Annotated in this window: 206 protein-coding genes, 2 tRNA genes and 4 pseudogenes (2 of these 212 cut by a window edge); 111 read left to right on the top strand and 101 right to left on the bottom strand. The window is 60.7% G+C overall.

The features are described from left to right. Together putA and CLM72_RS02310 are read left to right on the top strand one after the other, a co-directional pair. A protein-coding gene (gene putA, locus CLM72_RS02315; protein WP_105225517.1) for a trifunctional transcriptional regulator/proline dehydrogenase/L-glutamate gamma-semialdehyde dehydrogenase crosses the window boundary here: on the top strand, positions 1–733 show its final stretch. 3,221 nt of this gene lie to the left of the window's left edge; only the last 733 of its 3,954 coding nucleotides appear in the window; the start codon falls outside the window, past its left edge; its stop codon occupies positions 731–733. 226 nt (positions 734–959) lie between these two features. Next, a complete protein-coding gene (locus CLM72_RS02310) occupies positions 960–2,762 on the top strand; it encodes an acyl-CoA dehydrogenase (RefSeq protein WP_105225516.1) in 1,803 nt (600 codons plus the stop codon). Here the strand turns inward: CLM72_RS02310 and CLM72_RS02305 are convergent. Together CLM72_RS02305 and CLM72_RS02300 are read right to left on the bottom strand one after the other, a co-directional pair. Next, a complete protein-coding gene (locus tag CLM72_RS02305) occupies positions 2,759–3,052 on the bottom strand; it encodes a cell division protein ZapA (RefSeq protein WP_003187971.1) in 294 nt (97 codons plus the stop codon). The genes CLM72_RS02310 and CLM72_RS02305 overlap by 4 nt on opposite strands. Next, complete coding sequence (locus tag CLM72_RS02300) at positions 3,049–3,279, bottom strand: hypothetical protein (RefSeq protein ID WP_003187970.1); 231 nt, start codon at positions 3,277–3,279, stop codon at positions 3,049–3,051. The genes CLM72_RS02305 and CLM72_RS02300 overlap by 4 nt, the downstream gene beginning before the upstream one ends. A gap of 277 nt (positions 3,280–3,556) precedes the next feature. On the opposite strand from CLM72_RS02300, the pseudogene CLM72_RS29490 reads away from it, so the two are divergent. The 5 genes and pseudogenes from CLM72_RS29490 to selO all read left to right on the top strand — a co-directional run. Beyond that, positions 3,557–4,279, top strand: a pseudogene (locus CLM72_RS29490) (MCP four helix bundle domain-containing protein); the annotation flags it as partial. A gap of 30 nt (positions 4,280–4,309) precedes the next feature. Continuing rightward, positions 4,310–5,182: a methyl-accepting chemotaxis protein gene (locus CLM72_RS29485; RefSeq protein ID WP_371920465.1), complete on the top strand. Its 873-nt coding sequence runs from the start codon at positions 4,310–4,312 to the stop codon at positions 5,180–5,182. A gap of 242 nt (positions 5,183–5,424) precedes the next feature. Beyond that, positions 5,425–7,167 (top strand): potassium/proton antiporter, encoded by a 1,743-nt coding sequence (locus CLM72_RS02290; RefSeq protein WP_044270843.1) that lies wholly within the window; start codon positions 5,425–5,427, stop codon positions 7,165–7,167. A 50-nt stretch (positions 7,168–7,217) separates the two neighbouring features. Next, a complete protein-coding gene (mscK, locus tag CLM72_RS02285; protein ID WP_105225514.1) occupies positions 7,218–10,601 on the top strand; it encodes a mechanosensitive channel MscK in 3,384 nt (1,127 codons plus the stop codon). A 48-nt stretch (positions 10,602–10,649) separates the two neighbouring features. Beyond that, positions 10,650–12,113 (top strand): protein adenylyltransferase SelO, encoded by a 1,464-nt coding sequence (gene selO, locus CLM72_RS02280; protein WP_105225513.1) that lies wholly within the window; start codon positions 10,650–10,652, stop codon positions 12,111–12,113. Between the two features lie 4 nt (positions 12,114–12,117). Here selO and CLM72_RS02275 read toward each other — a convergent pair whose 3' ends face one another. Both CLM72_RS02275 and CLM72_RS02270 read right to left on the bottom strand, forming a co-directional pair. After that, complete coding sequence (locus tag CLM72_RS02275; protein ID WP_003187963.1) at positions 12,118–12,519, bottom strand: type II toxin-antitoxin system HigA family antitoxin; 402 nt, start codon at positions 12,517–12,519, stop codon at positions 12,118–12,120. Next, the gene (locus tag CLM72_RS02270; protein ID WP_105225512.1) at positions 12,516–12,812 is read right to left on the bottom strand and encodes a type II toxin-antitoxin system HigB family toxin; all 297 of its coding nucleotides are present in this window, start codon (positions 12,810–12,812) and stop codon (positions 12,516–12,518) included. Before CLM72_RS02270 ends, CLM72_RS02275 begins: the two co-directional genes overlap by 4 nt. Positions 12,813–13,030: 218 nt before the next feature. Between CLM72_RS02270 and trxC the strand changes: the two genes are divergently transcribed. Then, on the top strand, positions 13,031–13,465 hold the full coding sequence (gene trxC, locus CLM72_RS02265) for a thioredoxin TrxC (protein ID WP_105225511.1): 435 nt from the start codon (positions 13,031–13,033) through the stop codon (positions 13,463–13,465). Positions 13,466–13,595: 130 nt separating this feature from the next. Here trxC and CLM72_RS02260 read toward each other — a convergent pair whose 3' ends face one another. After that, positions 13,596–13,814 (bottom strand): DUF6124 family protein, encoded by a 219-nt coding sequence (locus tag CLM72_RS02260; protein WP_105225510.1) that lies wholly within the window; start codon positions 13,812–13,814, stop codon positions 13,596–13,598. A gap of 900 nt (positions 13,815–14,714) precedes the next feature. Further along, entirely contained in the window at positions 14,715–15,485 is a 771-nt protein-coding gene (locus CLM72_RS02255) for a ParA family protein (RefSeq protein ID WP_014716606.1), read from the bottom strand. A 316-nt stretch (positions 15,486–15,801) separates the two neighbouring features. Between CLM72_RS02255 and CLM72_RS02250 the strand changes: the two genes are divergently transcribed. The 20 genes from CLM72_RS02250 to CLM72_RS02155 all read left to right on the top strand — a co-directional run bounded on the left by CLM72_RS02250 (position 15,802) and on the right by CLM72_RS02155 (position 33,306). Further along, positions 15,802–16,521, top strand: a complete 720-nt coding sequence (locus CLM72_RS02250; RefSeq protein WP_054896224.1) for a beta-ketoacyl synthase chain length factor — start codon at positions 15,802–15,804, stop codon at positions 16,519–16,521. After that, positions 16,497–17,309, top strand: a complete 813-nt coding sequence (locus CLM72_RS02245; RefSeq protein ID WP_105225509.1) for a 1-acyl-sn-glycerol-3-phosphate acyltransferase — start codon at positions 16,497–16,499, stop codon at positions 17,307–17,309. Before CLM72_RS02250 ends, CLM72_RS02245 begins: the two co-directional genes overlap by 25 nt. Beyond that, positions 17,287–17,556, top strand: a complete 270-nt coding sequence (locus CLM72_RS02240; protein ID WP_105225508.1) for a phosphopantetheine-binding protein — start codon at positions 17,287–17,289, stop codon at positions 17,554–17,556. The genes CLM72_RS02245 and CLM72_RS02240 overlap by 23 nt, the downstream gene beginning before the upstream one ends. 9 nt (positions 17,557–17,565) lie before the next feature. Continuing rightward, the gene (locus CLM72_RS02235; RefSeq protein ID WP_003187949.1) at positions 17,566–17,820 is read left to right on the top strand and encodes an acyl carrier protein; all 255 of its coding nucleotides are present in this window, start codon (positions 17,566–17,568) and stop codon (positions 17,818–17,820) included. Beyond that, positions 17,817–18,362: a hypothetical protein gene (locus CLM72_RS02230; protein WP_105225507.1), complete on the top strand. Its 546-nt coding sequence runs from the start codon at positions 17,817–17,819 to the stop codon at positions 18,360–18,362. Before CLM72_RS02235 ends, CLM72_RS02230 begins: the two co-directional genes overlap by 4 nt. Further along, complete coding sequence (locus tag CLM72_RS02225) at positions 18,359–20,029, top strand: AMP-binding protein (protein WP_105225506.1); 1,671 nt, start codon at positions 18,359–18,361, stop codon at positions 20,027–20,029. The genes CLM72_RS02230 and CLM72_RS02225 overlap by 4 nt, the downstream gene beginning before the upstream one ends. 161 nt (positions 20,030–20,190) lie before the next feature. After that, the gene (locus CLM72_RS02220; protein ID WP_105225505.1) at positions 20,191–20,925 is read left to right on the top strand and encodes a glycosyltransferase family 2 protein; all 735 of its coding nucleotides are present in this window, start codon (positions 20,191–20,193) and stop codon (positions 20,923–20,925) included. After that, positions 20,922–21,857, top strand: coding sequence for a glycosyl transferase (locus tag CLM72_RS02215; RefSeq protein ID WP_105225504.1), 936 nt, complete (start codon positions 20,922–20,924; stop codon positions 21,855–21,857). Before CLM72_RS02220 ends, CLM72_RS02215 begins: the two co-directional genes overlap by 4 nt. Then, a complete protein-coding gene (gene hutH, locus CLM72_RS02210; protein WP_105225503.1) occupies positions 21,841–23,382 on the top strand; it encodes a histidine ammonia-lyase in 1,542 nt (513 codons plus the stop codon). The genes CLM72_RS02215 and hutH (CLM72_RS02210) overlap by 17 nt, the downstream gene beginning before the upstream one ends. Then, complete coding sequence (locus tag CLM72_RS02205; RefSeq protein WP_003187940.1) at positions 23,375–23,800, top strand: thioesterase family protein; 426 nt, start codon at positions 23,375–23,377, stop codon at positions 23,798–23,800. Before hutH (CLM72_RS02210) ends, CLM72_RS02205 begins: the two co-directional genes overlap by 8 nt. Then, positions 23,797–24,480 carry an outer membrane lipoprotein carrier protein LolA gene (locus tag CLM72_RS02200; protein ID WP_232914379.1) on the top strand — a complete coding sequence of 228 codons (684 nt, stop codon included), beginning with the start codon at positions 23,797–23,799 and terminating at the stop codon, positions 24,478–24,480. Before CLM72_RS02205 ends, CLM72_RS02200 begins: the two co-directional genes overlap by 4 nt. Beyond that, positions 24,452–26,782 carry an MMPL family transporter gene (locus CLM72_RS02195; RefSeq protein WP_105225501.1) on the top strand — a complete coding sequence of 777 codons (2,331 nt, stop codon included), beginning with the start codon at positions 24,452–24,454 and terminating at the stop codon, positions 26,780–26,782. Before CLM72_RS02200 ends, CLM72_RS02195 begins: the two co-directional genes overlap by 29 nt. A gap of 33 nt (positions 26,783–26,815) precedes the next feature. Then, the gene (locus CLM72_RS02190) at positions 26,816–28,063 is read left to right on the top strand and encodes an NAD(P)/FAD-dependent oxidoreductase (protein ID WP_105225500.1); all 1,248 of its coding nucleotides are present in this window, start codon (positions 26,816–26,818) and stop codon (positions 28,061–28,063) included. Next, on the top strand, positions 28,060–28,809 hold the full coding sequence (locus CLM72_RS02185; protein WP_014716593.1) for a class I SAM-dependent methyltransferase: 750 nt from the start codon (positions 28,060–28,062) through the stop codon (positions 28,807–28,809). The genes CLM72_RS02190 and CLM72_RS02185 overlap by 4 nt, the downstream gene beginning before the upstream one ends. Further along, positions 28,806–29,288: a hypothetical protein gene (locus tag CLM72_RS02180; RefSeq protein WP_105225499.1), complete on the top strand. Its 483-nt coding sequence runs from the start codon at positions 28,806–28,808 to the stop codon at positions 29,286–29,288. Before CLM72_RS02185 ends, CLM72_RS02180 begins: the two co-directional genes overlap by 4 nt. Further along, a complete protein-coding gene (locus tag CLM72_RS02175; protein WP_105225498.1) occupies positions 29,285–30,451 on the top strand; it encodes a beta-ketoacyl-[acyl-carrier-protein] synthase family protein in 1,167 nt (388 codons plus the stop codon). Before CLM72_RS02180 ends, CLM72_RS02175 begins: the two co-directional genes overlap by 4 nt. Continuing rightward, on the top strand, positions 30,448–30,909 hold the full coding sequence (locus tag CLM72_RS02170; RefSeq protein ID WP_054919435.1) for a hotdog family protein: 462 nt from the start codon (positions 30,448–30,450) through the stop codon (positions 30,907–30,909). Before CLM72_RS02175 ends, CLM72_RS02170 begins: the two co-directional genes overlap by 4 nt. Continuing rightward, a complete protein-coding gene (gene fabG, locus CLM72_RS02165; protein ID WP_105225497.1) occupies positions 30,906–31,634 on the top strand; it encodes a 3-oxoacyl-ACP reductase FabG in 729 nt (242 codons plus the stop codon). Before CLM72_RS02170 ends, fabG begins: the two co-directional genes overlap by 4 nt. After that, positions 31,634–32,860, top strand: coding sequence for a beta-ketoacyl-ACP synthase (locus CLM72_RS02160; RefSeq protein ID WP_032893933.1), 1,227 nt, complete (start codon positions 31,634–31,636; stop codon positions 32,858–32,860). The genes fabG and CLM72_RS02160 overlap by 1 nt, the downstream gene beginning before the upstream one ends. Before the next feature lie 26 nt (positions 32,861–32,886). Continuing rightward, positions 32,887–33,306, top strand: a complete 420-nt coding sequence (locus CLM72_RS02155) for a hypothetical protein (protein WP_105225496.1) — start codon at positions 32,887–32,889, stop codon at positions 33,304–33,306. Between the two features lie 101 nt (positions 33,307–33,407). Here CLM72_RS02155 and CLM72_RS02145 read toward each other — a convergent pair whose 3' ends face one another. Beyond that, positions 33,408–34,301, bottom strand: a complete 894-nt coding sequence (locus CLM72_RS02145; RefSeq protein WP_034125583.1) for a LysR family transcriptional regulator — start codon at positions 34,299–34,301, stop codon at positions 33,408–33,410. Positions 34,302–34,425: 124 nt separating this feature from the next. On the opposite strand from CLM72_RS02145, the gene CLM72_RS02140 reads away from it, so the two are divergent. Further along, positions 34,426–35,694, top strand: coding sequence for an MFS transporter (locus tag CLM72_RS02140; protein ID WP_105225495.1), 1,269 nt, complete (start codon positions 34,426–34,428; stop codon positions 35,692–35,694). On the opposite strand, the gene CLM72_RS02135 is transcribed toward CLM72_RS02140, so the two are convergent. From CLM72_RS02135 to pilM, 23 genes and pseudogenes are all read right to left on the bottom strand, one after another. Beyond that, a complete protein-coding gene (locus CLM72_RS02135; RefSeq protein ID WP_105229071.1) occupies positions 35,618–36,211 on the bottom strand; it encodes a cytochrome b in 594 nt (197 codons plus the stop codon). The two genes, CLM72_RS02140 and CLM72_RS02135, sit on opposite strands and share 77 nt — an antisense overlap. A 65-nt stretch (positions 36,212–36,276) precedes the next feature. Then, positions 36,277–36,708: a type II secretion system protein GspM gene (gene gspM / locus CLM72_RS02130; protein WP_105225494.1), complete on the bottom strand. Its 432-nt coding sequence runs from the start codon at positions 36,706–36,708 to the stop codon at positions 36,277–36,279. After that, entirely contained in the window at positions 36,705–37,709 is a 1,005-nt protein-coding gene (gene gspL, locus CLM72_RS02125) for a type II secretion system protein GspL (protein ID WP_256595268.1), read from the bottom strand. Before gspL ends, gspM begins: the two co-directional genes overlap by 4 nt. A 95-nt stretch (positions 37,710–37,804) precedes the next feature. Beyond that, positions 37,805–38,662: a type II secretion system protein GspK gene (locus CLM72_RS02120; RefSeq protein ID WP_105225493.1), complete on the bottom strand. Its 858-nt coding sequence runs from the start codon at positions 38,660–38,662 to the stop codon at positions 37,805–37,807. Further along, on the bottom strand, positions 38,659–39,207 hold the full coding sequence (locus CLM72_RS02115) for a type II secretion system protein GspJ (protein ID WP_105225492.1): 549 nt from the start codon (positions 39,205–39,207) through the stop codon (positions 38,659–38,661). Before CLM72_RS02115 ends, CLM72_RS02120 begins: the two co-directional genes overlap by 4 nt. Beyond that, the gene (gspI, locus tag CLM72_RS02110; RefSeq protein WP_256595267.1) at positions 39,200–39,595 is read right to left on the bottom strand and encodes a type II secretion system minor pseudopilin GspI; all 396 of its coding nucleotides are present in this window, start codon (positions 39,593–39,595) and stop codon (positions 39,200–39,202) included. The genes CLM72_RS02115 and gspI overlap by 8 nt, the downstream gene beginning before the upstream one ends. Continuing rightward, positions 39,585–40,046, bottom strand: coding sequence for a type II secretion system minor pseudopilin GspH (gene gspH, locus CLM72_RS02105; protein WP_218275507.1), 462 nt, complete (start codon positions 40,044–40,046; stop codon positions 39,585–39,587). Before gspH ends, gspI begins: the two co-directional genes overlap by 11 nt. Before the next feature lie 4 nt (positions 40,047–40,050). Continuing rightward, positions 40,051–40,485, bottom strand: a complete 435-nt coding sequence (gene gspG, locus CLM72_RS02100) for a type II secretion system major pseudopilin GspG (RefSeq protein ID WP_105225490.1) — start codon at positions 40,483–40,485, stop codon at positions 40,051–40,053. Continuing rightward, a complete protein-coding gene (gspF, locus tag CLM72_RS02095; protein ID WP_105225489.1) occupies positions 40,486–41,691 on the bottom strand; it encodes a type II secretion system inner membrane protein GspF in 1,206 nt (401 codons plus the stop codon). It abuts the gene before it with no gap. A gap of 2 nt (positions 41,692–41,693) precedes the next feature. Continuing rightward, positions 41,694–43,142: a type II secretion system ATPase GspE gene (gspE, locus tag CLM72_RS02090; RefSeq protein ID WP_105225488.1), complete on the bottom strand. Its 1,449-nt coding sequence runs from the start codon at positions 43,140–43,142 to the stop codon at positions 41,694–41,696. Beyond that, a complete protein-coding gene (gspD, locus tag CLM72_RS02085; protein WP_105225487.1) occupies positions 43,139–45,007 on the bottom strand; it encodes a type II secretion system secretin GspD in 1,869 nt (622 codons plus the stop codon). Before gspD ends, gspE begins: the two co-directional genes overlap by 4 nt. A gap of 4 nt (positions 45,008–45,011) precedes the next feature. Further along, positions 45,012–45,509, bottom strand: coding sequence for a type II secretion system protein N (locus CLM72_RS02080; protein WP_105225486.1), 498 nt, complete (start codon positions 45,507–45,509; stop codon positions 45,012–45,014). A 182-nt stretch (positions 45,510–45,691) separates the two neighbouring features. Continuing rightward, positions 45,692–47,152, bottom strand: coding sequence for an N-acetylglucosamine-binding protein GbpA (gene gbpA, locus CLM72_RS02075; protein ID WP_105225485.1), 1,461 nt, complete (start codon positions 47,150–47,152; stop codon positions 45,692–45,694). 325 nt (positions 47,153–47,477) lie between these two features. Further along, complete coding sequence (hemE, locus tag CLM72_RS02070) at positions 47,478–48,545, bottom strand: uroporphyrinogen decarboxylase (protein WP_078731230.1); 1,068 nt, start codon at positions 48,543–48,545, stop codon at positions 47,478–47,480. Positions 48,546–48,771: 226 nt separating this feature from the next. Continuing rightward, positions 48,772–50,190, bottom strand: coding sequence for an FAD-dependent oxidoreductase (locus CLM72_RS02065; protein WP_046070563.1), 1,419 nt, complete (start codon positions 50,188–50,190; stop codon positions 48,772–48,774). A 32-nt stretch (positions 50,191–50,222) separates the two neighbouring features. Then, positions 50,223–54,668 carry a glutamate synthase large subunit gene (gene gltB / locus CLM72_RS02060; RefSeq protein WP_105225484.1) on the bottom strand — a complete coding sequence of 1,482 codons (4,446 nt, stop codon included), beginning with the start codon at positions 54,666–54,668 and terminating at the stop codon, positions 50,223–50,225. A 352-nt stretch (positions 54,669–55,020) separates the two neighbouring features. Then, positions 55,021–56,592, bottom strand: coding sequence for an SPOR domain-containing protein (locus tag CLM72_RS02050; RefSeq protein ID WP_105225483.1), 1,572 nt, complete (start codon positions 56,590–56,592; stop codon positions 55,021–55,023). Between the two features lie 9 nt (positions 56,593–56,601). After that, on the bottom strand, positions 56,602–57,702 hold the full coding sequence (gene aroB, locus CLM72_RS02045) for a 3-dehydroquinate synthase (protein ID WP_105225482.1): 1,101 nt from the start codon (positions 57,700–57,702) through the stop codon (positions 56,602–56,604). 126 nt (positions 57,703–57,828) lie between these two features. Further along, positions 57,829–58,347, bottom strand: a complete 519-nt coding sequence (gene aroK / locus CLM72_RS02040; RefSeq protein ID WP_003187914.1) for a shikimate kinase AroK — start codon at positions 58,345–58,347, stop codon at positions 57,829–57,831. 4 nt (positions 58,348–58,351) lie between these two features. Next, positions 58,352–59,608: pseudogene (locus CLM72_RS02035) on the bottom strand (type IV pilus secretin PilQ); the annotation flags it as partial. Positions 59,609–59,746: 138 nt separating this feature from the next. Beyond that, positions 59,747–60,718, bottom strand: coding sequence for a pilus assembly protein PilP (locus CLM72_RS02030; protein WP_105225480.1), 972 nt, complete (start codon positions 60,716–60,718; stop codon positions 59,747–59,749). After that, entirely contained in the window at positions 60,715–61,266 is a 552-nt protein-coding gene (locus CLM72_RS02025; RefSeq protein WP_105225479.1) for a PilN domain-containing protein, read from the bottom strand. Before CLM72_RS02025 ends, CLM72_RS02030 begins: the two co-directional genes overlap by 4 nt. Next, positions 61,263–61,919, bottom strand: coding sequence for a type IV pilus biogenesis protein PilM (pilM, locus tag CLM72_RS02020; protein WP_105229068.1), 657 nt, complete (start codon positions 61,917–61,919; stop codon positions 61,263–61,265). Before pilM ends, CLM72_RS02025 begins: the two co-directional genes overlap by 4 nt. A 233-nt stretch (positions 61,920–62,152) precedes the next feature. Here pilM and CLM72_RS02015 point away from each other — a divergent pair, with 233 nt between their 5' ends. Beyond that, the gene (locus CLM72_RS02015; protein ID WP_371920464.1) at positions 62,153–64,615 is read left to right on the top strand and encodes a penicillin-binding protein 1A; all 2,463 of its coding nucleotides are present in this window, start codon (positions 62,153–62,155) and stop codon (positions 64,613–64,615) included. Between the two features lie 149 nt (positions 64,616–64,764). Here CLM72_RS02015 and CLM72_RS02010 read toward each other — a convergent pair whose 3' ends face one another. The 3 genes from CLM72_RS02010 to rpmE all read right to left on the bottom strand — a co-directional run bounded on the left by CLM72_RS02010 (position 64,765) and on the right by rpmE (position 67,270). Continuing rightward, positions 64,765–66,033 carry a malic enzyme-like NAD(P)-binding protein gene (locus CLM72_RS02010; RefSeq protein WP_005784034.1) on the bottom strand — a complete coding sequence of 423 codons (1,269 nt, stop codon included), beginning with the start codon at positions 66,031–66,033 and terminating at the stop codon, positions 64,765–64,767. Between the two features lie 182 nt (positions 66,034–66,215). Beyond that, positions 66,216–67,022, bottom strand: a complete 807-nt coding sequence (locus CLM72_RS02005; protein ID WP_105225477.1) for a thermonuclease family protein — start codon at positions 67,020–67,022, stop codon at positions 66,216–66,218. 14 nt (positions 67,023–67,036) lie between these two features. Then, complete coding sequence (rpmE, locus tag CLM72_RS02000) at positions 67,037–67,270, bottom strand: 50S ribosomal protein L31 (RefSeq protein WP_005784030.1); 234 nt, start codon at positions 67,268–67,270, stop codon at positions 67,037–67,039. A gap of 338 nt (positions 67,271–67,608) precedes the next feature. Between rpmE and CLM72_RS01995 the strand changes: the two genes are divergently transcribed. From CLM72_RS01995 to CLM72_RS01950, 10 genes are all read left to right on the top strand, one after another. Beyond that, positions 67,609–69,828 carry a primosomal protein N' gene (locus tag CLM72_RS01995; protein WP_034125571.1) on the top strand — a complete coding sequence of 740 codons (2,220 nt, stop codon included), beginning with the start codon at positions 67,609–67,611 and terminating at the stop codon, positions 69,826–69,828. A gap of 204 nt (positions 69,829–70,032) precedes the next feature. Further along, the gene (gene argS, locus CLM72_RS01990; RefSeq protein ID WP_019817938.1) at positions 70,033–71,769 is read left to right on the top strand and encodes an arginine--tRNA ligase; all 1,737 of its coding nucleotides are present in this window, start codon (positions 70,033–70,035) and stop codon (positions 71,767–71,769) included. Position 71,770: 1 nt separating this feature from the next. After that, the gene (locus CLM72_RS01985) at positions 71,771–72,472 is read left to right on the top strand and encodes an SPOR domain-containing protein (RefSeq protein WP_003187899.1); all 702 of its coding nucleotides are present in this window, start codon (positions 71,771–71,773) and stop codon (positions 72,470–72,472) included. Between the two features lie 255 nt (positions 72,473–72,727). Next, positions 72,728–73,258 (top strand): ATP-dependent protease subunit HslV, encoded by a 531-nt coding sequence (hslV, locus tag CLM72_RS01980; protein ID WP_003171209.1) that lies wholly within the window; start codon positions 72,728–72,730, stop codon positions 73,256–73,258. Between the two features lie 37 nt (positions 73,259–73,295). Further along, positions 73,296–74,633 carry an ATP-dependent protease ATPase subunit HslU gene (gene hslU, locus CLM72_RS01975; RefSeq protein ID WP_044270712.1) on the top strand — a complete coding sequence of 446 codons (1,338 nt, stop codon included), beginning with the start codon at positions 73,296–73,298 and terminating at the stop codon, positions 74,631–74,633. Between the two features lie 160 nt (positions 74,634–74,793). After that, entirely contained in the window at positions 74,794–75,171 is a 378-nt protein-coding gene (locus CLM72_RS01970) for a gamma-butyrobetaine hydroxylase-like domain-containing protein (RefSeq protein WP_034125568.1), read from the top strand. Between the two features lie 249 nt (positions 75,172–75,420). After that, positions 75,421–77,100: a class II poly(R)-hydroxyalkanoic acid synthase gene (gene phaC / locus CLM72_RS01965; RefSeq protein WP_105225476.1), complete on the top strand. Its 1,680-nt coding sequence runs from the start codon at positions 75,421–75,423 to the stop codon at positions 77,098–77,100. Between the two features lie 165 nt (positions 77,101–77,265). Beyond that, a complete protein-coding gene (gene phaZ / locus CLM72_RS01960; protein ID WP_105225475.1) occupies positions 77,266–78,111 on the top strand; it encodes a poly(3-hydroxyalkanoate) depolymerase in 846 nt (281 codons plus the stop codon). A gap of 90 nt (positions 78,112–78,201) precedes the next feature. Next, positions 78,202–79,884 (top strand): class II poly(R)-hydroxyalkanoic acid synthase, encoded by a 1,683-nt coding sequence (gene phaC / locus CLM72_RS01955; protein ID WP_105225474.1) that lies wholly within the window; start codon positions 78,202–78,204, stop codon positions 79,882–79,884. A 28-nt stretch (positions 79,885–79,912) separates the two neighbouring features. Beyond that, positions 79,913–80,533 (top strand): TetR/AcrR family transcriptional regulator, encoded by a 621-nt coding sequence (locus CLM72_RS01950; RefSeq protein WP_105225473.1) that lies wholly within the window; start codon positions 79,913–79,915, stop codon positions 80,531–80,533. A 110-nt stretch (positions 80,534–80,643) separates the two neighbouring features. On the opposite strand, the gene CLM72_RS01945 is transcribed toward CLM72_RS01950, so the two are convergent. The 3 genes from CLM72_RS01945 to CLM72_RS01935 all read right to left on the bottom strand — a co-directional run bounded on the left by CLM72_RS01945 (position 80,644) and on the right by CLM72_RS01935 (position 82,394). Continuing rightward, complete coding sequence (locus CLM72_RS01945; RefSeq protein WP_105225472.1) at positions 80,644–81,579, bottom strand: phasin family protein; 936 nt, start codon at positions 81,577–81,579, stop codon at positions 80,644–80,646. A 12-nt stretch (positions 81,580–81,591) separates the two neighbouring features. Then, the gene (locus CLM72_RS01940; RefSeq protein ID WP_032893974.1) at positions 81,592–82,014 is read right to left on the bottom strand and encodes a phasin family protein; all 423 of its coding nucleotides are present in this window, start codon (positions 82,012–82,014) and stop codon (positions 81,592–81,594) included. Positions 82,015–82,118: 104 nt separating this feature from the next. Further along, positions 82,119–82,394 carry a polyhydroxyalkanoic acid system family protein gene (locus tag CLM72_RS01935; protein WP_105225471.1) on the bottom strand — a complete coding sequence of 92 codons (276 nt, stop codon included), beginning with the start codon at positions 82,392–82,394 and terminating at the stop codon, positions 82,119–82,121. 145 nt (positions 82,395–82,539) lie between these two features. Between CLM72_RS01935 and ubiE the strand changes: the two genes are divergently transcribed. From ubiE to CLM72_RS01880, 12 genes and pseudogenes are all read left to right on the top strand, one after another. Then, entirely contained in the window at positions 82,540–83,310 is a 771-nt protein-coding gene (gene ubiE, locus CLM72_RS01930; protein WP_003171186.1) for a bifunctional demethylmenaquinone methyltransferase/2-methoxy-6-polyprenyl-1,4-benzoquinol methylase UbiE, read from the top strand. Further along, positions 83,310–83,933, top strand: a complete 624-nt coding sequence (locus CLM72_RS01925; protein ID WP_105225470.1) for an SCP2 domain-containing protein — start codon at positions 83,310–83,312, stop codon at positions 83,931–83,933. The genes ubiE and CLM72_RS01925 overlap by 1 nt, the downstream gene beginning before the upstream one ends. After that, on the top strand, positions 83,930–85,534 hold the full coding sequence (gene ubiB, locus CLM72_RS01920) for a ubiquinone biosynthesis regulatory protein kinase UbiB (RefSeq protein ID WP_105225469.1): 1,605 nt from the start codon (positions 83,930–83,932) through the stop codon (positions 85,532–85,534). Before CLM72_RS01925 ends, ubiB begins: the two co-directional genes overlap by 4 nt. A gap of 44 nt (positions 85,535–85,578) precedes the next feature. Then, complete coding sequence (gene hisI, locus CLM72_RS01915) at positions 85,579–85,971, top strand: phosphoribosyl-AMP cyclohydrolase (protein WP_003187884.1); 393 nt, start codon at positions 85,579–85,581, stop codon at positions 85,969–85,971. Positions 85,972–85,973: 2 nt separating this feature from the next. After that, positions 85,974–86,306 carry a phosphoribosyl-ATP diphosphatase gene (locus tag CLM72_RS01910; protein WP_105225468.1) on the top strand — a complete coding sequence of 111 codons (333 nt, stop codon included), beginning with the start codon at positions 85,974–85,976 and terminating at the stop codon, positions 86,304–86,306. A 27-nt stretch (positions 86,307–86,333) separates the two neighbouring features. Beyond that, positions 86,334–86,612 carry a twin-arginine translocase TatA/TatE family subunit gene (locus CLM72_RS01905; protein WP_003187877.1) on the top strand — a complete coding sequence of 93 codons (279 nt, stop codon included), beginning with the start codon at positions 86,334–86,336 and terminating at the stop codon, positions 86,610–86,612. 10 nt (positions 86,613–86,622) lie between these two features. Beyond that, the gene (gene tatB, locus CLM72_RS01900) at positions 86,623–87,030 is read left to right on the top strand and encodes a Sec-independent protein translocase protein TatB (protein ID WP_105225467.1); all 408 of its coding nucleotides are present in this window, start codon (positions 86,623–86,625) and stop codon (positions 87,028–87,030) included. Further along, complete coding sequence (tatC, locus tag CLM72_RS01895; RefSeq protein WP_034125559.1) at positions 87,027–87,818, top strand: twin-arginine translocase subunit TatC; 792 nt, start codon at positions 87,027–87,029, stop codon at positions 87,816–87,818. Before tatB ends, tatC begins: the two co-directional genes overlap by 4 nt. After that, positions 87,815–88,522: a 16S rRNA (uracil(1498)-N(3))-methyltransferase gene (locus CLM72_RS01890; protein WP_105225466.1), complete on the top strand. Its 708-nt coding sequence runs from the start codon at positions 87,815–87,817 to the stop codon at positions 88,520–88,522. The genes tatC and CLM72_RS01890 overlap by 4 nt, the downstream gene beginning before the upstream one ends. A gap of 108 nt (positions 88,523–88,630) precedes the next feature. After that, positions 88,631–89,689, top strand: a pseudogene (locus tag CLM72_RS29480) (methyl-accepting chemotaxis protein); the annotation flags it as partial. Beyond that, complete coding sequence (locus CLM72_RS29475; protein WP_370694792.1) at positions 89,675–90,547, top strand: methyl-accepting chemotaxis protein; 873 nt, start codon at positions 89,675–89,677, stop codon at positions 90,545–90,547. The pseudogene CLM72_RS29480 and the gene CLM72_RS29475, both read left to right, overlap by 15 nt. A gap of 135 nt (positions 90,548–90,682) precedes the next feature. Then, on the top strand, positions 90,683–92,590 hold the full coding sequence (locus tag CLM72_RS01880; protein ID WP_105225464.1) for a methyl-accepting chemotaxis protein: 1,908 nt from the start codon (positions 90,683–90,685) through the stop codon (positions 92,588–92,590). A 109-nt stretch (positions 92,591–92,699) separates the two neighbouring features. On the opposite strand, the gene CLM72_RS01875 is transcribed toward CLM72_RS01880, so the two are convergent. The 22 genes and pseudogenes from CLM72_RS01875 to hutC form a co-directional block, all read right to left on the bottom strand. After that, entirely contained in the window at positions 92,700–93,434 is a 735-nt protein-coding gene (locus CLM72_RS01875; protein WP_105229067.1) for an amino acid ABC transporter ATP-binding protein, read from the bottom strand. Next, positions 93,427–94,386, bottom strand: coding sequence for an amino acid ABC transporter permease (locus tag CLM72_RS01870; RefSeq protein ID WP_032893984.1), 960 nt, complete (start codon positions 94,384–94,386; stop codon positions 93,427–93,429). Before CLM72_RS01870 ends, CLM72_RS01875 begins: the two co-directional genes overlap by 8 nt. Positions 94,387–94,516: 130 nt before the next feature. After that, a complete protein-coding gene (locus tag CLM72_RS01865) occupies positions 94,517–95,314 on the bottom strand; it encodes a transporter substrate-binding domain-containing protein (protein ID WP_032901820.1) in 798 nt (265 codons plus the stop codon). 219 nt (positions 95,315–95,533) lie between these two features. Further along, positions 95,534–96,334, bottom strand: a complete 801-nt coding sequence (locus CLM72_RS01860; RefSeq protein WP_105225463.1) for a transporter substrate-binding domain-containing protein — start codon at positions 96,332–96,334, stop codon at positions 95,534–95,536. A gap of 179 nt (positions 96,335–96,513) precedes the next feature. Continuing rightward, positions 96,514–99,092 (bottom strand): annotated as a pseudogene (mdoH, locus tag CLM72_RS01855) (glucans biosynthesis glucosyltransferase MdoH); the annotation flags it as partial. Continuing rightward, positions 99,085–100,821 (bottom strand): glucan biosynthesis protein G, encoded by a 1,737-nt coding sequence (locus CLM72_RS01850; RefSeq protein ID WP_105229066.1) that lies wholly within the window; start codon positions 100,819–100,821, stop codon positions 99,085–99,087. The pseudogene mdoH and the gene CLM72_RS01850, both read right to left, overlap by 8 nt. 267 nt (positions 100,822–101,088) lie before the next feature. Then, positions 101,089–101,526, bottom strand: a complete 438-nt coding sequence (gene dtd / locus CLM72_RS01845) for a D-aminoacyl-tRNA deacylase (protein ID WP_105225461.1) — start codon at positions 101,524–101,526, stop codon at positions 101,089–101,091. Further along, positions 101,523–102,494 carry a prolyl aminopeptidase gene (gene pip, locus CLM72_RS01840; RefSeq protein ID WP_034125552.1) on the bottom strand — a complete coding sequence of 324 codons (972 nt, stop codon included), beginning with the start codon at positions 102,492–102,494 and terminating at the stop codon, positions 101,523–101,525. Before pip ends, dtd begins: the two co-directional genes overlap by 4 nt. 103 nt (positions 102,495–102,597) lie before the next feature. After that, positions 102,598–103,527 carry an alpha/beta hydrolase gene (locus CLM72_RS01835; protein ID WP_105225460.1) on the bottom strand — a complete coding sequence of 310 codons (930 nt, stop codon included), beginning with the start codon at positions 103,525–103,527 and terminating at the stop codon, positions 102,598–102,600. 135 nt (positions 103,528–103,662) lie between these two features. Beyond that, the gene (locus CLM72_RS01830; protein WP_105225459.1) at positions 103,663–104,598 is read right to left on the bottom strand and encodes a choline ABC transporter substrate-binding protein; all 936 of its coding nucleotides are present in this window, start codon (positions 104,596–104,598) and stop codon (positions 103,663–103,665) included. A 215-nt stretch (positions 104,599–104,813) separates the two neighbouring features. Then, the gene (gene hutG, locus CLM72_RS01825; RefSeq protein ID WP_105225458.1) at positions 104,814–105,614 is read right to left on the bottom strand and encodes an N-formylglutamate deformylase; all 801 of its coding nucleotides are present in this window, start codon (positions 105,612–105,614) and stop codon (positions 104,814–104,816) included. 12 nt (positions 105,615–105,626) lie between these two features. Beyond that, positions 105,627–106,832: an imidazolonepropionase gene (hutI, locus tag CLM72_RS01820; RefSeq protein ID WP_105225457.1), complete on the bottom strand. Its 1,206-nt coding sequence runs from the start codon at positions 106,830–106,832 to the stop codon at positions 105,627–105,629. A gap of 15 nt (positions 106,833–106,847) precedes the next feature. Beyond that, positions 106,848–108,257 (bottom strand): amino acid permease, encoded by a 1,410-nt coding sequence (locus CLM72_RS01815; RefSeq protein ID WP_105225456.1) that lies wholly within the window; start codon positions 108,255–108,257, stop codon positions 106,848–106,850. 100 nt (positions 108,258–108,357) lie between these two features. Next, positions 108,358–109,896: a histidine ammonia-lyase gene (gene hutH / locus CLM72_RS01810; protein WP_105225455.1), complete on the bottom strand. Its 1,539-nt coding sequence runs from the start codon at positions 109,894–109,896 to the stop codon at positions 108,358–108,360. A gap of 26 nt (positions 109,897–109,922) precedes the next feature. Further along, positions 109,923–111,431 (bottom strand): histidine ammonia-lyase, encoded by a 1,509-nt coding sequence (gene hutH, locus CLM72_RS01805; protein ID WP_105225454.1) that lies wholly within the window; start codon positions 111,429–111,431, stop codon positions 109,923–109,925. A 143-nt stretch (positions 111,432–111,574) separates the two neighbouring features. Then, on the bottom strand, positions 111,575–112,399 hold the full coding sequence (locus CLM72_RS01800; protein ID WP_105225453.1) for a glycine betaine/L-proline ABC transporter ATP-binding protein: 825 nt from the start codon (positions 112,397–112,399) through the stop codon (positions 111,575–111,577). Then, a complete protein-coding gene (locus CLM72_RS01795; protein WP_003187838.1) occupies positions 112,396–113,247 on the bottom strand; it encodes a proline/glycine betaine ABC transporter permease in 852 nt (283 codons plus the stop codon). The genes CLM72_RS01800 and CLM72_RS01795 overlap by 4 nt, the downstream gene beginning before the upstream one ends. A gap of 71 nt (positions 113,248–113,318) precedes the next feature. Then, the gene (locus CLM72_RS01790) at positions 113,319–114,284 is read right to left on the bottom strand and encodes an ABC transporter substrate-binding protein (RefSeq protein ID WP_105225452.1); all 966 of its coding nucleotides are present in this window, start codon (positions 114,282–114,284) and stop codon (positions 113,319–113,321) included. Positions 114,285–114,353: 69 nt separating this feature from the next. Then, positions 114,354–115,799 (bottom strand): cytosine permease, encoded by a 1,446-nt coding sequence (locus CLM72_RS01785; protein ID WP_105225451.1) that lies wholly within the window; start codon positions 115,797–115,799, stop codon positions 114,354–114,356. Positions 115,800–115,888: 89 nt separating this feature from the next. Then, positions 115,889–117,559 carry a urocanate hydratase gene (hutU, locus tag CLM72_RS01780; protein ID WP_014716533.1) on the bottom strand — a complete coding sequence of 557 codons (1,671 nt, stop codon included), beginning with the start codon at positions 117,557–117,559 and terminating at the stop codon, positions 115,889–115,891. Between the two features lie 401 nt (positions 117,560–117,960). Continuing rightward, a complete protein-coding gene (locus CLM72_RS01775) occupies positions 117,961–118,521 on the bottom strand; it encodes a HutD family protein (protein ID WP_105225450.1) in 561 nt (186 codons plus the stop codon). Further along, complete coding sequence (hutC, locus tag CLM72_RS01770; protein ID WP_232917554.1) at positions 118,518–119,228, bottom strand: histidine utilization repressor; 711 nt, start codon at positions 119,226–119,228, stop codon at positions 118,518–118,520. The genes CLM72_RS01775 and hutC overlap by 4 nt, the downstream gene beginning before the upstream one ends. A 147-nt stretch (positions 119,229–119,375) precedes the next feature. On the opposite strand from hutC, the gene CLM72_RS01765 reads away from it, so the two are divergent. Further along, positions 119,376–120,740, top strand: coding sequence for a formimidoylglutamate deiminase (locus tag CLM72_RS01765; RefSeq protein ID WP_105225448.1), 1,365 nt, complete (start codon positions 119,376–119,378; stop codon positions 120,738–120,740). A gap of 125 nt (positions 120,741–120,865) precedes the next feature. Here CLM72_RS01765 and CLM72_RS01755 read toward each other — a convergent pair whose 3' ends face one another. The 4 genes from CLM72_RS01755 to CLM72_RS01740 form a co-directional block, all read right to left on the bottom strand. Beyond that, complete coding sequence (locus tag CLM72_RS01755) at positions 120,866–121,435, bottom strand: lipocalin family protein (RefSeq protein ID WP_034117302.1); 570 nt, start codon at positions 121,433–121,435, stop codon at positions 120,866–120,868. Between the two features lie 30 nt (positions 121,436–121,465). Then, positions 121,466–121,720, bottom strand: a complete 255-nt coding sequence (locus CLM72_RS01750) for a hypothetical protein (RefSeq protein WP_003187823.1) — start codon at positions 121,718–121,720, stop codon at positions 121,466–121,468. Between the two features lie 176 nt (positions 121,721–121,896). Next, positions 121,897–122,907 (bottom strand): class 1 fructose-bisphosphatase, encoded by a 1,011-nt coding sequence (locus CLM72_RS01745; protein WP_003187818.1) that lies wholly within the window; start codon positions 122,905–122,907, stop codon positions 121,897–121,899. A gap of 215 nt (positions 122,908–123,122) precedes the next feature. Further along, positions 123,123–125,573 (bottom strand): glycogen/starch/alpha-glucan phosphorylase, encoded by a 2,451-nt coding sequence (locus tag CLM72_RS01740; protein ID WP_105225447.1) that lies wholly within the window; start codon positions 125,571–125,573, stop codon positions 123,123–123,125. A gap of 237 nt (positions 125,574–125,810) precedes the next feature. Here CLM72_RS01740 and CLM72_RS01735 point away from each other — a divergent pair, with 237 nt between their 5' ends. Further along, positions 125,811–126,245, top strand: a complete 435-nt coding sequence (locus CLM72_RS01735; protein ID WP_003187815.1) for a YkgJ family cysteine cluster protein — start codon at positions 125,811–125,813, stop codon at positions 126,243–126,245. Between the two features lie 195 nt (positions 126,246–126,440). Here CLM72_RS01735 and typA read toward each other — a convergent pair whose 3' ends face one another. After that, positions 126,441–128,261 (bottom strand): translational GTPase TypA, encoded by a 1,821-nt coding sequence (gene typA / locus CLM72_RS01730; protein ID WP_014716526.1) that lies wholly within the window; start codon positions 128,259–128,261, stop codon positions 126,441–126,443. 139 nt (positions 128,262–128,400) lie between these two features. After that, on the bottom strand, positions 128,401–129,855 hold the full coding sequence (gene thiI, locus CLM72_RS01725; RefSeq protein WP_034125541.1) for a tRNA uracil 4-sulfurtransferase ThiI: 1,455 nt from the start codon (positions 129,853–129,855) through the stop codon (positions 128,401–128,403). Between the two features lie 334 nt (positions 129,856–130,189). On the opposite strand from thiI, the gene glnA reads away from it, so the two are divergent. The 4 genes from glnA (at position 130,190) to ntrC (ending at position 135,218) form a co-directional block, all read left to right on the top strand. After that, on the top strand, positions 130,190–131,596 hold the full coding sequence (gene glnA, locus CLM72_RS01715; RefSeq protein WP_003187811.1) for a type I glutamate--ammonia ligase: 1,407 nt from the start codon (positions 130,190–130,192) through the stop codon (positions 131,594–131,596). A gap of 204 nt (positions 131,597–131,800) precedes the next feature. Then, complete coding sequence (locus tag CLM72_RS01710) at positions 131,801–132,340, top strand: chorismate mutase (protein WP_105225446.1); 540 nt, start codon at positions 131,801–131,803, stop codon at positions 132,338–132,340. A gap of 359 nt (positions 132,341–132,699) precedes the next feature. Beyond that, positions 132,700–133,785 (top strand): nitrogen regulation protein NR(II), encoded by a 1,086-nt coding sequence (glnL, locus tag CLM72_RS01705; protein ID WP_014716523.1) that lies wholly within the window; start codon positions 132,700–132,702, stop codon positions 133,783–133,785. Next, a complete protein-coding gene (gene ntrC, locus CLM72_RS01700; RefSeq protein WP_003187806.1) occupies positions 133,782–135,218 on the top strand; it encodes a nitrogen regulation protein NR(I) in 1,437 nt (478 codons plus the stop codon). Before glnL ends, ntrC begins: the two co-directional genes overlap by 4 nt. Before the next feature lie 445 nt (positions 135,219–135,663). Here the strand turns inward: ntrC and CLM72_RS01685 are convergent, their stop codons facing one another. Then, on the bottom strand, positions 135,664–136,104 hold the full coding sequence (locus tag CLM72_RS01685; RefSeq protein WP_019819992.1) for a hypothetical protein: 441 nt from the start codon (positions 136,102–136,104) through the stop codon (positions 135,664–135,666). On the opposite strand from CLM72_RS01685, the gene CLM72_RS01680 reads away from it, so the two are divergent. Then, on the top strand, positions 136,103–136,558 hold the full coding sequence (locus tag CLM72_RS01680) for a tRNA (cytidine(34)-2'-O)-methyltransferase (RefSeq protein WP_003171120.1): 456 nt from the start codon (positions 136,103–136,105) through the stop codon (positions 136,556–136,558). The two genes, CLM72_RS01685 and CLM72_RS01680, sit on opposite strands and share 2 nt — an antisense overlap. 159 nt (positions 136,559–136,717) lie before the next feature. Here CLM72_RS01680 and secB read toward each other — a convergent pair whose 3' ends face one another. From secB to CLM72_RS01665, 3 genes are read right to left on the bottom strand one after another with little or no spacing between them, the layout of a single operon-like run. Continuing rightward, positions 136,718–137,197, bottom strand: coding sequence for a protein-export chaperone SecB (secB, locus tag CLM72_RS01675; RefSeq protein ID WP_032894017.1), 480 nt, complete (start codon positions 137,195–137,197; stop codon positions 136,718–136,720). Positions 137,198–137,238: 41 nt separating this feature from the next. Continuing rightward, complete coding sequence (gene grxC / locus CLM72_RS01670) at positions 137,239–137,493, bottom strand: glutaredoxin 3 (RefSeq protein WP_003171118.1); 255 nt, start codon at positions 137,491–137,493, stop codon at positions 137,239–137,241. A gap of 1 nt (position 137,494) precedes the next feature. Next, on the bottom strand, positions 137,495–137,908 hold the full coding sequence (locus CLM72_RS01665; protein WP_032901811.1) for a rhodanese-like domain-containing protein: 414 nt from the start codon (positions 137,906–137,908) through the stop codon (positions 137,495–137,497). A 151-nt stretch (positions 137,909–138,059) separates the two neighbouring features. Between CLM72_RS01665 and gpmI the strand changes: the two genes are divergently transcribed. The 4 genes from gpmI to CLM72_RS01645 all read left to right on the top strand — a co-directional run bounded on the left by gpmI (position 138,060) and on the right by CLM72_RS01645 (position 143,259). Further along, positions 138,060–139,586: a 2,3-bisphosphoglycerate-independent phosphoglycerate mutase gene (gene gpmI / locus CLM72_RS01660; protein ID WP_105225444.1), complete on the top strand. Its 1,527-nt coding sequence runs from the start codon at positions 138,060–138,062 to the stop codon at positions 139,584–139,586. A gap of 257 nt (positions 139,587–139,843) precedes the next feature. Beyond that, the gene (locus tag CLM72_RS01655; RefSeq protein ID WP_003187792.1) at positions 139,844–141,139 is read left to right on the top strand and encodes a murein hydrolase activator EnvC; all 1,296 of its coding nucleotides are present in this window, start codon (positions 139,844–139,846) and stop codon (positions 141,137–141,139) included. A gap of 30 nt (positions 141,140–141,169) precedes the next feature. Continuing rightward, positions 141,170–142,483 (top strand): S41 family peptidase, encoded by a 1,314-nt coding sequence (locus CLM72_RS01650; protein ID WP_034125537.1) that lies wholly within the window; start codon positions 141,170–141,172, stop codon positions 142,481–142,483. Between the two features lie 2 nt (positions 142,484–142,485). Beyond that, a complete protein-coding gene (locus CLM72_RS01645) occupies positions 142,486–143,259 on the top strand; it encodes a divergent polysaccharide deacetylase family protein (protein ID WP_105225443.1) in 774 nt (257 codons plus the stop codon). Between the two features lie 110 nt (positions 143,260–143,369). Here CLM72_RS01645 and CLM72_RS01640 read toward each other — a convergent pair whose 3' ends face one another. From CLM72_RS01640 to CLM72_RS01610, 7 genes are all read right to left on the bottom strand, one after another. Beyond that, the gene (locus CLM72_RS01640; protein ID WP_105225442.1) at positions 143,370–144,125 is read right to left on the bottom strand and encodes an ABC transporter substrate-binding protein; all 756 of its coding nucleotides are present in this window, start codon (positions 144,123–144,125) and stop codon (positions 143,370–143,372) included. A 66-nt stretch (positions 144,126–144,191) separates the two neighbouring features. Further along, positions 144,192–144,962, bottom strand: coding sequence for an imidazole glycerol phosphate synthase subunit HisF (hisF, locus tag CLM72_RS01635; RefSeq protein ID WP_003187786.1), 771 nt, complete (start codon positions 144,960–144,962; stop codon positions 144,192–144,194). A 9-nt stretch (positions 144,963–144,971) separates the two neighbouring features. Beyond that, positions 144,972–145,709, bottom strand: a complete 738-nt coding sequence (gene hisA, locus CLM72_RS01630) for a 1-(5-phosphoribosyl)-5-[(5-phosphoribosylamino)methylideneamino]imidazole-4-carboxamide isomerase (RefSeq protein WP_032894030.1) — start codon at positions 145,707–145,709, stop codon at positions 144,972–144,974. A gap of 39 nt (positions 145,710–145,748) precedes the next feature. Then, positions 145,749–146,006, bottom strand: coding sequence for a DUF2164 domain-containing protein (locus CLM72_RS01625; RefSeq protein WP_024072885.1), 258 nt, complete (start codon positions 146,004–146,006; stop codon positions 145,749–145,751). Continuing rightward, complete coding sequence (gene hisH / locus CLM72_RS01620) at positions 146,007–146,645, bottom strand: imidazole glycerol phosphate synthase subunit HisH (RefSeq protein ID WP_105225441.1); 639 nt, start codon at positions 146,643–146,645, stop codon at positions 146,007–146,009. Continuing rightward, complete coding sequence (gene hisB, locus CLM72_RS01615) at positions 146,645–147,241, bottom strand: imidazoleglycerol-phosphate dehydratase HisB (RefSeq protein ID WP_003187781.1); 597 nt, start codon at positions 147,239–147,241, stop codon at positions 146,645–146,647. Before hisB ends, hisH begins: the two co-directional genes overlap by 1 nt. A gap of 276 nt (positions 147,242–147,517) precedes the next feature. Next, positions 147,518–149,179, bottom strand: coding sequence for an OFA family MFS transporter (locus CLM72_RS01610; RefSeq protein WP_005783912.1), 1,662 nt, complete (start codon positions 149,177–149,179; stop codon positions 147,518–147,520). A 326-nt stretch (positions 149,180–149,505) separates the two neighbouring features. On the opposite strand from CLM72_RS01610, the gene CLM72_RS01605 reads away from it, so the two are divergent. From CLM72_RS01605 to CLM72_RS01585, 5 genes are all read left to right on the top strand, one after another. Beyond that, the gene (locus tag CLM72_RS01605; RefSeq protein WP_105225440.1) at positions 149,506–151,722 is read left to right on the top strand and encodes an AsmA family protein; all 2,217 of its coding nucleotides are present in this window, start codon (positions 149,506–149,508) and stop codon (positions 151,720–151,722) included. Beyond that, the gene (mutY, locus tag CLM72_RS01600; protein ID WP_054897554.1) at positions 151,719–152,786 is read left to right on the top strand and encodes an A/G-specific adenine glycosylase; all 1,068 of its coding nucleotides are present in this window, start codon (positions 151,719–151,721) and stop codon (positions 152,784–152,786) included. The genes CLM72_RS01605 and mutY overlap by 4 nt, the downstream gene beginning before the upstream one ends. Next, a complete protein-coding gene (locus tag CLM72_RS01595) occupies positions 152,783–153,055 on the top strand; it encodes an oxidative damage protection protein (protein ID WP_105225439.1) in 273 nt (90 codons plus the stop codon). Before mutY ends, CLM72_RS01595 begins: the two co-directional genes overlap by 4 nt. Positions 153,056–153,158: 103 nt before the next feature. Then, a tRNA-Phe gene (locus CLM72_RS01590) sits at positions 153,159–153,234 on the top strand. Between the two features lie 172 nt (positions 153,235–153,406). Beyond that, on the top strand, positions 153,407–154,078 hold the full coding sequence (locus tag CLM72_RS01585) for a hypothetical protein (RefSeq protein ID WP_105225438.1): 672 nt from the start codon (positions 153,407–153,409) through the stop codon (positions 154,076–154,078). A 36-nt stretch (positions 154,079–154,114) separates the two neighbouring features. On the opposite strand, the gene CLM72_RS01580 is transcribed toward CLM72_RS01585, so the two are convergent. Continuing rightward, positions 154,115–155,722 carry a glycosyltransferase family 39 protein gene (locus CLM72_RS01580; protein WP_105225437.1) on the bottom strand — a complete coding sequence of 536 codons (1,608 nt, stop codon included), beginning with the start codon at positions 155,720–155,722 and terminating at the stop codon, positions 154,115–154,117. Positions 155,723–155,809: 87 nt separating this feature from the next. Further along, complete coding sequence (locus CLM72_RS01575; RefSeq protein ID WP_105225436.1) at positions 155,810–156,775, bottom strand: arsenic resistance protein; 966 nt, start codon at positions 156,773–156,775, stop codon at positions 155,810–155,812. A 158-nt stretch (positions 156,776–156,933) separates the two neighbouring features. Between CLM72_RS01575 and CLM72_RS01570 the strand changes: the two genes are divergently transcribed. Beyond that, positions 156,934–157,347 carry a hypothetical protein gene (locus CLM72_RS01570; RefSeq protein ID WP_105225435.1) on the top strand — a complete coding sequence of 138 codons (414 nt, stop codon included), beginning with the start codon at positions 156,934–156,936 and terminating at the stop codon, positions 157,345–157,347. A gap of 311 nt (positions 157,348–157,658) precedes the next feature. Here the strand turns inward: CLM72_RS01570 and gabP are convergent, their stop codons facing one another. After that, positions 157,659–159,050 (bottom strand): GABA permease, encoded by a 1,392-nt coding sequence (gabP, locus tag CLM72_RS01565; RefSeq protein WP_034125525.1) that lies wholly within the window; start codon positions 159,048–159,050, stop codon positions 157,659–157,661. Positions 159,051–159,605: 555 nt separating this feature from the next. On the opposite strand from gabP, the gene CLM72_RS01560 reads away from it, so the two are divergent. The 5 genes from CLM72_RS01560 to CLM72_RS01540 all read left to right on the top strand — a co-directional run bounded on the left by CLM72_RS01560 (position 159,606) and on the right by CLM72_RS01540 (position 163,811). Further along, complete coding sequence (locus CLM72_RS01560; RefSeq protein WP_003187760.1) at positions 159,606–160,379, top strand: ABC transporter ATP-binding protein; 774 nt, start codon at positions 159,606–159,608, stop codon at positions 160,377–160,379. Positions 160,380–160,392: 13 nt separating this feature from the next. Continuing rightward, positions 160,393–161,145: an ABC transporter substrate-binding protein gene (locus tag CLM72_RS01555; RefSeq protein ID WP_014716503.1), complete on the top strand. Its 753-nt coding sequence runs from the start codon at positions 160,393–160,395 to the stop codon at positions 161,143–161,145. Positions 161,146–161,219: 74 nt separating this feature from the next. Continuing rightward, positions 161,220–161,915: an ABC transporter permease gene (locus CLM72_RS01550; RefSeq protein WP_005783890.1), complete on the top strand. Its 696-nt coding sequence runs from the start codon at positions 161,220–161,222 to the stop codon at positions 161,913–161,915. A 38-nt stretch (positions 161,916–161,953) separates the two neighbouring features. After that, positions 161,954–162,643 (top strand): ABC transporter permease, encoded by a 690-nt coding sequence (locus tag CLM72_RS01545; protein ID WP_105229065.1) that lies wholly within the window; start codon positions 161,954–161,956, stop codon positions 162,641–162,643. Beyond that, positions 162,624–163,811, top strand: coding sequence for a methyltransferase (locus tag CLM72_RS01540; protein WP_105225434.1), 1,188 nt, complete (start codon positions 162,624–162,626; stop codon positions 163,809–163,811). Before CLM72_RS01545 ends, CLM72_RS01540 begins: the two co-directional genes overlap by 20 nt. A 241-nt stretch (positions 163,812–164,052) precedes the next feature. Here the strand turns inward: CLM72_RS01540 and bcsQ are convergent, their stop codons facing one another. Next, complete coding sequence (bcsQ, locus tag CLM72_RS01535; protein ID WP_105225433.1) at positions 164,053–164,949, bottom strand: cellulose biosynthesis protein BcsQ; 897 nt, start codon at positions 164,947–164,949, stop codon at positions 164,053–164,055. Between the two features lie 328 nt (positions 164,950–165,277). Here bcsQ and CLM72_RS01530 point away from each other — a divergent pair. Continuing rightward, a tRNA-Thr gene (locus CLM72_RS01530) sits at positions 165,278–165,353 on the top strand. A 635-nt stretch (positions 165,354–165,988) separates the two neighbouring features. Here the strand turns inward: CLM72_RS01530 and CLM72_RS29140 are convergent. The 4 genes from CLM72_RS29140 to CLM72_RS01510 form a co-directional block, all read right to left on the bottom strand. Then, positions 165,989–166,441 carry a hypothetical protein gene (locus CLM72_RS29140; RefSeq protein ID WP_256595266.1) on the bottom strand — a complete coding sequence of 151 codons (453 nt, stop codon included), beginning with the start codon at positions 166,439–166,441 and terminating at the stop codon, positions 165,989–165,991. After that, on the bottom strand, positions 166,392–167,612 hold the full coding sequence (locus CLM72_RS01520) for a radical SAM protein (RefSeq protein WP_256595265.1): 1,221 nt from the start codon (positions 167,610–167,612) through the stop codon (positions 166,392–166,394). Before CLM72_RS01520 ends, CLM72_RS29140 begins: the two co-directional genes overlap by 50 nt. Before the next feature lies 1 nt (position 167,613). After that, positions 167,614–168,552 carry a DMT family transporter gene (locus tag CLM72_RS01515; protein ID WP_105225431.1) on the bottom strand — a complete coding sequence of 313 codons (939 nt, stop codon included), beginning with the start codon at positions 168,550–168,552 and terminating at the stop codon, positions 167,614–167,616. A 104-nt stretch (positions 168,553–168,656) separates the two neighbouring features. Next, a complete protein-coding gene (locus CLM72_RS01510; protein ID WP_105225430.1) occupies positions 168,657–169,472 on the bottom strand; it encodes an AraC family transcriptional regulator in 816 nt (271 codons plus the stop codon). A gap of 303 nt (positions 169,473–169,775) precedes the next feature. Here CLM72_RS01510 and CLM72_RS01505 point away from each other — a divergent pair, with 303 nt between their 5' ends. Genes CLM72_RS01505 through CLM72_RS01495 form a run of 3 tightly spaced genes read left to right on the top strand, consistent with a single transcriptional unit; the run spans position 169,776 to position 173,114 of the window. Next, entirely contained in the window at positions 169,776–171,119 is a 1,344-nt protein-coding gene (locus CLM72_RS01505; RefSeq protein ID WP_105225429.1) for a CHASE2 domain-containing protein, read from the top strand. Positions 171,120–171,156: 37 nt separating this feature from the next. Further along, the gene (locus CLM72_RS01500) at positions 171,157–171,522 is read left to right on the top strand and encodes a hypothetical protein (RefSeq protein ID WP_014716500.1); all 366 of its coding nucleotides are present in this window, start codon (positions 171,157–171,159) and stop codon (positions 171,520–171,522) included. Between the two features lie 14 nt (positions 171,523–171,536). Further along, positions 171,537–173,114, top strand: a complete 1,578-nt coding sequence (locus CLM72_RS01495; protein ID WP_105225428.1) for a M48 family metallopeptidase — start codon at positions 171,537–171,539, stop codon at positions 173,112–173,114. A gap of 81 nt (positions 173,115–173,195) precedes the next feature. Here the strand turns inward: CLM72_RS01495 and CLM72_RS01490 are convergent, their stop codons facing one another. Continuing rightward, positions 173,196–174,512: an OprD family porin gene (locus tag CLM72_RS01490; protein WP_105225427.1), complete on the bottom strand. Its 1,317-nt coding sequence runs from the start codon at positions 174,510–174,512 to the stop codon at positions 173,196–173,198. A 408-nt stretch (positions 174,513–174,920) separates the two neighbouring features. Here CLM72_RS01490 and CLM72_RS01485 point away from each other — a divergent pair, with 408 nt between their 5' ends. Both CLM72_RS01485 and CLM72_RS01480 read left to right on the top strand, forming a co-directional pair. Then, the gene (locus CLM72_RS01485; protein WP_105225426.1) at positions 174,921–176,996 is read left to right on the top strand and encodes a TonB-dependent siderophore receptor; all 2,076 of its coding nucleotides are present in this window, start codon (positions 174,921–174,923) and stop codon (positions 176,994–176,996) included. Positions 176,997–177,583: 587 nt separating this feature from the next. Continuing rightward, positions 177,584–178,956, top strand: a protein-coding gene (locus CLM72_RS01480; protein ID WP_233475429.1) for an IS3 family transposase whose coding sequence is annotated in 2 segments (ribosomal slippage) — positions 177,584–178,084 and positions 178,087–178,956 — 1,371 coding nt in all. Because the reading frame shifts where the segments join, the coding sequence is not laid out codon by codon here. A gap of 84 nt (positions 178,957–179,040) precedes the next feature. On the opposite strand, the gene CLM72_RS01475 is transcribed toward CLM72_RS01480, so the two are convergent. The 3 genes from CLM72_RS01475 to CLM72_RS01465 form a co-directional block, all read right to left on the bottom strand. Next, complete coding sequence (locus CLM72_RS01475; RefSeq protein ID WP_054922627.1) at positions 179,041–179,256, bottom strand: hypothetical protein; 216 nt, start codon at positions 179,254–179,256, stop codon at positions 179,041–179,043. A gap of 235 nt (positions 179,257–179,491) precedes the next feature. Continuing rightward, on the bottom strand, positions 179,492–180,598 hold the full coding sequence (aguA, locus tag CLM72_RS01470) for an agmatine deiminase (protein WP_034125515.1): 1,107 nt from the start codon (positions 180,596–180,598) through the stop codon (positions 179,492–179,494). Between the two features lie 121 nt (positions 180,599–180,719). After that, entirely contained in the window at positions 180,720–183,629 is a 2,910-nt protein-coding gene (locus tag CLM72_RS01465; RefSeq protein ID WP_105225425.1) for an aminotransferase, read from the bottom strand. A 151-nt stretch (positions 183,630–183,780) separates the two neighbouring features. On the opposite strand from CLM72_RS01465, the gene rfbB reads away from it, so the two are divergent. From rfbB to CLM72_RS01430, 7 genes are read left to right on the top strand one after another with little or no spacing between them, the layout of a single operon-like run. Next, complete coding sequence (gene rfbB / locus CLM72_RS01460) at positions 183,781–184,863, top strand: dTDP-glucose 4,6-dehydratase (protein ID WP_105225424.1); 1,083 nt, start codon at positions 183,781–183,783, stop codon at positions 184,861–184,863. Then, positions 184,860–185,735, top strand: a complete 876-nt coding sequence (gene rfbA, locus CLM72_RS01455) for a glucose-1-phosphate thymidylyltransferase RfbA (protein ID WP_105225423.1) — start codon at positions 184,860–184,862, stop codon at positions 185,733–185,735. The genes rfbB and rfbA overlap by 4 nt, the downstream gene beginning before the upstream one ends. Then, positions 185,732–186,277 (top strand): dTDP-4-dehydrorhamnose 3,5-epimerase, encoded by a 546-nt coding sequence (rfbC, locus tag CLM72_RS01450; RefSeq protein WP_105225422.1) that lies wholly within the window; start codon positions 185,732–185,734, stop codon positions 186,275–186,277. The genes rfbA and rfbC overlap by 4 nt, the downstream gene beginning before the upstream one ends. After that, a complete protein-coding gene (rfbD, locus tag CLM72_RS01445; RefSeq protein ID WP_105225421.1) occupies positions 186,274–187,155 on the top strand; it encodes a dTDP-4-dehydrorhamnose reductase in 882 nt (293 codons plus the stop codon). Before rfbC ends, rfbD begins: the two co-directional genes overlap by 4 nt. 34 nt (positions 187,156–187,189) lie before the next feature. After that, complete coding sequence (locus CLM72_RS01440) at positions 187,190–188,998, top strand: ATP-binding protein (RefSeq protein ID WP_105225420.1); 1,809 nt, start codon at positions 187,190–187,192, stop codon at positions 188,996–188,998. Beyond that, positions 188,995–190,380 (top strand): sigma-54 dependent transcriptional regulator, encoded by a 1,386-nt coding sequence (locus tag CLM72_RS01435; RefSeq protein ID WP_105225419.1) that lies wholly within the window; start codon positions 188,995–188,997, stop codon positions 190,378–190,380. The genes CLM72_RS01440 and CLM72_RS01435 overlap by 4 nt, the downstream gene beginning before the upstream one ends. Positions 190,381–190,406: 26 nt before the next feature. Next, positions 190,407–190,862, top strand: coding sequence for a thioesterase domain-containing protein (locus CLM72_RS01430; RefSeq protein WP_105225418.1), 456 nt, complete (start codon positions 190,407–190,409; stop codon positions 190,860–190,862). Positions 190,863–190,989: 127 nt separating this feature from the next. On the opposite strand, the gene cysQ is transcribed toward CLM72_RS01430, so the two are convergent. Then, a complete protein-coding gene (gene cysQ, locus CLM72_RS01425) occupies positions 190,990–191,826 on the bottom strand; it encodes a 3'(2'),5'-bisphosphate nucleotidase CysQ (RefSeq protein ID WP_034125507.1) in 837 nt (278 codons plus the stop codon). Continuing rightward, on the bottom strand, positions 191,823–192,389 hold the full coding sequence (gene nudE, locus CLM72_RS01420) for an ADP compounds hydrolase NudE (RefSeq protein ID WP_105225417.1): 567 nt from the start codon (positions 192,387–192,389) through the stop codon (positions 191,823–191,825). Before nudE ends, cysQ begins: the two co-directional genes overlap by 4 nt. Positions 192,390–192,476: 87 nt before the next feature. On the opposite strand from nudE, the gene yrfG reads away from it, so the two are divergent. Then, entirely contained in the window at positions 192,477–193,139 is a 663-nt protein-coding gene (yrfG, locus tag CLM72_RS01415; protein WP_054896644.1) for a GMP/IMP nucleotidase, read from the top strand. Positions 193,140–193,185: 46 nt separating this feature from the next. Here the strand turns inward: yrfG and lysM are convergent, their stop codons facing one another. Beyond that, complete coding sequence (lysM, locus tag CLM72_RS01410) at positions 193,186–193,626, bottom strand: peptidoglycan-binding protein LysM (protein ID WP_032894105.1); 441 nt, start codon at positions 193,624–193,626, stop codon at positions 193,186–193,188. A 242-nt stretch (positions 193,627–193,868) separates the two neighbouring features. Here lysM and fdhD point away from each other — a divergent pair, with 242 nt between their 5' ends. From fdhD to CLM72_RS01395, 3 genes are all read left to right on the top strand, one after another. After that, on the top strand, positions 193,869–194,708 hold the full coding sequence (gene fdhD, locus CLM72_RS01405; protein WP_105225416.1) for a formate dehydrogenase accessory sulfurtransferase FdhD: 840 nt from the start codon (positions 193,869–193,871) through the stop codon (positions 194,706–194,708). Beyond that, entirely contained in the window at positions 194,705–197,053 is a 2,349-nt protein-coding gene (locus tag CLM72_RS01400) for an FdhF/YdeP family oxidoreductase (RefSeq protein WP_034125503.1), read from the top strand. The genes fdhD and CLM72_RS01400 overlap by 4 nt, the downstream gene beginning before the upstream one ends. A 350-nt stretch (positions 197,054–197,403) precedes the next feature. Then, positions 197,404–197,886 (top strand): glycine zipper domain-containing protein, encoded by a 483-nt coding sequence (locus tag CLM72_RS01395; RefSeq protein ID WP_034125502.1) that lies wholly within the window; start codon positions 197,404–197,406, stop codon positions 197,884–197,886. A 146-nt stretch (positions 197,887–198,032) separates the two neighbouring features. On the opposite strand, the gene CLM72_RS01390 is transcribed toward CLM72_RS01395, so the two are convergent. The 3 genes from CLM72_RS01390 to CLM72_RS01380 form a co-directional block, all read right to left on the bottom strand. Then, positions 198,033–198,464, bottom strand: a complete 432-nt coding sequence (locus CLM72_RS01390; protein WP_105225415.1) for a thioesterase family protein — start codon at positions 198,462–198,464, stop codon at positions 198,033–198,035. A gap of 12 nt (positions 198,465–198,476) precedes the next feature. Further along, entirely contained in the window at positions 198,477–200,414 is a 1,938-nt protein-coding gene (locus tag CLM72_RS01385; protein ID WP_105225414.1) for an ATP-dependent DNA helicase RecQ, read from the bottom strand. Between the two features lie 224 nt (positions 200,415–200,638). Further along, the gene (locus CLM72_RS01380) at positions 200,639–201,787 is read right to left on the bottom strand and encodes a tetratricopeptide repeat protein (protein ID WP_105225413.1); all 1,149 of its coding nucleotides are present in this window, start codon (positions 201,785–201,787) and stop codon (positions 200,639–200,641) included. Between the two features lie 202 nt (positions 201,788–201,989). Here CLM72_RS01380 and CLM72_RS01375 point away from each other — a divergent pair, with 202 nt between their 5' ends. The 4 genes from CLM72_RS01375 to CLM72_RS01360 all read left to right on the top strand — a co-directional run bounded on the left by CLM72_RS01375 (position 201,990) and on the right by CLM72_RS01360 (position 204,866). Further along, positions 201,990–202,160, top strand: coding sequence for a YhfG family protein (locus CLM72_RS01375; RefSeq protein WP_105225412.1), 171 nt, complete (start codon positions 201,990–201,992; stop codon positions 202,158–202,160). After that, positions 202,160–202,759: a Fic family protein gene (locus tag CLM72_RS01370; RefSeq protein WP_105225411.1), complete on the top strand. Its 600-nt coding sequence runs from the start codon at positions 202,160–202,162 to the stop codon at positions 202,757–202,759. The genes CLM72_RS01375 and CLM72_RS01370 overlap by 1 nt, the downstream gene beginning before the upstream one ends. 726 nt (positions 202,760–203,485) lie before the next feature. Continuing rightward, complete coding sequence (locus CLM72_RS29470; protein ID WP_105225410.1) at positions 203,486–203,842, top strand: DUF1493 family protein; 357 nt, start codon at positions 203,486–203,488, stop codon at positions 203,840–203,842. Between the two features lie 160 nt (positions 203,843–204,002). Next, a complete protein-coding gene (locus tag CLM72_RS01360) occupies positions 204,003–204,866 on the top strand; it encodes an EamA family transporter (RefSeq protein WP_256595264.1) in 864 nt (287 codons plus the stop codon). 59 nt (positions 204,867–204,925) lie between these two features. Here the strand turns inward: CLM72_RS01360 and CLM72_RS01355 are convergent, their stop codons facing one another. Both CLM72_RS01355 and hslO read right to left on the bottom strand, forming a co-directional pair. Further along, a complete protein-coding gene (locus CLM72_RS01355) occupies positions 204,926–206,467 on the bottom strand; it encodes a phosphoenolpyruvate carboxykinase (RefSeq protein WP_005783824.1) in 1,542 nt (513 codons plus the stop codon). A gap of 179 nt (positions 206,468–206,646) precedes the next feature. Beyond that, a complete protein-coding gene (gene hslO, locus CLM72_RS01350) occupies positions 206,647–207,549 on the bottom strand; it encodes an Hsp33 family molecular chaperone HslO (protein WP_054920269.1) in 903 nt (300 codons plus the stop codon). 124 nt (positions 207,550–207,673) lie between these two features. Here hslO and CLM72_RS01345 point away from each other — a divergent pair, with 124 nt between their 5' ends. Next, the gene (locus CLM72_RS01345; RefSeq protein WP_105225408.1) at positions 207,674–208,477 is read left to right on the top strand and encodes a phosphatase PAP2 family protein; all 804 of its coding nucleotides are present in this window, start codon (positions 207,674–207,676) and stop codon (positions 208,475–208,477) included. Between the two features lie 136 nt (positions 208,478–208,613). On the opposite strand, the gene CLM72_RS01340 is transcribed toward CLM72_RS01345, so the two are convergent. Beyond that, positions 208,614–209,021, bottom strand: a complete 408-nt coding sequence (locus CLM72_RS01340) for an RNA-binding S4 domain-containing protein (RefSeq protein ID WP_003236026.1) — start codon at positions 209,019–209,021, stop codon at positions 208,614–208,616. Positions 209,022–209,137: 116 nt separating this feature from the next. On the opposite strand from CLM72_RS01340, the gene CLM72_RS01335 reads away from it, so the two are divergent. Genes CLM72_RS01335 through rimK form a run of 3 tightly spaced genes read left to right on the top strand, consistent with a single transcriptional unit; the run spans position 209,138 to position 211,315 of the window. Next, complete coding sequence (locus CLM72_RS01335) at positions 209,138–209,917, top strand: EAL domain-containing protein (protein ID WP_054896652.1); 780 nt, start codon at positions 209,138–209,140, stop codon at positions 209,915–209,917. Between the two features lie 46 nt (positions 209,918–209,963). Next, on the top strand, positions 209,964–210,413 hold the full coding sequence (locus CLM72_RS01330; RefSeq protein WP_169856571.1) for an ATP-dependent zinc protease: 450 nt from the start codon (positions 209,964–209,966) through the stop codon (positions 210,411–210,413). Continuing rightward, positions 210,410–211,315, top strand: coding sequence for a 30S ribosomal protein S6--L-glutamate ligase (gene rimK / locus CLM72_RS01325; RefSeq protein ID WP_003187674.1), 906 nt, complete (start codon positions 210,410–210,412; stop codon positions 211,313–211,315). The genes CLM72_RS01330 and rimK overlap by 4 nt, the downstream gene beginning before the upstream one ends. A gap of 140 nt (positions 211,316–211,455) precedes the next feature. On the opposite strand, the gene CLM72_RS01320 is transcribed toward rimK, so the two are convergent. Further along, positions 211,456–212,769, bottom strand: coding sequence for an ATP-binding protein (locus CLM72_RS01320; RefSeq protein ID WP_003187671.1), 1,314 nt, complete (start codon positions 212,767–212,769; stop codon positions 211,456–211,458). Between the two features lie 117 nt (positions 212,770–212,886). After that, positions 212,887–213,627, bottom strand: a complete 741-nt coding sequence (ompR, locus tag CLM72_RS01315) for a two-component system response regulator OmpR (RefSeq protein ID WP_003187669.1) — start codon at positions 213,625–213,627, stop codon at positions 212,887–212,889. A 355-nt stretch (positions 213,628–213,982) separates the two neighbouring features. Here ompR and CLM72_RS01310 point away from each other — a divergent pair, with 355 nt between their 5' ends. From CLM72_RS01310 to tauD, 7 genes are all read left to right on the top strand, one after another. Then, positions 213,983–216,307: a Tex family protein gene (locus tag CLM72_RS01310; RefSeq protein ID WP_105225407.1), complete on the top strand. Its 2,325-nt coding sequence runs from the start codon at positions 213,983–213,985 to the stop codon at positions 216,305–216,307. Beyond that, a complete protein-coding gene (locus CLM72_RS01305) occupies positions 216,307–216,690 on the top strand; it encodes a PaaI family thioesterase (RefSeq protein WP_105225406.1) in 384 nt (127 codons plus the stop codon). The genes CLM72_RS01310 and CLM72_RS01305 overlap by 1 nt, the downstream gene beginning before the upstream one ends. A 214-nt stretch (positions 216,691–216,904) precedes the next feature. Continuing rightward, positions 216,905–218,488 carry a glutamate--cysteine ligase gene (gene gshA / locus CLM72_RS01300; protein ID WP_105225405.1) on the top strand — a complete coding sequence of 528 codons (1,584 nt, stop codon included), beginning with the start codon at positions 216,905–216,907 and terminating at the stop codon, positions 218,486–218,488. Between the two features lie 183 nt (positions 218,489–218,671). Continuing rightward, positions 218,672–219,649 (top strand): taurine ABC transporter substrate-binding protein, encoded by a 978-nt coding sequence (gene tauA / locus CLM72_RS01295; RefSeq protein WP_105225404.1) that lies wholly within the window; start codon positions 218,672–218,674, stop codon positions 219,647–219,649. Between the two features lie 17 nt (positions 219,650–219,666). Beyond that, positions 219,667–220,446 (top strand): taurine ABC transporter ATP-binding subunit, encoded by a 780-nt coding sequence (gene tauB / locus CLM72_RS01290; RefSeq protein WP_105225403.1) that lies wholly within the window; start codon positions 219,667–219,669, stop codon positions 220,444–220,446. Beyond that, positions 220,443–221,279 (top strand): taurine ABC transporter permease TauC, encoded by an 837-nt coding sequence (gene tauC, locus CLM72_RS01285; RefSeq protein WP_105225402.1) that lies wholly within the window; start codon positions 220,443–220,445, stop codon positions 221,277–221,279. The genes tauB and tauC overlap by 4 nt, the downstream gene beginning before the upstream one ends. Before the next feature lie 14 nt (positions 221,280–221,293). Then, positions 221,294–222,130 carry a taurine dioxygenase gene (gene tauD, locus CLM72_RS01280; RefSeq protein WP_105225401.1) on the top strand — a complete coding sequence of 279 codons (837 nt, stop codon included), beginning with the start codon at positions 221,294–221,296 and terminating at the stop codon, positions 222,128–222,130. A 126-nt stretch (positions 222,131–222,256) separates the two neighbouring features. Here tauD and mgrA read toward each other — a convergent pair whose 3' ends face one another. The 3 genes from mgrA to epsC form a co-directional block, all read right to left on the bottom strand. Beyond that, positions 222,257–223,294 carry an L-glyceraldehyde 3-phosphate reductase gene (gene mgrA, locus CLM72_RS01275; protein ID WP_034125489.1) on the bottom strand — a complete coding sequence of 346 codons (1,038 nt, stop codon included), beginning with the start codon at positions 223,292–223,294 and terminating at the stop codon, positions 222,257–222,259. 127 nt (positions 223,295–223,421) lie between these two features. Then, positions 223,422–225,383 (bottom strand): choline transporter BetT, encoded by a 1,962-nt coding sequence (betT, locus tag CLM72_RS01270; protein WP_167514232.1) that lies wholly within the window; start codon positions 225,381–225,383, stop codon positions 223,422–223,424. A gap of 399 nt (positions 225,384–225,782) precedes the next feature. Next, positions 225,783–226,709 carry a serine O-acetyltransferase EpsC gene (gene epsC, locus CLM72_RS01265; RefSeq protein ID WP_105225400.1) on the bottom strand — a complete coding sequence of 309 codons (927 nt, stop codon included), beginning with the start codon at positions 226,707–226,709 and terminating at the stop codon, positions 225,783–225,785. 166 nt (positions 226,710–226,875) lie between these two features. On the opposite strand from epsC, the gene CLM72_RS01260 reads away from it, so the two are divergent. The 5 genes from CLM72_RS01260 to CLM72_RS01240 all read left to right on the top strand — a co-directional run. After that, positions 226,876–227,871 (top strand): D-cysteine desulfhydrase, encoded by a 996-nt coding sequence (locus CLM72_RS01260; RefSeq protein WP_105225399.1) that lies wholly within the window; start codon positions 226,876–226,878, stop codon positions 227,869–227,871. Between the two features lie 173 nt (positions 227,872–228,044). Next, positions 228,045–228,839, top strand: a complete 795-nt coding sequence (gene tcyJ / locus CLM72_RS01255) for a cystine ABC transporter substrate-binding protein (protein ID WP_014716462.1) — start codon at positions 228,045–228,047, stop codon at positions 228,837–228,839. Beyond that, positions 228,839–229,504, top strand: a complete 666-nt coding sequence (tcyL, locus tag CLM72_RS01250; RefSeq protein ID WP_003187646.1) for a cystine ABC transporter permease — start codon at positions 228,839–228,841, stop codon at positions 229,502–229,504. Before tcyJ ends, tcyL begins: the two co-directional genes overlap by 1 nt. Positions 229,505–229,507: 3 nt before the next feature. Next, positions 229,508–230,254, top strand: coding sequence for an L-cystine ABC transporter ATP-binding protein TcyN (tcyN, locus tag CLM72_RS01245; protein WP_014716461.1), 747 nt, complete (start codon positions 229,508–229,510; stop codon positions 230,252–230,254). A gap of 370 nt (positions 230,255–230,624) precedes the next feature. Further along, positions 230,625–230,686 carry the start of a hypothetical protein gene (locus CLM72_RS01240; RefSeq protein WP_105225398.1) on the top strand. Its footprint extends 727 nt past the window's final position, so the window shows 62 of its 789 coding nt (coding positions 1–62); its start codon is at positions 230,625–230,627; the stop codon falls past the right edge of the window.

Here is a 230,686-nt window from a genome sequence, read left to right as displayed (position 1 = left end):
TGGCGCCGTGGTCGGCGTGCAGCCGTTCGGCGGTGAAGGCCTGTCCGGCACTGGCCCCAAAGCCGGTGGCCCGCTGTACCTATATCGCTTGCTGTCGACTCGTCCTACCGATGCTATCGAGCAATCCTTCGTGCGGGGCGACAAGTTGGCGGCGCCGGACGTGCGCCTGCGCGATGCCATGAGCCAATCGCTGACCGCCCTGAAAACCTGGGCCGATGGCAATAAGTTCAGCGAACTGAGTGCCTTGTGCACGCAATTCGCCGCCCAATCGCAAAGCGGTATCACCCGCCAACTGGCCGGCCCGACCGGCGAGCGCAACAGCTACGCCATCCTGCCGCGCGAGCACGTGCTGTGCCTGGCCGAAGTGGAAGGCGACCTGCTGACCCAACTGGCGGCGGTATTGGCCGTCGGCGGTTCGGCGGTATGGCCGGAAACCGAGTTGACCAAGACCTTGTTCCCACGCCTGCCTAAAGAAATTCAGGCGAAGATCAAGCGCGTGGCCGACTGGACCAAGGACGACGTGGTGTTTGACGCCGTGCTGCATCACGGTGATTCCGACCAACTGCGTGCGGTGTGCCAGCAAGTGGCGCAGCGCGGTGGGGCAATTGTCGGGGTGCATGGCATGTCGCAAGGCGAAACGGCGATTGCGCTGGAGCGTCTGGTGATCGAGCGTGCGTTGAGCGTTAACACTGCTGCAGCGGGTGGTAACGCCAGCCTGATGACCATCGGCTAACTGATACAACGCGGCAAAAGTGTGGGAGCTGGCTTGCCTGCGATAGCGGTGAGCCAGTGACATAGATGTCGACTGGCACGGCCTCATCGCAGGCAAGCCAGCTCCCACACTGATCGCGCTCCACCTCGCGCCAGCGTTCTGCCCTTCTATCACTTAAATCAATCTTGCTATCCACTCTCCATTCGCGCACTTAGACTCAGGCCAATTCCTTCAAAGGTACGCCGCCATGTCCGAGACGCTGCTCAGTTCCCGCAATCTGGCTTTCGAGCTGTACGAAGTCCTCGATGCCGAGGGCCTGACCCAGCGCGAGCGGTTTGCCGAACACAACCGCGAAACCTTCGATGCCGCGATCAGCACGGCGCGTAACATCGCAGAAAAGTACTTCGCCCCTCACAACCGCAAGAACGACGAAAACGAACCGCGCTATGAAAACGGCCAGGCGATCCTGATTCCGGAGGTCAAACCCGCCGTGGACGCCTTCCTTGAAGCCGGCTTCCTCAACGCAGCACGCAGCTTTGAAGCAGGCGGCATGCAACTGCCGACCCTGTTGTCCCAAGCTTGTTTCGCGCACTTCCAATCGGCCAACGCCGCCTCGACGTCCTACCCGTTCCTGACCATGGGCGCCGCCAACCTCATTGAGAGCTTCGGCACCGAGGAGCAGAAAAAACGCTTCCTGCAGCCAATGATCGACGGGCGCTTCTTCGGCACCATGGCCCTGACCGAGCCCCATGCCGGTTCCTCCCTGTCGGACATTCGTACCCGCGCAGAACCCGCGGCTGACGGCAGTTATCGGCTCAAGGGCAACAAGATCTTTATCTCCGGTGGCGACCATTCGCTGTCGGAAAACATCGTGCATATGGTGCTGGCAAAATTGCCGGACGCTCCCGCAGGCGTGAAGGGCATTTCGCTGTTTATCGTGCCCAAGTTCCTGGTCAACGATGACGGCAGCCTGGGCGCTCGCAACGATGTGCTGCTGGCGGGGCTGTTCCACAAGATGGGCTGGCGCGGCACCACGTCCACGGCGCTTAACTTCGGCGATAACGGCAACTGTGTCGGCTATCTGGTGGGCAAGCCGCACCAGGGGCTGAGCTGCATGTTCCAGATGATGAACGAGGCACGCATCGGCGTGGGCATGGGCGCGGTGATGCTCGGTTACGCCGGCTACCTTTACTCCCTGGACTACGCCCGCGAACGGCCCCAGGGGCGCCTGCCTGATAGCAAAGACCCGAGCACCGCACCGGTGGCGATCATCCAGCACGCCGACATCAAGCGCATGCTACTGACCCAGAAAGCCTATGTGGAAGGCGCCTTTGACCTCGGCCTGTACGCGGCGCGGCTATTCGACGACACCACCACCCTGGCAACCGACACTGAGCGCAAGCAAGCCCACGAACTGCTGGACCTGCTTACGCCGATCGTCAAATCCTGGCCGTCGGAGTTCTGCCTCAAGGCCAACGAGCTGGCGATCCAGATTCTTGGCGGCCACGGCTACACCCGCGAATACCCGGTGGAGCAGTACTACCGCGACAACCGTCTGAACCCCATCCATGAAGGCACCCACGGCATCCAGTCCCTGGACCTGCTCGGGCGCAAATTGGCGCAGAACGGCGGCGCCGGCTTGAAGCAATTGATCCGCCTGATCGCCGAAACCGGAGCCCGGGCGCAAAAGCACCCTTCACTCACGGCACTGCGAGAGCCTCTGGAGCAACTGGTAAACCGGCTGCAAAGCGTCACGATTGGCCTGCTGACCGATCTCGCCCAAGGCAAGGTCAACAGCAGCCTTGCGAACTCGGCGCTGTACTTGAAAGTGTTCGGGCACACGGTGATTGGCTGGCGCTGGCTGGAACAGGCGATCCGCGCCGAAGAAGGGCTGGCCAAGGGTGACGAGGCTGACGCGGCCTTTTATAAGGGCAAGCTCCAGGCCGCCCGGTACTTCCTGACCTGGGAAGTACCAAGCTGCCATCATGAACTGGCGATTCTGGAGGCACGCGACGATACGTGCCTGGGCATGCAAGACGAGTGGTTCTAAGGCTGACCGATCACCTTGGAAATCACATCGACCGTGGCGCTGACTTGCTCTTGGTAACGGTCGAGTTCCTGCTGGTGAGCCTGTTGCATTTCAATCTGCTCGGCGCACAGGTTCAGCGCGGCCAGTACCAATAGTTTGTCACCGATCAGGGTCGGGTACTTTTTCTTGGTAACCGCCAGTGAGGCCTTGAGCATGGTCACGGCATGCATCAGGGTCTGATCTTCGCCGGCCGGTGCCTTGATCGAGTAATCCTCTCCGAGAATCGAAACGACCTTTATGCCCTCACTCATGCGCTGACGGGCCCTGCACTTACACGCTCAACCAGCGCCTGGATGCGGGCGGCGGTGGCGCCGTGCTTTTCTTCCTGTTCCATCAGGTTCAGTTGCAGGCTGTCGTTTTCGTCCTTGGCGCGGGCCAGCTCGGCCTTGAGGGATTCGTTGCTGCCCAGCAATTCTTGATTCTGCTGTACGAGGTCGCTGACCAGTTGTTCCAATTGGCTGAGGGATGCTTCTAACATTTTGATTTCTCGGGCTTTTAAAAAGGGCGGTGACGATAAAGAAAATTCACCTCGGATGCCAGGGTTATCCCTGGCCGCGCCGCCCGATGATGCAAGGCCGGGCCGCACTTTCGAGCCTTAGTGACTGCATTTACCCGATCTGGTTCCTGAACTCACCCACCCCCTGGTCCGATGCGACAAAAGCGCGCGCCCCTTTAAGACTTTAGTCGCATGGCCGATAAGGCGGGCACACCTCGTCTCATGGCCGCATGGATAGCGCCTCCCCCAGGACTCCAGCATGTCTCTTCGTAATATGAATATCGCCCCGAGGGCCTTCCTCGGCTTCGCATTTATTGGCGCCTTGATGTTGTTGCTCGGTGTGTTCGCCCTGAACCAGATGAGCAAAATTCGTGCAGCCACCGAAGACATTACCTCAGCCAGCGTCCCCAGCATTCGCGCTGTGGATGAACTCACTCAACTGACCCTGCGCCTGCGCGTGCTGTCGTACCGCTTGCTGACCAACCGCGAGCCGGATGTACAGCAAAAGACCCTGGAAGCCTTTGAACTGCGCAATCAGCAGATTCGCACAGCCCAGGACATCTACGAAAAACTGATCACCAGCACCGAAGAGCGCAACGCTTATAACGAGTACGTCCGCTTGCTAGGCCAGTACCGCCAGATTGAAGAGCGCATGAAGAGCCTGTCTCGCGCCAATCAGGTCAACGAGCTGCGCAGCCTGCTCAACACCGAGTTGCTGGACAACTCCGAGCAGGTCAATGCGGTCTTGACCCGCTTGCTGGATATCAATAACGACGACGCCAACGCCACCAACCAGCGCGCCAAAGACCAATACGACATGGCCTTTGACCTGGTGGTAGGCCTGCTGGTGATTGCCACGGCGCTGACCTTGCTGTTTGCCTGGTTGCTGACCCGCAGCATCACCCTGCCCATCGCCCAGGCGCTAGAAGCCGCCGAAGAAGTGGCCGAAGGCAACCTGACGCGCCCGATCACCGTGGACGGCAACGACGAAGCCGGGCGCCTGCTCGCGGCCATGGCCAAGATGCAACACAAACTGCGCGACACACTGCAACGGATCGCCGGTTCCGCTACCCAGCTGGCGTCTGCCGCTGAAGAGCTGAATGCGGTCACCGAGGAAAGCGCCCGTGGCCTGACCCAGCAGAACAACGAAATCGAACAGGCCGCCACTGCCGTCAACGAGATGACCAGTGCGGTGGAAGAAGTCGCACGCAACGCGGTGAGCACCTCCGAAGCCTCGCGCAATGCCACCACCTCTGCCGGTGACGGTCGCGACCTGGTGCAGGAAACCGTTAGCGCTATCGAACGCATGAGTACCGACGTGCAGGCCACCGCTTCCCTGATTGGCGACCTGGCCAATGAATCGAGGGATATCGGCAAAGTACTGGACGTGATCCGTGGCCTGGCTGACCAGACCAACCTGCTGGCCCTGAACGCCGCGATCGAAGCAGCTAGAGCCGGGGAAGCCGGGCGTGGTTTCGCCGTGGTGGCGGATGAAGTGCGGGCGCTGGCCCATCGCACCCAGCAGTCCACCAGCGAAATCGAGCGCATGATCGGCAGCATCCAGACAGGCACTGAACACGCGGTGGACTCGATGCGCAACAGCACCGAGCGCGCCGAATCGACACTCAACATCGCCCGAGGCGCGGGCCTGTCGCTGGACACCATCAACACGGCGATTGTGGAGATCAACGAGCGCAACCTGGTGATCGCCAGCGCGGCGGAAGAACAGGCCCAGGTGGCGCGGGAAGTGGACCGCAACCTGGTGAATATCCGTGACCTGTCGGTGCAATCGGCCACCGGCGCCAGCCAGACCAGTGCGGCGAGCGGTGAGTTGTCGCGCTTGGCGGTGGATCTGAATGGGATGGTCGGAAGGTTCCGCCTCTGAAATAAGCCTTTGCTCACACCGCATACCTTGTGGAAGCTGGCTTGCCTGCGATAGCAATCTGTCAGCTAACGCCCATGGCGCCTGGCACACCGCAATCGCAGGCAAGCCAGCTCCCACATTTGAGCGATGTGCAGCCACAAAAGCTTTTTGACAGCGCAGCAATTCAACAGGTTAGAATCCCTGGCACGCAGACTGCATGGTCAGTTTGCGTCCTGTCTTCCCCCTGCCCTGGAGTACTGCCTTTGAATGCGACGACCATCAACAGCCTGTTCTTGATCGGCGCGTTGCTGGTGACTGCGAGCATTCTGGTGAGTTCGCTTTCGTCACGCCTGGGTATCCCTATCCTGGTGATTATCCTGGCCGTGGGCATGACCGCCGGGGTCGATGGCGGTGGCATCATTTTCGATAACTACCCGACCGCCTATCTGGTGGGCAACCTCGCCCTCGCCGTGATCCTGCTCGACGGCGGTTTGCGTACCCGGGTGGCGAGTTTCCGCGTGGCGCTGTGGCCGGCCTTGTCCCTGGCCACGGTGGGGGTGTTGATTACCACCGGCCTCACGGGCATGGCGGCGGCCTGGCTGTTCGACCTCAACATCATCCAAGGCTTGCTGATCGGCGCCATTGTTGGCTCAACGGATGCCGCAGCGGTGTTCTCGCTGCTGGGTGGCAAGGGCCTCAACGAACGGGTCAGCGCCAGCCTGGAAATCGAATCCGGCAGCAACGACCCGATGGCGGTGTTCCTCACCGTCACCCTGATCGACATGCTCGCCAGCGGCCAGACCGGCCTGCACTGGAGCTTGCTCACGCACCTGATCCGCGAATTCGGCATCGGTGGCCTGGTAGGCCTGGGCGGCGGCTGGCTGATGCTGCAACTGGTCAACCGCATCAACCTGGCCAACGGCCTGTACCCGATCCTGGTGATCGCCGGCGGCCTGTTCGTTTTCGCCCTGACCAACGCCCTGCACGGCAGCGGCTTCCTCGCCGTGTACCTGTGCGGGCTGGTGATCGGCAACCGCCCGGTGCGCAGCCGCCATGGCATTTTGCATATGCTTGACGGCATGGCCTGGCTGGCGCAGATCGGGATGTTTTTGGTGCTGGGCCTGCTGGTCACGCCTCACGATTTGCTGCCCATCGCCGTGCCCGCCCTGGGCCTGGCGCTGTGGATGATCCTGTTTGCCCGGCCGCTGTCGGTGATGGTTGGCCTGCTGCCATTCAAGGCGTTCCACGGGCGCGAAAAGGCCTTTATCGCCTGGGTCGGCCTGCGCGGCGCGGTACCGATCATCCTCGCGGTGTTTCCGCTGATGGCCGGCCTGCCCCATGCGCAGCTGTACTTCAACCTGGCATTCTTTATCGTGCTGGTCTCGCTGTTGGTGCAGGGCACCAGCCTGCCGTGGGTGGCCAAGTTGCTCAAAGTCACCGTACCGCCAGACCCAGCGCCGATCTCCCGCGCGGCCCTGGAAGTGCACGTTACCAGCGAGTGGGAGTTGTTCGTCTACCGCCTCGGCGCCGAAAAATGGTGCATCGGCGCGGCCCTGCGCGAGCTGAAAATGCCCGAAGGCACGCGCATCGCCGCGCTGTTTCGTGGCCAGCAACTGCTCCATCCGTCGGGTAGTACGGTGCTGGAAGTCGGCGATCTGCTCTGTGTGATCGGCCACGAACACAACCTGCCGGCCCTGGGCAAACTGTTCAGCCAGGCACCGCAACGGGGCCTCGATTTGCGCTTCTTCGGTGACTTCGTACTCGAAGGCGACGCCCAGCTGGGCGCGGTTTCCGCCTTGTACGGGCTCAAACTTGAAGGTATCGACCCGGACATGCCATTGAGCCGCTTCATTACCCAGAAGGTTGGCGGTGCACCGGTAGTCGGCGACCAGGTGGAATGGAACAACACCATCTGGACTGTCGCCGTCATGGACGGGAACAAGATTGGCAAAGTTGGCGTCAGATTCCCCGAAGGAAGTCGCCCGGGCCCCGGACTCTTCCTCTAAACTGCGGGACAACGACGCCCCCGATTCTTCACTTTGCAAGACCGGTCTCTATGCCAACCCTGCGTACTTTTCTCGCCACTGCCCTGCTGGGCCTGACCCTTTGTGTTGGCAGCGTATACGCCGCCGACCCGCCCAGCGCCGAAGCCGTCCAGCAAAGCCTGGATAAACTGCCCGACCGCAAGCTGCCTGACGCCGACATGAAGGCACTGCAGGCGACCCTGCAACAGACCCTGACCTACCTGGGCAATCAGCAGGACTACGAGCAGCGCCTGGCCGACCTCAAGCGCCAGCTGGAAGAGGCCCCGCGCCAGACCAATGAGAACCAGCGTGAGCTGGCGCGCCTCAAGGCCACCAAAATCATCCCGGTGGCCCAACGCTACGCCAGCCTGCCGGTGCCGCAGCTTGAGCAGTTATTGGTGCAACGCAGCACCCAGCAAGGCGACCTGCAAAAAGAACTGGCCGACGCCAACAGCCTGACTATCGCCGCCCAGACCCGCCCCGAGCGCGCCCAGACCGAGATCAGCAGCAGCCAGACACGCATCCAGCAAATCAACGCGACGCTCAAGCTCGGCAAAGACAATGGCAAACCCCTCAGCGGCGACCAGCGCAACCAGCTCAACGCCGAACTGGCGGCCCTGAATGCCTTGATTCCCCTGCGCCGCCAGGAATTGGCCGGCAACAGTCAGCTGCAAGACCTGGGCAACAGCCAGCACGACCTGATCCAGGAAAAAACCGCACGCCTGGAGCAAGAAATCCAGGACCTGCAAACCCTGATCAACCAGAAACGCCTGGCCCAGTCCCAGCAGACGGTGACCCAACAGTCCATCGAAGCGCAGAAAGCCGGCGGCAGTAGCATCCTGGCCAAGGAAAGCGCAGACAACCTGAAGCTGTCCGACTACCTGCTCAAGAGCACCGACCGCCTCAACGACCTGACCCAGAAAAACCTGCAGACCAAGCAGCAACTGGACACCGTGACCCAAAGCGATTCGGCCCTGGACGAGCAGATCAACGTGCTCAAGGGCAGCCTGCTGCTGTCCAAGATTCTCTATAAACAAAAGCAGGCCCTGCCGCGTCTCACCGTGGACAAAGACCTGGCCGACGACATCGCCAACATTCGCCTGTACCAGTTCGAGGTCAACCAACAGCGTGAGCTGATCACCTCTCCCAGCGCTTATGTGGACAACCTGCTGGCCAACCAACCGCCGGATGAGGTCACCCCGCAACTGCGCCGCACCTTGCTGGAAGTGGCGCTCACCCGCAGCGACCTGCTGGAACGCCTGAGCCGCGAGCTGAGTGCGCTGCTGAACGAATCCATCACCCTGCAACTGAACCAGAAACAACTGCTCAGCACCGCCAGCACCCTGCGCGCCACGCTCGACGAGCAAATGTTCTGGATCCCCAGCAACAAGCCGCTGGACACCGAATGGCTGGAAACCGTACCGGCGCATCTGAGCAAACAGGTCACCACCCTGCCCTGGGCGTCCAGCGTCAGCGAGCTGTATGACGGCCTGACCCAACGCCCACTGCTGTTCCTGCCGCTGCTGTTGCTGATCGGCGCGCTGTTGTGGCGACGCAATGCGCTGTATGTGCGCCTGAAAAAGGTTCACCAGGACATCGGCCACTTCAAGCGCGACAGCCAGTGGCATACGCCGCAGGCCATCCTGATCAACATTCTGCTGGCGATGCCCGTGGCTCTGGGCCTGGCGCTGTGCGGCTACGCGTTGCAGATCGACGCCCGCGGGCAGAACGCCAACCTGGGCGCGGCCTTGTTGCAGATCGCCCAGGCCTGGCTGGTGTTCTACACCGCCTACCGCATCCTCGCGCCGGGCGGCGTGGCGGAGTTGCACTTTCGCTGGGAAAGGCCCCAGGTCGAATTCCTGCAAGGCTGGATACGCAAGCTCGGGCTGGTGGTACTGGCGTTGGTGGCCGTGGTCGCGATTGCCGAACATCAACCGGCGGCGCTGGCTGACGACGTGTTGGGTATCGCCGTGGTACTGACCTGCTACGGGCTGATGGCCTGGCTGCTGGGCCGTCTGCTGCTGAACAGCCCTACCCACGAAAAGGCCTCGTTGTTTCGCAAAGCTATCGGGGTGGTGTTCACCGCCCTGCCCATCGCACTGTTTATTGCCGTGTGCTTTGGCTATTACTACACCGCGCTGAAACTCAGCGACCGGCTGATCAATACCCTGTACCTGCTGATGTTCTGGCTGGTGATCGAAGCCACCTTCGTGCGCGGCCTGGGTGTTGCCGCAAGGCGCCTGGCCTACGCCCGGGCCCTGGCCAAACGCCAGGCAGCCAAGGAGGCCGGTGACGGCGAAGCGGTGATCGAAGAGCCGACCCTGGACATCGAGCAGGTCAACGAACAGTCCATGCGCCTGATCCGCCTGGCCTTGCTCGGCGGCTTTATCGCGGCGTTGTATTGGGTGTGGTCGGACCTGATCTCGGTATTTTCCTACCTGGACAACGTCACCCTGTACGAATACACCAGCGGCACAGGTACGAATATCAGCATGGTGCCCATCAGCATCGGCGACCTGCTGGGTGCGTCGATCATCATCGGTATCACCTTCGCCCTGGCGCGCAACCTGCCCGGCCTGCTGGAAGTCCTGGTGCTGTCCAAGCTCGACCTCGCCCAAGGCAGCGCCTACGCCACCACCACCTTGCTGTCCTACATCATTGCCGGCGTGGGCTTTGTCACCACCCTTTCCACACTCGGTGTGAGCTGGGACAAACTGCAATGGCTGGTGGCCGCGCTGTCGGTGGGCCTGGGTTTCGGCATGCAGGAGATCTTCGCCAACTTCATCTCCGGCATCATGATTTTGTTCGAACGCCCAGTGCGCATTGGCGACACCATTACCATCGGCAACCTGTCGGGTACGGTAAGCAAGATCCGCATTCGTGCCACCACCATCACCGACTTCGACAACAAGGACATCATCGTCCCCAACAAGACCTTCATCACCGGGCAACTGATCAACTGGTCGCTGACCGACACCATCACCCGTGTCACCCTGAAACTGGGCGTGGACTATGGCTCCGACCTGGATCTGGTGAAGGAATTGCTACTCAAGGCGGCGCGAGAAAACCCACGGGTACTCAAAGAGCCGGAACCTCATGTGTACTTCCTCAACTTCGGCGAAAGCACCCTCGACCACGAACTGCGCATGCATGTTCGCGACCTGGGCGACCGTAACCCGGTGTTGGACGAGGTCAACCGCTACATCAATCGTGAGTTCAAGAAACAGCACATCAACATCTCGTTCCGGCAGATGGAAATCTACCTGAAGAATCTTCACGGCCAGGAATACAAATTGGTGCCGGCCGAAGACGAGCGCAAGACCATCGCCGAGCCCCTCGACAAGCCCGACGCCCCCGAGCCTCCCGCAGGCAAAGTGGCGGATGCGCCGGAGCCGCCACCCAGCAAACTCGACTAAACGCCCTATCCCCAGCAGAATGCTCGGACATTCTGCTGGAGATGGCCGGTGAAAGCCCTCGACGAACTGACCTTCGACAACCGCTTCGCACGCCTGGGCGACGCATTCTCGACCCACGTACTGCCCGAGCCCCTCGACGAGCCGCGCCTGGTGGTCGCGAGCAAGGCCGCCATGGCCCTGCTTGACCTCGACCCGGCCGTGGCCGAAACCCCGGTATTTGCCGAGCTGTTCGGCGGCCACAAGCTGTGGGCCGAGGCAGAACCACGGGCGATGGTGTATTCCGGGCATCAATTCGGCGGCTACACCCCGCAGTTGGGCGATGGCCGCGGGTTATTGCTGGGCGAGGTCTATAACGAGGCCGGCGAGCATTGGGATTTACACCTCAAGGGCGCCGGGATGACGCCTTACTCGCGCATGGGCGACGGGCGTGCCGTGTTGCGCTCTTCGATTCGTGAATTCCTCGCCTCCGAGGCCCTGCATGCGCTAGGCATCCCCACCAGCCGCGCCCTGTGCGTGATCGGCTCCAGCACGCCGGTATGGCGGGAGAAACAGGAACGCGGGGCGATGGTTTTACGCCTGGCCCACAGCCATATTCGCTTCGGGCACTTCGAATATTTCTATTACACCAAGAAGCCTGAGCAACAGGCCGAACTGGCCGAGCACGTGCTGAACCTGCACTACCCCGAGTGCCGCGAGCAACCCGAGCCATACCTGGCGATGTTCCGTGAAATCGTCGAGCGCAACGCCGAAATGATCGCCAAATGGCAGGCTTATGGTTTTTGCCACGGCGTGATGAACACCGACAACATGTCGATCCTGGGCATTACCTTCGACTTCGGGCCCTTCGCGTTTCTCGATGATTTTGACGCGCACTTCATCTGCAACCATTCCGATCATGAGGGGCGTTACTCCTTCAGCAACCAGGTGCCGATCGGGCAGTGGAACCTCAGCGCCTTGGCCCAGGCGCTTACACCGTTCATCAGCGTTGAGGCACTGAAAGAAGCCCTCGGCCTGTACCTGCCGCTGTATCAAGCGCACTACCTGGACCTGATGCGCCGCCGGCTGGGGCTGACCACCGCCGAAGAAGACGACCAGACGCTGGTGGAGGGTTTGCTCAAGCTGATGCAGAACAGCGGTGTGGACTACACGCTGTTCTTGCGCCGCCTGGGCGACGAATCGGCGACGTTAGCCGTGGCGCGGTTGCGTGATGACTTTGTCGACATGGCCGGGTTTGATGCCTGGGCCGAGCGGTACAAGGCCCGTGTTGCACGGGATGGGGATGACACCCAGGAACAGCGCCGTGAGCGCATGCACGCGGTCAACCCGCTGTACATCCTGCGCAACTACCTGGCCCAAAACGCCATCACCGCCGCCGAATCAGGCGACTACAGCGAAGTGCGGCGGCTGCATGACGTGCTGACCAGGCCGTTTGAGGAACAAGCGGGCATGGAGCAGTACGCGCAACGGCCGCCGGATTGGGGTAAGCATTTGGAGATTAGTTGTTCGTCGTGACCCCTTAGATAAAGGTCTCCACCGACACCCCGAAACGCTCGGCCAGCCAACGAATCTGGCGCACGTTGAGCTGGCGCTTTCCGCTCAATATCTCCGAGACAACTGATTGCGCCCCAACGCCAGGAAGGTCACTCTGGGTAAGATTGTGCTCGCGCATCATGTAGCGCAGCACATCGACCCCGCTAGCGACGGGCATTGGGCGATGCTCACGATCATAAGCTTCGATCCAGTCGCTCAGAATGTCGACCAGGCTCATTAGCGGGCTGTCCTCGTCTTCACCCACCAGACTCAATAGTTCATCCAAGCCGCACACCAGTGCGTCGTAGTCTGCGTCGTTTTCCGGCTTGCGCAGCACAGGCGAAACGAACTGCCAGTGCTCTGCCGCCACTCGCATAAGTGCGCTCATCTGCTTTTTTCCTTCCATTTGTTTTTCTCATAATCACGGTGGTCAAGCAGGTGTTTGATGTAAACGCGCTGCATTCGATACTGCACCGACGCAATCAACCTCAGCTTGTTACCGCCAATATCAAATACATGAAATTCACCGACCTTGTCGGTGGCGGGAAACATGGCTTTCATTGCGGCAAAGTCCTTGGGGGCGTTGCGCTTGATCACGCGATACCACTGATCCAGAGCTGTTGCAGAGCGCGGCCATTTTCCTTTTGCTTCCCAGATCCTGCTTTCACTGATGACTCGCATGCAACGTCCTTATCGCATCTTGCTATGAAGGTTAAACCTGAATTCGAACTATCGCAATTTGCTATAGCCGCAAACAGACCGGTGGAGCACAACAAAAAGCCTAGCCACACCGTTCACGCTGGCGAGCGACGAAAATGTGAGCGAATAAGTATCTATATCCTTGATAAACCTCTGTCTCGACACCAAATACCCAACTGGCCAAACCCCAGGAGCCTCCAATGTCCGAACCTCTTGTAATCCCCTGCCCTCATTGCAACGGCCTCAACCGTATCCCCGGCGAACGCCTGGGTGACGCGCCCAAGTGCGGGCGCTGCAAGCAGTCGGTGTTGCTGAACAAACCCTTTGATTTGAAACAGGGCGACTATGCCAGCCAGATCAAGGGCGACCTGCCGCTTTTGGTCGATGTGTGGGCCGACTGGTGTGGGCCGTGCAAGTCGTTTGCGCCGGTATTCGAACAAGCAGCCGGGCAGTTGGAAGGCAAGTGCCGGCTGGCGAAGCTGGACAGCGAGGCTAACCAGCAGCTGTCGGCGCAATTGGGGATTCGCTCGATTCCCAGTTTGATTCTGTTCAAGAACGGCCGCGAAGTAGCGCGCCAGAGCGGGGCGTTTCCGTTGCCGCAGTTGATGAGTTGGTTGAGCAGCCAGGGGGTGTAAACGTCCCCCTCAATCAACTCGGTCAATGTGGGAGCTGGCTTGCCTGCGATGCAGGCGACTCGGTCGGTCTGATACACCGAGGCGATGCCATCGCAGGCAAGCCAGCTCCCACATTGAATGCATTTCAGCTTCAGGACAGCGGGGCTTCGCGGTCCATCATCTGGCTGACCAGCATGACGCCCAGTTCGCTTAGCTGGTGGATGGCCAGCGCTACGTCGCGGTGCTCGCCGGTGAGGTCGTTGGACAGGTTGAGCAGCAAGGTGCGCACCGAGGAGAAGGTTTCGTAGCTGTTGAGCACGAGGGTTTCGGTGGGGAGGTTGGGTGAAACATTGAAAAGACGGATAGACATGCATTTGTTCCCTGATAGGGCCACTACCGTTTCGCTACTAAACGAAGGGTGGCAGCTGTACGCAGGTTAGTAGACCGGGGAACAAAGCAAAGACCGGCGCACCCGAAGGTGCCCTGCGCACAGCCACCATCAGGTAGGCGATAAACGCCATGCTTTTGGAGCAGTTGCACATGCTTTGGTCGGTCGGGCTACTAAACCCGATCACTGAACATTCAGCGACCGGCAAACCTTAGAGACGCCCATCCAGACGCACAAGCCGGCGGATTCTGGCGTAGCTGTAGGCAAGGTTACAAGGCACAAGCCCCATTACCAGAGGAGTCCTACAGACCCTGTGGGACAAATCCAACTCACCTGCCGAAATGCCCCCCCACAATTAACCGCGCCCGACCACCCACTCCACGATGCGAAGCGAGTCGCTCTTGATCTTGCTTTTGATCTTAGGCGCCCCGTTAAACCACGCTGGCCGGAATTCGACAGGGATTTGGGGGGTAAACCGGCAGGGATGCCGGTTTAGCCGCCCCGCGCCATGGATGGCGCGTGGCGGCGGCCCCCCAAATCCCTGGCGGATTACGGGCACACCGAGCCTAAGCGAGGTGCCGAGTGGTGGGGCGAGGACCTTTTGGTTACTTTTGGGTCCTTCCAAAAGTGACCCGCTGTCAGAGCGGAACCCTAGGTGGCCGTTACCGCAGGAATGGATATGTACTCGGTATAACAGTGTCGACTGTGAGGCCGCCTTCGCGAGCAAGCCCGCTCCCACAGTTTGACCGCGGGGTGTCAGGGAGATAGGTGTCGGCTGTCAGGCCGTCTTCGCAGGCAAGCCACACATTTGGATCGCGGTGCCTCAGCTAGATCAGCGTCGGCTGTGAGGCCGTAACGGCCCGGCCCCCACAGTGCTCGAGGTCAGGCGTTTTCCAGCAGGTTATGCAGGTCCACAAACTGCTGCGTCAGCTTATGCCGTGGGTCCAGGTGGATCAGCGGCTTGCTCTCCTGGTGCGACTCGCGCATACGCACGGAGCTGGCCAGGTACACCGGCAGTACCGGCAGCCCTTCGGCAATCAACTCATCGAGAATCTGTTGCGGCAGGCTCGCCCGTGCCTGGAATTGGTTGACCACGATGCCTTCCACTTCCAGGCCTTCGTTATGGTCGTCCTTCAATTCTTCGATCTCAGCCAGCAGGCCATACAGGGCCTGGCGGGAAAAGCTGTCGCAATCGAAGGGGATCAGTACGCGATCGGCGGCAATCAGCGCCGAAACCGCGTAAAAATTCAACGCGGGTGGGGTGTCGAGGTAAATCCGGTCGTAATCCTCGCTCAACTCATCCAGCAGCTTTCGCAGCTTGTTGATCTTGTGCTTGGCTTCAAGCTTGGGCTGCAGGTCTGCCAGCTCGGCGGTGGCGGTGATCACGTGCAGGTTGTCGAACGGCGTTTCGTAGATATCCACCTTGTTCTTCTTCGAAAACGGCCCGGAAGACAACGTTTGCTTGAAAAAATCCGCGATTCCCATGGGGATGTCGTCGCCCGTCAGCCCGGTGAGGTACTGAGTTGAGTTGGCCTGTGCATCGAGGTCCACCAACAGGGTTCGATAACCTTCGCTGGCGCTGACCGCCGCCAGGTTGCAGGCGATGCTGGACTTGCCCACACCGCCTTTTTGATTGAACACCACGCGCCGCATGGAAAAACCTCCGTGTATCAATGAATCCTCCGAGTGTAGAGCGCAAAAGCGCCGGTTAGCTACCTCGTTCATCCTTACGCGCTGCCTGGCTCACAAATGAATGGAAACCGCGCAACGATCGAGTCCGGCCTTCGCTCGCCGATAATCTGTAAATTCTTCCAACTTATTTGTGATCAATAGTGAACAAACTTTCACCACTATTTGCTAGAACCCCACGGCACCGGGATAATGCGCGCCATACGGCCATTGCTCCCTGTCCCGGAATCCGGGGCCATTGGCCGCACATGGAAGCCCGCAGGGGCGGGATAACTTCTCAGTGATCAACTTCAACATCGCCCAATGGCGCGCCTGGGCTCCTGGCCTTGCGAGTGCGGACGACTGGTACGCCTGGTGCCGGGACCCGGTGTTGCCGCCTGTCAGCGAAGCGTCCCCCGATGTGTCATTTTTGCCAGCCATGCAGCGCCGCCGTCTGAGCCGGCTGGCGCGCATGGCGTTCAGCGTCGGCTGGCCGCTGGCCGAGGGCCTTGAAGACCTGCCACTGGTGTTTATTTCCCGCCACGGCGAAACCCCGCGCACCTTGGACATCCTCAGCGACCTGGCCAACGAGCAGCCGCTGTCGCCGACTCAGTTCAGCCTTTCGGTGCATAACGCGGTGATTGGCCTGTGGTCGATCCTGCGCAATGAAACCAGCGAGATGACCGCCCTCGCCGCCGCCGGCGATGGCCTCGAACATGGCCTGCTCGAAGCCGCCGCTCTGCTCAACGAAGGCGCCGCCGCCGTATTGCTGGTGATCACCGAAGAACAACCGCCCCACGCCTACGCCAGCTGGATTACGGATGTGCCGTTCCCCTATGCCCTCGGGCTGTTGCTCACGCCGGGCGACGAGTGGCAACTGGAACTCACCACCGGCACTGTCCAACTCACTCAAACCCAGTGGCCCCACGCCCTGAACCTGCTGCGCACCCTGCTGACCGAACAGGGCGCCTGCCAACATGCCTGGAAGAACCGAGTATGGAACTGGCAACGCAAGCCCTGACCCACAAGCCACGGCAGGCCTACTACTGGCGCCTGTTCGCCACGGCCCTCAGCTTTTGCCTGTTCGGCATCGGCGGGCTGTGCCTGCGTTTGCTGGTGTTTCCGCTGCTCAGTTGCCTGCCGGGCGACGCCAGCCAGCACCAACGGCGCGCACGCCACACCATCAGTTGCCTGTTCTGGTTTTTCATTCGCCTGATGAAGGGCCTGGGCATTCTCACCTACAGCGTCGAGGGTGCCGAAAAGCTTGGCCGCCCTGGCCAGATGATCGTCGCCAACCACCCGTCGCTGATCGACGTGGTGTTCCTGATCGGCCTGATGCGCCAGACCAACTGCGTGGTCAAGCAGAGCCTGTTCCAGAACCCGTTCACCCGCAGCCCGGTGCGCGATGCCGGCTATATCAGCAACGACGGCAGTGCCGACATGCTCGATGCCGCAGCCGACGCCCTGCGCGCCGGCCAGACGCTGATCATCTTTCCCGAAGGCACCCGCACCACGCCGGGCGCGGCGCCGGCCTTTCATCGCGGCGGTGCGGCCATTGCGCTGCGGGGTGCGACAATCGTCACGCCAGTGGTGATCAAGGTCAGCCCCACCACCCTGACCAAGGCCGAACCCTGGTATCGCATCCCCCACCGTCGATTTCACTTCAGTTTGCGCGTGGGCGCCGATATAGAGCCACAAGCGTTTGCCGCAGTCGGGCCCGCGCCCCAGGCTTCACGCAAGCTCAACGATCACCTGCATCACTATTTCATTAAGGAGCTCGCCGAAGATGAGCGACCAACACCGCCTTGAGCACGACATAAAGACGCTGATCATCGAGGCCCTGGGCCTGGAAGACATCAGCCCCGACGACATTGGCAGCGACCAGACCCTGTTTGGCGAAGGCCTGGGCCTGGATTCGGTCGATGCGCTGGAATTGGGCCTGGCGATCCAGAAAACCTACGGCATCAAAATCGATGCCGACGCCAAGGACACCCGCAATCACTTCACCAACGTGGCCAGCCTTGCGGCATTCGTCACGGCCCGACAGGCAGCTTGAGACCGTACCATGCAAACTCGTGACGATATCTTCAACACCCTGCGCGACGCCTTGGTGGAACTGTTTGAACTGCCCCCGGAACGCGTCACCCTCGACGCCAACCTGTACCAGGACCTGGAAATCGACAGCATCGACGCCGTGGACCTGATCGACCACATCAAGCGCCAGACTGGCAAGAAAATTGCCGCCGAAGAGTTCAAGGCGGTACGCACAGTGAACGACGTGGTAGAGGCGGTGTACCGTCTGGTCCAGCCCGCCGCATGAGCCGGCTGATCGGCCTTGGCCTGTTATTGGCGGGGCTGCTGTACCCCTTCGCGGTGTATTACGGCACCGAGCACTTTGCACCTTGGCAGTTCGGCTTGCTGCTGGGCAGCCTGTGGCTGTTGCGCGCGCTCACCGCTGCGCGGCGCCCGGGCAGCCGTTGGATGGCGGTGGTGGTGATCGTGTTTTGCCTGGCACTGGCATGGTTCGATAACCCCCAGTGGCTGCGTTGGTACCCGAGCCTGGTCAGCGGGTTCATGCTGGCGCTGTTCGGCCTGAGCCTGAAGTACGGCCCGCCGATGGTCGAGCGCCTGGCACGCATGACCGACCCGCACCTGCCGCCCCACGCGGTGGTGTATACCCGCCAGGTCACCCTGGTGTGGAGTGTGTTTTTTCTCTGTAATGGCCTGCTCGCCGCCGCGCTCACCCTGTGGGCGCCGCTGAGCTGGTGGACGTTGTACAACGGCCTGATCGCCTACGGGTTGATGGGCCTGTTGTTTGCCGTGGAATGGCTGGTACGACAAAGGGTTCGAGGCCGCGTATGAAAGGGTTGAAACTTGAGCACTTGCTGCTTGAGCCACTGCAAGATCGCGGGGTGACCGCCGAGCCCCTCATGAATCACGCGCAACTGTGCGAGCACTCCCTGAGCCTCGCCGCAGGCCTCAAGGCCCGGGGCATCCGGCGCCTGGCCGTGCACCTGGAAGACGCCGGCCTGCTGGCGATTGCACTGCTGGGCGCCTGGCGCGCCGGTGCGAGCGTGCTGCTGCCCGCCGACCTGCAACCCCAGACGCGCCAACGCTGGGCCACTGCCGTGGATGCCTGGCTGGTCGATGCCAGCGACCTGGACGCGCTGTATCAAGCGCCCTTGAGCGCCGCCCCCCTCGACCTGGACAACTGCCAACTGAGCCTGTGCACCTCCGGCTCCAGCGGCGAGCCCAAGCGCATCGACAAGTCCCTGCGCCAGCTGGCCAATGAAGTAGAGGCGCTGGAAGCCCTATGGGGCGTAGATCTCAAGGACGCCTGCATCATCGGTAGCGTCGCTACCCAGCATATCTACGGCTTGCTGTTTCGCGTGTTGTGGCCGCTGTGTGCCGGCCGCACCTTTGTGCGCAAGCAACTGGCGTTCCCCGAAGACATGCAGCGCGCCAGCCGTGAGCACCCGCAATTCGCCTGGGTGGCCAGCCCGGCGCTGCTCAAACGCATGGGCGACAACCTCGACTGGCCGGCACTGAGCCAGGTTGCACGGGTATTTTCCTCCGGTGGCGCGTTGCCGGTTGATGCGGCCGGCAGCCTCTACGACCGTTTGCAGCAATGGCCGACAGAAATCCTCGGCAGCTCGGAAACCGGTGGCATCGCCTGGCGCCAGGGCGCGCAACCCTGGCAGCCGTTTGCCGATGTGCAACTGAGCCAGGATGCCGACGGCGCTCTGCGTATCGCATCAAAATACCTGCCCGAAGGGCACATCGAACAGACTGCCGACGCTGCACGCATTCATGCCGATGGCCGTTTTGAGTTGCTGGGCCGCCTGGACCGTATCGTCAAGCTGGAAGAAAAACGCATCTCCCTGCCGATGTTGGAACAAGCGCTGATCGCCCATGAATGGGTGGCCGACACCCGCCTGGGCGTGGTGCAGGAAAACCGTGCGTCCCTGGGTGCCGTGGTGGTGCTCACCGACGCGGGGCTGCATGCCCTGCGCAACCAGGGACGCCGCACGCTCACCCAGACGCTGCGCCAGCACCTGAGCCAACATTGCGAAGCCCTGGCCTTGCCGCGCCGCTGGCGTGTGTTGCGCCAATTGCCGCTGAACAGCCAGGGCAAATTGCCCCAGGCCGATATCGAAGCCTTGTTGCTGGCGCCTCGCCCCAAGGGGCCTGAGGTGTTGGCACAAGTCGAAACCGAAGGTGAATGGACCTTGCAACTAAGCATCCCGCCGGACCTGGCCTATTTCAGCGGGCACTTCCCGGTCACCCCGGTATTGCCAGGGGTGGTGCAGGTGGAATGGGCGTTCAACCTGGGCCAACAATTGCTCGACCTGCCAACCCGGTTCGCCGGCATGGAAGTGCTCAAGTTCCAGCAACTGGTGCGCCCGGGCGATCACATCGAATTGCATCTGCGCTTTGATCGGGAGCGTAGCAAACTGTACTTCGCCTATCGCAATGGGGTTGCAGCGTGCTCAAGCGGGCGGATAGTGCTGGAGGCCGCGCATGCATGACCTGTTCTCGTGGCGAGGGAGCTTGCTCCCGCTGGAGTGCGAAGCGCTCCCAACCCAGGCATCACCCACTCCCAGGATGATCTCGGTCGCCTCCATTGGGGCTGCTTCGCAGCCCAGCGGGAGCAAGCTCCCTCGCCACGGGGTTTGCGCAGGCTTTGAATATGCATAACCCCTGCGCGTTGATCCCGGTGTACAACCACGAAGCCGCCGTGCCGGCCGTGGTCCACAGTGTGCTGAAGAGCGGCCTGCCCTGCCTCTTGGTGGACGATGGCAGCAGCGCCGCGTGCGCAGCCGTGCTGGCGCAGTTGGCGACGCTGGACAATGTCACCCTGCTGACCCTGCCCAGCAACCAGGGCAAGGGCGCCGCCGTGATGGCCGGTTTTCGCGAAGCAGCGCGCCTGGGCTATACCCACGCCCTGCAAGTGGACGCCGATGGCCAGCACGACCTGCGCGAAGTCCAGACCTTTATCCACACCTCACGCCAGCACCCCGAGGCCGTCATCTGCGGCTACCCCGAATACGACGACAGCGTGCCCAAGGGTCGCCTGTACGCACGTTACCTGACCCACGTGTGGGTATGGATCAACACCCTGTCGCTTGAGATTCGCGACTCGATGTGCGGCTTTCGCGTGTACCCGCTGGCGCCGACGCTGGCGCTGATGGACTCGGCCTACATCGGCACGCACATGGATTTCGACTCGGACATCCTGGTGCGCCTGGCCTGGCGCAACCAGCCTATGCGCTGGCTGCCCACCCAGGTGCACTACCCCGCCGACGGCCTGTCGCACTTTCGTTTGTTGCGCGACAACCTGCGCATCAGCGCCATGCACACGCGGTTGTTCTTCGGCATGCTCGTGCGTGCGCCGATGATCCTGTGGCGACGGTGGCAAGCATGAACGACAGCACCAAGCACTGGGCCGACCGCGAGGAACGCGGCAGCTTCTGGCTGATGAAATTCACCGCGCTCGCGGTCAAAGTCCTCGGCCGTCGCCTATTGAGCCCGTTGCTCTACAGCATCGTCTTTTACTTCTTCCTGTTCGGCCGCACCGCACGCCACAGCGCCTGGCAATACCAGCAGCGGCTGGCGCAATGGAGCGGGCGCGATGACTTGCTGCCGAGCCACCGCACAGTCTTTGCCCAGTTCATGGCCTTCGCCGATTCGCTGCTGGACAAGCTGGACGTGTGGAACGGCAAGCTGCGCCTGGAGCAAATCGAGATCAACGACCCGGCGCAGTTGCGCAGTCAACTGCGTGGCGAGCGCGGGCAGATGTTGGTGGGTGCGCACCTGGGTAACCTGGAAGTGTGCCGCGCCCTGGCGGAGATTGGTGAGCAGGTCACCATGAATGTGCTGGTGCACACCAAGCACGCCGAGCGTTTCAACCGTCTGCTGGGCGAGGCCGGCGCGACCCATTTGCGCCTGATCCAGGTCAGCGAACTGGACCCGGCCACCATGCTGCTACTCAGCCAGCGCCTGGACGATGGCGAGTGGCTGGCGATTGCCGGCGACCGCATCCCGCTGCACGGCGGGCGCACGGTGCGCGTGGACTTCCTCGGACACACGGCGGCATTTCCCCAAGGCCCATGGCTGCTGGCGGGCTTGCTCAAGTGCCCGGTCAATCTGCTGATGTGTCTCAAGCACCAGGGCCGCTATCGCCTGACTATCGAGCCCTTTGCCGATTTGATCGAATGGAAGCGCAGCACCCGTGAGCAAGTCATTGCCGAATGGACCACCCGCTACGCCGCACGCCTGGGCCAGTTCTGCCTGCAAGCGCCCCAACAATGGTTCAACTTTTACCCTTTCTGGAAGACCGATGACGACGCCTCTTGAGCCCATCACCTTTGGTGAACGCCCCCTGCGCATCGAAGACGTGCTGGCCCTGGCCAACCGCCAGGTGCCCACTCGCCTGCAGGACGATGCCGCGTACCGCCAACGCATCGCCAAGGGCGCGCAGTTCCTCGACTCGCTGCTGGACAAGGAAGGCGTGATCTACGGCGTGACCACCGGCTACGGCGACTCCTGCGTAGTGGCTGTGCCGCTGGAGCACGTCGAAGCCTTGCCGCGTCATCTGTACACCTTTCACGGCTGCGGCCTGGGCAAGTTACTCGACGCCCAGGCCACCCGCGCCGTACTGGCGGCGCGTTTGCAGTCGCTGTGCCATGGCGTGTCCGGGGTGCGTGTGGAACTGCTGGAACGCCTGCATGCCTTCCTCGAACAGGATATGCTGCCGCTGATCCCGGAAGAGGGTTCGGTGGGTGCCAGTGGTGATCTGACGCCGCTGTCCTATGTGGCTGCGACCTTGTCCGGCGAACGTGAAGTGCTGTTCCGTGGCGAACGCCGCCCGGCGGCCGACGTACACCGCGAGCTGGGCTGGGAGCCGCTGGTACTGCGACCCAAGGAAGCCCTGGCACTGATGAACGGCACCGCGGTGATGACTGGCCTGGCCTGCCTGGCCTTTGCCCGCGCCGACTACCTGTTGCAACTGGCCACGCGCATCACCGCGCTCAACGTGGTGGCGCTGCAAGGCAACCCGGAACACTTCGACGAGCGCCTGTTCGCCGCCAAGCCGCACCCTGGGCAGATGCAAGTCGCCGCGTGGCTGCGCAAGGACCTGGCCATCGACGCGCCCACCGCCCCCCTGCATCGCCTGCAAGACCGTTATTCGTTGCGCTGCGCGCCCCACGTGCTCGGCGTATTGGCCGACAGCCTGAACTGGCTGCGCTCGTTCATCGAGATCGAACTGAACAGCGCCAACGACAACCCGATCATCGACGCCGAAGAAGAACGTGTGCTGCATGGCGGGCACTTCTACGGCGGGCATATCGCCTTCGCCATGGACAGCCTCAAAACCCTGGTGGCCAACGTTGCCGACCTGCTCGACCGCCAGCTCGCACTGTTGGTGGACGTGCGTTACAACCATGGCCTGCCGAGCAACCTCTCAGGCGCCCCGGCTGACCGCGCCATGATCAACCACGGCTTCAAGGCCGTGCAGATCGGAACCAGCGCCTGGACCGCCGAAGCGCTGAAAAACACCATGCCGGCCAGCGTGTTCTCGCGCTCCACCGAGTGCCACAACCAGGACAAGGTGAGCATGGGCACCATCGCTGCCCGAGATGCGATCCGCGTGCTGGAGTTGACCGAACAGGTCGCCGCCGCGACCCTGCTCGCCGCCAACCAGGGCGTGTGGCTGCGCGCCCAGGCCGAGGATGCCCGCCCACTGCCACCAGCACTGGCCGCGATGCACGCCGAACTGGCCCAGGACTTTGCGCCGGTCATCGAAGACCGCGCCCTGGAAGGCGAACTGCGCCTGTGCCTGCAACGTATCGCCGCGCAACACTGGAGGCTGCATGCGTAGCCCCGGCGTGTTGCACAGCGACACTGAAATCCTTGTGCCGTTTTTCGACATCGACACCATGAACGTGGTGTGGCACGGGCATTACGTGAAGTACCTGGAAGTGGCGCGCTGTGCGTTGCTGGACAAGATCGGCCATAACTACACGGCGATGCTCGAAGCCGGCTACGCCTGGCCAGTGATCGACATGCAGCTACGCTATGTGCGCGGCGCGACCTTCGGCCAGACCATCAATGTGCGCGCCAGCCTGGTGGAATGGGAGAACCGTTTGAAGGTGAACTACCTGATTACCGACCTGGCCAGCGGCGAGCGCTTGACCCGCGCCAGCACCGTGCAAGTGGCGGTGGAAATCGCCAGCCGCGAGATGCAGCTGGCCTCGCCCAAAGTCTTCACCGACGCCGTAGAGAGAGCCTTGAAATGAGATCCCCTGTGGGAGCGGGCTTGCCCGCGATGGACGTTAACGATAACGCAGGTCGCCTGACGCTGCGCAGCGCCCTCAGGTTCTTCGCGGGCAAGCCCGCTCCCACATTGATCGCGTTGTTGCTGAGCTTCAGCGCCCATGCCTTCGACCTGCAGCAGTTGAGCGATCAGCTTGCCAAACCCTCCGTGATCCACGGCAACTTCACCCAGGAAAAACACCTGCGTGCCCTGCCCCAGCCATTGGTGAGCAAAGGCACCTTCGTGCTCGCCAAGGATCACGGCCTGCTGTGGCTGTTGAAAACCCCTCTGCAACAGGACTACCGCATCACCTCCCAAGGCATTGCCCGCCGCGATGCCAATGGCTGGCAACTATTGCCAAACAAGAGTGCCGGCGCCGAACAGAATCGTTTGTTCCTGGCGGTACTGCAGGGCGACAGCAGTGGCCTGCAGCGCGACTTCGACCTGCAACTGCAAGGCGAGGCCCAACAGTGGAAGCTCACGCTGACCCCGCGTTCGCTGCTGCTCAAGCAAGTGTTCACCCAGATCAATATCGACGGCGGCGCGCTGGTGCACACCATTGAACTGCTGGAAACCCAAGGCGACAGCACGCTGTTGCGCATGCAGGACAGTACCGCCGAGCAGCCGTTGAGCAATGCGGAGCAACACGACTTTGCCCAGTGAGCGCCTGCTGCCGCGCCTGTTCCTGACCTTGCTGGTGGCCGTGCTGGCCCTGGCAGGCTGGCAGTGGCGTAATGGCGCGCCGTTGTCGGCCAACCTGATGGAACTGGTGCCCGGCAGCACGCCGGACGCCTTGGAACTGCAAGCCGAACAGCGCATGCAAGAGCCGCTCAACCGCGAAATGCTGGTACTGGTGGGGCATGTCGACCGCCAGCAAGCGGTGGCCGTGGCGCAGCAACTGGGTGAGCGCTGGCAGGCCAGCGGCCTGTTTGAAAAGGTGCAGTGGAACCTGCAAGCCGACTTGCCAGCATTGCGCGAGCAACTGCTGCGTGGGCGTCTGTCGATGCTGTCGGCCAAGGACCGCGAGCAACTGATCCAACAGCCTGACACGTTCATCCAGCAACGTGTGCAATCGCTGTTCGACCCCTTCACCGGCTTCAGCCTGGTGCCAAGCCAGGACGATTGGCTCGGCCTGACCGGGCGTATCCAGAACAGCCAGCCGCGACAGGGCGCGGTGCAAATGGACATCGGCAGCGGCGCCTTGATCGCCGATGCCGACGGCAAAAGCTGGGTGCTGCTGCGGGCCCGCACTACCGGCAACGCCTTCGACATGAAGTTGCCGCTGCAAGTGGCGGACTTGCTGAAGGCCAGCCGCGAGCAAGCCAGCGCACACGGCGCGCAACTGCTCGCCGCCAGCGGTTTGCTCTATGCGGCCAACGGGCAACAGCAGGCCACTCGGGAAATGACCTGGGTCGGCGGCGGCGCCACCCTGGGCATCCTGTTATTGCTGCTGCTGGCGTTCCGGCGCTGGCGGGTGTTGCTGGCGTTCGTGCCGGTACTGGTGGGCATGCTGTTTGGCGCGGTGGCATGTGTGGCGCTGTTTGGGCATATGCATGTGATGACCCTGGTGCTGGGTTCCAGCCTGATCGGCGTGGCAGTGGATTACCCGCTGCATTACCTGTCCAAAAGCTGGAGCCTGCAGCCGTGGCGCAGTTGGCCGGCGTTGCGCCTGACCCTGCCAGGACTGAGCCTGAGCCTGACCACCAGCGCGATTGGCTACCTGGCGTTGGCCTGGACGCCGTTCCCGGCGCTGACCCAGATTGCGGTGTTCTCGGCTGCCGGTTTGGTCGGTGCCTATTTGTGTGCCGTGTGCCTGTTGCCCGCGCTGCTCAAGGGCGTGGAACTGCGCCCGGCGCAATGGCCGCTGCGTGTCGCCCAAAGCCTATGGCAGCTGCGCACGGCCCTGCTCAAACGCGTACCCAGTTCGGTACTGCTGGTGTGGGTGCTGCTGTTCTGCGCTGCGGGCCTGTGGCAACTGAACACTAAAAATGATATCCGCCAATGGATCGGTGCGCCGCCGCAGTTGCTGCACGAAGCCCAGGCCGTAGCGCGCATCACCGGGTTCCAGCCCACCAGCCAGTTTTTCCTGGTGCGAGCAGACAATCAGCAGCAGTTGCTGGAGCGCCAGGCCGCCCTGGGCAAACGCTTGGAGCAGTTGGTGCAGATGGACAAGCTCCAGGGCTACCTGGCGCTCAATCAACTGGTCAACCTCCCCGGCGAGCAACAACAGCTGCGCGAGGCGCTGAACAACCTGGCGCCACACTGGCAACCACTACTGGACCTCGGCGTGCCCCTCAGCGCCCTGCAAGCCGAAGTGGCGCAGTTGCAGGCCCTGCCTACCGCAGACATCGACGCCGCACTGCAAGGCCCGCTGGCCGAGCCCTGGCGCACGCTGTGGCTGGGCCCGGTGGACGGTGGCGTGGCGGCCATGGTCAGCCTGCAAGGCTTGAACAACCCGGCGCTGCTGCGGGTGCAGGCACTGGACTTGCCCGGCGTGCAGTTGGTGGACCGCTTGGGTGACTTGAACCGGGTGTTTGCCGACACGCAGATCAGCGCTGCCGAATTGAAGTTGCTGTCTTGCGTGCTGATCGTGCTATTGCTGATTGCGCCCTTCGGCTTTGGCGGCGCCTTGCGTATCGTCGCCCTGCCGCTGCTGGCGGCGTTGTGCAGCCTGGCCAGCCTCGGTTGGCTGGGCCAGCCGCTGACTTTGTTCAGCCTGTTTGGCCTGCTGCTGGTCACGGCCATCAGCGTCGACTATGCGATTTTGATGCGCGAGCAGATCGGCGGCCCTGCCGTCAGCCTGTTGGGAACACTGCTGGCGGCGCTGACGACTTGGTTGTCGTTCGGCCTGCTGGCGGTCTCCAGTACACCGGCCGTGAGCAATTTCGGCTTGTCGGTCAGCCTGGGCCTGGCGTTCAGCTTTATGCTGGCGCCCTGGGCCGGCCGGCAGAAACACGCCTTATGAATGTGATTAGCGCCCATGCGGCAAGGAGCCCTCGTGCCCACAGTTGAAATGGAACGTCGCCAGGTGGTGGTGATCGGTGCCGGGCCTTCCGGTGCTATCGCGGCCGCGCTGTTAAAGCGCAAAGGGCATGATGTATTGATCATCGAGCGCGAGCATTTCCCGCGTTTCTCGATTGGCGAAAGCCTGCTGTCGCACTGCATCGACTTTATCGAAGAAGCCGGCATGCTCGACGCTGTGCAAGCTGCAGGCTTCCAGGTAAAAACCGGCGCCGCATTCGCTTGGGGCGAGCGCTACAGTGCCTTTGATTTCAGCGACACCTTCAGCAACGGCAAGCCCACCACCTTCCAGGTGCAGCGCGGCGAGTTCGACAAATTGCTGGCCGACCAGGCGGCGTTGCAAGGCGTGGAAATCCGCTACGGCCAAACCATTGTCGGCGTGGATTTTTCTGCCGAGAGCCGGTATTTGCATGTGCGCCGCCAGAATGGCAGCGAGTACCACCTCAAGGCCAGGTTCGTGCTCGATGCCAGCGGCTATGGCCGTGTGTTGCCACGCCTGCTGGACCTGGAAGCACCGTCGAATTTCCCACTGCGCCAGGCCGTATTCACCCACGTCGAAGACCGTATCGAACACCCAGGCTTTGACCGCAGCAAAATCCTGGTGACCACTCACCTGACCAAGCGTGACATCTGGTTCTGGACCATCCCATTCAGTAACGGCCGTTGCTCGGTGGGCGTGGTCGCAGCCAAAGAGCATTTCGAGGGCGCCGACAGCGACCTCGACGCCTGCCTGCGCGGCTTTATCGAGCAAACCCCAAGCCTGTCCGGCGTGCTGCAAAATGCCGTCTGGGACACCCCGGCGCGCACCATCGGCGGCTACTCGGCCAACGTCAAAACCCTGCACGGCCCAGGCTTTGCGCTACTGGGCAATGCGGCGGAATTCCTCGACCCGGTGTTTTCTTCCGGCGTGACCATCGCCATGCGCTCAGCCAGCATGGCCGCAGGGGTGCTGCACCGCCAATTAAGCGGCGAGACGGTGGACTGGCAAACCGAGTTTGCCGCACCGCTCAAGCGCGGTGTCGATACCTTCCGCTGCTACGTCGAAGGCTGGTATGCCGGCACATTCCAGGATGTGATTTTCCACCACGGCAGTTCACCGGAGATTCGCCGCATGATCAGTTCGATCCTGGCCGGTTACGCCTGGGATGAACGCAACCCGTTTGTCAGCGAGCCGAAACGGCGGTTGCGGATGTTGTCGGATATTTGTGCGAGTGAAGAGGTATGAGCAGCCCTGGCGTTGAAAAAAACTACCTGAGTCAAAACTACGTCGAAGAAACCAAGTTCGGCTTCTGGTTCCTGCGCAGCCATACCTGGCAGCATCACGTATTGCGCGTGGCGATCAATGACCTGCGCAGCCTGTTCAGCGAACCGCTGCCGGTGGCGCCGGTGTTGCTGGATGCCGGTTGCGGCCAGGGCAAATCCTTCCAGTTGCTGCATCAGGTATTCGCGCCTTCGCGCCTGATCGGCCTGGATGCCGACCCTCACAGCCTGGCACTGAGCCGCGAAGAAGCCGCGCGGCTGGGCCTGGACGTCGAGCTGATCGGCAGCGACTGCGCGACCCTCAACCTAGCGGATGCCAGCGTCGATATCCTGTTCTGCCACCAGACCTTCCATCATCTGGTGGAACAACATCGCGCACTCAAGGAGTTCTATCGGGTGCTCAAGCCGGGCGGCTATTTGCTGTTTGCCGAATCCACCGAAGCCTACATCGACACCTGGGTGATTCGCTGGCTGTTCCGCCACCCGATGCATGTGCAAAAGAGCGCCGAAGAGTACCTGGAGATGCTGCGCGAGCAGGGATTTGAGTTCGCTGCACAGAACATTTCGTACCCTTACTTGTGGTGGAGCCGTTCCAGTGACTTCGGCCTGCTGGAACGCTGGGGCCTGCGCAAGGCACCGCCCGTGGGCCAGCGCGAGGAAACCCTGGTCAACTGCGTGGCCCGTAAACCTGTGGAGAATGCGGCCCCATGATGCGCCTGCTGTTGATAAGTTGCCTGTTGCTGCTCGGCGCCTGCGCCAGCCAGGCGCCGCTGCCGGAGAAGATCCCGGCCCTGGCCTTGCCGATGCAATTGCATGTGCAGCGCCTGGCGGACAGCCAGAGCCAGGACTGGCTGCTGGTGATCCAGCGCGAAGGCCGTGCGATTCGCTGGTCGATGATGGACCCGCTGGGCATTCCCCTGGCCCGGCAAAAACTGCTTGATGGGCAGTGGCAGGCAGACGGCTTGCTGCCACCCAACCCCCAGGCGCGTACGCTATTTGCCGCGCTGCTGTTTGCCCTGACCGCGCCCGGTGACGTACCGGCGTTGTATCCCACTGCCCAGGCCATGGACCTGACGCGCACGCTGCCGGGCCACTGGCAGATCGTCTATCAGTCTTCCGAGGTGTTCAGCGTGAACATGGCCGACCCGCCGTTGAGTTATCGCATCACCCCCCTGGGTGTGAGCCGATGACCGCCTACCTGAATGCCCTTGGCGTGATCTGCGCCCTTGGCCGTGGCCAGGCGCAAGTCAGCCGCAACCTGTTTGCCGGCGACTGCTCGGGCATGCGTGCCGAAAGCGGCTGGGTGCCGGAACGCGTAGTGCCGGTGGCCGCCGTACACGGTGAACTGGCGAGCCTGCCCCCGGAACTGGCCCAGCAAAGCAGTCGCAATAACCAGTTGCTGCTGGAAGCGGCGCTGCAGATCGAAGATGAGATTCGTCAGGCCATCCAGACCTACGGCCCTGGCCGGGTCGGGGTTGTGCTGGGCACCAGCACCTCGGGCATTGACGAAGCCAGCCGTGGTATTGCCCAGTACCTGCAGAACACGCAGTTCCCCGCTGACTACGATTACCAGCAACAGGAACTCAGCGCCCCGGCCAACTTCCTCGCCGACTGGTTGAACGTGAGCGGCCCGGCCTATGTGATTTCCACCGCCTGCACCTCCAGCGCCCGTGCATTGATGAGTGCCCAGCGCCTGTTAGACCTGGGGGTGTGCGATGCGGTGATCTGCGGCGGCGTAGACAGCCTGTGCAAGCTGACGCTGAACGGGTTTACCGCGCTGGAAGCAGTGTCTGCCGAGCGCTGTAATCCGTTCTCGGTGAACCGCAACGGCATCAATATTGGTGAAGCGGCGGTGCTGTTCCTGATGAGCCGTGAGCCGGCCCCTATCGCCTTGCTGGGCAGCGGCGCCAGTTGCGACGCGCACCATATCTCCGCGCCCGAGCCCAGCGGCAAGGGCGCGTTGCTGGCCATGCGCAAGGCCTTAGCCTGCGCGAAGCTTTCGCCCGAGCAGATCGGCTACCTGAACCTGCACGGCACCGCGACCCAACACAACGACGCCATGGAAAGCCTGGCGGTCGCCAGCCTGTTTCCCGGCGGCGTCGCCTGCTCATCGACCAAACCCATGACCGGCCACACCCTCGGCGCTGCCGGGGCCCTGGAAGCCGCGTTCTGCTGGCTGAGCCTGACCCATCGCCTGCTGCCACCCCACGTATGGGACGGCCATCCCGACCCGGCGCTGCCCGCGTTGCAGTGGGTGCGCAGCGGCGACAGCTTGAAAAAAACCTGCCTGATGAGCAACTCGTTTGCCTTCGGCGGTAACAATGTCAGCCTGATAATCGCAGAGGCCCCATGATCGATTGGCCACTTGCCGAACTGCTGCCCCATGCGGGCGACATGATCCTGATCGACCAGGTGCTGTCGTTCGATGAAGAGCAGATCCACACCCGCGTCACCGTCAAGCCCGGCGGCCTGTTCAACCGTGCTGACGGTAGCCTGCCCGCCTGGGTCGGTATTGAGCTGATGGCGCAAAGCGTCGCCGCGTATGCCGGTTGCCATGCACGCCAACAAGGCAAGGCCGTGGAACTCGGTTTCCTGTTGGGCACACGTAAGTTCGAGTGCAACGTGGAGCACTTCCCGGCCGGTGCCGAGCTGAATATCCACGGCCTGCGCTCCCTGGAAGACGACAACGGCATGGGTGTGTTCGAATGCCACCTCACCGGCGACGGTATCCAGGCCAGCGCGCGCCTGAACGTATTTCGACCGCCCCAGGCGGCCAACTATTTAGATGAATCGAAGGACGATACGCCATGACTGAATCCGTACTGGTCACCGGCTCCAGCCGTGGCATCGGCCGCGCCATTGCCCTGCGCCTGGCCCAGGCCGGCCATGACATTGTGCTGCATTGCCGCAGCGGTCGTGCCGAAGCCAACGCGGTACAGCTCGAGGTCCAAGCCCTGGGGCGCGAGGCACGTGTGCTGCAGTTCGACGTGGCAGATCGCGCTGCGTGCAAAGAGATCCTTGAGGCCGATGTGGAGCAGCATGGCGCCTACTACGGCGTGGTGCTCAATGCCGGCCTGACCCGCGACGGCGCCTTTCCTGCTCTGTCGGAAGACGATTGGGATGTGGTGATGCGCACCAACCTGGATGGTTTCTACAACGTGCTGCACCCGGTGATGATGCCGATGATTCGGCGCCGCGCCGCCGGGCGTATCGTATGCATCACCTCGGTGTCCGGGCTGATCGGCAACCGCGGCCAGGTCAACTACAGCGCCTCCAAAGCCGGCTTGATCGGCGCGGCCAAGGCGCTGGCCATTGAATTGGGCAAGCGCAAGATTACCGTCAACTGCGTGGCGCCGGGCCTGATCGACACCGCGATGCTGGATGAAAACGTGCCGGTAGAAGAACTGATGAAAATGATCCCGGCCCAACGCATGGGCACGCCGGAAGAAGTCGCCGGCGCAGTGAACTTCCTGATGTCGGCCGAAGCCGGCTATATCACGCGCCAGGTGCTGGCCGTGAACGGAGGCCTGTGCTGATGAAGCGCGTTGTCGTCACCGGCATGGCCGGCGTGACCTCCCTGGGCAGCGACTGGGACACCATCGCCGCCAACTTTCGCGCCAACCGCAGCGGCATCCGGCGCATGGATGAGTGGGACCGTTTCACCGAACTGAACACCCGCTTGGCCGGCCCTATCGATGATTTCGTCGTGCCCGCTCACTGGACCCGCAAGCAACTGCGCAGCATGGGCCGCGTCTCGCGCCTGGCGGTTTGGGCGGCGGAGCAGGCCTTGCAGGACGCCGGCTTGCTCGGTGACGAGTCGATCAAGGACGGACGCATGGGCGTGGCCTGTGGCTCGTCCACCGGCAGTACCGATGAGATCAAGGCGTTCGGCAATATGCTGCTCAATTCGGTGGCCGAGGGGCTCAATGCCAATTCCTATGTGCGCATGATGCCCCACACCACGGCGGCAAATATCAGTATCTTCTTTGGCCTCACGGGCCGGCTGATTCCTACCTCCAGCGCCTGCACCAGCGGCAGCCAGGGCATCGGCTACGCCTATGAGGCCATCAAGTTCGGGCGCCTGCCGTTGATGCTCGCGGGCGGCGCAGAAGAACTGTGCCCCACCGAAGCCATGGTGTTCGATGCGCTCTACGCCACCAGCCTGAAGAACGATGCGCCGCAAACCAGCCCGCGCCCCTATGACAGCGGCCGCGACGGCCTGGTGATCGGTGAAGGTGGCGGCATGCTGGTGCTCGAAGAGTTGGAACACGCACTCGCGCGAGGCGCGCATATTCATGCGGAGCTGGTCGGCTTCGGCAGCAACGCCGACGGCCAGCACACCACCCGCCCGGAACAGAAAACCATGCGCCGCGCCATGGAGCTGGCCCTGGAAGACGCGGGTCTTGAACCGTCCGCCATCGGCTACGTGAACGGCCACGGCACGGCCACCGACCAGGGCGACATCGCCGAAACCCTGGCCACCAGCAGCCTGTTTGGCAGCCGCATGCCGATCAGTTCACAGAAGAGTTTCCTCGGCCACACCCTGGGTGCCTGCGGCGCGCTGGAATCGTGGTTCAGCATCGAGATGATGAACCGCGACCAGTACGTGCACACCTTCAACCTGGACGCGGTCGACCCGCAATGCGGCGAGCTGGACTACCTGCAAGGTGGCTTTCGCCAGATGCACAACGACTACGTGATGAACAACAACTTTGCCTTCGGCGGCGTCAACACCTCGTTGATCTTCCGCCGCTGGAGCTGACTTTTTAATCGACTGGAGAAAACGGAATGTCTTCCCTGCTGCGCGCTACCCTGATCACCCTGGCCCTGCTGACTACTGCCGGATGCACCAGCAAACCGGTGCTCAACACCCAGCACGAGTTGCCGGCCACAAGCCAGGTCAGCGAAGAAAAAATGAAGCAAGTGATCGTCGCCGCTCTGCAAAAACGCGAGTGGACGGTACAACGCCTGAGCCCGCAACTGGTGCAGGCGGAGATCACCGTGCGCGGCCAGTTCTACGCCGCCATCGACATCCGCTACACCCGCAACAGCTACGCCATCACCTACCGCGACAGCCGCGACCTGGGCTACAAGGACGGCAAAATCCATCGCAACTACAACCGTTGGGTGAGCATGCTGGATCGGGATATTCTGGCGGGGTTGCGTACTTACAGCGTGAATGCAGCAAATACTCCGCCCCAAAACTGACCCCCTTGTGGCGAGGGAGCTTGCTCCCGCTGGACTGCGCAGCAGGCCCATTTTTTAGGGCCGCTACGCGACCCAGCGGGAGCAAGCTCCCTCGCCACAGGTTATTGAGCGGCCTTACGCGTCAACAACTCCACAAACCCCTTCGCCATCGGCGTTTGCGCGCCCTTGCGCTGCACCAGCCACACCGCCGTCACTGCCTGTGGGTCGAGCAAGGTGCGATAGACCACGCCATCAATGCGGATGCGCTGGTAAGACGCCGGCAGCACCGACACTCCCAACCCCGCTGCCACCAGGCCGATGATGGTCATCGCCTCTCCTGCTTCCTGGGCAAAGTGCGGGCTGAACCCGGCGTCGCGGGCCAGGTTGAGCAACTGCGCGTACAAGCCGCTGCCGTAACTGCGCGGGAAGAACACGAAAGGCTCCTCGGCCAATTGCTCCAGGTGCAAGCCGCGCTCGCTGCCTTGGGCCAATGGGTGGCCGGCGCTCAGTACCGCGACTAATGGCTCGCGCATCAACTCGATCACGTTCAGTGAGTCGGGCAAGGGCAAAGGCCGCATCAGCCCAACCTGAATCGACTCGTCCACCAGCGACTCGGCTACTTGGGTGCTGCTCATTTCTTGCAGGTTCAGATGCACCGCCGGGAATGCCTGGCGGAAGGCAAAGATCGCCTGGGGAATGCTGGCGTTGAACGGCGCAGACGAGGTGAAACCGATCTTCAATTCACCCAGTTCCCCCAACTGCGCACGCCGCGCCACATCTGCCGCCTTGTCGACCTGGGCCAGCACCAGCCGTGCCTCTTGCAAGAACAAGCGCCCGGCCTCGCTCAGCTCGACCCGACGATTGGTGCGCTCGAACAAGCGTGCGCCCAGCTCGTGTTCCAGCGCCTGGATCTGCTGGCTCAGGGGCGGCTGCGAGATGCCCAGCACCTGCGCGGCGCGGCCGAAGTGCAGCTCTTCGGCAACGGCGATGAAGTAGCGCAAATGGCGGAATTCCATGCAAGCCTCATTAGGTCGTAAAAGCTATCAAACAGGTCGAACAATATATTGAAAAGAATCATTAGCCAGCTATATGCTTTTTCGTATTGTCAGTCCTGGCAGACTTTCCTCCCCGAGGTCCCTCGTGAATCCTGCTGTTGCTCCACTTGCCCAACACATCCCGCCCTCAGCCCTTGATGACGTGGTGGCGCAGCTCAACGACGCGTACATCGAAAAAGGCACGCCGATGTTCATGCGCACCGTGCTGGCGCTGTTCTCCGGCGGGTTCGCCACCTTTGCGCTGTTGTATTGCGTGCAGCCGATGATGCCGGCGCTGTCCCACGAGTTTTCCATCAATGCGGCGCAAAGCAGCCTGATTCTGTCCGTCGCGACCGCGATGCTCGCCTGCGGCCTGCTGATCACCGGGCCGATATCCGACAGGCTGGGGCGCAAGCCGGTGATGGTCGCTGCGCTGTTCTGTGCGGCGCTGGCCACCATCGCCAGCGGCCTGATGCCGAGCTGGGAGGGCATCCTGTTGATGCGCGCACTGGTGGGCTTGTCCTTGAGCGGCCTGGCCGCCGTGGCCATGACCTACCTCAGCGAAGAGATCCACCCGCAGCACATCGGCTTGGCCATGGGCCTGTACATCGGCGGCAACGCGATTGGGGGCATGAGCGGGCGCCTGATCATCGGCGTGTTGATCGACTTCGTCAGCTGGCACACCGCAATGCTGATCATCGGCGCCCTGGCGTTGATCGCTGCCACGGTGTTCTGGAAAATCCTCCCCGAATCGCGCAACTTCCGCGCCAGCAGCCTCAAGCCACGCAGCCTGGTGGACGGCTTTGTCATGCACTTCAAGGACGCCGGCCTGCCGTGGCTGTTTCTCGAAGCCTTCCTGCTGATGGGCGCGTTCGTGACGATGTTCAACTACATCGGCTATCGCCTGCTGGCCTCCCCCTACGATCTGAGCCAGGCGGTGGTCGGTTTGCTGTCAGTGGTGTACCTCTCGGGCATCTACAGCTCGGCCAAGATCGGCTCACTGGCCGACCGCCTCGGCCGCCGCCGCGTGCTATGGGGCACCATCGTGCTGATGCTCGCCGGCATGGCCCTGACGCTGCTCACGCCTTTGTGGCTGGTGGTACCGGGCATGCTGATCTTCACCTTCGGCTTCTTTGGCGCCCACTCCGTGGCCAGCAGCTGGATCGGCCGCCGCGCAGTGAAAGCCAAGGGGCAGGCGTCGTCGCTGTACCTGTTCTGCTATTACGTGGGGTCGAGCATTGCCGGGACGGCGGGAGGCTTTTTCTGGCACTTTGCCGGCTGGAACGGGATTGGCGCGTTCATCGTCGCTCTGTTGGTTGGCGCCTTGCTGGTGGCGTTGAAGCTGGCGAAGTTGCCGCCGCTGGCCTCAGCCTGAGGTCCGTGGCGAACGACATCCTGGCCATCACCCGATTGCCCCGAAGCTCATGCAGAACAACCGCGCCGATATGCGCCATCAGCACCAGCAGCAATACCACGCAGGACACGACATGCACGCGAGTGAACGCGGCAATCTCGGCCGGGTCACTGTCGAACGGCGGAATGAAGACCAGATTAAAGATATTGATCGGACGATCCATCATCAACACGCCAGTCACCAGCACCACACCCAATACCCCATACATAGCCTTATGAACCAAGAGCGCCAGCCACTCCTGCGGCGAACGTTTGACGAATGCATCCAGACCGTGGGTAAAGGAGCAATAAATCCTCAAGACAAATATGGGGATATAGAGGGCGGTCAATGACACATTGAAGAACCCGACCCACGCTTTGACCGACTCAGGAACAGTAAACACAGCGACGTAAAAGCCGGACAGCAATGACCACAGAATGACGATGGCCGAGACCCAATGCAGCCCTTTTTGAGTCGTTGAATAACGGGAAGTTTTCATCGTTTGATCACCTGACACTTTCATCCAAGTACACCTGTAAAAATCCAGCCCATAGTTGCCACGAGCTACAGCTCAATGTGAGCCTCAAGACGGTCTGCGCGCTTCACCAGCGTGAGCACCTCGAAGGTACCCACGTCTCGCTCCAATACTGCCAACCAGTTGAGCAATGCCTCTGCCTCGCCGTTGAGGCTCAAACGCAGGCGCTCGTTTTGTACCTCAATCTGCGTAACATCAAGCCCCGACGCTTCGGCGCTGTCGTTGATGCTCGATGCCGAAGGCTGGACGGCCGCGGGCCCGGTACGCTGCGGCTGGGCGCTTTGTACCTGCTGCGCCAATAGCAGTTGTTGCTGGTGATACCGTTCAGCGGTGGCCAACCGCTCCCGACCAGGTAGCCATAGCGTCTGGAGCAGCAGCACACCGATCAAAAACACTGCCAACCCTTTGAGCAGAAAACGGTCACGCGACGACAATGCATTCCAGGCTTGCAGCCCCCTCATGACGGGTCCTCCAGCATCAGCACGGCTTGAACACGATTACCTTCCTTGCTGGCGCTGCCCATGCGCACCGGCATGCCGCTCTGGCGTCCTTGCTCCTGCAGGCGGGCAAGCGCGCCGAGGTCATGGGCCGTCAACTGGATCTTCCAGCCATCGCCACGTCGAAACTCCATGCGGTGGACATCCACGTCGGCGCCGCCAATAACCTGTTCGGCGAGGCTGGCCAGGCGTACCAGCGGCGTCTTTGCCTCGTGCAGGTTCTGGCCCTGCACGGCCTTGAGTTGCGCGGCGAGATCGACAATACGGACCTGCTGCGGGTACAGCGCCTGGAAGCGCGCCACACTCTGCGCGTAAAGCTGCTGGGCTTGCCCTTCGACGTACTGGATACGCAGCTGCGTGAAGCCCCAATCGAGCACGCACGCCAGGGCTGCCGCCAACACGACGGTTGACCAGGGCCAGGCATAACCAACCCGGCGAAACTCACCTTGCAGCAAATCGATCGCTTGACCCGGGTTGCCCCAAAGCGCGCGTTCGATATGAACCCGGCTCTGCTCTTCGTCAGGCCATTGCAGGGGTGCTTCCAGCAATGGCTCCAGCGCCTTGAGGGCCGGAACGGACATCGCCAGGCGCACGGGGTCGCCCACGACCCGACGGCCATACCACTGCACCGCGACTTGGCCGCCATTGCCAAGAAGGTCGGCGTCGACATGCACACTGCGCACCTTGATGCCCAACGTGGCCAGTTCATCCAACAGCGCCTTGAAACGTGCCTTGTGGGTCACCAGCACGGTGAAGCACCCCATTGCGTCACGCTGAGCGAGCCCGGCATGCACGACCTCCAGTTCTTCGCCCAACTGGTCTTCTATCGCGAAAGCAACAGCCTGGGGGCCGGGCTGGCGCTTGGAAGGCCATGCCTGGCTGCGTAACGCACTGCACATTTCCATGGGCAACAACAAGTGAACAGGCTGCCCTTTCAGGTCGCGAGCCGCGTCAGCCAAATGCATCGGTCGACAGTCATCCGGCGCTCGCCAGACACAGCAAGGCCATTCGCTCAACGGTCCCACACGGCCCTCGGGGCTTAAATGAAGCCAGGTTTTCATCATGAGGTCTCGCTCAGTGACGGCGCAGGAAAGCGACGTTGTACGACGCGCCAGCGCCCGGTTTTAAGCTCGCGCTCCACCTCGCTGGCCAGATGCAAGCGGCCGGTGCCCAGGCGCACGTCCACCTTGATCCGAAACCAACGACTGCTCACGCCCAGCCCATGACCGCTCACGCCTAAACCGGCAATCAGCGGGTCACGGGTGAATGCCTGCACACTCGCGTAGCCAGTAGCCGGGCGTTGGCTGGCCAAGGCGACGGCAGTGGGTGGCGAGACCCCCTCCAGGGTCGCCAGCATCTGCGGCAAGGCGGTATTGATGTTCAAGCTAGCGTCCTTGGGCAGCAGCGCTACCCACGGCTCCAGTCGTCGTAGCGTCTGGCCGTCAATGCCCGGCAGCAGGCGCAACTGGCTCAGTTCACGGTGCTCCGGCACGTCACCTGCGGCCCGCAGGTCCAGCGCTGGTAACCCCAGGGAGGCGAGCAAACGCAACCAGCGCTGCTCGATGACTTGATCCACTTGCCCGGTGCCAAGCAGGGCATTGACGTTCAAGCGTGCAGAAAGGTCTTCGATTTCAAGCGTGACGCGCGCGCCGTGCGCATCAAAGGGCCAGGCCGCCCTTGACCATGCCTGGCCGTGGTGGACCAACGATGATGCGTCATCGTGCGGCGCCGTCAGTGTCACCATGGCCCACGCCTCGGCCGACAACGCCAACTGGCGCAGCTGCAACTGGTGGATCTGGCGGGCACTGCTCTGCACCATCAAATGATGGCTGCGCAGCATGCCCGCAGTGAGCAACAACGCCAGACTCATGACCAGCAACACGCTGAGTAGGGCGACACCCCGCTGCCGCTGTCTCATGGCGGCCCCTGGGGCAGAAGCAACACGCGGCGTACCTGCTCGAAGCGGCCGACCGACAACACCAGCTCGAGTGCTTGAGGAGGCGTCTGGGCAGCGCCCCTGCCCACCGGCCACACATTGCTCCAGCCGGTGTCGGGGTCAAACAGGCGCCAATTCAACAAGCGCACGTCCTCCAACAACTTCTGGCGCTCGACCCTTGACGACTCCAAGCCTCGGCTTTCACGCCACAGCACCTGATTGTCCAGGCGATAGAGCACTTGTTGGCGCTCACTGCGTGGCAAGTCCTGCGGGTTACGCCAGTGAGTGCGCAGTAGTTGCAGGGTGGTGGGGCCAAGGGCAAACACCGAGGAAGCCACTTGCAAGGCATCCCGCTCGATGACCGCAATGGCGCGTTGCAGGCGACGCAGTTCCTGTTCATGACTGGCCGTGCCTTGTTGCGCCCGCACCACGGTGTCGAACAGACGCCCACTGGCCAGTCCAAGCAGGGCGAAAATGGCCAATGCGATCACCAGTTCCAACAGGGTGAAACCCGCCTGCTTATTCATCCTCGGCGCGTATCCAACCCTGGGTGTGATAGACCGGCAAATCACTGCCGACGGGACTTACGCTGATATCGACTTTGAGCAGGCGAGCATCAGTGGTCGGGGTTATCGCCTGGTCGACGAGCCAATCGCGCCCATCGAAGCGCCGCAGCAGTTGCTGATGTCCCGACGCGGCTGGCTGCAAACGCAGTTCAGTCAGTTGGTTGTCCGCCACCCAGGCACACTGTGCCTGCTCTTGCAGTCGTGCATTCTGGCGCAACGAGTAGTGGCTGGCGGTGATCACGGCGCCCGCCAGTGTGGCGAAGATCACCAAGGCGATCATGACTTCCAGCAAGGTGAAACCACGATCGCTCGCGTGGCGATTGCGACGCCGCCGGTGCTTAGCTTTCAATGGACAACGCTCCGATCCCATCACTGATAATGCGCGTCCACACTTGCCCTTCGGATACGAAGGACAAGACAAACGCGCTGACTTCATCGCTGCTGAGCATCAGCACTTGCGGCGCGAAGCTTTCAAGGCTCGAGCGCCGCCCTTCCTGTTCAAGGTGCAACTGCACGCCTTCCACCAGCCGCTGGGCCCCACCCGCAGGGCGCCAACCCTCGGGGTCGAGGCGATAGGCCTGATATTCGTCGCGCTGCACGCGAATGCCGTATTCATGCCCTTCGATCACCGCTTGCTCGCGCAAATGCTCGATCAGTTGCACCAACTGCGAAGCCTCCTGCCGCGCCTGACGGGCGGGGTTATTCCCGGCCACCAGACTTATCGCGCCCAGCACGATGCCGATCAGTGCAATCACCACCATCAGTTCCAGCAAGGTAAAACCACGGCTATACCTGGGCACTGGATCAGTCTCCCCAGTTACCGATATCGGCGGCATGTCCCTCGCCGCCCGGCGCGCCATCGGCGCCGAGGGAATACAGGTCGTAGCCACCATTGACGGTACGCACGCCCGGGTTCAGGTATTGATAGGGCGTACCCCACGGGTCGACCGGCACACTTTTCAGGTAGCCCTGGGGGTTCCAGTGCCTCGGCGATGGGTTGCCCCCGGGCCGTTTGCTCAAGGCCTCGAGGCCTTGCAGGGTCGACGGGTAGTGCCCATTGTCGAGGCGGTACATCTCCAGGCTGGTGGCGACGGCCTGCACATCGGTCCTGGCCGCGGTCACCTTGGCCTGATCAGGCCTCCCCATGAACTGCGGCACCACAATGGCCCCCAGCACTCCGATGATGACCACCACCACCATGATTTCGATCAGGGTAAAACCGCGTTGTCCCTTCGGCATTCAGTTCACCAGTTGGTTAAGGCTGAGGATCGGCAACAGAATGGCCATGACGATCAGCAGCACCACGCCGCCCATCACCACCAGCATTGCCGGTTCGAACAGACTCACCACCAGCGTGATGCGGGCGGCGAGGCTTTTTTCCTGTTGCTCGGCGGCGCGCGCCAGCATCCTGTCGAGCTCACCGGCGCGTTCGCCGCTGGCAATCATGTGCAGCATCAGCGGCGGTATATCTCCACCGGCCTCGAGGCCTCGGGTCAACGTGCCGCCCTCTCGCACCGAGCGCGCGACATCGCACATGCGGCTGCGGATGGTCACGTTACCGATGACCGCCGCGGCAATTTCCAGCGCATCCACCAGAGGCACGGCGCTTTTGCCAAGGATGGCCAAGGTACTGGCGAACCGGGCCGCCTCCATCTCACGAAACACTCCCCCCAACAACGGCAGGCGCAGCATCAGGCGGTGCCACTGCCAGCGCCAGTGCGGCTGACGCAGGCTCCAACGCAGCAGCAGGCCTGCGCCCGCCAGCATCAGCGCAAGTACCCAGGCATAGCCGCGCACACCCTGGCTGAGGGTGATCATCGCGTGGGTCAGCCAGGGCAACGGCTGGCCACTGTCGACGAAGATCTTCACCACATCCGGCACCACATAGCCGAGCAGGAAACCGACGATGGCCACGCAGGCGAACATCAACAGCGCCGGATACACCAGCGCCAACTGGATCTTCTGGCGCGACGCCTGACGGGCTTCGGTATACGCCGCCAACTGGTCAAGGACATGCCCCAAGTACCCAGAGCGCTCACCCGCCGCAATGGTGGCGCGCAACACCTCAGGAAAGGCCCTGGGATAGGCGCCGAGGGCCGACGCCAGCGATTGCCCCTCCATCACCCGGTCGCGTACCTGCGAGAACACCGTGCTGACCCGGCGCTTCTGGCTCTGCTGGGCCACCGCTTGCAGTGCCTGTTCCAGTGGGAGCCCGGCCTGGACCAGGGTCGACAACTGCAAGGTCAGCAACGCCAGGTCCGCAGCGCTCATTCTCGTCGCCCCACCCACTCCAGCCCCCATGCGTTCGCTTGCCAGTCGCATGCGGCTCGGCAGCAGGCCACGCTCACGCAGCAATTGCCGGGCATGGCGCGGGCTGTCGGCCTCTTGGCGCCCCTTGCATGAACGGCCAGATCGGTCATGGGCGCGATAGTCATAGGTGGGCATGGCTAGTCTTCCTGGGTTACCCGCAGCAACTCATCCACGCTGGTCAGCCCTTCAAGCACGCACCGACGACCATCCTCGAACAAGCTGCACGAGTACCGCCGTGCCTCGGCCAGTAGTGCCTGCTCACTGGCCCCCTGATGAATCAATGCGGACAGTGCCGGCGTAACCGTGACCAGTTCGTAGATACCGATACGCCCGCAGTAACCCTGGCGGCAGTTTTCGCAGCCCGCAGCCTTGAACACACGCGGCGCCTGGGCAGGATCGAGCCCCAGCCGACGGCACACCTCGGCATCGGCCAGCACGGCGGTCTTGCAGTCCGGGCACAACGTGCGTAACAAGCGCTGCGCAAGTACACCCACCAGGGAGGAAGCCAGCAGATAAGCGTCTACGCCCATATCCACCAGGCGAGTGACGGCGCCAATCGCGCTGTTGGTGTGCAGCGTCGACAGCACCAGGTGCCCGGTGAGGGAAGCCTGAACGGCAATTTCGGCGGTTTCACTGTCCCTGATCTCGCCCACCATCACCACGTCCGGATCCTGGCGCAGGATCGCTCGCAAGCCACGCGCAAACGTCATGTCGACCTTGGGGTTGACCGGCGTCTGGCCGATGCCCGGCAGGTGATATTCAATCGGGTCTTCCACCGTGAGGATGTTGCGGGTCTGGTCATTGAGATGGGCCAGCGCGGCATACAAGCTGGTGGTCTTGCCCGAACCGGTGGGGCCGGTCACCAGGAAGATCCCGTGAGGTTTGCCAAGCAATTGATGCAACTGACTGAGGGTACTCGGCGACATCCCCAGGCGCGCCAGTTGCAGGCGCCCGGCATGCTTGTCGAGCAGGCGCAGTACCACACGTTCGCCGTGAGCCGAAGGCAAGGTGGATACCCGTACGTCCACCTCATGCCCTGCCAGGCGCAGCGCCATGCGGCCATCCTGCGGCACACGTTTTTCGGCGATATCCAGGCGTGCCATGACTTTGACTCGCGACACCAGCAAGGTCGCCAGCTCACGCCGTGGCCGCAGCATTTCGCGCAGTTGCCCATCAACGCGCATGCGTACTACCAGCGTGTGCTCGAAGGTTTCCAGGTGGACATCCGAGGCCTTTGCCCGCACGGCCTCACTGAGCAATGCGTTGATCAACCGAATGATCGGCGCATCCCCTTGCTGCTCCAGCAGGTCGGCCGTTTGCGGCACCTGGTCCACCAGGCTGAACAAGTCCAGTTCCTCGTCCAAGCCTTGGGCGACCTGCTCGGCTGCCGCCTGCCCCTCGCTATAAATCCTCGCCAACGCCAGGGCAAACGCTTCGTCAGTCACCAGGCGCGGCGGCAGTTCTTGCTCACACAGGCGCAGGGCCTCGGTAATCGCGCTCAATGGCGTAGCGCCACGGACGATTAAATGTCCATCGTCGATCAGTACACCGAAACGCCGGGCAAACCCGAAGGGCAATGGCTTCATTGGCTGCCCCCGGGACGCTGGCGCACGTCGAACAATTGCGCCGCTTCGTCGGGCAATTGCAGGGCGCCAGGTGGACGCTCGCCGCGCAAGTCCTGATAGCGTTCCTGGCTGAGCCTGGACAAGTCCTGGCCACTGCGTACGATCGTCGGGCGCAGGAAGACCATCAGGTTGCTCTTGACCTGGGTATCACGGCTCCAGCGAAACAACGCGCCCAGGTAAGGAATGTCACGCAACAGCGGCACACCGCTGGCCTGCGTTCGTACGCTGTCCTTGATCAGGCCACCGATCACGATGATCTCGCCATCATCCGCCAGAATCGTGCTTTTGAGCGCGCGCTTGTTGGTGATCAGGTCAGAGGAGTCGACGCCGGCGACCGCAGGCGCGATATCGGAGACCTCTTGCGCGACTTCCAGGCGCAGGGTCGAGCCCTCGTTGATATAGGGCTTGATCTTGAGGCTGATCCCGACGTCCTTGCGCTCCACCGTAGTGAAGGGATTATCCGCACCGCTGCTGTTGGTCGCGTAGGAGCCGGTCTTGAACGGCACGTTCTGACCGACGATGATTTCCGCCTCCTGGTTGTCCAGGGTCAGCAGGCTCGGCGTCGATAACAGGTTGCTACGCGTGTTGCTGGCCAGGGCGGATACCAACGCACCGAATCGATCGCCACCCAGCTTGAGCAGGGCCCCCTCCGGCGCTGCGGTTTTATCATCGAACTTGAGCGCGTCAAGGATCGGGATACCAGTACCGGGGAAGTTCACAAGCCCTTGGCTGCTACCGCGATTGAACGACCATTGCACCCCCAGTGCCTCGCTGATATCACCGCTGACTTCAACGATGGCGGCGTGAATCAATACCTGGGCGCGCGGCTGGTCCAGCTCGCGCACGATGCCCTCAAGGGTGGCCAGTTGTACCGCTTCGGCAACGACCACCAGGGCATTCTGGCTTTCATCGGCCCTGACCATGAAAGGCGCGTTGGCCGTCGATTCTTTCAGGGCTGCGCCGGAAGGTTGGGTTTTCATCCCTTGCCCCATGGAGTCCAGCACCTCGGCCAATTGCTTCGCGTCGCTGTAGCGCAGGCGGATGACGCGGGCATTGTCCAGGCGGGCGGGCGTCGCCGTATCCAGGCTACGCACCAGTTGTACCAGGCGCTGGCGCGCAGCCGCCGTGCCCACGATCACCAGCCGGTTGCTACGCGTATCGGCCAGGACCTGGATGGGGCTGTCGGCACTCTGCTTGCCGATGGACGCCTCCATCAGGCGCGCAATATCTGCCGCCACACCATGCTGCAAGACCACCAGTTCGTGCGCATTCTTCGCACCGGAATCCAACTGCCGGACGACATCGCCAATACGACGCACATTGCGAGCGGTATCCGTGATCACCAACGCATTGGCTGATACCGAAGGACCGACGTAACCGTTGGCCGAAATCAATGGCCGCACCAGTCCCGCCAGATCTGCTGCGTTGCTGGCCCCCAAGGCAATGACTTGAGTGACGAACTGCTGTGCAGCCGATACCTGCGCGTCGGCATCACCGGCCTGGCTTTTGGCCTGGGCTGCCGGAATGATGAGCAACTGGTCGCCTTGGTCGATCACCGTAAAATCATGGGCATCGAGCACACTGTAAAACAGTCGTCGCACACCCTCGCGATCCAACGCCTGACGCGACACCACGCTGATGCGCCCCTGGACTTTTGGGTCCAGGATCACCGTGGTGTCGAGGATACTCGACATCTCCTCCACGACATCGCGCAGCTCGGCATCGTTCATCGCCAACTGCCAGCGTTGCTCTGCTGCCAACGACTGCCCGGCATACCACAACATGCCTAGCATCAACGCCCCGACAGCGCCTTTCAGGGTACTCATGGGCCTAGTGACTCCTGGTTTTTTCGACCGTAGGCCGTAAATGAACGGTGGCTGTCGGGCTCTGCGCCTGCGCAAGCTGAAGAAATCGCCCTATGCTTGCCCTGTGCAGGTTCAGCGACTCTTCACGCCCCTGGCGCCACAACACCACCTGCGCCGTCTCGATGCGACGCAGCACGCTGCCTCCCGGCAAGCGCTCGCCGGTGCGATAAAACCGTGCCCCGTCAGGGCCGTCCAACAGCGCGCGTGAATCGCTGTCGTTGGCAACCACAATGGCCCGCAGTGTCAGCGGCTCGGTACTGCTCAAGCGGCTGCCTTGGGTCGCCAGGCCAAACACTGTCGCCACTGCAAGGGTATTGAGCGTGCCAGCTTGCGGTGCCGCGGCCACGGGCACAGGCGCCGTCGGCACAGATGTAATCGACGTTTGGCGCAACTGCCATTCTTGATAGGCAAGCGTGAGCCCATAGCTCAAAGGCAATAGCAGCAACAATACGGTCGGCTTCATAGCGAGAAATCAAAACCTTGAAACAAATAGCATCAAGTAACAGAGGCCCATGAAAGTCCTGACCACGGACCAACCTAGAGGCGCTATCAATCAATGCAGCCTGTTTAAAAAAAAGTATTCATATAAGAAAAAACACCCAGGCAAGTTCGATACGACTTGCCTGGGCTTAGTCGATTAATGAATCAAAGTTGATCCCACGCCGTCTGCCAGTGATGGCCTACCCCCGGTTCGAAGCCGTTGGCAGTGGGCAGGTATTGTTTGCAGTAACCCGACGCAGGGAACGGTTTGCACTCATAAACTTCACCCGTTTTCGAATGCAATACGCGGGTACCCGCTTCGTAGCTTGCCAGCCCTTCAGGGAAGACGAAGTGATAGTCCTTCGCCCCGCCTTCACCCGTCAGGTTCACAGGTTGGGTGTCCTGGCGCGTGGTACGTCCATCGACCGTGGTGCCCAGCAGCGTCATATGATGCGTGCCCGGCTCGCTACGCACGTCCATTTCCAGCCAGTTGCTGTAGCCCTGCGCGAGGGCCTTGAGCGTGCCGACCGACTTGTTGTTGGCATCGAACAGCGTGGCTTCGACGTTCATGTCGCGGTTGGCGATCATGGCAAAGCGTACCTTTGCGCGGCCCTTGTCCAATACGTACTCGCTGGCGATTGCGGACAACGCCATGCGCGCCTGCGTGTCCTCCTTGACGTCCAGGGTCAGTTCATAGCGAATAACGCCGCTGTCCTTTTGAGCGAACAGATTGTTGCTGCCTTTGACAGGGGCAATATTGCCCTGCTCATCGCGAATGCCCGCCTGGATCAGGGTCTGGGACTGATTGACCTTTTCAGCCAGCTTGAACGACCAGTTCTGCGGTTGACCCTCGTCGACGCTATCAATCGTGATTTCAACCGAATAGGCCGCGCTCTCGCCACTAGCGGTGAAAGCCCGGGCCTTGACCTTGTCACCCACCAGCAGCGTAGCGGATGGCGCGATGCTGCCAACGGCGCTCCAACCGCCCGGCAACTCGGGCTCCGCCAGGATGTTTACATCGACCACGTTATAGAAGGCCGCGTCGGTATCACCGACCGTCCAGACGCCGAGGATCACATGTGGCCCACTCTTATCCTGGGGGATCACACAGGCATGCTTGTCGCCACTGACGGGAAGCACATTGCCACCATCCACCGCACAGAATGGCGTACCGTCAAACGATGCACGCTTGAGCGGTTCGTTGGGGTTCCAGCCATTACGGGTAATGAAATACTCATGTTTGGTGGCCGGGTGCGCTGCCGTGTATTTCCAGTCGAAGTTGATGTTTCTGTCTTTGATTTCGGTCTGGTACCAACGATTGGCGGATTGGGCGTCCATGGCCGAGAACAGGCCGATACCACCGCTGGCGATCTTGCCGTCCACAGGGCCCTGCAACGGAGCACCGCCTACACCGGCGGGAAACCCTTTGAAGGTTTCACCCACACTTTGCGGCTCGTATTGCGCGCCGCCGCAATCTTTGTTCAGGCCTTTCTGGCACTGGAAGGCGCGTGAAGGTGGATCATTCAGATAACCATGCGCCTGTGCACTCTGAGCAGGTATCAACAATGCACTTAACAACGCCAGCGAAGAAACACCGCCCCAACGTGACAGGTCTTTTTTAATCATTAAATTCGAGCCCTACTTAACCAGACAATAAAACCCACATCCGAAAATATGGAATACGTTTTTTAGGTTTCTGTACTACGAGCGGGATCGAATTTTACGGATAGAGAAATTAATTAATGTAGGAATAGTTGAATATTACCAATCGAATTCTCTCAAAAAACAAAAAACACCACGTAAGAGCAGGAATAGTCCTACGCACTTAAATAATTTAAACGAACTGTGGCCAGGCGATTAGACATCCGCCCAGCCATAAACAGTTTATTCAAGGTATCAGTGACAACATCACCCTCTTATTGCAAGAGGGTGATGACATAAAGCCTTGGGACTACACGTGATATTGCGCGGACAACTCATGCACCGCCTGCAGGAAAGCCCCGGCATGCTCAGGATTCACTTCAGGCGTAATGCCATGACCCAGGTTAAACACATGACCGGTGCCCTTGCCATAGCTGGCCAGGATGCGTCCAACTTCGGCGCGGATCGCTTCTGGCTTGGCGTAGAGCACGGTCGGGTCCATATTGCCTTGCAGGGCAACCTGGTTGCCGACGCGACGGCGCGCTTCGCCGAGGTCGCAGGTCCAGTCCAGGCCCAATGCATCGGCGCCCGCGTCAGCGATGCTTTCCAGCCACAGGCCGCCGCCTTTGGTGAACATGATCACCGGAACCTTGCGGCCTTCGTGCTCACGGATCAGGCCGCTGACGATCTTGCGCATGTAGGCCAGGGAGAACTCCTGGTACGCCGCCGCCGACAGGTTGCCACCCCAGGTGTCGAAAATCTGTACCGCTTGGGCACCCGCCATGATCTGGCCGTTGAGGTAGGACGTGACCGACTGCGCCAGCTTGTCCAGCAACAGGTGCATGGCTTGCGGGTTGTCGTAGAGCATGGCTTTGGTCTTGCGGAAGTCTTTCGACGAGCCGCCTTCAACCATGTAGGTGGCCAGGGTCCATGGGCTGCCGGAGAACCCGATCAGCGGCACGCGGCCGTTGAGCTCGCGGCGGATGGTGCTCACAGCATCCATCACGTAGCCCAGGTCTTTGTGTGGGTCAGGGATCGGCAGGGCTTCGATATCGGCCAGGGTGCTGACGACTTTCTTGAAGCGCGGGCCTTCGCCGGTTTCGAAGTACAGGCCTTGGCCCATGGCATCCGGGATGGTGAGGATATCGGAGAAGAGGATGGCCGCATCCAGTTGTGGGTAGCGGTCCAGCGGCTGCATCGTGACTTCGCAGGCGAACTCCGGGTTCATGCACAGGCTCATGAAATCACCGGCGTTGGCACGACTGGCGCGGTATTCCGGCAGATAGCGACCGGCTTGACGCATCATCCACACCGGGGTGACGTCTACGGGTTGCTTGAGCAGGGCACGAAGGAAACGGTCGTTCTTGAGGGCAGTCATGTCGGCATCCGCAAAAAAAGTGCGGGCATTTTCTCAGAGCGCGACGCAAAAGGCACGGAATGCACCGTGCCTTTTGTCTATCGGGTCAATTTGTCGCGGCGGCTGGCATTACACATCTCAATGTGAAACGAGGTTTATGTGGGAGCTGGCTTGCCTGCGATGGCGGCGGTGAATTCACTATTGCTATCGCAGGCAAGCCAGCTCCCACAGTTGACCCTGTTTCAAATCAGACTTGCAGGTAGTCCAGGATGCCTTCGGCGGCGTTACGGCCTTCGAAGATCGCGGTGACCACCAGGTCCGACCCGCGCACCATGTCGCCACCGGCGAAGATCTTCGGATTGCTGGTCTGATGCTTGTACTGGCCTTGTTCCGGGGCCACGACACGGCCCTGACTGTCGGTCTGGATTTCGAACTGCTCGAACCACGACGCCGGGCTTGGACGGAAACCGAAGGCGATGACCACGGCGTCGGCCGGGATGATTTCTTCGGAACCCGGGATCGGCTCGGGGCTGCGACGGCCACGGGCGTCCGGTTCGCCGAGACGGGTCTCGACCACCTTCACACCTTCCACACGGTCTTCACCGACGATGGCGATCGGCTGGCGGTTGTAGAGGAATTTCACGCCTTCTTCCTTGGCGTTCTTCACCTCTTTGCGCGAGCCGGGCATGTTGGCTTCGTCACGGCGATAAGCGCAGGTCACCGACTTGGCGCCCTGGCGGATCGAAGTACGGTTGCAGTCCATCGCGGTGTCACCACCGCCCAGCACCACGACCTTCTTGCCCTTCATGTCGACGAAATCTTCCGGCGACTTTTCAAAGCCCAGGTTGCGGTTGACGTTGGCGATCAGGAAGTCGAGCGCGTCATACACGCCCGGCAAGTCCTCACCGGCGAAGCCGCCCTTCATGTAGGTGTAGGTGCCCATGCCCATGAACACCGCATCGTATTCGGCGAGCAGTTGCTCCATGGTGATGTCTTTGCCGATTTCGGTATTGAGGCGGAACTCGATACCCATGCCGGTGAACACTTCACGACGGTGGCTCAGTACGGTTTTTTCCAGCTTGAACTCGGGGATACCGAAGGTCAGCAGGCCACCGATTTCCGGGTTCTTGTCGAACACCACCGGGGTCACGCCGCCGCGCACCAACACGTCGGCACACCCCAGGCCCGCCGGGCCCGCGCCGATGATCGCGACGCGCTTGCCGGTCGGCTTGACCTTGGACATGTCCGGGCGCCAGCCCATGGCGAACGCGGTGTCGGTGATGTACTTCTCCACCGAACCGATGGTTACCGCGCCGAAACCGTCGTTGAGGGTGCAGGCACCTTCACACAAGCGGTCTTGCGGGCACACCCGGCCGCAGACTTCCGGCAGGGTGTTGGTCTGGTGCGACAGCTCGGCGGCGGCGAGGATGTTGCCCTCGGCCACCAGTTTGAGCCAGTTGGGAATGAAGTTGTGCACCGGGCACTTCCATTCGCAATACGGGTTACCGCACCCCAGGCAGCGGTGGGCCTGGTCGGCCGAGTGCTGGGGTTTGAAGGGTTCGTAGATTTCCACGAACTCTTTCTTGCGTTGACGCAACAGTTTCTTCTTCGGATCTTTGCGCCCGACATCGATGAACTGGAAGTCGTTATTCAGACGTTCAGCCATGTTAAAACCTCATCAAACTGTTCAGGCGCATATCACTGCGGGTTGGCACGGATGCTGGAAAGCAACGATTTCAGGTTGGCAGCCTTGGGCTTGACCAGCCAGAAACGACGCAGGTAATCATCGAGGTTTTCGGCGAGGTTACGACCCCATTCGCTGCCGGTTTCCTCGACGTACTCGTCCAGCACGTGCTGCAAGTGGTTCCGGTAGGATTCCATGGCTTCGCCGCTGATCCGCTGGATCTCGACCAACTCGTGGTTGACCTTGTCGACGAAGGTGTTGTCCTGGTCGAGCACGTAGGCGAAACCGCCGGTCATGCCCGAACCGAAGTTGTAACCGGTCTTGCCCAGTACCGCGACAAAGCCTCCGGTCATGTACTCGCAGCAATGATCGCCAGTGCCTTCCACCACGGTGTGAGCACCGGAGTTACGCACGGCGAAACGCTCACCGGCGGTACCTGCGGCAAACAGCTTGCCACCGGTGGCGCCGTACAGGCAGGTGTTGCCGATGATGGCACTGTCCTGGGTCTTGTACACGCTGCCAGCCGGCGGAACGATGACCAGTTTGCCGCCAGTCATGCCCTTGCCCACGTAGTCGTTGGCGTCGCCTTCCAGGTACATGTGCAGGCCGCCGGCGTTCCACACACCGAAGCTCTGGCCCGCAGTGCCCTTGAAGCGGAAGGTGATCGGCGCTTTCGCCATGCCCTGGTTGCCGTGCTTGCGCGCGATTTCGCCGGAGATGCGTGCGCCGATGGAACGGTCGCAGTTGCAGATATCCAAGGCGAATTCGCCACCGCTGGCGTCGTTGATCGAGGAGCCGGCCATTTCGACCATTTTCTCGGCCAACAGGCCTTTGTCGAACGGTGGGTTGCGGTCCACCTGGCAGAACTGTGGCTTGTCTGCCGGGATGTGATCGCTGCCCAACAGAGGGGTGAGGTCCAGATGTTGTTGCTTGGCGGTCTGGCCTTCGAGGATGTCCAACAGGTCGGTGCGACCGATCAGCTCTTCCAGCGAACGCACGCCCAATTTGGCCAGCCACTCACGGGTTTCTTCGGCGACGTAGGTGAAGAAATTCACCACCATGTCGACGGTGCCGATGTAGTGATCCTTGCGCAGTTTCTCGTTCTGAGTCGCCACGCCGGTGGCGCAGTTGTTCAGGTGGCAGATACGCAGGTATTTGCAGCCCAGGGCGATCATGGGCGCAGTGCCGAAGCCGAAGCTTTCGGCGCCGAGGATCGCGGCCTTGATCACGTCGAGGCCGGTTTTCAGGCCGCCGTCGGTCTGTACTCGCACCTTGCCGCGCAGGTCGTTGCCGCGCAGGGTCTGGTGGGTTTCGGCCAGGCCGAGCTCCCACGGCGCACCGGCGTACTTGATCGAGGTCAGCGGCGAAGCGCCGGTGCCGCCGTCGTAGCCGGAGATGGTGATCAGGTCGGCATAGGCCTTGGCCACACCGGCGGCGATGGTGCCGACGCCGGCTTCCGCAACCAGTTTCACCGAGACCAGGGCCTGCGGGTTGACTTGTTTGAGGTCGAAGATCAACTGCGACAAGTCTTCAATCGAGTAGATGTCGTGGTGCGGCGGTGGCGAAATCAAGGTCACGCCCGGTACGGCGTAACGCAGCTTGGCGATCAGACCGTTGACCTTACCGCCTGGCAATTGACCACCCTCACCCGGCTTGGCGCCTTGGGCCACCTTGATCTGCAGCACCTCGGCATTCACCAGGTACTCCGGGGTCACCCCGAAACGGCCGGTGGCCACCTGCTTGATCTTCGAGCTTTTGAGCGTGCCGTAGCGCGCCGGGTCTTCACCGCCTTCGCCGGAGTTGGAACGCGCACCCAGGCGGTTCATGGCTTCGGCCAGGGCTTCGTGAGCCTCGGGCGACAAGGCGCCCAGGGAAATACCGGCGGAGTCGAAGCGCTTGAGGATCGACTCCAGCGGCTCGACTTCGGCGATGTCCATCGGCGTGCCCAGGGTCTTCACCTTGAACAGGTCGCGGATCATCGACACCGGGCGGTTATCCACCAGGCTCGTGTATTCCTTGAACTTGGCGTAGTCGCCCTGCTGCACAGCGGCTTGCAGGGTGTTGACCACGTCCGGGTTGTAGGCATGGTATTCGCCACCGTGCACGAACTTGAGCAGGCCACCTTGCTGGATCGGCTTACGCGCGCTCCAGGCTTCGGCGGCCAGGGCTTTTTGCTCGGCTTCGATGTCGACGAAACGCGCACCCTTGATGCGGCTCGGTACGCCACGGAAGCTCAGCTCGCAGACTTCCTCGGACAGGCCGATGGCTTCGAACAACTGAGCACCACGGTACGAGGTGACGGTGGAGATGCCCATCTTCGACAGGATCTTCAGCAGGCCCTTGGTGATGCCCTTGCGGTAGTTCTTGAACACCTCATAGAGGTCGCCCAGCACTTCACCGGTACGGATCAGGTCACCCAGCACTTCGTACGCGAGGAACGGGTAAACCGCCGAAGCGCCGAAACCGATCAGCACCGCAAAATGATGCGGGTCGCGGGCGGTGGCGGTTTCCACGAGGATGTTGGAGTCGCAGCGCAGGCCTTTTTCGGTGAGGCGGTGGTGCACCGCACCGGTCGCCAGGGACGCGTGGATCGGCAACTTGCCAGGCGCAATGTGGCGGTCGGTCAGTACGATCTGGGTACGACCGGCACGCACGGCTTCTTCAGCCTGGTCAGCAACGTTACGCACTGCGGCTTCAAGGCCCAGGCTCTCGTCGTAGTTCAGGTCGATGATCTGACGATCGAAGCCCGGACGCTCCAGGGTCATCAGCGAGCGCCATTTGGCCGGGGAAATGACCGGCGAGCTGAGGATCACGCGGGAGGCATGCTCAGGCGATTCCTGGAAGATGTTGCGCTCGGCGCCGAGGCACACTTCCAAGGACATCACGATGGCTTCACGCAGCGGGTCGATCGGCGGGTTGGTCACCTGGGCGAACTGCTGGCGGAAGTAGTCGTACGGCGTGCGTACGCGCTGGGACAGCACGGCCATTGGCGTGTCATCGCCCATGGAGCCGACGGCCTCGTAGCCTTGCTCACCGAGCGGGCGCAGCACCTGGTCGCGCTCTTCGAACGTGACCTGGTACATCTTCATGTACTGCTTGAGCTGGTCGACGTCATAGAAAGCCGAACCGTGGTCGTTGTCTTCCATGGTCGCCTGGATGCGCAGGGCGTTCTTGCGCAGCCATTGCTTGTACGGGTGACGGGACTTCAAGCGGTTGTCGATGGCGTCGGTGTCGAGGATCTGCCCGGTCTCGGTGTCCACGGCCAGGATCTGGCCAGGGCCTACACGGCCTTTGGCGATCACGTCTTCAGGCTTGTAGTCCCACACGCCGATTTCCGAGGCGAGGGTGATGAAACCGTTGGTGGTGGTCACCCAACGCGCCGGGCGCAGACCGTTACGGTCGAGCAGGCACACCGCGTAGCGGCCGTCGGTCATGACCACGCCGGCCGGGCCGTCCCACGGTTCCATGTGCATCGAGTTGTACTCGTAGAACGCACGCAGGTCCGGGTCCATCGTCTCGACGTTCTGCCACGCTGGCGGAATGATCATGCGCACGCCACGGAACAGGTCGATGCCGCCGGTGACCATCAGTTCGAGCATGTTGTCCATGCTGGAGGAGTCGGAACCCACGCGATTGACCAGCGGGCCGAGCTCTTCGAGGTCCATCAAATCGTTGGCGAACTTGGTGCGACGGGCCTGGGCCCAGTTGCGGTTGCCGGTGATGGTATTGATTTCGCCGTTGTGGGCGAGAAAGCGGAATGGCTGGGCCAGCGGCCATTTCGGCAGGGTATTGGTGGAGAAGCGCTGGTGGAACACGCAGATTGCGGTTTGCAGGCGCTCATCGCTCAGGTCTGGATAGAAGGCGGTGAGGTCCGCCGGCATCATCAGGCCTTTATAAATGATGGTCTTGTGGGAAAAGCTGCAGATGTAATGGTCGGTGTCGGCGGCGTTGAGCACCGACGAACGACGACGGGACGTGAACAGCTTGATCGCCATGTCCTGGTCGCTCAGGCCATCGCCGGCGATGAACACTTGTTCGATCTGCGGCAGGCGCTCCAGGGCCAGGCGGCCGAGTACGCTGGTGTCGATGGGCACTTTGCGCCATCCGACAATTTGCAGGCCGGCGGCGGCGATCTCGCGGTTCATGTTCTCGCGAGCGGCTTCGGCTTTTACCGGGTCCTGGTTGAAAAACACCATGCCCACGGCGTACTGCTTGGGCAGTTCGACCGCGAATTGCTCTTTGGCGACAGCGCGCAGGAACTGGTCGGGCTTTTGAATCAGCAAGCCACAGCCGTCACCGGTCTTGCCGTCGGCGTTGATCCCACCGCGGTGGGTCATGCAGGTCAGGGCCTCGATGGCCGTTTGCAAAAGGGTATGACTGGGTTCGCCCTGCATGTGGGCTATCAGGCCGAAACCGCAGTTATCCTTGAATTCATCGGGTTGGTACAGACCTGCTTTCATAGACACTTTCTCACCAGGCTGCCTCTTTTACCGAGGCAAATTTCTTTTCAATTCAACCGGTTACCTTCCACGCCGAACGTACGCCGGCTTAGCGGGGGCAAAAGGGAGGTCATTGTACACACCGACACAGACGCTCACAAATTTAGCGACGAAATGTCGCAAATCTATGTCGCATTTATGAAAGGTTTAAAGCGATATGCTGTGCTAGTCAAAACTTTTTTAATTCTGACCGCTACGACTCAAAAGCCACTGTGACGCAGACACCACAAAGCGCGCGGTCTCGGGAGACTGCACGCACTTGCGGATTTTTTTGAGGTGCCGGGAGGGCGGCCTGGGTAAGGCCGCCGGATCTTCAGCGAGTTGCTGCCAGTTCTTGTTGAACGCTGGCAACAGTGCGAGGCCAAGGTTTACCAGCCTGAACCTTCGCTGGCAAGGCCTTGATGGCAGAATCGGCTGCGGCGCGGCTTGGGAAGCTGCCGTAGGTGATCACGTAGAGAGGCTTGCCGTTGAGCACTTTCTTGAAATAACGGTACTGGCCGCCCTGCTCTTTGACGAACGCCTGGGCGTTGGCTTCGGAGCTGGTGCCCAGGATCTGCACCACAAAGTTACCGGTAGGCTGGCTGCTGTACCAGCTGCTGCCAGCAGCGCCGGCCTTGGCAACCGTGGCGGCTGGTTTTTCCGCAGGCTTGGCGGCCGGGGCTGGTTTGGCGGCTGGCGCTGGTGCGACAGGCTTGGTCACCGGAGCAGGCTTGGCGGTAGCAACGGTGGGCGCCGGCGTCGGCTTGGCGACCGGAGCAACCGGCGTCGCTGGCACACCGGCCGGTACGCCTGCAGGTGGCGCGGTGGTGGTCACGGTCGGCGGCGTGGCGCTGGAGCCTTCCACCGGCACACCGTCGTCGCCTTCGGAGATGCCACCGGCTTCTTCAGCCAGAGGGCCGCGCATCACAGGTTGGCCGACCATCGGCAGGTTGGTCGGTTGGCCGGAGTTGGCAAATTCGACGTTTGGCGTGGGCTTGCCCAGTGGCAACTGCGCCTGTTCGGTTGGCGCGCCAGTGGTTGTCGGTGCTTTGTTGCGGCCCGGGATCAACCAGGCGGCGGCAACAGCGACCACGACAACGGCGGAAATAGCCAATACGTGCTTCTTAGGCATAGTGAACCCCATCTTTGGACGCTTGACCGCAGAGCGGCTGGCAATCATGGCTTCGATCATGGCATCGCGGGCAACCTGGTTGATGTTTCCAGGCCAGCCATCGGAGCTTTCGTGAATATCAGAGATCTGCGCAGCGGTGAAAAGTTCGATACCCGCCCCGGCGCCTTCAAGACGTTGTGCCAGGTATTCGCGGGTTTCTTCCTCTTCGTACGGCTGCAACTCGATGACGTGAAACAGCTCCTGCTCACCGCTGATCTGCTCCAGATCGGCGATCAACGACGACTCACCGAACAGGAACACATGCGGGCGACCTTCCGGCGTACCCGCTGCCAGCGCCAGCAAGGCTTCCAGGGCCGATTCGTCGAGCTGCTCGGCGTCGTCTACCAGCAGGTAGACTTCCTGGCCGGTCAGGCCCAATTGCACCACCTGCTTGAGAATCGCGTTCGGCTCGGCGTTGGAGACGTTCAACGCTTGCGCCACCTCGCGCAGTACGCCGGCCGCATCACCGGCACCGCGGGCCGATACCACCACGCTCTGCACCGATTGTTTGTTGGTGCTGGCCACCAGCGCCTGGCGCAGCAAGGTCTTGCCGCTGCCCAGAGGGCCGGTCACCACCAGCAGCAACTGGCTGTAGCGCGCGAGGTGATGCAACTGCCCAAGTACCGGCTTGCGCTGGGCGGGGAAGAACTTGAAACCCGGCACCCGTGGTGCGAAGGGGTCGTGGCTCAAGTGATAATGGCCGAGGAACGCCTCGTCGGCATGCAAACTAGTCATCGGGTCTTATTAACCTTTGAGCTGGGCCAGGGCGCGGTAATCCGCTCCCAGCGTGGCCTGTAGAATCTCTTTTGGATAATCGTCGGTCACCACGGCTTCGCCGATGTGGCGCAGCAGTACCAGTCGAAGTCGACCGTCGATCACTTTCTTGTCTATCGCCATATGTTCAAGGAAATCCGCCTCGGTCATCTCCGTGGGCGGAACGACCGGCAAACCGGCACGCTGGAACAGGCGGATACCGCGATCGCGCTCTCGGGCGCTGATCCAGCCCAGGCGCTGCGACATATCCAATGCCATCACCGTACCAGCCGCCACGGCCTCCCCATGCAACCACACACCATAGCCCATGTGAGTTTCGATCGCATGGCCGAAGGTGTGGCCCAGGTTCAGCGTGGCCCGCACGCCGGACTCGCGCTCGTCGGCATTGACCACCAGCGCCTTGGCCGCGCAAGAGCGGGAGATCGCTTCGGTCAGGGCTACCTGATCGAGGGCGCGCAAGGCGTCCATGTGTTCTTCCAGCCAGGTCAGGAACGGCTCATCGCAAATCAGGCCGTACTTGATGACTTCCGCCAGGCCCGCCGACAGCTCGCGCGGCGGCAAGGTGTTGAGGGTAGCGGTGTCGATCAGCACAGCCTGAGGCTGGTAGAACGCACCGACCATGTTCTTGCCCAACGGGTGGTTGATACCGGTCTTGCCGCCCACCGACGAATCGACCTGGGACAGCAAGGTTGTCGGCACCTGGATGAAATCCACGCCGCGCTGGTAGCAGGCCGCGGCAAACCCGGCCATGTCGCCAATCACACCGCCGCCCAGGGCGACCACAGTGGTTCGACGGTCATGGCGTGCGGTCAGCAGGCCGTCAAAGATCAGTTGCAGGGTTTCCCAGTTCTTGTGGGCTTCGCCGTCAGGCAACACCACGGAGATCACCGAGTACGCCGCCAGGCTGCGGCTCAGACGCTCAAGATACAGCGGCGCGACCGTTTCGTTGGAGATGATCGCCACCTGTCGGCCGGCAATATGCGGCGCAAGCAGTTCGGGCTGGTCCAACAGACCTGCGCCAATGTGGATCGGGTAGCTGCGCTCGCCTAGATCGACCTTAAGTGTCTGCATGTGTCCCCGCGTTGAAGATGTATTAACGACCGGCACTGTCGACCTCTCGACACCGCCTGGTGGCTCTACGCCATACCTTATAAGGTCATGGCGCGCCGCCGAGAATAGCGCATTTCGGGCCAGGCTTTAACGGGGTGGCAACCGTTGCAGGCGCTCAAGGATGTCAAGTACGACCATCCGAGGTGGCCGCTCATCGGTTTCCACCACCAGATCGGCGATTTCCCGATACAGCGGATCGCGCAGCGCCAGCAGGTCCCGCAGGGTTTTCGCCGGGTCGGCGGTGCGCAGCAACGGGCGATTGCGATCACGGGCGGTACGGCCCACCTGCTGTTCGACCGACGCGTGCAAATACACCACCCGACCACCGGCATGCAGCGCCCGACGGTTTTCATCGCGCATGACGGCGCCACCACCGGTCGCCAATACCACGCCATCGCAGCCGCACAGCTCGGCAATCATCGCCTGCTCGCGGTCACGAAAGCCCAGCTCGCCTTCTTTATCGAAGATCCATGGGATATTGGCGCCCGTGCGCAATTCAATTTCCTTGTCGGAATCTTTGAACGGCAGGCGCAGCTCTTTGGCCAGCAAACGGCCGATGGTGCTTTTTCCAGCCCCCATCGGCCCTACAAGAATCAAATTTCGCACAGAATCAACGACTCACAGCAATCGCCTGGTTATTCATGATACGCGGAGTCAGGAATACCAGCAGCTCGGATTTTTTCTCCGCCAGCACATCGCGCCGGAAAAGGCGGCCAAGATACGGCACATCGCCCAAAAATGGCACTTTATCTACCACTTTGCTTTGGGTGTTGGAGAAAACCCCGCCAATGACGATGGTCTCGCCATCCCTGACCAGAACCTTGGCGTTGACCTCGTTTTTCTTGATCGGCGGCACGTCATTGAGTCGGTTCAGGTAGTCGGGCTCATCCTTGGTGACCTTGACCGCCATGATCACATGGTCGTCGGGGGTGATTTGCGGCGTGACTTCAAGCGACAGCGAGGCCTCTTTGAACGACACCGAGGTGGCACCCTGGGAGGTGGATTCCTGATAAGGAATCTCGGTGCCTTTGAGGATGCGTGCAGTCTCTTTGTCGGAGGTGACGACCTTGGGCTGCGAGACGATCTCACCGTTGCCGGTTTTTTCCATGGCGGTCAGCTCAAGGTCCAGCAACAGGTTGTCGGTGATATAGGCGATCCCCAGGCCCGAGGTTCCGGCCAGCGACCCCAAGTCGACAAAGGGTGAACTGGGTGGGTTTTGCGGCAGCTCGGCACCCTCCGCCAGCGGCTTGCCAATACCGCCAACGCCGCTGTTGCCGCGGGTGAGCCGCCCACCCCAGCGCACACCCAGGCTTTTGTCGTAGTCGACATTGGCCTCCACAATCCGTGCCTCGATCATGACCTGGCGTACCGGGATATCCAGCTGCGCCACGATGCGCCGCAGCTCTTCGAGCCGCTCGCCAGTCTGGTAGGCGATGATGTTGTTGGTGCGGTCATCCACTGCCACCGAACCGCGCTCATCGGTGGCGCCCTCAAAGCCGGTCACCGACTGAAACAGCTTGGCCAGGTCGGCGGCCTTGGCGTAATTGACCTGCAGCAGCTCCCGACGCAAGGGCGCCAGCTCGGCCATCTGCTTGCGCGACTCCAGCATCAACAGCTCGCGAGCAGCCAATTCATCGGCGGGCGCCACCAGCAGCACGCCCGCCTTGACTCGCTTGTCCAAGCCCTTGGTTTGCAGTACCAGGTCCAGAGCCTGGTCCCAGGGCACATCCTTGAGCCGCAGGGTGATCGAGCCCTGCACCTCATCGCTGGTCACCAGGTTGAGCCCGGCGACATCGGCAATTTGCTGCAAGACCGCGCGCAGGTCGATGTCCTGGAAATTCAGGGTCAGCTTGGCGCCTGTATAGCTGACCGGCTGGGCACTGTCGGGTGGCGGCAGCTGGATAAGGTCCAGGCGATTGGGCACAGCAGCAGCCATCGGTGCCGTGAACGCTATCCATAGCGCCACACCGAAGGACGAGAAGGTCCTTTTCATTGTTTGATTCCGTTATGAGTTGACGTTCAGCACAAGGGTTCGCGGGCGTTCCAGCCAGGCGCCCTGTCCATCGGGAAACAGCTCCACCAGCTCGACAGCAGCGTCTTGAATGGCCGTGACCTGGCCATGGTCCGGCCCCAGGTAATCACCCACCGCCAGCCGATACACCCTGGCCCCAGCCCGCAACAAGGCAAAGGCCTGCGCACCACGGGACAAGGTGCCGACCATTTCGAACTGATCGAGGCGCATACCCTCCAACAGTCCCCGTGGCCGGGTGAAATCCGGGGCAAGGGCCGGGCGGCCCGGAACGTGCGGTGCCTGCAAGGCGGGCGGCGTGAACGGGTCGCGCAAGGACGAGGGTTCGTAGACAAATTGCGGCCCTGGGTCGAGCACCTGACGGGCCTTGCCGGTGTGCAGGGTGCTGCGATAGGTCTTGGCGAGCATGTTCAGACGTAACAAGGCACCCTGATGCCCGAGCGCAATATCCTGCACGGTAACGACCCGCGGCAACCCACCCAAGGCACTGACAAACGTCGCCAGCTCGTGATAAACCCCGGAGGCGCTTATCTGCATGGGTTGTTCGATATAAAGCTGCCGAGGCGCTTCATCCAGCACGGTGATGCCTTCGACCCACACCCCATGAACAGCCGCCAGCCGGGCGATGTCTGCCAGCACGGCAGGCACCTCGGACTCGCCGGGCAATTGCCCTAGAAGGCTGGCAAGATTGTCTTCCATGCTCCGGACTTGCCGGGTGCGCAGCTCAAGGCTCGCGGCCAGGCCGGTCTTTTCTGTGAATTGCTGCTGCAGCGCCTGCTCCCGCGCCTCAAGCCCGTGCAATCGCTCCCGCTGCGGCCCCCCATGCAAAACCTCGCCTAGCGCCAGCACCAGGCCGGCCAGCGCACAGCCAAGCAGCACCTTGCCCGGCAGGGACCATTTGGCAGCGTTGTAAAAGAGCGTGGAAAAATCGAGCCTGGGCAGGCTCATGGTTGCGCCTCGATGGACTCTCCCTGGCGCACCATCAGCTGGAATTCACTTTCGCCGCGTGCACCTTCGGCTTGCACGCGCTGCAGACGGGTCGAACTGGAGCCGTGGATTGGCTTGAGCTGCTGCATCAAACGGGCGATATCCTGGTTGCTTTCTGCCGTGCCGCGAATGCTGATGGTGTCGCCGTTCGCAACCACCTCATGCAGATGGACACCTTCAGGCACCGAGCGAGCCAATTGCTCGAACAATCGGGCCCCGGAGGAGCGGGCATCGTGCAGGTCCTGAACCACCTTCATGCGTTCGGCCAGTTGCTGGCTTCGCGCCTGCAAGTCGTCGATGGTCCTGATCCGCGAGTCCTGGGTAGCGATGTGCTCTTCCAGGCGGCTGTTGCGGCTTACCTGCCGGTCTATTGCCTGGTCGATCACTTGATCAGCCAACCACAGTGCCGCGAGCGCCACGCAGGCAAACGCCAGCAATAGCACCAACAGGTATTTGCGCCTGCGCTCCGCGAGGGCCTGGCGCCAAGGCAAAAGATTGATTCGTGTCATCCAGCGAAACTCCTAAGGGCCAGCCCGCAAGCCACTCCCATCCCTTGGGCATCCAAGGCCCATTGTGCACCATCGACTCTGTGACCCGGCGTGAAGCTGGCAAAATCCTGAAGGCAAGCGCGCTCCAATGCAAACCCTTCTACATCGACCACCCGCGGCACCAGCCCCGCCAGGGCCAAAACCGCCTCGCGCGCTTCGACCTGCTCACGCAGGCACGCCGCCAGCATCACCTCTACCCACTGCGGGCCTTGAGCCGATGGCCCTTGAACCTGAAAGTCGATGGCCACCTCGTCCAATGGATAGGGGATGAACTGGTCGGCTTCCATCTGGATCTTCCAGGCCATTTCCTCATCACTGAGGCCGGCGTCCATGTCAATCAGCCGGGTAATTACCGACGGGCCCGCAACCGCCACGGCGGCGTACCGGGCCGAGGTACCCAGGCGCGACAGTGCCTGTTGCAGCATACGGCCCACACCCTCAAGGTCCAGCAAGGTGCCGTCCACCACCGCCTGGGGCGGCAGCATTTGCATAACGTAGCCCTGGACGCTGAAACCGCCTGATGAACGGCCCAGTTCGATCAGCTTGATGCAGCTGTCATTGATATCGACCCCCAACACCGTGTCGACTTTTCGCCTGAAAAATCCCTTTCCCATAAAACTCCCCAAAACTTTCCCTGTCATACCGGCTGTCATCTCGCCTGATTGCTGCCAGGCACCTTGCATTCGGTCGGCTTGTTCAAGGCACGCGAATGACGCCCCAAGCCGAAAAATGCTTTAATGCCCAGCGTTTTTTCCCGCTTTTTATCTGCTGCCCGGGTCGATCCATCGTTTGCCATGCATGCCCCGACGCGTAACTCTTTCTTTTCTCTGGAAATCCAAAAGCCTTGATTCGTCTGCTGAAGTTTTTCGGGTACTCCATTGTCGCCATCGTCTGCGGGCTGCTGCTCGTGTTCAGCGGGGCCTACCTCTACCTTAGTCCGGGTTTGCCCTCCGTAGAGGCCCTCAGAAGTATCCAGTTGCAGATTCCTTTGCGGGTCTACAGCAGCGATGACAAGTTGATCGCGGAGTTCGGCGAAATGCGCCGCACACCGATCCGTTTCGCCGATATTCCACCCAATTTCATCAGCGCATTGCTGTCCGCCGAAGACGATAATTTCGCCAACCACTACGGCGTAGACCCCAGCAGCCTGGTGCGTGCAGCCACACAACTGGTAAAAAGCGGACATATTCAATCGGGCGGCAGCACCATCACCATGCAGGTGGCGAAGAACTTCTTCCTCACCAGCGAGCGCAGCTTTTCCCGCAAGGCCACCGAAATCCTGCTGGCGCTGCAGATCGAACGCCAGTTGACCAAGGATGAAATCCTCGAGCTGTACGTCAACAAAATCTACTTGGGCAACCGCGCCTACGGCATCGAGGCCGCGTCCCAGGTCTATTACGGCAAGTCGATTCGTGACGCCAGCCTGGCGCAGATGGCGATGATTGCTGGCCTGCCCAAGGCACCTTCGCGCTTCAACCCGCTGGCCAACCCGGCGCGCAGCAAAGAACGCCGCGACTGGATCCTGGGCCGCATGTACAAACTGGGCAAGATCGACCAGGCCGCTTATGAAAGTGCCGTAGCCGAGCCGCTGAACGCCAGCTATCACGTGCCGACCCCAGAAGTGAATGCACCCTATATCGCCGAAATGGCCCGCGCCGAGATGGTTGGCCGTTATGGCAGCGAGGCCTACACCGAAGGTTTCCGCGTCACCACGACGGTGCCGAGCAATTTGCAGGAAATCGCCAACCATTCGGTACATGAAGGCCTGATCACTTATGACCAGCGTCACGGCTACCGCGGTCCCGAGTCGCGCCTGCCGGGCAAGACCCTGAGTGCCTGGACCACCGAATTGGGCAAACAGCGTTCGATCAGCGGCCTGGACCCGGCTATCGTTACCCAGGTATCCAAGGACGGCATCCAAGTGCTGACCCGCTCTGGCGAAGCCCATGTAGCCTGGGACAGCATGAAGTGGGCACGCCCGTTCCTGAACACCAACAGCATGGGCCCGATGCCCAAGCAGCCATCCGACGTGGCCCAAGTGGGTGATTTGATCCGCGTGCAACGCCAAAAGGATGACAGTCTCAAATTCAGCCAGGTGCCGCTCGCCCAGGGCGCCCTGGTGTCCCTGGACCCGCAGAACGGTGCGATCCGCGCACTGGTCGGCGGCTTTGCCTTCGAGCAGAGCAACTACAACCGCGCCACCCAGGCCAAGCGCCAGCCGGGCTCCAGTTTCAAGCCGTTTGTCTACAGTGCCGCGCTGGACAACGGCTACACCGCCGCCAGCCTGGTCAACGACGCGCCAATCGTGTTTGTCGATGAATATCTGGACAAGGTCTGGCGTCCGAAGAATGACACCAACACGTTCCTCGGCCCGATCCGTATCCGCGAGGCGCTGTACAAGTCACGCAACCTGGTGTCGATCCGCCTGTTGCAGGCGATGGGCGTAGGCAAGACCATCGACTACATGACGCGCTTTGGCTTCGCCAAGTCGGACCTGCCGCCAAACCTGTCCCTGGCCCTGGGTACCGCGACCCTCACGCCGATGGAAATCGCCACCGGCTGGAGCACCTTTGCCAACGGCGGCTACAAGATCGCGCCGTACCTGATCGACAAGATCGAAAGCCGCAATGGCGACACCCTGTTCACCGCCAACCCGCCACGGGTACCCGGCGACGTGGTCAATGGTGTGGCCGCGACCGACGGGCTTGCGGTACCGAGCAACGGCGGTATCACCATCGAGGCGACGCCAGGCACACCGTCGGCCGCAAACGCCGGCGCACCGGCCGAACCGCAAGCGCCAGCGGTTGCCGAGCGCATCGTGGACGGCCGCACTACCTACATCCTCAACAGCATCCTGCAAGACGTGATCAAGAAGGGCACCGGCCGCCGCGCACTGGCCCTGGGCCGTGCGGATATCGCTGGCAAGACCGGTACCACCAACGAGTCCAAGGACGCCTGGTTCTCCGGCTACAACGGCGACTACGTGACCACCGTGTGGACCGGCTATGACCAGCCTGAAAGCCTGGGCCGCCGCGAGTTTGGTGGCACCGTCGCCCTGCCGATCTGGATGAGCTACATGGGCGCAGCGCTCAAGGACAAGCCGCTGCACACCCAGCCAGAGCCAGAAGGCATCCTCAGCCTGCGCATCGACCCGATCAGTGGCCGTGCGGCTTCACCGAGCACGCCGAATGCGTACTTCGAGCTGTTCAAGAGCGAAGATACACCGCCATCGGTCAACGAACTGGGCAACGGCGCAGTGCCGGGCAGCCCGCTGCCGGCGGATGAAGGTGCGCCGATCGACCTGTTCTGACGGGAGCTGCGGCCTGGCACAGACCTAATGTGGGAGCAGGCTTGCTCCCACACTTGGATCCGCACAAGACTCGAGTGAATCGCCAGCCACAAAAAAGCCCCGACTGATCACTCAGTCGGGGCTTTTTTTGCGGGTGTGTCTACAACGGCTTAGCCGTTGAACACATCATCCACGCTTTGCAGCGGGTAGTTCTTTGGATACGGCAGGGTAGCCACACCAGTCTCGATAGCGGCCTTGGCCACGGCATCGGAGATCAGGGTGATCAGGCGCTTATCCATTGGTTTCGGAATGATGTACTCACGACCGAATTCCAGCTTGGCGCCACCGTAGGCGTCACACACATCCTGAGGTACCGGCAGCTTGGCCAGTTCACGCAGGGCGTTGGCAGCGGCCACTTTCATTTCTTCGTTGATGCGCTTGGCGCGAACGTCCAGGGCACCACGGAAGATGAACGGGAAGCCCAATACGTTGTTGACCTGGTTCGGGTAGTCCGAACGGCCGGTGGCCATGATCACGTCGCTGCGAGTGGCGTGGGCCAGTTCAGGAGAGATTTCCGGATCCGGGTTGGAGCAGGCGAACACGATAGGGTTCGGCGCCATGGATTTGAGGCCTTCAGCGCTCAGCAGGTTCGGGCCGGACAGGCCAACGAACACGTCGGCACCGTCGAGGGCGTCAGCCAGGGTGCGCTTGGAGGACGGATGGGCAAACATCGCCTTGTACTGGTTCAGGTCGGTGCGCTCGGACTGAATCACGCCCTTGCTGTCGACCATGTAGATGTTTTCCAGCTTGGCGCCCATGCTGATGATCAGCTTCATGCAGGAAATGGCCGCGGCACCGGCGCCCAGGCAGACGATTTTCGCCTCGCCCAGGGTTTTGCCAGCAATTTCCAGGGCGTTGATCATGCCGGCTGCGGTAACGATCGCGGTGCCGTGTTGGTCATCGTGGAATACCGGAATGTCGCACTGCTCGATCAGGGCCTTTTCGATCTCGAAGCACTCAGGTGCCTTGATGTCTTCCAGGTTGATGCCACCGAACGTGATGGAAATGCGCTTGACGGTGTCGATGAACGCCTGCGGGCTTTCGGAATCGACTTCGATGTCGAAAACGTCGATGCCGGCAAAGCGCTTGAACAGCACGCCCTTGCCTTCCATGACTGGCTTGGAAGCCAATGGGCCGAGGTTACCCAGGCCCAGAATCGCGGTGCCATCGGAAATCACTGCAACCAGGTTGCCTTTGCCGGTGTACTTGTACGCCAGCTCTGGGTCACGGGCGATTTCACGTACGGGTTCGGCAACACCAGGGCTGTAGGCCAGCGACAGGTCGCGGGCAGTGGCAGTGGCTTTGGTGAGCTCTACACTCAGCTTTCCTGGACGAGGATGGGCATGGTATTCGAGAGCGGCAGTTTTCAAATCAGACATATCGGCATTCCGCTTTTACTGTTGGTCGACGGACCGCCGAGGATACGCGTGTCGTAAAGTCCCTACAAGACTGGGCAGTCACAGGTGTCAAGGGCCCTGGGCTACGACTTTTGGCCAAGAGCCACGGGATACAAGGGCTCAACTGTTCACAATCGAAATAAAAAATGTCTACAATTTTTTATTCAAAGCGCCGATTTCAGCATGCCGGGGTCGGTTATTGGCAACAGCCAGCGCGCTTGGCCTTTTTTCAGGCCGCCACGGCGGGCCCGATCCTGCACCCAACCGCGCGCCTCAAGGGTGCGGCCTTGCAGACCATCGAGCATGGCCGTATCGAACTGGCTGATCAGCTCGGGCGCAATACGCAATACCAGTGAACCCTGCAGTTCAATCCAGATTCCACCGCGATTGCGCTCGATCTTGCTGACCCGACCGGCCACCAGGGCAAACCCGGAGCGCTTGAGACTCGCCACGCTTTGCACCGGCGATTGGCGCCACAGGCCAAGCCGTGCCTGGCGGGCGCTGTTTTCGGCCGCCTGCTGGCAGGCAACCAGGTCTATATTCGGCGCCACGCCCACTTGGTACCCCAGGCCCTCGGCCAGCAGTTGCGCCTCCAGATTCTCGCCATTGGCGCCGTAGAGGTGAGCCAGGGTGCGCCCGTAATGGTCTTTGGCTTCGCGCCCCGCCACCAGGCCGACACGCCCATCGCTGGCCTTGACCAACGCCTGCAGGCGCTGGCGGGCGGCGACAGCGAATGGCTCGTCAGGGCGGCCCTTCTTGCCGGTTTCCGGCGCGTTGAGGCCGATCATGCGCACGCTGCGACCGTCCTTGAGGCGCACCGTGTCGCCATCCACCACACGCTGTACCTCGACGCGGACGACGGCTGCCGGCGCGGGGCAGAATGCATCGGCCTGAGCGGTCGCCAGCCAAATCCCAGGCACAAAAAAGGCGCCCACAAGGGACGCCTTTTTCAACAGCAGGTAAAAGCCCATAAGGCTCTTGAACCTTACTCTGCTGGAGTAGCAGCAGGCTTCTTGCCGAAAGCACCAAAGCGATCTGCGAAGCGCTGTACGCGGCCGCCGGTGTCCAGAGTTTTCTGCTTACCGGTGTAGAACGGGTGGCACTCGTTGCATACGTCAGTACCCAGTGGCTTGCACAGGTTCGAACGAGTTTCGAACTTGTTGCCGCAGCTGCAGGTGACTTCGATGGTTTCGTACGCTGGATGGATATCGGCTTTCATGGCACTTCCTCGGGCTAGCGTGCCGCCACTCGACACTATTGTCGAATACCGCACGTAATTAGGCCGCGGATTCTACCAGACCTTTTTAATCACGCAAGCGGCGGGAATGGTCGAAAACTTCCTTTCATCAGATATTCCTCATACACCGCCGTCAATGTGGGAGCCGGGCTTGCCCGCGAAGGCGGTGTGTCAGTCACTGCATCTGTTACTGCACTAGCGCTTTCGCAGGCAAGCCAGCTCCCACAAGATCCGATTCCAGTACTGAAGACGGGACACCCCCGGTCTGCTAGGCTCGCGCCCCTGCGCCACCGCTTGCCTTTATTGATGAGAATCCTCGCGTGCCCGACGCCATTTTGCGCCTAGCCCTGCCCTCACCCCTGCGCCGCCTGTTCGATTACCGGGCCCCGCCCGGCGTGTCGCGTGCGCAGTTGCAACCGGGCATGCGCGTGCGCGTGCCGTTCGGACGCCGGGAAATGATCGGCATTCTGGTGGAAGTCACCGACCACAGCGAAGTGCCTGCGGAAAAGCTCAAGCCGGCAATTGCCCTGCTCGACGCTACACCACCGCTGCCGCCCGCGCTGTTCAAGCTGTGCCTGTGGACCGCGCAGTATTACCAACACAGCCTGGGCGATACCTTGAGCTGGGCGCTGCCTGTGCTGCTGCGCCAGGGCGAACTGGCCGAAGCGCGCCAGGAGCGTTTCTGGTCGATGGTGCCCGGCGCACGCCTCGACGACCCGCGCATCGCCCGCGCCCCGCGCCAGCGTGAGGCCCTGGCCACCTTGGCGCAGCATCCACACGGCGTGGCCCATCAGCTATTAAGCAAGCTGATGCTGAGCAAAGACAGCCTCGACCTGCTGCTGGCCAAGGGCCTGGTGCAGGTGGAAATCCGCAAGCACGCCCCGGACCCGCGCCACGAACACTGGCTGGCCCAGCCGGAGCTGCCGCTGAACCCCGAGCAACGCGCCGCGTATGAGGCGATTCGCGCCGGTTTCGACAGTTTCCACGCGTTCCTGCTGGCCGGCGTCACTGGCAGCGGCAAGACCGAGGTCTATTTGCAGCTGATCCGCGAAACCCTGCAGGCGGGCAAGCAGGCACTGGTGCTCATCCCCGAGATCAACCTGGGCCCGCAGACCGTGGCGCGTTTCGAGCAACGCTTCAATGCCCGGATCGCCTTGGTGCACTCGGCAGTCAATGACCGTGAACGCCTGGAGTCGTGGCTGGCGGCGCGGGATGGCGAGGCCGACATTATTATCGGCACGCGCTCAGCACTGTTCACGCCGATGAAAAACCCCGGGCTGATCATCGTCGACGAGGAGCACGATGGCTCCTATAAACAGCAGGAAGGTTTGCGCTACCACGCCCGCGACCTCGCGCTGGTACGCGCCCGCCAGGAAGACATCCCGATTGTGCTGGGCTCGGCCACGCCATCCCTGGAAAGCCTGCACAACGCCTACACCGGCCGTTACGGGCTGCTGCGCCTGAACGAGCGTGCTGGCGGCGCCAAACAACCGCGCTTCCTGCGCCTGGACGTGAAAAGCCGCCCGCTGGACAGCGGTATTTCCGGCCCGATGCAACAGGCCATTGGCCAGACCCTGGCCGCCGGCCAGCAAGTATTGGTATTTCTCAACCGCCGCGGCTTTGCCCCGACGTTGCTGTGCCATGACTGCGGCTGGATGTCCGGGTGCGAGCGCTGCGATGCGCGCATGACGGTGCATCAGCGCCACGGCGAGTTACGCTGCCATCACTGCGGCCATGTGGAACGGGTACCGCGCCATTGCCCGCAGTGCGGCAAGGTGGACCTGCGGCCCGTGGGCGCCGGCACCGAGCGCGCCGAAGAACGCCTCGGCATTCTGTTCCCGGACTACCCGGTGCTAAGGGTGGACCGCGACAGCACGTCGCGCAAAGACGCCATGAACCAACTGTTCGCCACCATCCACAAAGGCCAACCGTGCATCCTGGTGGGCACGCAGATGCTTGCCAAGGGTCATCACTTCCCACGGGTGACCCTGGTGTCGATCCTGGATGCCGATGGCGGGCTGTTCTCCGGGGATTTTCGCGCCAGCGAACGCATGGCGCAGTTGATCGTGCAGGTGGCAGGACGCGCCGGGCGGGCCGAAGAGCCAGGCAGGGTGATTATCCAGACGCACCTGGCCGACCACCCGCTGCTGATTCAACTGACGGAACAAGGCTACTTTGCCTTCGCCGAACAGGCCTTGAGCGAACGCCGCGCCGCCGGCCTCCCGCCCTTTGCGCACCTGGCGCTGCTGCGTGCCGAAGCCCACAAACCCGGGCAGGCCGAAGGCTTTCTTGATGAGGCCTGCAGCGCCGCTGAGCGTTTATTGGGCGAACTGGCCCTCAGTGGCATCGAACTACTCGGCCCGGTGCCAGCGCCCATGGAGCGGCGCGCCGGACGTTATCGCGCTCAGCTACTCTTGCAGGCAACCTCCCGCGCGCCGCTGCATCGGCTATTAAGTCGCTGGATGCTTGAGCTGGAGCAACTGCCCAGCGGTCGGCAGGTGCGATGGTCGTTGGATGTAGACCCGGTAGATTTGTATTGAGGGTAATTACGTCATCGCAGGCAAGCCAGCTCCCACATTATGAAATGTGAATACCCTTAAATGTGGGAGCGGGCTTGCCCGCGAAGAGGCCCGCAGGTCCGCCATATAGTCTGAACGGTTGGCAAGCCCGCCCTCGCCACGGATAATGCCCAGTTTTTCCACCTGCGCATCGCGCGCCGCCGCTTGCGGTCGAAAGAGAACACCATGAAAGACACCATTCGCCAGCTGATCCAACAAGCCCTCACCCAACTCGTCAACGAAGGTGTGTTGCCTGAAGGCCTGTCGCCGGCGATCCAGGTGGAGAACACCCGCGACAAGACCCATGGCGACTTCGCCAGCAACATCGCGATGATGCTGTCCAAGCCGGCGGGCATGAAACCGCGCGACCTGGCGGAAAAAATCATCGCCGCACTGCCGGCTGACGCCAGTGTCACCAAGGCTGAAATTGCAGGCCCGGGCTTTATCAACTTCTTCCAGAACACCCAGGCCCTGGCGTCGCGCCTGGATGCCGCCCTGGCCGATGCGCGCATCGGTGCACGCAAGGCCGGCGACAGCCAGCGCGTGGTCATCGACCTGTCGGCACCGAACCTGGCCAAGGAAATGCACGTGGGCCATCTGCGTTCCACTATCATTGGCGATGGCGTGGCACGGGTGCTGGAATTCCTCGGCGACACCGTGATCCGCCAGAACCACGTGGGCGACTGGGGCACCCAGTTCGGCATGCTGATGGCCTACCTGCAGGAAAACCCGATCACCAGCAACGAGCTGGCCGACCTGGAAAACTTCTACCGTGCCGCCAAAAAGCGGTTTGACGAGTCTGAAGAGTTCGCCGACCGCGCCCGTGGCCTGGTGGTCAAACTGCAGGCCGGCGACGAAGAGTGCCTGGCGCTGTGGAACCGCTTCCGTGAAATCTCCCTGTCCCATTGCCAGGAAATCTACGAGCTGCTCAACGTGAAACTGACCATGGCCGACGTGATGGGCGAAAGCGCCTATAACGACGACCTGATCAATGTGGTCAACGACCTCAAGGCCAAGGGCCTGTTGGTCGAGAGCAACGGCGCGCAGTGCGTGTTCCTCGAAGAATTCAAGACCGCCGACGGCGAGCCGCTGCCAGTGATCATCGTCAAGGCCGATGGCGGCTACCTCTACGCCACCACCGACCTGGCCGCCGTGCGTTACCGCAGTGGCGTGCTCAAGGCTGACCGTGCGCTGTACTTCGTCGACCAGCGCCAGGCCCTGCACTTCCAGCAGGTGTTCGAAGTGGCGCGTCGCGCCGGTTTCGTCACCCACCCGATGCACATGGAGCACATGGGCTTTGGCACCATGAACGGCGCCGATGGCCGCCCCTTCAAGACCCGCGACGGCGGCACCGTGAAGCTGATCGACCTGCTGACCGAAGCCCAGGAACGTGCCTACAACCTGGTGAAGGAAAAGAACCCGGAGCTGGCCGAGGCCGACCTGCGCAACATCGCCCGCGTGGTGGGCATTGGCGCGGTGAAATACGCCGATCTGTCCAAGCACCGCACCAGCGACTACAGCTTCAACTTCGACCTGATGCTCAACTTCGAAGGCAACACCGCGCCGTACCTGCTGTACGCCTACACTCGCGTGGCCGGGGTGTTCCGCAAGCTGGGCAAGGACTTCAGCGAAGTCGAAGGCCAGATCGCGCTGGACGCCGCCCACGAACAGGAACTGGCGGCCAAGCTCGCGCAATTTGGCGAGGTGCTCAACAGCGTTGGCGAAAAAGGCACGCCGCACATCCTGTGCACCTATTTGTACGAAGTGGCCGGCCTGTTCTCCAGCTTCTACGAGAACTGCCCGATCCTGACCGCCGACGACGAAGCCCAGAAACAAAGTCGCCTGCGCCTTGCCGCCTTGGCTGGACGCACCCTCAAGCAAGGCCTGGAACTCTTGGGCCTGGAAACTCTGGAGCGTATGTAAGTTGGCTGCCAAGAAAAAACCTGCACCCAAGCGCGGCGCCAGCCGCTACCAGGCCCCGGCGAAGCAACCGATTCCGGGTTGGCTGTGGATGGCCATCGGCCTGACGGTCGGCGCGTTTATCGTGTTTCTGATGAAGCTGGAGCCCGGCCAGGGCGATGACGTCAAGCGCGTCAAACAGGAGCAGCAAAAGGCCACGAAAATCGCCGAAGCCAACAAGACCGCGCCGAGCCCGACCGCACCGGTAAAGCCCAAGTACGACTTCTACACGCTGCTGCCGGAATCGGAAGTGATCGTGCCGCCTGACGCCGTGCCGGAAAAAACCCTGCCGACGCCACAAGTGCCGACCACGCCGGTAACCCCAGCGGAAGCGGCGAAAATCGACACGGCGCGCGCTCAGGCCGCGTTGGCCGGTATCACGCCGCCGCCAGCACCGCCAGTGGCTGCAACCAAGGCCGCGCCGGTGACCAAGTTCTTCCTGCAAGCGGGCTCGTTCCCGAAACAGGCGGATGCGGACCGTGTACGCGCACAGATCATTCTGTTGGGCCAATCGGTATCGGTTGAGTCCGGCACGGTGAAGGACGCGACCTGGTATCGCGTATTGGTAGGGCCGTTCAGCAACCGCGAACAGCTGACCGTGGCGCAAAAGCAATTGGCCGGCGCCGGGTTTAGCAACCTGTTGTTACAACAACGCCAGAGCCGCTGATCCAGCAGCCAAACCGGTTTTAATGTGGGAGCTGGCTTGCCTGCGATAGCGGTGTAACAGTCAATGTTTCAGTGACTGTTACACCGCTATCGCAGGCAAGCCAGCTCCCACATTGGTTTGCAGCGTGCTCAAGTAAGTGTTGAACCCATAAACACCACTCGTCCGCCCTGCCTTCCTACGGTTGAAATCCCCCTCGCCACCCCCATATGAGTTTCCATCAGGGCATTTTCGCCCCGCTGCGTGGAGACTCTCCCCTTGACCACCATCGTTTCAGTACGTCGCCACGGCAAAGTTGTCATGGGCGGCGACGGCCAGGTTTCCCTGGGCAACACCGTGATGAAAGGCAACGCCAAGAAAGTGCGCCGCCTGTACCACGGCCAGGTGCTTGCCGGCTTCGCAGGCGCAACCGCCGACGCCTTCACCCTGTTCGAGCGTTTCGAAGGCCAGCTTGAGAAACACCAGGGCCACCTGGTGCGCGCCGCTGTGGAACTTGCCAAAGAATGGCGCACCGATCGCTCCCTCAGCCGCCTGGAGGCCATGCTCGCAGTTGCGAACAAAGACGCTTCCCTGATCATCACCGGCAACGGCGACGTGGTTGAACCCGAGCATGGCCTGATCGCCATGGGTTCAGGTGGCGGCTACGCCCAGGCTGCGGCCAGCGCGTTGCTGAAGAAAACCGACCTGTCAGCCCGTGAAATCGTCGAGACCGCCCTGGGTATCGCTGGCGATATCTGCGTGTTCACCAACCACAATCAGACCATTGAGGAGCAGGACCTCGCCGAATAAGCCCTGGGCTTATTCAGGCTTGAGGCCGCCAAACACTATGTCCATGACTCCCCGCGAAATCGTCCATGAACTCAACCGCCATATCATCGGCCAGGACGATGCCAAGCGCGCCGTTGCCATTGCGCTGCGTAACCGCTGGCGCCGGATGCAACTGCCGGAAGAACTGCGCGTTGAAGTAACGCCCAAGAACATCCTGATGATCGGACCTACCGGCGTCGGCAAAACCGAGATCGCCCGTCGCCTGGCCAAATTGGCCAATGCACCGTTCATCAAGGTCGAAGCGACCAAATTCACCGAAGTCGGTTATGTGGGCCGCGATGTCGAGTCGATCATTCGCGACCTGGCTGACGCCGCCCTGAAGATGCTGCGCGAACAGGAAGTGACCAAGGTCAGCCATCGCGCCGAAGACGCCGCTGAAGAGCGCATCCTCGACGCCCTGCTGCCACCGGCACGCATGGGTTTCAACGAAGACGCCGCACCTTCGTCCGATTCCAACACCCGTCAGTTGTTCCGCAAGCGCCTGCGCGAAGGCCAGCTGGATGACAAGGAAATCGAGATCGAAGTGGCCGAAGTGTCCGGCGTGGATATCTCTGCCCCGCCTGGCATGGAAGAAATGACCAGCCAGTTGCAAAACCTGTTTGCCAACATGGGCAAGGGCAAGAAGAAAAGCCGCAAGCTCAAGGTCAAGGATGCGCTCAAGCTGGTGCGCGACGAAGAAGCCGGGCGCCTGGTCAATGAGGAAGAACTCAAGGCCAAGGCCCTGGAAGCGGTCGAGCAACATGGCATTGTGTTTATCGATGAGATCGACAAGGTGGCCAAGCGTGGCAACTCCGGCGGCGTGGATGTCTCCCGCGAAGGCGTACAGCGCGATTTGCTGCCGCTGATCGAAGGGTGCACGGTCAACACCAAGCTGGGCATGGTCAAGACTGACCACATCCTGTTTATCGCCTCCGGTGCCTTCCACCTGAGCAAGCCCAGCGACCTGGTGCCCGAGCTGCAAGGCCGCCTGCCGATTCGGGTGGAGCTCAAGGCACTGACGCCGGGCGACTTCGAGCGCATCCTCAGCGAACCGCATGCCTCGCTCACCGAGCAGTACCGCGAGCTGCTGAAAACCGAAGGGCTGGGTATCGAATTCCAGGCTGACGGTATCAAGCGCCTGGCGGAGATCGCCTGGCAGGTCAACGAGAAGACCGAGAACATCGGTGCCCGTCGCCTGCATACCTTGCTTGAGCGCCTGCTTGAGGAAGTATCTTTCAGCGCCGGCGACATGGCCGGTGCGCAGAATGGCGAAGCGATCAAGATCGATGCTGACTACGTCAACAGCCACTTGGGCGAATTGGCGCAGAACGAAGACTTGTCTCGTTATATCCTGTAAGCCTCACTCAATGTGGGAGTGGCTTGTGTGGGAGCTGGCTTGCCTGCGATAGCATCACTTCAGTGTTCCTGAAACACCGAGGTGCCTGCATCGCGGGCAAGCCCGGCTCCCACATTGGTCCCTCCCACATTTTGAGCCGGCTCCTACAGGGTTTTCTCCAATGTCGAAATTTCCTACCGCAGTAAACCTGCATAAAACCTCCAATACCCTCGGCCTGACCTACGGGCCAGACGAAACCTACCAGTTGCCCGCCGAATTCCTGCGGGTGCACTCCCCTTCTGCCGAGGTCCAGGGCCACGGCAAACCCATCCTGCAATTCGGCAAGCTCAACGTCCGGTTGATCAAGCTGGAACCCGCCGGCCAGTACGCACTGAAATTGACCTTCGACGACGGTCATGACAGCGGACTGTTCACCTGGGACTATCTCTATCAACTGGCCGTACGTCAGGACGCTTTATGGGCCGACTACCTGGCCGAGCTCAAAGCCGCTGGAAAAACCCGCGATCCGAGTGAGTCGGTCGTGCGGCTGATGCTCTAGCACAGGGGTCTTGCTGTTTAGAGCGCATTTTCTAATTTCATCTGCTTGAATGCCCTGTCGCGTGGCCAACGATTGGCCCGCTTGCGAAAAAAAATAAACTCGGGTAACCAATGGAGCTGGCAAGTTCCCTGCATTTGACGATGCGGTATCAACGGTCACCCGAGTCGCAGTACCAGGCTGGTGTCGTGTATCGAAATTGGGTGCGCAGCAATCGCCGGTACTCGTCTTTCGGACAATGGAGCGTCGTAGATGAGTAACAAGAATAACGATGACTTGAAACGCCAGGCCTCGGAAAACACCCTGGGGTTGAACCCGATCATCGCGTTACGCAAAAAGGATTTATTGGCCTCGGCCAAGATGGTGCTGACCCAAGCCATCAAGCAACCGTTGCACAGCGTCAAGCACGTCGCCCACTTTGGCGTTGAATTGAAGAATGTGATGTTCGGCAAATCCGCGCTGGTGCCCGAGGGCGACGACCGTCGCTTCAACGACCCGGCCTGGAGCCAGAACCCGCTCTACAAACGTTATTTGCAGACTTACCTGGCGTGGCGCAAGGAGCTTCACGACTGGATCGACGACAGCAACCTGTCGGCACAAGACATCAGCCGCGGCCACTTCGTGATCAACCTGATGACCGAAGCCATGGCCCCCACCAACAGCGCGGCCAACCCGGCGGCGGTCAAACGCTTCTTTGAAACCGGCGGCAAAAGCCTGCTCGACGGCCTTTCCCACCTGGCCAAGGACATGGTGCACAACGGCGGTATGCCCAGCCAGGTCAACATGGGCGCCTTTGAAGTCGGCAAGACCCTGGGCACCAGCGAAGGCGCGGTGGTGTTTCGCAACGATGTACTGGAGCTGATCCAGTACAAGCCCATTACCGAGCAGGTGCATGAGCGCCCGCTGCTGGTGGTACCGCCGCAGATCAACAAATTCTATGTCTTCGACCTGTGCCCGGATAAGAGCCTGGCGCGCTTCTGCCTGCGCAATGGCCAGCAGACCTTTATCGTCAGTTGGCGCAACCCCACCAAGGCCCAACGCGAATGGGGCCTGTCGACTTATATCGAGGCGCTCAAGGAAGCAGTGGATGTGGTCACGGCGATTACGGGCAGCAAGGATGTGAATATGCTCGGTGCCTGCTCCGGCGGCATCACCTGCACCGCACTGTTGGGCCACTACGCGGCGCTGGGCGAGAAGAAGGTCAACGCCCTGACGCTGCTAGTGAGCGTGCTGGATACCACCCTGGACACCCAGGTGGCGCTGTTTGTGGATGAGCAGACCCTGGAAGCGGCCAAGCGCCATTCCTACCAGGCCGGCGTGCTGGAAGGCCGCGACATGGCCAAGGTCTTCGCCTGGATGCGCCCCAACGATCTGATCTGGAACTATTGGGTCAACAACTACCTGCTGGGCAACGAGCCGCCGGTGTTCGACATCCTGTTCTGGAACAACGACACCACACGCTTGCCAGCCGCGTTCCATGGCGACCTGATCGAACTGTTCAAGAACAACCCACTGGTACGCGCCAACGCCCTGGAAGTGTGCGGCACGCCCATCGACCTCAAGCAGGTCACCGCCGATATCTACTCCCTGGCCGGCACCAACGACCACATCACGCCGTGGCAGTCTTGCTACAAGTCAGCGCAGTTGTTCGGCGGCAAGGTCGAGTTTGTGCTGTCCAGCAGCGGGCATATCCAGAGCATCCTCAACCCGCCGGGCAACCCCAAGGCACGCTACCAGACCAGTGAGGGCCTGGCCGGCAGTGCGTTGGAGTGGCAGGAGAATGCGACCAAGCACACCGATTCGTGGTGGCTGCATTGGCAGGTGTGGCAGGCGGAGCGGGCGGGAAAACTGAAAAAAGCCCCGACGATATTAGGCAATAAAACCTATACCGCCGCCGAAGCGGCGCCGGGTACCTATGTACATGAGCGCTAGGCATTCTTGTGATTGAAATGAGATCAGATGTGGGAGCTGGCTTGCCTGCGATAGCGATGGGCCTGCTCACTAATCGCGGCCTGAAAGAATGCCATCGCAGGCAAGCCAGCTCCCACACTGACCGAGTTCCTACAGACCAATAGCACCACTTCACAGGGCTTGAGCATGGCGCAACCGTTCATCTTCCGTACCATCGACCTGGATGGCCAGACCATCCGCACGGCGGTACGCCCGGGCAAGCCGCACTTGACCCCGCTGCTGATCTTCAACGGCATCGGCGCCAACCTTGAGCTGGTGTTTCCGTTCGTCCAGGCCCTGGACCCGGACCTGGAAGTGATCGCCTTCGACGTGCCCGGCGTGGGCGGTTCCTCGACGCCGAAGCGACCCTATCGCTTCCCCGGCCTGGCCAAACTCACCGCACGTATGCTCGATTACCTCGACTACGGCCAAGTGAATGCCGTGGGCGTGTCCTGGGGCGGAGCGCTGGCCCAGCAATTTGCGTATGACTACCCCGAGCGCTGCAAGAAATTGATCCTCGCGGCCACCGCGGCCGGGGCCTTCATGGTGCCGGGCAAGCCCAAGGTGTTGTGGCTGATGGCAAGCCCCAGGCGTTATATCCAGCCGTCCCACGTGGTGCGCATTGCACCGATGATTTATGGCGGTTCGTTCCGCCGTGATTCCAAACTGGCCGCCGAGCACGCCAGCAAAGTGCGCTCGGCCGGCAAGCTGGGCTACTACTGGCAACTGTTTGCCGGGCTGGGCTGGACCAGCATTCATTGGCTGCACAAGATCCGCCAGCCCACCCTGGTGCTGGCCGGGGACGATGACCCGCTGATCCCGCTGGTCAACATGCGCATGCTCGCCTGGCGCATCCCCAATGCACAGTTGCACATCATCGATGACGGCCACCTGTTCCTGATCACCCGGGCCGAAGCCGTGGCGCCGATCATCATGAAGTTTCTGGAGGAGGAGCGCCTGCGCGCCGTGATACATCCGCGACCGGCGGTGTGAAGGAACACACCACCGCGCAACTTGCCAGGAACCGACTATGGTTCTGGATTGGCGTGCCTGCTTGATGACTTGACGAAGGAGTGTTGGCTCATGCGAGAAAGACCCGTGACGAATCCGGCGCCCACCCCCGCTGCGTTCATCAACGCGCAAAATGCGATCACCGGCCTGCGCGGCCGGGACTTGCTGTCGACCCTGCGTACCGTCGCCGCGCACGGCCTGCGCAACCCGGTGCACACCGCCCGCCACGCCCTGGCCCTGGGCGGCCAGTTGGGCCGCGTGCTGCTGGGTGAGACCGTGCACGAACCCAACCCCAGGGACCATCGTTTCAGCGACCCCACCTGGAAGCTCAACCCGCTGTACCGGCGCAGCTTGCAAGCCTATCTGAGCTGGCAAAAACAGACACGGCAGTGGATCGAGGACAGTACCCTCAGTGACGATGATCGCGCCCGCGCGCAGTTCGCCTTCGCCCTGCTCAACGATGCTGTCTCCCCTTCCAACACCCTGCTCAACCCGCTGGCGATCAAGGAGCTGCTCAACTCCGGCGGCAACAGCGTGGTGCGCGGCGTGAGCAACTTGTTCGAAGACCTGCTGCACAACAACGGTTTGCCGCGCCAGGTCAGCAAGCACGCCTTTGAAGTGGGCAAGACCGTGGCGACCACCCCCGGTTCGGTGGTGTTTCGCAACGAACTGCTGGAGCTGATCCAGTACAAGCCCATGAGCGAAAAACAATACGCCAAGCCGCTGCTGGTAGTGCCGCCGCAAATCAACAAGTACTACATCTTCGACCTGAGCCCGGCCAATAGCTTTGTGCAATACGCACTGAAAAACGGCCTGCAGACCTTTATGGTCAGCTGGCGCAACCCGGACGTGCGGCATCGCGAATGGGGCCTGTCCACCTACGTCGCGGCGCTGGAAGAAGCGCTCAACGTATGCCGGGCCATCACTGGCGCCCGCGAGGTCAACCTGATGGGCGCCTGCGCCGGCGGCCTGACCATCGCCGCGCTGCAAGGCCACCTGCAAGCCAAGCGCCAGTTGCGGCGCATCTCCAGTGCCAGTTACCTGGTAAGCCTGCTGGACAGCCAGATCGACAGCCCCGCAACATTGTTCGCTGATGAACAAACCCTGGAAGCCGCCAAGCGCCGCTCCTACCAGCAAGGCGTGCTGGATGGCCGCGACATGGCCAAGATATTTGCCTGGATGCGCCCCAACGACCTGATCTGGAATTACTGGATCAACAACTACCTGCTGGGCAAGGAACCGCCGGCATTCGACATCCTGTACTGGAACAACGACAACACGCGCCTGCCCGCCGCCTTGCACGGCGACCTGCTGGATTTCTTCAAGCACAACCCCCTGAGCCATCCCGGTGGGCTGGAGGTATGCGGCACACCCATCGACTTGCGCAAGGTCTCGGTGGACAGCTTCAGCGTGGCCGGCATCAACGATCACATCACGCCGTGGGACGCGGTGTACCGCTCCACGCAACTGCTGGGTGGCGAGCGGCGCTTTGTGCTCTCCAACAGCGGGCATATCCAGAGCATTCTCAACCCACCGGGCAACCCCAAGGCCAACTACGTCGAGAACCTCAAGCTGAGCAGTGACCCGCGCGCCTGGTATTACGACGCCCAGAACGTCGAAGGCAGTTGGTGGCCACAATGGCTGGAGTGGGTACAAAAACGCTCCGGCGTACAACGCGAAACCCTCACCGCCCTGGGCAACCAGAATTACCCACCGATGGAAGCGGCGCCGGGTACTTACGTGCGCGTGCGCTGAGCTCAGCAATCAACTTTAAGAAGACTGGATGAAGACCCGCGACCGTATCCTTGAATGCGCCCTGCAGTTGTTCAACCACAAGGGCGAACCGAACGTATCGACCATGGAGGTGGCCAATGAGATGGGGATCAGCCCCGGCAACCTCTACTATCACTTCCACGGCAAGGAGCCATTGGTGCTCGGGCTGTTCGAGCGCTTTCAGTGTGAGCTGGCGCCACTGCTGGACCCTCCTGCGGATGCGCAACTGGAAGCTGAGGACTACTGGCTGTTTTTGCACCTGATTGTCGAGCGCATGGCCCACTATCGGTTCCTGTTCCAGGACTTGTCGAACCTGGCGGGGCGCTTGCCCAAGCTGGCCAAGGGGATCCGTCACTTGCTCACGGCGCTCAAGCGCACCTTGGCGTCATTGCTTGCGCGGCTGAAGGCGGCAGGGCAACTGGTCAGTGATACCCAGGCGTTGGGGCAACTGGTGGAGCAGATCACCCTGACCTTGCTGTTTTCGTTGGATTACCAACGGATTCTGGACCGTGAAGGTGAGGTACGGGTGGTGGTGTACCAGATCATGATGCTGGTGGCGCCGCATCTGCTGCCAACGGCGCGGCAGGCGACCGAGCGGTTCGCACTCAAATATCTGGATGACCTGGATTGAAGTGTGGGAGCGGGCTTGCTCGCTCCCACATTGGAAATGCGGCGTTTCTTGGATCTTCATAAAAAACGCCCAATCTTCGCAGACCGGGCGTTTTATGTGTCCCGTAAAAATCAGGACTGACTGGATGGCGTCGGGGTAACCGGCGTTGCAGTCGGGGTAGCAGCCGCATGCGTCGGCGCGGACACCGAATTGGCGGTAGAAGCGGCCGGTGCTGGTGCCGTGGCTGGCTTGGCCGCCGCGGCAGGCTTTGCGGCTGCCGGTTTTTTCGCTACCGCAGGCTTTTTGGCCGCTGCAGGCTTGGCAGCTGGTTTCGCAGCGGCGGGCTTGGCAGCAGGTTTAGCGGCAGCGGTTTTAGCCGCAGGTTTGGCAGCCGGTTTAGCCGCAGGTTTCGCGGCGGCTTTAGCGGCCACTGGCTTAGCGGCAGGCTTGCTGGCCGGTTTGGCGGCAGCAGTTTTAGCCGCTGGCTTGGCCGCAGGTTTCGCCGCGGCTTTGGCCGGCGCTTTTGCAGCAGGTTTTGCAGCCGGTTTGGCGGCGGCTTTAACCAGAGGCTTGGCGGCAGTTTTGGCGGCGGGTTTTGCAGCTGCGGTTTTAGCTGCTGGTTTGGCCGCCGGTTTTGCTGCAGGCTTGGCGGCGGCGGTCTTGGCGGGAGCCGCTTTGGCGCCGGTGAGTTTTTCGATTTGCTTGGTCAAGGTATCGACCTTGCTATGCAGCGCCTTCAACTCAGCCTTGCTCGGTACGCCCAGTCGCGAAATAGCACTGTTGAGGCGCTTGTCGAACGTTTCTTCCAACTTGCCCCAGGTATCCGAAATACTCGATTTGGCGGAACCCGCGCTCGCCTTGGCAGCGTCGACTTTTTTACCAACCGTGCTCTTGGTCAACTTCTCGGCTTTCTCGCCGTCTTTAACCAGGGTCTCGAAGAGTTTGCTGCCGTCACTGTCGATCTTCGAGTACACGCCTAAACCAGCGAGCCAGATTTTGCGGGAATATTCTTCAACTTTCCCGACCCACGAGCTGCCTTCTTTCTGAGTAGTCTTTTTAACAGCCATCCCGATGTCTCCTTAGTGTTTACGCGCGACACGTTCGAGCAATGCCGTCAGCTCTTCGAGCTTAGCAGAGAGTGTCTCCACGTCATGTTTAGACGCAATGCCGATCCGATTCAAGGCACTGGCGACACGAGTATCAAAAGCTTTTTCAACTTTATCCAGTTGAACTTCAACCAGGCCTTTGACGCCGGAGACGTTACTCTTTACTTGGTCAATCTGACTGTTGGCGGCATCAAGTTGTTCAACTACAACTTTTTTACCTTTACTTTCAACACGTTGACCGCTTCTAACGAGTTCCTTGAAGTACTCGCCGCCTTCGCTGCCGACCTTGGCATAGGCGCCAAGACCCGCCAGCCAGATCTTGCGGGCGTAGCTTTTAACCTCACTCAGGGGGGTGGTCTGAACGTCGATTTTTTTCTTCAAAATAACTTTGGCCATGGTGCACCTCACACAGAATTGGGTGGCGGACGGCCCGCAAGAGTTGAGGGCTTGGGCACAAAGTAAGGTTTAAAATTAGAATCGGCACCCTAAGCACAGCCCTATCAGGCCAGGGCCTTATCCAGGGCTTTTTCGATTTCGGACTTGATCGTGCCACTCATGGCCGACATCAACAGGCCAAGTTCCACATCAATGCGCAGCGAATCATCGGCCACCAACACTGTGCCTTTAACCCCGGAGCGCTTGAGCTTCAGGGTGTCGCCAGCCCATGAAGACTGCACGCCATATTTATCCTCGAGTTTGCGCGCCAATTGCTCAGCCTTGGCCCGCGCCTGTTCTTTTCCCAGGGTGTGTTCACGCTCAACGGTAATACGGGCCATTGCAATGACTCCTCTTTATAACGACTCAGAACACCCGCCATGCGGCAAAAGGTCTCGATGAGCGCCTATCTTACCTGCAGCCTTGCCAAGACAAAGCAGGCCTTGGGGATTATCATGTCCCGCATTCTCTTTTGGTGACAGCGATATGACTGATCAGCGCAAAGGCAGCGATGCCGAACCCACCACTCACTTCGGCTTCAAGAACGTCCCGGAAAGCCAAAAGGCGGAAAAAGTCGCTGAGGTGTTCCACTCCGTGGCGGCCAAGTACGACCTGATGAACGACGTGCTCTCCGGCGGCATGCACCGCCTGTGGAAGCGCTTCACCATCGAGTTGTCGGGCGTACGCACCGGCAACCGGGTGCTGGACATCGCCGGTGGCACCGGCGACCTGGCGGCCAAGTTCTCCAAGCTGGTTGGCCCCACCGGCCAGGTGGTATTGGCCGATATCAACGGCTCGATGCTCAAGGTTGGCCGCGACCGCCTGCTCGACAAAGGCGTGGCCGGCAATATCGAGTTCGTCCAGGCCGATGCCGAGAAGCTGCCGTTCCCAGACAACCATTTCGACTGCGTGACCATCGCGTTCGGCCTGCGTAACGTGACTCACAAGGAAGACGCGATCCGCTCGATGCTGCGCGTACTCAAGCCGGGTGGCCGCCTGCTGGTGCTGGAATTCTCCAAGCCGACCAACGCGCTGATGTCCAAGGTCTACGACACCTATTCGTTCGCCTTCATGCCACTGATGGGCAAACTGATCACCAACGACGCCGAGAGCTACCGCTACCTGGCCGAGTCGATCCGCATGCACCCGGACCAGGAAACCCTGAAGTCGATGATGGTGGAGGCCGGTTTCGACCGCGTGACCTACCACAACATGACGTCCGGCATCGTCGCCCTGCACCGCGGCATCAAGCCCTGATGCTGCTGCAAGGTCTTCTCGCCAGCGTTGAGCACGGTATCAACCGTGTACTGCGCCTGGACAGCACCGCCCTGGCGCGGCTCGCGCACCTGACCGGCAAAGTCATCGCCGTCGATTGCCGCAGCCCCGCCTTGCAGCTGTTTATCCTGCCCAGCGATGAAGGCCTGCTGCTCGCCACCCAATGGGCCGCTGAAGCCGATTGCACCTTGCGTGCGCCGGCCTCCAGCCTGTTGCACCTGGCGCTGAGCCGCAACAAGACTGCTATCCTCCACAGCCCCGAGGTGGAGCTGGAAGGCGACAGTGCGGTGCTGATGGACTTGGCCGCCGTGCTGCAAGACCTGGAGCTGGACTGGGAATATGAACTGTCGCGCTGGATTGGCCCCGTCGCCACCCAGTTGATCAGCGGGCATCTGCGCAGCCGCTCGCGCTGGTACCAGCAAGGTTTCGCCAGCCTCAGCCAGAACCTCGCCGAATACCTGAGCGAAGAATCGCGCACCCTGGTCGGGCAACGGGAAGCGCAAGCGCGCTTTCGCGAACTCGACAAGGCCAAAATCGACCTGGAACGCCTCGAGGCCCGCTTCGAGCGCTTGAGCCGTTCCCTTGATCCAAGCGATAACGCATGAAGCTGCTCGCCGTCCGCCGTTTGTTTCGTATCCAGCGCGTCGTAATCCGCTACCGTCTTGATGACCTGCTGTTTGCCCTGCCCTTGCCATGGTTCCTGCTGGCGGTGCGTTATGTGCTGCCGTGGCGCTGGTTGCCCCGCAAGCCGTCGCCGTTGAGCCGTGGCGCCAGCCTGCGCCTGGCGTTGCAGGACTTGGGGCCTATCTTCATCAAGTTCGGGCAGATTCTCTCCACCCGCCGCGACCTGTTGCCCGAAGACATCGCCGACGAGCTGATGCTGCTGCAGGACCGCGTGCCGCCGTTCGATTCGCAGCAATCGATGGCGCTGATCGAAGAACAGCTGGGCCAGAAGATCAGCGAGGTGTTCAGCCGCTTCGACGTCGAGCCACTGGCCTCGGCGTCAGTGGCGCAAGTGCACGCCGCGCAGCTCAAGACCGGCGAAGAAGTGGTGGTGAAAGTCATTCGCCCAGGCCTCAAGCCGATCATCGGCCAGGACCTGGCATGGCTGTTTATCCTCGCCCGCGCCGCCGAACGTTTCTCCGCCGATGCGCGCCTGCTGCACCCGGTGGATGTGGTCGCCGACTACGAAAAAACCATCTACGACGAACTCGACCTGCTGCGCGAAGCGGCCAATGCCAGCCAATTGCGACGCAACTTCGAAGGCTCGCAACTGCTGTATGTGCCGCAGGTGTATTGGGACTGGTGCCGGCCAAAAGTGCTGGTTATGGAGCGCATCTACGGCGTGCAGGTCACCGACCTCGCGACCCTGGCCGACCAGCGCACCGACATGAAGATGTTGGCAGAACGCGGTGTGGAGATTTTCTTCACCCAAGTGTTCCGCGACAGTTTCTTCCACGCCGACATGCACCCGGGCAACATCTTCGTCAGCACCGTCAACCCGTGGAGCCCGCAGTACATCGCCATCGACTGCGGTATCGTCGGCAGCCTCACCCCGGAAGACCAGGATTACCTGGCGCGCAACCTGTTTGCCTTCTTCAAGCGCGACTATCGCCGTGTGGCGCAGTTGCACATTGATTCGGGTTGGGTGCCAGCGGAAACCAAACTCAACGAATTCGAAGCGGCGATCCGCACCGTGTGCGAGCCGATCTTCGAAAAACCGTTAAAGGATATTTCGTTCGGCCAAGTGCTGATGCGCCTGTTCCAGACCGCGCGGCGCTTCAATATGGAAGTGCAGCCGCAACTGGTGCTGTTGCAGAAGACCCTGCTAAACATCGAAGGCCTGGGCCGCCAGCTCTACCCGGACCTCGACTTGTGGAACACCGCGCAACCCTTCCTGGAACGCTGGATGCGCGAGCGCATGAGCCCGAAAACCATGCTGGGCAACCTGCACAGCCAGTTCGAGCAACTGCCGCACCTGGCCAGCATGACCCGCGACCTGCTGGAGCGCATGTCCCAGCCCCATGCCAAGGACCCTGAGCCACCGTGGCGCAAGCGCAAGGACGACTGGTTCCTGCGCCTGCTCGGCGCCGCGCACCTGGTGGGCGGCGTGATGCTGGCGATTGGTGGGCCATTGAACCAACTAGGCCACTGGCCAGCGGGCATCATGGTCGCCGTGGGCGTTTATCTGATCGTGCGTCGATAGCCCATCCGGTTATACACTGTCGCAAATTGCCGGAGCCGAAGAACATGAAAGACTGGCTGGATGAGATCAAGTGGGACAGTGACGGCCTGGTGCCGGCCATTGCCCAGGACTACAAGACCGGGCGCGTGCTGATGATGGCCTGGATGAACCGCGAGGCCCTGAGCCTCACCGCCGCCGAGCAGCGCGCCATCTACTGGTCACGTTCGCGTGGCAAACTGTGGCGCAAGGGCGAAGAATCCGGGCACGTGCAGACCCTGCACGAGCTGCGCCTGGACTGCGATGCCGACGTGGTGATCCTCAAGGTCGAGCAGATCGGCGGCATTGCCTGCCACACTGGCCGCCACAGTTGCTTCTATCGCGTGTTCGAGAATGGCGAATGGAAGGTTGTGGAGCCGGTGCTCAAAGACCCGCACGCCATCTACCCAGCAGGACACTGAACATGAGCGATACCCTGAAACGTGTGGCCCAGGTGCTGGAAGACCGCAAAGGCGCGGATGCCGACAGCTCCTACGTCGCCAGCCTGTACCACAAGGGCCTGAACAAGATTCTGGAAAAACTCGGCGAAGAATCCGTCGAGACCATCATTGCGGCCAAGGACGCGCAAATCAGCGGTGATTACAGCGATGTAATCTATGAGACCGCAGACTTGTGGTTCCATAGCCTGGTGATGCTCGCCCAACTGGGGCAGCACCCACAGGCCGTGCTGGATGAACTGGACCGTCGCTTCGGCTTGTCCGGGCACGCCGAGAAGGCCTCGCGCCCGTCCGCCTGAATAACGTAAGACTTGAGGATTTGAAGCATGGGCATTTTTGACTGGAAACACTGGATCGTCATTCTGGTGGTGGTGGTATTGGTGTTCGGCACCAAGAAGCTCAAGAACCTGGGCACCGATGTGGGCGAGTCGATCAAGGGCTTTCGCAAAGCCATGAACGATGATGAAAAGCCGGCCGAGCCAAGCGCCAACCCGGTGCCACCGGCCCAGCCTGTTCACCCGCAGGCCACCCAGCCGATCACCGAGCGCCGTACCTTCGACGTGCAGGCTGAAAAGGTCCAAGAGCCGACCCGCAAAGACTCGTGAGCACTGACTAATGTTTGGTATCAGCTTCTCTGAACTGCTGCTCGTCGGCCTGGTGGCCCTGCTGGTACTGGGGCCAGAACGCCTGCCCGGTGCCGCACGCACCGCCGGCTTGTGGATCGGGCGCCTCAAGCGCAGTTTCAACGCGATCAAACAGGAAGTTGAACGGGAAATCGGTGCCGACGAAATCCGTCGGCAATTGCACAACGAGCACATCCTCTCGTTGGAGCAGGAAGCCCGCAAGATTCTTTCCCCGGTGCAAGAGCCGGCCAAGCCGATAACGCCGGTGGCCGAGCACAGCATCGCGCCAGCCCCTGTGGCCGACGCCGCACCGGCAGCGCCTGCCCCAACGACGCCCGCGCCGACGCCCGTCGCGTCGCCCGCACCCCATGACCCTACATTGCCGCCGCGAGCCCCATGAGCGCTGATAAACCGGAAAACGACCAGCATATGCCGCTGGTCTCGCACCTCACCGAGCTGCGTACCCGCCTGCTGCGTTGCGTGGCGGCGATCTTCATCATCTTTGCCGGGCTGTTCGCCTTTACCCAGCAGATCTACACCTTCGTCTCGACGCCCCTGCGCCAGTACCTGCCGGCCGGCGCGACGATGATCGCCACCGATGTGTCGTCGCCGTTCCTGACCCCCTTGAAGCTGACCATGATGGTCTCGCTGTTCCTGGCGATCCCGGTGATCCTGCATCAGATCTGGGGTTTTATCGCGCCGGGCCTGTACAAGCACGAGAAGCGCATCGCTGTGCCATTGCTGGTGTCGAGCATCCTGCTGTTCTACACCGGCATGGCCTTCGCCTACTTCCTGGTGTTCCCGCTGATCTTCAAGTTCTTCGCCGCCGCCACCCCGGCCGGCGTGGAAATGATGACCGATATCACCAGCTACCTCGATTTCGTGATGACGCTGTTCTTCGCCTTTGGCGTGGCGTTCGAAATTCCGGTAGCGGTAGTGTTGCTGGTGTGGATCGGCGTGGTCGACGTCAAGTACCTGAAGAAGATCCGCCCGTACGTGATCATCGGCTGCTTCGTGGTCGGCATGATCCTCACGCCACCGGACATCTTCTCCCAGACCTTGCTGGCAGTGCCGATGTGGATGCTGTTCGAAGTGGGCATCCTGTTCAGCGGCCTGATCAGCAAGCGTGGCGAACACCCGGATGACGCGCCTGCCGACGACGACCAACCGCCAGCGACCCAGCCGTGAACCTGCTGCTGCTCGAAGAGGCCGACTTTATCGCGGCCGACCGCGTAGTGCTGCGTGATCGTCGCCTGGTGCATATGCAGGAGGTTCACCGCGCCGCCGTCGGTGACACCCTGCGTGTGGGCCGCATTGGCGGGCTGATGGGCAATGCCCAACTGCTGCGCCTGGAAGCCGCTGAAGCCGAACTGCAAGTGAGCTTCGACCAACCGCCACCGAGCAAACTACCCCTGACCTTGCTGCTGGCCCTGCCCCGCCCGAAGATGCTGCGCCGGGTGCTGCAAACCGTGGCGGCCATGGGCGTGCCCAAGGTGATACTGGTCAACAGCTACCGCGTGGAAAAAAGCTTCTGGCAAACCCCGTTCCTGGAGCCGGAAGCGGTGCGCGAGCAACTGATTCTCGGCCTGGAACAAGCGCGGGACACGTTGCTGCCCGAGATCATTATCGAGAAACGCTTCAAGCCGTTTGTGGAAGATCGTCTGCCGGCCATGGCGGCTGGCACCTTGGGCCTGATCGGCCATCCGGGCGATTACCCGTCCTGCCCCCGAGCCCTCGAGGAACCGGTGACCCTCGCGATCGGCCCGGAAGGCGGCTGGATTCCCTATGAAGTGGACCTGCTGACCAAGGCCGGTTTGCAGCCGGTGCAACTGGGTGCACGTATTTTACGCGTCGAAACCGCCGTAACGGCCCTGCTCGCCCGCCTGTTCTAACCCCCCGACTGATCGTTCCCATGCTCTGCGTGGGAACGATCAAGTATCTCCGTGCGTTGCCGATAGCCTTTGAATAAGTCCAAGCCTTGTTCCAGGGGAGTTCGCAGCATGTATCGTTGGTTAGCCGAGAAGTTGGGGAATATAAGCGTGAACCGCAAGCTGAGCGTGGGCTTTGGCCTGGTGTTGCTCCTGACGCTGTTGATCACCTTTACCGGCTGGACCGGCCTGGGGGATGTGATCAGTCGCGGCGACAAGCTGGGCTTTATTTCCAGCCTCAATGGCCTGACCAAAGACCTGCGCCTGGCACGCCTGGACTTCGATATGCGCCGTGGCGAGCAAGGCACCGACGCAGTTACAAGCCTGATCACTCAGCTGGACGACGGCCTTAAAACTGCCGCGCAGTTAATCGAACAACCCAATGACAAAGCTCTCGTCGAACAGCAACAGGAAGCTTTGAGCCAATACAAAAAAGCCTTTGCTGCCATGGTCCAGGCGGGCCTCAAACGTGAGGGTGCTCGCAGCAAGCTCGGAGACACCGCCGACAATGCCGTGGCCAAAACCAACGAGATTGAAAAAAGCCTGCTGCAAGGCGACAGCGTCACCCAGTTCAACAGCGTGGTTGACCTGAGCAAGCTGATCCAACAAGCACGCTTCCAGGTACGCGGTTACACCTACAGCGGCAAGGTCGAAGCCGAGCAACCCGCCCTCGACGCTATCGACAATGGCCTGAAGAAAATCACCGAATTGCAAGGCCAACTGCCGGTTCAATACCAGGCCAACCTGCAAGAGGCCGGTGTTTCACTGCAAGCCTATCGCGCCGCCGTCAGTCAATACCGAGACTCTCAGGTGGCCAGTGCCGCAGCCCTCAAAATCATAAGTGCCCAGGGCGATATCCTGTTGGGCCATAGCGAGAAGCTCACCACCTCGCAAACCGCAGTGCGCGACCATGATGTGGCCCAGGCCAAGTACTTATTGCTACTTGCCACTGTACTGGCGGTGGCGTTCGGCCTGTTCGCGGCCTGGGCCATCACCCGCCAGATCGTCATCCCCCTGAACCAGACCCTCGAAGTCGCCGAGCGTGTGGCCTCCGGCGATCTGAGCCACAACCTGGAATCGGGCCGCCAGGACGAACTGGGTCAATTGCAGCGTGCCATGCAAAGCATGACCGTGGGCCTGCGCGAGTTGATCGGCGGGATCAGCGACGGGGTCACCCAGATCGCCAGCGCCGCTGAGCAGTTGTCGGCCGTGACCGAACAAACCAGCGCCGGGGTCAACAGCCAGAAGGTCGAGACCGACCAGGTGGCCACCGCAATGAACGAAATGGCGGCCACCGTGCAGGAAGTGGCGCGCAATGCCGAAGAGGCCTCGGAAGCCGCCGTGGCTGCCGACCAGCAAGCCCGTGAAGGCGACCAGGTGGTGGGTGAAGCCATCGCCCAGATCGAGCGCCTGGCCACCGAAGTGGGTAATTCCACGGTGGCCATGGGTGAACTCAAGCGCGAAAGTGACAAGATCGGCAGTGTGCTCGACGTGATCAAATCCGTGGCCCAGCAAACCAACCTGCTGGCCCTTAACGCCGCCATTGAAGCGGCGCGTGCCGGTGAGGCCGGGCGCGGCTTTGCCGTGGTGGCCGACGAGGTGCGCAGCCTGGCCCAGCGCACGCAGAAGTCCACTGAAGAGATCGAAGAGCTGATCGTCGGCCTGCAAAGTGGTACCCAGCAGGTGGCAACCATCATGGACAACAGCCGCGGGCTGACCGAGAGCAGTGTTGAGCTGACGCGCCGGGCCGGCCACGCGCTGGGCAATATCACCCGTACCGTCTCGACCATCCAGGCCATGAACTCACAGATCGCCACCGCCGCCGAGCAGCAAAGCGCCGTGGCTGAAGAGATCAACCGCAGCGTGCTGAATGTGCGCGACATCTCCGAGCAAACCTCGTCGGCCAGCGAAGAAACTGCGTCCTCCAGTGCCGAACTGGCGCGCCTGGGGATCTACCTGCAGACCCTCGTCGGGCGCTTCCGAGTCTGAATTACCCTACGCGGCGGCTTACCAAAGCCGCCGCAACTTGTGAAATCTCCTACACAGTTATCAGCCCTCCACGGTCCCGAATCGAATTAGCGTTTCATGTGTCGCGAAACGCTTTCTCTGATTCGGAGGTTCACCATGTTTCTTCGGCTGACCCGCGTGCTGGTCAATGCCAGCGTCCGCCTCAAGCTAGCCCTGGGTTTTGGCCAAGTGCTGATCCTCAGTTTCCTGATCGCAGCCACGGGCTGGCAAGCCTTGAGCGCCGTGCTTTACCGATCCGACAGCCTGACGGTCCTGGGCCATCTGGCTGTCGAAGCCGAGGCCATGCGCGCCGACCGCATCGTGTACCGCACGCTGATGGACAGCAACAGCCTGGACAAGATGAACCAAAGGATTGAACAGATCGACCAGTATCTGACCAGCCTTTCGAGCCGCTTGCGAGCCGCCACCGACCGACAATGGCTGGAAGAAGCGGCTCTGTTGGTGTCGGGCTCGAAAGCCGCGCTCGTACAGTTGCCACCATTGCTGGCCGCGCGCGAGCAGATCCGTCCGGCGCTCAAGAAGTCCGCCCTGCAGGCCAGTGACACCCTCGCTCAACTGGCCAGTGACTTGCCCGATCAAAATGACGAGAAGGCCCTCGACGCCATCGAGAACCTGCGCCAGGCCATGGAGCAAGCCGAAGATCGAGCGCAGAGCCCCGCCTGGGCGGCCGTTACCTTAAAGGCCTACGCCGACGCGTTCGACCAGTCGCTTGATGAACTGCAGGCCGCGCTGGCTTCCGTCACCGCGCTCCCGGTGGACTCGACGCTGCTCAAGACCGATTTGGCCAACTACCGTGAACAACTGCTAAAGCTCAAGCAAGCCCAGCTCGATACCGAAACCGTGCAAAACAGCTTCGAACAGCAACTCAACGAGCTGCGGGACAAGAGCAATCTGCTGAGCCAGAGCCAGAACGCCAGGCGCAACAACGAAGCGGACCAAACCCGTAGGTTGCTGATCAGCGTGACAGTGGCCGCCCTGGCACTGGGCACGCTGGCCGCCTGGTGGATCGCCCGGCAGATTGCGGCGCCACTGCGAGAAATTCTCGGCGCCGCCCACCGTGTTGCCGAGGGCGACCTCAGCCATGACATGGCGGTCGACCGTCGCGACGAACTCGGCCAGTTGCAGCAAAGCATTGGGCAAATGACCCGCAGCCTGCGTAGCCTGATCAGCAGTATCGGTGACAGCGCCCGGCAGATCGCCGGAGCGGCCACGCAGTTATCCACCGTCACCGAGCAGACCCGCAGCGGGCTCAACGAGCAGAAAGATGAAACCGACCAGGTGGCGACGGCAATGAATGAAATGCTCGCCACTGCCCAGGAAGTGGCGCGCCACGCCGAACGCGCCTCGGTGGCGGCCCAAGAAGCCGACCATCAGGCCGGCGCCGGTGAGCAGGTGGTCACCCAGGCCGTGGAGCAGATTGGCAACCTGGCCAGTGAAATGGCGCTGTCAGGCCGTGCGATGCTCGCGCTGCAACAGGAGAGCCAGAAGATCGCCAGTGTGCTGGACGTGATCAAGTCTGTTTCTCAGCAGACCAACCTGCTGGCCCTGAACGCCGCCATTGAAGCGGCACGTGCGGGCACTGCCGGCCAAGGCTTTGCGGTGGTCGCCGACGAAGTGCGCAGCCTGGCCCAACGCACTCAGGAATCGGCCGAGGAGATCGAAGGGCTGATCCTCGGCCTGCACAATGGCACTCAGCAGGTGGCGGACATCATGGACAGCAGCCGCAACCTGACCGACAACAGCGTCGCCCTGACCCGCGACGCCGGCGACGCCCTGAGCGCCATTGCCCGCACGGTGTCGATCATCCAGGAAATGAACCCGCAGATTGCCGCCGCAGCGGAACAGCAGAGCGCTGTGGCCGAGGAGATCAACCGCAGTGTATTGAAGGTGCGGGACGTGTCGGAACAAACCGCCGCCGCCAGCGAGGAAACGGCGGCCGCGAGTGTTCAGTTGACCAGGTTGAGCCTGGACTTGCAGACGCTGGTCGACAAATTCAAGCTTTGACCTGTGGCGAGGGAGCTTGCTCCCGCTGGGCTGCGCAGCGGCCCCAAAATCTTGGGAGCGCTTCGCACTCCAGCGCGAGCAAGCTCGCTCGCCACAGAGGCAAATATTTCTACAGGACTTGGCGCAGGAAGGCCTGGGCACGCGGGTCTTTCGGCGCATTGAAGAACTCGGCCGGGGCGGCGTCTTCCAGCAGTTTGCCGTGATCGAAAAACAACACCCGGTCTGCCACTTCCCGGGCAAAGCCCATCTCGTGGGTGACGCACACCATGGTCATGCCTTCCAGGGCCAGGGTCTTCATCACGTCGAGCACTTCACCGACCATTTCCGGGTCGAGGGCCGAGGTGGGCTCATCAAACAGCATCACCTTGGGCTCCATAGCCAGGGCTCGGGCAATGGCGACTCGCTGCTGCTGGCCGCCAGACAGGCGCGATGGAAACTCGTGGGCCTTCTGCGCAATACCGACCTTTTCCAACAGCGCCAGGGCCTTGGCCTCCCGCTCTTGCTTGCCGCGCTTGCGCACGACCTTTTGCGCCAGGCACAGGTTTTCCAGCACGGTCATGTGGGGGAACAGGTTGAAGTGCTGGAACACCATGCCGACTTCACGGCGGTAGGCATTCACGTCGGTCTTAGGGTCGGCCAGTTGCAGGCCGTCGATGCTCACCGAACCCGAATCGAACGCCTCCAACCCATTCAGGCAACGCAAGAAGGTGGACTTGCCGGAGCCCGAGGGCCCGATCACCACCAGCACCTCGCCCTTGGCCACTTGGGTGGTGACGTGATCCACCGCGCGCACCACCTGCCCACGGGTATCGAAGACTTTTACCAGATCGCGTACTTCAATCACTTTGGGCAAGCCTCCGCTCAAGCCGGCTGGCCATCTTCGACAGCGGCAGGTTGATCAGCAGGTACAAGCCCGCCACACAAAACAGGATTTCAAACGGCGAGAACGAGGTGGTGATCACTTCGCGGCCGCTCTTGAGCAACTCGGTAATCGCGATCACCGACACCAGGGACGTGTCCTTGACCAGGCTGATAAATTGCCCGGCCAGGGGCGGCAGCACACGCTTGAAGGCCTGCGGCAGTACCACGTGGCGCATCGACTGGCTGGCACTCAAGCCCAGTGAGCGCGCCGCTTCGTCCTGGCCACGGGTGATGGACTGCACGCCGGCGCGCACGATTTCTGCCACGTAGGCACCCGTGAACAACGACAGTGCGGCAATCCCGGCAAACTCCCGGGACAGGTTGAGCACCGTGCCGATAAAGAAATAGAAAATGAAGATCTGCACCAGCAGCGGCGTGCCCCGCACCAGCTCGACATAGATTGTCGACAGATCGCGCAAGGTGGGATTTTTCGACAGCCTGCACAGCCCGGTCGCCAAGCCAATCGCCAAACCCAGGATGCCGGACACCACCGACAGCCACAGCGTGGTCCACAAGCCCCACATCAATGGCCCCAGTGCCCATTGCCGGGTCACGCCGACCACATCGCCTTCAGCCACATCGTCGCCGCGCGCCACTTGCAGGCTGTTATCGGCGACTGTGAGCTTTTGCTCGACTCCGGCGTCGTTGCGCAGGGTGACTTCGGCCGTATCGCCTTTGCGCACCAACTCGACCACGGTGGAAATATCCGCGGCGCGCTGGGAGGTCTCGGCTTGATAGGCGAAGTATTGGGGGACGCGGTTCCAGCGCCATTCGTAAGACATCAACGACGTGGCGTAGTACAAGGCACCCGCCAGACCGACCAGCACGACCACCGTCAGCAGGTGCCAGGGCCATTGGGCTTTTTTCTGTTTCATTTCACTTTCCGCATAGGTGTCGCCTGATAGGCCGCCATCGCGGGCAAGCCCGCTCCCACAAGTTGATGTGTGAATACAGTCAAATGTGGGAGCTGGCTTGCCTGCGATACAGGCAACTCGGTGTCAGGCCTTATTCCATGTCCTTGAGCCACTCGGAGCTCTTGAACCACTTGTCATGGATGCGATCGTAGGTGCCGTCGTTACGGATCTGGTGCAGGAAGTTGTTAATGAAGTTGATGCTGTCGTAATCGCCTTTCTTCAAACCGAACGCCAGGGGTTCAAAGGTGAAGGGTTCTTCCAGGAACACCAGCTTGCCGTTACCGACTTTCTTCTCGGCCACCACGTTGTACGGTGCGTCGTAGACGAACGCGTCAGCCTTGCCGTTGACCACGTCGAGCACGCCTTCCTGCTCGTTGTCATAGCCGTGGTACTTGGCTTTGGAGATCAGCTTCTTGGCGACCATCTCACCGGTGGTGCCGAGTTTGGAGGTCAGGCGGTATTTCTCGTCGTTCAGGTCTTTGTAGGACTTGATGGTGCCTTCCAGTTCCTTGCGGATCAGCAACGTCTGGCCGACCACGATGAAGGGTTCGCTGAAATTCAGGCGCAGGTTGCGTTCCTGGGTCAGGGTCATGCCGCTGCCGATCATATCGAACTTGCCGGTCAGGAAGGCCGGGATGATGCCGTCGTAACCGGTGGACACCAGCTCCAGCTTGACGCCCATGGACTTGGCCATAGCCTTGAGGATGTCGACTTCGAAACCGATGATTTCACCGCGCTTGTCGGTCATTTCGAACGGCATGTAGGTGGGGTCCATGCCAACTTTCAACGTGCCGCGCTTGACCGCCTCATCAATGGCGCCGGCCTGGGCCGCAGTGGCAGCGACCAGCGCAGTGACGCCGAGCATCAGCATCGAAAGATACTTTTTCATCATCAAGACCCCTGAACGATTCTTATAAGGTTGGCGCACAAGAGGGCTGCGCCATTTCGGGGTGCGATCCTAACCCACTCGTTGTCCGCCACAAAGGTTTCACCGGTAAATGTTATCGGCGTGTGTCGGAAAACCCTGACAGCGACCCGGCCAAGCACAGGCGCAGACGCTTCAGCGCGGCCTCTCGATCAGGGATTGATGTGTAAGCAGTTATGACGATCAGTCGATCTCGGCTATCCAGGCCGTATCCCTGAACCACTTGTCATGCAGGCGATCGTAGGTGCCGTCCTGGGCGATCTGGTTGAGAAAATGGTTGATCCAATTGAGGCTGTCGTAATCGCCTTTTTTCAGGCCAAACGCCAAGGGCTCAAAGGTGAAGGGTTGCTCCAGTGCCAACAATGCACTGTTCTGTGGCCGACTCATCGCGATCAGGTTGTAGGGCGCATCATGGATAAAAGCATCGGCCTTGCCTTCAACGACCTGCCGCACGCCTTCTTCCGGGTTGGGCACACTGCTGAGCCGCGCAGATACAAGAAAGCGCTGCGCTGCGGCTTCACCGGTGGTGCCTTGGGTGGTAACCACGCGGTAACTGGCGTCGTCCAGCTCTTCAATACTGGAGACCTTCCCGGCCAGCCGTGGATGCAGCAGCACCGTCTGGCCCACCACGACAAATGAATCACTGAAGTTGAGTTTGAGGTTGCGCTCTTGAGTGACCGTCATGCCGCTGCCAATCAGATCAAACTTGTTCGTCATCAGCCCCGGCAACAGATCCGTGTAAGGCACTGCCACCAATTCAAGCTCTACGCCAAGTGCGCGGCTCATGGTATGGAGCAAGTCAATTTCAAAGCCGACGATGCGCCCCTGCTTATCGAGCATTTCGAAAGGGACGTTATTGGGGGTTGTACCGACCTTAAGCACTCCACGGCGCACAGCGTTGTCCAGCGCGCCCGCGTAAAGCAAGCCTGCGTGCCCCCCCAGGAAAAAGCCCATCAGCAATGCCAAACAATACCTTTTGATCATGAATGCCCCCGTGGCGAGTCCAATTTGGGGGGCGATCCTAACCCAGCCGCGGGCACGGCAATACGCCTCGAGCAAAGGTCTTTTGTTTCGAAATAACAAGGAGTTAGCTATAAAAAGGAAGAAGCGAAAAACGCTGTAGGACCAACGTTTGAAACACCCCCGAAGTGAGCCTTCGGGGGTGCCTGAATCAGGCCGGTTGGGCCTGGGACGACTGTGGTTGCAGGGGCAGCAACGGCGCGTGCGGATCGGCCTTGATCGAGGCACGCCAAGCGCCTAGCCACTCGACGTGGCCTTCGCTCCACACCTGCTCATGCAGGCGAGCCAGGGCCACCGGGTCGCTGAGCAAGGCCAGGCGTTCGCTGTTGTTGAGGCCGGCCGGGCCGACTTTCAACGCGTGGCGAACACGCTCCATGCGCAGGTACTCGATGGGCTCGGCCTCACGGTGCCGCGAGGTCGCCAAGGCGCAGGCCAGGGCGTTCTGCTGTGGGTCTACCACCGAACGCACAAAACCGTCGTTGAGGGCGTGCCAACGGTTTTCGTGGGTGTACTTCTCGGTCGAGAGCAGGGCTTGCGGCGGGTTGTATTCCTCAGGGATCAGGAACAGGCTCTCGTCGCGGGACTTGAGGCCCAGCTTGACCCGGCTGGAAATCACCGACACCGGGATCGACAGCATCAGCGAGCCGACAATCGGCACCAGCCACCACAGGAAGCTCGGGTTCAGCCACACCACCAGCAGCGCCCACAGGAAGCCCAGCACGGTTTGCGGACCGTGGCGCTTGACCGCTTCGCTCCATGGCGTGGAGTCGTCGTCACGTTGCGGCGAGTTCCAGGTAGCGGCCCAGCCGAGGAACGCGGCGAGGACGAAACGGGTATGGAAAATCATCCGCACCGGCGCCAGCAGCATGGAGAACAACATCTCCAGCAGCATCGACAGGGTTACCTTGAACTTGCCACCGAACTCTTTGGCGCCCTTGGCCCAGATCAAGATGATGCTGAGCAGTTTAGGCAGGAACAACAGCACGATGGTGGTGGAGAACAGCGCCACCGCCTTGTCCGGGTGCCATTGTGGCCACAGCGGGTACAACTGGCGCGGCGCCATGAAGTATTGCGGTTCCATCAGGGTGTTCACCGCCAGCAAGGCCGTGGACAGCACCAGGAAGAAGAACCACAACGGCGCCGACAGGTAGGACATCACGCCGGTGAGGAACACCGCACGGTGCACCGGGTGCATGCCTTTGACCAGGAACAGGCGGAAGTTCATCAGGTTACCGTGGCACCAGCGACGGTCACGCTTGAGTTCGTCCAGCAGGTTCGGCGGCAGTTCTTCGTAGCTGCCCGGCAGGTCGTAGGCAATCCACACGCCCCAGCCGGCACGGCGCATCAGCGCGGCTTCAACGAAGTCGTGGGAGAGGATCGCACCGGCAAACGCGCCTTTACCGGGCAGCGGCGCCAGGGCGCAGTGCTCGATAAACGGCTTCATACGGATAATGGCGTTGTGGCCCCAGTAGTGGGATTCCCCCAACTGCCAGAAGTGCAGGCCAGCGGTAAACAACGGGCCGTAGACGCGAGTGGCGAACTGCTGCATACGCGCATACAGGGTGTCCATGCCCGACGCACGCGGCGCGGTCTGGATAATCCCGGCATCCGGCGTGGCTTCCATCAGGCGCACCAGGCTGGTCAGGCACTCGCCGCTCATCACAGAGTCAGCGTCAAGAACGACCATGTACTTGTAGTCACCGCCCCAACGACGGCAGAAGTCGTCGAGGTTGCCGCTCTTGCGCTTTACGCGACGGCGACGACGGCGATAGAAGATCTTGCCGAAACCACCCGCTTCGCGGCATACGTCGAGCCAGGCTTGCTGTTCGGCGATGCAGATGTCGGCGTCGTTACTGTCGCTGAGCACGAAGAAATCGAAGCGGTCCAGGTCACCGGTTGCGGCCACCGATTCGAACGTTGCACGCAAGCCGGCGAATACACGCGGCACGTCTTCGTTACAGATCGGCATCACCAGAGCGGTGCGCGCATCCTTGGGAATCGGCTCGTCACCGGCACTTTTACCGGAGATACGGTATTTATCGTGACCGGTCAGCAGCTCCAGGAAGCCCATGAGCGCAGTCCAGAAACCGGCCGACACCCAGCAGAACAGAATCCCGAACATGATCAGGATGCTGGTTTGCAGCGCGTAAGGCAGTACCTGGGTAGCGGTTTGCAGCAGGGTCTGGTTGCGGATCTCGTCGAAGTCGACCAGCGACCAGCCCTGGTAAGGCATGATGCCTTTCATGTACCAGCCGGCCACGATGGTCTGGCCCAGCATCAGCACCAACAGGATGTAACGACGGATCGAGCCCACGGTACGCCAGCGCGCAGCCGGCAGCACCCGCTCGTCTTTCGGTGGCTTGGGCGGGTTGGTGCGCCCGGTCATCCGGCGCCAACCGCGCACCAGGATGTTGGTGCGCCAAGGCTCGGGCACCACTTTGGTCCGACGGATCGGCGGCGTGGCCTTGAGGCACACACGACCGCTGGCATCGAGCGCCAGCATCTCGGCGTCTTGCAGCTCTTCGGCGCTGTTGAGGGTCAAGCGGCGGCCAACCGACGCTTGGGCAGCGTCGGTCGGTGCGTCGAAGGTCTTGGACGACAGACGTTCGTGCAGCTCGCTGAAGGACTTGCAGCCCGCCAGCTCGGCGCGCTGCTCAGCCGTCATGGGTAGATGCGCCAGGTACTCGGACAGAGTCTCTGGCTTGACTTGAGAATTACTCATCGGCAGGCAACTGATAGCTCCAGGTTTCGGTCAGGACTTGCTCGGTCTTGATCGGCTCCGGTGTGGCTGGGGCAGCCTCAGGCTGTTTGGCTTCCTTGTCCTTGGCGTCTTTCTTGGCCTGTTTCTCATGCTGCTTGGCCAAGACTTTATCGGCCTTGAGCACATGGTTGGAAACCGACTCAGGCTCAGGCTGCACGATATCCTGCACCAGTGCCGCGCGCATTTCGGTCGGCTTGCTTGCGTCCTTGATCTTCATACGCAGGGTCAGGCGCCAGCCTTTGGTGTGTTCGTTGTAGCGCACGCTGTTTTCAACCAGTTCAGCGTTATCACCCACGCTTACCTGGCTGCGCACCGGGGCGTCCGGCAGCAGTTTCTTCAGGGACGGGCCCTCGAAGTCGACCAGATAGGCCACGCTGCCGTCCGGCTGACGGATCAGGTTCGATTGCTTCACGTCACCCGTGGAGCGCAGGGTCTGCTTGACCCAGGCACTGTCCGGCGAATGGAAGGCCGCGTCGTCCAGTGTCCAGTGCAGGCGGTAGGCCACGTCCAGCGGCTTGCCGACTTCTGGCAGTTCGGCCGGGCTCCAGAAGGCCACGATGTTGTCGTTGGTTTCATCGGCGGTCGGGATCTCGACCAGGTCGACAGAGCCTTTGCCCCAGTCACCTTCAGGCTCGATCCAGGCGCTTGGGCGCTTGTCGTAGTTGTCGTCCAGGTCTTCGTAGTGGCTGAAGTTGCGGCCACGCTGCAGCAGGCCGAACCCACGCGGGTTCTCGACGTTGAAGTTGCTGACCGACAGGTGTTTAGGGTTGTTCAGCGGACGCCAGATCCACTCGCCATTGCCGGCGTGAATCGACAGGCCGCTGGAATCGTGGAGCTCGCGACGGTAGTTGAGGACCTTGGACGGCTGGTTGGCGCCGAACAGGAACATCGAGGTCAACGGCGCAACGCCCAGCTTGCTGACCTTGTCACGCAGGAACATCTGGGATTTGACGTCCACGACGGTGTCGGTGCCAGGACGCAGGATCAGGCGATAAGCGCCAGTGGCGCGTGGCGAATCCAGCAGCGCGAAAATCACCAGGTGCTTGTCACCCGGCTTTGGTCGCTCGATCCAGAACTCGGTGAAACGCGGGAATTCTTCGCCAGACGGCAACGCGGTGTCGATCGCCATGCCACGGGCAGACAAGCCATACACCTGGTCTTTGCCCACGACGCGGAAATAGCTGGCGCCGAGCATGGTCATGATTTCGTCTTGCTTGTCGGCCTTGTTGATCGGGAAAAGTACACGGAAACCGGCGTAACCCAGCTGTTCGGTGGCTTTAGGATCAAATTTCACGTCGCCGAAATCGAAACGCGTCGGGTCGTACTTGATTTCATGCACGCTGTCGGCGGTGACTTCGTTGATTTTCACCGGGGTGTCGAAATGCATCCCCTGGTGATAGAAGGACAGCTTGAACGGGGTGTTCTGATCGGCCCACTCGGCTTTTTCATTGCGGAAACGAATCTTCTGGTAGTCAGCGAATTTCATTTCGCGGAATTCGTTCGGCAAATTGCTGCGCGGAGCTTCGTATTTCTGCCCAGCCAGCTCTTTTGCCTTGGCCGACACATCATCCAGACTGAACGCCCACAGTTGACCCGCGCCGAACAGGCAAAACAGGGCAGAGCCCGTCACCAGTGCGTTTCGTAACCGTTTGGCAGACAATTTTGGTGCATTACAGGGACTAACAATCACGAGCAACCCTCGCCGAAAACAGATCAAAAAACCAACGGCCAGCTATCTATATGCCAGGTTGGCGAGCAATGTTCCGACTCCTCTGGGGCGAAATGATTCCCCATGCGGTTGTCGGACAAGGCTCTACCTAAGTCAAAAATGGACCAAACAACGCTGATCCCCGTAGCGCGCGATTATCTAGTAGCCCGCGAGACAACGCATCAGGGACAGTGAAGTATTTGTAGCGAAATCCTGCGTTTTTAGGCATTAACGTCGTTTTTCATACATTCATGTCTGTAAGAGGAAGGTCACAGGGCCATCATTGACCAAGTGCACCTGCATATCCGCGCCAAAACGCCCTGACGCCACGTTGCCATGCACTTGTTGCGCTTGTAACAACAAGTGCTCAAAAAGCGCCGCTCCCAGGGCCGGAGGAGCCGCTGTGGAGAAGCTGGGCCGTAGCCCGCTTTTGGTATCCGCCGCCAGGGTGAACTGCGACACCAGCAGCAAACCGCCGCCGATGTCCTTGAGGGACAGGTTCATCTTGCCCTCCTCGTCACTGAACACCCGATAGTTAAGCAGCTTGTGCAGCAGTTTGTCGGCGCTTTCGGGCGTATCTGAAGGCTCGACGGCCACCAGCACCAGCAAACCCTGATCAATCGAGCCTACCACCTCCCCGGCGACCTCAACCCGGGCGCCACGCACCCGCTGCAACAGGCCCTTCATGCTTCTTCAGGCGGCAGGTCGAGCAGGCGCCGGGCCATTTCGCCGGTCGCACGCACCAGTGCGTCGGTGATGCCCGGCTCGGACGCCGCGTGCCCTGCTTCGCGGATCACCTGCAACTCGCTGTTGGGCCAGGCCTGATGCAGCTCCCAGGCGTTATCCAGCGTGCAGATCATATCGTAGCGGCCATGGATGATGACGCCGGGCAGATGGGCGATCTTGTGCATATCGCGAATCAGCTGGTTGGGTTCCAGGAAGGAGTTGTTGGTGAAGTAATGGCACTCGATACGTGCGATGGACAAGGCGCGCTGCGGCTCGGAAAAACGTTCCACATGCTGCGGGCTCGGGCACAGGCCCAACATACGGCCTTCCCAGCCCGACCAGGCTTTGGCCGCATGCATCTGGGCGATCTGGTCGTTGCCGGTCAGGCGCTTGTGGTAAGCGGCAATCATATCGTGGCGCTCTTCCACCGGGATTGGTGCCACATAGTCCTGCCAGTAATCCGGGAACAGGCGGCTCGCGCCCTCCTGGTAGAACCAGCGAATATCCTGCGGGCGGGCGAGGAAGATGCCGCGCACGATCAGGCCATGCACGCGCTCGGGGTGGGTTTGCGCGTAGGCCAGGGCCAGGGTCGACCCCCAGGAGCCGCCGAACAGCACCCATTTGTCGATGCCCAGATGCTCGCGGATGCGCTCAAGGTCGGCGACCAGATCCCAGGTGGTGTTGTTCTCAAGGCTCGCCCTTGGCGTGGAACGGCCGCAGCCACGCTGGTCGAAGGTGACAATATGGTAGAGGTTCGGGTCGAAATAGCAGCGGCTCTGGGCGTCGCAACCGGAGCCGGGGCCTCCATGGATGAACACGACAGGCAAGCCTTCGGGGGAGCCACTTTCATCGACATACAGGGTGTGGGTGTCATCGACAGCCAGATCGTGCCGGGCGTAGGGTTTGATCTGCGGGTACCAAGTCTGCATTGCGTGCTCCGTAGGGTGTCGGGTTCATCCCTGGGGGGACGTCTATTATTTTGCCGTCTGGCATCATAAACCCGAATTGTGCAATGAGCATGTCCTTGAGCACTTAGACCTGTGTCAGCAGTTCGCTCCTCAGATAACCGAGCAGATAGTCATACAGCCGATCCACCTCCGGCACCTGGCCGCGTGCACGCAAACAACCGTGGACCAGCCCTTTACCGGGGTACAGCACGGTTTCCACGCCTGCTGCTTGCAGGCGCTCGGCGTACAGCCGGCCGTCATCGCGCAGCGGGTCGAACTGGGCCACGGCGATCAAGGCCTTGGGTAGCCCGCTGAATGTCTCGGCCAGTAATGGCATGGCGTAGGGCGAAGGTATGCGTGTGTCGCCAAGATACAACGCCAGGTAGTCCTGAATGTCGGCGCGGCTGAGCAACGGTGCATCCCAGCAATCAGCCCGTGAGGGCAAGTCGGCGGGGCCACCCAAGCCTGGGTAAACCAGTATCTGGGCGCGGGGCATTGCTTGCTGGTCATCACGCAGCCCCAGGCACAACGCTGCCGCCAGGTTGCCACCGGCGCTGTCGCCTATCACCACCCGCCGTTCGTGGTTGATGGCATGCGGCCCCTCGCCTGCCTGGATCGCCTGCCATACCGCCCGGCAATCGTTGTAGGCAGCGGGGTAAGGATGCTCAGGTGCCAAACGGTAGTCGATGGCGATCACCAGCACTTGCAGGGTAGCGGCCAGTTCAATGCAGATGAAATCGTGGGAATCCAGCCCGCCGACGACCCAGCCGCCGCCGTGTATATAAAGGAGGCAGGGCCAGCCTTCTGATGGATCAGGCGCCTCGGGACGATAGCTGCGCACGGTGACGCCCCCTACAGAACAATCCGCGACGTGCAGCCCGGCGGGCACGGGCGGGGTGAAGGCCTGGCACATGCGGTCGTAGGTTTGGCGCAGGCCCGTCAGCGATGAGCCATCGCTGGTAAAAGCTTCGGTCTTGGCAACAAAGGCGCGCATCTGCGAAGAAATAGGGTACATGTGCACACCTTATTCACGATGGAGATTAGTGTGGGAGCTGGCTTGCCTGCGATGGCGGTGTAACAGTTGATAAAAGTGTTGCTGAACCACCGTTATCGCAGGCAAGCCAGCTCCCACATTGGCCCGATGGTGTCTCTAGAGTTTGAGGTTGGCCTGGACGGCAGCAACACCATCGCTGCCATCAAAGGCTGTCACCCCGGCCAACCAGCGCTGCAGATCCTCGGGATGCTCGCGCAGCCATTTTTTCGCCACTTCCTGAGGCGACTGACGCGCCATGATTGGCACCATCCACTGGCTTTCCTGGGCGGCGGTGAAGGTCAGGTTGGTGAGCAGCCGGTTGGCGTTCGGGCAGCGCTCGGCAAAGTCCGGCGCTGTCACCGTAGACACCGTGGCGCGACCTTCGTTGGGGCCGAACACATCTTCACTGCCAGTGAGGTAGTCCATTTTCATGTTCAGATTCATCGGGTGCGGGGTCCAGCCGACGAACACCACGAACTCCTTGCGATTCACCGCACGTTGCACAGCGGCGAGCATCCCCGCTTCACCGGACGCGACCAGCTTGAAGCCGCCCAGGCCGAAGCGGTTGGTGTCGATCATTTTCTGGATATCGGTATTGGCGCCACTGCCCGGCTCAATGCCATAGATCTTGCCGCCGAGTCTGTCCTTGAAGCGGGCAATGTCGGCAAAGGTCTTCAAGCCGGCATCAGCCACGTATTGCGGCACCGCCAGGGTGGCCTGGGCATCGGCCAGGCTCGGCGTCTCGAGCACCTTGACCTGCCCGGCCGCCAGGAACGGGGCGATGTTGTTGTCCATCGCCGGTTTCCAGTAACCGAGGAAGATATCCAGGCGCTTGTCACGGATACCGGCAAAGATGATCTGCTGCACCGCGCTGGTCTGTTTGCTGTCGTAGCCCAGGCCACTGAGCAGCACGTCCGCCATACCAGAGGTGGCGACCACGTCAGTCCAACTGACCACGCCCATGCGCAGGGTTTTGCAGGAAGCCGGTTCGGCGGCCATGGCATGGCTGCTCACATAGCCACTGAACACGAGGGTCAACAACAGTCGTTTCATGGAAGTGGTCTCACTCGGCAGTTTTTATTGTGGGGATGGCGTCTGATGCGCCGTATCCACAACCTTACCCAGCGATGCCTTGGTGAACTCGACCTGTGGCGACCGGCAGTTGCACAGGGGCGACTGTTGGGCCGTCATCGCAGGCAAGCCAGCTCCCACATGTTGATATGTGAACCCATTCAAGTGTGGGAGCTGGCTTGCCTGCGATAGCGATTTCAGCCGTAGCGCTGTTGCCCCCAGGCCAACACCCCTTCCAGCAACTGCCTCAACACCACCCGCGTCGGCGCGGCCAAATCCTCGCGATAATGGAACGGTTCAAACTCTTCCATATAGGTGCTCTGGCATAACTCCAGCTGCACCGCGTGGATATCCTGCGCGGGGTTGCCATAATGACGGGTGATATGACCGCCCTTGAAGCGCCCGTTGAGCACATGGGTGTATTGCGGATGCTGGGCGCAGATGGCTTCCAGCTGGCTGGCCAGCTGCGGGTCGCATGCAGCGCCGTTGAAGGTGCCGAGGTTGAAATCCGGCAATTTGCCGTCGAACAGGTGCGCGATCACTGAGCGGATCGAGTGCGCGTCGAACAGCAACGCATAGCCGAACTCGGCCTTGAGGCGTGCCAGTTCTTCTTGCAGTTGGCGGTGGTACGGCCCCCAGATTTTTTGCAGGTAGCTGGCCCGCTCCTCTTCGGAGGGCGTTTGCCCTTCACGGAACAACGGCACGCCATCGAACAGCGTCTCTGGGTACAGGCCGGTAGTAGCACCGGCATACAGCGGCGTGTTGTCGGAGGGCCGGTTGAGGTCGATGACAAACCGCGAGTACTCCGCTGCCAGGGTGCTGGCGCCCAGTTCTTCGGCAAAGTCATACAACAGCGGGATATGCCAATCGGTATCCGGCAGGCTTTGCGCCTCGGGTATCAACCCGGCCTCCACCGCTGGGGTGAGCCGCAGGCCGGCGTGGGGCATGCTGATCAGCAGCGGCACGCGGCCTTGTTTGAATGTCAGAACCTTATCCACAACTGCATCCTCTCAAACAGTGACGTCGACGCCGTGGCGCACGACGCGTTTATCCAGTTCGCCACCCAACCAGTAGGCCAGGTCGGCGGGGCGATCGATCTGCCAGGCGACAAAATCCGCGACCTTGCCCACTTCCAGGGAACCATGGGTATCGCCCAGGCCCAACGCGGTGGCCGCGTGTTGCGTGGCGCCGGCCAGGGCTTCTTCCGGGGTCATGCGGAACAGGGTGCAGGCCATGTTCAGCATCAGCCGCACCGACAGCGCCGGTGAAGTACCGGGGTTGAGGTCGCTGGCGATGGCGATCTTCACGCCGTGTTTGCGCAAGGCGTCCATGGGCGGCAACTGGGTTTCACGCAGGAAGTAGAACGCGCCCGGCAATAGCACGGCGACGGTACCGGCCGCAGCCATGGCGATGGCGTCTTCTTCAGTCATGAATTCCAGGTGGTCGGCCGACAACGCGTGGTAGCGCGCCGCCAGGCTTGACCCATGCAACGACGAGAGTTGCTCGGCGTGCAGTTTCACCGGCAGGCCAAGTTGCTGGGCGACCTTGAATACCCGCTCAACCTGCTCGGGGGAAAATGCCAGGTATTCACAGAAGGCATCGACCGCATCAACCAACCCCTCGGCGGCCAGGGCCGGCAGCATCTGGCTGCAGATATGCTCGATGTAATCGTCGGCGCGGTCCTTGTACTCCGGCGGTAACGCGTGGGCGGCCAGACAGGTAGCGCGCACGCTGACCGGCAGCGCTTCACCCAGGCGCCGAGCCACGCGCAGCATCTTGCGTTCGTTGGCCAGGTCCAGGCCGTAGCCGGACTTGATCTCCACCGTGGTCACGCCGTCACGCAGCAAACTGCGCAGGCGCTTTTCAGCGCTCAAGAACAGCTCATCTTCGCTCGCCGCACGGGTTGCGCGCACAGTGCTGGCAATGCCGCCGCCCTTGGCCGCGATCTCGGCGTAGCTGACACCTTCGAGGCGCTGCTCGAACTCGCCGCTGCGGTTGCCACCAAACACCGTATGGGTGTGGCAGTCGATCAGCCCGGGGGTGACCCACGCGCCTCGAAGGTCATGCACCTGGGCGTAATCCGCCGTCGGCGCCTGGCTGCGGGGGCCGACCCACTCGATGAGCGAGCCGGCAGTCACCATGGCGGCATCCTCGATGATCGAGTATTTGCCGTTGGCCATGGTTGCGACGTGGCAGTGTTGCCAAAGCGTTTTCATCAACGCCTCCCTAAGTTATCGATGAGACAAAACCGGGTCGTAATCGACCTTGGCGGTTTGCCCGGCGGCAGGCTTGACCCACAGCCAGTAGGCGATGATCAGCAGCACGATCCACACGGCGCCTACCATCAACGCCGCCTGGGTATCCGGGAAGTAACCGAGTACACCAAACACAAACAGCATGAACACAATGGCCGCCGCCGGCGCATAAGGCCAGAACGGCACCGGGAATTTCAGTTCGGCGATCTGCGCCTTGGTCATCGAGCGGCGCATGGCGACCTGGGTAAACAGGATCATCAGCCATACCCACACGGTGGCGAAGGTGGCAATCGAGGCGATCAGCAGGAACACGTTTTCCGGGATCAGGTAGTTGAGCACCACACCGCCGAGCAAAGCGGCGCCCATGACCACCACGGTCATCCATGGCACGCCTTGCTTGGACAATTGCGCGAAGCCCTTGGGCGCCTGCCCTTGTTGGGCCAGGCCGTACATCATGCGGCCGGCGCCGAAGATGTCGCTGTTGATCGCCGACACCGCCGCCGAGATCACCACGATGTTGAGGATGGTCGCCGCCGAGCCAATCCCCAGGTTGCTGAAGATCTGCACGAACGGGCTGCCCTGGCTGCCGATCTGCGGCCACGGGTAGATGGCCATCAACACGAACAGCGTCAGCACGTAGAACAACAGGATACGCAGCGGCACCGCGTTGATCGCCTTGGGGATCACGCGCTGTGGGTCCTTGGCTTCACCGGCGGTGATGCCGATGATTTCGATGCCACCAAAAGCAAACATCACCACCGCAAACGAGGCGATCAGCCCACCAATGCCGTTGGGCATGAAGCCGCCGTGGGCCCACAGGTTGCTCAGGCCGCTGGCCGGGGTTTCGCCCGCCGAGTGAATGCCGAACAACATGATGCCAAAGCCGCCGAGGATCATCGCCACAATGGCACCGACCTTGAGCAACGACAGCCAGAACTCCATCTCGCCAAAGACTTTGACGTTGCATAGGTTCAGGCCGCCGATCAGGAATACGATGCCCAGCACCCAGACCCAACGGGCCACTTCGGGAAACCAGAAGCCCATGTAGATGCCGAACGCGGTGACGTCGGCGAGGCAGACGATGATCATTTCAAAGGCGTAGGTCCAGCCGAGGATAAACCCGGCCATGGGCCCCAGGTAGGTGCTGGCGTAGTGGCCGAAGGAGCCAGACACCGGGTTGTGCACGGCCATCTCACCGAGGGCGCGCATCACCATGAATACAGCAGCGCCGCCGATCAGGTAGGCCAGCAGCACGGCAGGACCGGCCATTTGGATGGCGGAGGCAGAGCCATAGAACAGCCCGGTGCCGATCGCGGAACCGAGGGCCATGAATCGAATATGTCGGGCGTTGAGCCCGCGTTTCAAACCTTTTTCTGGCTGGTGCATTTCTCTTCCCTAATTATTCTTATCCCGAGAAAATCCAAAGCTGCAAACACTCAAACTGTAGGAGCAGGCAAGCCAGCTCCCACATGGGTCAATGTCGCTCTTAGAGGCTTGGCAGCAACTTGGCCGGCACCAGCTCATTCAGGCAGCGGCTGGCGAGCAGTTCGCTGGCGGCGTTGATGTCCGGGGCGAAGAAGCGGTCCTTGTCATAGAACGCCACCTTGTCGCGCAGGATGCCACGGGCTTTTTCCAGCTTGGGCGAGGTCTTCAGGCCGTCGCGCAGGTCCAGGCCCTGGCACGCCGCAAGCCATTCCACCGCGAGGATGCCCCGGGTGTTCTCGGCCATTTCCCACAAACGCTTGCCCGCAGCCGGGGCCATGGACACGTGGTCTTCCTGGTTGGCCGAAGTCGGCAAGCTGTCGACGCTATGGGGATGGGCCAGCGCCTTGTTCTCGCTGGCGAGCGCGGCGGCAGTCACCTGGGCGATCATGAAGCCGGAGTTCACCCCGCCATTGCCCACCAGAAACGGCGGCAGTTGCGACATGTGCTTGTCCATCATCAACGAGATCCGGCGCTCGCTCAGGGAGCCGATTTCGGCAATGGCCAGCGCCATGTTGTCGGCGGCCATGGCCACGGGTTCGGCGTGGAAGTTGCCACCGGAAATCACATCGCCTTCGGCGGCAAAGACCAGCGGGTTATCGGACACTGCGTTGGCTTCTACCACCAGCACCTCGGCGGCCTGGCGCAATTGAGTCAGGCACGCACCCATGACCTGCGGCTGGCAACGCAGGGAATATGGGTCTTGCACCTTGTCGCAGTTCTGGTGCGATTGGGACACCTGGCTGCTCTCACCGAGCAGGTCACGATAGGCCGCTGCCGAGTCGATCTGGCCACGCTGGCCACGCGCCGCATGAATACGCGCATCGAACGGCGAACGCGAACCCAGTACCGCTTCCACAGTGAGGCCGCCGCAAGCGAGGGCACCGGCGAACAGGTCTTCGCCTTCGAACAGGCCACGCAGGGCATAGGCCGTGGACACCTGGGTGCCGTTGAGCAGCGCCAGGCCTTCTTTGGCGGCCAGGGTCAGCGGCGTGAGGCCGGCGATTTTCAGTGCCTCGGTGGCTTGCAGCCATTCGCCCTTGTGGCGTGCCTTGCCTTCGCCAAGCAGTACCAGGGACATGTGCGCCAGCGGCGCCAGGTCACCGGAGGCGCCGACCGAACCCTTGAGCGGAATGTGCGGGTACACCTCGGCGTTGATCAGCGCGATCAGCGCGTCGATCACCTGGCGACGAATCCCGGAGAAGCCACGGCTCAAGCTGTTGACCTTGAGCACCATGACCAGTCGCACCAGCGCATCGCTGATCGGCTCACCGACGCCGGCGGCGTGGGACAGCACCAGGGAACGCTGGAGGTTTTCCAGGTCTTCGCTGGCGATGCGGGTCGATGCCAAAAGGCCAAAACCGGTGTTGATGCCATAGGCGGTGCGGTTCTCGGCGAGAATCTGCTCCACGCAGGCAACGCTGGCTTCGATCTGGGCCGAGGCGCTGTCATCCAGGCTGAGGGTTACTGGCTGCTGGTAGATGGCACGCAGTTGGGCGAGGCTCAGTTGGCCTGGAATCAGGTTTAGCGCAGTCACATTCATACTCCTTGTGAATTGTTCTTAGGTGTTCAGTGCAAATTCGGTAAAGCAGTGTCTTTAAGCAATTGGGCAGCGGCGGCAATATCCGGCGCCAGCCAGCGGTCCTGTTCATACGCAGGGACCACTTCGCGCAGCAAACGCCAGGCGCGGTCGGTACCGGCGCCGAAGCGCTGGTCCTTGAGAAACTCGAAAGCCTGGGCCGCCAGCAGGTACTCGATAGCTAGAATCCGGGTGACGTTGGCCAGCACCTGGTGCAGCTTGAGCGCGGCGTTGGTGCCCATGCTCAAGTGGTCTTCCTGCAGGCCCGAGGTGACGAAATTATCGAGCACGGCCGGTTGCGCCAACTGGCGGTTCTGCCCGCACAAGGACGCGGCGACGTACTGCACGATCATCATTCCGGAGTTGACGCCCGGGTTGCTCACCAGGAAGGCTGGCAGGCCGCTGACATGCGGGTTGACCAGGCGGTCCAGGCGACGCTCGGCCACCGAACCGATCTCGGCCATGGCAATGGCGAGCATATCGGCCGCCATCGCGACGGACTGCCCGTGGGGGTTGGCCTGGGACACCACGCGGTAGCTGTCTGGGGTGCCCAGCACCAGCGGGTTGTCGGTGGCGCTGTTGAGTTCGGTCTCGATCTGGCGCGTGGCGTGTTCTACCTGGTCGCGGGCCGCGCCGTGAATCTGCGGGATCGAGCGAATGCTCAAGGCGTCCTGGGTGCGAATACCTTTGCTGCTGGCAATCACCTCACTGCCGTCGAGCAGGGCGCGCAGGTTGATACCTACGTGCTGCATGCCCGGGTGCGGCTTGAGGGCGATGATGGCTTCGTCGAAGGCGTCGATCTGGCCGCGCTGGGCTTCGAAACTCATTGCACCGATCACGTCGGCCCATTGCAGCAAGTGATGCGCATCGGCCAGGGCCAGGCAGCTCAGGCCGGTCATGCAGGGCGTGCCGTTGACCAGGCACAGGCCGTCCTTGGCGCCGAGCACCACCGGCTGCAAGCCTTCAGCCTGCAACGCGTGTTGCGCCGTGACGATCTGGCCGCGATAACTCACATTGCCAACGCCCAGCAGGGCCACGCCGATATGGGCCATGTGGGTCAGATACCCCACCGAGCCTTGGGACGGTACTTGCGGGGTGATGCCATGGTTGAGCAGCGCCAGCAGCGCGTGCACCACCTGCGGATGCAGGCCGGATTTGCCGTGGCTGTAGTTGATGATCGCCGCGCAGATGATCGCACGGGTCTGCTCATCGCTGAGCACCGGGCCGACGCCGCAGGCGTGGCTCAACAGCGTATTGCGCGACAGTTGGCTCAGTTGCTCGGTCTTGAGCGAGACGTTACACAGCGCGCCCAGGCCGGTGTTGACACCATAGGCACGCTCGCCGCTGGTGACGATGCGCTGCACGATGGCCTGGGCATTGTCGATACGCGCCCAGGCGTGGCCCGATAGTTCGAGCATGGCGCCGTGGCGGGCGACGGCGGTGACGTCCTGCCAGCGCATGGGGGTGTCGGCGATGATGATTTTGGTTGCCTGGGACATCGTTGACCTCTTCATAATCTCTACAGCATTGCCGGCCTCATCGCGGGCAAGCCCGGCTCCCACATTTGACCTATGTGAACCCGATCAAGTGTGGGAGCTGGCTTGCCTGCGATGGCGCCAACCGATTCACCACACAGCCCGGATCAGACCACCGCCGCCCGCCGCTGAACAAACCGGTCCACATACTCATCCGCCGGCGAGTGCAGAATCTCTCGCGGGGTGCCGACCTGGATCAGCCTGCCGTCCTTGAGGATCGCAATGCGGTTGCCGATGCGCACGGCCTCGTCGAGATCGTGGGTGATAAACACGATGGTCTTGTGCAGGGTCTTTTGCAGCTCGAGCAACTGATCCTGCATCTCGGCGCGGATCAACGGGTCGAGGGCGCTGAAGGCTTCGTCCATCAGGATGATGTCGGTGTCTGCCGCCAAGGCGCGGGCCAGGCCCACGCGCTGGCGCATGCCACCGGACAGCTGGTGCGGGTATTTGTTTTCGTAGCCTTTGAGGCCCACGGTTTCGATCCAGTGCAACGCACGTTCGGCGCAGACTTGCTTGGTCTCGCCACGCACTTTCAGGCCGTAGGCAACGTTGTCGAGCACGCTCTTGTGCGGCAGCAGGCCGAAGCTCTGGAACACCATGCTGATCTTGTGCCGACGGAATTGGCGCAGGGCTTCCATGTCCAGTTGCAGGATGTCTTCGCCATCCACCAGGATCGCGCCGCTGGTGGGGTCGATCAGGCGGTTGAAGTGGCGCACCAGGGTGGATTTGCCCGAACCCGACAAGCCCATGATCACAAAGATCTCACCGGTGCCGATGCTCAGGGACAAGTCATTGACGCCGACCACGCAACCGGTCTCGGCCAGTACCTGGTCCTTGCTCTTGCCCTGGCCGACCATGGCCAGCGCATCCTTGGCGCGTGCGCCGAAAATCTTGAAGACGTTTTTGACTTCGATTTTGCTGACAGTCGTCATTTGCTCGCCTCATGCCGTGGGCGGCCATAAGCCTGGGTAATGCGGTCGATGACCACTGCGAGAATCACGATCGCCAGCCCGGCTTCAAGGCCGCGGCCGACGTTGAGGGTCTGGATGCCGACGAGCACGTCTTCACCCAAGCCACGGGCACCGATCATCGAGGCGATCACCACCATCGACAGCGCCATCATGGTGGTCTGGTTGATCCCGGCCATGATGCTTGGCAGCGCCAGCGGCAATTGCACGCCGAACAGTTGCTGCCAGCGGTTGGCGCCGAAGGCGTTGATGGCTTCCATGACTTCGCCATCGACCTGGCGAATACCCAGGTCTGTCAGGCGAATCAGCGGCGGCGCGGCGTAGATCACCGTAGCGAAAATCGCCGGGACCTTGCCCAGGCCGAACAGCATCAGCACCGGGATCAGGTACACGAAGCTGGGCATGGTTTGCATGATGTCCAGCAGCGGCATCAACACTGAACGCAGGCGATTACTGCGCGCCGACAGGATGCCCAGAGGGATGCCGATCAACACCGAAATCACCGTGGCCACCATCATCAGTGCCAGGGTTTGCATCAGCTTGTCCCACAGGCCAACGGCGCCCACCAGGAACAGCAAACCGACGATCACCGCCGTGGTCACCACCTTGCGCGTGGCGTGCCAGGCAATACCGCCGACGATGGCCAGCATCAGCCACCAGGGCGCTGCGCGCAGCAGGCCTTCCAGGTTGACGATGGCCCATAGCAGGGTGTCGGAGATGTGCCGGAACACATCGCCGTAGTTGGTGACCAGTGCGTCCACCCAACCGTTGACCCAGTCGGCGATGGAAAAGGTAAAACTCTCAGGAAACATATCGTGCTCTCGATCCAGTGGGTTGTGACCAGCCGCCCGGCCACCCTTGAGGGTAGCCGTGCACACTTGACCTACAAGGCCGCGTCGATTTTCTTGGCTGCGCCTTCGCTCACCCAGGCGTGCCAGACTTCAGGATGTTCCTTGAGGAATATTTTCGCCAGTTTCGGCGACTCGATCCGCTCCTTGGCCATGCGGCCCAGGTTCTGGTTCAGCAGGTCGATGGGCAGGTTGACCTTTTCCAGCACGGCCACCAGCTCCGGGGCTTGTTCGTGGAAAGTCTTGGAGAGGCCGACCTTGATGCTCACGGTTTTGTCCACGCCGGGCTTCTCTTCCAACTTGACCAGATCGACCTGGCCCATCAGCGGTGTCGGTGACCAGTAGTAGAACAGGATCGGCTCGCCGCGCTTGTAGCTCGACAGCACCGCCGCATCCAGCGCCGGGCCGGTGCCCGGGCGGAAGTTGGTATAGGTGCTTTCCAGGCCGTAGCTCTTGAGCATTTCGCTGTTGTCCAGCTCGCAGGTCCAGCCGGCCGGGCAGTTGTAGAAACGGCCCTTGGACGGCTCTTCCTGGTCCTTGAACACCGAGGCGTACTTGGCCAGGTCGGCGATGTTTTTCAGGTCCGGCGCCTTGGCTTCCAGCTTGCGCTTGGCGTCGCCTTCGATCACATAGCGCGGCACGTACCAGCCTTCGACCGCGCCGACCACCGGAGCCCCGACGCCGACGACTTTGCCGGCCTTCTCGGCTTTGTTCCAGACCTCGCTGCGGCCTACCCACTCCTCGGCGAACACTTGGATGTCGTTGCTGCCCAGGGCGTTTTCCATGGTGATGGAATTGCCCGGCAAGCTGTCGGTTTTGCAGTCGTAGCCTTTTTCCAGCACGGTTTGCAGGATGTCGGTGAGCAACATGCCGCTTTCCCAATTCAGGCCGGCGAATTTCACCGGTTTACCCGACTCGCACCAACCGGCCGCCTGGGCGCCGGCACTTGCCAGCACGCCAGCCGCGAACAAAGTAGCCAGCAAGGTCTTATTCATAGTCATTGTTGTGACGCTCCCAATCTTGAAATGGATTACGGCAGTCAGTAGGCGTCCTGCCCTGTCCACGTCCCATCAGGCTTGTGCAGCCAGCTCGTTTGTTATGGGTGAAGCGCCCTGCTCTTTTGGCAGGATCAGGTGATCGGGTACCGTGCCGTGCCATTTTTTCGCACACACGTAATACAGGGCCGCCGGCAGTACCAGGCCGATGATCCAGGAGATATCCACATCACCCAGCGCGGCCACCAGGGGGCCGGTGTAGAACTTGGTGGAGATGAACGGCAACTGCACCAGCACGCCGAATACGTAGACGCTGATGCCCAGCAGGTTCCAGCGGCCGTAGCGACCGTTCGGGTCGGCCAGCGCCGGCACGTCGTAACGCTCGCGGGTGATGCAGTAGTAATCCACCAGGTTGATCGCGCTCCAGGGCGTAAAGAACGCCAGCAGGAACAGGATGAACGACTTGAATGCACCGAGGAACGAATGCTGGCCGAGCAAGGCGGTCAGGGTTGCCGTACCGACAATGGCGAGTACGAACACCAGACGTTGCAGACGTGTGACCTCCAGGCGACCACGGAAGCCGCTGACGATCGTCGCAATGCACATGAAGCTGCCGTAGGAATTGAGCGTGGAGATGGTGACCTTGCCGAACGCGATGCTGAAGTACAGCAACGCAGCGGTGGCCCCCGTGCCGCTCAAGCCAACGATGTACGCCACCTCGTGGCCGGCAAACTGCCCGTTGGACATGGCCGCGGCAAACACGCCGAGGACCATCGCCACTTGGGCACCGATAACCGAACCTGCGCCAGCAGCAAGAAAGGTTTTTACCGATGACGTCTGGCTCGGCAGGTAACGCGAGTAGTCCGCCACGTAAGGGCCGAAGGCGATCTGCCAGGAGGCCGCGAGTGATACGGCCAACAGGAAGCTGCTCCAGCTGAAGTGACGGATCTGCAGGAGCGCGCCGACGTCGGTCTGGCTCATCAGGCGGCTGAACAGGTACACAAAGGCAATCACGCCAATGACGCTCGCGACACGGCCGATGAAGTGGATCACCCGGTACCCCAGCACCGTGACCAGCACAATGACACTGGCGAAAATCAGGATGCCGACGCTGTCGCTGACCCCGAACAACTGGCCCAGCGCCTGGCCCGACAGCACGGTGCCAGTGGCGGTGAAGCCCAGGTACATCAAGCACACCAGTACGATCGGAATGGCCGCACCATACACGCCGAACTGCACCCGGCTGGAAATCATCTGCGGCAGGCCGAGCTTGGGCCCTTGCGCCGCATGCAGCGCCATGACGCCACCGCCGATCAATTGACCGATGAGCAAGCCGATCAACGACCAGAACACATCACCGCCCAGCACCACGGCCAACGCCCCGGTGACAATCGCAGTGATCTGCAGGTTGGCACCCATCCACAGGGTGAATTGGCTGAATAGACGACCATGTCTTTCCGCTTCCGGGATGTAGTCGATCGAACGTTTCTCGATCAACGGGGTGGTGTCGTTTGCAGCCATGTTGTTCAACCTCTGATGGATTGTTTTGTATGCATCTTGCTCTTCTGTGGGAGCTGGCTTGCCTGCTCCCACAGGTGCTGCGCCGGCCGTTACTTGATCATCGGCAGGTTCAGGCCTTGTTCCTTGGCGCAGTCGATAGCGATCTGGTAACCCGCATCCGCATGGCGCATTACCCCGGTCGCCGGGTCGTTGTGCAGCACCCGCGCAATCCGCTCGGCCGCTTCGTCAGTACCGTCGCAGACAATCACCATCCCCGAGTGCTGGGAGAAGCCCATGCCCACGCCGCCGCCATGGTGCAGCGAGACCCAGGTGGCGCCGCTCGCGGTGTTAAGCAAGGCGTTGAGCAGTGGCCAGTCGGACACAGCGTCGGAGCCGTCCTGCATGGCTTCGGTTTCGCGGTTCGGGCTGGCGACCGAGCCGGAGTCCAGGTGGTCACGGCCGATCACGACCGGCGCGGACAGCTCGCCGCTGCGCACCATTTCGTTGAACGCCAGGCCCAACTTGGCACGCTGGCCCAGGCCGACCCAGCAGATACGTGCCGGCAGGCCCTGGAAGCTGATGCGCTCGCGAGCCATGTCCAGCCAGTTGTGCAGGTGGGCGTCGTCCGGGATCAGTTCTTTGACTTTGGCGTCGGTCTTGTAGATGTCCTGCGGGTCACCGGACAGCGCCGCCCAACGGAACGGGCCGATGCCACGGCAGAACAGTGGGCGGATGTAAGCCGGTACGAAACCTGGGAAGTCGAACGCGTTTTCCACGCCCTCTTCCTGGGCCATCTGGCGGATGTTGTTGCCGTAGTCGAAGGTCGGGATGCCTTGCTTCTGGAATTCGAGCATGGCTTTGACGTGGACGGCCATCGACTGCTTGGCGGCCTTGATCACGGCGGCCGGCTCGGTCTTGGCGCGAGCGCGGTATTCGTCCCAGGTCCAGCCGGCCGGCAGGTAGCCGTTGAGTGGGTCGTGGGCGCTGGTCTGGTCGGTGACCATGTCCGGGCGCACGCCACGCTTGACCAGTTCCGGCAGGATCTCTGCGGCGTTGCCCAGCAGGGCGATGGAGATGGCCTTGCCTTCCTTGGTGTACTTGGCGATACGCGCCAGGGCGTCGTCGAGGTCGGTGGCCTGCTCGTCGACGTAGCGGCTGTTCAGGCGGAAGTCGATGCTGACTTGCTGGCACTCGATGTTCAGCGAGCAGGCGCCGGCCAGGGTCGCGGCCAATGGCTGCGCGCCGCCCATGCCGCCGAGGCCGGCGGTGAGCACCCAACGACCGGTCAGGTCGCTGTTGTAATGTTGGCGGCCGGCTTCCACGAAGGTTTCGTAGGTGCCTTGAACGATGCCCTGGCTGCCGATGTAAATCCAGCTGCCGGCGGTCATCTGGCCGTACATGGCCAGGCCCTTGGCATCCAGTTCGTTGAAATGCTCCCAACTGGCCCAGTGCGGTACCAGGTTGGAGTTGGCAATCAGCACGCGCGGGGCGTTGCTGTGGGTCTTGAACACGCCGACTGGCTTACCGGATTGCACCAGCAGGGTTTCGTCGTCGTTCAGATTGGTGAGGCTCTCGACGATCTGGTCGTAGCACTCCCAGTTGCGCGCCGCACGGCCGATACCGCCGTACACCACCAATTCTTTGGGATTCTCGGCCACTTGCGGGTCGAGGTTGTTCATCAGCATGCGCAGCGGCGCTTCGGTCAGCCAGCTTTTGGCGGTGAGCTTGTTACCGCGGGCGGCGCGGATTTCGACGTCACGGTATTTTGTAGGCTTGGTCACAGCTAGGACTCCTCGGCGATCGATGCGCGAACATGGATGGTGCGAAGTCTTACGCACACATCTTTACTTGTATGTACAAGCATATGCAATCGAGCGGCCAACTTTAGCCGGGAGGGGTTGGGATTTTTTTGCACGGGGCGTACGAGCCTTGTAAATCAAGGCTTCAACGCTTGATGAAATTTCTTACGGAGGTTTTTTGCAGCAAGGGGAATTTGTCACGGCAGCGAAGCTTTGCATCACGCTGGGGCGTTCGGTAACAAATGGGTGCGCGGGTTGGAAACAGATTTTGTGAACAATGCAGAAACAAATGTGGGAGCTGGCTTGCCTGCGATAGCAGTGTGTCAGTCAGCACATCCTAGGCTGATACACCGCTATCGCAGGCAAGCCAGCTCCCACAGTTTTTAACCGAGTGCGGTCAGTTCGATGATGCAGCAGCGGCCTGTGACCGATATTTCCAGCAGTTCAGTGTTACCGTCCACTTGCAGGCAATCGTGGTGGCCGAGCTTTTCACCCAGCACCTTCACCTCGTCCGCCACGCTGAACACCAGCACCGTCTGCGCGGTACTGAAAAACTGCTGCACGCCATCCACCCACTGCAACCGTGCGTGGTAACGCTGTGGCGAGTAGATCAGGTTGAAGTCGCGAATCGGCCCGGTGATCAAACGGCATGACACCTGGCTTTCGCCCTTGAACGCGAACGGCTGCAACGGCAACAACCCGCGCTGCTCCTCACCGTCTACGGTCAGCACCATGCCGGCGCCTTTGATCACCGTAATCACGCGCTGGTAACCGGCGAAGGTGGAAAACCCACCCGACTCGGCGATATCGGCAATCGACAAACGCCAGCCAAATCCATCCAGGCCGGTGCCGGCGTCGCGACTGATTTCTTCGGTACTGCCGCCGCCGTTCTTCCACGGCATGCGCACGTAGTCGGCGGCGCGCCAGACGTTGATCTCACTCATTTACTGAAGCGTCCTTCGAGGCTGTGACGGGAGCCGGGGTGGATCAACCGCGCCGCAGTCACCGGTTGACGACCCGACCAGGTGCGTCGGCGAATCAACAGGCACGGCTCGCTCGGCTCGATCTGCAACAACTTGCACTCGGCGGCATCGGCGAGAATCGCCTCAACCACATGCTCACCCTCAGTCAACGGAGCGACCTGGTTCAAATAGGCATACGGGGTTTGCTGGGTGAAGTCCTGCTGTAGGTATAGCGGCGCGACCAGGGCGTTGACGAAACGGTCTTCGATTTGCACGGGAATGTCGTTCTCGTAATGCACGATCAACGAGTGGAACACCCGCCCGCCTTCGCGCATTTCCAAGGCGACGGCGCGCTCGGAACCAGCAGCTTCTTCGCCCAGGGTGATGACCTGGCAAGTGTGCCGATGCCCGCGGGAAGCGATTTCATCGGCGATGTTGTGCACTTCAAACAGCGCCGACTGGCTCTTGGGCTCGGCCACGAAGGTACCCACGCCTTGCATACGCACCAACAAGCCTTCGGCGGTCAGCTCGCGCAGGGCGCGGTTGATAGTCATGCGGCTGAAGCCCAACTCGCTGACCAGCTCGCTTTCCGACGGCACGCGGTAATGGGGCGGCCAGTTGCCGTTGAGGATCTGCTGGCTGATCATCTGTTTGACGCGGGCATACAAGGGCGCCGGACTTTCGTCCATGTGGGCAGCCAGCGAAGAGTTGGCGGGCGGAGTCGGCACAGGGAATCCTTGCAGGGGAAAAAGATGCATAGATTGCCGGAGTTTACCGAGCAGGCAAACGTCTGTATATGTATATACAAATAAACACACGACCGGGGTGCCTTGATCATGTCCGCTTTCTTTGCCGAACGCGCACTGCTGCCTAATGGATGGGCCAACGATGTACGTCTTGAAGTCAGCAGCGATGGCCTGCTGACAAAGGTTGAGCCCAATGCCAGTGCAGAAGGCGCGGAACGGCTCAGGGGCCCGGTGTTGGCGGGCATGCCGAACCTGCATTCCCATGCCTTCCAGCGCGCCATGGCGGGCTTGGCCGAAGTGGCCGGCAACCCCAATGACAGTTTCTGGACCTGGCGCGACTTGATGTACCGCATGGTCGGCAAGATCAACCCCGAGCAGTTGCAGGTCATCGCCCGCCAGCTGTATATCGAAATGCTCAAGGCCGGCTACACCTCGGTGGCCGAGTTCCATTACGTGCACCACGATCTCAGCGGCCAGCCCTATGCCGACCGTACGGAACTGTCCCGCCAGATCAGCCAGGCGGCCGCCAGCAGCGGGATCGGCCTGACCTTGCTGCCGGTGCTCTACACCCACGCGGGCTTTGGTGGCCAAGCGCCGAATGAAGGCCAGCGACGTTTTATCAATAGCACTGAAAACTACCTGGACCTGCAAGCACGCCTGCAGCCCATTCTGGCGGCACAACCGGCGCAGCAACTGGGCCTGTGCTTCCACTCCCTGCGCGCCGTAACCCCCGAACAAATCCATACCGTGCTGGGCGCCAGTGACAAAAACTGCCCGGTGCATATCCACATCGCCGAACAGCAAAAAGAAGTCGACGACTGCCTGGCCTGGAGCGGTAAGCGCCCGTTGCAGTGGCTGTATGACAATGTCCAGGTGGATGATCGCTGGTGCCTGGTGCATGCCACCCATGCCGATGCCGACGAAGTCACCCGCATGGCCAACAGCCGAGCGATTGCCGGTTTGTGCCTGACCACAGAGGCCAACCTGGGCGATGGGATTTTTCCGGCGGTGGACTTCCTCGCTCAGGGCGGCCGCATGGGCATCGGTTCCGACAGCCATGTGTCACTGAGCGTGGTGGAAGAATTGCGTTGGCTGGAATACGGCCAGCGCCTGCGCGATCAACGGCGTAATCGGTTGTATCGCAGTGACCAACCGATGGTGGGTCGCACGCTGTTCGATGCTGCGCTGGACGGTGGCGCACAAGCGCTGGGCCAGCCGATTGGTCGACTGCAAGTGGGCCAGCGTGCGGACTGGATAGTGCTGGACGGTAGCGACCCGTACTTGGCGACGGCCAGTGAGGATGGAATTCTCAACCGCTGGCTATTTGCCGGTGGTGATCGGCAAGTACGCGATGTACTGGTCAATGGCAAATGGGTGGTGCGAGATGGGCATCATGCTGGCGAAGAAGACAGCAGCCGGGCATTCACCCAGGTCCTGAAGGACTTGCTGAACTGACGACCAACCCATAACAACTGTGGGAGCTGGCTTGCCTGCGATACAGACACCTCGGTACTTCAGTTACACCGGGTTGATGCTATCGCAGGCAAGCCAGCTCCCACATTTGATGGGGGGGCTGCAAATTACTGAGACGTCTTCGCCATCTGCTTATCCGACGTACGCCAGATCAACCGCGTGGTGTCATAGCCTTGCTGTCGCGCCCTGCTCAGCAGGTCTTCGCGGGTATCGGCACTCACCGTCGGCGTGCGCGACAGGATCCACATATAACGACGGCTCGGGCTACCGACGATGGCGGTCTTGTAGTCATCGCTGACATACAGCACCCAGTAGTCGCCCTTGGCAACGCCCGGCAACAGTGATGTAAACCAGTTATTGAATTCCACCCACAGCTTGTCGGTCTTGCCTGGTACCTGCGGCGTAGCCGTGCCTTTGGCCTCTTGCCACTTCCACTCAGGCGTCAGGCAGCGGTTGAAAACCGACATGTCACCATCAGGCAGCAAGGTATAGCGGGCTTCGGATTGCGCACAGTTGCGCTGGAAGTACATCGGCAACCGGGCCAACTCATACCAAGTGCCCTGGTAACGCTTGAGGTTGACGTTGCTCGCAGTCTTGGGTTGCAGATCATCGCCAGAATGGCTGGCGCAGCCCGCCAAAAACAGGCTGGCGCAAAGGAACAAAACAAAACGCATCATTCTTCTTCTCCCGCAGGCTCGCGCCCCGGTTTACTTCAGGCCTTGCCCGGAAAACATCAGAACTTTGTCACCGGCGTACTGCACGCTGATAAAGCTGTTTTTATCGCCCCAGGTGCAGCTGGACATGCCCAGTGCGCCGGAACAATCGGTTGGCTTGCCCAGCAACGACTCCACCTCGGCTTTGGCCATGCCGGCTGAGAGCTTTTGGTAGTTTTCTTGGGTGACCTTGCTGCAAGCGGCTAAGAGCACGCAAAAAGCCAGCAGGGCGAGACGGCGTATAGACATGGAAAAGCTCCTGGAGAGACAAAGCAGCTGGGGTATCTGCCAGAAGCTTAGAAGGGAAAAGGGGTGTCTGGTTCCCGACGAGCGAAAACAAAAAAGCCCCGAAAACGCTGAAACGTTTCGGGGCTTCTTTAACGGTGATCCATCTCACAATACAGCGGCTCACCGCTCGTTACGGCTTACTTCTTGTGATAGGCCGTCACGCGCTCAACTTCTTCCTTCGAACCCAGGAACACCGCCACACGCTGGTGCAGGCCTTCAGGCTGAATGTCGAGGATGCGCTGGTGGCCGTCGGTAGACGCACCGCCTGCCTGTTCAACCAGGAACGACATCGGGTTGGCTTCGTACATCAGGCGCAGTTTGCCCGGCTTGGACGGCTCGCGGCTGTCGCGCGGATACATGAACAGGCCACCACGGGTCAGGATGCGGTGTACGTCGGCAACCATCGCGGCTACCCAGCGCATGTTGAAGTTCTTCTTCAGCGGGCCTTCTTCGCCTTCCATCAGCTCGTTGACGTAGCGCTTCACCGGTTCTTCCCAGTGGCGCTGGTTGGACATGTTGATGGCAAATTCCTGGGTAGAGGCAGGAATCGAAATGTCTTCGTGGGTCAGCACGAAGCTGCCCATTTCACGGTCCAGGGTGAAGCCTTTGACGCCGTCGCCCAGGGTCAGCACCAGCATGGTCTGTGGGCCGTAGATCGCATAGCCGGCAGCAACCTGCTCGGTGCCTGGTTGCAGGAAGGCCTTTTCGTTCAGGGCTTCGTTCTGGCTCAGGTATTCGTTGGGGCAACGCAGTACCGAGAAGATGGTGCCGACCGGTGCGTTGATGTCGATGTTGGACGAACCGTCCAGTGGGTCGAATACCAGCAGGTATGCGCCTTTCGGGTATTTGCCTGGGATCTGGTAGGCATTGTCCATTTCTTCGGACGCCATGCCGGCCAGGTGGCCGCCCCATTCGTTGGCTTCGAGCAGGATTTCGTTGGACAGAACGTCCAGTTTCTTCTGCACTTCGCCCTGCACGTTTTCAGTGCCCATGCTGCCCAGGACACCGCCCAGTGCGCCTTTGGAAACGGCGTGGCTGATTTCCTTGCAAGCACGCGCCACCACTTCGATAAGGAAGCGCAGATCGGCAGGCGTGTTGTTGCTGCGGGTCTGCTCGATCAAATAGCGACTCAAGGTAACGCGGGACATGGACGGCTCCGGAGAATGGGGGGCTAAAAACCCGCGCAGTTTAGCGCGAGTCGGGGCTGATTTCCTCTAATCAGAGGATTTAACGCCAATAGAGTTCACGACCAGGCTTGATGTGGGAGGGGGCTTGCCCCCGATTGCGGTCATTCAGTCAATGCATGAGTGACTGATCAACCGCTATCGGGGCAAGCCCCCTCCCACATTTTTAAACGCGGCGGTCAGTCGAGGGCTTTCCAGATCTCTGTGGCGTATTCGCGGATGGTGCGGTCCGAGCTGAACCAGCCCATGCGCGCTGTGTTGAGCACGGCCGAGCGCCACCAGGCCTTGGAGTCGTGCCAATGCGCCTCGACCCGCGCCTGGGCGTCCCAGTAGGCGTCAAAGTCGGCACACACCAGGAAGCGGTCGTAGTCGATCAGCCCATCGATCAGGCCCACATAGCGGCCCGGGTCATCCGGCGAAAATACCCCGCCACGGATCGCTTGCAGCACGTCGTTCAAGCGATGGGACGCGGCGATGTCCGGCCCGGCGCTGAACTCGCCGGCGTGCTTGCGGGCTTCTACCTGCTGGGCGCTGAGGCCAAAGATAAACATGTGCTCGGCGCCGACCCGCTCGTGCATCTCCACGTTGGCGCCGTCCATGGTGCCGATGGTCAGCGCACCGTTGAGGCCGAACTTCATGTTGCTGGTACCCGACGCCTCAAAGCCGGCCGTGGAAATCTGCTCCGACAAATCCGCTGCCGGAATGATGCTTTCCGCCAGGCTGACATTGTAGTTGGGCAGGAACACCACCTTGAGCAAACCGCGCACGGTCGGGTCATTGTTGACGGTGCGGGCGATGTCGTTGGTCAGCTTGATGATCAGCTTGGCCTGGTGATAACTGGCCGCTGCCTTACCGGCGAAGATCTTCACCCGCGGCACCCAATCGATGCCCGGCTCGGCACGGATCGCCTGGTACAGCGCCACGGTGTGCAGCAGGTTGAGCAGTTGGCGCTTGTATTCATGGATGCGCTTGACCTGCACGTCGAACATCGCCGCCGGGTTGATCGCAATGCCCAGGCGCTCATGGATGATCTGCGCCAGTGCGCGCTTGCTGTGCAGGCGCTGTTCAGCGAACGCTTTGCGGAAGGCCGGTTTCTCGGCAAAGGGTTCCAACTCGATAAGACGCTGCTCGGGCTGGTCCAGAATATCCGGGCCCAGGGCTTCCACCAGCATATCGGTCAACTTGGGGTTGGCCTGGTACAACCAGCGACGGAAGGTAATGCCGTTGGTTTTGTTGTTGATGCGCTCGGGGTAGAGCTTGTGCAGTTCAGAGAACACCGTGCTGCGCATTAGCTGGGTATGCAAACCGGACACGCCGTTGACGCTATGGGAGCCCAGGAATGCCAGGTTGCCCATGCGCACGCGACGGCCGTTGTCTTCTTCGATCAGCGACACAGCGCGCAAGACATCAAAGTCGTGGATGCCTTTGGCACGCAGCGAGTCGATGTGCTGGGCGTTGATCAGGTAGATGATCTGCATGTGCCGCGGCAGCATGCGCTCCATCAAACCGACAGGCCAGGTTTCCAGGGCCTCGGGCAGCAAGGTGTGGTTGGTGTACGAAAGGGTCTCGACGGTGACATCCCACGCGGCTTCCCACGGTACATCGTGCAGGTCGACCAGTTGGCGCATCAACTCGGCCACGGCGATGGACGGGTGGGTGTCGTTGAGCTGGATGGCGGCGTGCTCGCCCAGGCTGAGCACCGAACCGTGCATGTTCTTGTGGCGGCGCAGCAAATCCTGCAGGGACGCGGAGACGAAGAAATATTCCTGGCGCAGGCGCAGTTCCTGCCCTGCTTCGGTGCTGTCGGCCGGGTAAAGCACTCGGGAGATGCTTTCGGCACGGGCCACTTCGGCGACGGCGCCCAAATGGTCACCGGCGTTGAAGCGCTCCAAGTGCAGGTCTTCTACAGCCCGCGCACGCCAGAGGCGCAGGGTGTTGACGCTGGCGCCGCGCCAACCGACGACAGGCGTGTCATAGGCAACAGCACGTACGGTTTCGCTGGGTGACCACACCTGGATCATCTTGCCGGAGGCGTCCGCGACAGTTTCGACGCTGCCGCCAAAGCCGATCGGGTAAATCACTTCGGCGCGCTCGAATTCCCAAGGGTTACCGAAATCCAGCCAGCGTTCGGTCTGTTCCTGCTGCCAGCCGTCAACAATGGCCTGGCGAAACAAGCCGTGCTCATAACGGATGCCATAGCCGTGACCGGCAATCCCCAAGGTCGACATGCTTTCCATAAAGCACGCCGCCAACCGACCAAGGCCACCGTTGCCGAGCGCCGCGTCGGGCTCCAGCAGGCGGATGCGCTCCAGATCCACGCCCAGCTCCGACAGCGCTTCGCGAGCGATCTCCAGCACACCCAGGTTGCTCAGGCTGTCGTAGAGCAACCGGCCAATGAGAAATTCCAGAGAGAGGTAATAAACGCGCTTCTGGCCTTTGCGATAAATACGCCGCGTGTGGTCCATCCAGTGATCGACCATCTGGTCGCGGGCGGCCAGGGCAATGGCTTCGAACCAGTCATGGTCGAAGGCGTGATCCGGGTCCTTGCCCACCGCGTAGGTGAGTTTGGTCAAGACAGCATCGCGGAATGCGGCTACCTCTGCTTCTCGTGCAAGCGGTTCCTGAGACATCGGTGCGACCTCGGGCGAGATTGAAGGAGTTGCTAGAGCCTAGTCGGTCTGACAGACGGTAGACGTGCTGGTTCGGCAGTTTTTTAACTCATTGGCCATGGGCTGAATTTGATGCAGGGGTCGTGCCCGATCAGACCGTGGCTAAACCTTTGAGCTGAAAGCTGCAAAATATTGTTCAAAAAACCACCAATCCCGGTATGATCGCGCGCCCGGATAACGCCCCACCTTGGAACCTTGATGAAGCCTCAACTGATCGCCGCCGCGGAACTCGACCGTCTAGAGACCTGGCAGAAATATTCCGCCCATATGTGCGGCGGCTGCGTGTCCAGCTGCTGCACGCTGCCGGTGGAGGTGAAGATCAAGGACCTGATCCGCATTGGCATCGTCGATGAGTTCGAGCGCGGCGATCCGCCGAAGAACATCGCCAAGCGTTTGCAGAAAGAAGGCATCGTCGAGCGGTACAACAACAAGTCCGAAATTTTTACCCTGCAGCGCATGAGCAACAACGACTGCCTGTACCTGGATCGTAAGACGCGCTTTTGCACTATTTATGACAAGCGCCCGGATACGTGCCGTAACCACCCGAAAATCGGGCCGCGGCCGGGGTATTGCGCGTATAAGCCCAAGGAAGTGGTGCGCGAAACTAACTTCAAGACCCTCGACAAGTTCTGATCCGGATTTTGTAGTGCCCTCAAGGGCCTCATCGCAGGCAAGCCAGCTCCCACATTTGAATGTATTCACAGATCCAAAATGTGGGAGCCGGGCTTGCCCGCGATGAGGCCGGCACAGTCACCACAAAACCTGCAGGCATAAAAAAACGCCCCCGGCCTTTCGACCGGGGGCGTTTTTCATTCAGCCTGAGTTAACTCAGTTCTTGGCTTTCTTGGCAGCGCGGGTACGCTCGCCTTCGTCCAGGATCTTCTTACGCAGGCGGATCGACTTAGGCGTGACTTCGCACAGCTCGTCGTCCTGGATGAATTCCAGGGCCTGTTCCAGGGTGAAGCGAACAGGTGGAACCAGAGCGATGGTTTCGTCTTTGCCCGAAGCACGCATGTTGTCGAGCTTCTTGCCTTTGGTTGGGTTGACGCCCATGTCGTTGTCACGGCTGTTCAGACCAACGATCTGGCCGTTGTAGATCTCTTGACCGTGTTCAACGAACAGCTTGCCACGCGCCTGGAGGGTTTCCAGGGAGTAGGTCAGCGCCTTGCCGGTTTCTACCGATACCAGAACACCGTTCTGACGGCCGGACATGTCGCCGGACTTCATGGTGTCGTAGCGATCGAAGATCGAGGTCAGGATGCCAGCACCGTTGGTCAGGGTCAGGAACTGGTTACGGAAACCGATCAGACCACGAGCAGGGATGTTGTATTCCAGACGCACACGGCCTTTGCCATCCGGCACCATGTTGGTCAGGTCGCCCTTACGCAGGCCCATCTCTTCCATGACCTTGCCCTGGGATTCTTCAGGGGTGTCGATGGTGACGTTTTCGAACGGTTCCTGCTTCACGCCGTCAACTTGACGGATGATCACTTCCGGACGACCAACACCCATTTCGAAGCCTTCGCGACGCATGGTTTCGATCAGTACCGAGAGGTGCAGCTCACCACGGCCGGAGACCTTGAACTTGTCAGCCGAGTCGCCTTCTTCAACGCGCAGAGCAACGTTGTACAGCAGCTCCTTGTCCAGACGCTCCTTGATGTTACGGGAGGTCACGAACTTGCCTTCTTTACCGCAGAAAGGCGAGTCGTTTACCTGGAAGGTCATGGAAACGGTTGGCTCGTCAACGGTCAGAGGCTTCATCGCCTCGACGTTGTCCGGCTGGCACAGGGTGTCGGAGATGAACAGCGAGTCCATACCGCTCACGCATACGATGTCGCCAGCGAAAGCTTCTTCAACGTCGATGCGGTGCAGGCCGTGGTGACCCATCAGCTTCAGGATACGACCGTTGCGCTTCTTGCCGTCGGCGCCGATAGCGACAACCGGGGTGTTCGGCTTGACGCTACCACGAGCGATACGGCCAACGCCGATAACACCCAGGAAGCTGTTGTAGTCCAGTGCCGAGATTTGCATCTGGAACGGGCCTTCACGGTCGACTTTCGGTGCTGGTACGTTGTCGACGATCGACTGGTACAGCGGAGTCATGTCTTCAGCCATGTCGGTGTGGTCAAGACCAGCAATACCGTTCAGGGCCGAGGCGTAGATGACCTGGAAGTCCAGCTGTTCTTCGGTGGCACCCAGGTTGTCGAACAGATCGAAGATCTGGTCCAGAACCCAGTCCGGACGCGCGCCTGGACGGTCAACCTTGTTGATGCACACGATCGGACGCAGGCCGGCTTCGAAAGCCTTCTTGGTCACGAAACGGGTTTGCGGCATAGGGCCGTCTTGAGCGTCAACCAGCAGCAGAACGGAGTCAACCATCGACATTACGCGTTCTACTTCGCCGCCGAAGTCGGCGTGGCCCGGGGTATCCACGATGTTGATGTGGTAGCCGTTCCAGTTGATAGCGGTGTTTTTTGCCAGGATGGTAATACCGCGCTCTTTTTCCTGGTCGTTGGAGTCCATCACGCGCTCGTCGTTGAGCTCGTTGCGCTCCAGGGTGCCGGATTGACGCAGGAGTTTGTCTACCAGGGTGGTTTTACCATGGTCAACGTGAGCAATGATGGCGATGTTACGTAGATTTTCGATCACTTGTGTATCTCGATCAGAGGATTCGGTGTGCTGACAGGTCGTGGCAGCGATTAACAGTAGAGTCAGGCCTTGCCGTTACAGCTTGACGGCAGAGTCGGGGGGCCGGTGACGCAGGCCACAGGCAAACAGCCCCGGGCTCTTAGCTCGGTCGATAAACGCGCACATTGGCATGCCCCTCACTGAGCAAATGGTGGGCATGCAGGCGACTCATCACGCCTTTGTCGCAATACAACAGGTACTGACGGCTGTTATCCAGTTCCTTGAAACGCGCGTTCAGTGCGTAGAACGGCAGCGTTTGCACGTCGATGCCAGCGATTTCCAGCGGCTCGTCTTCGGCGGCATCCGGATGACGGATGTCGACGACGATCTGGCCCGCCAGGGCTTCGCTGACTTCTTCGATCTGCACATCCTGGCCCAATTCGTCGATCACTCGATCGATTGGCACCAGCTTGGCGTTCTCGAGCGCACGCTCCAGAATCGCCATGTCGAATTCTTTTTCTTCATGCTCCACGCGGTGACGCTTGGCGTGGGTCTTGGGGTTCACCGAAATGACCCCGCAGTATTCAGGCATATGCTTGGCAAAGTCGGCGGTGCCGATTTGCTCTGCCAGGTCGATGATGTCCTGCTTATGGCTGGCGATCAGCGGGCGTAGCACCAGCTTCTCGGTCACGCAGTCAATGATCGACAGGTTAGGCAGCGTCTGGCTGGAAACCTGGGAAATCGCTTCGCCGGTCACCAGGGCGTCGATCTGCAATTGATCGGCGATTCGGGACGCAGCGCGCAACATCATACGCTTCAATACTACGCCCATATGACTGTTATCGACTTTGCCGAGAATTTCGCCCAGCACTTCCTCGAACGGTACGCTTACAAATAGCACGCGTTGGGAGCTGCCGTATTTCTTCCAGATAAAGTGCGCGACTTCCATCACGCCCAATTCATGTGCACGCCCGCCCAGGTTGAAGAAGCAGAAGTGGCTCATCAGGCCGCGACGCATGATCTGGTAAGCCGCCACCGTGGAATCGAAACCGCCGGACATCAATACCAGAGTCTGTTCCAGGGCACCCAGCGGGTAGCCGCCGATGCTGTTGTGCTGGCTGTGGATCACGAACAACCGTTGGTCGCGAATTTCCATGCGCACTTCAATTTGTGGCGCTTTCAAGGAAATTCCAGCGGCACCGCACTCACGACGCAGCTTGCTGCCGACGTATTTCTCGACATCCATGGAGCTGAACGGGTGCTTGCCGGCACGCTTGCAACGCACCGAAAAAATCTTGCCTTCAAGCGCACTGCCGTAGTGCTGCTTGCACTTTTCGGTGATGTCGTCGAAGTCGCCCAGCGGGTACTCATCCACCTGCAGGAAATGCGCGATGCCCGGCATGCAGCTCAGGCGCTCGGTCATGTCCTTCAAGGCTTTGGCGTCGGTAATGCGGGTTTCCAGCTCGAGGTTGTCCCACACGCCGTTCACCACCACAGCCGGGTCCAGGTCACGGAGCACGGCACGGATGTTCTTGGCCAACTGACGGATGAAACGCGTCCGTACCGGTCGGCTTTTGATGGTGATCTCGGGGAAGACTTTAACGATTAATTTCATGGAAACAGCGCGCGCCGGGCCTGCTGAAAAAGGGGGGCGCGGATTATAGCGGAAATCGCTCAAGGTTTAACCAGTTAATATGCATTGCATACGCAATGCACCAAAACGGGTCATTTGCACAAATAAACGCTACATTGCAGTGCGCGATTTATGCCGTTTTTGCCGATTGCACCGTTATAGGGGCTATTTTGAGGCAAAACGGCCATGTTGGCGCACTGGCATGCAATTTGCTCTCTTGTGAGGCAGGTTGCCTTGGCGGAGTATCCGCGCCGGCATCACCCAAATTCTAAGGGCTAACTCCACTACCCAAGCCCGAAGCCACCCGGAGGACACCATGTCGAAGTCGGTTCAACTCATCAAAGATCATGACGTTAAATGGATTGATCTGCGCTTCACGGACACAAAAGGCACTCAGCACCACGTGACCATGCCGGCTCGCGATGCGCTGGAAGATGACTTCTTCGAGGTCGGCAAGATGTTCGACGGTTCCTCCATCGCCGGCTGGAAAGGCATCGAAGCCTCCGACATGATCCTGCTGCCAGACGACAGCACCGCCGTACTCGACCCCTTCACCGAAGAGCCGACCCTGATCCTGGTGTGCGACATCATCGAACCTTCGACCATGCAAGGCTATGACCGCGACCCACGCGCCATCGCCCACCGTGCCGAGGAATACCTGAAGTCCACCGGTATCGGCGACACCGCATTCTTCGGCCCTGAGCCAGAGTTCTTCATCTTCGACTCGGTGAAGTTCAAGTCCGACATCTCCGGCTCCATGTTCAAGATTTTCTCCGAGCAAGGCTCGTGGATGTCCGACCAGGACGTGGAAGGCGGCAACAAAGGCCACCGTCCAGGCGTGAAAGGCGGTTACTTCCCAGTACCACCGTTCGACTTCGACCATGAAATCCGTACCTCCATGTGCAACGCACTGGAAGAAATGGGCCAGACCGTTGAAGTTCACCACCACGAAGTGGCGACTGCCGGCCAGAACGAAATCGGCGTGAAATTCAACACGCTGGTGAAGAAGGCTGACGAAGTTCAAACCCTGAAATACTGCGTGCACAACGTTGCCGATGCCTATGGCCGCACCGCTACCTTCATGCCTAAGCCGCTGTACGGCGATAACGGCTCGGGCATGCACGTTCACGTATCGATTTCCAAAGACGGCAAGAACACCTTCGCCGGCGAAGGCTATGCCGGCCTGTCCGACACCGCTCTGTACTTCATCGGCGGCATCATCAAGCACGGCAAGGCCCTGAACGGCTTCACCAACCCGTCGACCAACTCCTACAAGCGTCTGGTCCCAGGTTTTGAAGCGCCGGTGATGCTGGCCTACTCGGCACGCAACCGCTCCGCCTCGATCCGTATTCCTTACGTCAACAGCCCTAAAGGCCGCCGTATCGAAGCGCGCTTCCCAGACCCGGCTGCCAACCCTTACCTGGCCTTCGCCGCCCTGATGATGGCCGGCCTGGACGGTATCCAGAACAAGATCCACCCTGGCGACGCCGCCGACAAAAACTTGTACGACCTGCCGCCTGAAGAGGCCAAAGAGATCCCACAAGTGTGCGGCAGCCTGAAAGAAGCCCTGGAAGAGCTGGACAAGGGCCGTGCGTTCCTGACCAAAGGCGGCGTTTTCAGCGACGACTTCATCGACGCTTACATCGCCCTGAAAAGCGAAGAAGAAATCAAAGTACGCACCTTCGTACACCCACTGGAATACGAGCTGTACTACAGCTGCTGATCCGGTAGCGCTGCTTGAGGCAGCGTGATGAGAAAGACCTCCTTCGGGAGGTCTTTTTTTTGCCTGGGCGTTACGCTACGCCAGCTCTGCAAACCCAATCAAAGTGTGGGAGCTGGCTTGACTGCGATAGCGCACTGCCGGCCACCTGCTGTATCACTGACACACCGCCATCGCGGGCAAGCCCGCTCCCACAGGAGATCACCTTTGAGATATCGACTTGTATTTGCCCTGCTGTTCATCAGTGCCAGTGCGAGCGCAGCGCCGCCTACGCTGGAACCCCTGCTCAACAGCATCGCCGAACGCCTGGAGATTGCCGACCAGGTAGCACTGAGCAAGTGGGACAGCCACAAGCCCGTGGAGGACAAGAAGCGCGAGCAAGAGGTGATCGCCAGCGTCACTGCCCAGGCGCCGAGCTACAAGCTGGACCCGGCCGCTGCCGAGCAGTTTTTCGCCGCACAGATCGAAGCCAATAAACTGGTGCAATACACCCACCTGTCCGATTGGCAGTTCCAGGGCAAAGCTCCCGACGACCCGCGCCCGGACTTGGTCCAGCAGATCCGCCCGCAATTGGACGAGCTGCAAAAAAGGCTGCTGCAGCAGCTGGCTGACTTCACGCCCTTGCGCACAGACCCTAAATGCCCCCAATGGCTGGCCGAGGCCGTGCACGAACCGCTGAATGATCCGCTGCGCCAACTGGCGATGATCCGCGCCACCGCCGAGCTCTGCATCTACAAAGGCGAGTGACTGCAAACCCAATTAAAAATGTGTGCAGCTGGCTTGCCTGCGATAGCGGTGTTGAATGCGCCACCGCTATCGCAGGCAAGCCAGCTCCCACGCTGACTACGATTTGCCTTAAATCTTCAGTTGCTGAACAACCTTCACAAAACCGCACTATATTGGTGCGATAGCCTGCACCCTTCTCAATGGCCCAGCCCATTTTGGTTCGAAACTTCCCGTTGAGGCTGGCAGAACGCCACAGTTTCGCGCCTAAACCCCTTATTTCAGGGCATTAGCGCTTCTTTTCGGAGCCTTGGTTTGGTTTTTGCATTTTCCTTGTATCAGCGTGTGCCTCAAGCCCGCGCCTTGCTCCAAAAGAGGTCCCGATGACCATCAGCGATGCACTGCACCGTTTGTTACTCGACAACCTGACCACCGCGACCATCCTGCTCAATGCCGACCTGCGCCTTGAGTACATGAACCCGGCGGCGGAGATGCTCCTGGCGATCAGCGGCCAGCGCAGCCATGGGCAGTTCATCAGCGAATTGTTCACCGAGTCGGCCGAAGCCTTGAGCTCGTTGCGCCAGGCCGTGGAGCAGGCACACCCGTTCACCAAGCGCGAAGCGATGCTCACCGCGCTCACCGGACAAACGTTGACCGTCGACTACGCCGTGACCCCGATCCTGAGTAATGGCGCGACCCTGCTGCTGCTCGAAGTTCACCCCCGCGACCGCCTGCTGCGCATCACCAAGGAGGAAGCGCAGTTGTCCAAGCAGGAAACCAGCAAGATGCTGGTGCGCGGCCTCGCCCACGAGATCAAGAACCCGTTGGGCGGCATTCGCGGCGCGGCACAGTTGTTGTCCCGTGAGCTGCCGGACGAGCACCTCAAGGACTACACCAACGTCATCATCGAAGAAGCCGACCGTCTGCGTAACCTGGTGGACCGCATGCTCGGCTCCAACAAGCTGCCGTCCTTGGCGATGACCAACGTGCATGAGGTGCTGGAGCGGGTCTGCCAATTGGTCGAGGCCGAAAGCCAAGGCTGCATCACCTTGGTGCGCGACTACGACCCAAGTATTCCCGACGTGTTGATCGACCGCGAGCAGATGATCCAGGCGGTGCTCAACATCGTGCGCAACGCCATGCAGGCCATCAGCAGCCAGAATGAGCTACGCCTGGGCCGCATCAGCCTGCGCACCCGCGCCCTGCGCCAGTTCACCATCGGCCATGTGCGCCACCGCCTGGTGACCAAGGTCGAGATCATCGACAACGGCCCCGGCATTCCTGCGGAGCTGCAGGAAACCATCTTCTTTCCCATGGTCAGCGGCCGCCCGGACGGTACCGGGCTGGGCCTGGCCATCACCCAGAACATCATCAGCCAGCATCAGGGCCTGATCGAATGTGAGAGCCACCCTGGCCACACCACGTTCTCGATCTTCCTGCCATTGGAACAAGGAGCCCCCACGACATGAGCCGTAGTGAAACTGTCTGGATCGTCGATGACGACCGTTCTATCCGCTGGGTCCTCGAGAAAGCCTTGCAACAGGAAGGCATGACTACCCAGAGCTTCGACAGCGCCGACGGGGTGATGAGCCGCCTGGCACGCCAGCAGCCGGACGTGATCATTTCCGATATCCGCATGCCTGGCGCCAGTGGCCTGGACTTGCTGGCGCGCATTCGCGAGCAGCACCCGCGCCTGCCGGTGATCATCATGACTGCCCACTCGGACCTGGACAGCGCTGTCGCGTCCTATCAGGGCGGCGCCTTTGAATACCTGCCCAAGCCATTCGATGTGGATGAAGCGGTGGCGCTGGTCAAGCGCGCCAACCAGCACGCCCAGGAACAACAGAACCAGGAAGCGCCGCCGACCCTGACCCGTACCCCGGAAATCATCGGGGAAGCGCCGGCGATGCAGGAAGTGTTTCGCGCCATCGGGCGCTTGAGCCATTCCAACATCACCGTGCTGATCAACGGCGAATCGGGGACCGGTAAAGAGCTGGTGGCCCATGCCCTGCACCGCCACAGCCCACGCGCGGCCTCGCCGTTTATCGCGCTGAACATGGCGGCGATCCCCAAGGACCTGATGGAGTCCGAACTGTTCGGCCATGAGAAAGGCGCATTCACCGGCGCGGCCAACCTGCGTCGCGGACGCTTTGAACAGGCGGACGGCGGCACACTGTTTCTCGATGAAATCGGCGACATGCCGGCCGATACCCAGACTCGCTTGCTACGCGTGCTGGCTGACGGCGAGTTCTACCGTGTGGGCGGGCATACGCCGGTCAAGGTGGATGTGCGCATCATCGCGGCCACCCACCAGAACCTGGAAACACTGGTGCATGCGGGTAAATTCCGTGAGGACTTGTTCCACCGCCTCAACGTGATCCGCATCCACATCCCGCGCATGTCAGACCGTCGCGAAGATATCCCCACCCTCGCCCGCCACTTCCTCAGCCGCGCCGCCCTGGAGCTGGCCGTCGAGCCCAAGCTGCTCAAAAGCGAGACCGAGGAATACCTCAAGAACCTGCCGTGGCCCGGCAACGTGCGCCAGCTGGAGAACACCTGCCGCTGGATCACCGTGATGGCCTCCGGGCGTGAAGTGCACATCAGCGACCTGCCGCCGGAGCTGCTGAGCCTGCCGCAGGACTCGGCTCCCGTGACCAACTGGGAACAGGCGCTGCGCCAATGGGCGGACCAGGCCTTGGCACGCGGCCAGTCGAACCTGCTGGACAGCGCCGTGCCAGCGTTCGAGCGGATCATGATCGAGACTGCCCTGAAGCACACTGCCGGCCGTCGTCGCGATGCGGCCGTGCTGCTGGGTTGGGGGCGCAATACCCTGACGCGCAAGATCAAGGAATTGGGGATGAAGGTGGATGGTGGGGATGATGATGAGGGTGATGAGGCCTGAACCCCAAGACCGCTGAAGGCCCAGTGTGGGAGCCGGGCTTGCCCGCGATGACGGTGTGTCAGTCACCCTGTATAGGGCTGACACGCCCTCATCGCAGGCAAGCCAGCTCCCACATTGGTTTTGTGCAATGCCTGCAGACTGTGCACCGCTTCAATGCACAATGAACCGGCATTGAGCACAGACCAGAAAACTCACATATCGCTTTCGCTACAAATTTCTTGGTAGCAGAAACAAACAAAGCCCCGTATTCCGGGGCTTTGCGCTTTTTGGCATTTTTTTCCAGCAGCAATTGCAAGTTTTGGCACGCCCCCTGCAACAACCCCAGTACTACCCAGCTTCGGGGACCTTGGTACAGGCAGGCCGAGAATCCCCTCTTTAACACCGAAGCCTTGGGCTTCACCCCGTTTTGGGAGCCCTGGTACAGGCAGGCCGGGAACTCCCTCTTTTATTGCTCTTGGAGATGGATCTCCAGCCGCCAGCGGCCATCGACCTCTGCACCGCTCCACTCCCCACGCAACGGCCGAGCCGCCACCAGGTTCAGCAGCAGGCCAGCGTCGGTCTTGCGTATGCGCCAATTCACGTCCTTGTCATTGACCTTGAGCTGCCCGCTTGCAGCCTTTCCCTGGGCGTCAAACAGCAACGCCACGGTGCCGTCGATATGCTCGCCGTGCAGCTTGGGTTCGTCGTTGAACCACACCACCAAACCATCCGCCGCAGGTTCTACCTGTTGCAGCTCCAGCGGCTCGGGGGTGGTCAAGCGACCGATCATCAAGCCAATCATCAAGCCGACAATCGCCAATGAGCCCAACACCCTCGGCAATAGCTTCGGTCTCGGGTCGTCTTCGGGGGTAGAATGCAGCGCATCTTTGCCTTCGGAGCCGTGCATGTTTCACGTCATCCTTTTTCAACCAGAAATTCCGCCGAATACCGGCAACGTTATCAGGCTGTGCGCCAACAGTGGCTGCCACCTGCATTTGATCGAGCCGTTGGGCTTTGACATGGACGACAAGCGCCTGCGCCGTGCCGGGCTGGACTACCACGAGTACGCCACCCTCAAGCGCCATGCCGACCTCGCCAGTTGCCTGGAGAGCCTGGGCCACCCACGGCTGTTCGCGTTCACCACCAAGGGCTCGCGGCCGTTTCATGATGCCAGCTTTGCCGAGGGCGACGCGTTCCTGTTCGGCCCGGAGAGCCGAGGCCTGCCGGCCGAGGTGCTTGACGCATTGCCCGATGGCCATCGCCTGCGCTTACCGATGCGTGAAGGCTGCCGCAGCCTGAACCTGTCGAACACCGTAGCCGTTGCCGTCTATGAAGGCTGGCGCCAACTGGGTTTTAAATAACACCGCATAACAAATGTGGGAGCGGACTTGTGTGGGAGCCGGGCTTGCCCGCGATGCAGGCACCTCGGTGTGTCAGTCACACCGCAGTGATGCTATCGCAGGCAAGCCAGCTCCCACACAAGCCCGCTCCCACATTTTAGAACGGCATCGCTCAGCAAATTACTGAACGGTTGGCGCGCCTTCCTGTTGCATGCGCTGCAGCTCTTGGGCGTACAGGGCATCGAAGTTCACCGGGGCCAGCATCAGGGCCGGGAACGAACCACGGGTGACCAGGCTGTCCAGGGTCTCACGGGCATACGGGAACAGGATGTTCGGGCAGAACGCACCCAGGGTGTGGCTCATGGACGCTTCGTCCAGGCCTTGGATCAGGAAGATACCGGCCTGTTGCACTTCAGCGATGAAAGCGACTTCTTCACCATTCTTGACGGTGACCGACAGGGTCAGCACGACTTCGTGGAAGTCACCTTCCAGGGATTTCTGACGGGTGTTCAGGTCCAGCGCAACGCTTGGGGTCCACTCCTGACGGAAGATGGCCGGGCTTTTTGGCGCTTCGAACGACAGGTCACGCACGTAGATCCGCTGCAGCGAAAACTGTGGGCCTTGAGCTTCTGCTGCTTCGGTGTTCTGTTGATCAGTCATCGCAGATCCTTCTTTATCTTGGGTTCTTAAGGGTTTAGACGTCAGGCGGACAGCAGCGCATCAAGTTTACCGGCGCGCTCCAGAGCGAACAGGTCGTCGCAACCACCGATATGCCGGGTGCCGATCCAGATCTGCGGGACCGACGTGCGGCCAGCCTTCTGGGCCATTTCGGCGCGCACCTGGGGCTTGCCATCGACCTTGATCTCTTCAAAGGCAACACCCTTTTTCTCAAGCAAGGCCTTGGCCCGCATGCAGTAAGGGCACCAATCGCTGGAATACACGACAACCTGGCTCATATCACTTCACCAACGGCAGGTTATCGCCACGCCAGCTGCTGATACCACCCGACAGCTTGGCGGCGGTGAAGCCGGACTTGAGCATCTCACGGGCGTGGGTGCCGGAGTGCTGGCCCTGGGCATCGACCAGGATGATGGTCTTGGCCTTGTGCTTTTCCAGTTCGCCCAGACGCGCAATCAGCTTGTCCTGGGGAATGTTCAGGGCGCCAACGATATGGCCGGCGGCATAATCCTTGGCCGGGCGAATATCGACGACGACGGCCTCATCCTTGTTGACCAGCGCGGTCAGCTCCGACGTGCTCAGGCTGCGACCACCGCGGCTCAGTTCGTGAGCGATCAGCAGCGCCAGCAGGATGACGAAGGCGCCCACAAGCAGGTAGTGGGCAGTGGCAAATGCAATCAGGTGATCAACCATCAAGGAGGTTCCAGGGCGTTAAAATGGCGGTAAGTATACACAGCCGCCAGGGGGGGCCAACCCCCGTAAAGCGGTGACGTGGTTGGAACTTCGCTTTAAACTGCCACTCCCTTTTCAATTGTCTTCCTTTATTAGCGCCGCGAGAGGATCTATGACTACCACGCCTAAACCTTTGGTCCTGATAATTCTCGATGGCTTCGGACACAGTGAAAGCCACCACGACAACGCAGTGTACTCGGCCAACAAGCCGGTACTGGACCGCCTGACCGCCACCGTGCCCAACGGCCTGATCTCAGGTTCCGGCATGGACGTGGGCCTGCCGGACGGCCAGATGGGCAACTCGGAAGTCGGCCACATGAACCTCGGTGCCGGACGAGTGGTGTACCAGGACTTCACTCGTGTCACCAAGGCGATCCGCGATGGCGAGTTCTTCGAAAACCCGACCATCTGCGCGGCGGTCGATAAAGCCGTTGCCGCCAGCAAGGCCGTGCACTTCATGGGCCTGTTGTCGGACGGCGGCGTACACAGCCATCAGGATCACTTGGTCGCCATGGCCGAACTGGCGTTCAAGCGCGGCGCTGACAAAATCTATCTGCACGCCTTCCTCGACGGCCGCGACACGCCGCCTAAAAGCGCGCAATCCTCCATCGAACTGCTGGATACCACCTTCGCCGCCCTGGGCAAGGGCCGTATCGCCAGCCTGGTGGGCCGTTACTTCGCCATGGACCGCGACAACCGCTGGGACCGTGTCGCCCAGGCCTACAACCTGATAGTAGACGGCCAGGCCGAATTCAACGCGGCCACCGCCCAGGAAGGCCTGGAAGCGGCCTACGCCCGTGGCGAAAGCGATGAATTCGTCAAAGCCACCACCATCGGCGAGCCGGTGAAAGTCGAAGACGGCGACGCCGTGGTGTTCATGAACTTCCGCGCCGACCGCGCCCGTGAACTGAGCCATGTGTTCGTCGATGAAGGCTTCAAGGACTTCGAGCGCGCGCGCCAGCCGAAGGTCGAGTTCGTCATGCTCACCCAATACGCCGCCAACATCCCGGCCCCGTCGGCGTTCGCCCCGGGCAGCCTGGAGAACGTGCTGGGCGACTACCTGGCCAAGAACGGCAAGACCCAACTGCGCATCGCCGAAACCGAGAAATACGCCCACGTGACGTTCTTCTTCTCCGGTGGCCGCGAGGAGCCGTTCCCCGGCGAAGAGCGCATCCTGATCCCGTCGCCAAAAGTCGCTACCTACGACTTGCAGCCGGAAATGAGCGCACCGGAAGTCACCGACAAGATCGTCGACGCCATTGATCACCAGCGTTATGACGTGATCGTCGTCAACTACGCCAACGGCGACATGGTTGGCCACAGCGGCAACCTGGAAGCGGCGGTCAAGGCCGTGGAATGCCTGGATAAATGTGTTGGCCGCATCGTCGACGCGCTGGAAAAAGTCGGCGGCGAAGCGCTGATCACCGCCGACCACGGCAACTGCGAACAGATGTCCGACGAATCCACCGGCCAGGCGCACACCGCGCACACCACCGAACCGGTGCCGTTCATCTACGTCGGCAAACGTGACCTGAAAGTGCGTGAAGGTGGCGTGCTGGCGGATGTGGCGCCGACCATGCTCAAGCTGATGGGGTTGGAACAGCCGAAGGAGATGACCGGGACCTCGATCCTGGTCTGATCCAAAGTACGCCACAAAACAGTGTGGGAGCGGGCTTGCCCGCGATAGCGGCTAATCAGTCGACATCTATGTCGCTGACCCACCGCAATCGCGGGCAAGCCCGCTCCCACATTGGTTTGTGGTGTTTGATAGATGTCTTTTCGCCATACCAGCACCACTCGGCACCTATCTTGCCCACCAGCCCCAATTGGGCGTTTTTTTTGCAGCGCTTGGCGGGCATACTAGGCCGTCCTTTTCCCCTGGTGTCGCCCGCCTCTATGCTTCGCGCCTTGATAACCCTTGCTCTTGTCTGCCTGCTCCAACCGGCGTTTGCCGATGAGCGCGCACAAACCCAACAACAGTTGGACGCTACGCGTCAGGACATTACCGAGCTGAAAAAGCTGCTCGGCAAGCTCCAGGAAGAAAAATCCGGGGTGCAGAAAGACCTGCGCGGCACGGAAACCGAAATGGGCAAGCTGGAGAAGCAGGTCCAGGAGCTGCAAAAAGAACTAAAGAAGAGCGAGTCGGAACTGGAGCGACTCGACGCTGAGAAAAAAAAACTCCAGAGCGCACGCGTTGAACAGCAACGCCTGATCGCGATCCAGGCCCGTGCCGCGTACCAGAGCGGCCGCCAGGAGTACCTCAAGCTGCTGCTCAACCAGCAGAACCCGGAAAAATTCGCCCGTACCCTCACCTATTACGACTACCTGAGCCAGGCGCGCCTGGCGCAATTGAAGGGGTTTAACGAAACCCTGCGCCAATTGGCCAATGTCGAGCAGGAAATCGCTGACCAGCAATCGCAGCTGCTCGACCAGAAAACCGCCCTCGACACCCAGCGCGACCAGCTCGATAAAGTACGCAAGGAACGCCAGCAGGCCCTGGCCAAGCTCAACAGCGACGTAAAAGCCCGCGACGCCAAGTTGCAGGCCCGCGAGCAAGACCAGGCCGACCTGGCCAAAGTCCTCAAGACCATTGAAGAAACCCTGGCCCGCCAGGCACGCGAGGCCGAAGAAGCGCGGCAAAAAGCGCTGATCGCCCAGCAGGAAGCCGAAAAAAAGCGTCAGCGTGAGGCCGAACTGGCTGCCACCACCGACGCTCCGGCCCCGCGCAAACCGGCGCGTGCAGCGCCTGGCCCGTTGGTTTCCAGCAGCGGCGAGTCGTTCGGCGGCCCTTTTGCTTCCGCACGAGGCAAACTTCCATGGCCGGTTGATGGTCGATTACTGGCACGCTTTGGGGAAACCCGTGGCGATGACACCCGCGCCAAGTGGGATGGCGTGATGATCAGCGCCTCTGCCGGCAGCCAGGTCCACGCGGTGCACGGTGGGCGCGTGGTGTTCGCCGATTGGTTGCGGGGCGCCGGCTTGCTGGTGATTCTTGACCACGGCAATGGCTATTTGAGCCTTTACGGCCACAATCAGACATTACTCAAGTCGGCAGGTGATGTTGTAAAAGCCGGTGAATCCATCTCCACTGTCGGTAACAGTGGCGGCCAGGACACCCCGGCGCTGTACTTCGCTATTCGTCAGCAGGGCCGCCCGAGCGACCCTGCACAATGGTGCCGGTCCCAAGGATAGGGTCGCATCTACATTAGGAGTTCGTTCGACATGCTGCATTTGTCCCGCCTCACTTCGCTGGCCCTGACGATCGCCCTGGTGATCGGCGCGCCTCTGGCTTTTGCCGACCAGGCCGCACCGGCTGCACCTGCCATGGCTGCGACGACCAAGGCGCCATTGCCGCTGGACGAGCTGCGCACCTTTGCCGAGGTCATGGACCGGATCAAGGCAGCGTATGTCGAACCCGTAGACGACAAGGCCCTGCTGGAAAATGCCATCAAGGGCATGCTCAGCAACCTCGACCCGCACTCCGCCTACCTGGGCCCGGAAGATTTCGCCGAGCTGCAGGAAAGCACCAGCGGTGAGTTCGGCGGCCTGGGCATCGAAGTGGGCTCCGAAGACGGCCAGATCAAAGTGGTCTCGCCTATTGACGACACCCCGGCGTCCAAGGCCGGCATCCAGGCCGGCGACCTGATCGTGAAGATCAACGGCCAGCCGACCCGTGGCCAGACCATGACCGAAGCCGTCGACAAGATGCGCGGCAAGCTCGGCCAGAAGATCACCCTGACCCTGGTACGCGACGGCGGCAACCCGTTTGACGTGACCCTGGCCCGTGCGACCATCACGGTCAAGAGCGTGAAAAGCCAGTTGCTGGAGTCGGGCTACGGCTACATCCGTATCACCCAGTTCCAGGTCAAGACCGGCGACGAAGTGGCCAAGGCCCTGGCCAAGCTGCGCAAGGACAACGGCAAGAAGCTCAACGGCATCGTGCTTGACCTGCGCAACAACCCAGGCGGCGTGTTGCAGTCGGCGGTCGAGGTGGTCGACCACTTCGTCACCAAGGGCCTGATCGTCTACACCAAGGGCCGTATCGCCAACTCCGAGTTGCGCTTCTCGGCCACTGGCAACGACCTCAGCGAGAACGTGCCACTGGCGGTATTGATCAACGGCGGCAGCGCCTCGGCCTCGGAAATCGTCGCCGGCGCCCTGCAAGACCTCAAGCGCGGCGTGCTGATGGGCACCACCAGCTTCGGCAAAGGCTCGGTGCAGACCGTATTGCCGCTGAACAACGACCGTGCACTGAAGATCACCACGGCGCTGTATTACACGCCGAACGGCCGCTCGATCCAGGCCCAGGGCATTGTGCCGGACATCGAAGTACGCCGCGCCAAGATCACCAACGAGATCGATGGCGAATACTACAAAGAGGCCGACCTGCAAGGCCACCTGGGCAATGGCAACGGCGGTGCCGACCAGCCAACCGGTAGCCGCGCCAAGGCCAAGCCGATGCCGCAGGACGATGACTACCAACTGGCCCAGGCGCTCAGCCTGCTCAAGGGCTTGAGCATCACCCGCAGCCGTTGATCATGCGTCTTGCCCTGATCATCGCTGTGCTGTGCAGCCTGGCAGGGGTCGCTCAAGCGGCCACTGCCAGCGAAGCGCACAAAGCCTACCTGACGCTTATCATCGACGACCTGGGGCAAAACCTGCCTCGGGATCGTCGTGTACTTGCGCTACCCGGCCCGGTGACCGCCGCCATCATGCCGGACACGCCCCACGCCACCGAATTTGCCCGTGAGGCCCACAAGGCTGGCAAGATCGTGATCCTGCACATGCCCATGGACCCAGCCACCGGCCCCTTCGCCTGGCACCCGGAGCTGTCCATCGAAGAACTGGGCAAGCGCCTGGACGCGGCATTTGAAGCCGTGCCCTACACCGCCGGTATCAACAACCACATGGGCAGCCGCATGACCGCACAACCGGTAGCGATGACTTGGCTGATGGGTGAGCTGCAACGGCGCCACAAGTTCTTCGTCGACAGCCGCACCAGTGCGCAAACCGTCGCCGCCGCCGAGGCGCAGAAGATCGGTTTGGCCCATGTGTCGCGGGATGTATTTCTCGATGACGAACGCACCGAGGCGGCGATTACCACGCAACTGCAGACCGCGATCAAACTGGCGCACAAGCAGGGCTCGGCGGTGATGATAGGGCACCCTTACCCACAGACGCTGGCGGTGCTGGAGCGCGAGTTGCCCAAGCTCAAGGCGCAGGGCGTGGAGTGGATCGATATCAAGTTGATGATCAGCGTGCGCAGTAATCGGGCGATGAGTGCCCACGGCAAAAACGGCATCTATCGCTGACAGTCACTGTGGCGAGGGAGCTTGCTCCCGCTGGAGTGCGAAGCGCTCCCACGATTTTAGGGCCGCTACGCAGCCCAGCGGGAGCAAGCTCCCTCGCCACAACAGCTCACTTACAGATATTGCGCCATGATTTCGTCTATACGGCCGCTGTTGCGTAACTCATCCAATGCGGCCTGGAGCCTGGCCACCAGCTCATCCGGCACGTCTTTGTTCAACGCCAGGTAAAGCTGCGCACTGTTGAAGCGCAATACCGTCTTGAGCCCGTTCACTCCCACCTGCCGCGCCAGGTAACGCCCAGCAGGATCGCCAGTGGCCCACAGGTCGATCTGGCCTTCCATAAGCTTTTGCGCATTATCCTGGTCACGCAGGGCGACTATCGGCTTGAGCCCCTGCTTGTCCAGGCTTTCGGCAATGGCATCGCCTTTGTAGGCGCCAATCTTGTAGCGGCGCGCTTGCTCCAGATTTTCCAACTCGATCTTGCTGTCTGCCTTGGCCAGCAACACCCAATCGTCCGGGCCGATAGGGCCGACCCATTTGAACAAGGCTTCACGATCTGGCAACCGCGCCATCACAAACACGCCGTAACCTGGCTGTTCCAGGGCGAGCTTGTAGATTCGCTCCCAAGGAAAACGCAGAGTGAGGTTGTAGGAAATGCCAGCGCGCTTGAAGGTTTCGCGCACGATGTCCACGGCGATGCCTTCGATGTTCTCGTCCTTGGCGAAGTTCTTGCCGTTTTTCGCCATGTTGTAGGGCGGAAAATTTTCCGTCAGCAACACCAGGGAGGCGTCAGACGGTTGTTCGGCGTGTGCCGTAGCCACCATGAGCATGGAGGAACTGGCAAGGGCGAGCAGCAGGTGTTTGAACATGAAGGCTACCGGAATCCATGGCAAGCGCAGAGAGTGCCGCGAGCCTGCCATGGTGTCCAGCAGCGTTTAGCGCACGACGATACCGCGCGCCGCCATGTAGGCCTTGGCCTCGGGCACGGTGTATTCGCCAAAGTGGAAAATACTCGCCGCCAGCACCGCGCTGGCGTGGCCTTCAAGCACGCCATCGGCCAGGTGTTGCAGGTTGCCAACCCCACCCGACGCGATCACTGGAATGCCCAGGGCATCGCTGATGGCGCGGGTGACGCCCAGGTCGAAGCCGTTTTTCATGCCGTCCTGGTCCATGCTGGTCAGCAGGATCTCACCGGCGCCCAGGCCTTCCATCTTCATCGCCCACTCCACCGCGTCCAGCCCGGTAGGCTTGCGCCCGCCGTGGGTGAAGATCTCCCAGCGCGGGGTTTCGCCCGGGCCGGAGACCTTCTTGGCGTCGATAGCCACCACGATACATTGCGAGCCGAAGTGTTGTGCGGCTTCGCCGACAAACTCGGGGTTGAACACGGCGGCGGTGTTGATCGAGACCTTGTCCGCACCGGCATTGAGCAGGTTGCGGATGTCTTGCACGGTGCGCACGCCGCCACCCACGGTCAGCGGGATAAACACCTGGCTGGCCATGCGCTCGACGGTATGCAGCGTGGTATCACGGCCATCGACGCTGGCGGTGATGTCGAGAAAGGTAATCTCATCGGCACCTTGCTCATCGTATCGACGGGCAATTTCCACCGGGTCGCCGGCGTCACGGATGTTCTCGAACTTGACGCCCTTGACCACGCGACCGTTGTCGACGTCCAGGCAAGGGATGATGCGTTTGGCCAGCGCCATGGTCAGTCCTCAGCCGTTGTAGGCGTCGCAGTAAGCCTGGGCTTCGGCGACGTCCAGAGTGCCTTCATAGATCGCACGGCCGGTGATGGCGCCGATGATCCCAGGCGCCTTGGCGTCCAGCAGCGACTTGATGTCGCCCAGGTTGTGGATGCCGCCGGAAGCGATCACCGGAATCTTGGTGGCCGCTGCCAGGGCTGCGGTGAAAGGTACGTTGCAGCCCTGCATCATGCCGTCTTTGGCGATGTCGGTATAAACGATGGCGGACACGCCGTCGGCTTCGAACTGCTTGGCCAGGTCGATCACTTGCACGGTGCTGATTTCAGCCCAGCCGTCGGTGGCGACGAAGCCGTCCTTGGCATCCAGGCCGACGATCACCTTGCCAGGGAACGCGCGGCAAGCTTCGGCGACGAAGGCTGGGTCTTTCACGGCCTTGGTGCCGATGATCACGTAGCTCACGCCCGCTTTCACGTAGTGCTCGATGGTTTCCAGGGAGCGGATACCGCCGCCGATCTGGATCGGCAGGGTCGGGTAGCGCTTGGCGATGGCGGTGACCACCTCGCCATTGACCGGCTGGCCTTCGAAGGCGCCGTTCAGGTCCACCAGATGCAGACGACGGCAGCCCCCTTCTACCCATTTGGCAGCCATGCTCACCGGGTCATCGGAGAACACGGTGGAATCTTCCATGCGGCCTTGGCGCAGGCGGACACAAGCGCCGTCCTTGAGATCGATAGCGGGGATAATCAGCATCTGGCAAACCTTATTCGATATTCAGCAATGCTTGGGAAATCAGGGTTTCTCAAGCGACCACAAGTCGCTTTCGATGCTTTCGAACCTTTCTTTAAGGAGCGTCTGCGTGTCGAAAATCGCCCTGTTGTAATAATGCGGCGCCACTTCGGTGGTGAACAGCTCAAGAATTTCGGCGACCTCGAACGAGCCCAGCTTGAGCTCGAAGCGGTCCTCCATGAAACGCTTGATCTTGTCGGTAGCCTCACGCTCCTGCTCGGGCGTGAGGTTCAAGATCGGCTGCTTCGGTTTCCTGGCCATTTACCAGCGACCATCCCACGTGGCGAAGTTCTGCAGCAATTGCAGGCCATGGGTATGGCTCTTCTCCGGGTGAAACTGCACGGCAAAGCGCGAACCATCGGCCAGCGCGGCGGCAAAATCGACGCCGTAATGCCCGCCACCCACCACCTGGCGCGGGTTACCGGCGGCGATGTAGTAGCTGTGCACGAAGTAGAAACGCGCCATGTCCGGGATGTCGTGCCACAGCGGGTGGTCGACGGTGCGGCGCACTTCGTTCCAGCCCATGTGCGGGACTTTGAGGTGCTCGCCCTCTTCATGCAGGTCTTTGCCGAAGAACTTCACCTGGCCCGGAAACAGGCCGATGCAGTCGACTCCGCCGTTCTCTTCACTGCTGTCGAGCAAGGCTTGCATGCCCACGCAGATACCGAGGAAGGGGCGGTCCTGGCTGACTTCGCGCACCAGGCTATCAAAGCCCAGGCGACGGATCTCGGCCATGCAATCGCGAATCGCGCCGACGCCGGGGAACACCACACGGTCGGCTTCGCGAATCACGTTGGCATCGCTGGTGATCAGCACCTTGCCAGCGCCTACATGCTCAAGGGCCTTGGCCACCGAGTGCAGGTTACCCATGCCGTAATCGATAACCGCGACCGTCTGCATTACAGGACGCCCTTGGTCGACGGCATTTGCCCGCCCATGCGCTCATCGACTTCCACGGCCATGCGCAGTGCGCGGCCGAAAGCCTTGAACACGGTTTCGATCTGGTGGTGAGTGTTGGTGCCGCGCAGGTTGTCGATGTGCAGGCTGACCAGTGCGTGGTTGACAAAGCCCTGGAAGAATTCCTGGAACAGGTCGACGTCAAAGCCACGGCCCACGTTAGCGCGGGTGTACGGCACGTGCATCTGCAAACCCGGGCGACCGGAGAAGTCGATGACCACACGGGACAGCGCCTCATCCAACGGGACATAGGCATGGCCGTAGCGACGGATGCCTTTTTTGTCGCCGATGGCCTTGGCAAACGCCTGGCCGAGGGTGATGCCCACGTCTTCCACCATGTGGTGGTCGTCGATATGCAGGTCGCCTTTGCCGACGATATCCAGGTCGATCAGCCCGTGACGGGCGATCTGGTCCAGCATGTGCTCAAGAAAAGGTACACCGATATCAAATCGGGCCTTTCCGGTGCCATCCAGGTTGATCGAGGCTTTGATCTGGGTTTCCAGAGTGTCGCGCTCGACAGATGCCTTACGTTCGGCCATCACCAGCTCCGCAAAATCATTGGGCGAAAAAGGCAGCCATTATAGGGGCGCAGGCGCTAAACAGAAACAACGAAGGGGATAAGACTGACGAGTTGGAGCGAGGAATGTCGGGGATAGACATGTGCATACATGTGAGCATGGGCTTATGTGGGAGCTGGCTTGCCTGCGATGCAGACACCTCGGGGTATCAGTTGCACCGCAGTGATGCTATCGCAGGCAAGCCAGCTCCCACACAAGCCCGGCCCCACAGGAGCCGGGCCCACCCTTATTGCGGGGTCAGTGGAACAGTACCGCCGTCTTCTGCAAGGTCACCCACACACCCCACGCCAACGGAATACCCACTACCAGCCACGCGGCAATCGCCAGCGGCTTGCTGGCGGCGGAGGCCTTCCACTCCAGCACGGTGCTCGCATCAGCACCTTTGTCATGGCCCAGCGCCTGCTCGGCGGCCAGTTCGGCGTCGGTCATGAAGTACTTGTCGGCCACCGGGCGCACCAGCAGGTTGCAGATGAAGCCCAGCACCAGCAGGCCGGCCAGGATGTACAAGGTGATGTCGTAGGCCGCGGCGCGTTCAACGCCGATGCTCAACTGGTATTCACGCAGGTAGTTCACCAACACCGGGCCCAACACGCCCGCAGCGGCCCAGGCGGTCAACAGGCGACCGTGGATCGCGCCAACCATCTGAGTGCCGAACAGGTCCGCCAGGTAGGCCGGAACCGTGGCAAAACCACCGCCGTACATCGACAGGATGATGCAGAACGCAGCCACGAACAGCGCCACGTTACCCAGGTGCCCCAGGTTCGGGATCAACGCATAGAGGGCAAAGCCCAGTGCGAAGAACACAAAATAGGTGTTTTTACGCCCCAGGTAGTCGGAGAACGACGCCCAGAAGAACCGTCCACCGATGTTGAACAGGCTCAACAGGCCGGTAAAACCAGCGGCAATGGCTGCAATGGAGGCCAACTGGCCCGCATCCAATTGACCAAATGGCACATCGACGCCCAGGAGTTTGCCGCCAAATACTTCCTGTAGCAGCGGCGAAGCCATGCCCAGAATACCGATACCGGCCGACACGTTCAGGCACAGCACCAGCCATACCAGGCGGAACTGCGGGGTTTTCCACGCGACATTCACATGCACATGGCGGTGAGTGATCATCGCATTGCTGGCTTTTTTCGCCGGAGCAGTCCAACCCTCAGGCTTCCAGCCGGTTGGCGGCACGCGATACAGCAGTGCGCCACCGATCATGAACACGAAGTAAATCGCCGCCATGACCACAAAGCTCTGCCATACACCGACGCTGGTTGGTGAAGAGAAATGGCCCATCAGCGCCGCAGCCAAAGGTGCACCCACCATCGCGCCGCCGCCAAAGCCCATGATCGCCATGCCGGTCGCCATGCCGCGCTTGTCCGGGAACCACTTGATCAAGGTCGAAACGGGCGAGATATAGCCCAGGCCCAGGCCAATACCGCCAATGACCCCGGAGCCGATCCACATCAGCCAGATCTGGTGGGTATAGATACCCAAGGCCGAGATCAGCAGGCCACCACACCAGCACAGCGCCGAGACAACACCAGCCTTACGCGGCCCGGCGTGTTCCAGCCAACCGCCCCAGATCGCTGCGGAGCAACCCAGGAAGATGAAGAACAGGGTGTAGATCCAGCCCAACATGGAGATGGGCCAGTCGCATTGGGACGAAAAGACTTGGGCGATAAAGCTCATGTCCGGCGCGCAGGCTACCGGCGCGGTGATACCCAGCGCCTTGGACAAGGGCAGCCAGAACACCGAGAAGCCGTAGGCCATGCCGATGCACAAGTGGATGGCCAGTGCGGCCGGTGGAACCAGCCAGCGGTTGAAGCCCGGCTTGGCGATGATGCGCTCCTTGGACAGGAACGCAGGCTGTGCGGCGGCAGTGCCGGCCACAGTGCTAGTGCTCATTGGTGTTTCCCCCAGTTATTGGTATGCGTCCGTCAGGCGCTCTCTCCCTCGGCCTTGCACGCAAAGCGTGGCCGTTTTGTTGAGTGAAGCTCCCTTTTAGGCGCGACGTTAAGTCGCAGAAGGCGGACGAACGTGCAGAGATTAGCACCAGTGGATGACGGAAAAATCAAACTGCCACTACCTTTTTTCGATTATCTGTATTTTCTTGACGTCAAAATCCCATTTCCGCACCGGTGGATACAATGTAACGATCCGTGAACTGACGCCGGCCTTCGGGCGTTATACTCTGCGGCTAAATTTTGAAATCGACATACAAGGACTCGCCCATGAAAGCGTTCGGCAAAATCCTGGGTCTGGTACTTCTCGGGCTGTTGCTGATCATTGTGGCGCTCGGCTTTGCCCTGACCCACCTTTTCGATCCCAACGACTACAAAGAAGAAATTCGCCAGATAGCCCGCGACAAGGCCCACATCGAGCTGACGCTCAATGGCGATATCGGCTGGAGCCTGTTCCCCTGGCTCGGCCTGGAGCTTCATGAAGCCAGTGTCGCGACCCTGACCGCACCGACTCAACCGTTTGCCGACTTGCAGATGCTCGGCCTCTCGGTGCGCGTACTGCCACTGCTGCGCCGCGAAGTACAAATGAGCGATGTGCGTGTCGAGGGCTTGAACCTGCGCCTGAACCGCGACAAACAAGGTCACGGCAACTGGGAAGACATCGGCAAGAACCTGCCCGACGAAACCGCCGGTGCCCCCGCTCCCGCGCCGGTCGAACCGGTGGCTGAAACCAAGCCGGAAAAACCGCCGCAGCCGATCCGCCTGGACATCGACAGCCTGACCATCAACAACGCCCGCGTCGAATACACCGATGAACAGACCGGCAAGCAATTGAGTGCCGAAAGTATCCAGTTGAGTGCCGGTGCCATCCACGAAGGCGCCAGCATCCCGCTGAAACTCACCGCATTCCTGGGCAGCAACCAGCCGCTGATGCGGGTCAAGACTGAGCTGAACGGCAACTTGCGCATCCAGCGCGCGCTCAAGCGTTATCAGTTCGAAGACATGCGCTTGAGTGGCGAAGCCACCGGTGAGCCGTTGCAAGGCAAGACCGTGAGCTTCTCCACCCAGGGCCAACTGCTGGTGGACCTGGCGGCCAACGTCGCCGAATGGACCAACCTGAAACTGGCGGCCAACCAACTGCGCGCCCTGGGCGAACTGAAGGCCAATGACCTGGACAAAACCCCGCAGATCAGCGGCGCCCTGTCGGTTGCCCAGTTTGACCTGGCCAAGTTTCTTGAGAGCGTCGGCCACCCACTGCCTGCCATGGCTCCAGGCAGCCTGAGCAAGGTCGAACTGGTGAGCCGCCTCAAGGGCACGCCCACCAGCGTCGCCCTGGAAGACTTGAACCTGAAGCTCGATGCCAGCACCTTCACCGGCCGCGTCGCTGTGGATGATTTCGCCAAGCAGTCACTGCGTGTGCAGCTCAAGGGCGATACCTTCAATGCCGACAATTACCTGCCGGCCAAATCCGAAGCCGCCAAAGGCGCAACCGCCGCACGCCAGGCCGAAGTACAGAGCAGCGAAGCCGGCGCCATGGCGGCAGGCGGCAACACGCCATTGCCGGAGGCGCCGACCAAAGGTGCCTGGAGCAACGACAAGCTGCTGCCGCTGACGCGCCTGCGCAGCCTGGACGTGAATGCAGACCTGGCCTTTGGCGAACTGACCCTGAGCCAGTTGCCCATTCAGAACGCGGTGCTCAAAGCCTCCGGCATTGACGGGCAACTCAAGCTCGACACCCTTAGCGGCGGTCTCTACAACGGCACGTTCCAGGCCAACGGCACGCTCGACGTGCGCCAGGACACGCCAGTGTTGGCCCTGCAAAGCCACATCAAGCAGGTGCCCGTTGAGCGCATCCTGCAGGCCCAAGGGAAAACCCCGCCGGTCAAAGGCCAACTCACCCTCGACAGTAACCTCAGCGGCCGTGGCAATAGCCAGAAGGCGCTGATCGACAGCCTCAACGGCACCACCAGCATCGTGATCAACAACGGTGTGCTGCTCAATGCCAACATCGAGCAGCAACTGTGCACCGGCATCGCCCTGCTCAACCGCAAGACCCTGAGCACCACACCAGGCGGCAAGGACACGCCCTTCCAGGAGCTGCGCGGCAACCTCACGTTCCGTAACGGCGTGGCCAGCAACCCCGACCTGAAAGTACGCATCCCTGGCCTGACGCTCAACGGCAACGGTGATGTGGATTTACGCGTGCTGGGCATGGACTACCGCGTCGGCATCATCGTCGAAGGCGACAAGCGCGACGTGCCGGACCCAGCCTGCCAGGTCGGCGCCAACTTCCAGGGCATTGAGGTGCCCCTGCGCTGCCGAGGCCCGCTTGAGCTTGGCGCCAAGGCCTGCCGCCTGGACAAGGACGGGCTGGGCCAGGTCGCCCTCAAGGCGGCCGGCAATCGCCTGAACGAGAAGCTGGAAGAGAAGCTCGACAAGGTTAACCCCAAGCTCAAAGACGCATTGAAAGGCTTGTTCAACCGATGAGAACCGAGCAGTTTTCACAAGCGGTGCTGGACTGGTACGACCGCCATGGCCGCCACGACCTGCCTTGGCAACAGGGCATCACCCCTTACCGGGTGTGGGTGTCGGAGATCATGCTGCAACAGACCCAGGTGAGCACCGTGCTCAATTACTTTGACCGGTTTATGGCGTCCCTGCCGACGGTCGAAGCGCTGGCCGCCGCGCCGGAAGATGAAGTGCTGCACCTGTGGACGGGCCTGGGCTACTACACACGGGCGCGCAACCTGCAGAAGACCGCCAGGATCGTGGTGGCCGAACACGGCGGCGAATTCCCCCGCGACGTGGAAAAGCTCACCGAGCTGCCGGGCATCGGCCTGTCCACCGCTGGCGCGATTGCCAGCCTGAGCATGGGCCTGCGCGCGCCGATCCTCGACGGCAACGTCAAACGCGTGCTGGCGCGCTTTACCGCGCAAGAGGGTTACCCGGGCGAACCCAAGGTGGCCAAGCAGCTGTGGGCCACCGCAGAGCGCTTCACGCCCTTTGAGCGCGTCAACGCCTACACCCAGGCCATGATGGACATGGGCGCCACCCTGTGCACCCGCAGCAAACCCAGTTGCCTGCTGTGCCCGCTGGAAAAAGGCTGCGAAGCCCACATGCTGGGCCTGGAAACACGCTACCCGATCCCCAAGCCGCGCAAGACCATCCCGCAAAAGCGCACGCTGATGCCCATGCTGGCCAACGCCGAGGGCGCGATCCTGCTTTACCGTCGCCCGTCTACGGGCTTGTGGGGCGGCTTGTGGAGCTTGCCGGAGCTGGACGACCTGCAAGACCTGGATCACCTCGCCAACCAGCACGCGCTGGCGCTGGGCAAGCATCAGGAACTGCCCGGGCTGGTCCACACTTTCAGCCACTTCCAGCTGGCCATCGAACCCTGGCTGGTCCAGGTCGAGGAAACCGCCCATCACGTGGCCGAGGCCGACTGGCTCTGGTATAACCTCGCCACCCCGCCGCGCCTGGGCCTTGCCGCCCCGGTGAAAAAACTGCTGAAGCGCGCGGCCGACGTATTGAACGCAGGAGTTTCGTCATGACCCGCACCATCATGTGCCGCAAGTACAAAGAAGAACTGCCAGCCCTGGAGCGTGCCCCTTTTCCGGGCGCCAAAGGCCAGGACATCTACGATAACGTCTCCGCCCAGGCCTGGGCCGACTGGCAAAAACACCAGACCCTGCTCATCAACGAAAAACGCCTGAACATGATGAACGCCGAAGACCGCAAATACCTGCAGGGCGAAATGGACAAGTTCTTTTCCGGCGAAGATTACGCCAAGGCGGAAGGCTACGTCCCACCTGATCAATAATTGATCAAAAACCAGGGTCTGCACGTAAGCGACGGTAATAATTAAATATTTTTTGAAAACTTGCTTGACGCCCCCCTGAAAAACCCGTTTAATGCGCCCCGTTGCCCAGATAGCTCAGTCGGTAGAGCAGGGGATTGAAAATCCCCGTGTCGGCGGTTCGATTCCGTCTCTGGGCACCAAAATACCGAGAAACCCCAAGGAACAATGTGTTCCTTGGGGTTTTTTATTGCCTGCGATTTAATGCGACTCACGCATTTACGGACACAATGTCGCAGCAGGACGATTGAGGGTTATTTTTGGCTGGACTCAATCGTTCAGCCTTTACCCAAATCTCAGTTGTAAGGTTTTTTCATGACCCGCTTCTTGCTTTGCACCCTGTTACTACTGACCGCCCTGCTCAGTGGGTGTGCCACGCAGTTGGACGTAGCGATCAACGCAACGCCTGATCCCGACTATCACTTCGATCGACAGGCAACCGTGCTGGTGACCTCCACTGGCGGCAGTGATGAAAACTCACTCAATGCTCGCTACTACCTGCGTGACATGGTCCGCGCCATGCAGGACCAGGGCTTTCGCAATGTCTTCACCGACACCACGCTGCCCAAGAACCATGCACCAATCAAAATGACCGTCACCCTGGACGTCGACAGCAAGCAGGTGACGTATCGCTATACCGCCACCGAATACGGGCAGGTGGCAAACAGCACCACCACTCAATGCAAGAAGAACAAGAAAAAGACCGACCAGTTGACCTGCACCAGCACCCCAAACACCTCATACGGCCCGGTCGGGACCTCGGAGCGCACCGGCTACACCACGCTCACCACCTTCCGGGTCACCGCTCGTGATGAAGTGAGCAGGCGCGCTGTCTACCTGCTAAGGGCGTCGTCCTATAACGACGATTGCCAAGCCGCCAAGGTCGAAGCCTTCCTGGTACAGCAGGGTTTGCAGAACCTGAATTTCCAGGACCGCGTGCAGCGCAATTACACGGTCACGATGCCTGAAAGCTTCCGTTGCAAGTAATCAGCTGCTCGGCAGGCCCTTGGCTCAAGGGCCTCCTTACTTGAGCAAAAACACCATCAACGGGTTGTCATTCAAGCGCCCTTGATAGCTCGATGCCAAGTGCTCCACCGGCGACCCCTTCAACAGCGCGGTCTCCTTGCGCGACACGATCACCCAGGAGGGCCGGGGCAGCGTCGCCAACTTCTCAAGCTCGTGACGGCCGACAAACAGCGGCTGTTCATCGTGATCCAGGTTCATCATGTAGCGCACCGCCCAGGTATCTCGGGCCAGGTCGACAAACACCAAGGGACCTGGCTGCGCCTGGCGCAACGCCTCCACCTGGCTGACAAACCGCCGGGTGTCGAATTGCAGGTCCTTGGCCGGCTCTATCACCGTCACCAGCAACAGCCATTGCGCCACCAGCGCGATCAGACTGAGCCACACCAACCGCCATGCTCGCTGCCAGGCTATCAACGCCGCGACTTGCAGCATCACCAGCACGCCGATCATCAACGGCAAGGAAATCTCCGGCCAGTAGCCCTGCTTGTGCCAGGCGTGTCGACACACAAACAACACAACCACGCACAACGCCGGCAGCGCCGCGACCAGCCATTCATAGCAACGGCGCACGCCCACCAGCCAGCCTTGCGCGTGAAGCAGCCCATAGGCAGCGACAGCCGCAAACATCGGCACCATCGGCAAAATGTAATAAGCGCGCTTGAAATGCGGTACCGACAGGCCGAGCAGAATCATCAAGCCGCAGCCCCCGAACCGCACCAGCAATTGCAGGTGCTCATTGGCCCAACGCTCGGGCCAGCGATGGCGCAACGCAAACAGGGTCGCAAATGCCAGCGGCACCACCGGGAAGTAGCGGTACAAGCTCAGCTGGAAGTAAAAGTAGAACGGCTCACCCGACTCATCCAGGCGCCCGCCGACTTGCATCTTGAACACCTCATCGGCAAACGCAGCGCCACCACTGAACCGCGCAAGCTTCATCAGCAGCCACCAGCACGCTGCGAGCAACACCAGGCCGACAACGCCGTGGATCAACACCTGCCGGACACGCTCCCCCGGCTTGCTCAGTGCCCAATACACACACACCACCGCGCAGACTTCAATCAACCCCAGCGGCCCACGTATGGCGAAACCCAGGATGAACAGCGGGAACACCGCCAGTTGCCTCAACCGTGACCCGTGGCGTTCGCCGGTGTGCAGCAGGTAGAAACTGCCCACGCATAACAATGCAACCATCTGATCCAGGCACACCGAGCGCGACTTTTCGAGTAACTGGGCGGTGAGCAGCGTGAGCAGCACCGTAAGCAGCGACCAGGCACGGCTGTAGGGTGCCAGCAGGCGATACATCAGCGCGATCACCCCCGCCGACGCGAGCGCCGTGGGTAGCACATTCGCCAAGTGGTTCGGCGCGTCAAACAAGCGAGCGAATAGATAACTGAAGAAGGTCGCGGTGCCTGGGTAATCCGCATAGGGCTGGCCGTAGGTGGTGGGGAAAAGACTCGCGCCATGGCGATACATTTCCTGCATGAACAGCGCCCAACGCCCGTCAAAACCCTGGGGCTGCTGATCCCAGATGCCTACTGTGAACAACAAGAGAGCGACCAGGAAAATACCCAGTGACTCCAGGCGAAAACGGTTGCGGTGATCCATCGGGTGACCTGTCAGGTGGGAAGCGCTGGCGTATGGTGCCGAACGCGCCCCTGAATGGCGCCTGAACAGACCTGAACATTCACGCGGTTACCGACTGGTGGGCCACACCACTGCCGGGATCAGGCGAACGTAGGCCAACTCGGCAACCAGCTCGATCAGGGTCTGCAGGATCACCACCGTTGCGGCCAAACCGCGCACATCCTCCGGCAGGGCCAGCGCCAATGGCAAAACCACCAGCGAATTACGCGTCGACGCACTGAACGTCACCGCCCGCGCCGTCACCGCTGGTAGTGCGAACAGCCGCGCAGCACCAATGCCCATCAACGGCGCCAATAGTACAAACGCCACGTAGATTGGAATGACCGGCAACAACAAGTTGATATCTCGCACCACCGCAGTGATGTGCGAAGCGAGCACGACAAACAACACCAGCGCCATCGCCGGCACCGGCAACCACGCCCAGGCGCTGCTCCAAAGACCGATAGCGCTCGAACGCCGCGCAAGCGCGCTGGTGAGGACAGCCAGAAGCATCGGCACCACAATCAGCCCCACGAACGCCTCTACAAATGGCCCCGCCGCTACCACCACGCTGGATTGCTCGCCCAACATCAGCCCCAGGTATACCGGCAACAGCAGCAGTTGCAGCAACAGCAGCAGCGGTGTAGCCGCCAGCATCGATCGCGAATCGCCCTTACCGATATGGGTAAATACCACCACGTAGTCGATACAGGGCGTCAGCAACACCAGCAGAGCGCCCACCAGCAACGCCGGGCGCTCCACCAGGCCACGGGTCAAGCCCCACACCAGCATAGGCACGAGGATGAAATTGGCCAGCAGCAAGGCCGCCATGAATCGCTTGTTGCCCAAGCCTTGGCGCAGCTCAAGAAAGGGGATCTGCAAAAACATCGCATACATCAGCACGGCGATGGCAGGTGTCACCCAAAGGCTGAAGCCCTGAGCCGATAAGGGCCAGAACAGGCCAAACGTGACGGCCACAAAGACGGCAACAAAGTAGATCGGGACCTGATGGTGTTCCAGGGTGTCACGGGTCATGGGCGGGCTCTGGTGGGTCAATAGACTGTCAGCCTAAGTACCCGCGCAGATAAGGTCGAGCACTACAGCAATCATTGCCGCCCGAGAAACCCTTGGGATTTACCCCAACCTGCGCTTCAATACACCCTCTAGACCCAGACCCCAAGGACGTCGAGCCCATGGCCTCGCCAAACAAGCAGCAAAAACGCGCCCACCGGGCAAAAGCCAAGGCCAAGCAAAACCGCACCCAGCGCGCCGTGGCGCACAAGCCGGATGCTTTTGCTGGCGACGACAGCCGCATCGACCTTGAGTCGGTGGATTTGACTGAACTGTTCGTCGAAATGCGTGCCGCTGGCGAGATCAGCCAGCAGGCGCTGTGTGCGGTGTTCCTTGCGCACCCGTTGCTGGCGTTGGTGCTGGAGCAGGAAGGCGAAGAAGAAGCGACCGACTTTATCCTGGCGGCGCTGATCGAGTATCGGCAGTGGGCGACGGACAGCGATGACGAAGCCGCGGCGTTAGCGTGGATTGAGTCGCCGCAGTTCCAGACCGATTACGTGGCGGCGTCCCAGGCGCTGGCCAACGCCCCCGACTGACACAAAATAAAAATGTGGGAGCGGGCTTGCCCTAATGCCAGTCAGTTAAGAGCTCGAGCAGACAACCAGTGACTTGTGGCGAGGGAGCTTGCTCCCGCTGGACTGCGTAGCAGTCCCATTTTTGGGGCCGCTTCGCGCCCCAGCGGGAGCAAGCTCCCTCGCCACAGTTACCGATTCTGTCTTAACTGACTGGCATTAGGGCTTGCTTGAGATGGCGGTGTGTCAGTCGACGAATATATCGACTGGCAGTCCGTCATCGCGGGCAAGCCCGGCTCCCACATTGTTGCGAGGTGCACTACCACCGTCTCTCGTCAGTTAAGCGCCGCAGCCCCCACTCTTTGGGCCTTGCGACGGCTCGCCACCACCAACCCCGCCAATACCACCAGCAAGCTCAGAACCCCGGTGGCGATGATCTCGACCCGGTGCGCTTCCTGGAACAGCATGATGGTCAACGTACCGACGATAAACACCATTACCGCGTACGTCAGGCCTGGGAACAGCCACATCTTGAAGACGATCTTCTCGCCCGCTGCCGCACGCTTCTGGCGCATGCGCAGTTGCGACACGGCAATCACCAGGTACACCAGTAACGCGATGGCGCCGGAGCTGGCCAGCAGGAATTCGAACACCGCTGCCGGAGCGACGTAGTTGGCGAATACCGCCAGGAACGCGGCGCCTGTAGACAGCAACACCGCCCAGTAAGGCGTGCCGCTCTTGTTGGTGCGCTTGGCCACGGCCGGTGCGTCACCGCGACGGCCCAGGGAGAACAGCATGCGCGACGCGGTGTACAGCGCTGAGTTGAGGCAACTGGTCACGGCAACCAGCACCACCAGGTCGACAATCAGCTTGGCGTTCGGAATGCCCATGCGCTCCAGCACGGTCTGGTAGGAACCTACGGCAGCCAGGGTCGGATCGTTCCAAGGCACCAGGGACACCACGATGAAGATCGACAACAGGTAGAACAAACCAATCCGCCAGATCACCGAGTTGGTGGCCTTGGTGATTTGCTGGCCCGGGTTCTTCGACTCGGCTGCGGCGATGGTGACAATCTCGGTGCCCATGAACGAGAACATGGTGGTCAGGATCGCCGCCAATACGGCACCCATGCCGTTGGGCATGAACCCTTGGGTATCGAACAGGTGCGAAACACCGCTGACCTGGCTGGTGGGCAAGAAGCCGAAGATCGCGGCCAGGCCGAGGATCACAAAGCCCACGATCGCCACGACCTTGATCAGCGCAAACCAGAACTCGAACTCGCCGTAGTTCTTCACGCTGAACAAGTTGGTTGCGGTGAGCAGCAAGGTAATGACCAGGGTGAACACCCAGATCGCCACGTCGGGGAACCAGGCGTGCAGGATGGTCGCCGCCGCGTTGGCTTCCAGCGGAATCACCAGCACCCAGAACCACCAGTAGAGCCAGCCAATGGTGAAACCGGCCCAGTGGCCGATTGCCCGGTCGGCATAGGTAGAGAACGAACCGGTATCCGGTGACGCAACGGCCATCTCGGCCAGCATGCGCATCACCAGGACTACCAGCGTACCGGCGGCTGCATAGGCCAACAGCACAGCCGGGCCGGCAGCAGCGATCGCATGGCCGGAGCCGACAAACAAACCGGCGCCGATGACACCGGCAATCGACAGCATGGTGACGTGACGCGGTTTGAGCCCCTGTTCGAGGTCATTGGAGCTTTGCGTACTACTCATTGACACACCTTTGCGAGGAATTGCGAAAACGGTTCGCCCGGCTTGCAGCCTTTCTCGTGAAAAGAATCCAACAGGGCGTTCTTTATTTTTTACGCAAGATTTGCGCCAAAATATTTCAGAACCACAGTTGGCGCGGGCTGTAGGACAATTCACTACCCATCGCAAGTCATTGAGAACAATGGCATTCCGCTATAGCGTTACCGTGCGACTCACATTCGTGGCATTGCGACGCACCAAAAACACACACAAAAAGTACGTGACGCCCCATAACCGGGCTGATATGGACCGTTTGCCCGGTTAACCCTTCCAACACCCGGCCAAAGCTGGCACCATCGCGCCCTTTTTTACGCGAAGCCTGTGGATCTTTCCGGGTCAAACGTCTGTAGGTTGTTGATGGCGCGACACACTGCTGCGCCGATGCGACACCCTGCCGCAGACCACCGGTTAACCGTCCGCAGCGCTGTTGGCTGTCATCCAAACGCTATGCTAGCTTGGCGCCTCGCCAGGAAGGCGGCCCAACAGCGAAGATCGCAACGAACACAATGAGGACCGCACATGGCTCAGGCCACGCCCGCGCTTGAAATCCGCAACTTGCACAAACGCTATGGTGAGCTTGAGGTACTCAAAGGTATCTCGCTGACCGCTCGCGACGGCGATGTGATCTCGATCCTGGGTTCCTCCGGTTCCGGCAAGTCCACCTTCCTGCGCTGCATCAACCTGCTGGAAAACCCGCACCAGGGCCAGATCCTGGTGGCCGGCGAAGAACTCAAGCTAAAGGCCGCAAAAAACGGCGAACTGATGGCCGCCGACGGCAAGCAGATCAACCGCCTGCGCAGCGAAATCGGGTTTGTGTTTCAAAACTTTAACCTGTGGCCGCACATGAGCATCCTCGACAACATCATCGAGGCTCCTCGGCGCGTGCTCGGCCAGAGCAAGGCCGAAGCGATAGAAGTGGCCGAGGCCCTGCTGGCCAAGGTTGGTATCGCCGACAAGCGCCACGCCTACCCTGCGCAACTCTCTGGCGGCCAACAACAACGCGCGGCGATTGCGCGTACCCTGGCGATGCAGCCTAAAGTCATTCTGTTCGACGAACCGACGTCGGCGCTTGACCCGGAAATGGTCCAGGAAGTACTTAATGTGATCCGCGCGCTGGCCGAAGAAGGCCGCACCATGCTGCTGGTCACCCACGAAATGGGCTTCGCCCGCCAGGTATCCAGCGAAGTGGTGTTTTTGCACCAGGGCCTGGTCGAAGAGCAAGGATCGCCACAGCAGGTATTTGAAAACCCGCTTTCGGCGCGCTGCAAACAATTCATGTCCAGCAACCGCTAACGGAGCAACATGCATGCAGACCTATAAGAAATTCCTTCTGGCCGCGGCCGTCTCGATGGCGTTCAGCGCCACGGCCATGGCAGAAACCTTGAAGATGGGGATCGAAGCGGCCTACCCGCCGTTCAACAATAAAGACGCCAGCGGCAACGTTGTCGGCTTCGACAAGGACATCGGCGACGCCCTGTGCGCCAAGATGAAAGTCGAGAAGTGCGAAGTGTATGTGTCCGACTGGGACGGCATCATCCCGGCCCTGAACGCCAAGAAGTTCGACTTCCTGGTGTCCTCGCTGTCGATCACCGACGAGCGCAAGCAGGCGGTTGACTTCACCGACCCGTACTACTCCAACAAGCTGCAGTTCATTGCGCCCAAAGCCACTGCGGATTTCAAGACCGACGCCACTTACCTCAAAGGCAAGGTGATCGGTGCACAGCGCGCAACGCTGGCCGGTACCTACCTGGAAGACAAGCTGCCGGACACCGAAGCCAAGCTCTACGACACTCAGGAAAACGCCTACCTCGACCTGACCTCCGGTCGCCTCGACGGCATCCTGGCTGACAAGTACGTGCAGTACGAATGGCTCAAGAGCAAAGACGGTTCGGCCTATGAATTCAAAGGCGACCCGGTGGTAGAAAGCGACAAGATCGGTATCGCCGTACGCAAAGGCGACCCGCTGCGCGAGCGCCTGAACAAAGCCCTGGCAGAGATCAAGGCAGACGGCACCTACAAGAAGATCAACGACAAGTACTTCCCGTTCAGCATCGAATGATCTGAACGGCCTGCCCGGCGCGCTCCTGCGAGCGCGCTGGCTTTTAGCAATGCCTGCCACGATATGAAAACACCATGAATTTCGATCTCTACGGATTCGGCCCGGCCCTTGCCGCCGGCGCGCTGATGACCGTCAAACTGGCGCTCACGGCCCTGTGCCTGGGGCTGGTGCTCGGCCTTGCCGGCGCCTTGGCCAAGACCTCCCCGTACAAGCCACTGCAATGGCTGGGCGGTGCGTATTCGACCATCGTTCGCGGTATTCCCGAATTACTGTGGGTGCTGCTGATTTACTTCGGCACCGTCAACCTGATGCGTGCGCTCGGTGAGTTCTTCGGCAACCCCGACCTGTCGCTGAGTGCCTTCGCCGCCGGCGTCATCGCCCTGGGCCTGTGCTTCGGCGCCTACGCAACGGAAGTGTTCCGCGGCGCGATCCTCGCCATTCCCAAGGGCCACCGCGAAGCCGGTGTGGCGTTGGGGCTGTCGAAGTTTCGGATTTTCACCCGGCTGATCATGCCGCAGATGTGGCGCATCGCCCTGCCGGGCCTGGGCAACCTGTTCATGATCCTGATGAAAGACACCGCGCTGGTGTCGGTGATCGGCCTGGAAGAAATCATGCGCCACGCGCAGATCGGCGTGACCGTGACCAAGCAACCCTTCACCTTCTTCATGGTCGCCGCCTTCATGTACCTGGGCCTGACCGTACTGGCGATGACCAGCATGCACTTCCTGGAAAAACGCGCCGCCCGCGGCTTTGCAAGGAGCACCCAATGAGCGGCGACTACAGCTGGCTATCGCACTTTGACCTGGGCCTGAACTGGACCGTGATCATCAAGTGGCTGCCGAAGTTGGCCCAGGGCGCAACCCTGACCCTGGAGCTGGTGGCAATCGCCGTGATCGCCGGCCTGCTGCTGGCGATCCCACTCGGCATCGCGCGGTCTTCGCGCCGCTGGTACGTGAGTGCCCTGCCCTACGGCTACATTTTCTTCTTTCGTGGCACGCCGCTGCTGGTGCAGTTGTTCCTGGTGTATTACGGCCTGGCGCAGTTCGACGCCGTGCGCAACAGCTTCATGTGGCCGTACCTGCGAGACCCGTTCTGGTGCGCCACCGCCACCATGACCCTGCACACCGCCGCCTACATTGCCGAGATCCTGCGCGGTGCGATCCAGGCCATTCCGCCGGGCGAGATCGAAGCGGCGCGGGCCCTGGGCATGTCCAAGCCCAAGACGCTGTTCTACATCATCCTGCCACGCGCCTCGCGCATCGGCCTGCCGGCCTACAGCAACGAAGTGATCCTGATGCTCAAGGCCAGCGCCTTGGCCAGTACCGTGACCCTGCTGGAACTGACCGGCATGGCGCGCACCATCATTGCCCGCACTTACCTGCCGGTGGAGATTTTCTTCGCCGCAGGGTTGTTCTACCTGCTGATGGCCTACGTGCTGGTGCGCGGCTTCAAACTGCTGGAAAAATGGCTGCGCGTCGATGCATGCCAAGGACGTTGAGGCACGCTTCCACGCACTGGATGCATTCCTGACCGAACACCAAGGGCTGTGGCGACCACGGCCCTTTACCCAGTTGCAGTTGCCTTGGGAAACCGAGCATCCAGCGTTATCCCAGTGGCTGCGCAAGCGTTCGCTGGCCGAAGCTGAAGCCAGTCACAACCAACCCCACGACCTGCCCGCGCCCGCACCTTTTCCACAGCTGGCCGCTCACGCGCTGCGCCTCGCTACTGTGGATAAGTTACCCACGCACACCCTTGAGCCCGCTCGCCCTCGTTTGAATGTCGACGTGCCAGGGCGCAAATGGCAACAGATCGAAGCCTTCGGCGCCGCGCTGACCTTTACCCAAACGCCTGCCCACTGGCTGGACTGGTGCGCCGGCAAAGGCCACCTAGGCCGCCGCCTGCTGCAACCCGGCCAACGGTTGACTTGCCTGGAATATGACCCCGCCCTGATCGCCTCCGGCCAAGCCTTGAGTGATCGCCACGACCTGCCCGCAACCCATCATCTGCAAGACGTGATGGTGGATGTCGCGATCCAGCCCGAACACACGCCGGTCGCCCTGCATGCCTGCGGCGACCTACATGTGCGCCTGCTGCAACTGGCCAGCGCCGCCGGCTGCAAACAACTGGCCCTGGCGCCCTGCTGCTACAACCGCATCACCGCCGACCGTTATCAAGCCCTCTCCGCCGCCGGGCGCGCCTCCCTGCTGCAACTGTCGATTGATGACCTGGGCCTGCCCCTGAGCGAAACCGTCACCGCCGGCAACCGTGTACGCCAACAACGGGACACCTCCATGGCCCGCCGCCTGGGCTTTGACCAACTGCAGCGGCAACTGCGTGGCTGCGACGACTACCTGCCAACACCTTCCCTGCCCGCCAGTTGGCTGGATAAACCCTTTGCCGACTATTGCCAGGAACTGGCAAGCCTCAAGGGCTTATCCACAGGCGAGCAGAACTGGCCGGCCCTGGAAGCCCACGGCTGGCAACGCCTGGCCGAGGTGCGCAACCTTGAGCTAGTGAGAGGCTTGTTTCGACGCCCATTGGAACTGTGGTTGGTATTGGACCGGGCACTGTTCATGGTGGAACAGGGCTACAACGTCGAGGTCGGCAGCTTCTGCGAACCATCGTTGACCCCTCGCAACCTGATGGTGCTGGCCGAGCGCGAATAAAGGGCAAAAAATCCTACAAGCGCCCTGTGGATAACTCTGTTGATGAATACTTTGCAGAGGCCCTAGATATCGGCACTTCACACCCAAAACCGGCCTGGTCATTTTTTGTTCACAAAATAAAGTGCACACAAAACAGGCAGTTGCAGCGTGCTGAGAACTGCTGCACAAAATGGCTGTTTCGTGACAGCTGTTACCAACCGATTGTGCATAAGCATCTGGCGCCACGCGCATAACGGGCGCTTTATGCGGTCTGTTTTGGCGCCTTCAGCCACAGGCAAACCTCGTTGATATCATCACTGGCCAGCCGTTTCGCCACGTTATCCAGCGGGTCGGATGAGTAGGCCAACGCCTCATTAATGGCCATATCGCGATGAACTTCCAACGGGTCTTTGCCCAAGCGATGCTTGAACGCCTCAACCATGTCCAGACTGAAGGGGTTACTCTCATCCACCTGGTTAATCACCACCTGCACAATCGGCGGGCGCTCGCCCTCAAGGTGCGGAGCGAGCAGCAGGTCCAGATGATCCAGGGTCCCAAGGCAAGCAGCGTCCGCCTGCACGATGACCAGCACCACATCGGCAACGCTCAACGCTTGATGGAAATAGACGTTATTACCCGCGGGCGTATCGATGATCACCGTGTGCCGCTCGCTGAGCCCCAGGCACCCAAGACGCTGCGCCATCCAACCGGGCTCCTGCTTGAGCCAGCGCTCGAGGCTTTCCTGCTGTTGGATATCGATATCGCCGAAGGTCATCACCTGGCAACCGGCAAAGCCCAACTGCTGCAAGGGCGCCCATTGCCCATGCTCCAGACTGGTGCGGCCGATTCCGGCCAAGGTGGAACTGACCCCAAAGTGATGATGCAAGGCATTCTGCGGGTCCAGGTCCAGCGCCACCACCGACTCGCCCAGGCGCTGCAACCCACTGCTCAAGGCCGTGACCAGCGTGCTGCGGCCCACACCGCCATTGATAGACACCAACGCCACTATTTTAGCGCGCAACTCCGGGGCATTGATGGGCTGTTGGTGGATACTTTCGTCAGGAACACTGCCGAAAAAGTGCATTCTTGCATTGATGCCGTCGGCATCATGGGTAACGTCTTTACCAAACAACGCCAGAATTTCTTTGCTTAGGCTCATAGCCTGCTCCTCACGACGCAGCTTAAAGACGTGAAGGTCAGCAAGTGCGGGCACTTGCCGTAGGTCTTTTTATAGGCGCCCTTGTTGGGGGCATTCTGTGACAAAGGGTTTGAAGTGTCATTATTTTGCTGTTTTTATGTTCGATTTTTTAGATGGACGGTAGATAGTCAATTTAATGGCTTTTCAGCGTGTGTTTTTCCACAGGCTTGCAACCTGTGAAAACGTGCCCAAGACAGCCTAATCGCAAGAAACCTCCGACTTTGCAAAAATAGTCAGAATTCAGGGGTTTACAGAACCTTTCCAATCGCTATAATCGTCGCCCTAACACGCCGGTATAGCTCAGTTGGTAGAGCAACTGACTTGTAATCAGTAGGTCCCGGGTTCGACTCCTGGTGCCGGCACCATACAAGGTTCCAGAGAAGGCTTTCAAAATCTCTGGAACCCCCGAAAAACCCGCCTTCTGGCGGGTTTTTTCGTTTTGGCGTTCCGTCGGATTCCGCCAAAATCTTATGGATACCAGCCGAAAACCACCTCGATTTTCACGGGCAATCGTCCGCCCTGCCCGCCCCATCCTTCATCAGCAGGCCTGCACACAAATCAGCGACGAACTGGGGCATGGTCGTCTCGACGTGATATCGGCTTATAACGATGATCGAGCACGAGCAAAACATTCGACATGGCGCTGTTCCTGGCGGATCTTCTCACCGGGTCGCATGCCATTCGCGAACGTCACCTACGCCAAGCAAAGACCATTCAAGCGAAGATCTCTAATCGCTTGCACAAAGATAATCCATGGACCTGGCAGCGAAAGCATCTCGCATGGTTTCTAAACCGTCACGTGAACCCGCACGCTGAATCGACGCGCTATTACTGGCTACTGACCGCGCATTTGCTCACTCTTCGCTTAGGAAAATTCAACCTATAGATGAAGGTCAAAAACCGGTCAAAAGCAGGCTGATGGTGTAAGTGGTTCAATTGACGTGTGAGGTTGTTTGGCTACTCGCTCGAAGTCATTGAACGAGTAGGGCTGCGTAAAAAATCAGACATCCACTGGCCACGTTCCGCGCCGCACCATTTCCCGCACCCGATCAGCACCATTGGCGCGTACCAGCAATTCCATACGGGCTTTTTCGATGTCCTCGGCACTCCATTGCTCGGTGGCCATGGTGGCTTTTTCGTGAGACCAGCCATTGTCGTAGTGACGAACCACATACTGCTGTTGGTATGCCCACATCTCGGTGCCCGGAATCGGGGTCACGATAAACGGGTTGGCGTAGGCCATGCCTGCGCCCATAAGGCTGACGGCATAGTCAATGGTATTACCGATTTGCCCCAGGCTTTCGATGAACGGCTGTTCGGCAGCCGAGGCCGGCGGGTTGACGAAGCCGAGCATGAAGCCGCCCGTCACCTGAATTCCGCACTCGGTAAACATCTGGATGATCTCAAAGGTTGCCTGCTGAATCGCGTTGAAACGCGACTTGTTGGAGTTCACCAGGCTCTCTTCGTTGGCGCTCTCCACCGCAAGGTAAATGTTGTAGCAACCGTTGTCGGCGATTGAACGGATAAATGTCTTCGCCGTGAGACCGCCGCGAATGGCAGCGATGACGTTGCGGTAGTGCGGGCTTTTGAGTTCCTGCTTTGACCAAATCCGCCAGATGCAGGTCGAACCAGTCCAGCCCCAATGCCCGCCAGGGGCCGTTGATTTTGGGGATATAGCAGAAGTTGCAATTGACGTTGCAGCCTATGGTGGAAAAGATCTGCGCCCAGGCGCCGGTCTTGCGCACCCGCGCACCGGAGGAATGATAGGGCTGCAAGTAGTTGTTCATGTTCAGGAAACTGAAATCCGGCAACGGCATGACGCCCAGGCGCTCATCCAGATCCTGCCGGGCCGGGACAATGTTCAAGTAGCTGGATTTGCGCGTCGGTCGAACTAGTTGGCCACTGTAGCTGCGATAGGCAATGCCCGGCACCGCGTCGACATTGCCGCCTTCATGGGTGACCGCGTCGAGCAGCAGCGTGAAGGCGCGATCCGCTTCGTTGATCAGGGTGAAATCGAAAGGCGAGTCCAGCAAGGCATTCTGCCAGTCACCGCTGGAATGGGCACCGCCCGTCACCAGCAGCAAATTTGGATCGATGGATTTCACCAGGTCGGCCAGCGCCCGGGCGTTGCCCCATTGCACGGTGTAGTTGCACTGGATGCCGACGATGTCCGGTTGTGCATCTTCGATGATCTTGCGCATTTGCACATCGGTGAGGCCATAGCGGACCAAATGGCCCTGATCGACGTTTACCAGAGTGTTTTCCTGGGACCAGCCGGCGAATGGCGCGTCGACGATCTGCACGTCGTAGCCGGCGCGCTTGGCCACCGTGGCGATGCGCAACAGGCCAATGGGCGTGCCGGCGCGTTTCATTACTTCGAACGTGTCGATGCCGATGTCGGCAAATGCGCTGCCCAGCGGTACCGGCTCAATCAGCCGCGTGTAAGGCGGCACGAACAGCAACACACGTGGCGCTTCGCCATTTGCGCGGCGGCGAATGCCGCTGCGGCTGGACTTCAATGACGGTAGTCCCAGATGCTGGAGCGCAGGACGAGTGGGCGCCACGCTGAACCGTGGCAGGTCGCGTTCAATTCTTGTGGCGCCTTCAGAGGCAATCAGGTCCATCTCAAAGCTCCTTTACAACAGTGATGTCGGCTTTGGGCTGGCCTGTTTTCGAGGTGGCGATAACGGCGCCGACGATGATCAGCAGTGTGGGAATAATCAGGATCGGGCTGGCATGGCTTTGCCCTATGGCCACCAGCAGCAGGGTCGAGATCAGGGGGGCCAGATAGGAGAGAGCGCCGAGCATCGCCAGGCTGCCGTGCTTGGTGGCGTGGTCCCAGGCGAAAAACGCCAGGCCCACCGGCCCCAGGCCAAGGCCGACGATGGCCGCCCATTGCCCGGCGCTTGGAATGACCGCGGTTTCAAACGCCAGATGGCAGGCCAGGCCGGCCACTGCGACGAGGCCACAGATGCCACCAATGATGCTGCTTGGCACGTCACTGAAACGGCGGTTGATCACCGAATAGGACGACCAGACCAGCGCGCAGGCGAAGGCGGCCAGGTAGCCGGCTACCGGCATGGCGGCGGCTTCATCCGAGGCGCGCTGTTGCATGATGAACGCCGTACCGGCCAACCCCAGCAGCGCGCCGAGTAACTGGCGTTTGCGCAGCCGTTCCCCCGCGCTGAAGGCCGAGAGCAGCACAATCAACAGTGGCCACAGGTAGGCGATCAGGCTCGCCTCGGCAACCGGGGCAGCCTTGAGGGCGAAAAAATACAGCGCGTGGTAGGCGAATATCCCTAGAAAACCGACCGCCCATACCGACCAGGGCTGACGCCAGCTGCGAAACCCCGCCATGCCGTTGCGGCCAAGGATGCACAGGCTCGCTACAAACGCGACGGCAAAACTCAGGGTCAGCAGTTGGAAGGGTGGAATGCCTTCGGTGAGGCTGGTCAGCAACGCCAGGCATGACCACAGGAACACCGCGATTACGCCGATGGCGGTGGCCGAGGCTGCGGCTCTGACAGACACCTGTGTTTTGGCAGTGTGCGTCACTTCGGTCATCTACGCCCCGTCTGATTTATCCTTGTCGGTGGGGCAATCATAGAAAGGTCCGGCCGGGCGGGTATTGATGAGCACTGCTGAAGATTTGTTCAGGCCTGCCGGATTCACCTTACCCGCGAACTTCGTCGCACCGTGGCCGGGGTCAGGTCGCGGTTCTTTTTCAGGGCGTGGGTGAGTGCGCTTTGATCGGCATAACCGACGCGGTGGGCGATCTCGGTGATCGACAGCGCGGTTTCGCACAGCAAGTCGATGGCACGGTTGAGACGCAAGGTGGCGATATGCGCAAAAGGCGTGCTATTCAAATGCCGAGCGAACAGCACGTAGAGTTGCCGCTCGCTGGTGCCTGCCACCCGTGCAATCTCGGTGGCGCTAAGCCGGCTGTCCAGATGGCTTTCGATGTAAGCGAGTGCCCGTGCCAGGGTGAACTGACCATGCTCAGGGATGATTCCGGGCGGCAGCGTCAGCGAAGACAGCAGCAAAGTACTCCAGGACTCCGCCACCTGAGGTGAACTGGTCAGCAAGGGCGCGCTGCGGCTGGCGTAATCGAGTAAATGGCGGATTTCCGGGCCTATTGGGAAAAAGCGTTTGTCGGCCTGGAGTCTGGTCGACAGGTCGAGATTCTTGGGCCCGCCGAAGGTCGTGGCCGGCACGTCGAGATTCTTGGGCCCGCCGAAGGTCGTGGCCGGCACGTCGAGTACCAGAAAGGTATTGGCCTTTTGCGCCAGAAACGCATGGCGAGCACCGGCAGGAATTACCACGCCCTGACTCCAGTCGACCTTGCCGGCCCGACCGTCGACTTCGATGTCCATGGAGCCGGACTGCGGCAGCACGAGCTGATGAAAGTCGTGATCGTGCAATTCGACTTGGCCCGAATACGAACGAAGGGCCAGTGAAACCGCTGGGTTATCGTGACTGCCCATAGCGCCTCTCCGTTGGCTCAGGTTCACATCATGCCTGAGTCAGAGAACCCGGTGCCACTCCCGCGAGCGCTCAGGGGAGATGCGACGAGTCATCGGCAAGAACTCGTGCGGGACGCGGGCTGATTTCATCGCGGGCAAGCCCGGCGCCCACAGCGCAAAGCCCTGGCCTGGATAGGCCAGGGCTTTTTACGAATGACGACCCATGCGCCCATAGCGATATGGCACTTAGCCACTTTTCCAATTGACACCCCCTCCCCACTCCGTTAAAACCCCCGCCTTGCTTGCGTTTTTATCGAGACATGGATGTTGTCCAAACCCCCGCTGTTCAAATACCGCCGCTATTGGCTGGCGGTCATCATCGTGTTGCTGGCGATTCTTGATCCTTTCGGCCTGGCCAGTTCCAGCGACAAGGCGTCGGCGCAGTGGCTCAATCGTATGTTCGCCAGTCACTACCCGAGCCTTGGGCAGCAGCGGGTGGCGGTGGTGTTGATCGATGATGCCTACCTGATGCGCAATAACAGTTCGTGGCCTATGCCTTATGGCGAGCAGAGCAAGTTGTTCAAGCGGTTGCTGGCGTACAAGCCCCAGGCGGTGTTTGTGGATTTGCTTTATAGCCACGACCACTCGTTTGGCGACCCGACGCGGGGCAGCCAGTTGCTGGCGAATGTGTTTGAGCGTTATCAACGCCAAGGCATCCCGTTGTGGCTGGCCAATACTGGGTTGACTCGCGCAGAGGCGGGCCAGGCGAATACGCTGGCGCCGTTCATGCAGGTGAGCCAGCCGGCCCTGGTGGTGTGGGAAGGGGTGGATGACAAGTATCCACTGGCGATGCGTACACAGGCAGGGCTGATGGAAACTCCCGCCCTGTCGCTGTATCGAGTGTTCTGTGCCACGCAGCACTGCAAGCAGCCGCCGGTGGATGTGCAAGCCGCTGCGCAGCGCCAGCCCATCGCCGTGCAGTGGGGGCTGAAGCTGGCGCCCGAACAGGCACGTATTGCCGATATCCGCCACTGCGCGCCGGCACGGCATTTTTTGCTGGATGGGGTGGCGCAGTTATTTCAGGCGGTGTTCTGGAAGCTCGACGACTCGGCCCAGGCGCGATGCCCTTATACGCTGACGTTGTCGGCCAGTGACCTGGAGGTCAGCGACCCCGATGACCAGGCATTGGTCGCCGAGTTACTGCGCGACCGCCTGGTGTTGGTGGGCGCCAATATCGCTTCCACCGGTGACTTGGTGGAGTCGCCGGTACACGGCCAACTCCCTGGCGTTTACCTGCACGCCATGGCGCTGGACAACCTGATCAATGCGGGCATGGACTACGACCATGAACCGGCCAATTTCCCCCACCTGCCGTTCAATTGGCTAGACCTGCTGGAGCTCGGGCTGTTGGCGTTGATCGCCGTGCTCAAGGCGCTGCACGCACGTCGCCTGGCGGGCCATCGCACCTGGAGCCATTGGCGGCGCCAGGAAATCTGGTTTTTTACCTCGCCGTGTCCGTCGTGGCTGTTGGTGATGTCGATGTTGACGGGGGTCAGTGTGTTGCTGAGCCTCAATGACATCACCCCGGTCAACGTGCTGGGCATTGTGTTGCTGTCGTTGGTGCTGTTCAGCGAGCGGATCGAAGCCTTCTTCGACCGCGATCGCTGAGTGCACCGCTCTGCTATCTGACTCAAGGAAACCAAGGATGAACAGAAGCCTCATCGTTTTGCTCGCCGCCCTCTTCACCCAGGGCGCCTGGGCAGAAACTCACAGTATCAAGGCGTTCCTCGCCGACCCGGTGACAGTGCTGGACGAGCAGGGCAAGCAACAACGTGAGCTGGCGAAAAAGGACGCGCCCACCCAGCCCCTGCCGGTATTGCAGTACAACCAGGCGCTGGACCTGGTGCAGGTAGAACTGGCAGGCCAGAAGGTGTGGCTGGACACCATGGATTTGCGCATCGAACCCCCGCTGAACGTCGTGGACCTGCCCTGCCAGGGCCTGACCAAAAGCCAGGCCAAGGACAGCCGCAATAACTCCACCATCGGTTTTGGTGCCGGCTGCAATCAATAAAAAGGAGCGTTGCGGTGAAGGGATATCTAGTAGCAGCCAGCCTGTTGGCCAGTTCGGTGCTCAGTGGTTGCGCCACCTTGAAAGGCGCAGACCAGGCGTTTATGAACCTGGTGGGCCCCTCGACCCAGTCCCGGGTGCAGGGCCATTACGTGGATAACAGCGACGTACGCCAGTATTACAAGCTCGACCCACAGCGCCAGAGCCAGCAGCGTTTGAGCTACGACGGGCGTGCGGTACCGGCCGCTGAAGCGCGCCAGCAGAACCTGGTGGATATCCCGATGCTGCAAGGCTACTTGCAGGGCATCGTCACGCGCTTGTCCAAGGGCTGGCCGGGGGAGTTGCCGCCGCTGCAGGTGAAGATCACCGACAGCTATGGCTTCGGGCCGTCGGCAGACCCCTACGGCAACCTGTTCGTGCCGCTGGGCATGCTGGACAACGTCGCCAGTGAAGATGAAATCGCCGCGATGCTGGGCCATGAAATGAGCCACGTATTGCTGCATCACCATGACCGCATGGCCGCTTTCCAGCAGCAGAAAGACATGTTCACCACCGTCGCCTCCACGGTCGCTTTGGCCACCATGGCTGCCGATACGGGCGTGGACCGCAGCTCCGGTACGATGAAACTGTTCAGCAAGGACCCAACCGGCACCCAGAAGACCATCGGCAACACCGTGCTGTACACCGCTCTGGCCAATACCTTTTCCGATCAGGTATGGAGCACCGCCTGGGGCCGCAGCCAGGAAGACCAGGCCGACTTGCTGGGCACCGACTTGATGATCCGTGCCGGTTACGCGCCGCGAGCCGCCACCCATAGCCTGGAGCGCCTCAACGACTTCCAGGGCAAGCAGAAGCCCTTGCTCACGGGGTTCCTCACGGCGCGCAAGAATGCCATGCAGGATTCGCTGCAGCAGTTCAATCTCAACCAGTTCACCAAAGAGCTGGACGTGCTGGTCAAGGATGGCTTGACCACCGGCATCACCGCGACCAGCCAATACTTCAACCGCTCACATATGTCGGCGATGGACCGCGACACCGAGCTGCGCCAGTACTTGCAACGCGAGTATCGCCAGGAACGCCGCGCCCGGGTCAACCCGCAAAGCTGGTCGAAAATGAAGAATACGCCCCAGGTGGCGAAGGCTTTGCAGGGCTATAAAGACGCGTACTTCGCAATTGATGCCCTGGAGAAAAACAAGGTGCCGCAGGCTGACGCTTTCATCCGCAAGGCTCTGGCCTCGCCGGTAAAAGACCAGCCGAGCATTCGGCGCACCGCCTATACCGTGCGCCTGGCCCAAGGCAAAAACAGCGAAGCGGTGAAAGAGTTGCAGGCGATCAAGGACTGGTCCCTGGCAGGACCTTCCACCTATGACTTGATGATCAGCTACCACCTCAAGCGCGGTGACGGGCAATCGGCCCTGGCGATGATCGACAAGGCAGAGCGCAACCTGGGCTCGGAAGAACTGTTTATTACCGAGAAGCTGTTGGCCAACCAGCAACTGCAGAATGCGCAGCAGGTGCAAAGCGTGCTGCGCAAATGCGAGCAGTACCCGACGCGCAAAGAGAACTGCAAAAAGCTCGCACCGGTCAAAGCCTGACGCCCCCGCGAGCGGACAATAAAAAACCCCGAACCAGTCGGGGTTTTTTATCGCCTGGCATCAGGCACGACATTCGATCAATTAGAAAACGTTGATCGGGTAGTCGGCGAACAGACGGATTTCGTTACCGCCTACGTTGTAGTTGCTGGCGTTGTTGGAAACGCGCAACCACGAGGCACGGGCACGCAGGCTCAGGTCTTTGGCTGGGCCGCTCTGTACCACGTACTTGAACTGGTTCCAGATTTCACGCTCGGTGCCATCGCCACGGCCAGTGCCGTCGTCGATGTTGGTGCCGCGCACGTAGGCAATGTTGTAGGTCAGGCCCGGTACGCCGAAGGTGGCGAAGTCGATGCCATAACCTGCTTGCCAGGAGCGCTCGTCCTTGCCGTTGAAGTCGGACCAGTAGGAGTTGGCCAGCAGGATGGTATTGCCGCCGTCGCCAATGCCGCCAGCGTTGCGGTAGCCACCGTACAGGTAGCCGGTGTCACCGGTGCTGCGCTGGTGAGCGAGGGTGAAGCTGTGCGCGCCAACGGCCCAGGTAGCGCCCAGGCTCCAGATCTTGTTGTCGCGAGCGTCCGCATCACCTTGGTTTTCCAGGGCGAAGCTGCGGTCCAGCTTGGTTTTGTAGCCGTTGAAGTCAAATGTCAGCGACTGTTGTTCTGGCAGGGCCAGCACGTAGTTGACGTTGACGTATTGCTTCTTCAGCACGTCCTGCATGTCGGAGGCGTACAAAGCAGCCGACAGGCTTTCGGTGAATTTGTAGCTACCACCGATGTAGTTGATGCTTTTCAGGCGACCGCTGTCGGTGCCTTCCATGCTCTTGCGCGCTTCTTTGGTGAAATGACCCGCGTCCAGTTGCAGACCGGCGATCTCTTTGGAGACGATCGACGTACCGGTGTAGGTTTCCGACAACAGGCGAGAGTTGTCGTACTGCAGCACAGGCACGGCCGGGAACTGATCACCATACTTGAGTACGGTGTTGGAAACGCGGAACTTCACGGCAGCGCCGCCTTTGGCCAGGTCGTGTGGTGCCGAGCCTGGGTTTGGCTTGCCGCTGTCATCAATAGTGCCGTTGCCCTGCTTGAAGAAGTCGATACCGCCGGCGCCAGCGCGACCTTTACCACCGTCCAGGCGGATAGCGTATTGGCCAATCACATCCACACCCACACCGACGGTGCCTTGGGTGAAGCCGGACTCGAACTTGCCGATGAAGCCTTGGCCCCATTCAGCTTTGTCCTGCTTGCCGTTTTTGTAGTCACGGCTGATGTAGGCGTTACGTGCTGCGATGTTCAGGTGGCTGTCTTCAACGAAACCCTTGGATTGCTCCTGGTCGTTTGCCATTGCTGTCGATGCGCTCAAAATCCCCAGAGCGATCAGACTCATCCGTTGCTTCAACATTTTCTTATATTCCTTATTACGGGTTGAGTACGCGCTGTGACACCAGGCTCCTGTTGCTTTTCTGGTGTCGACCTTGCCAGCAAAAAGAAGGCCCGCGGACGACTGAACTGCCGCGGGCCTTTTTTTATTGGATTTAGTCATGGTGGTTAGCCACAGGCGTTGGGCGCAATCCTATGCGGGCGTTGAACTATGTGTCAATTTCGTGAATCGTCTGTATTTAGGCGATATTCGTCTAAGCAGCGGGCTAAAGCGGCGGGATGAAAGCCTTGAAAACACCTTGATCAGCCCTTGAAAACACATTAAGTAACAAATCCGCAGGCAATGCGTTAGGGAATAGATAACGCGCGCAAATGCAAAGCATTACCATTCGCGCACAATTTTCCTGTCACGTCATTTGGATACACTCCCATGCCTGCCCCTCGCCTGACGCCCCTCTCCCTTGGGCTCTCTGTTCTGCTGTCTGCTGGTTTTGCCGGTGCGGCCACGGTCTTGCCCGAAACCTCGATCAGCGTGGAAGCAGACGAAGACGACCCACGGGTCAAAGAGACCAGCACCGCCACACGCACCGCGACGGCTGTTCGCTATGTGCCCCAGGCGATCGACTCAGTCAAAACCGAAAGCCTGCGTTCCTATGGCACCAACGACCTGGGCCAGGCGTTGAGCGGTATCCCCAACGTCAGCAGCGGCGCCGATACACGCTTCGACAGCCTGCGCATACGCGGTTTCGACGCCAGCAATGACTTCTATCTGGATGGCATTCGCGACGACAGCCAGTACGTGCGTGACCTGCATAACATCGAGCGTATCGAAGTGCTCAAGGGACCGGCCGCCGTGCTTTACGGGCGAGGCGGTCAGGGTGGGATCGTCAACCGGGTGAGCAAACTGCCAACCCCAGGGCAAAAGTCCAGCATCGAAGCCCAAGGCGGCAGCAACGATTTGCGCAGCCTGTATGCCGACCTGAGTACCGACCCCACCGATAACATCAGCCTGCGCCTGAACATGGGCAACCAGGACAACAACAGCTTTCGCGATGGCGTCAGCGGCAACCGCCAGTTGTTCGCGCCGTCGATGAGCTGGCAGCTCACTCCAGAGCTGAACTGGCTGGTGCAATACGAATACAGCCGGTACAACCGTACCCCAGACCGTGGCATTCCTGGTGTCAACGGGCGCCCGGCGGATGTGAGCCGCAGCACCACTTACTTTGATCACGGCGATTACATCGACGATAAGTCCCAGTCCCTGCGTTCCAGACTTGCCTACGAGCTCAACGCCGACTGGCAACTGCGCCACACCCTCGGCGTGTTCAAGCTCGACAGCGATTTCGACAATACCTACCAGACCGGCTATGACCCAAAAACCGACACCGTCAGCCGCCAACACTGGCAGCAGGACCTGACCACCCGCAACGTGTTCAACAACCTGGAGCTGGAAGGCGGTTTCGACACCTTTGGCCTGGAACACCGCCTGCTCACCGGTATTGAGCTGGGCAGCCAGCGCCGTGATCCCAAGCTGTACTCCGCTCGCGATGGCAAGACGGTGCCGAGCCTGGACCTCAACCAACCCAATCGCCGCCTGAGCCACACCGGGAGCATGCGACTGTCGAGTAACAACCACACCGAAGTCGAAAGCCGCGCCCTCTACATACAGGACCAACTGCGCCTGAATGACCAGTGGCAACTGCTGGGCGGGCTGCGTTACGACCGCTTCGAAGTGGACACCACCAACAAGCTGCTCGACATCCAACAGAACGTGAAAAGCCACAGCACCAGCCCGCGCGTCGGCCTGGTGTGGACGCCTCTGGAGCACCACTCGTTCTACGCCTCGTGGAGCAAGACTTTCACCCCAGCAGGCGGCGGCCTGATCGGCATCACGCCGAACGCCACCGGCAACGTCAACGACCTGAGCCCGGAGTTAACCAAGCAAAAAGAAATCGGCGTGAAGAGCGACTGGTTCGATGAGCGCCTGAGCACCACCCTGGCTGTGTACGAACTGGAACTCTACAACCGCCGCACCAGCGACCCGCTGGACCGTACCATTACCCTGCTCACCGGCGAACAACGCTCACGCGGCGTGGAGCTGACCGCCACCGGCAAGATCGTCGACAACTGGTATGTGCGCGGCGGCGTAGGCCTGCAGGATGCCAAGGTGGAGAAGGACAACAACGGCTTTGAGGGCAAACGGATCAGCGACGTGGCCAAGCGCAACGCCAGCCTGTTCATCACCTGGAAGCCGGAGATGGGCTGGTACGCGGAAACCGGTTTGACCCTGGTGGGCGATCGTTACGCCGACAACCTCAACACCGTGGTGTTGCCTGGTTATGGTCGCTGGGACGCGCTGGCCGGGTTCCGTCAGAAAGAATGGGACGTGCGGGCAGCACTGAACAATATCGCTGATAAAAACTACTACGCCTCGGCGACCAGTGCGGCGCAGATTCAACCAGGTGAGCCGCGAAGCCTGGTGGTCACCGGTACCTACAGCTTCTGACACGCCTCATGGGAACCAAAGCCAGCTCCCACACTGGTTAGGTATTGCCCACAACATCAGCGCCTGGCGCAGATCCCTGTGGGAGCGGGCTTGCCCGCGAAAGCGGTGTGCCAGTCGCCAAATCTTCAACTGAGCCACCGCCATCGCAGGCAAGCCAGCTCCCACACTGGTTAGGTATTGCCCACAACATCAGCGCCTGGCGCAGATCCCTGTGGGAGCGGGCTTGCCCGCGAAAGCGGTGTGCCAGTCAGCCAATCTTCAACTGAGCCACCGCCGTCGCAGGCAAGCCAGCTCCCACACTGGTTAGATATTGTCCAAAAAATCAGCGCCTGGCGCAGATCCCTGTGGGAGTGGGCTTGCCCGCGAAAGCGGTGTGCCAGTCGCCCAATCTTCAACTGAACCACCGCCATCGCAGGCAAGCCAGCTCCCACACTGGGTATGTATTGCCCACAACATCAGCGCCTGGCACAGATCCCTGTGGGAGCGGGCTTGCCCGCGATAGCGGTGTGCCAGTCACCAAATCTTCAACTGAGCCACTGAAGTGCGCCCCAGAAGTTGGACACCCATCCAACTCCTGGGGCTTTTTCATGAGCAAATACACGACGCAATTCAAGCTTTCCGCCATCAGCGCCTTTCTTGAGCGAGGCCGTGGTTTTCGACGTATCGCCGCTCAATTTCACATGGACCCCACTTTGCTGCGCCGCTGGGTGGAGGCTTACCGACTGCATGGTGAAGCCGGTCTGAGCAGTACTGGCGAGCGTTACAGTGCTTTGTTCAAGTTCTCCGTTCTGCAACGCATGTGGCGTGACAGCCTTTCCTTGCGCCGCGCAGCGGCGCTCTTCAATCTGGGTAACTCCAGCCAGGTGGGCAGATGGCAACAGCAGTATTACAGTGGCGGCATTGAAGCCCTGGCCTCAGGGAAAAAAGGACTGAATACCGTTATGCCCAAGCCTCCTGCTAAACCTCAAAAAACCACTGCACCATTCACCGCCGAACAGCTTGCGCATAAAGCCTTGCTTGATGAGCTTCAGTATTTGCGCATGGAGAACGCCTACCTAAAAAAGCTTGGGGAGTTAGGCGAGGCGGTGATGAGGCGGGAGAAAGAAGCGAAGAAAAAGCCCAAATAATCAGTGAGCTGAGGCAAGACTTTCCCTTGAATGATCTACTCAAACTGCTGGGACTTGCGCGAAGTACTTACTACTACCAACTCAAAGCGATGGGCGTTGAAGACCGATTCATCTCGGTCAAAGCCTCTATCCAGGCTATCCAGGGCGAGCATAAAGGTCGCTTTGGTTACCGTCGGATGACTTTGGAGCTACGTAAAAACAGCCCCATTAACGGTAAAACGGTGCGACGCCTGATGGGAGAGTTGAGCCTCAAATGTATGTTGCGTCCGAAGAAGTACAGGTCTTATCGAGGGGTAGTGGGCGAGACATCACCCAATACCCTGGCCCGTCAGTTTGAGGCCGAGCAACCGAATCAGAAATGGGTGACGGATGTCACTGAGTTCAAAGTGGCCGGCCAAAAGCTGTATTTGTCGCCAGTTTTAGACTTATACAACGGGGAGATCGTGGCCTATCAGACCGCCACACGCCCTCAATATGCCTTGGTGGGAGACATGCTGGAACAAGCTCTTGAGCGCTTGCCAGAGGGCGCTAAACCCATGTTGCACTCGGATCAGGGCTGGCACTATCGATACCCAAAATACCGGGAGCGCCTGGAGAAAGCGGGCCTTGAGCAGAGCATGTCACGCAGAGGAAACTGCTATGACAACGCCACGATGGAGAGCTTCTTCGGCACGCTGAAGTCAGAGTTTTACTACCGGGAAAGCTTCGACAGTGTGGCTCAACTGCAGGCTGGGTTGGATGAGTACATCCATTACTACAACCATAAGCGAATCAAAACGAAGCTTGGCGGACTGAGCCCTGTAGCGTACAGAACTCGGTCCGCTGTAACCTAACCAACAGCTGTCCAACTTTTGGGGCGCACTTCACACCGCCATCGCAGGCAAGCCAGCTCCCACAGTCGGTTTCAGGTGTGTTCTTTAGTTGCTCATCAACTCGCACAACGCCTGCACTTCGTCCTCCGTGAACAACCCCACCGGGTAGCGCTCACTCATCACGCTGCGCAAATCAGGCAATTGCCTGACCTGTGGTGAGCCGTTCGCCTTCAACCAAAGGGCCAACGCATGGATGGCGTCTGCGTCGACCCGCAAAGGGTGGAACGTACGCGTGTTCATCAGGTGGACATCGGCATTCATTTCAGCGCTCTCTCCTGCTGCGTGAGCGGCTAACTTACTCAAGGTTTATGACAGAACTGCACGGTCATCCCCCTTGGGCCACTGTAACCACAGCGATACAAGAGCTATGCCAATGTGCCCTGTTCACCGGCATACAGGCATGAAAAAGCCCGCGACCGGGCTGGGTCGCGGGCTTGTGGGGAACACTGCAAAGGCGCAGTGCTCGCACGCCATCAAGGCGCTGTTACAACTGCACTCACTTTCGCTGCGGGGCTGGCTGCTGTTGGGTCAGGCAATGGATATTGCCCCCACCCAGTAACAATTCGCGGCCCGGCACCATCACCACTTCATGTTGTGGGAACAGGTTCTGCAGGATTTGCTTGGCCTGATCGTCCAACGGGTCATCGAAACTCGGCGCGATGATGCCGCCATTGACGATCAGGAAGTTGACGTAGGAACCGGCCAACCGCACGGTCGGATTACGCTCCTGGCTACCGTCAACCAGATCTACCCCGGCGCATTCCTCCTCAGTGGCATACAGCGGACCCGGGATCGGCATTTTATGCACGATGAACGAGCGGCCCTGGGCATCGGTGCTGCTTTGCAGCACGTCCATGGCTGCGTGGCAGCGTGGGTAGTTCGGGTCTTGCGGGTCATCGGTCCAGGCCAACAGCACTTCGCCCGGGCGCACGTAGCAGCAGAAGTTATCTACATGGCCGTCGGTTTCGTCGTTGAACAGGCCATCCGGCAACCAGATGATCTTGTCTACCGCCAGGTTATCGCTGAGCACCGCCTCAATGGCCGCACGATCAAGGTGCGGGTTGCGGTTGCGGTTCAACAGACATTCTTCGGTAGTGATCAGGGTGCCTTCGCCGTCGACATGAATCGAACCGCCTTCAAGCACAAAGCCTTCAGTGCGGTAACGCGGTGCGCGCTCCATCTCGAGGATCTTGCCTCCCACCTGGGAATCGCGGTTCCACGGTGCATACAGACCGCCGTCAAAACCACCCCAGGCGTTGAAGTCCCAGTTCACACCCCGTACTTCACCACTGCCGTTGATCACAAAAGTGGGGCCGGTGTCGCGAACCCAGGCGTCGTCATTGGACATTTCCACCAGGCGGATATTGGGTACGTCCAGGCGGGCACGGGCGTTTTCGTACTGGCTGGCGGAGACCGCGACGGTCACCGGCTCAAAACGCGCGATGGCCTTGGCCACCGCCACATGGGCCGCCTGAGCAGGCTTACCGCCCAGGCGCCAGTTGTCTGGGCGCTCGGGCCAGATCATCCAGGTCTGGGTCTGGGGCGCCCATTCGGCAGGCATGTGAAAGCCATCGGCGCGAGGTGTGCTGTGCAAGGTGGTCATGGCGATCAGGGCTCCGAATGGGGTGAAGGGCAACTTTATAATGGATAAAAATCGGCTTTAATAGCCTAAAAACATGATAGGTGCTTGCCATCGTAAAAAATACCCGATAACAATCGATAAATCACAGTTGCTCATCCAGCACCTTCGACAGCATGTCCACAAAGAAATCCACGCTGCGTCTGGACGTCACCATCGGCGGCTTGATTTTGAGGATATTCAGATAATCACCGGTAGGCTGCATGAAAATCCCCAGCTCCCGCAGCCGGTCACACAACAAGGCGGTTTCTGCAGTCGCAGGTTCGAGGGTCTGGCGATCGCGCACCAGTTCAAGGCCCAGATAGAAGCCCGAACCGTGCACGGCACCGACAAGTGGATGGCGATCGATCAATTCCTCCAACCGTGCCTTGAAATGCCCACCTACCAGTTGGGCGTTTTCCCACAGCTTTTCCTCTTCCATCACATCCAGGACCGCCATGCCAATCCGGCAACTGACCGGGCTGCCTCCTGATGAGGAGAAGAAGTAACCCTCGGCTTCCAGCGCCTCGGCAATTTCTCGGCGGGTGATCACTGCACCCAACGGCTGGCCGTTGCCCATGCCTTTGGCCATGGTGATGATGTCAGGCACCACACCTTGCTGTTCAAACCCCCAGAAGAAATGCCCCATGCGGCCGTAACCCACCTGCACTTCATCGGCGATGCACACGCCTCCCTGGGCACGGACCAGGCCATACACCTGTCGCAGGTAACCCGGTGGCAGGGAGATGCCGCCGGCATTGCCGTACACCGGCTCACAGATGAACCCGGCCAATTGGCGCTGGCTCGCGGCGATTTTCGCCAGGTTATGCTCCACGCTTCGTACATAGTCCGGCGCGCTGTCCAGCCCGCGAAATTCACCGCGGTAGGTATTGGGCGCGGTCACCGGGTGTACCCAATCCGGGCGGCTGCTCAAGGCCTGGGGGTTATCGGCAATCGACGTGGACACGGCATCCGCCGCCACCGACCAGCCGTGATAGGCCTCCAGCACGCTGAGCATGTCGCGCCCGCCGCTGTAGGCCCAGGCCAAACGAATCGCCAGGTCATTGGCCTCGGTGCCGCTGTTGACCAGGAACACCCGGTCCATGCCCTCCGGCGCCAACGCCAGCAGGCGCTCGGAGAACTCGGCAACCGCCGCGTAGTGAAACCGCGAGTTGGTGTTGAGCAACGACCACTGCCGAGCCGCCACCTCAGCCATGCGCGGGTGGCCATGGCCCAGCACGGCCACGTTGTTGAGCATGTCGAGGTAGGATCGGCCCTGCATATCGATCAGGTGGTTACGCCAGCCGCGCTCGATACGCGGTGGATCGGCGTAGTAGTGCTTCTGGGAGCGGGCAAAGCTGGCATCACGCCTGGCCAGCAGGGCCTCTGGGTCCAGTTCCGGCTCCGCATCACAGGCCAGGCCCAACAGCGCTGCGGGTGACGGGCACAACGCCTGCCACGCCAACGCCCGGGAAGGTGTGCAGAACAGCGGTGGCTCAAGGTCGGCGCGGCACAACTGCACAGTCAACGGCGCATGAACCTCGCCCAGCACCTGCCCTTTGACCAAGGTTGCGCCCGGCTTGAGTGATGTGCGCACGCCCCACAAGCGCAGGCTCAGGCCGCCGTCGTGCAAACACAGCAAGCCGTCGGTACCTTCGCGCAGCATTCCCGCAAAGGGTGCTTCCAGCACCGTGCCGTGGGGCAGATGCAGTTCGACATGCAGGGGGAAGGTCTCGGGCTCTAGCGCACTGTCGGGGCGGGTGCGCGACAAGCGGTATTGCCCATAACGACTGGCCGCCAGCCCATGCACCGTCGCCGCTTGATCCAGCAAGCGCCGATCGATGCCGGGAGTCTCCCAATTGCCAGCCTCGAAATGCGGGCTGAGTACGCCCAGGTCGATCAGCGCAAACTCGCGGCCCACCAAGCCTGGCAATAAAGGCGCGAAGTCTTGGTTGGCGACGGGCGGTAATGGTTTGCCGACGCTGCGCAGAATCGCCGCTTGCATGAGTTCAAAGGACACCGACGTGGCGATATGGAAGATTTCCCACTCGTGTTCGGCGTTTTTCTTTAGATAAACGTTATCCGGGTCCAGGCGTTGCTGCTGCTCACTGCTGAGCACCAACACCGCTGCGCGAGCGACGATCAGCGGCCACAGCACCTCCAGCTCTTCGCGCTGCAACGGCGTCACCGCGTGGCAGGCCTGGATCGCCGGCAAGAGGGCAAACGGATCACCGTCGGCATGGTGCAACAACGCCGCGCAGGTCACCGACAGGTCGGCAATTCGCCAGGTGTGCACCAGATCGCCGAAATCGATCACGCCTTGTATGCGCCAGTGCCGCTGGGCATCACGCTGCCACATCACGTTGTCGTCGGTGATGTCCATGTGCACTGCTTGCCAAGGCAGGTGTGCCGCCAACGGCTGGACATGCGCCTCGACCTGCCTGGCCACCTGCTCCAAAGCAGCACGCTGCGGCAGGTCGGGCAAGGTTGCCAGCAGGTGGGTGATCAATGCTTGCGCGTGGCGCGGGTCCCATTGCAGGGTGCGCGCAAGGCCTGGGTGCTCGAAACCTGCCAGCGCGAGGCTCATCTGCCCGCACAGCTCACCAAAGCCTTCGATCACGGTGCGGCTCAGGTGGGGTAACTGCGTCAGGGGCTGGCCGTCGATGTAGTCCAATAGCCGCAGGTGCAGGGTTTGGTCATCGACGTTGACCGTTAGCAACTCCTCACCCGCCAAGGTCTGGATGACCTTGGGCACACGCAGGCTGGCATGTGCGCCCAGGCTGTTGAGCGCTGCGTGCTGGGCCCGGAGTTCAACCGCGGCGTAGTCACCCCGGCAGATTTTCAGAACGAAGCGGCCCCGTGTGCTGTCAGTTCTATAGTTGAGGTCTTGCTGACTGCCCAATGAGTGTAATTTGCCCGTTATTCCATAGTGTCGCTCGAGCAGGCATGCTGCTTGCTCGGGGGTTACTTGTGGGCAAGGCAAGCTGGCACGGTGGGTCAACGTGGCTAACGACATTGTGACGACCTTTGTTTTTTCAGGCGTCTATATCGCCATTGTTCTGCGGCGTTAATCAACCCCTTCTGCTCACGGCGCTTGCGCCGGCCCGATTCACAACTCAAGCTATGCTACTTTCGCCCAGTGTCCGTCTAAGGAAAAGGCCCTCGACATGCGCATTCTCATCACCGGCGGTGCCGGATTTATTGGCTCGGCCCTGATCCGGCACTTGATTCAACACACTGAGCATGAAGTGCTCAATCTGGACAAGCTGACTTACGCCGGCAACCTCGAGTCGCTGACCAGCATCGCGTCCAACAGCCGCTATGAGTTTGTCCAGGCCGATATCATCGACCAGGCCACCGTCAGCGCCCTGCTCGCACGCTTCGAACCCGATGCGATCATGCACTTGGCGGCCGAGTCCCATGTCGACCGCTCCATTGACGGCCCGTCGGATTTTATCCAGACCAACATCGTTGGCACCTACAGCCTGCTGGAAGCCACGCGAGCCTATTGGCAGAAGCTGACAGAGCCGGCAAAAAGCGCATTCCGTTTCCACCACATCTCCACTGATGAGGTGTATGGCGACCTGCACGGCGTGGACGACCTCTTCACTGAGACCACGCCTTACGCACCGAGCTCGCCGTATTCCGCGAGCAAGGCAGCGTCCGACCACCTGGTACGCGCCTGGCAGCGCACCTATGGCCTGCCGGTGCTGTTGACCAACTGCTCGAACAATTACGGGCCGTTCCATTTCCCCGAAAAATTGATCCCGCTGGTGATTCTCAACGCCCTGGCAGGCAAGCCACTGCCGGTGTATGGCGATGGTCTGCAGGTGCGTGACTGGCTGTTCGTCGAGGATCACGCGCGTGCGCTGCTCACAGTGGTCACCACTGGGGTTGTGGGCGAAACCTACAATATCGGCGGCCATAACGAACAGAAGAACATCGACGTGGTACGTGGCATCTGCGCCCTGCTGGAAGAACTGGCGCCGCAACGCCCAGCCGGCGTGGAGAAATTCACTGACCTGATCACCTTCGTCAAGGATCGCCCAGGCCACGACCAACGCTACGCCATCGACGCCAGCAAGATCGAACGCGAACTGGGCTGGGTCCCGGAAGAAACCTTCGAGACCGGCCTGCGCAAAACCGTGCAGTGGTACCTCGATAACCTGGAATGGTGCCGCAGGGTCCAGGACGGCAGTTATCAAGGTGAGCGACTGGGCAATACTGACTTGAAGGATTTGATCGCATGATGAAGGGAATTGTATTGGCCGGCGGTTCCGGCACGCGTTTGCACCCTATTACCCTGGGCGTGTCCAAACAGTTGTTGCCGGTGTATGACAAGCCGATGATCTACTACCCGATCTCGGTACTGATGCTGGCGGGGATCAAGGACATCCTGGTGATCTCCACGCCAGTGGACTTGCCGCAATACCAGAACCTGCTGGGCGATGGTAGCCAGTTCGGCGTGCGCTTCAGCTACGCGGAGCAGCCTTCGCCGGATGGCTTGGCCCAGGCGTTTATCATCGGCGAAGAGTTCATTGGTAATGATCCTGTGTGCTTGATCCTGGGAGATAACATCTTCCACGGCCAGCATTTCGGCGATCAACTACGCACTGCGGCCGAACGCCCCTCAGGCGCTACCGTGTTCGGTTACTGGGTCAAAGACCCTGAGCGCTTCGGTGTGATTGACTTCGATAGCGAAGGCCGCGCCCTGTCCATTGAAGAAAAACCGGCTAAACCGAAGTCCCATTACGCGGTGACCGGCTTGTACTTCTACGACAACGACGTGATCAAGATCGCCAAGGCGGTCAAACCTTCGCCACGCGGCGAACTGGAGATCACCGACGTCAACAATGCCTACCTTCAGCGTGGCGATCTTCACGTTGAACGCTTCGGCCGTGGGTTCGCCTGGCTCGACACCGGCACCCATGACAGCCTGCTGGAAGCCTCGACCTACGTTCAGACCATCGAGCACCGCCAGGGCTTGAAAGTGGCCTGCCTGGAAGAGATCGCCTATGAAAACGGCTGGATCGATCGTGACTATCTGCTGGAACGTGCCAAGTACTTTGGCAAGACCGGCTATGGTCAGTACTTGTACTCTCTCGCTGGGAATCCTAAATGAATGTGAACGCCACTGAACTGCCCGGTGTATTGGTCATCGAGCCCAAGGTTTTTGGCGATGAACGTGGCTTTTTCTATGAAAGTTTCAACGCCCGGGATTTTGCTCAGGCCAGCGGTATGGAACTGCAGTTTGTGCAGGACAACCACTCGCGCTCGCAAAAGGGCGTGCTGAGAGGCCTTCACTATCAGGTAGAACACGCCCAAGGGAAATTGGTGCGTGTGACCGCCGGAGAGGTACTGGACGTTGCGGTGGATATCCGCCGCAGCTCAGCACATTTCGGCAAATGGGCCAGCGTGCGCCTATCTGCCGAAAATAACCGCCAGCTGTGGATTCCACCGGGCTTCGCCCACGGTTTTGTAGTACTCAGCGAATACGCTGAATTCCTTTACAAAACCACGGATTACTACACGCCGTCTGCGGAGCGGTGCATTCGCTGGGACGATCCTGAACTGAATATAGATTGGCAGTTGGCGGGGCCACCCACCTTGTCTGCTAAGGATCAAAACGGTAAAAACCTGAAAGACGCGGACCTGTTCCCGTGACGGGCGCCCTAAAAATCCTCATCACCGGCCAACACGGCCAAGTCTCCCAGGAGCTGCAACAGCGGCTCCAGGGCCTGGGCGAACTCATCGTCCTGGGCCGCGACCAGCTTGACCTGGCAGACGCAGACCTTATCCGCCAGCAAGTGCGCGCCCATCGCCCTGGACTGATCATCAACGCGGCGGCACACACCGCCGTCGATCTGGCCGAGAGCGAGCCGGACGCTGCGTTCGCCATCAATGCCATCGCCCCCGGCATCCTCGCCGAAGAAGCCAAGGCCCTGGGCATCCCGCTGATTCACTACTCGACCGACTACGTGTTCGACGGCACCAAACCTGCCTCGTACACCGAAAGCGACACGCCGAACCCATTGGGTGTCTACGGCCAGAGCAAGCTGGCGGGTGAGCAGGCGATTGCGGCTGCAGGCGGCGAGTACCTGATCTTGCGCACCAGTTGGGTCTATTCCAGCCACGGCAAGAACTTCCTGCTGACCATGCAGCGCCTCCTGCAGGAAAAACCGCAGATGCGCATCGTGGCCGACCAGATCGGTGCGCCGACCTGGGCCGGGACTATCGCCAACAGCACCCGCGTGCTGATCGAGCAGTGGCAGGCCGGTAAGGCAGGGGATTGGGGTGTTTACCACCTCACTGCCCAGGGTGAGACTTCATGGTTCGGCTTTGCCCAAGCCATTGGCGAGCAACTGCGCGCCGAGGGCAAGGCCTGCGCCGAGCTGGAGCCGATCCCTTCCAGCGCCTACCCGACCCCCGCCAAGCGCCCGCTGAACTCGCGCCTGGACTGCACCCGCCTGCAACAGCAATGGCACGTCAGCCAGCCACAGTGGCAAGACGCATTGCACGAGTGTCTTGCACAGCAGCACTAGGCATAATGCGCCTGTACCCACAGGCGCGACTTCCATGACCCCACCCCTTCCGCGAAGACCCCGCTGGCGCAGCCTCGCCCTGCTGGCTCTGTGCCTGGCACCGCTGTTGTGGCCGCTGGAGCATTTGGCCGAGCGCTATTACCGCAGCGAGCTGGCCGGGCAAAACCGCCAGACCCTCGACCTCTACGTCGCCAACTTGCTGGGCACCCTGCACCGCTATGAAATACTGCCGCAGATCCTCGGGGACTTACCGGCCCTGCGCACTGCATTGGGCGCGCCCCACGTCAGCACCCACCTGGTCAATGCCAACCAGTTGCTCAAGGACGTCGCCGCCCAGGCCGGGGTAGAGGTGATGTATCTGATGGACACCACCGGCAAGACCCTCGCCGCGTCCAACTGGGACAAACAAGACAGCTTTGTGGGGCGCAACTTTTCCTTCCGTCCGTATTTCAGCGAAGCCATGGCCGGGCGCCTCGGCCGGTTCTTCGGCCTGGGCACCACCTCGGCCAAGCGCGGCTACTTCTTCGCCGCCGCGGTGCGTGACGGCGATACCGTCATCGGCGTGCTGGTGGTGAAGGTCGACTTGGACCACACCGAAAGCCTGTGGGGCAATACCCCGGAACAATTGCTGGTCACCGACCACAACGGCGTGGTGATCCTCACTTCGCGCCCGCAATGGCGATTCCGCGCCACTCGGCCACTGACCGCCGAAGAACGCCAGGCCATCATTGCTATCCAGCCCTACCCCACCCGCGACCCGCAGCCGTTGAGCCTCAGCAGCAGCGCTTGGCTACGCCAGTCCACGGCTATCGCCGAGACCGGCTGGAACGTGGAAATCCTCGCGCCGCGCTCGCTGATCAACCGTCCGGTGCGCACGGTCGTCGCCGTGGGCGGTGCCACGTTGTTGGTGCTGATGCTGTTGCTGGGGTTGCTGATGCAGCGCCGCCGGCACTATCTGGAACGCATCGCCTTCGAAGCCAAGGCCCGCCGCGAGTTGGAAATGCGCGTGGCCGAGCGTACCAGCGACCTGGAGGGCCTTAACCGGCGCCTTAAACAGGAAGTGCTGGAGCGCGAGCATGCCCAGCAAGAACTGGTGCGCGCCCAGGACGATCTGGTCCAGGCCGGTAAACTCTCGGCGCTGGGCACCATGTCGGCGAGTATCAGCCATGAATTGAATCAGCCACTGGCGGCGATTCGCAGCTATGCCGAAAACGCGGAGATCCTGCTCGACCATGAACGCACCAACGATGCCCGCGGCAACCTCAAGCTGATCAGTGAATTGACCGGGCGCATGGCCTCGATCATCGCCCACTTGCGCGCCTTCGCCCGCCGTGACCGTCACGCGCCGGAGAGCGTGGCCCTGCAACCGGCACTGGATGACGCCCTGGCATTACTGGCCAAGCGTCGGCGTTCGATGGAGGTGGAGTTGATTCGCGACTTGCCAGAGGCGACCTTGTGGGTGCAGGCCGGTGAAACCCGTCTGCGCCAGGTGCTGGGTAACTTGCTGGCCAATGCTCTGGACGCCCTCACCGAAAAAGGCCCGCCACGCAGACTCTGGCTGAGTGCCGAAACCACGCCCCAGGGCGTCAACCTGTACATTCGCGACAACGGCCCGGGCTTTTGCATGGAAGCCCTGGGCCGCGCCAGCGAGCCGTTCTACACCACCAAGACGCGCACCCAGGGCCTGGGCCTGGGCCTGGCGATCTGCGACACCCTGATGCGCGCCTTCGGCGGCGAACTGTTGTTCGCCAACCACAAGGAGGGCGGCGCGCTGTTAACCTTGAAATTGCGCGCCGGCTCGCCGGGCGTCAGTCTGCAACCGTCCGAGGACCGCAGTGTATGAGTATCGACAACTCGATTCAGGTGGTATTGATCGACGACGATCCACACCTGCGTCAGGCCCTGTGCCAGACCCTGGACCTGGCCGGCCTGAAAGTCCTGCCCCTGGGAGAAGCCAGCGGGCTCACCGCACGCCTGTCCCGCGACTGGCCGGGCGTGGTAGTCAGCGACATTCGCATGCCCGGCATGGACGGCCTGGAACTGCTGGCTGAACTGCACGGCCAGGACCCCGACCTGCCGGTGCTGCTGATCACCGGCCACGGCGACGTACCGCTGGCGGTGCAGGCCATGCGTGCCGGCGCCTATGACTTCCTGGAAAAACCCTTCGCCAGCGACGCGCTGCTCGACAGCGTGCGCCGTGCCCTGGCCCTGCGCCGGCTGGTGCTGGACAACCGCAGCCTGCGCCTGGCTCTCAGCGACCGCCAGCAACTCAGTACGCGCCTGGTAGGGCACTCGCCACAGATGTTGCGCCTGCGCGAGCAAATCGGTGCACTGGCCGCGACCAAGGCCGATGTGCTGATCCTCGGCGAAACCGGGGCAGGCAAGGAGGTCGTCGCCCGCGCCCTGCACGATCTCTCAAGCCGACGCAGCGGCCCGTTTGTGGCGATTAACGCCGGGGCGCTGGCGGAATCGGTGGTAGAAAGCGAACTGTTCGGCCATGAACCCGGCGCGTTTACCGGCGCGCAAAAGCGCCGCATCGGCAAGTTCGAGTTTGCCAATGGCGGCACGCTGTTTCTGGATGAAATTGAAAGCATGAGCCTGGATGTACAGGTCAAGTTGCTGCGCCTTTTACAGGAGCGCGTCGTGGAACGCCTGGGTGGCAATCAGTTGATCCCGCTGGATATCCGCATTATCGCCGCCACCAAGGAAGACCTGCGCCAGGCCGCCGACCAGGGCCGCTTCCGTGCCGACTTGTATTACCGCCTCAATGTGGCGCCGCTGCGCATCCCCCCGCTACGAGAACGGGGCGAAGATGCGCTGATGCTCTTCCAGCACTTCGCCGACGAGGCCAGCAGCCGCCACGGCCTGCCCTTGCACGAACTGCAACCGGGCCAGCGCGCGCTGTTGCTGCGCCACAGCTGGCCGGGCAATGTGCGGGAACTGCAAAACGCCGCGGAGCGTTTCGCCCTCGGCCTGGAATTGGCCCTGGATAACACCCAGGACCACCCCGCCGCCGGTGTGCTGACCTCCACACCCGGAGGCCTGAGCGAGCAAGTCGAACAGTTCGAAAAAAGCCTGATCGCCGCCGAACTGACCCGCCCCCACAGCTCTGTGCGCAGCCTCGCCGAAGCCCTGGGCGTACCGCGCAAAACCTTACACGACAAACTGCGCAAACACGGCCTGAACTTCGCCGACAGTGCCGGCCAGAGCGCCGATGACGAATGACATCGTCCACCTACAAAGAGGCCGCCATGAGCAGTGATAGCCGTTACCTGGAATCCATCCTTCACCACGACATCCCACTCACCCGGGAAATGGGCCTCAGGGTGCTCGACTGGCAACACGATCAACTGCAACTGCACCTGCCCTTGCAAGCCAATATCAACCACAAGAGCACCATGTTCGGCGGCAGCCTCTACTGCGGCGCGGTGCTGGCGGGTTGGGGCTGGCTGCACCTGAAGCTGCGTGAAGCCGGGATTGAAGACGGGCACATCGTGATTCAGGAAGGGCAGATCAGCTACCCGCTGCCGGTGACCCAGGACGCGACAGCCATTTGCGCGGCGCCGGATGAAAAGATTTGGAAGCGCTTTGTGGCGACCTATCAGCGCTATGGGCGGGCGCGGTTGGCGCTGGAGACGTGGATTGTGAATGAGGGCAGTGCAGAGCGTGCCGTCGTCTTTACCGGCCAATACGTCCTGCATCGCTAGCAGCCATGACACAAAACAACTGTGGGAGCGGGCTTGCCTGCGATAGCGGTGGATCTGCCAATACCTGTATGACTGACACTCCGCCATCGCGGGCAAGCCCGCCCCCACATTTTGCTCTGCAGTGGCCTTAAGATCTGGCCAGAGTCAACAGCCGCTCACGCCACGCCGCCTTGGCCGGCAACGCCAGAAAGAACGGGTTCAGCAACGACTCCCGCGCCGGGTAACTGAACGGCTTGCCATTCAACTCCAATACTTCACCCCCCGCCCCTTCCAACACACCCTGGGCCGCTGCGGTATCCCACTGCGAGGTCGGCGCCAGGCGCGGATAACAATCGGCACTGCCCTCGGCTAATAAGCAAAACTTCAAGGAGCTGCCGATATTCGCCAGTTTCAACTCGCCCAAGCCTTCACTGAGGCCATTGAGCAGGCGCTCCTGCTCAGGGCTGGTATGACGACGGCTGGCCACCACCGTAAAGGCCTCACCCGAGGCAGGGGCCTGGCGTACTTGAATCTGCTTGGGCGCTGCATTGACGTCCGACCGCCAAGCCCCCAGGCCCGCGCCGCCGAAGTAGCAACGGCCAGTGGTCGGTATCGACACCACGCCGAACACCACGCGGCCCTGTTCGATCAATGCAATATTGACGGTGAACTCTTCACTGCCAGAAATGAATTCCTTGGTGCCATCCAGAGGGTCAACCAACCACCAGCGCTGCCAGCCGGCACGCACGCTCTGATCGATATCGGCGTCCTCTTCAGACAGCACTGGAATGCTTGGGTCCAGCGCGGTGAGGCCTGCGAGAATGAGATGGTGGGCAGCCAGGTCGGCAGCCGTCACGGGAGAATCATCCGCCTTGGACGTCACGGCTACCTCGGCACGCCAGTACGGCAGGATGGCTTCACCCGCCTGCCGAGCCAGCTCAATGACCGGTGCGATAAACGGGTGACCTAAAAACAGTTCGCTCATGCGGTGAACGCTCCACGCTGGGTCAACAGGTCTCTTACCAGATACAGCGCAGCCAGGGCTCGACCTTCGCTGAACTGCTCGTTTTGCGCCAGCGCCGACAGCTCACGCAGGTTGACCCGGTCTACCCGCATTGGTTCGGGCTCATCACCTTCAAGACGCTCTTCGTAGAGATCGGTAGCCAACACCACCTGGATCTTCTGGCTCATATAGCCGGGCGACAATGACAGCTCGGTGATGTGCTCCAACTGCCGTGCACCGTAGCCGGCCTCTTCCTTGAGTTCGCGGTCTGCCGCTGCAAGCACGTCTTCGCCGGGCTCGATCAGGCCTTTGGGCAACGACAACTCATATTCGTCAGTGCCGCCGCAGTATTCTTCCACCAGCACTGCATGATCTTCATCGATCATCGCCACAATCATCACAGCGCCGTAGCCCGTGCCACGCCCGACAAGACGCTCATAGGTCCGCTCAACGCCATTGGAAAAGCGCAATTGCACTTCCTCCACGCGGAACAAACGGCTATTGGCGACTATTTCGCGGGCGAGGACAGTGGGTTTCTGGCGCATAAACGGCTCCTTGGCGTGATCGGGTTACTATACCGTGGCTTTTCCGATTGTCTGTGTCGGATATTTTTACTTACATGAGACCCCACCATGCCCTCTCTGCCCTGGCACGCCATCGACACCGTCCTGCTGGACATGGACGGCACCCTGCTCGACCTGCATTACGACAACCACTTCTGGATGGAACACCTGCCGCAACGCTATGCCGAACTGCACGGCGTAAGCCGAGCCATGGCCGAGATGGAGTTGCAGCCACTGTTCGAGCGTAACGCCGGACAGTTGCAATGGTATTGCCTGGATTTCTGGAGCGCCGAGCTCAAGATCCCGGTGCGCGAACTCAAGTTGGAAACCGCCCACCTGATTGCCCTGCGTCCGGATGCCGATACATTCCTGGCGGCGATCAAACAGGCCGGCAAGCGCGTGATCATGATCACCAACGCTCATCGTGATTCGCTGTCATTGAAGTTGGAGCGCATTGAACTGGCGCCGTATTTCGAGCGATTGATCAGCTCTCACGACTACGGTTTTCCCAAGGAAAACCCGCAATTCTGGGAGGCCTTACAAGCGGATATCCACTTTGACCCGGCCCGTAGCCTGTTTATAGATGACACTTTGCCGATCCTGCGCAGTGCCCGGGATTTCGGCGTGGGACATTTACTGGCAGTGAAAGAACCTGATAGCAAAAAAGGCTCAAAGGACACCGCAGAATTTGCGGCCGTCGGGGATTATCGAGAACTCATCGCCGGGCTTTGATCAAGTGTGGGAGGGAGCAAGCCCCTCCCACATTTTGTTCTGCGTATTACTCAGGGATGCGCAGTGTCTGGCCCGGGTAGATCTTGTCCGGGTGCGACAACAGTGGCTTGTTAGCCTCGAAAATCTTGTTGTACTTATTCGCGTCGCCATAGACCGTTTTAGAGATTGCGCTGAGAGTGTCACCGCTTTTCACAACAACAAAGCGTGAAGCCACCACGACTGGACCACTGACAGTAATCTGGTCATCCACACTTGCCACGCCGGCAATGTTGCCCAGCGCCAACAGGATCTTTTCTTTCTCTTCCTGCGTGGCCACTTCACCCGTCACCGTGACCTTGTCGCCATCCACCGTGGTCTGCACGTTTGGATTACCCAGGCCCACCTTGCTCACATGCTCCTTCAACTGCTCACTGGCGTTCGCATTACCCGGCGTCAACAGGTCGACAATCTTTTCGCCGGCTTCTTTGATAAAGCTAAAAATACTCATGGTGCGCTCTCCTTGGGATTTAATTTCCAGATGCCCAAGACTAGACCAGTCCTGCCGACTTGGGTTCCAGACTGGCTAAAGACTCAAAAGTATCGCAATCACCCCTGCCTGGAATAAGCCCGACTAAAACGCGGGTGAACCTTGATCGACGCCCTCTATCAATAGATCAATACAGGCGATTAGACGCGACCCTTTGTCGCGCCTAGTCTAATCACTGATCAATCCGCCGATGGTACTGCCCCATGAACGCCAAGCGCCCTCACTGCGCGGCGCCCGCTCTCGAATCGACCGCGCCCGTCGCCAGCCAGAGCTATCACTATTGCAATCTTGAACACACTGAAGTCGCCAGCACTGCGCTGGCCGAAGAAGTGGCGTTGGCAATTGCCTATAACGATATCAGCCAGGCGGTGATGCTGGTGACGCCTACGGACCTGGAAGACTTCATTGTAGGTTTCAGCCTCGGCAGCGGCATTATCACCGACGTTAACGACATTTATGACCTGAAAATCAGCGGTTCGGGCGCAGCCCAGCACGCCCAGGTACAGGTGTCCAGCCGTGCGTTCTGGAACCTCAAGCAGCAACGCCGCCAATTGGCGGGCACCAGCGGCTGCGGCCTGTGTGGCGTGGAAGCGGTAGAGCAAGCATTGCCCGACCTTCAGGTATTGCCCGGCGCGCCCTTGCCGCCGGCGCAGTGGCTCGACGGCCTGCGCCAGCGTATCAGCGCATTCCAACCCCTGGGCCAGCACAGCGGCGCCGTGCATGCGGCGGTTTTTATGAACAGCCAGGGCGAATTGCTGATGGGTCGCGAAGACATCGGCCGGCATAACGCCCTGGATAAATTGATTGGCGCGTTGATCCGTCAAAAGATTCCGACCGACGGCGGCCTGGCGATTGTTACCAGCCGCTGCAGCCTCGAATTGATTCAGAAAGTCTTGCGCGCGGGCATCCAGACCCTGGTCAGCCTGTCGTCGCCCACGGGCCTGGCCCTGCAATGGGCACGCCGGCACAACCTCAATCTCATCCACCTGCCGCAAAAAAGCGCGCCACGGGTCTATAGCCCTGCGATGGAGCACCAGCCATGAGCCTTCACCACCAAGCCGACCAGACCCCAACCCCACGCTACAAGCCCTATAAAGGCCCAGCCGGTGGCTGGGGCGCCCTGATCAGTGTGGCGCAAGCCTGGCTAACCAGCGACAACGCCCTCAAAAACCTGCGCATGATGCTCAAGACCAATCAGAACGGCGGCTTCGACTGCCCGGGTTGTGCCTGGGGCGACTCGCCGGAAAGCGGCATGGTCAAGTTCTGCGAAAACGGCGCCAAGGCGGTCAACTGGGAAGCCACCAAGCGCCGCGTCGATGCGGCCTTCTTCGCCAAGCACAGCGTCACGGCGTTGCTGGAGCAAAGCGACTACTGGCTGGAGTACCAAGGCCGCCTGACAGAGCCAATGCGCTATGACGCCGAGACCGATCGCTACCTGCCCATCAGTTGGGATGCAGCGTTCGACCTGATCGGCAAGCACCTCAACGCGCTGCCCAGCCCGAACATGGCCGAGTTCTACACCTCGGGCCGCGCCAGCAACGAAGCCGCCTACCTGTACCAGTTGTTCGTACGTGCCTTTGGCACCAACAACTTCCCGGACTGCTCGAACATGTGCCACGAAGCCAGCGGCGTAGCCCTGGCGCAGAGTGTCGGCGTGGGCAAAGGTACCGTAACCTTTGATGACTTCGAACATGCCGATGCCATTTTCGTCTGGGGCCAGAACCCCGGCACCAACCACCCACGCATGCTCGAGCCGCTGCGCGAAGCGGTGAAACGCGGCGCTCAGGTGGTGTGTATCAACCCGCTGAAAGAGCGCGGCCTGGAGCGCTTCCAGCACCCGCAACATCCGCTGGAAATGCTCACCAACGGCGACAAGCCGACCAACACCGCCTACTTCCGCCCGGCGCTGGGTGGCGATATGGCTATCTTGCGTGGCATGGCCAAGTTCCTGCTGCTGTGGGAACGCCAAGCCCTGGCCGAAGGCAAGGAAGCGGTGTTCGACCACGACTTCCTCAACGAGCACACTGCCAACGTCCTGGAATACCTGGGTCAGATCGACGACACCTCGTGGGAGGAGATCGTCGAGCAGTCCGGCCTGACCCTGGTGGAGATCGAGCAAGCGGCACGCATGTACGCCAAAGGCAAGAATGTAATCATGTGCTGGGCGATGGGGATTACCCAGCACCGCCACTCGGTGCCGACTATCCAGGAAATCGCCAACCTGATGCTGCTGCGCGGCAATATCGGCCGCCCAGGTGCCGGGCTGTGCCCGGTGCGTGGCCACAGTAACGTACAGGGCGACCGCACCATGGGCATCAACGAACGCCCACCGGTGGCGTTTCTGGACGCGCTGGAGCGTCGTTTCCAGTTCCAGGTGCCTCGCGACAATGGCCATAACGTGGTGGAAGCGATTCACGCCATGCTTGAAGGCCGCTCCAAAGTCTTTATCGGCCTGGGCGGCAACTTTGCCCAAGCCACGCCAGACAGCACGCGTACCTTTGAAGCGCTGCGAAATTGCGACCTGACCGTGCAGATCAGCACCAAGCTCAACCGCAGCCACCTGATGCACGGTAAAGATGCGTTGATCTTGCCGTGCCTGGGCCGCACCGACATAGACATCCAGGCCGATGGCCCGCAAGCGGTGACGGTGGAAGACTCGTTCAGCATGGTCCACGGCTCCAATGGCCAACTGCAACCGCTGTCGAAACTGATGAAGTCCGAGCCGGCGATCCTGGCGGGCATTGCTGCCGCCACCCTGGGCAGCAAGCCCGTGGATTGGAACTGGCTGGTGGCCGACTACGGGCGAATCCGCGACCTGATCGCCGACACCATCCCAGGCTTCAAGGACTTCAACGAGAAGATCAAGCATCCAGGCGGTTTCTATCTGGGCAACTCCGCCGGCGCACGCCGCTGGAACACTCCATCAGGTCGCGCCAACTTCCGCCCGAACATCTTGCCCAAAGACCTGATCCACGAGCGCACCCACGCCACGGGCCGGGTGCCGGACCTGATCATGCAGTCAATGCGCTCCCATGATCAGTACAACACCACCATCTACGGCCTGGACGACCGTTATCGCGGGGTCAAAGGCCAGCGTGACGTGCTGTTCGTCAACGAAGCCGACATCATCCGCCTGGGCTTCAAGCCGGGGCAGAAGGCAGACATCGTGTCGCTGTGGGAAGACGGTCGTGAGCGCCGCGTGAAGGGCTTTACGCTGCTGGCATTTGATATTCCGGCGGGGCAGGCGGCGGCTTACTACCCGGAAGTTAACCCATTGGTGCCATTGGAAAGCACTGGCGATGGTAGCCATACGCCAACGTCCAAGTTTGTTGCGATTCGCTTGGAAGCGGCGAGTGACAATGGGTTGATCATGGCGCGCTCGGCCTGACTTGATCCGAGATGTGTGTTGCTTGAACTACCGCTTTCGCGAGCAAGCCCGCTCCCACACTGGGATAGGTTCACCATTGAGACTGTGTGGACCGATCTAATGTGGGAGCGGGCTTGCCCGCGAAGAGGCCGGCACAAGCACCGCACATTCGGCAGGCACAAAAAAAAGGCCGCTTTTGCATAAAAGCGGCCCTTCCGAAGTAGCTAAAGACCCGTAAAAACGACTTAAGTTCCCCATACAAAACAGCAACTTAGCAAATTGTATACAACCTCTGCCGCCGGTCGGATTTCGATTGTCAGCGCCTCGATACAACCTCAGGATCGCGCCGTCATCCCTTGAGGTTTCCCTGAATGAAGTTCTCCTCGATTCTCTTGTTGTCCCTTGGCCTGGTCAGTGGCGCAGCCATGGCAGGCGGCACCACCGAAGCCGGTGTAGGCGGCGCATTGGGTGGGGTACTAGGTTCCGTTGTCGGCCAGCAGCTGGGCGGCAACACCGGCTCGACCATTGGCGCTGCCTTGGGCGGCGCAGGCGGTAGTGCAGTCGGCGCCGACAAACGTAGCCGTGGCGAAGCCGCCATTGGTGGCGCACTGGGCGCAGCCGGCGGTAACGTCGTAGGGCGCAGCGTTGGCGGCAGCACCGGCGCACTGATCGGCTCCGCAGCCGGCGGTGGCGCGGGCGGCGCGCTAGGCAACTACATGGGTAACGAAAGTGATCGCGACAGCCGCCATTACCGCGATCGCGACCGTGACGATCGTCGCTACTACCGCGATGGCCACCCAGGTCGCGGCCATGCCTATGGGCATCGCAAGAACAAGCATCGTTATCGCGACTGATAAACCCGCGCTCTGACGAACACATCCGATGTGGGAGCCGGGCTTGCCCGCGATAGCAGTGAATCAGGTTTAGACGTACTACCTGATACTGCGCAATCGCGGGCAAGCCCGGCTCCCACATTTGGTCTGTATTGCTTGTAGGTGCGTCAAACCACCAAGCACTGCATCGCGTCGCGCAACATTCCCGGAATCGGTACTGGCTGGTTCGAGGCTCGGTCCACAAACACATGGACAAAGCGCCCCGCCGCACACGCCTCCTGCTCGCTCGCCTTGAATACCGCCAGCTCATACTGCACCGAGCTATTGCCCAGCTTGCCCACCCGCAGACCGACCTCAATGCACTCGGGAAAAGCGATCGAGGCGAAGTAATCGCAGGCCGAACTCACCACAAACCCCACCACCTCACCGTCATGAATATCCAGCCCGCCCTGTTCGATCAGGTAGGTATTAACGGCTGTGTCGAAGAAGCTGTAGTAGGTGACGTTATTCACATGGCCGTAGGCATCGTTGTCGTGCCAACGCGTGGTGATCGGTTGGAAGTGGCGGTAGTCGTCGCGCACAGGCGTTGAGTCAGGCATCGGCAAGTCTCATCAAAGTTGATCCAATTGAGCATGGGCCCAGTCGCGCACCTCGGCGTAGGGGTAGTCTTCCAGCGCAGCAAAACCGGGAATGCCCCGCGCCTTCAACTTGGTAAACAACGGTACGCTGATACCGCCAAGGAAACGCGTCAAACGCTCCGCATTCGGCAAGTGCCCCGTGTGCTCATGATGCCTGTGGATAAAATCACCGCACAGCCCCATGAAGTTTTTATCCACAAGCGGCGGCAGGCTCGGCGGCGCCGGCAGATGGGCGACCTGGCCGTGGCATACCGAACAATGCCCGCAACGCTGGGGCGCATTATCATCACCAAAGTAGTGCGCCAGACGTTGCCCCAGGCAGTGGTCGGTGGCGAACAGGTCGAGCATGGCGTGAATCCGCGCGACCTCCGTCATTTCATGCTGCTTGAAGCCTGTGTATAACTCGGCGCTTAACGCGTGCGGGTCGAAATGGGTGTCGAGCAAACTGTAGACCTCAGTCATCTGCTTGCTTTCGAGCTCGATCAGGCCCTGCTCCTGAAAATAATCCAGTGCCTTCACCACCCGGCTACGCTCGGCATTGTGCTGTTGATAAAGCGCATCGAAATCGACCGTCGCCCAGGTTTTAGCGCGCTTGCACACCTGGATGATCGCCGCGACAAACTGCTGCCGCTCGCCGGAAAAACGCGCCAGCAAGGCTTCGGGTTCGATCAGGTATTTAAAACGGTATTCCGCATAAAACGCATAGCGCGGCGCGATCACGCCCTTGAGCTCCAACTGCACCAGGAGCGTCTTGAGCGGCAACTCGCGAATATTGCTGTGGTCCGACAGCGACCTGAGCAGGAACTCCCACTGCCCTTCACTACGCGCGGCCTGCAATTCCTCCAGTACGCGAAAAATGCCGTCCTGCTCCGGCGTATCACCGTACACGAAGTTTTCCAGCACATTGAGGCTGTCGCGGTTGGCCAACACCAGGCAATCCGACGGCTGCCCGTCACGCCCTGCGCGGCCGATTTCCTGGCTGTAGTTCTCGATTGACTTGGGCAGGTCGAAGTGCACGACATTGCGGATGTCACTCTTGTCGATGCCCATGCCAAACGCGATAGTTGCGACAATGCAATTGGAACGCCCGCCCATGAAACGCTGCTGGATACCTTCGCGCTTTTCATGGGGCAGCCCCGCGTGATAAGCCTCGGCCTGAATACCGTGGCGGTTCAGATGCTCGGAAATCTGTTCGGCGGTTTTCTGCAAGGTGACGTAGACAATACTCGGCTGGTTGGCCCGCGCTTTCATCCACTCCACCAGCCTGCGGCGTTTGTCGTGGCCGCTGACCGGTTCCACCAGCAGGTTGAGGTTTGGGCGATAGAAGCCCGTGGTCACTACATCTTCGGCAGCAATGGCGAACTTGGCCTGCATGTCGGCGATCACCTTGGGCGTGGCCGTGGCCGTCAGCAGCAGCGCCTGAGGGATGTTGAACTGGCGCTGGTAGTCCGGCAGCTTCAAATAATCCGGGCGAAAGTTGTGGCCCCATTCGGAAATACAGTGCGCCTCGTCCACCACCAGCAACGAGATCTGCACGCTGTTCAGGAAATTACGGAAACGTTCGTTCTTCAAACGCTCCACGGAAATCATCAGAATCTTGAGCTCGCCCGATCGCGCACGGGCCATTACATCATTGGCCTCATCACGGCTCTGGGCCGAGTCGATACTGCCCGCCGAAATGCCATGGCGCTGCAGGAAACCCAACTGGTCCTGCATCAACGCCAGCAACGGCGACACTACCAGCGTCAGGTGCGGCAGCAACACGGCCGACAACTGGTAACACAAGGATTTGCCCGACCCCGTAGGGAAAATGGCGGCGGCAGATCGCCCAGCCAGCACGGCGCTGACCGTCTCTTCCTGGCCCAAGCGAAAGTGTGGGTAACCAAAGACCTGCTGGAGGGTGTCGTGCATAAGGCTGTCACTCCATTGACCGCTGAGTTGGCTCAAAAACATAGCCCGGGAATCTCAGCGAATCGAGAAAGGTCGCAAGGAAAAAAGAGACAGGATGATACACAGGGGGAGGGATGGCTCAGGGCCGAAGTGGGACTTTTCCTAGAAAGTAACAGGACGCCGCAGATAAAAATGTGGGAGCTGGCTAGCCCTCTCCCACATTTCACAACCGTGCTACTGCTGAATCAGCGGTTCTGCACCCGCTCGATCGCCGTGTCATACACCGGGTTGGCCTTTTGCTCCTTGGCCAACTGGTAATGACGCAGCGCATCCGGGAACTGCCCGGCCGCTTCGTAGATGCGTGCAATGTTGTAGTAAGCACCGGCGCGCACAGTCGCGGCATTGGTACCGGTGGCCAGGGCGATAGCCTTGCGGTTGGCCCAGATCGACTCCGCGGTGTTGCCGGCTTTCTGATACGCCAGGCCAAGGTTGCCGTAAGCCTTGCCGAAGCCGTTATCCAGCTCGATGGCTTGACGGAAGAAGTCGATGGCCTGGTCCAGGTTACCGGCCTGGTAGGCCGCTTCGCCCTTGAGGTTCAGCCTCTTCGCATCGGCCTGTACCGATGAGCTCACCGTCACGGCGGTGACGGCAATGCTGTCATCCAGCAACGGCTTGACCTCGTTGAGTACATCTTCGGCGCCGACTCTCACGCCGGTGAAGGTGTTGATGTCCTGGAAGTCGCCACTGCCGGTCATGCGGAACACGGTCCACAGGTTGCCCGTGCGGTTCTGCGGCACATAGTAAGTGCGTACCAGGGATTGCCCCATGTACACGAACACCTTGGCCTCACTGTTGGACAACTCGCTAGAGGTGGGAGAGCCGCTGTTGGAATAGTCGTGCACGGCATAGACGTAGCTTTCGCCGTAATGCTTTTTCTGCAGGGTGATGGTCTCCGGGCCATAGCTATCGGTGTCATCAACGTCCAGTTCGGCGTCGGTGCCCTTTTTATTGTTGAAGAAGATGTTATTGCCGGGGAAGATCATATGGGAGTCGAGGTCGCGCGGAGCCTTGCCCCAGGTCAACACCACACGCAGGCCGTCGAGATTTTCCATCACCGGGCTGATGGCATAGGTCATGCCTTTGCACGGGCACTTCACCACCAGGTTGGAATAGCCAGGCTTCTTGATGATCAGCAGGTTGCTGGCATCGTCAGCCGCTTCACTGGTCAGCGTTACCTGGCCTTGCGCGTTGGTACGGCCCACCACGTTCTGCGCGCCATTACGTTGCAGCAGCACTTCGGCATCGGCGATTTTCTGGTCCTTGACCACCGCGCTCAGCACCTCAATCGGCAACTGCTCGGCCTGGGCAGAAAACGCCACCGCACACAAAGACATCGCCGAGGCGACACGAAGCTAACCCATGCTTAACTCCCTTTAAGTAGTGGGCGGAATCGCCCTACAAGATTTTGCGGTGAAACATACGCTGAAATGAGCTCGCTGGCAGATTTTTTATACAAGTTGTGACGGGCGTTTTATCCCGCCTACCGAGCTACGCATTGCGCTACAATCAAGCCTTGCTTTCCAAGAGGACGCAGCGATGAGCGAACTGACGTTTGAGCAAAAACAGGATCACTATCACAAGATCCGGCGTTCCAATTACTTGGCCAGTCTGCGCCTGGAAGGGTTCGATACCCAACCGACCGACGTCGACAAACCCCTGCCGACACGCGAAGACGTCCTTGCCAAGTACCGCAACACCTCTAGCTGATGCTCGACAAATACGGGGTGGGCCAGGACCCATACTGCTACCCCGGTAGCAGCACTCTGCGCAACCGCCTCGATTTGCTCGATGAAGCACGCCTGCACCAGGCCGAGCGGGAATTATCCGAAATCGCCGTAGGCAACCTTCCACTCTTTCCACCGCCCTACGACCTTGATCGCCTGCAACACATTCACCGCATCCTGTTCGGGGACATTTATGACTGGGCCGGCGAACTGCGCAGCGTCAACATCCAGAAAGGCGACACGCTGTTTTGCACCCCGGAGCGTATTCCACCGGAAGCGGCGAAAATTGTCCGGCATATGCAAGACGCCAATTGGTATGTCGGTGCGACCCAGGCTGACCTTGTGCGCCAAATCGCTGAAGCTTATGGCGACCTGAATGTCATTCATCCCTTCCGCGAGGGGAATGGACGGGCGCAGCGGATCCTGTTTGAACAGATCATCGTGAATGCGGGGTTTTCGGTGAATTGGTGGCTCGTAAAACATGCGGCCTGGATACCCGCGAATATTGATGCGGTGGCGTGCGACTATCGGGGCTTGGAGGCGATTTTTGAGCGGTGTATCGGTAGGCCTCTCAGTGCCTGATCGAACCGCGAACGATTAAACCATCTGTTTATTGCTCGAGAACAACCTCACTTTTAAGGTTCGGCTCGTCGCTGCCAATTCAGCGACCAAACAGCCACCCCGCAGCTAAACCTGTAGGAGCAAGCTCGCTCCTACAAAAAGCCTTAGGGCAAACCCGGCGCCCACATTTGCTCGGTTCGGCCAGCAAAATCGGTATCACGTCATAAATGCAGGAAGGCATTGTAAGAAACCAAAAAACGGCGCGTCGTCCGTTTCCCAAACTGCCTCAAACAGGGTCTCGCCCCTCTACAGAAACGCCCTTTTCCTGGCCGAAACTAGCCCCCTCTCCCAACGTTCTCGGCATAACTTTGTGAACATCGAAAGGATTCAACACTTCAGCCACTATGGCATCACCTTCACGATGATTCGCCTTGGTACTGGCAAACCGGAATTGCCAGCGTGGCTGGCGCGATGAACGAGTACATTCAGTGGATCAATCTGCTGCTCTTCTTAATACTGGCCGCTGTAATTGATAGAACAATAAGGTTGCCCCTACTCAGAAAATGGCTCGGGCTCTGCCTATTGATAACCGGTCCAATCCTTCTTTTGTATGCCACGTCTTGGATCATAGGGGCACAGCTTGAAAGTCTGCCGATAGTCGCCTTTGTGACAGGCATCGGGTTGCTGAGCACCCCGAATATCTATTGCAGGGTAAACAACACTCACCCTTTGATGATTGGTCCCACCATGAACCTGTCTCCCAACTTCCCCGAAGGTCCCGTCATGCAGCAGCTCCTGCAATTGCTGCATGAAGAAATCGGCTTGCCAAAACACAAGACCATCGACCTGCACACCTCACTGAACTTCGACCTCGGGTGCGATGGCGCTGATGCCAAGCAATTCATGGAGGCGCTTGAACAGGATTTCGGGGTCGACCTGGGCGACTACGACGCTTATCGTTACTTCCAGCCGCCGGTGTTCGACGTGTTCCTGAAGCGTCGCGCCAAGGGCCGTGGTGACAAGATCCCACTGACCATCGGCATGCTCTACCTGGCGATCAAGACCCACCGCTGGGACACGCAGACGCTGGAAAACCTGAGCTGACCGGAGGAACACTGAGCGCAAAATGTGGGGGCGGGCTTGCTCGCGAATACGGCGTGTCAGCCAATATTTGCGCTACTGATACATTGCATTCGCGAGCAAGCCCGCTCCCACACTGGATCTGCGCTAACCTGGCGAGCCGTATACATAACAAGGACCTTACATGGACGTAACAATGGGCCTGCTGGCCGCCCTGCTCTGGGGCGGCACGGACTTTCTGGTGGGCCTCAACGCCCGAGCCGTTGGCGTAAAACGCGCGGTGTATTTCGGCCAAGCCCTCGGTTTTTTGATCATGACCCTCCTGCTGGTCATTTTCCCAGCCTTCCTTTTCAAATCCCTTGATGCACCGTTAAGCGTTTGGCTCCTGGCCGTCGCCGCCGCTCTGCTGACGGTGTCCGGCGCCCTTGCGCTGTCCAAAGCCTTTGCCTTGGGCAAAGCCGCCATCGTCGCGCCATTGGTGACGTCCTATGGGGTCGTGACCACCTTGCTGTCCTGGGCCAGCGGTGAACACATCAGCCTGATACAACTGGGCTGCATCGCCCTGTGCGTGATCGGCGTTGTGCTGTCCAGCATTCACAAGGACAACGGTACGCCTCACAACAACCCGCGCCTGTCCATTGCCTACGCCATGTTCGCCGCAACCCTGTACGGCACCAGTTTCTGGCTGCAAGGTCGCTACACACTGCCAGCGCTGGGGCCAATCACCATGTTGTGGCTGGGTTACCTGGTGGGCTTATGCGTGCTGGTGGTGATGGTGCTGAAGATCAAGGATGGCTTGAAGATCCCGCCGCTGAAAAATTGCGCGACGTTGACCGGTGCGAGCTTGATGAACCTCGGCGGGTTCTCGGCATTTTCGTGGGGCGCAATGGCCGGCTCGGTGTCGGTGGTGACGGTGATCAGTACGCTCTCTGGAGGGATCGCGGCGATCCTGGGGTTTGTATTTTTCAAGGAGCGGTTATCAGCGGTGCAGGTGGCAGGCGTTGTACTGGTGCTGGTCGGTGCAGTGGTACTGCACGTGGCCGACTAATCGTTCGCACATAAAAAAGCCGCCTACTTAAGAGGCGGCTTTTTTACAACCGGCGAATCTTACAACTTAGGACCCGCCGCCTTGATCGCATCGCTGACTTCAAACTTCTTGAAGTTTTCGATGAACAGGCCAGCCAGCGCTTTCGCGGCTTCGTCGTAGGCAGCCTTGTCAGCCCAGGTGTTGCGTGGGTTCAACAGGCCGGTTTCAACACCCGGTACGGCCAATGGCACGTCGAGGTTGATGGTGTCCAGGTGTTCGGTTTGCGCACCGATCAACGCACCGCTCTGGATCGCTGCAATCACGCCGCGAGTGGTCGGGATGTTGAAGCGTTTGCCGACGCCGTAGCCGCCGCCGGTCCAGCCGGTGTTGACCAGGTAGACCTTGGAGCCGAAACCACGGATACGCTTGATCAGAAGCTCTGCGTATTCGCCAGCCGGGCGCGGGAAGAACGGTGCGCCGAAGCAGGTGGAGAAGGTCGACTTGATGCCGCTGCCCGAACCCATTTCGGTCGAGCCCACCAGAGCGGTGTAGCCGGACAGGAAGTGGTAGGCCGCTTGTTCTTCGCTGAGGATCGACACAGGCGGCAGTACGCCGGTCAGGTCACAGGTCAGGAAGATCACCGCGTTTGGCTCGCCGCCCAGGTTCTTCTCGGAACGCTTGGCAACGTGCTCCAGCGGGTAGGCGGCACGGCTGTTCTGGGTCAGGCTGACGTCGGCGTAGTCGGCGTGCTTGGCCTCGTCGATCACGACGTTTTCCAGTACCGCGCCATGCTTGATGGCTTTCCAGATAACCGGCTCGTTCTTCTCGGACAGGTCGATGCACTTGGCATAGCAACCGCCTTCGATGTTGAACACTACGCCTTCGCCCCAGCCGTGCTCGTCGTCACCGATCAGGTAACGGCTTTCGTCGGCGGACAGGGTGGTCTTGCCAGTGCCGGACAAGCCGAAGAACAGGGTCACGTCGCCTGCTTCGCCGATGTTGGCGGCGCAGTGCATCGGCAGCACGTCGGCAGCCGGCAGCAGGAAGTTCTGCACCGAGAACATGGCTTTTTTCATTTCACCGGCGTAACGCATGCCGGCAATCAGTACTTTTTTCTGTGCGAAGTTGAGGATCACGCAACCGTCGGAGTTGGTGCCGTCACGCTCTGGTACGCACTCGAAGTTGGCCACGTTGAGCACTTGCCACTCTTCACGACCGGCCGGGTTGTACTGGGCCGGGTTGATGAACAGGCAACGACCGAACAGGTTCTGCCAGGCAGTCTGGGTGGTCATTTTCACGGCCAGGTAGTGGTCTTCTGCAGCCCCTACGTGAACATGGGAAACGAAATGCTCTTGCGCGTTATTGAACGCCTCGACGCGAGCCCACAGGGCATCGAACTTGTCGGCAGGGAACTTGCGGTTGATCGGGCCCCAGGCAATGGCGTCCTGGGTGGACGGCTCTTCAACGATGAAACGGTCAACCGGCGAACGACCGGTGCGGTGACCGGTTTCTACGACCAGCGCGCCAGTATCGGCAAGCACGCCTTCACCGCGCTGCAGGGCTTCTTTGACCAGATCGTCAACACTCAGATCGGTGTATACGGCGTTATTGGCTTGCGTCATGAGGTTCCCCGTCGGCCTATGGCCGAGTGCTCCAAACGTTTTGTAGTAGAAAGTTGCGCACTACTACCGCGAAAAAAGTGGGCCGGATTATGCCAGAAAAGCCCAAAAAGAGTAGGGCCCTCCCGTCAGAACACCTCTAATCCGGCGTTTGTCAGGTGATTTACCTGTGCTTAAACGTTTTAGTGGCGGGTGTCGGAAGGGGTGTCGCTGCCTGCGCCGGCGAACAACTGCGCTACATCAGCCGCGTCGAACAGGTAGCGCTGGTTGCAGAACTGGCAGTCGATCTCGATATGGCCACCATGTTCCACCACCAGATTTTGCGCATCTTCCAGGCCCAGGCTGACCAGCGCGTTACCGGAACGCTCGCGCGAGCAACTGCAGTGAAAATGCAGGCCCTGTGCGTCGAACAGGCGCACGGCCTCTTCATGGTAGAGGCGGTGCAGGATAGTTTCGTTGTCCAGGCCCAGCAGTTCTTCGGCCTTCAAGGTGTCGGCCAACGCGATGATATGCCGCCAGCTTTCGGCACGATCATCCTCATCCTTGATGCGATCGGCAGGCAGTTGTTGCACCAGCAAACCACGGGCGCGCTTGCCGTCGGCGTTAAGCCAGAACTTGGTGCCCACTTGCTGGGACATAACGAAGTAGTTGGTGAAGCATTCCGACAGGGTCTGGCCGTCGAGGTCGACAATACCCTGGTACCGCTGGCCTTCAGTCGGGTCGACAGTCAGTGCCAGGACGCCGTTGGGCATCAGGTCGGCCAAGGTGGCATCTGCGGCAATCTGGTCAGCCTCGTAACGGGCCAGGCCACGGATCTCGCGCTCGCTCGAGCACTCGATCATCAACATGGGCACTGGCCCTTCGGAACGAGCCTGCAGGATCAGCAAACCGTCGAACTTCATGGTGCCCACCAGCAGCGCCGCGGCGGCCATCAACTCGCCGAGCAATTGCGCGACCGGCTCCGGATAGGCGTGTTTGGCAAGGACTTCGGCATAGCTGAGCTCCAACGAAACCATCTCGCCGCGGGCATCGCTCTCATCGAAGATGAAGCGTTGGGTGAAGTCGGTATCCGGTAGATCAGTCATAGGTCTGGGTATCTGAAGTGATGACAAAATGATTACAAGGTTTATAAAATTAAACGCTTTAGCACCATCTTGGTGCGATTTCTCCTGAATTCAAGGAGCTGAATAGAGCGATGAGGGACAGTTTATGAACAATCCGGGTTTGTTCCAAGCCAACTGGAACCTCCGGCGATGGGCTCTTTGCAATCTACTCGCTATCGGGCTGCTGTGTTTTTGGCTGTGGCCCACGGGCCAGATGCTCTGTGTGATTTTCGACGAGTGGCTGTTTCATCTGCTCAATGGCCCATTGGCCACGAACTCGACCTGGCTGCATGTGTGGGCCGTGGCCAGCCTGCGGCCGTTTGATGCAGTGGTCGGCGTGATCTTGCTGGCGCTGTTGATCCGCGGCGACTGGGTGTTCAAGGCCGTACAGGTGCGCCAGGCGTTTTTTGGCTTCCTCGGCATTCTGCTGCTATTGCTGTTTATCCGCATGCTGTTCTCCAAACTCGCGGCGCACATGGGCTGGCAGCACAGTAGCCCGTCGATGATCATCAGCGGCGCGATTCAAATGAGCGACTTTTTCCCAGGGTTGGAGAAAACCTGGGAATTGAAGGACCGCTCGAGCCAGAGCTTCCCCGGCGACCATGCTTCAGTGCTATTGATCTGGGCAATGTTCATGAGCGTGTTCGCCCGGCGCATCGGCCAGGTGCTGGTGATCTGGGGTCTGGCGCTGCTGTTCATGATGCCGCGGCTGGTAGCCGGCGCGCACTGGGGCCAGGACGATTATATCGGTGGCGTACTGCTGGCGCTGTTGGCGCTGGGGTGGGGGTATTACACGCCGTTTGCGGCGAAGGTGTCGGGCGCTTTGTTGCGGATGACGGCGCCGCTTTTCGGGCTACTGAGCAAGTTGCCGGTTATTGGGCGGTTGAGTGTCATGCGCACAACTCCGTAACCCCCCAGGACTAAAAGTGGGAGCGGGCTTGCTCGCGAATGCGGGGTGACAATCAATGCATCTGTGCCTGACCCACCGTATTCGCGGGCAAGCCCGCTCCCAGATTTGATCGAGTTTGCATGGGCGACTCGTGCAATCAATCGTCATTGCCGCTGCCGCGAAACTTGAACAGATCGCGGCGCTGCTTCTTGCTCGGCTTGCCGTCAGTGGTCAGGCCTGAAGCCCCTGCCTTGCGCATGGCCGCAGCGTTTTCGCGCTTGGCGATGCTGGCTTCGGTCTCGGCATACAGTGCCTGCGCTTCCGGCGCGCCCCGGCGGACGATGGAAAGCGCCTGTACCACGATGGTTTTTTCATCAAACCCTGTACGAATCTGAAACTCGTCGCCGACGCGCGGCTCCTTTCCCGGCTTGCAGCGCTCGCCGCGATGATGCACCTTCCCGCTCTCGATAGCGGCCTTGGCCAGAGCGCGGGTTTTGTAGAAGCGCGCCGCCCACAACCACTTGTCCAACCGGACCTTCTCTTCCTCTTCCTGCTTTTGAGCCACTTGAATTCCTCGCTCTGAAAAATGTCGCAACTTTACCGTTGAAACCCTTCGACGCATAAACCCCAAGGCTCACCTAAGATACGCCAGGTAGCACCCTGTTTTCGCGAGGATACGCCGTGACCGACTTTCCCCTCTCACTCACCTCGCCCAACCAGCGGTGCGTGGGTTGCCAACAAAGCGAGCCTCTGGGGTTCGATTTCGCGTTCGCCTACCAGCCTATCGTAGACCTGCGTGACCATTCGATCTTCGCCAACGAAGCCTTGGTGCGCGGCCCCCAGGGAGAAGGCGCGCTGTCGGTGCTGGCTCAGGTCAACGAAACCAATCGCTACCGCTTCGACCAGCGCTGCCGGACCAAGGCCATCGCCGGTGCCGCAGCCCTGGGCATGCAGACTCACCTTTCCATCAACTTCATGCCCAATGCTGTATATCGTCCGGAACTGTGTATCCGCAGCACCCTGGAGGCCGCCCGGGCGCACAATTTCCCGCTGGACCGGCTGATTTTCGAGACCCTGGAAAGCGAGCACGTAGATAACTATCGCCATTTGACGAATATTCTGCGTGAATACCGCGAATTCGGCTTCAAGACCGCCATCGACGATTTCGGCGCGGGCTATTCGGGGCTGAACCTGCTGGCCGATTTCCAACCTGACTTGATCAAGCTCGACATGGCGCTGATTCGCGATGTCGACCAGGATCGTGTCCGTCAGGTGATCGTCCGGGGGATTGTCACAATCTGTGAGCAGTTGGGGGTTACTGTCATCGCCGAGGGCATCGAAAGTGCCGGCGAGCGCGACTTCCTGTCCGACTGCGGAATATTTCTGATGCAGGGCTTCTGGTTCGCCAAGCCTGCATTCAAAGCGTTGGCTGAGGTATCTCCTCAAGCCTGGGCGAATTGACCGGTTAACCATATTGAAGACATTTGACCATTTGACCGTTGTGGGTCTGCGTGAGTGGGTGGCACTTCCCGACTTGGGAGTGGCGGGCCTGCGGGCGAAGATCGACACCGGTGCCAGCACCTCCAGCCTGCACGCCACCGATATCGAGCCTTTTGAGCGCGACGGTGAAAAGTGGGTGCGTTTTACCGCGCATCTGGGCAGCGTGGTGCAACTACGTCACCGCCGCTGTGAAGCGCCCCTGGTGACGATGAAAACCATCAAGAGCTCCAACGGCCATGCACAGGTGCGCTACGTGATCAGCACTACCCTGGCCCTGGGTGATCGGGTATGGCGGGTGGAGTTCACCCTCGCCTGTCGCAAAGCCATGCGTTACCGCCTGCTGCTGGGCTCCAAGGCGCTGATTGACGGCCAGTTGGTGGTCAATCCGGGCCTCAAGTACGTTCAAGACAAGCCGGTGTTCCCGGTCTCCACTATTTCTGCCCCAGGTGCTGCATGAAGATTGCTGTGCTGTCGCGAAACCCGCGTCTGTATTCCACCCGTCGCCTGGTCGAGGCCGGCACTGAACGTGGCCATGAAATGGTGGTGATCGACACGTTGCGTGCCTACATGAACATTGCCAGCCACAAGCCGCAGATCCACTACCGGGGCAAACCCCTGGAAGGCTTTGATGCGGTAATCCCGCGTATCGGCGCTTCGGTGACTTTCTATGGCTGCGCGGTATTGCGCCAGTTTGAAATGATGGGGGTGTTTCCGCTGAATGAATCCGTGGCCATTGCGCGCTCGCGGGACAAGCTGCGCTCCCTGCAACTGCTGTCGCGCCGGGGCATCGGCCTGCCGGTCACCGGTTTTGCCCACTCTCCGGACGACATTCCCGACCTGATCGAGATGGTCAATGGCGCACCGTTGGTGATCAAAGTGCTGGAAGGCACCCAAGGCATCGGCGTGGTGCTGTGTGAAACAGCAACGGCAGCGGAGTCGGTGATTGAGGCGTTCATGGGCCTCAAGCAGAACATCATGGTGCAGGAGTACATCAAGGAAGCGGGCGGCGCGGACATTCGCTGCTTCGTGGTGGGTGACAAGGTGATTGCGGCCATGAAGCGCCAGGCCAAGCCCGGTGAGTTCCGCTCCAACCTGCACCGTGGCGGCAGCGCCAGCCTGATCAAGATCACCCCGGAAGAACGCATGACCGCGCTGCGGGCGGCCAAGGTGATGGGGCTGAGCGTGGCGGGTGTGGACATCCTGCGCTCCAACCATGGCCCCCTGGTGATGGAAGTAAACTCATCGCCGGGCCTGGAAGGGATCGAAACCACCACCGGTAAGGATGTGGCGGGGATCATCATTCAGCATCTGGAGAAGAATGGCGGGCCGAATATGACTCGGACCAAGGGAAAGGGCTGAATACCCACATCTGCCACACGCCGCGAACCACTGTGGGAGCTGGCTTGCCTGCGATGACACCGGTACATTCAACATCGTTGTTGAATGAACTACCGCTATCGCAGTCAAGCCAACTCCCACATTTGCGTTCAGATTGCTTGTTAGACAGCGTCTCTGGGCAGCATCAACCCCAGCGGCAGCCGCACTCGCGCTTCCAACCCGCCGCCTTCACGGTTGCGCAGCTCGACATTGCCGCCATGCATCGACGCAATCCGCCGCACAATCGCCAACCCCAACCCGGTGCCCTTGCCTCCTCGGGCGCGGTCGCCACGGGTGAAGGGGTTGAAGATACCCTCCAGCTCAGCCGGGTCGATTCCTGTGCCACGGTCCATCACGCTCAGCACCACGTAAGGCGCGGCACTGTCGCCAGAAACGTACGCCGCCACTTCCACATCGGAACCGGCATGGTGCAAGGCGTTGCCAATCAAGTTGTTCAGCAGGCGCTTCATCGACACCCGGCGTAATGCGAACGGCTGGATCGGCTCCAGGCGCGTGCGCACCTGCTCACCATTCTGGTTATAGGGCGCAACCACCTCACGCACGAGGTCGGTGAGGTCGACCTCCTCGACCACTTCATCCCGCCCGTCACGGATGAACGCCAGGAACTGGTCCAGAATCGCGTCCATGTCCTCGATGTCGCGCACCATGTCATCGGTGAGGTCGGTATGGTCCCCCATCAACTCCAGGGACAACCGTAATCGCGTCAGCGGCGTGCGCAAGTCATGGGACACCCCCGCCAGCATCAACTCGCGTTCGCGCCCGGCCTGTTCGACATCTTCTGCCATCTGGTTGAAGGCGCCGTACACCTCGGTCATCTCACTGGGCGTGTCGCTGACCGGCAAGCGCACACTGCGCCCCTGGCCCAGTTGGCGAGCGGCAAACACCAGGCGCTTGAGGGGTTGGTTGAGCTGGCGGACGAAAATCCACGCGGACGCCGTTGAGAGCAAGCCAATCGCCAGGAACCAGCCCAACACGTTCCAGATTTTTTGCCCCCGCAGCGGGTGCGGATAAAGCGGAACCTTGATCCAGGCATCCCCCAGGCTTGGCGCTCGCACCCATAGCGCAGGCGAAACATGCATACGCAGCCGCACCTCGGTGTCGGCGCCCAACTCGGCCTGCATCTGGCGCTGGTAGATCTCGCTGTAAGGCCAATGCTGCTCGCCTTCAGGCACACCCGCGCCGTCAACCCGAGTCAGCGTCGACGCCTTGGCTACTTTTTCGCGGTTCTCAGGGTCTACCGCCCAATAACCACGCAACGTCAGGGCGACACCATGGCTGTACTGCCGGTCCACCAGCACGTCTTCGTTCATCAACAGATAAACCAGCGTGAGCGCCTTGGAAAACAGAACGACAATAAGCACCAGCCAGAGGGTGCGGGAGAAGAAACTTTGTGGGAACCACAGCGGGGTTTTCATAGATGAAAGCTGCACACCTTGCAGGAACGAGCGGCGCTCGCAGAATTGCAGACGCCGGGCACCCCGTCGCCCCTCATGGAGTCAAACGCCAGGATACCCGCCCCTGCAAATCATCGGTCACTTGGTTGCGGTGCCATCCGGCACAAACACATAACCCACACCCCACACCGTCTGGATATACCGCGGCTTGGACGGGTCTGGCTCGATCATCCGGCGCAATCGGGAAATCTGCACGTCGATGGAGCGCTCGAGGGCGTCCCATTCCCGGCCACGGGCCAGGTTCATCAGCTTGTCACGGGTCAGCGGCTGGCGAGCGTTCATCACCAGGGCCTTGAGCACTGCGAATTCACCGGTGGTGAGCATGTGCACTTCTTCACCGCGCTTGAGCTCACGGGTGGCCAGCGACAGCTCGTAGTCGCCAAAGGTGACGCTTTCGTCTTCGCTGCCCGGTGCGCCCGGTACCGCCGGTGCCTGGCGACGCAATACGGCCTTGACCCGCGCCATCAGCTCATCGGGGTTGAAAGGCTTGGCCAGGTAGTCATCTGCGCCCAGCTCCAGGCCCTTGATGCGGCTCAGTTCATCGCCCTTGGCGGTGAGCATGATGATCGGGATCTGGTTGTTCGCACCGCGCAGGCGCTTGCAGGCGGTGAGGCCGTCTTCACCGGGCAACATCAGGTCGAGTACGACCAGGTTGAAAACTTCACGCCCTAACAGACGATCCATCTGTTCGGTGTTCGGCACCGCGCGGGCACGATAGCCCTTGGAGTTGAAAAAACGCTCCAGCAGGCTGCTCAGCCCCGGATCGTCATCAACGATGAGAATTTTTTCGCCTTCAGCAGTTTGTGCGGTGCTGCTCATTGGATGCTCCTCTTATCTCGGCGCGCATTATGGCGTAGCTGCCGTTATACGCACCGTGTGCATTGTTAGCAGATTTTTCATCTACTGCCAGCGAACCCGCGCCCTACAACCGCCGGCGCAGTACCCCTCAACGGCAGAACGCTGGTTATAATGCGGCGCCTCCGTGCAGGGCAACGTCAGATCGTTACCCTTTACTGCCAGGCTTTTTTTACCCGCTTGTCGTGAATTTTTCGATTTCGAGGGTCAATAGCCAGCCTCTTGACCCAGGCAGCGGCGCCAGTCGGGCCGCTCAACCAGCCTCGCCGGCCTTTTTCTACGGGCCTGCGCGCTGATTTTAAGAATTTCAGGTGGTTTTATGGACAGCATCAACAGCCGCATCGCCGAGGAACTCGGCGTACGCCCACAACAGGTCGAAGCGGCCGTCGCTCTACTGGATGAAGGCTCCACGGTGCCCTTCATCGCCCGTTACCGAAAAGAAGTGACCGGCAGCCTCGACGACACCCAACTGCGGCACCTGGAAGAGCGCCTGCGCTACCTGCGAGAACTCGACGAACGGCGTATAAGCATCCTCGCCAGCATCGAGGAACAGGGCAAGTTGACCCCGCAACTGGAACGCGACATCAAGCTCGCCGACACCAAAACCCGCCTCGAAGACCTTTACCTGCCGTACAAACAGAAACGTCGTACAAAGGGCCAGATCGCCCTGGAAGCCGGCCTGGGTGACTTGGCCGATGGCCTGTTCAACGACCCTACGCTGGCGCCAGAAGCCGAAGCCGCCCGTTTTATCGATGCTGAAAAAGGCGTCGCCGACGTGAAGGCCGCGCTCGAAGGCGCCAAGTACATCCTGATGGAGCGCTTCGCAGAAAACGCCAGCCTCCTGGAAAAACTGCGTACCTACCTCAAGCAGGAAGCCATCCTCAGCGCCCGCGTCATCGCCGGCAAAGAGGAAGAAGGCGCCAAGTTCCGCGACTACTTCGAACACGACGAGCCGCTCAAAAGCATGCCGTCCCACCGCGCCCTGGCGATTTTCCGCGGCCGTAACGAAGGCATTCTCAGCTCCGCGCTGAAAGTCGGCGACGAACTGCCGGGCACCATGCACCCGTGCGAAGGCATGATCGGTCAACAATTCGGCATCCAGAACCAGAACCGCCCGGCAGACAAGTGGCTCGGCGAAGTGGTGCGCTGGACCTGGAAGGTCAAGCTCTACACCCACCTGGAAACCGACCTGCTGGGCGAGTTGCGCGACGGCGCCGAAACCGAAGCGATCAACGTGTTCGCCCATAACCTGCACGACCTGCTGTTGGCCGCACCGGCTGGCCCGCGTGCCACCCTGGGCCTCGACCCGGGCCTGCGCACCGGTTGCAAGGTCGCGGTGGTCGACGCCACCGGCAAGCTGCTGGACCACGCCACCGTGTACCCACACGTACCGCACAACAAGTGGGACCAGACCCTGGCGATCCTGGCCGCCTTGTGCGCCAAGCACGCGGTGGACCTGATCGCCATCGGCAACGGCACCGCCAGCCGCGAAACCGACAAGCTGGCCGCCGAGCTGATCAAAAAATACCCAGCCATGAAGATGACCAAGGTCATGGTCTCCGAAGCAGGCGCTTCGGTGTACTCGGCCTCGGAGCTGGCCTCCAAGGAATTCCCGGACCTCGACGTGTCGATCCGTGGCGCGGTGTCCATCGCTCGTCGCCTGCAAGACCCGCTGGCCGAATTGGTGAAGATCGACCCTAAATCCATCGGCGTCGGCCAGTACCAGCACGACGTGTCGCAGCTGAAGCTGGCACGCGGCCTGGATGCGGTGGTGGAAGACTGTGTAAACGCCGTGGGCGTGGATGTGAATACCGCGTCCGTGGCCCTGCTGGCGCGAATCTCCGGCCTCAACGCCACCCTGGCGCAGAACATCGTCAGCCACCGTGACGAAAACGGCGCGTTCAAAACCCGCGCCGCGCTGAAAAAGGTCGCACGCCTGGGTGAAAAAACCTTTGAACAGGCTGCTGGTTTCCTACGCGTAATGAACGGCGACAACCCGCTGGACGCCTCTGCGGTTCACCCGGAAGCCTACCCGCTGGTGCAACGCATTGCCGCCGAGACCGACCGCGATATCCGTTCGTTGATTGGCGATGCCGCGTTCCTCAAGCGTCTGGATCCGAAGAAGTACACCGACGAAACCTTCGGTGTGCCGACCATCACCGATATCCTGCAAGAGCTGGAGAAACCGGGTCGCGACCCGCGCCCCGAGTTCAAGACCGCCGAGTTCCAGGACGGCGTAGAAGACCTCAAGGACCTGCAACCGGGCATGATCCTCGAAGGCGTGGTGACCAACGTGACCAACTTCGGCGCGTTCGTGGACATCGGCGTGCATCAGGACGGTTTGGTGCATATCTCCGCGCTTTCGGAGAAGTTCATCAAGGACCCACGTGAAGCGGTGAAAGCCGGTGACGTGGTCAAGGTCAAGGTCATGGAAGTCGACATCCCGCGCAAACGCGTCGGCCTGTCGATGCGCATGAGCGATACCCCCGGCGAGAAAATCGACGGTGCCCGTGGCGCTCGCCCCGGTTCGGCGCCGCGCCAGTCGCAGAACAACGCCCCGCGCAAAGAAACCACCACCGCCGCGCCAAGCAACAACGCCATGGCGTCGCTGTTTGCCAACGCTAAACAGTTGAAGAAGCGCTGATGGAAATTCCGGCCGGTTTGACCCAGAGCGCGTTCAGCGAACTGATCGGCTGCCGCCTGCAACGCCTGGAAGAGGGCGTTGCCGAGGTGGCCCTGACCCTGGAGCCGCACCTGCGCAACCGCGCGGGCAAGCTCCATGGCGGGGCGATTTTCAGCCTGGTGGATATAACCATGGGCCTGGCCTGTTCCAGCGCCCATGGTTTCGACCAGCAGAGCGCCACCATCGAATGCAAGATCAACTATATCCGCGCCGTGGAAGACGGTGAGGTGCTGTGCACCAGCCGGGTGATCCACGCCGGTCGCCGCACCCTGGTGGTCGAGGCCGACGTGTATCAGGGCGAAAGACTTGTCGCAAAAGCACAGGGCACGTTCGCTGTCCTATAGCTCCCCACCCCCGATTTGAGTTAATTTCGGCGCTGCGATAACAGCGTCGGAATTTTCTCGCTGCGCTGTAGCCCAATTCATGGAGTGAAGTCGGCAAATTCAGAGCGGGTCAAATCGACTCAAAACCAGGCGATCACGCCAGTTTCAACTTCACCCTTGTAGACCGTCCTGCCCACCCCCATATTGGGGCGACTGACGCGTGAAGGAATCCAACTTGAGCGAACTTCTCAACCGCCGCCTGGCCCTGCTCGGCAAGCGCGAACACCTCTCCCTGCTAGAGCAATGCTTGCACGGCATCGAGCGCGAATGCCTGCGCGTCACCAACGAAGGTCGACTGGCGCAAACGCCGCACCCCGAAGCCCTGGGCGCCGCGCTGACCAATGAACAGATCACCACCGACTACTCGGAATCGCTGCTGGAGTTCATCACCCCTGCCCTACCGAACCCGGCCGATACCCTGAGCAGCCTGGACAAGATCCATCGCTTTGCCTACACCAAGCTGGGCAGCGAATACCTGTGGAGCCCCTCGATGCCGTGCCCGTTGCCGGCCGAGGAAGATATTCCGATTGCCTACTACGGCACCTCCAACATCGGCCAGCTCAAGTACGTGTACCGCAAGGGCCTGGCCCTGCGTTACGGCAAGACCATGCAGTGCATCGCAGGCATCCACTACAACTTTTCCCTGCCGGAAGCGTTGTGGCCGTTGCTCAAGGAAACAGAAGGGTTTGTCGGCACCGACCGTGACTATCAATCCACGGCCTACATCGCGCTGATCCGTAATTTCCGTCGCTACAGCTGGCTGTTGATGTACCTGTTCGGTGCCTCGCCAGCCCTGGATGCCGGCTTCCTGCGCGGACGCTCGCATCAGCTTGAAGTCCTCGACGCCGACACGCTGTACCTGCCCTACGCCACCAGCCTGCGCATGAGCGACCTGGGGTACCAGAGCAACGCCCAGGCCGGCCTGACGCCGTGCTACAACGATTTGGCCAGCTACACCGACAGCCTGCGCGAAGCGGTGGCAACACCCTACGCGCCCTATGTCGAAGTCGGCACGCACAAGGATGGCGAGTGGGTGCAGCTCAATACCAACATCCTGCAGATCGAAAACGAGTACTACTCCAACATCCGTCCCAAGCGCGTGACCTACACCGGCGAGCGGCCGATCCAGGCGTTGATGGCCCGCGGCATCCAGTACATCGAAGTACGCTGCCTGGACATCAACCCGTTCCTGCCGATGGGTATCGACCTGCCAGAGTCGCGGTTCCTCGACGCATTCCTGCTGTACTGCGCGCTGAACGACAGCCCACTGTTCGCCAACAACGAGTGCGGCAACGCCACCTCCAACTTCCTCAGCGTGGTCAAGGAAGGCCGCCGTCCGGGCCTGCAATTGCAGCGTGACGGCCAGCCGGTGGATATGAAGGAGTGGGCGGCCGAGTTGCTGGAGAAGATTGCCCCGCTGGCCGCCCTGCTCGATCAGAGCCATGGCATCACCGAGCACAGCGAGGCATTGGACGCCCAGTTGGCCAAGGTCAAGGACCCGTCCCTGACGCCGTCGGCCCAGGTGTTGGCAGCCATGGCTGAGCGCAAGGAAAGCTTTGCGCAGTTCTCCCTGCATCAAAGCGAAGTCCATGCCGAATACTTCCGCAAAGAACCTTTGGCGCCTGAGGAACAAGCGCGCTTTGAAGAACTGGCCCGTGCGTCGCTGGCGCAACAGGCAGAGCTGGAGCAGAACGAAGTAGGCGATTTCGATGTGTTTGTCGGTTCGTACCAGGCAAGCATCCTCGCCATCAGCAACTAACCTAAGGCTCGCTCCCCCTGTGGGAGCTGGCTTGCCTGCTCCCACATTATTCTGCCAGCCTGAAAACAGGCGTCGCCATTTCCCCTCATAAGCTAATTCGAAAAAGTTATTTATTTTCGAATTCTTAGATCATTTAGTCTCCTCTCACGCCGACCCTCGGCCGCCTGATTGAGGAGCTTCCCTTTGAAACTGCTGACCCCTCTGCGCCTGTTGGCCGCATTGTCCCTGGCCGGTGCCAGCCTGTTTGCCCAGGCGGCGGACGTGACCATTGCGTATCAGACCACCGTGGACCCGGCCAAAGTCGCCCAAGCCGACGGCGCCTATGAAAAAGCCACCAACACCAAGATCGACTGGCGCAAATTCGACAATGGCGCCGACATCATCGCCGCCATCGCGTCCGGCGACGTGCAGATCGGCTACCTCGGTTCCAGCCCGCTCACCGCCGCGATAACCCGTAAAGTCCCGGTGCAAACCTTCCTCGTCGCCACCCAGATCGGCGGCGCCGAAGCCCTGGTGGCGCGTAACGGTTCGGGGATCAACAGCCCTCAGGACCTGGTCGGCAAAAAAATCGCCGTGCCCTTCGTTTCCACCGGCCACTACAGCCTGCTCGCCGCGCTGAAGCACTGGAACATCGACCCGGCCAAAGTCACCATTCTCAACCTCGCCCCACCGGCCATCATTGCCGCCTGGAAGCGCGGTGATATCGATGCCACCTATGTCTGGGACCCAGCCCTGGGCGTGGCCAAGGAAACCGGCAAGGTGCTGATCACCTCCGGGGAGCTGGCCAAGTTCGGCGCGCCGACGTTCGATGCCTGGATCGTGCGCAAAGACTTCGCCGAGAAGCACCCAGAGATCGTCACCGCCTTCGCCAAGGTCACTCTGGATGCCTACGCCGCCTACCGCAAAGACCCACAAGCCTGGCTCGCCGATACCGGCAACGTCGACAAGCTGGTGAAACTCTCCGGCGCCAAGGCCAGCGATATCCCCTTGCTGCTGCAAGGCAACGTCTACCCGTTGGCCGCCGACCAGGTAACGCTGCTGGGCGCACCGACCACCAAGGCCGTCACCGACACCGCTGCGTTCCTCAAGGAACAAGGCAAGGTCGATGCCGTGCTGCCCGACTACGCCCCTTATGTCAGCGCCAAGTTCATTACCAACTGACCCAGGAGTTCACTGCGATGGCCTTGCTACAACTGGAGCGCATCAGCGCACAGTACCCAGGCGCCCCGGAACCGGTACTGTCCGATATTTCACTGGAGCTTGGGCCCCAGCAATTGCTGGTCGCCCTGGGCCCGTCCGGCAGTGGCAAGACCTCGTTGTTGAACCTGATTGCCGGCTTCGTCGAACCGTCTGCCGGGCGTATCACCCTCGATGGCGTGCCGGTCAAAGGCCCCAGTGCCGAGCGCGGCGTGGTGTTCCAGGACGATGCCCTGCTGCCCTGGCAGGACGTGCTGGCCAATGTGGCTTTCGGCCTGGAACTGGCCGGTGTGCCCAAGGCGCAGCGCGACGTGCGGGCGCGTGAAATGCTCGCGCTGGTGGACCTGGCCGGTTTCGACAACCGCCGCATCTGGCAACTCTCCGGTGGCCAGAAGCAACGCGTCGGCCTGGCGCGTGCGCTGGCGGCCGACCCGCGTGTAATGCTGATGGACGAACCCTTCGGCGCCCTGGATGCCTTTACCCGCGAACAAATGCAGGAGCTGCTGCTGCAAGTGTGGCGGCGCACGGCCAAGCCGGTGTTCCTGATTACCCACGACATCGAAGAAGCGGTGTTTCTCGCCACCGACCTGATCTTGCTGGCGCCCAACCCCGGCCAGATCGTTGAACGCCTGCAGCTGGATTTCGGCCAACGTTACGCCGCCGGTGAATCAGCCCGCGCAATCAAATCCGACCCGAGCTTTATCGAAACCCGTGAACATGTGCTGGGCAAAGTGTTCTCCCAACGGCAGGTGTACGCATGAGCAGCTACGAACTTCCCGCCACGGCCACCGAGCCTGCGACACATGCCGTGATCCCGCTGCGCCGCAGCCTGAGCACACGCTGGATCAGCCTGCTGACCCTGGCGGCCTTGCTTGCCCTGTGGTGGGCTGTCACCGCCACCGGTTTGATCGAACCTTTGTTCCTGCCGCCACCGTCCGCCGTGTTGCAAAAAGGCTGGCTGCTGGCGACCACCGGCTACATGGATTCCACCTTGTGGCAGCACCTGGGCGCGAGCCTCAGCCGCATCGGCCTGGGCCTGGGCTTTGCAGTACTGACCGCCGTGCCGGTGGGGATCGCCATCGGTGCCAACCGTATCGCCCGTGGCATTCTCGATCCGCTGATCGAGTTCTACCGGCCGATTCCGCCCCTGGCCTACCTGCCGTTGATCGTGATCTGGTGCGGCATTGGCGAGCTGTCCAAGGTGCTGCTGATCTACCTCGCTATCTTCGCCCCGATTGCCATCGCCACCGCCACTGGGGTGCGCACCGTCGACCCGGCCAAATTACGCGCTGCGCAGTCGTTGGGCGCTACCCGCGCGCAACTGATTCGCCATGTGATCCTGCCCAGCGCCCTGCCCGATATCCTCACCGGTGTGCGCATCGGCCTGGGTGTGGGCTGGTCGACCTTGGTGGCGGCCGAGTTGATTGCCGCCACCAGCGGCCTGGGGTTCATGGTGCAGTCGGCGGCGCAGTTTCTGGTCACTGATGTGGTGGTGCTGGGCATCCTGGTCATCGCCCTGATCGCCTTCGCCATGGAAATGGGCCTGCGCGCCCTGCAGCGTAAATTAGTGCCCTGGCATGGCCAGGCACACTGAGTGAAGAACCCACAATGAGCAGCCTGACCGTTACCCCATTAAGCTCCGCCCTGGGCGCCCAGATCGGCGGCGTCGATATCACCCAGCCGCTGAATCCCGAACAGCGCGACGCCATTGAACAGGCGTTGCTCGACTATTCGGTGCTGTTCTTCCGTGACCAGCCGATCACCCCTGCGCAACAGGCACGGTTCGCGGCAAATTTTGGCGACCTGCACATCCACCCGATCTACCCCAACGTGCCGGAACAGCCCGAAGTGCTGATCCTCGACACCGCCGTCACGGATGTGCGTGACAACGCGGTGTGGCATACCGACGTGACGTTCCTGCCCACGCCTGCTCTGGGCGCAGTGCTCAGCGCCAAGCTGTTGCCAGCGTTCGGCGGCGATACCTTGTGGGCCAGTGGGATTGCGGCTTATGAAGCGCTGTCTGAACCGCTAAAGCGCTTGCTCGATGGCCTCACCGCCACACACGACTTCACCAAGTCGTTCCCGCTGGAGCGCTTTGGCAACACCGCCGAGGACCTGGTGCGCTGGGAGGCAACTCGCAAGAAAAACCCGCCGCTATCGCACCCAGTCGTGCGCACGCATCCGGTGAGTGGACGTAAATCGCTGTTCGTCAGCGACGGCTTCACCACCCGAATCAATGAACTGGAGCCGGCCGAAAGCGAGGCCATTCTCAAGCTGCTGTTCGCCCACGCCACCCGCCCGGAATTCACCATCCGCTGGCGCTGGCAAGAGAATGACGTGGCGTTCTGGGATAACCGCGTCACCCAGCATTACGCTGTGGATGACTACCGGCCGCAGCGGCGGGTGATGCACCGGGCGACGATTCTTGGGGATGTGCCGTTCTAGAATCCAGCGCAGATCAACTGTGGGAGCTGGCTTGCCTACGATAGCGGTGGTTCAGCCACTGCACTATTGGCTGAAAAACCGCTATCGCGGGCAAGCCCGGCTCCCACATTTACCGAGTGCGGCAGGTTATTCAGCGGTGGACGGTTTTTCCCACAGGTTGATCCCACCTTCCTGCGCAAACCGATCAATCTCCGCCAGTTCTTCAGCACTGAAGCTCAAGTTCTTCAACGCCCCGACGTTCTCGATAATCTGCTCCGGCCGGCTTGCGCCGATCAGCGCACTGGTTACCCGTGGATCACGTAACGTCCACGCCAGCGCCAACTGGGCCAGGCTCTGGCCACGGCGCTTGGCGATTTCATTCAGGCCGCGTACATGGGCGATGTTGGCTTCGGACAGGTGCTGGGCCTGCAACGAGCCACCACCCGGACGATTGACCCGCGCATCGGCCGGTACCCCGTTGAGGTATTTATCGGTCAACAAACCCTGGGCCAGCGGCGTGAAGGCGATCACTCCAGCACCGAGTTCTTCGGTGGTGTCCAGCAGGTCTTTTTCCACCCAACGGTTGAGCAGGTTGTAGGCCGGCTGGTGGATCAACAACGGCACTTTCCACTCGTTGAGCAACGCTGCGATTTCGCGGGTTTTTACCCCGGAGTAAGACGAAATACCGATGTACAACGCCTTGCCTTGTTGCACGGCGGTGGCCAGGGCGCTGGCGGTCTCTTCCAGAGGCGTGTCGGGGTCGAAGCGATGGGAGTAGAAGATATCCACATAATCGACGCCAAGGCGTTGCAGGCTCTGGTCCAGGCTCGCCAATACGTATTTACGCGAACCGCCACCCTGGCCGTAAGGGCCGGGCCACATGTCCCACCCGGCTTTGCTGGAAATGATCAATTCGTCGCGATAGTGCTTGAAGTCTTCGCGCAGCAAACGGCCGAAGTTGATCTCGGCGCTGCCGTAGGGCGGGCCGTAGTTGTTGGCCAAGTCGAAGTGGTTGATACCCAGGTCGAACGCCGTGCGCAGCAATGCGCGCTGGGTGTCGATCGGGGTGCTGTCGCCAAAGTTGTGCCACAACCCCAGGGACAGTGCCGGCAGCACCAATCCACTGCGGCCTACGCGGCGATAAGGAATAGATTCATAGCGATTTTCGGCAGCAATGTACGTCATCGAATCCTCTCTTGATCTAGGGCAAATAAGGCCCGGGAATAGGCATATTCCCGGGCCTTTTAAGCAGCTGAATCGCTTAAGTCTGCCTCTTCCTTTTACAGCAAAGACCTACTTGAGAGGAACGCTATCAGCGCACCATGTGCAAGAACTGCAGATGGCGCTCGTACTGGTCGAGGATGTCATTGATGATCTGCTCCTTGGTGTAGCCCACCAGGTCATAGTCCTGGCTGCCCTCACTCAAGTGCACTTCGGCCCGATAGTAGCGGCGGTTGTTGATCTCTTTCTTGCCAATGCCGCCCAACGCGAACGACGGTGTGAAATAGCCACGCATCTGCACCTGGTAGATGAACGGACGTTCTTCACCATGGCCGATTTCGAGGCTGACGCTGTCGTTGGACGGGTCGGGCTGGGTCACCACCGTAAGGCCCTTCTCGACAAACACTGCGGTCACTTCTTCAATCGCCGGGCGCACCGTGGTGTCGAGGAAACGGTATACCTCATCGCGGGATGGGAAATGCACCGCCTGGCTCAAACGCTGGCGCCAGCCACCTCGGCCTTTGCGCGAAGCGGAGATCGGTGCCAGGGAATGCAACTGCGCGATCTGCTTTTGCGACTCCAGGTAGAACGCCTTGTGCAGCCCCCACATCATCAGCAGCAGGATCAGCGAGAACGGCAGCGAGGTCAGTACCACCGCAGACTTGAGCGAGTCGATACTGCCGGCGAACAGCAACGCACTGGTGACCAGGGCGGTCATCGCGCCCCAGAACACCCGCAGCCATTTCGGCCCGTCTTCATCCGCGTTGCCGCCCTTGGACGAGAGGGTGGACAGCACCACAGTGCCGGAGTCAGCCGAGGTCACGAAGAACACAAAGCTGATGAACACCGTGACCGCGATCACCGTCTTGCTCCACGGGTAGGTTTCCAGCAGCAGGTAGAGGCTCATCGATGGGTCATCGATCGCCGACTGGCCCAGTGCAGCCATGCCATGGTTGAGCACCTGGTCGATGGCGCTGTTACCGAAGATCGACATCCACGCCAGGGTGAAGCCCAGTGGAATCAGCAGCACGCCAAACACGAACTCGCGGATGGTACGACCACGGGAAATACGCGCGATAAACAGGCCCACGAACGGCGACCATGCGATCCACCAGGCCCAATAGAACACCGTCCAGCCGCCCAGCCAGTCGCTCGGCTTGTTGTAGGCGTACACATCAAAACTCTTGGTCGGCAGCGCCCCCAGATAGTCACCGATGTTCTGGATCAAGGTGTTGAGCAGGTGCTGGGTAGGCCCGGCGAACAACACGAACAGCAGCAGCGCACAGGCCAGCAGCATGTTGATGTCGGACATCACCCGCACGCCCTTGTCGACGCCGGCCACGGCCACGATGATCGCCGCGCCCATCATCAGGGTGATCAGGCCCACCTGGATCCACTGGGTATGGGCAATGCCAAACAGGTAGTCCAGGCCAGAGTTGAGGTGCAGTACGCCAAAGCCCATGTCGGCGCCCAGGCCGAACACAGTGGCAATGATGCCAAAGCCATCCACGGCGTAACCGATAGGGCCATTGATGCGCTTGCCGATCAGCGGGTACAGCGCCGAGCGCAACGCCAGCGGCAGGTTATGCCGGTAGGCGAAATACGCCAGGGCCATGCCGACAAACGCGAACACGCCCCAGCCATGCAGGCCCCAGTGCAGGAACAACACCTGCATGGCCTGGCGCGCCGCATCGGCGTTCATTGCTTCGCCCTGGGGCGGCTGCACCAAGTGCGTCAACGGCTCCGAGACGCAAAAGAAAAACAGCGTGATGCTGATCCCGGCGGCGAACAACATGCCGGCCCAGGACAGGTAACTGAATTCGGGCTCGTCGTGGTCGGCACCGAGTTTTATCTTGCCGTAGCCCGATAGCGCGGTGACCACCACGAAGACCAGATACAGCGTCATCGCCAGCATGTAGTACCAGCCGACCGTGTTGGCCGCCCAGTTTTGCGCCGCCAGCAGCCAGGCACCGGCCTGTTGCGGGATAGCGATGACCGTGATGCCGAACAGCAGGATGACGGTGGCGGCAAAGTAGAAAACGGGCGCATTCATGCGCACCATGCCGCTGGAAGGGGTGGACGATGCACTCATGAACGATGCACCTCAAGGTTGCGGGATATGGCTGTAAAAAACGGACTCAGCAAAGGTAAGCCTCCTGTTGTGAGCGGGCAGCGAACCACCGGTTTAACTTGAACGAACGTTCAAGTTAAACATGAATAGGCGGTCTTGGACTAATCGCAGGGCTGAGTGGTAGGTGTTTCCTACACTAGCTCAGGGATTGGTATGACGCGTGGAGGAGACGAATCGTTCAGCAACCCGACGGTGAAATACATACGAAATGTGGGAGCTGGCTTGCCTGCGATAGCGCTGGGTCAGCCACCCATCTGTTGACTGATACACCGCTATCGCAGGCAAGCCAGCTCCCACACTGGTCGGCGGTTGGCTCAGGTCTTACTTCTGCGCCCCATCATCATGCTGCAAGTTCGCCTGGGTGATATTCGCCCCGGCCGGCACGCTGCGGGTGAGCCACACATTGCCGCCGATGGTCGAACCCTGGCCAATGGTGATCCGCCCCAGGATCGTCGCCCCGGCGTAAATCACCACATCATCTTCAACAATAGGGTGACGCGGGTGGCCTTTCTGCAATTGCCCATCTTCATCCGCCGGAAAGCGTTTGGCGCCCAGTGTCACGGCCTGGTAGATGCGCACGCGCTCGCCGATGATCGCGGTCTCGCCAATCACCACGCCTGTGCCGTGGTCGATAAAGAAACTCGGGCCGATCTGTGCGCCGGGGTGGATATCAATGCCGGTGGCCGAGTGGGCGATTTCCGCACTGATCCGCGCCAGCAACGGCAGGCCGGCACGGTACAGGTGGTGGGCCAGGCGGTGGTGGATCACCGCCAGGATGCCTGGGTAGCACAGCAGCACTTCATCCACACTGCGCGCAGCCGGGTCGCCGTGGTAGGCGGCCAGTACGTCGGTGTCCAGCAGGCTGCGCAAGGATGGCAACGCCAGGGCGAAATCCTGGATCAGGCGAATGGCGTGGGCGTTGACTTCGCTGTCGTCCTCACCCCTCTGGCGCGCAGCATAGCGCAACTCCAGGCGCGCCTGGGCGAGCAAGGCGTTGAGCGCGACGTCGAGGGTATGGCCCACGTAGAAGTCTTCGCTTTCTTCGCGCAGGTCCGCCGGCCCCAGGCGCATCGGAAACAGGGCGCCGCACAAGGCTTCAAGAATCTGCGCCACCGCCTCGCGGGACGGCAACTCACGGCCACCATGCTCGCCACTCAAGCGCCCATTGCGCGTTCGCCACTGGTCGCGGGCGCCGCGCAGCTGGCTGACGATGGTCTGCAATTGCCAATGACTGGAACGCTCACTCACGGTATTCACTCCTGACGAAATGGCCATCACTTTACGGTATGCACCCAGGCAGCTCTTAAGAACCAATGGTGTGGAGCTAAGAACCTTTCGTCATAAGCGATTGACGGTTGCCCGATGAAAAGTGCCTGCCTATAGTCCCCCAATCACTCAGCCACCGTGCGTAACCATGATCAAACAACAGCTCGACCGTTTTAACCGTCTGGAACTACTGGGCAGTGCCACCGCCCTGGAAAAACTCGAGCGGCTGTCGGCTTGGCTGGGCAGGGACATCTACGTCAAACGCGATGACACCACGCCGTTGGCCATGGGCGGCAACAAGCTGCGCAAACTCGAATACCTGGCCGCCGACGCCATCGCCCAGGGCGCCGACACCCTGGTCACCGCCGGCGCGATCCAGTCCAACCATGTGCGCCAGACCGCCGCGCTCGCCGCCAGGCTTGGCCTGGGCTGTGTTGCCCTGCTGGAAAACCCTACCGGCACCGACGACCCCAACTACCTGGGCAACGGCAATCGCCTGCTGCTGGAGTTGTTCGACGCCAAAGTGGAATTGGTGGAAAACCTCGACAACGCCGACGACCAACTCAACGCCCTCGCCGACCGCCTGCGCAGTAACGGCAAGAAGCCGTACCTGGTGCCTATTGGCGGCTCCAATGCACTCGGCGCGCTGGGCTACGTGCGCGCCGGGCTGGAGTTGGCCGCGCAGATTGAAGACAGCGGCATTCAATTCGCCGCCGTGGTGCTCGCCTCTGGCAGTGCCGGTACCCACAGCGGCCTGGCCCTGGCCTTGAGCGAAGCATTGCCGCAGTTGCCGGTGATCGGCATCACCGTGTCGCGCACCGAGCAAGAGCAATTCCCGAAAGTGCAGGGCCTGGCCGAACGCACTGCCGAGTTGCTCGGTGTGGCTATCCCCGACGCCTTCAAGGTGACCCTGTGGGACGAGTACTTCGGGCCGCGGTATGGCGAGCCAAACGCTGGCACCCTCTCGGCGATCAAACTTTTGGCCAGCCAGGAAGGTCTGTTGCTGGACCCGGTGTATACCGGCAAGGCCATGGCCGGTTTACTCGACGGCATCGGGCGCCAGCGCTTTGAAGAGGGGCCGATCATTTTCCTGCATACCGGTGGCGCGCCAGCATTGTTTGCCTATGACTCAGTATTTAGCTGATTGAATACGGTCATATTCAAAAATAGAATATGAAATTGTATTTTTATTATTTTCAAGACTTAAAAACCCACCTTATCATCGCGCCGAAGGCGAAGACGCGCTTCGCGCTTTAGGGCAGGATACGACTACCGCGTCACCTGCTTCGCTCACCATAAAAAACACAGGGGCTCTCCATGACTATTTCTGCATTTCGTCGCACGCTGTTGGTTGGCACTTTGGGCCTCGCGCTTGGCGCTGGCTGGTTGGGCCAGGCGGTTGCCGGCGAGCAGTTGAACACCATCAAGAAGGCCGGCGAGATCAAGATCGGCCTGGAAGGCACCTACCCGCCGTTCAGCTTTGTCGATGAAAGCGGCAAGCTCAGCGGTTTCGAAGTGGAACTGTCCGAGGCGCTGGCCAAGGAGCTGGGTGTCAAGGTCAAGCTGCAAGCCACCCCTTGGGACGGCATCCTCGCCGCGCTGGAATCCAAGCGCCTGGACGCCGTGGTCAACCAGGTGACCATCTCCGAAGAGCGCAAGAAAAAGTACGATTTCTCCAAGCCTTACACCGTGTCCGGCATCCAGGCGCTGGTGCTGAAAAAGAACGTCGACTCGATCAAGAAAGCCGACGACCTGGCCGGCAAGAAAGTCGGTGTGGGCCTGGGCACCAACTACGAACAATGGCTCAAGGACAACCAACCAAAAGCCATTATCAAGACCTACAACGACGACCCGACCAAGTTCCAGGACCTGCGCATCGGTCGTATCGACGCCATCCTGATCGACCGCCTGGCCGCCCTGGAATACGCCAAGAAAGCCCCCGACACCGCCGCTGCCGGCGACGCCTTCTCCCGTCAGGAATCCGGTATCGCCCTGCGCAAAGGTGAGCCCGAGCTGCTCGACGCGGTGAACAAGGCTCTGGACAAACTGCGCGCCGACGGCACGTTGAAGACGCTGTCCGAGAAGTACTTCAACGCTGACGTCACGCAATAATGGAAGCAGGTTTCCAACTCGCGCTGGACTCCGCGCCCTTTCTGCTCAAGGGCGCGTACTACACGGTAATCCTCAGCCTGGGCGGGATGTTCTTCGGCCTGCTGCTGGGCTTCGGCCTGGCCTTGATGCGCCTCTCGCGCTTCAAGCTCTTGAGCTGGACCGCCCGGGTCTACGTGTCTTTCTTTCGCGGCACGCCGTTACTGGTGCAGCTGTTCTTGATCTACTACGGCTTGCCGCAAGTGGGCATCGAGCTGGACCCGATCCCGGCCGCCATGATCGGCTTTTCGCTGAACATGGCTGCCTATGCGTGTGAAATCCTGCGGGCCGCCATCGCCTCCATCGAGCGTGGCCAGTGGGAAGCGGCTGCCAGTATCGGTATGACCCGTGCGCAGACGTTGCGCAGGGCCATCCTGCCCCAGGCGATGCGCACGGCGTTGCCGCCTTTGGGCAACAGCTTTATTTCATTGGTCAAGGACACGGCGCTGGCCGCCACCATCCAGGTGCCCGAGCTGTTCCGCCAGGCCCAACTGGTGTCGGCACGTACCTTCGAAATTTTTACCATGTATCTGTCCGCAGCCCTGATCTACTGGATCCTGGCGAGCATCCTGGCGCATCTGCAGAATCGTCTGGAAGACCGGGTCAACCGGCATGACCTGGAGTCTTGAAGCATGATCGTGGTTGAAAAACTGACCAAGCAATTCAACGGCCAGGTGGTGCTCAACGGCATCGACCTTGAGGTCAAGGAAGGCGAAGTGGTCGCCATCATCGGCCCCAGCGGTTCCGGCAAGACCACCTTCCTGCGCTGCCTGAACTTCCTCGAAGAACCCACCAGCGGCCGTATCAAGGTGGGTGACATCGAGATCGACAGCAGCAGGCCGCTCAACCAGCAACAGGGCCTGGTGCGGCGCCTGCGCCAGCATGTGGGTTTTGTGTTCCAGAACTTCAACCTGTTTCCCCACCGCACCGCGCTGGAAAACGTCATCGAAGGCCCCATCGTGGTCAAGAAGATGCCACGGGAAGCGGCGGCCGAACTGGGGCGCAAGCTGTTGGCCAGGGTCGGCCTGGCGGGCAAGGAAGCGTCGTACCCGCGGCGGCTGTCCGGCGGCCAGCAACAGCGTGTGGCGATTGCCCGCGCACTGGCCATGGAGCCGGAGGTGATCCTGTTCGACGAACCCACCTCGGCCCTCGACCCGGAACTGGTGGGCGAAGTCCTGGCGACCATTCGCAGCCTGGCCGAAGAAAACCGCACCATGGTCATCGTCACCCACGAGATGAGCTTTGCCCGTGATGTGGCCAACCGGGTGATCTTCTTCGACAAGGGTGTGATCGTCGAACAGGGCGAAGCCAAGGCGCTGTTTGCCAACCCCAGGGAAGAACGTACCAAGCAATTTCTGAGCAAATTCCTCGCCCACTGACGTTCTGTGTGGGAGCTGGCTTGCCTGCGATGCAGCGCCTCGGTGTAGCAGTCAAAATGGGGAGATGCTATCGCAGGCAAGCCAGCTCCCACATAAGCGAGACCCTACAGGGAATCGCCATTGCAACCTGTAAAAGACCCCGCCGCCTGCCCCCTGAAATCCCCCTCCCCGTCAGACCCGTCTGAATCTCGCCAAACTCGCCGTTTAGCCCTTTGCCTCCATTGACGCTCCTCGGCCAACCCTCTTATCTAGCGCCTTGAGGATTGGATCCTATCCCGGCTACTGACTGAATCGTACCTTTCGAACCCCCTGGCGCCTGTGCGTCCAGGTTTCGGAACGATTGCTGCTGGCTGCATCAAGGAGATTACTTATGACACACACTCAAACCCCGGCCACGCTCAGTGCCCCAAGGCTGCCCCAGGCTATTGGAAA

The organism is Pseudomonas sp. MYb193 (genome assembly GCF_002966775.1).
In the GTDB taxonomy this organism is placed as follows: domain Bacteria; phylum Pseudomonadota; class Gammaproteobacteria; order Pseudomonadales; family Pseudomonadaceae; genus Aquipseudomonas; species Aquipseudomonas paracarnis.
Note: the sequence above shows the minus strand (reverse complement) of the source record. Positions and strands in the feature narration are given on the sequence as shown.

Excerpts from the sequence above, each read along its gene's own strand:
- CLM72_RS02310 (WP_105225516.1), top strand. The coding sequence starts at position 960 with ATGTCCGAGACGCTGCTCAGTTCCCGCAATCTGGCTTTCGAGCTGTAC.
- CLM72_RS02305 (WP_003187971.1), bottom strand. The coding sequence starts at position 3,052 with ATGAGTGAGGGCATAAAGGTCGTTTCGATTCTCGGAGAGGATTACTCG.
- CLM72_RS02300 (WP_003187970.1), bottom strand. The coding sequence starts at position 3,279 with ATGTTAGAAGCATCCCTCAGCCAATTGGAACAACTGGTCAGCGACCTC.
- CLM72_RS29485 (WP_371920465.1), top strand. The coding sequence starts at position 4,310 with ATGGCCAAGATGCAACACAAACTGCGCGACACACTGCAACGGATCGCC.
- mscK (WP_105225514.1), top strand. The coding sequence starts at position 7,218 with ATGCCAACCCTGCGTACTTTTCTCGCCACTGCCCTGCTGGGCCTGACC.
- CLM72_RS02275 (WP_003187963.1), bottom strand. The coding sequence starts at position 12,519 with ATGAGCGCACTTATGCGAGTGGCGGCAGAGCACTGGCAGTTCGTTTCG.
- CLM72_RS02270 (WP_105225512.1), bottom strand. The coding sequence starts at position 12,812 with ATGCGAGTCATCAGTGAAAGCAGGATCTGGGAAGCAAAAGGAAAATGG.
- trxC (WP_105225511.1), top strand. The coding sequence starts at position 13,031 with ATGTCCGAACCTCTTGTAATCCCCTGCCCTCATTGCAACGGCCTCAAC.
- CLM72_RS02260 (WP_105225510.1), bottom strand. The coding sequence starts at position 13,814 with ATGTCTATCCGTCTTTTCAATGTTTCACCCAACCTCCCCACCGAAACC.
- CLM72_RS02255 (WP_014716606.1), bottom strand. The coding sequence starts at position 15,485 with ATGCGGCGCGTGGTGTTCAATCAAAAAGGCGGTGTGGGCAAGTCCAGC.
- CLM72_RS02245 (WP_105225509.1), top strand. The coding sequence starts at position 16,497 with ATGGAACTGGCAACGCAAGCCCTGACCCACAAGCCACGGCAGGCCTAC.
- CLM72_RS02240 (WP_105225508.1), top strand. The coding sequence starts at position 17,287 with ATGAGCGACCAACACCGCCTTGAGCACGACATAAAGACGCTGATCATC.
- CLM72_RS02235 (WP_003187949.1), top strand. The coding sequence starts at position 17,566 with ATGCAAACTCGTGACGATATCTTCAACACCCTGCGCGACGCCTTGGTG.
- CLM72_RS02230 (WP_105225507.1), top strand. The coding sequence starts at position 17,817 with ATGAGCCGGCTGATCGGCCTTGGCCTGTTATTGGCGGGGCTGCTGTAC.
- CLM72_RS02225 (WP_105225506.1), top strand. The coding sequence starts at position 18,359 with ATGAAAGGGTTGAAACTTGAGCACTTGCTGCTTGAGCCACTGCAAGAT.
- CLM72_RS02220 (WP_105225505.1), top strand. The coding sequence starts at position 20,191 with ATGCATAACCCCTGCGCGTTGATCCCGGTGTACAACCACGAAGCCGCC.
- CLM72_RS02215 (WP_105225504.1), top strand. The coding sequence starts at position 20,922 with ATGAACGACAGCACCAAGCACTGGGCCGACCGCGAGGAACGCGGCAGC.
- hutH (WP_105225503.1), top strand. The coding sequence starts at position 21,841 with ATGACGACGCCTCTTGAGCCCATCACCTTTGGTGAACGCCCCCTGCGC.
- CLM72_RS02205 (WP_003187940.1), top strand. The coding sequence starts at position 23,375 with ATGCGTAGCCCCGGCGTGTTGCACAGCGACACTGAAATCCTTGTGCCG.
- CLM72_RS02200 (WP_232914379.1), top strand. The coding sequence starts at position 23,797 with ATGAGATCCCCTGTGGGAGCGGGCTTGCCCGCGATGGACGTTAACGAT.
- CLM72_RS02195 (WP_105225501.1), top strand. The coding sequence starts at position 24,452 with ATGCGGAGCAACACGACTTTGCCCAGTGAGCGCCTGCTGCCGCGCCTG.
- CLM72_RS02185 (WP_014716593.1), top strand. The coding sequence starts at position 28,060 with ATGAGCAGCCCTGGCGTTGAAAAAAACTACCTGAGTCAAAACTACGTC.
- CLM72_RS02180 (WP_105225499.1), top strand. The coding sequence starts at position 28,806 with ATGATGCGCCTGCTGTTGATAAGTTGCCTGTTGCTGCTCGGCGCCTGC.
- CLM72_RS02175 (WP_105225498.1), top strand. The coding sequence starts at position 29,285 with ATGACCGCCTACCTGAATGCCCTTGGCGTGATCTGCGCCCTTGGCCGT.
- CLM72_RS02170 (WP_054919435.1), top strand. The coding sequence starts at position 30,448 with ATGATCGATTGGCCACTTGCCGAACTGCTGCCCCATGCGGGCGACATG.
- fabG (WP_105225497.1), top strand. The coding sequence starts at position 30,906 with ATGACTGAATCCGTACTGGTCACCGGCTCCAGCCGTGGCATCGGCCGC.
- CLM72_RS02160 (WP_032893933.1), top strand. The coding sequence starts at position 31,634 with ATGAAGCGCGTTGTCGTCACCGGCATGGCCGGCGTGACCTCCCTGGGC.
- CLM72_RS02155 (WP_105225496.1), top strand. The coding sequence starts at position 32,887 with ATGTCTTCCCTGCTGCGCGCTACCCTGATCACCCTGGCCCTGCTGACT.
- CLM72_RS02145 (WP_034125583.1), bottom strand. The coding sequence starts at position 34,301 with ATGGAATTCCGCCATTTGCGCTACTTCATCGCCGTTGCCGAAGAGCTG.
- CLM72_RS02135 (WP_105229071.1), bottom strand. The coding sequence starts at position 36,211 with ATGAAAACTTCCCGTTATTCAACGACTCAAAAAGGGCTGCATTGGGTC.
- gspM (WP_105225494.1), bottom strand. The coding sequence starts at position 36,708 with ATGAGGGGGCTGCAAGCCTGGAATGCATTGTCGTCGCGTGACCGTTTT.
- gspL (WP_256595268.1), bottom strand. The coding sequence starts at position 37,709 with ATGCATTTGGCTGACGCGGCTCGCGACCTGAAAGGGCAGCCTGTTCAC.
- CLM72_RS02120 (WP_105225493.1), bottom strand. The coding sequence starts at position 38,662 with ATGAGACAGCGGCAGCGGGGTGTCGCCCTACTCAGCGTGTTGCTGGTC.
- CLM72_RS02115 (WP_105225492.1), bottom strand. The coding sequence starts at position 39,207 with ATGAATAAGCAGGCGGGTTTCACCCTGTTGGAACTGGTGATCGCATTG.
- gspG (WP_105225490.1), bottom strand. The coding sequence starts at position 40,485 with ATGCCGAAGGGACAACGCGGTTTTACCCTGATCGAAATCATGGTGGTG.
- gspF (WP_105225489.1), bottom strand. The coding sequence starts at position 41,691 with ATGCCCACCTATGACTATCGCGCCCATGACCGATCTGGCCGTTCATGC.
- gspE (WP_105225488.1), bottom strand. The coding sequence starts at position 43,142 with ATGAAGCCATTGCCCTTCGGGTTTGCCCGGCGTTTCGGTGTACTGATC.
- gspD (WP_105225487.1), bottom strand. The coding sequence starts at position 45,007 with ATGAGTACCCTGAAAGGCGCTGTCGGGGCGTTGATGCTAGGCATGTTG.
- CLM72_RS02080 (WP_105225486.1), bottom strand. The coding sequence starts at position 45,509 with ATGAAGCCGACCGTATTGTTGCTGCTATTGCCTTTGAGCTATGGGCTC.
- gbpA (WP_105225485.1), bottom strand. The coding sequence starts at position 47,152 with ATGATTAAAAAAGACCTGTCACGTTGGGGCGGTGTTTCTTCGCTGGCG.
- hemE (WP_078731230.1), bottom strand. The coding sequence starts at position 48,545 with ATGACTGCCCTCAAGAACGACCGTTTCCTTCGTGCCCTGCTCAAGCAA.
- CLM72_RS02065 (WP_046070563.1), bottom strand. The coding sequence starts at position 50,190 with ATGGCTGAACGTCTGAATAACGACTTCCAGTTCATCGATGTCGGGCGC.
- gltB (WP_105225484.1), bottom strand. The coding sequence starts at position 54,668 with ATGAAAGCAGGTCTGTACCAACCCGATGAATTCAAGGATAACTGCGGT.
- CLM72_RS02050 (WP_105225483.1), bottom strand. The coding sequence starts at position 56,592 with ATGACTAGTTTGCATGCCGACGAGGCGTTCCTCGGCCATTATCACTTG.
- aroB (WP_105225482.1), bottom strand. The coding sequence starts at position 57,702 with ATGCAGACACTTAAGGTCGATCTAGGCGAGCGCAGCTACCCGATCCAC.
- CLM72_RS02030 (WP_105225480.1), bottom strand. The coding sequence starts at position 60,718 with ATGAGCCTGCCCAGGCTCGATTTTTCCACGCTCTTTTACAACGCTGCC.
- CLM72_RS02025 (WP_105225479.1), bottom strand. The coding sequence starts at position 61,266 with ATGACACGAATCAATCTTTTGCCTTGGCGCCAGGCCCTCGCGGAGCGC.
- pilM (WP_105229068.1), bottom strand. The coding sequence starts at position 61,919 with ATGGGAAAGGGATTTTTCAGGCGAAAAGTCGACACGGTGTTGGGGGTC.
- CLM72_RS02010 (WP_005784034.1), bottom strand. The coding sequence starts at position 66,033 with ATGTCTGATTTGAAAACTGCCGCTCTCGAATACCATGCCCATCCTCGT.
- CLM72_RS02005 (WP_105225477.1), bottom strand. The coding sequence starts at position 67,022 with ATGGGCTTTTACCTGCTGTTGAAAAAGGCGTCCCTTGTGGGCGCCTTT.
- rpmE (WP_005784030.1), bottom strand. The coding sequence starts at position 67,270 with ATGAAAGCCGATATCCATCCAGCGTACGAAACCATCGAAGTCACCTGC.
- argS (WP_019817938.1), top strand. The coding sequence starts at position 70,033 with ATGAAAGACACCATTCGCCAGCTGATCCAACAAGCCCTCACCCAACTC.
- hslU (WP_044270712.1), top strand. The coding sequence starts at position 73,296 with ATGTCCATGACTCCCCGCGAAATCGTCCATGAACTCAACCGCCATATC.
- CLM72_RS01970 (WP_034125568.1), top strand. The coding sequence starts at position 74,794 with ATGTCGAAATTTCCTACCGCAGTAAACCTGCATAAAACCTCCAATACC.
- phaC (WP_105225476.1), top strand. The coding sequence starts at position 75,421 with ATGAGTAACAAGAATAACGATGACTTGAAACGCCAGGCCTCGGAAAAC.
- phaZ (WP_105225475.1), top strand. The coding sequence starts at position 77,266 with ATGGCGCAACCGTTCATCTTCCGTACCATCGACCTGGATGGCCAGACC.
- phaC (WP_105225474.1), top strand. The coding sequence starts at position 78,202 with ATGCGAGAAAGACCCGTGACGAATCCGGCGCCCACCCCCGCTGCGTTC.
- CLM72_RS01950 (WP_105225473.1), top strand. The coding sequence starts at position 79,913 with ATGAAGACCCGCGACCGTATCCTTGAATGCGCCCTGCAGTTGTTCAAC.
- CLM72_RS01945 (WP_105225472.1), bottom strand. The coding sequence starts at position 81,579 with ATGGCTGTTAAAAAGACTACTCAGAAAGAAGGCAGCTCGTGGGTCGGG.
- CLM72_RS01940 (WP_032893974.1), bottom strand. The coding sequence starts at position 82,014 with ATGGCCAAAGTTATTTTGAAGAAAAAAATCGACGTTCAGACCACCCCC.
- CLM72_RS01935 (WP_105225471.1), bottom strand. The coding sequence starts at position 82,394 with ATGGCCCGTATTACCGTTGAGCGTGAACACACCCTGGGAAAAGAACAG.
- ubiE (WP_003171186.1), top strand. The coding sequence starts at position 82,540 with ATGACTGATCAGCGCAAAGGCAGCGATGCCGAACCCACCACTCACTTC.
- CLM72_RS01925 (WP_105225470.1), top strand. The coding sequence starts at position 83,310 with ATGCTGCTGCAAGGTCTTCTCGCCAGCGTTGAGCACGGTATCAACCGT.
- ubiB (WP_105225469.1), top strand. The coding sequence starts at position 83,930 with ATGAAGCTGCTCGCCGTCCGCCGTTTGTTTCGTATCCAGCGCGTCGTA.
- hisI (WP_003187884.1), top strand. The coding sequence starts at position 85,579 with ATGAAAGACTGGCTGGATGAGATCAAGTGGGACAGTGACGGCCTGGTG.
- CLM72_RS01910 (WP_105225468.1), top strand. The coding sequence starts at position 85,974 with ATGAGCGATACCCTGAAACGTGTGGCCCAGGTGCTGGAAGACCGCAAA.
- CLM72_RS01905 (WP_003187877.1), top strand. The coding sequence starts at position 86,334 with ATGGGCATTTTTGACTGGAAACACTGGATCGTCATTCTGGTGGTGGTG.
- tatB (WP_105225467.1), top strand. The coding sequence starts at position 86,623 with ATGTTTGGTATCAGCTTCTCTGAACTGCTGCTCGTCGGCCTGGTGGCC.
- tatC (WP_034125559.1), top strand. The coding sequence starts at position 87,027 with ATGAGCGCTGATAAACCGGAAAACGACCAGCATATGCCGCTGGTCTCG.
- CLM72_RS29475 (WP_370694792.1), top strand. The coding sequence starts at position 89,675 with ATGCAAAGCATGACCGTGGGCCTGCGCGAGTTGATCGGCGGGATCAGC.
- CLM72_RS01880 (WP_105225464.1), top strand. The coding sequence starts at position 90,683 with ATGTTTCTTCGGCTGACCCGCGTGCTGGTCAATGCCAGCGTCCGCCTC.
- CLM72_RS01870 (WP_032893984.1), bottom strand. The coding sequence starts at position 94,386 with ATGAAACAGAAAAAAGCCCAATGGCCCTGGCACCTGCTGACGGTGGTC.
- CLM72_RS01865 (WP_032901820.1), bottom strand. The coding sequence starts at position 95,314 with ATGAAAAAGTATCTTTCGATGCTGATGCTCGGCGTCACTGCGCTGGTC.
- CLM72_RS01860 (WP_105225463.1), bottom strand. The coding sequence starts at position 96,334 with ATGATCAAAAGGTATTGTTTGGCATTGCTGATGGGCTTTTTCCTGGGG.
- dtd (WP_105225461.1), bottom strand. The coding sequence starts at position 101,526 with ATGAAGGGCCTGTTGCAGCGGGTGCGTGGCGCCCGGGTTGAGGTCGCC.
- pip (WP_034125552.1), bottom strand. The coding sequence starts at position 102,494 with ATGCAGACTTGGTACCCGCAGATCAAACCCTACGCCCGGCACGATCTG.
- CLM72_RS01835 (WP_105225460.1), bottom strand. The coding sequence starts at position 103,527 with ATGTACCCTATTTCTTCGCAGATGCGCGCCTTTGTTGCCAAGACCGAA.
- CLM72_RS01830 (WP_105225459.1), bottom strand. The coding sequence starts at position 104,598 with ATGAAACGACTGTTGTTGACCCTCGTGTTCAGTGGCTATGTGAGCAGC.
- hutI (WP_105225457.1), bottom strand. The coding sequence starts at position 106,832 with ATGAAAACGCTTTGGCAACACTGCCACGTCGCAACCATGGCCAACGGC.
- CLM72_RS01815 (WP_105225456.1), bottom strand. The coding sequence starts at position 108,257 with ATGCACCAGCCAGAAAAAGGTTTGAAACGCGGGCTCAACGCCCGACAT.
- hutH (WP_105225455.1), bottom strand. The coding sequence starts at position 109,896 with ATGAATGTGACTGCGCTAAACCTGATTCCAGGCCAACTGAGCCTCGCC.
- hutH (WP_105225454.1), bottom strand. The coding sequence starts at position 111,431 with ATGTCCCAGGCAACCAAAATCATCATCGCCGACACCCCCATGCGCTGG.
- CLM72_RS01800 (WP_105225453.1), bottom strand. The coding sequence starts at position 112,399 with ATGACGACTGTCAGCAAAATCGAAGTCAAAAACGTCTTCAAGATTTTC.
- CLM72_RS01795 (WP_003187838.1), bottom strand. The coding sequence starts at position 113,247 with ATGTTTCCTGAGAGTTTTACCTTTTCCATCGCCGACTGGGTCAACGGT.
- CLM72_RS01790 (WP_105225452.1), bottom strand. The coding sequence starts at position 114,284 with ATGACTATGAATAAGACCTTGCTGGCTACTTTGTTCGCGGCTGGCGTG.
- CLM72_RS01785 (WP_105225451.1), bottom strand. The coding sequence starts at position 115,799 with ATGGCTGCAAACGACACCACCCCGTTGATCGAGAAACGTTCGATCGAC.
- CLM72_RS01775 (WP_105225450.1), bottom strand. The coding sequence starts at position 118,521 with ATGAGTGAGATCAACGTCTGGCGCGCCGCCGACTACGTGCGCATGCCG.
- hutC (WP_232917554.1), bottom strand. The coding sequence starts at position 119,228 with ATGGACGAAAGTCCGGCGCCCTTGTATGCCCGCGTCAAACAGATGATC.
- CLM72_RS01765 (WP_105225448.1), top strand. The coding sequence starts at position 119,376 with ATGTCCGCTTTCTTTGCCGAACGCGCACTGCTGCCTAATGGATGGGCC.
- CLM72_RS01755 (WP_034117302.1), bottom strand. The coding sequence starts at position 121,435 with ATGATGCGTTTTGTTTTGTTCCTTTGCGCCAGCCTGTTTTTGGCGGGC.
- CLM72_RS01750 (WP_003187823.1), bottom strand. The coding sequence starts at position 121,720 with ATGTCTATACGCCGTCTCGCCCTGCTGGCTTTTTGCGTGCTCTTAGCC.
- CLM72_RS01745 (WP_003187818.1), bottom strand. The coding sequence starts at position 122,907 with ATGTCCCGCGTTACCTTGAGTCGCTATTTGATCGAGCAGACCCGCAGC.
- CLM72_RS01740 (WP_105225447.1), bottom strand. The coding sequence starts at position 125,573 with ATGTCTCAGGAACCGCTTGCACGAGAAGCAGAGGTAGCCGCATTCCGC.
- CLM72_RS01735 (WP_003187815.1), top strand. The coding sequence starts at position 125,811 with ATGAAGCCTCAACTGATCGCCGCCGCGGAACTCGACCGTCTAGAGACC.
- thiI (WP_034125541.1), bottom strand. The coding sequence starts at position 129,855 with ATGAAATTAATCGTTAAAGTCTTCCCCGAGATCACCATCAAAAGCCGA.
- glnA (WP_003187811.1), top strand. The coding sequence starts at position 130,190 with ATGTCGAAGTCGGTTCAACTCATCAAAGATCATGACGTTAAATGGATT.
- glnL (WP_014716523.1), top strand. The coding sequence starts at position 132,700 with ATGACCATCAGCGATGCACTGCACCGTTTGTTACTCGACAACCTGACC.
- ntrC (WP_003187806.1), top strand. The coding sequence starts at position 133,782 with ATGAGCCGTAGTGAAACTGTCTGGATCGTCGATGACGACCGTTCTATC.
- CLM72_RS01680 (WP_003171120.1), top strand. The coding sequence starts at position 136,103 with ATGTTTCACGTCATCCTTTTTCAACCAGAAATTCCGCCGAATACCGGC.
- CLM72_RS01685 (WP_019819992.1), bottom strand. The coding sequence starts at position 136,104 with ATGCACGGCTCCGAAGGCAAAGATGCGCTGCATTCTACCCCCGAAGAC.
- secB (WP_032894017.1), bottom strand. The coding sequence starts at position 137,197 with ATGACTGATCAACAGAACACCGAAGCAGCAGAAGCTCAAGGCCCACAG.
- grxC (WP_003171118.1), bottom strand. The coding sequence starts at position 137,493 with ATGAGCCAGGTTGTCGTGTATTCCAGCGATTGGTGCCCTTACTGCATG.
- CLM72_RS01665 (WP_032901811.1), bottom strand. The coding sequence starts at position 137,908 with ATGGTTGATCACCTGATTGCATTTGCCACTGCCCACTACCTGCTTGTG.
- gpmI (WP_105225444.1), top strand. The coding sequence starts at position 138,060 with ATGACTACCACGCCTAAACCTTTGGTCCTGATAATTCTCGATGGCTTC.
- CLM72_RS01655 (WP_003187792.1), top strand. The coding sequence starts at position 139,844 with ATGCTTCGCGCCTTGATAACCCTTGCTCTTGTCTGCCTGCTCCAACCG.
- CLM72_RS01650 (WP_034125537.1), top strand. The coding sequence starts at position 141,170 with ATGCTGCATTTGTCCCGCCTCACTTCGCTGGCCCTGACGATCGCCCTG.
- CLM72_RS01645 (WP_105225443.1), top strand. The coding sequence starts at position 142,486 with ATGCGTCTTGCCCTGATCATCGCTGTGCTGTGCAGCCTGGCAGGGGTC.
- CLM72_RS01640 (WP_105225442.1), bottom strand. The coding sequence starts at position 144,125 with ATGTTCAAACACCTGCTGCTCGCCCTTGCCAGTTCCTCCATGCTCATG.
- hisF (WP_003187786.1), bottom strand. The coding sequence starts at position 144,962 with ATGGCGCTGGCCAAACGCATCATCCCTTGCCTGGACGTCGACAACGGT.
- hisA (WP_032894030.1), bottom strand. The coding sequence starts at position 145,709 with ATGCTGATTATCCCCGCTATCGATCTCAAGGACGGCGCTTGTGTCCGC.
- CLM72_RS01625 (WP_024072885.1), bottom strand. The coding sequence starts at position 146,006 with ATGGCCAGGAAACCGAAGCAGCCGATCTTGAACCTCACGCCCGAGCAG.
- hisH (WP_105225441.1), bottom strand. The coding sequence starts at position 146,645 with ATGCAGACGGTCGCGGTTATCGATTACGGCATGGGTAACCTGCACTCG.
- hisB (WP_003187781.1), bottom strand. The coding sequence starts at position 147,241 with ATGGCCGAACGTAAGGCATCTGTCGAGCGCGACACTCTGGAAACCCAG.
- CLM72_RS01610 (WP_005783912.1), bottom strand. The coding sequence starts at position 149,179 with ATGAGCACTAGCACTGTGGCCGGCACTGCCGCCGCACAGCCTGCGTTC.
- CLM72_RS01605 (WP_105225440.1), top strand. The coding sequence starts at position 149,506 with ATGAAAGCGTTCGGCAAAATCCTGGGTCTGGTACTTCTCGGGCTGTTG.
- mutY (WP_054897554.1), top strand. The coding sequence starts at position 151,719 with ATGAGAACCGAGCAGTTTTCACAAGCGGTGCTGGACTGGTACGACCGC.
- CLM72_RS01595 (WP_105225439.1), top strand. The coding sequence starts at position 152,783 with ATGACCCGCACCATCATGTGCCGCAAGTACAAAGAAGAACTGCCAGCC.
- CLM72_RS01585 (WP_105225438.1), top strand. The coding sequence starts at position 153,407 with ATGACCCGCTTCTTGCTTTGCACCCTGTTACTACTGACCGCCCTGCTC.
- CLM72_RS01580 (WP_105225437.1), bottom strand. The coding sequence starts at position 155,722 with ATGGATCACCGCAACCGTTTTCGCCTGGAGTCACTGGGTATTTTCCTG.
- CLM72_RS01575 (WP_105225436.1), bottom strand. The coding sequence starts at position 156,775 with ATGACCCGTGACACCCTGGAACACCATCAGGTCCCGATCTACTTTGTT.
- CLM72_RS01570 (WP_105225435.1), top strand. The coding sequence starts at position 156,934 with ATGGCCTCGCCAAACAAGCAGCAAAAACGCGCCCACCGGGCAAAAGCC.
- gabP (WP_034125525.1), bottom strand. The coding sequence starts at position 159,050 with ATGAGTAGTACGCAAAGCTCCAATGACCTCGAACAGGGGCTCAAACCG.
- CLM72_RS01560 (WP_003187760.1), top strand. The coding sequence starts at position 159,606 with ATGGCTCAGGCCACGCCCGCGCTTGAAATCCGCAACTTGCACAAACGC.
- CLM72_RS01555 (WP_014716503.1), top strand. The coding sequence starts at position 160,393 with ATGCAGACCTATAAGAAATTCCTTCTGGCCGCGGCCGTCTCGATGGCG.
- CLM72_RS01550 (WP_005783890.1), top strand. The coding sequence starts at position 161,220 with ATGAATTTCGATCTCTACGGATTCGGCCCGGCCCTTGCCGCCGGCGCG.
- CLM72_RS01540 (WP_105225434.1), top strand. The coding sequence starts at position 162,624 with ATGCATGCCAAGGACGTTGAGGCACGCTTCCACGCACTGGATGCATTC.
- bcsQ (WP_105225433.1), bottom strand. The coding sequence starts at position 164,949 with ATGAGCCTAAGCAAAGAAATTCTGGCGTTGTTTGGTAAAGACGTTACC.
- CLM72_RS01520 (WP_256595265.1), bottom strand. The coding sequence starts at position 167,612 with ATGGACCTGATTGCCTCTGAAGGCGCCACAAGAATTGAACGCGACCTG.
- CLM72_RS01515 (WP_105225431.1), bottom strand. The coding sequence starts at position 168,552 with ATGACCGAAGTGACGCACACTGCCAAAACACAGGTGTCTGTCAGAGCC.
- CLM72_RS01510 (WP_105225430.1), bottom strand. The coding sequence starts at position 169,472 with ATGGGCAGTCACGATAACCCAGCGGTTTCACTGGCCCTTCGTTCGTAT.
- CLM72_RS01505 (WP_105225429.1), top strand. The coding sequence starts at position 169,776 with ATGTTGTCCAAACCCCCGCTGTTCAAATACCGCCGCTATTGGCTGGCG.
- CLM72_RS01500 (WP_014716500.1), top strand. The coding sequence starts at position 171,157 with ATGAACAGAAGCCTCATCGTTTTGCTCGCCGCCCTCTTCACCCAGGGC.
- CLM72_RS01490 (WP_105225427.1), bottom strand. The coding sequence starts at position 174,512 with ATGTTGAAGCAACGGATGAGTCTGATCGCTCTGGGGATTTTGAGCGCA.
- CLM72_RS01485 (WP_105225426.1), top strand. The coding sequence starts at position 174,921 with ATGCCTGCCCCTCGCCTGACGCCCCTCTCCCTTGGGCTCTCTGTTCTG.
- CLM72_RS01475 (WP_054922627.1), bottom strand. The coding sequence starts at position 179,256 with ATGAATGCCGATGTCCACCTGATGAACACGCGTACGTTCCACCCTTTG.
- aguA (WP_034125515.1), bottom strand. The coding sequence starts at position 180,598 with ATGACCACCTTGCACAGCACACCTCGCGCCGATGGCTTTCACATGCCT.
- CLM72_RS01465 (WP_105225425.1), bottom strand. The coding sequence starts at position 183,629 with ATGTCGTTAGCCACGTTGACCCACCGTGCCAGCTTGCCTTGCCCACAA.
- rfbB (WP_105225424.1), top strand. The coding sequence starts at position 183,781 with ATGCGCATTCTCATCACCGGCGGTGCCGGATTTATTGGCTCGGCCCTG.
- rfbA (WP_105225423.1), top strand. The coding sequence starts at position 184,860 with ATGATGAAGGGAATTGTATTGGCCGGCGGTTCCGGCACGCGTTTGCAC.
- rfbC (WP_105225422.1), top strand. The coding sequence starts at position 185,732 with ATGAATGTGAACGCCACTGAACTGCCCGGTGTATTGGTCATCGAGCCC.
- CLM72_RS01440 (WP_105225420.1), top strand. The coding sequence starts at position 187,190 with ATGACCCCACCCCTTCCGCGAAGACCCCGCTGGCGCAGCCTCGCCCTG.
- CLM72_RS01435 (WP_105225419.1), top strand. The coding sequence starts at position 188,995 with ATGAGTATCGACAACTCGATTCAGGTGGTATTGATCGACGACGATCCA.
- CLM72_RS01430 (WP_105225418.1), top strand. The coding sequence starts at position 190,407 with ATGAGCAGTGATAGCCGTTACCTGGAATCCATCCTTCACCACGACATC.
- cysQ (WP_034125507.1), bottom strand. The coding sequence starts at position 191,826 with ATGAGCGAACTGTTTTTAGGTCACCCGTTTATCGCACCGGTCATTGAG.
- nudE (WP_105225417.1), bottom strand. The coding sequence starts at position 192,389 with ATGCGCCAGAAACCCACTGTCCTCGCCCGCGAAATAGTCGCCAATAGC.
- yrfG (WP_054896644.1), top strand. The coding sequence starts at position 192,477 with ATGCCCTCTCTGCCCTGGCACGCCATCGACACCGTCCTGCTGGACATG.
- lysM (WP_032894105.1), bottom strand. The coding sequence starts at position 193,626 with ATGAGTATTTTTAGCTTTATCAAAGAAGCCGGCGAAAAGATTGTCGAC.
- fdhD (WP_105225416.1), top strand. The coding sequence starts at position 193,869 with ATGAACGCCAAGCGCCCTCACTGCGCGGCGCCCGCTCTCGAATCGACC.
- CLM72_RS01400 (WP_034125503.1), top strand. The coding sequence starts at position 194,705 with ATGAGCCTTCACCACCAAGCCGACCAGACCCCAACCCCACGCTACAAG.
- CLM72_RS01395 (WP_034125502.1), top strand. The coding sequence starts at position 197,404 with ATGAAGTTCTCCTCGATTCTCTTGTTGTCCCTTGGCCTGGTCAGTGGC.
- CLM72_RS01390 (WP_105225415.1), bottom strand. The coding sequence starts at position 198,464 with ATGCCTGACTCAACGCCTGTGCGCGACGACTACCGCCACTTCCAACCG.
- CLM72_RS01385 (WP_105225414.1), bottom strand. The coding sequence starts at position 200,414 with ATGCACGACACCCTCCAGCAGGTCTTTGGTTACCCACACTTTCGCTTG.
- CLM72_RS01380 (WP_105225413.1), bottom strand. The coding sequence starts at position 201,787 with ATGTCTTTGTGTGCGGTGGCGTTTTCTGCCCAGGCCGAGCAGTTGCCG.
- CLM72_RS01375 (WP_105225412.1), top strand. The coding sequence starts at position 201,990 with ATGAGCGAACTGACGTTTGAGCAAAAACAGGATCACTATCACAAGATC.
- CLM72_RS01370 (WP_105225411.1), top strand. The coding sequence starts at position 202,160 with ATGCTCGACAAATACGGGGTGGGCCAGGACCCATACTGCTACCCCGGT.
- CLM72_RS29470 (WP_105225410.1), top strand. The coding sequence starts at position 203,486 with ATGAACCTGTCTCCCAACTTCCCCGAAGGTCCCGTCATGCAGCAGCTC.
- CLM72_RS01360 (WP_256595264.1), top strand. The coding sequence starts at position 204,003 with ATGGACGTAACAATGGGCCTGCTGGCCGCCCTGCTCTGGGGCGGCACG.
- CLM72_RS01355 (WP_005783824.1), bottom strand. The coding sequence starts at position 206,467 with ATGACGCAAGCCAATAACGCCGTATACACCGATCTGAGTGTTGACGAT.
- hslO (WP_054920269.1), bottom strand. The coding sequence starts at position 207,549 with ATGACTGATCTACCGGATACCGACTTCACCCAACGCTTCATCTTCGAT.
- CLM72_RS01345 (WP_105225408.1), top strand. The coding sequence starts at position 207,674 with ATGAACAATCCGGGTTTGTTCCAAGCCAACTGGAACCTCCGGCGATGG.
- rimK (WP_003187674.1), top strand. The coding sequence starts at position 210,410 with ATGAAGATTGCTGTGCTGTCGCGAAACCCGCGTCTGTATTCCACCCGT.
- CLM72_RS01320 (WP_003187671.1), bottom strand. The coding sequence starts at position 212,769 with ATGAAAACCCCGCTGTGGTTCCCACAAAGTTTCTTCTCCCGCACCCTC.
- ompR (WP_003187669.1), bottom strand. The coding sequence starts at position 213,627 with ATGAGCAGCACCGCACAAACTGCTGAAGGCGAAAAAATTCTCATCGTT.
- CLM72_RS01310 (WP_105225407.1), top strand. The coding sequence starts at position 213,983 with ATGGACAGCATCAACAGCCGCATCGCCGAGGAACTCGGCGTACGCCCA.
- CLM72_RS01305 (WP_105225406.1), top strand. The coding sequence starts at position 216,307 with ATGGAAATTCCGGCCGGTTTGACCCAGAGCGCGTTCAGCGAACTGATC.
- tauB (WP_105225403.1), top strand. The coding sequence starts at position 219,667 with ATGGCCTTGCTACAACTGGAGCGCATCAGCGCACAGTACCCAGGCGCC.
- tauC (WP_105225402.1), top strand. The coding sequence starts at position 220,443 with ATGAGCAGCTACGAACTTCCCGCCACGGCCACCGAGCCTGCGACACAT.
- tauD (WP_105225401.1), top strand. The coding sequence starts at position 221,294 with ATGAGCAGCCTGACCGTTACCCCATTAAGCTCCGCCCTGGGCGCCCAG.
- mgrA (WP_034125489.1), bottom strand. The coding sequence starts at position 223,294 with ATGACGTACATTGCTGCCGAAAATCGCTATGAATCTATTCCTTATCGC.
- betT (WP_167514232.1), bottom strand. The coding sequence starts at position 225,383 with ATGAATGCGCCCGTTTTCTACTTTGCCGCCACCGTCATCCTGCTGTTC.
- CLM72_RS01260 (WP_105225399.1), top strand. The coding sequence starts at position 226,876 with ATGATCAAACAACAGCTCGACCGTTTTAACCGTCTGGAACTACTGGGC.
- tcyJ (WP_014716462.1), top strand. The coding sequence starts at position 228,045 with ATGACTATTTCTGCATTTCGTCGCACGCTGTTGGTTGGCACTTTGGGC.
- tcyL (WP_003187646.1), top strand. The coding sequence starts at position 228,839 with ATGGAAGCAGGTTTCCAACTCGCGCTGGACTCCGCGCCCTTTCTGCTC.
- tcyN (WP_014716461.1), top strand. The coding sequence starts at position 229,508 with ATGATCGTGGTTGAAAAACTGACCAAGCAATTCAACGGCCAGGTGGTG.